The sequence below is a fragment of the Halomonas citrativorans genome (assembly GCF_014898005.1).
Lineage (GTDB): Bacteria > Pseudomonadota > Gammaproteobacteria > Pseudomonadales > Halomonadaceae > Vreelandella > Vreelandella citrativorans.
Genome location: NZ_JABUYX010000001.1, coordinates 173,015 through 403,700, shown reverse-complemented (window position 1 = coordinate 403,700; position 230,686 = coordinate 173,015). Strand labels below are relative to the sequence as shown.

Sequence of the window (230,686 nt, the reverse complement as noted above, 5' to 3'; positions counted from 1 at the left end):
GCTTTCTTGCCCGCCATTACCCACTATCGCGTTCCAATAGCGGTCCGTTTCGGCCTGATCATTGGTTGAGACCTGAAAGGAAAACGCTTCGCTATGCGTAAACCCAGGCCCACCGTTAAGCCCCAGGCATGGAATGCCCAGCACGGTAAACTCAACGGTCAACACATCCCCTTCCTTACCGGATGGAAAGTCTCCCGGCGCGCGGTGAACAGCGCTAACAAACGAATCAGGAAAGGTATCTGCATAAAAGCGTACGGCTTCTTCTGCACGACCATCGAACCAAAGACAAACCGTATTCTTTGCTGGTGTTGCCATGATGCTTCTCCAATGAAAACGAAACAGCCAATGATGGGTATGACATTGTAATGCGGCGCACCCCAGCCTCCTTTAACAGCTCCTCCCAAGATGATTGCTGAGGAATCACCAAGTCTTATCAGCACCTGGCGGGCCTATATCGAGCTGCATATCAGGGGCAATATCCACCACTCCGTTGACCTTTTTAAGCCGCTCAACGGTAACGTCATCTGCCGCCCCGGTGATGCACCCAATCTCCTCAAACACCTCTCTGATGGTGAGCCCTTCGTCACTAAGGCGCGAAGCTATGTCATTGATCGATTGATCTTCAGAAATCGTGATTATCCAAAGCGCTATTGTCGGCATCGATCATCCTCATCTAAGGTGCCTGTACCAACCCGGCCCCAACACGGGAACCAGAAGATGGTAAAGGCTTTGCAGAATCCAACAGCCGTTGCCAGAGTTTCATACCGCGCAGCGAGGCATCTGACTCAGCCCAAAGGGCGGCGCAGCCTGCAACGTGGGGCGTCGCCATACTGGTTCCGCTAATCGTTTTATGGTGTACCGGCCGGGGCCAGGACGAAAAAATGTCGCCGCCCGGCGCGGCAATTTCGATTTTGCCTGCGTTAGAAAAGCTCGAAGGCTTTAAGTTGGCGTCAATAGATGCAACCGACATGACAGTAGGTGAGTTGGCAGGCGCTCCCGTATGGGCAGAAGAGTTTCCTGCGGCAGCAATAATCAAACACCCTTTACGCAGAGCCGCAGCACCCGCGTGGGTGTAGGCAGCTTGCACAGGACTTTGACTGCCCAGCGACATCGAAATGACGTCACATCGATTGGCGATCGCCCAATTCATTCCCGCAAGTACTCCCGCCCCCGTACTGCTACCCGAGTTGGTGAGCACCTTTCCAACAAGCACCTGTGAGTCGGACGCGATACCGTAGCGAGGAGCATTTTCGAAAGGCACCCTGGGGCCGCAGGCCGTGCCAATACAGTGTGTTCCGTGACCATTGATATCTTGAACCGGCTCTCCTACGAATGAGCGGGTAATAAACTCTCTACCTACAAAGTCAGGATGGCCAAGGTCCATCCCGGTATCCAGCACGGCTACTTTAATACCAGCCCCACTCCATCGGCTTTGCAACACATTGCATTGAATCAATCCCCAGGTCGCTTCTGGCTTGCCCGGCTCAGGCTTGTCTTGGGCTTCATCCAGATCCACATCAGCGCCAAGATCGCGAGCAATCGTACTCGCAGCCCGCAAAAAACCTCGCAGATACTCTGAATTTTCGGAAAAGGCAAAATACTCTGGCTCAATAATTTCTATTGGGCTATCGACTGAAATAGGGTCTTTGAGACTCATCCCATGCAGCTGTAAAGCGTCACTGCCAACAAGCGCAACCCCAAGTTCTGAGAACACCACAACCTCCGCATCACCGACGTCTTCCAAACTGACGGCTTGGTCAGCAAAGTCACGCGCGTCGGCCACTCGAAACTTTTGATCCTTAAGAGACTTAATGCCCTCTTCCATTCGCCCTTCACGATAACTGATAAGAAAACGCCCGGTTTCAAGACAATTAGCGCCTCGCTCAAGAGCAGCCACAAGCAGCCGTTCAGCACCGCACGAAATTGTGGCTAATGAGCCACTCTTGCCAGAGGGGTTGCTTTCGCTTCCGTTGCTTTTAGATTTATTAGCCATCATCGCTTCCTTTCTGTTGGTTTGGCCGCACTAAAAACCAGCTGCATAACACCAAGCTACCAAAAACCGTATAAAGCAGCACAAACACCCACTCCGGCGCCGTGTAGTAAAGCAGGCTTTGCAACCAGTACTGAATGAAGGACCCCGTATAGGTGGCTGTGCCGGCCTCTTCTCTCAAGGCCATTTCCCACGTAGTAAGCGGGCAAACCGCGCCCAACCAGGACTGCACCACTACATACCCAATAGCGGACAAATGCAAAATACGAAATCTCTTATTTCGCACCCATCGCCACCTTAAAAAATAACCGGCATAAATAGCCAGCAACCCGAAGACGACAAAGACAACAAACAGCACATGAACGACTAATATCGCATCCGCCATGAGCAGAAGTAGTGAAGGGGCCATATCTCTCCCAAGTGAAGCATAGGCAGAGGAGGTAGCCAGTGTTTGCGGTGGCCACGAAACCTCTTAGTTGCCAGTATGCTGAGCAAAAACCTCCTCGCCGGTTAAATCTCTGGTAGCTTGAGAAAACGAGTAAAACGCTGGTTTTTGCTCAATAAATATCTGCTCCTCAAGCTGCCACTGGCCGTTATCCTCCAGAAGCCCCACAGGGATAGCATAGTGCCCGCCCTCTTTTAACCGATAAAACAGATGCGTCCCACACTGCTTGCAGAAACCGCGTTCGGCCCACTCTGAGGAGCTGAAGATAGCAATATGCTCAGCCCCCTGGAAATCCACCTCGTTTTGGGACTCAACCGCAAACAGCGGCCCTCCACCCCACTTTCTACAAAGGCTGCAGTGGCAAACCGCCACATGATGACTGTCTAAATGAGTTAAAAGCTGCACTTCACCGCAGAGACAGCTACCCCGATGCTCAATGTTGGATTGCATATGATCCTCCGTTAGATACGTAACACCGTCTATTCATGCTTAATAGAGCGAACCCTAAACCCCACCTTTTCTATATAGACAGTAGCAGGTTCTATATAGACAGTAGCAGGCCGCTTGGCTATGCGCTGTTAACGCGTAAAATTGCGCGATATGGCCCGCAGACCTGTTATCTACAGCGACATAAAACATCGTTGAGCGGGCATTTTGAATCGACCGTTTAGCGGCTTTATTGGGTTGCTCGGATGCTTCCTTCTGACTGCCAAGCGTGCTTGCCTAAAATAGAAAACACATTTGATAAATGCACAATTGTTAGCCATGGGCTTCCTTGGTAGGTTGATTTAAAACAACATAAAGGTGGCCCTTTCACCACCTGCGAACCAGGCGCTATGGACCTTCTACCTAACCTATTTCGTGGAAGTACACAAAACGTCACCACCCGATGCTACGCCTCACACTAAACCGCTTCGGCCTACCTACCCCCTCGGCCATGCACACGGTTTAAAAAATACGACAGTGATAACTACCCGTATCGCTTGTCGTTGAGCGTTTGAGTCGCACATACTGCCTAGAGTAGCGCCACCAATAAAACGATAACCCTCTGACCGCGAAGACGAATATGACAACGAAGCTGAGTAAAGGCGCGCCAGAAAAGGCACAAACAATGAAGAAAAAACGCCCTATGCCGGATGTGTTCATCATCCTGTTTAGCTTTATGGTACTGGTACTGCTCGCCTCTTATATAATCCCCGCAGGAAGCTACGAAAGAACCAACAACAATGGCCTGACGCAGGTCGCCACCGATAGCTTTCAGTACATTACTGCAGCGCCCCTGAACGTAATGGACCTGTTTACCGCTATTCAAAAAGGCCTGGTGGCGGCGGCTCCACTGATCTTCTTAATCATGATGGTCGGCGGCGTGCTCAAGGTGATTGAGTCAACAGGCGCCATCAGCGCAGGTATTCACCAACTCATTAGCAAGGCCAATGGCCGTCGAAATGTTCTTATTTTTATCTTTTGCGCTACGTTCTCAACGCTTGCATCGGTTGGGGTAGGTGCCAACTTGGCCATTGCCTTTATTCCTATCGGACTGTTTCTTGCCCGCTCAATGAAGCTTGACCCCGTTGTAGGCGTGGCCATTATCTTTTTAGGCTCCTACGCAGGCTTCGGTGCAGGCGTTTTTGACCCGACCGTTACCGTTGCCGGGCAAACCATTGCCGAGCTACCGCTGTTTTCCGGATTTATATACCGTGGCGTTATCTTTATTGTCTTTTTGACCGTTACCACGGTGTACATCTGCCGCTATGCCAAACGTATCAAGCAGAACCCGGCCCATAGCGTGATGGGAGCAGACGCCTTTGATAACACCGAAGCCACACATGAGCCTGGCGCTCTGCCGCCCTTTACCTTTTCTCATAAGTTAGTGCTGCTGATATTTGCCGCTTCCTTTGTGTTTTTCCTGTACGGCGGTTTTAACTTCGGATGGGGAATCACCGAACTCTCTGCCACGTTTTTAATGGTGGGGATCGCCACGGCACTGATCGGCAGAATGTCTCCCAACGATTTTGTAAAACGCCTGATGAATGGCGCAAGCGAAGTCATGTACGGTGCATTGGTGGTGGGTGTCGCCGCCGCTGTCATCGTGTTGCTTAGACAAGCACAGCTCATCGACACCCTCGTACATAGCGTCGCAAGCTCTTTAGATGGTCATGGCAAGATTGTCGCCATGGAGCTTTTATACGTGTTTAACCTGGTATTTAACGGATTGATTACTTCGGGTACCGGCCAGGCCGCTATCGTGATGCCAATTATGGTTCCCATTGGCGATATGCTGGAAGTCACCCGCCAGTCGACCTTCATCACCTTCAAGCTGGGCGATGCCGTTACCAATATTATTACTCCGCTTTCTGGCACCTTGATGGCGTGCCTGGCGATCGCCCGCGTTTCTTACGTGGAGTGGTTCAAATTCGTGCTACCACTGGTATTGATTTGGATTGTCATCGGCGGCGCGTTTGTCGGGGTTGCCGTTGCGATTAACTACGGTCCGTTTTAAGCAGGTTCGCTTCCAAGCCACCCATAATGGGTGGCTTGGCATCTAACGGGTATGCGCTCAACAGACAACGGCCGTCAGCTTCTCTTCCAGAACAACTAAAAACGCCTCGATATGAGCAGGCAGGTAGCGTTCAGCCATCACCTGTACTTGAAGGCTTCGCTGAGAAAGCTGGGGCTCGTGTAGCGGCTTTAAAACCAGCCCATCCTTATGCATTTTACCGCTTACCGCTACGGCACTACACAACCCGATCATATTGGGATGCTCGCTGACCATGGTATAGGTCGCGCCCAGTGAATTGCAGGAGAAGCTTGGGAATACCTTAATACCGGACAAGCTACAGGCGACATCAAACAGATAGCGCATTGTCGAGCCATTAAGCGACATGGTAAGCGGGTAGTCGCATAAATCCTTTACATACAAAACGTCATTAATTGCCAACGGGTGCTCACTCGACATAAGGGCACTAATTGCGGCGTTATGGCTTGAAACCACCTTTACGCCAATATCCGGCGAGAGGCTAAAGGTTAAGGCGATATCAGCACTGCCTTCTTTTACCAATTCAGAAGCACGCGCTGAATCGGCCATCTGCAGATCAAACCGAATATCAGGATGCTGAGTAATAAAGCGCGAAATAACACTGGGAAGAAAGTGCCACGCCATGCCATCAGGGCAAGCCACCACAATGGTTTGGCGTTGGCGTGTCATTGCATCCTGCATCTCATCGATAACGCTATTAACTTCTAACTGGTTACGCAGTGCATAGGCGTTCAGCAGTTTGCCTGCTTCGGTTAACTGCATACCCCGCGGCTGGCGGTTGAACAGCTTGATATCCAGGCGCTGCTCAAGATTGGTGATTTGGCGGCTAACCGCTGAAACAGCAACGTGCAACTCTTCAGCGGCAGCGGACAACGAGCCCGCTTTCGCAACGCTTTGAAAGTAGCGCAAGTGGAGATCCTGCATAACGGCCTCATTGATGACCTGCCTGTTAGGCTTTGTACGAAAACTGCTTACGCTCGCCCATACGGCGTTAAAAACCAGCTCAAAATACTCATTTACACATGTAAACTCCGTTTTTTTACTGATTTTTGCCTTGTCTGGCCTTCGCTCAGCGACTTTTCGTACAAACCCTAGCAGGGTGAATAGCGCTATCGGCAGCAGTTCAAACATCTACCGGTGATTGCTAATAGTTAGAAAGGTAGTTTGAAATCTTAATGATTGCTGCAAACAAGAGCAAGGGCTAGGCTCATCTCAACGACCACTAAAAGCCCAATGATAAAAAGGCACGCCATGACAACACCGCAGCGTTCAAAACGGGAACAGGCGATTCAGCTAGCGAGTGATGAGCTTTCAAACGGTAATTTTTATAAGACGCTGGCAAAACGTATTGCCATGCGCACAGTCAGCCAGGACCCCGCCTGTGCCGATACACTCAACGCGTACCTTGAACAAGAAATTGGCCCGCTGCTTTCAAGGCTGGGCTTCACCTGCCAGATTATCGAGAACCCGAAACCCGGTTTTCCTCCCCTGCTGATTGGGGAGCGCATTGAAGACCCCGCTTACTCCACGCTGCTGCTTTATGGCCATGGTGACGTTACCGACGGCCAGGAAGACCAATGGGCGAACGGTATTGATCCATGGGCGCTAACCTTTAAAGAAGGCCGTGTTTATGGCCGCGGCACCGCCGATAACAAGGGCCAGCACAGCGTCAATTTAACCGCGTTGGAAGCTGTGATTAACGCTCGTAAGGGTCGGTTAGGCTACAACGTAAAAATGCTGTTTGAAATGAGCGAGGAGATAGGCTCACCGGGTTTGGAAGAAACCTGTGCTGCCTATCAGCAAGCGCTTAAATCCGACCTTTTTCTGGCCTCTGATGGCCCCAGAATCCGCCACGACATGCCTACCCTCTTTTTGGGTTCTCGCGGCGTTGTTCAGCTCAAACTGTCGCTTAACACCGGCAATGGCGGCCGCCATTCTGGTAACTGGGGAGGGGTTATTACCAACCCGGCGGTTGTGCTGTGCAATGCGCTCGCCACGCTACTTTCCCCAAGTGGCAAAATTCTGGCCGACTTTCTCAAGGCACCGTCTATTACAGAAGACGTCTCCCGGTTAGTGCGCGACTTGCCGGTAGGCGGCGGTGCCTCCGACCCCACGATTAACCCAGCGTGGGGTGAAGAAACCCTGGCGGATGGCGAGCGTTTATACGGGGCCAACACGTTTGAAATTCTTGGCTTAAGTGCGGGCAGAACCGACAAGCCTGTCGGTGCGATTCCAGAGCACGCGGAAGCGGTACTACAGCTGCGCTTTGTAAAAGGCACCGACTGGCAAGCGGTGGAGAGTAACCTGCGCCAGCACCTGGATGCCCATGGCTTTAACGATATCCAACTGACGTTCTTAGGCGGTTACGCGGCGACTCGGTTGGACCCCAATCACCCATGGGTGAATTTTGTTGCTCAATCGGCCGAGAACAGCCTGAATGAAGCGCCCCATATTTTACCCAACCTGGGCGGCACGATTCCCAATCACTGCTTTTCAGACGTGCTTAATCTGCCCACCGTTTGGCTGCCCCACTCCTACCCGTCATGCAATCAGCACGCCCCCGATGAGCACTTGCTGGAAACCATTGTCGAGCAAGGGCTAAAACTAGCCGCCGGGATCTTCTGGGATTTAGGCGAACCTCAAGCACAAGCGCTAACCACTCATGACGCGGCAAAGGCATATTAAGTGATGGAAACTCCAAAAAAGAACAGCGTTGATAACGAAGCCATCCACTGGGACCAGGATATCAGCTACGGCCAATACCTTGACCTTGAGCCCTTGCTGGCTTGCCAGAACCCGGCCTCTGAAGAGCACGATGAACTACTCTTTATCATGATTCATCAAGTGTCGGAGCTATGGATCAAGCTCTGCTTGCACGAAGCCCACGCGGCGGCCAGGCATATTGCCGATGACAACCTGAGCCCTGCGTTCAAAATGCTCTCACGCGTATCTCGCATCCAGGAACAGCTCATCAACGCCTGGGAAGTGCTGGTAACGATGACGCCCGCCGATTACTTGAGCTTTCGGGACAGCCTTGGGCAAAGCTCGGGCTTTCAGTCCTATCAGTACCGGGAAATTGAGTTTTTGCTGGGTAACAAAAACGCCAAATTGATCGAAGCTCACCGTTCAAAGCCCAAGCACTACCAAAAACTCCAGCATGCGCTTAATTCGCCCAGCCTTTATGACGTCTCGCTGCAGCTACTGGCCCGCCGGGGTTTTGATATTCCAGACAACATCACCCAGCGCGACTGGAGCATTCCCTACACCGCGAGTAGCGACGTCGAAGCGGTGTGGATGGAGATCTATCGCAACAGTGAAAAGTACTGGGACCTATACGAACTGGCCGAAAAGCTGGTGGATGTCGAATTCAACTTCCAGCGCTGGCGCTTTAACCACATGAAAACGGTGGAGCGCATTATTGGCTACCGGCGTGGCACCGGTGGTTCGTCGGGCGTGAGCTACCTGGTCAAGGCACTCGACCTGCAGTTCTTCCCGGAACTCTGGAGCGTAAGGACATCTATTTAACAGCAAGAGCCCAATAAGCCTTACCCCACTTTTCACCTGTGTGACGACATTTTTGCTGGAGTACCGATATGCGCGTGAGCCTGGATACCGTTCGTGAGCTGGACCGCCAAGACCCACTGGCAGATTTCAAACGCCACTTTGCCCTGCCAGAAGGTGTTCTCTACCTGGATGGCAACTCGCTTGGTGCGCAACCGGTCGCGGCCAAGCAAGCGGTTGATGACACCATGGAGCAGTGGCGTACCCAACTGATTAAAGGCTGGAACCAGGGCTGGTTTGATGCGCCCGAACGGCTGGGACACCTGCTCGCCCCGGTGCTTGGTGCTCAGCACGGTGAAGTGGTGGTCACGGACAACATCACGCTCAATATTTTCAAACTATTGGGCTATATCCTCGACAAGCGCCAGGATGATTGCCGCACGGTACTCAGTGAAGGCGGCAACTTCCCCACTGACGGCTACATTGCCCAAGGCTACTGCCGGGTTAGCGGCTGTGAACATCGCTTTATGCCCGAAGGTGACGACCTGGCTGCGCACCTGGAAGGCGTGGCTGTGGTGGTGCTTAGCCAGGTCAACTATCGCACGGGCAAACTGCGCGACATGGCAGCCACTACTCAACTGGTTCATGAACATGGCGCCGAGGTCATTTGGGATTTAGCCCACTCTGCTGGCGCGCTACCTGTCGATCTTAACGGCGTGGGCGCACGCTATGCTGTAGGTTGTACCTATAAATACCTGAACGGCGGCCCCGGTGCGCCCGCTTTTCTTTACGTGCACCGCGACCACCTGGATAGCACGTGGCAACCGCTCTCGGGCTGGCATGGCCATACCTCACCTTTCGCCTTTCAGGCCGACTACGCACCCGCCGATGACATCTCGCGTTTTCGTACCGGTACACACTCAGCGATTATTTACGCAGCCCTCGAAGCGTCGTTAGCTATCTGGGCTGACGTCGATATGCAGGCCGTGCGTGAAAAAAGCCTGGCCATGAGCAATCTGTTCCGCGAGTGCCTGGCAGATATTTTTGAGGCCCACGGTATCGAGGACATTACCCCGAAAGCCGACCAGCGTGGCAGCCAGGTATCACTGGTAGATGCCCAAAACGGTTACGCCATTGTGCAAGCGCTGATCGCGCGTGGCGTGATTGGTGATTATCGGGAGCCGGGCTTGATGCGCTTCGGCTTCACCCCGCTCTATTTAAGCTACGAAGATGTGTGGCAGGCCGCGCAGCACTTCCGCGAGGTAGTCGAAAGCGGCGAGTATCAAAATCCTGAATTTCACGTGCTTAGCGCCGTCACCTGATAGAGAGCACGCATGACAAAGCTAACGCCGGATCTGGCCTACTCACCGAGCCATTTTGCGTCAGAGTTTGAATCCACTCTTACACGTCAGGCGGATGCCGGACGCACGCTAAGGGACCGCCACCCACCGATAACGGTCGCCTATGGCGACCACCCGGCGGCGTGCCTTAACCTGTTTATTCCGCAGGGAGAAGGCCCGTGGCCTTTGATGGTATTCATTCACGGTGGCTACTGGCAGGAGCTTGACCACACTGCCACGGATTTTCTGGCCGAGCGCTATCTGGCACGGGGAATAGCCTTCGCCTCAATTGGCTATGGCCTGGCCCCGACCCACACCATTGAAAACATGATGACTCAGTGCATTCAGGGGCTAGAAGCGGCCTACCACGCGCTGGCAGAAAGCGGCGGCGTGTGGTCCATCACCCTGGGAGGCCATAGCGCGGGCGCCCAACTGGCTTACTGGGTAGCCGTTAGCGGCAGGGTTCCTATTGATAAGCTGGTGCTGGTCAGCGGTGTTTATGACCTTACGCCGCTGGTAGAAACCTACGTTAACGACCCTCTAAAGCTGACCAAATCACAGGCACGCGCACTTAGCCCTCAGTTTGGCGAGCTGACCGCGCTGCCCACCTGCCAGGTTGTGATTGCCGAAAACGACCCGCCCGCGTTTCATCAGCAGGGGCACAATTTTATAGCGCTGCTACGCGCAGCCAACGTCCAAGCAGAGCTAATTGAGCTGCCGGGGTGCGATCACTTTGATGTGCTGGAGTATTTGTAAGCGCTAGCCGAGCTCACAATAACCACGCCGTTACTTTCTAGCGACGGCATGGAGTTTTTAATACCACTGTCTCTCAAAAGCCTGCTTTCACGTCCGCCCGGCTAGTTTTCAGATGACTTGATAGGTCACCTTGCATCGCCTAACTGGTTAAAATTAAACACGCTCTTCATCACGCAAAGTAAGCACCTCAACACCCTCGGCCGTCACTGCCACTGTATGCTCCCACTGCGCGGATAACGACTTGTCACTGGTCACGACTGTCCAGCCATCTTTTTTGATTTTTACCTTGGCTTTGCCTTGGTTAATCATGGGTTCGATGGTGAATACCATGCCCTCTTTCAATACCACGCCGTGCCCTGGCTTTCCGTAGTGCACGACTTCCGGCTCTTCATGCATCTCCTGGCCGATGCCGTGGCCGCAATATTCACGCACCACCGAGTAGCCGTTCTGTTCCGCATGCCGCTGGATCGCATGGCCTACATCACCCAGCGTTGCCCCCGGCTTAACCGCGTGAATGCCCTTCCACAGCGCCTCATAGGTTTTATCGACCAGGCGCTTGGCAATGGGCTTTACCTCACCCAACATGTACATCTTGCTTGAATCGGCAATATAGCCATTCTTCTCAAGCGTGATATCAATGTTAACAATATCGCCCGATTTTAGCGTGAGTGTCTCGGAGGGAACGCCATGACACACCACCTGGTTCACAGACGCATTCAGCACATATTGATAATCGTATTGCCCTTTGCTGGCCGGGCGAGCCTTTAGCTCATCAACGATATAACGCTCGGCCCAATCGTTGATCTGCATGGTGGTGACACCCGGCTCGATTAACGTATCAAGATAACCAAACACCTGAGCCAGCAAGCGTCCTGCTTCGCGCATCAGCGTCAACTCTTCTGCACTTTTCAGCGGTACGTTATCCACCGATCACCTGCCTTACTTCAATGTCTGCCTGTTGCATCTGCTCGCGCATAATGTCGGTGAAGGTCATGCCTGGATTAGCCTCTGCCAGCATGCCCACTTTAATCCAATACTCCGCCTGTGCGTTGATCGAACGCACCATGACCGAGCTGGCTTTACGAATATCTTCGTGTAGCTGGTCGTTGATTTTTACGATACCCATGGAATGCCTTGATATATGAAACGTATATAAAGCATATATTAAGATAAGAACACGCAGCAAGCGACCTGGCGAAGCCGACGTTCAATAAGAGTGGTTTTTCAACTGCAGGCACACTATTGGCGATGACGAGCAATCAGTGCCGCCAACGGTTGATAGCCTTCTTCAAGCGCAGGGCTCGATAGATTAGTGACGCCTAAGAGCAATCCTTTTCGCGCATTGGCTGGCGTGGCGTACCAGGGAGACAACGGCGCCGGGGCAAGGTTAAAGGCCGCCGCCGCTTCGGCAATGCCAACATCGTCGGTGTCATCAGCCAGGGCAAGCAACAGCGACAAGCCCGCCATATGATTGACTGAAACCGTGCTGTCCATGAGTGCAAGCAGCGCATTCCGGCGCTGTATATACAAACGCTTCATACGCCGAATATGGCGCAAGTAATGCCCGTCGCGCAAAAACTCCGCAACGGCTAGCTGGCTAGGCAGTGCAGACGCGGGTGACAATGCAGCGGCCGTATCTCCCGCGCGCTCCGACAACCTCGCAGGCACCACAATGAAACCAAGCCGCAATCGTGGGCTGATGGTTTTACTGAAAGTACCCATGTGAATCACTCTTTCGTCATGGTCCAGCGAGGCCAGTGCGGGCGTTGCCTGGCCGCTTAACTGCAGCTCACTTAAATAGTCATCTTCGATGATCCAGCTATCGTTTTCTTTAGCCCATGCTAACAACGCCTGACGGCGAGCCAGCGACAACTGCATACCCAGCGGTGCTTGTTGGCTTGGCGTCACAATCGCCAACCGCGCCTCCGCAGCAAGCGCTATCCCTTGCTCCACACAAATCCCTTGGTCATCGACCGGAACAGGAACCGAGGTAAAGCCTGCCAAAGACAAAGCGTGCCTATTGAGTGGATAACAAGGGTCTTCAACCCACACCCGCTTTGAATCCGGGCGCAACAAGTGCAATGCCAAGCCCAGCGCACCCGCATATCCATTGGTGATGATGATCTGGTCTGCAGAGCAAAGCAGCCCGCGAGCCACGGCCAGATAGGCAGCAATTTCCTTGCGTAGTGTCTGCTCTCCGCGTGGGTCAGGGTAACGCAGTGACTCGGCCACCGCCTGGCGTGAACCGCGCTGCATGATGCGAGACCACTGCTTAAAGGGAAAGCCATCTTGCGCAGGCACCCCCACTTGAAAAAGCTTGGGCGCGCTTTCCAAGTCCTGATAGAGATCAGGCAGTGGCAGCCGAGAGGCCTCAACCACCACTTTTGGTGCCGCGGGTAGCACGGCGCTAACGAACGTACCGGCGGCCCCTTTTGAGATGACTAACTGATCATCGCTCAGCCGATCATAAGCCGTTTTAATAGTGCCTCGTGAAACGCCCAGTTGCGTGGCAAGATCACGCCATGAAGGCAGCCGTGCGCCCTCATATAAATGCCCTTGTCGAATGGCATCAGCAATGCTCGAACGCACCTGCTCTGACAAAGACTGCTCGCCTTGGCGATTAAGTGAAAAACGAAGTTTACTCATCCCTCCATGGTACATAGAAACCTATCAGTCTTGGTGCTTTTTTTAGACCATGAAGCCTTTCACAATCACTATCTACTCTACACTTTTACCGTTCTAAATCTTTGTGCCAGTTCTCGAGCTAGTTCTTTATGCCGGTTCTTGAGTTAGCTCTTTACCTTAGCTCTTTACGTTAGCTCAGAACGATTTGCCAAAAGGATGAAACCAATGCGTATAGTAAACACGAAATGTTCAGCGGCGATACTGCTCGCCATGTTGGTCGGCTGCTTCGGTTCGGCACACGCCACCGAGACCACTGAGCAACCAGACGCCGATCAAGCCTATGATCAAGATGCCGATGGTGAACAGCGTGCCAGAGCGGCTGGCGAGTCCTTAATTGGTCAGCCAGGCCCCGAGCTGAGCATTACCACGCTGGATGGTGAGACTATTGATCTAGGCGCGCTATATGGCGAAAAACCCGTGTATATAAAGTTCTGGGCAACCTGGTGCGTGCCCTGCCGCCAGCAGATGCCCGGGTTCCAGGCATTTCAAGAAGCGCATGGTGATGATATCCAAGTCATCGCCGTGAACACCGGCTACGCTGACACCGAAGAGTCCGCACGTGTCTATCGCGAGGAAATGGGCCTGACCATGCCCATCACGGTAGATGACGGCACGCTAGCCGAAGCGCTGAATCTACGCGTTACCCCGCAGCACGTTCTGATTGATCGCAGTGGTCACATCACTCACATTGGTCATCGTGACGATCAAGCCCTGGAACAGGCGCTACAGGCCGTGCTTGAACCCGCTGATCCCAACTCAGCAGCGACCGAAGGAGCCGCCGTCAAGGATATCGACGCCAACGCTTTAACGGTGGGCGATACGGTGACTCACCTTGATGTCACCACGCGTGACGGCACTACCATCGACCTGACTCGGAAGACGACAGACAAGCCACTGGGTGTGGTGTTTTTTGCCACCTGGTGTGAGCCTTATCTTGCCAAGAGCCAGCCAGAAACCTCCACCGCCTGCCGCCGCGTACGCGAAACCGTCAACCAGCTGAGCGAAGACCAAAGCGTACAGTGGGTAGGCATTATTTCTGGTCTTTGGACCCAAGAGTCCGATGTCGAAAGTTATCTTGATACCACCGAGACGGCGATACCGGTGTTGCTTGACGCCGAGGGCGATATACACCGTGCATTCGGCGTTCAGCAGATACCCACCGTTGTATTAATTGATGCTGACGGCAAGATAACCGACAAGCTTGGACCACAAGACACCGCATTAGGCGAAGCTGTCGAGCGCCTCAGCCAATAAGCGTAAGCCACTCCGCGCAAGCCATAGCGCGGCCCCCCTTTTTTTACTGGAGCAGCCCGCCTCACGCGGGCTGATAACCAATGCCCACGTTCCTTTATCGCTATTTTGTCCTTTTTTGCCTGGTTGTAATGCTGACTCCCCAGATTGGCGCTGCGCAAGAATTTCCCGGCATCTCGGGCGAAGTACTGATTAAGAGCACTCTGATAGCGGAAACAGATCAACCGGCACCTGGTTCCTCCAGCACCTTAGCCGTTTTCATGGAGCCGCAATCAGGTTGGCATGGGTATTGGAAACAGCCGGGTAGTATTGGCCTACCACCGCAGTTCAATTGGCAATTGCCGGAAGGTGTCAGCGTAGGCGATGCCGCTTACCCAGTACCGCAGACGCTAATGACTGGCGATCTGATGAACCATGTCTACGAGCACCCTTATGTACTATTGCTGCCCATTGAAATAGACGCCTCTGTGCCCGCAGGGACCTCTCTGCCGATTAGCGTTGACTTCAACTACTTGGCTTGCCGCGCTGATGCCTGCATTCCGGAGGAGGCATCGCTTGCCACTACGCTGGTCGCAGGCGATGGCCACATTACGCCTGAGCGCAAAGCACGCTTCGATGAATGGCGGCGCGAGCTTCCCAGGCCTCTCGGTTCGCAAGCCAGCTTTGTGACGACCGATGATAACCAACTGCGCTTAAGCATCCCCTTACCCACCAGCGTGGAACTCAACGATCCACACTTGTTTGTTGCCACCGATAACGTGGCTGATCCCGCGTCTGAGCAGGTTTTTAGTCGTGAAGGCGACACATTGATTATTGAAACCCAGTTGGCAAAATACTGGCAGACAGACAATCCACCTGACAAGTTCGAAGCACTTCTGTCGCTGGGCAATGGAACCGGTTTAGCATTGGTTAGCCGTAGTGATGGTGCGCCAACACCAAACACAAGCACAGCTGGCGTACAAAGTAGTTCTACATTACTACTGACCGCATTTCTCGGCGCCGTACTGGGCGGCGTTCTGCTCAATATCATGCCCTGCGTTTTCCCTATTCTCAGCCTTAAGGTTCTTAGCCTTGCACGCCTGTCCGGTGGTCAACGCGAAGCCCGGCGTGAGGCGCTAGCCTATACCGCCGGTGTGGTCCTCGTTTGCTTGATCCTGGGCGCAACGATTATTGCTCTGCGCGCAGCCGGTACTCACGTTGGCTGGGCATTCCAGTTGCAAGACCCACGGGTCATTGTGGTGCTTACACTGTTGACTGCCGCGATTGGCTTTAACCTGGCAGGCCTTTTTGAACTAGGCTCCATCAATGCTGGCTCCAAACTGGCTAGCCAGGAGGGCATGGCCGGTGCTTTCTGGACGGGCGTACTTGCCGCTTTCGTCGCAACACCTTGCTCCGGCCCATTTATGGCCACAGCGCTTGGCGCCGCCCTGGTACTCCCTACGGTTGCCGCACTGACGGTTTTCGTGGGCTTGGGCTTGGGCATTGCCTTACCGTTTTTGCTGCTTGGTTTCATACCAATGCTTCGTCGCCGCCTTCCTCGGCCGGGCCCTTGGCTTGCGACCTTTCGGCATATCATGGCCATCCCAATGTTCCTAACCGCTTTAGCGTTAGCTTGGGTGCTTGGCCGCCAGCTCAGCAATAACGGCATGATTGCAAGCCTCGCTCTGATCTTACTACTGGCGATAGGACTTTGGTTCACCGGCCTGCGCCAACGCAACGGCAAGCGCTTGGTCTGGATACCGGCAGCACTCGCGGCCGTACTCGCGCTGGCGGGAAGCATCCTCGTTCCCGGCTCCTTTGCGGGCCACGAGGCGCCCATTAATGCCGCCGCAAATTCACCCACCACACGCACACTCGACTTTGACGCGGACCGCTTGGCCGAACTTCGGCAACAGGAGCAAACCATCTTTGTCTACTTTTCCGCAGACTGGTGCGTCACTTGCCATATGAACGAACAGCGAGCCATTGATACAGCCAGCACGCAACAAGCATTTGCGCAGGCGGATGTGATCACCATGAAAGGTGACTGGACCAATGGTGACCCAGCCATCACCGCTTTTTTGGAGCAACACGGCCGCTCAGGGGTACCTCTCTACTTGTGGTACACGCCAGACCAAAACGAGCCTGAAGTCCTTTCACAGATTCTTGCGCCAAATGTGTTATCGACGTTAGCGGGCAAGTCTGGTTAACCCGCACGGTTAACAGGTGCTGAACAGTTAGCAGGAGAACCGTGCGTAAGACCGCCGTGGCGTCTTCCAAGCCTTGTTGTAATGCCTTGGATACAAGAGGCTTCGAAGGCGGCGATGAGGCGGCCACGTAGAGCGATGGCGTTAGCCAATATACTGCTTTGTTGTAGTGACCGTACCGTAAGCAAAGGCCAAGGCTGCCATTATCGTTGCGTGAACCTGAGGCGCTGGCACCGTCACGCCATCGAATTCAAGATCCAGCGTGGCGCAGGCATCGTGGATAATCGTCGTCTTGTAACCCAAATCCGACGCTGCACGGCTGGTGGTATCGATGCACATGTGGCTCATTGCGCCAATAATGACGACCTCCTCAATATTTTGCTGGTCCAACAGCTCTTGCAAACCGGTCTCACGAAACGAGTTAGGAAAATGCTTCACTAATACCGTTTCCTCGCCCAACGGCGCGACTATGGGGTGAATGGCTACCCCTTGCGTACCAGGGGTGAAAAAAGGAATGTCTGGATCGGCAGATTCATGCTGAAAATAGACGACAAGATCGTTTGCCGACCGGGCATGTTCAATGACGTTAGCTGCGTTCGTGGCAGCCTCTTCAATACCGTTCAACAGCAGCTTGCCGCCGGGGAAATATTCATTTTGGATATCGACGACAATGATTGCGCGATGACTCATATTATCAATCCTTTTCAGTAGCGTTTGCCAATAGGCTGGCAAGAAGAAGTAGGCCGCTATATAAAGAAGCGGCCCTTGGGATTAGAAGGAAATGACCTCACCATCGGCAGGAATAAGTACGTGTTCCTGAATTCCCTCTTTTTGCACGTAATCGGCCAGTTCGTCACGGCTTAGCGTCATATGGTTTACGGCATCCATATGCACCGCGATGATGGTGGCATTCGGGGCTTTCTGGTGGGTACGCAGGGTATCTTCTTTACCCATAATGATGGGATCACCTTCGAAACCGTCTACCTCGGCAGCACCGGTATTCAGCACGATCATCTCTGGGTTGTAGCGCTCCATTGCCTGTTCGACCTCATCGCGCCATACGCTATCGCCGACTAAATACGTCGTTTTCTGCCCCGGAGCTTCGAAGACGACACCCATGATCTCACCTAGTGATTGCGCCAGCTCAGGAACAGCATAGAGAGCATCGGAGCCATGCTGGCCGCCCGTCTTGTGAAGCTGCACGCCGCCGAACTCGGCGCTGGCCTCAAGGATGCGCACATCGCTGAATCCCTGAGCGCGAATCAGCTCGGCATCAGCGGTATTCTGAGCGAACAAGGGAATGTCCTTTGGCAATTGCTCCTGCGCGGCGGCATCCCAGTGGTCGAGGTGCGTGTGAGTGACGATGACAGCGTCTATATCGCCGATCACATCTTCCACCGGCATTGGCAGCCCAACCAGCGGATTACGCAACTCGCTACGGTAGGTATCTTCAAACCCCGGATAGGCGCCCTGCTCGGCCAGCATAGGGTCAATCAGGAAAGTGGTGTCCCCATAGGTGATTTTCACCGTCGCATTGCGGATCTGCTGCACCTGCTGCGTTGCCTCCTGAGAGAGCGAGCCTGCGGATGCGCTATGGGCGATAAGAGCCGTGGCGATAGCGAGAGAACTAGCGAGGGTCTTGATGAGCATCTGTGTACTTCCTTAAATTCGTTACGGGTAATGGCAAGTAGTTTAGAGAGGCTCAATCAACAAAAGAATTGGCCTGAAAGACATTTATCGAAACTTTTGGGCCATGATGCTACTGTTTATAAAACGCATAGCAGGAGTCGCGCTTTGCCTCTACCCAATGTCGGCCTAATCCTTCACCCACACTTCAGCCCCTTCCACTTCTCCGTGCCCTATATGGTGTTTGGTATAGCGTTGTCTGATCGCACGCTGTTCAATCTTTCCATTGTGGCGCCTGGGGGAAATTCCATCGAAGGCGAACGGTCGATGACAGTGAAGCCCGATGGTGGTTTAGAACTGTTGGATAAAATGGATATTGCGATAGTGCCTGGATGGCATGACCTGAATGAAGCACCGCCGCCAGAGTTGTCAGAGGCGCTCGTCCGCTGTCATGAGCGTGGCGCTCACGTCGTGGGCCTGTGTTACGGCACCTATGCACTGGCTTACGCCGGGCTGTTGGATGGCAGGCGGGCGTCGACCCACTGGATGGCCGAGCAAGATTTTAGTGGCCGCTTTCCAAACGTTAAGCTAGACACCAATGCGCTCTATGTGGAGGAAGACCGTCTAGTGACGTCGGCCGGTACCGCTGCTGGGCTGGATTGTTGCTTATTCCTGGTACGCGAATACTATGGCGCGCAGGTTGCCAACAAGGTGGCCCGTGCCATGATCGTTCCGCCCCATCGGGAAGGTGGACAAGCGCAGTTCATAGAGCAGCCTGTTGCCGCCTCAACCCAAGATGCGCATATCAATCGCCTGCTCGACTACCTACGAGAAAACTTATCGGCATCGCACACGATTGACGAGCTTGCTGAGCGCACCGCCATGAGCCGCCGTACCTTTACGCGAAACTTCCAAAAAGCCACCGGCATGACCGTCGTGGCGTGGCTGGTGAGCGAGCGGTTACGGCGTGGGCGTGAGCTTTTGGAAACCACCTCGTTGTCGGTAGAAGCGATTGCAGAAAAGGCGGGCTTTCATACAGCGACGTCTTTCCGCCAACATTTCCGGCAGCGCCATCAAGTTAGTCCACGCGATTGGCGCAAAACCTTCGGTGGCAACGCCTGACGACCAACGCTTAGATCTAACATTCCAAACACTGCACACAAGCTAATGTGATTGCTATTTTCCAATATGTCTATAATACTGGACATATGGAAATTAAAAACGTCACGGCCAGTTTTAGTGCCCTTTCTCAGGAAACGCGTCTTGAAGCCTTTCGGCTTTTGGTACGCCATGAGCCCGAAGGCCTTCCTGCGGGGGAAATTGCGCGCCAGTTATCGGTGCCCCATAACACGATGTCGGCGCATCTTTCAGTGCTTTCACGGGCAGGATGGGTCAGCTCCCATCGGCAGAGTCGTTCCATTATCTATCGCGCTAATCTCGGCCATATGCAACAAATCCTGGGCTTTATGGTTCGCGATTGTTGTGCGGGGCACCCAGAGATTTGTGAGCCGCTTCTGACGGCCTTTACTGACTGTTCTCTCACTACCGAGAAGGAATAACCCTTTTGAAAACGACGATTTATCACAACCCAGCCTGCGGCACCTCGCGTAATACGCTAGCGATTATCGAAGCGTCCGGTGAGACACCGCACGTCATCGAGTACTTGAAAACACCACCCAGCCGCGAGCGGTTGGTCGAACTGATCTCGATGATGGCGATTACCCCAAGAGAGCTACTGCGCCGCAAGGGCACGCCCTTTGAAGAGCTCAATCTCGATGATCCAGCATTAAGCGATGATCAACTGATAGACGCCATGATCGCGCACCCCATCCTGATCAATCGCCCCATTGTGGTAACGGAAAAAGGCGCACGCCTGTGCCGCCCTTCAGAGCGTGTACTCGAATTATTGGCCAACCCCGTAACGACGTTTACCAAAGAAGATGGTGAGGTAGTGCACCTTAAGGGCAGCCACCCGTGAGCGAACCTATCAGTTTCAACGACCTGCCCAACATTGATCTCCAAAAGCTTCAGCCGATTGACGTGGACGTATTGACGGGGCCCGATGCGCCGCGTCATTCCCCCAGGATTCTGGTGCTTTACGGCTCTCTGCGCGAACGCTCTTTTTCACGCTTGGCCTCCGAAGAAGCGGCGAGGTTGCTGCGCTGGTACGGCTGTGAAGTACGCACCTTTAACCCTTCGGGCTTACCGCTGCCAGATGATTCAGAGGCCGATCACCCGAAGGTAAAAGAGCTGCGCGACCTTGCTCAGTGGTCCGAAGGCATGCTGTGGGTCAGCCCCGAACGGCATGGTGCGATGACGGGCATTATGAAAACGCAAATCGACTGGATACCGCTATCGCTCGGCGGTGTTCGCCCTACTCAGGGCAAAACGCTGGCGGTGATGGAAGTGTCTGGCGGCAGCCAGAGTTTTAACGCCGTTAACCAGATGCGAATCCTCGGGCGCTGGATGCGCATGATCACCATCCCTAACCAATCCTCTGTACCTAAAGCGTTCACCGAATTTGACGATGCCGGGCGCATGAAGCCCTCACCTCTTTATATGCGTCTCGTCGATGTGTGTGAGGAACTGGTGAAATTCACCTGGTTGACGCGCGACAAGTCCGCTTATCTTACCGATCGCTATTCAGAGCGTGTCGAGAGTGCTGAAGAACTCTCTCGCCGCGTTAACCAAAACACTCACTGACGTAAGGTCTTTTCATGTTGGCACTGGCCATTTTTGTCGTCACCCTGGTGCTGGTGATCTGGCAGCCTAAAGGTTTGGGTATCGGTTGGAGCGCACTGGGCGGCGCTTTAGTAGCATTGCTTATGGGCGTGGTGCATTTGGCTGATATCGTTGTGGTGTGGGATATCGTCTGGGATGCCACCTTTACGTTCGTTGCCCTGATCATTATTTCCCTGATTTTAGACGAAGCGGGGTTCTTCGCCTGGGCCGCGCTGCACGTGACGCGCTGGGGCAACGGACGCGGGCATCTGCTTTTCCCGCTGGTCGTGTTACTCGGCGCGGTCATTGCCGCCTTCTTCGCTAACGATGGCGCCGCCCTACTGCTAACGCCCATTGTGATCGCTATTCTGTTGCGCCTGAAGTTTGAGCCGCCTGCGGCGCTGGCCTTCATCATCGCCACAGGGTTCATTGCCGATACGGCCAGCCTGCCCCTGGTGATCTCTAACCTCGTTAATATCGTCAGTGCTAATTATTTTGATATTGGTTTTGATCGCTATGCGGCGGTCATGGTGCCGGTGAATCTGGTGTCAGTAGCGGCCACGCTTGCCGTGCTCTGGATAGCCTTTGGCCGCCGCATTCCTAAACACTACGCTGTCGAAAACCTCGACCCACCGCGCTCAGCTATAAAGGACCCGCTAATCTTTCGAGTGGCGTTTCCGTTGCTGGCAACGCTGCTGATCGCCTACTTCGTGACCGCTCCGCTGGGCATTCCCATCGCCTTTGTAACGGGAACAGCCGCCGTGCTGCTAATGGCAATTGCCGGACGCTGGTGGCAAGCAGGCCGTGGCGCCATCGTCTCCGTATCAGATGCGTTACGTGGCGCCCCCTGGCAGATACTGCTGTTCTCAATCGGCATGTATCTCGTCGTTTACGGGCTGGGTAATGCAGGGCTGACAAATTATGGCGCGCTGGCGCTTGAGTGGCTGGCACAACAGGGTGACTTTATTGCCACGCTGGGCACCGGCTTCCTTTCCGCCATCGTCGCCTCGGTAATGAACAATATGCCCTCGACACTGGTCGGCGCGCTGGCAATTGATCAAGCGAACGTGCCTGCCGTCACTCAGGAATTGATGGTCTACGCCAACGTGATTGGTAATGACCTGGGACCCAAGTTCACCCCCATTGGCAGCCTCGCCACCCTGCTCTGGCTACACGTACTAGCGGGCAAGGGATACAAAATTGGCTGGGGCCAGTATATGAAAATCGGCCTGCTGATTACGCCGCCGGTGCTATTGGCAACGCTGGTTGCCTTGGCGCTTTGGCTGCCGGTGTTGTCTGCGGGGTGGGCTGACTAGGGATTTAGGTTGGATGGAAGCTAGGCAGGGTTTCTGGCTAGCTTCTGGTATCGGCCAAAAGCGGCCATTGAGGGAATGCTGATATATCGCCGCCAGCAGGTGCCGAAAGACCACAGCAAGCGACGGTTTTTTGGTTCCTCTGACTGGCTTTGTTAGGCACTTTCAGCCTCGCTTTCTGCTGAGGGCAAAATTCTACCCTTGTCGATCCAAGTTTCTTCTTGGTACTCCTTTCCCGTTCTGTTTGAGAACTCATCGAGATAATATGAACGGAAGCACAACCAGAACCCGTTCTCATCTTCAGCCTCTCTCCTGATGCAAGAATAATACGGAAAGATCGTAGAGCTAATGTCGAAATCTATTAGCGAATTATCATCTGCTTTCCTGAATTCCATGAGTTCCAAAACCTTGCTCTTTTCTGACGTCATTTCAAGGAAATAGTCATCTACGTTCGCTTTAATCTCTTGCTCCCAGGTGGCCTTCGTTACCTCAACAATAACTGGATTAAGAGCAACTAGATAATTTCTATTTGATATTTGTGAAATAAGTTTGACGTATTTATTTTCGAGTAACGCTTTAAAAGCCAAATTTGAAAAATCTAGCGTGATGTCCCGTAGAGTCAATTCGCGCAGTTTTTCTTTTGATTCCCAACCCAAATGTTCAAATGACCCTGTATATTTTCGCAAAAGGGCCTCGTTATCATTGGCCGTTTTTAGGTCGCTTTCAGCTTTTTCCTTAATTTCTTTCTGAGTATTTTTTCTAGCCTCCAGCTTTCCTGACACAAAGCTCCAGACCATCTCACCTAACCAGATAATGATTTGCCCGACTATTGATCCTAAACCTACGCCTGCAAGTAAGACTACGATAGAGATATTTTCCTCTGGCGTTCCTAAGGACTTCGCAAGCTCACTAAAGTATTTCCAAGATATGACAATGGACACAGAAACTGAAAGGTACTTCACTGCCGCTTTCGGTGAAGTTAATGCTGAAAGAAGTTTAATTATTGTTGAGGCAGTTTCACTCATAATCATCTCCGTTATTGACGCTGCCTAACACTGCGCTCTGCGGATAATTTGGAGCACAACGGAAAATTGGTCCGACAGCAGCGCTTTGTTAAATCCCAATTTACCTACCATTGCTCCGGGCTAAAATCGGTTTCATTGGAATCACGAGGCACCTCATACCAATCACCATTCGGCTCAGCATAGTCGGCATACATCCCTGACATCGTTTTTCGGTTTGCTGCTTGTCTTCCAGATACTTGCTTAAATATCGATCTATTAGAATCCCACGTATATTCTTCTTTTGGTAGTTCAACCTGCATTTCTTGATTATCTGTTTTTGTATACGTAACTCGCCCTATAGTGGTCAATTTTGGAAAAACACCATCCATTATTATTTTATTGTTTTGTTCGAATTTGACATCTGACTTATAAGCCCCCCACGAACCATCTATGTATTCATAGTATGGTTTGTCAAGTGCTTCAGTGACTATCTGGTTACCTAATGCGTAAATTCTGACTGACTCACCATATAATCCAGTACCACTTTGGGTCATGTATTTTACGCTTACTAAATACTCAGGTGATGATTGCTTTGTTTCAAAAACTTTTATTGCTTGAATCCCTACCCCAAAGTCATAAGAGGCCGATATAAGGGATTCGGTATCCAAACCAAAAAAAAGAATAAATCCGTCAATTTTATATTGGTCTATCGTAGATATAACTACCATATCACCTAAAATCTTAGCCGCTAGCGGTTCCTTCCAACGCTCAACGATGCTCATTAGATTATTACTTGCATTAGATTCAGCAAGTAAAGCAATCAGCCCTTCGTAAATTTTATCAAGGTTGTCTTGGCTCGATGCATTTATTGCATTAACTATCGAATTTAAACTAGACAGGTTAGCTACGGAATTCTGGACAGCCGTTGTTTGAGGCTTCTCCTCGATCTTTGGTTCAACCTTTGGGATCGGCGCCAACCATATCGCTACAGCAATCCCTATTATAGCCACAATGACGCCTATACCGGCCCATTCCTTTCTTGATAGAAAATCAGAAATTCTTCTCATAAGTCGCGAATATTTTCTCGGCGAGGTTTAACATAGATTATCGTGCTGGCAGCATAACACCGCTGAATTAGCATACTGCTTTCTCCGGGAGGGCCGCTTTGGGTCGATAGCACCTATATGCTCGATCATACTTATTTCGACCAGAAGCGGTCCTTCATAACTTCCTCATATAACGATTAGCGTAACCGACCGGCTTCGGAGCGCAATCGGGCGGAGAAGCCGGCCCGCGTTGACGCTTTTTTGTTAGGACGGCAGGTTCGAGATAATATCGTCATAGGTGTTAGCACTTTAGTTTACGCCGCCCAAGCATGACGAACTGCTGATGAAGTTCATAGCACTCGGTACTTTCCTCATTAAGTTCTTTAATTCGTAAATCGACATGTTCAGGCCAATCCCAAGCTCCCCGGAAGGCATCGGGAACAGCGGACAGCATAGGGCCTGCGTGAATATACCCAGAGCTTTGCGCTAGCTTATATATAAATCCATGCATTTTTTGGTATAGCTCCTTGCGAGCAGCCTCAAGCTCCTGATCTAAAAACTCTGTTTCTGCGGTATTCCATGTGTCTACGAAGCGATCAATTTCGTCGGTATTATTGTCATGGTAGGAATTACCGAAGTCATGCTCTTTTAGAAGAACCACCGATCTTGAGTTAGAGGGAAACTCTGCTAGAAATCGCTCAAACAACGCACGATCTACAGCCTCTAGTTCCTTTGCTTCGGTTGCTGCGATGTCACCGGTTTTATAAATAAAGTACCTGTTTGCGACGTTATGAATTAATGCTAATGCGATGAGAGAAAAACCCAAAGTATAGTCAGCTGCACTTGATTCTAGCTCTGAAAACGTGAATTTCGCTCCATAATTCAAGTTAAAGTTTGCGACTAGCCAGTTATAAAATATCTGTTTAAAAGCGGTTGGGGTCAAAATAATTGTTCCACCAACTGTAACAACAAACCACGTGAGCTTGTTAGTAAAGTCTGGGAACAAATACTTTTTACCAAGAGCGATTGCTAGGTCTTTCAGCTCTTTCTTTGATATCACTCAGCACTCCTTGAGAGTGTTAACAGTTTATTAGTGCGCATGCATGTTTTTCTGGCCACCACCATCCTGGCCATATAGTTATAATGCATTGAAATTTAGTGAAATAAATGCCGCCTACGCGATGCGCTTTGCCAGAAAATGCGCATGTGCGTTAACATTTTCACCATCCTTTGGATATTGCACATAAACGTCAATAGCTTTCCCCTAACACCTTGTTTCATAAAAACTTTGAAGAAGTCGCTCCAGAAAAACAAGCATTCATATTTCGAATCCTACCAGAAAAACGCGCATTGTGAGCCAAAGGCACTTATGAACATCCGGTTTCAGCGAAGTCCGCTTTGGGTCAAAGCAGGCAGTCAGCCGCTATTCACTGCAGCATCAAAAACCACAATTAACCCACTCAACACGCCACAAGGACCAAATCTAATTAGCCCTAACGCTAGCAGATTGCACGCCCGCACGTCACTAGAAATTAGCCTTACATACCATCACTTTTACTCGCCTTCATTTCCTTGCAACAAAAAGGGTAAGCTGATCGGCAACACCGCCCCTGAGTACGCACTCGATGACTTCACACTGGATTCTCGGCCCTGGCGCCATCGGTCGCCTGTTAGCCCATTCGCTCTCTCCTCTTGCTGACATCACCTTAGTCGGCCGCCGTGCGCTACCTGAGCAACAAACAATAACAACACCCGAAGGCGAGGCGCGTAGCCAGCATTTAAATGTGGTAACCACCTCGCAACTAGTAGCCAATGCGCCAGCGCCGCCTGCTTTTGTACATATCACCACCAAGGCGATGGCTGCTGAAGCGGCGCTGGAAAGCGTGGCGGGCATTATTCCCGCAACTACCCCGCTGGTGTTGTGGCAAAACGGTTTTTTGGCTCAGCCGAGGCTGACTGAACGTTGGCCGGGGCCGGTGTTGTGCGCGACCACGACGGAGGGCGCTTATCTAACCGGTGATGATGGCGTGGTGCATGCGGGGCGTGGGCATACGTTTGTGGGGGATCTGGAGAATCGCCACGGCGCGTTGGCACAGCAGTTAGCGCATCAGCTTAGCCAAGCGGGGCTTGCGGCCACGGCGGTGGATGATATTCGTAGCCGCCTGTGGCAGAAGCTGGCGGTGAATGCGGCGATTAATCCGTTGGTGGCGTTAAATGGGATTTATAATGGCGAGTTGCGTGGCGCTGCTTACGCAGGCTGTGTTGAGGCGGTTGCTGAGGAAGTGGCGGCGATTATGTTGGCCGAAGGTATTCAAGCGCCCAGCGGGGGGAGCGGTTTGGACGCGTGGTTGGCGTTGGTGTGGAATGTTATTGAGAAGACGGCGAATAACAAGGCGTCGATGTTGCAGGATGTTGAGGCCAAGCGGCTTACCGAGCGTGGTGCTATTTTGGGGCCTTTGATTGAGCGGGCCGAGCGGCATGGGATGGGTTGTGAAGCGTTGCTCGGGCTGGATCGTGAGTTGGCGGTGTTGGAGGCGGGGTTTTAGGCTTGCTCGGGCTTGGGGCGGCTGCGCCGCCCTTTCGCGCCGGGCCGCCGCTGCGGGTGCCGCGTTTCTCGCTGCGCTCGCTACTTGTTACCATGCGCTACAGGTTTGAAATTTCACATATTTCAGATTTTGTAGTTGATTGAGAGTGGCGAACGGTATGGGGTGGGTTGTGAAGCTTTGCGCGGGCCTGGGGCGGCTGCACCGCCCTTTCGCGCCGGGCCGCCGCTGCGGGTGCCGTGTTTCTCGCTGCGCTCGCTACTTGTTACTACGCGCTACACGTTTGAAATTTCACATATTTCAGATTTTGTAGTTGATTGAGCGTGCCGAGCGGTGTGGGATAGATTGTGAAGTATTGCAGAGGCTGGATGGTGAGTTGGCGGTGTTGGAGGCGAGTTTTTAGCCACTTCGAGTTGGGGCGGCTGCGCCGCCCTTTCGCGCCGGGCCGCCGCTGCGGGTGTCGCGTTTCTCGCTGCGCTCGCTACTTGTTACCGCGCGCTACAGGTTTGAGATTTCACATGTTTTAGATTTTGTAGCGCGGTGTAAGCGTTAGCGCACCCGCGAAGGGTGCGGCTATTCGTATGAGGCGGTTTAGGTTTAGGTAACCGGGATCATCACCACGTCGCGGAACACGGGGCGCTCGGTTAGCTGCTGATACCAGCGTTCCAAGTGGGGGCGCGGTTGCCAGGTGAGGCCGATGTTCCATAGGTTATAAACGAAGGGCGCAACGGCAATGTCGCCCAGGCCAAACGCTTCGCCAGAGAACCATGCCTGGTTGGCGAGTGCGTTATCCAGCAGTTCAAACAGCTTTTCGCAGGCTTGCATGCCTGCTTCAATGGCGGCGTTATCGCGCTGCGCTTCGGGCGTTCTCACATAGCCCATTAAAATTACTCGGTGCGCAGGGGAAAGCGTACTGTTGGCCCAGTCCATCCATTTTTCTGCCTGGGCGCGCTTGGCAGGCTGCTCAATCCACAAATTGCCTTGGCCATACTGCGCGGCCAGGTAGCGGATGATGGTGTTGGATTCCCACAATAGGCTGTCGGTGGCGTCGTCCTTGAGTAACGGCACCAACCCATTAGGATTCATGGCCTGGTATTCGGGTGTGTTGTTGACCCCGAACTGGAGCCCCGCCTGAATTTGTTCAAACGGCACTTCCAGCTCGTTAAGCACCCAGCGCACTTTTTTAACATTGGTAGAGTTATCGCGGCCCCAAAGCGTAATCATAATGTTCCTTATTGGTTGGTTTTTTAAGAGTTTACCTGATCACGCCATGAGATAAAGGTAGCTTGGGTGTGAGGAGGCTTCGCCGCCCTTTCGCGCCGGGCCGCCGCTGCGGGTGCCGCATTTGTTCGTTCCTCACAAGATGCGTTACCGCGCGCTACAACACCTTACCCCTCACCCCTCACCCCTCACCCTCTTTATCCTGATAGAACTGTATCAGGCTTGAGAAGTCGAGCTGGCCGTTGCCGTTTGCCTTATGCTGAGTAAACAGCGTGCGGGCGGCGGACCCCATCGGCACGGGGGAGGCGCTTTGCTGGCTGATATCCATGGCAAGGCCCAAGTCTTTCATCATCAGGTCCACCAGGAACCCGCCCTGATACGCGTTGGCAGCGGGCACATCCTCCATTACGCCTGGGTAGGGGTTGTAAACATTGAGCACCCAGTTGCCGCCGGAGCTTTTTCGCATAATGTCAGAAAGCACCGCAGGGTCGAGGCCATTTTTGACGCCCATGTTGATCGCTTCGCAGGTACCCGCCATCAACACCGAAAGCAGCATGTTGTTACACGCCTTGGCCACTTGCCCTGCCCCATGGTCGCCCGCGTGGAAAATGTTTCTGCCCATTACGCCTAGCACAGGCATCACTTTTTCAAACTGGGCCTTTGACCCGCCGACAATAAACGTCAGCGTACCCGCCAGCGCACCGCTCACCCCACCCGATACCGGAGCATCGACAAAGTCGATCCCGCGCTGTTCGCCAATGGCCGCGACACTACGCGCCGTGTCGGCATCAATGGTGGAGCAGTCAATCACCAAAGCGCCTGGTTTGATCACCTCGAACAACGCCTCATCGCCATCAACGTAAAGCGCCTTCACGTGCTTGCCTGCAGGCAACATGGAGATAACAAAGTCAGCCTCGGCAGCCGCTTCACGTGCCGAGCCTACCACTTCACAGCCGTGATCTTTAGCAGCTTCAAGCGCTTGTTCAGAAAGGTCATACGCACGCACGGTATAACCCTCTTTCGCCAGGTTAGCCGCCATCGGGCCGCCCATATTGCCTAAACCAATAAATGCCACAGTAGCCATAACGATTGTCCTTATTGTTAATAACAAACAGTTAATAAAAGCAGCTAATAACAAACGGCGAGTAACGAGCTGCTGGTAATAACCATTGATCATGAAATGTTGGCAGTGTCCGTTTTAGCACCCCGGCGGTACGGCTTATTTACTTCAGGTCCGCGAGTGGGCTATCGGGCCACGGTGATGCTAACAGCGCATCCATAAAGTGATCTTCCACTTCCCCTACCGCTGAATACGTCCAGCCTGGCAAACCATCTTTATCCACCAGTAATGCGCGTACGCCTTCTGGAAACTCCCGATGGCGACAGCACTGCACGGAAAGCGCCAGCTCTGCCTGGAACACCTCGGCAAGCGACATGTGCCGGGCACGCGTTAGCTGCTCATGGATAAGCCGAATGGAGACCGGACTACCATGCGCCAGCGTCTTTTGTGCTTTGCTGAACCATTTATCCTCACTTTCTACCGCCAGTACGGCGGCCACCCTTTGCTCGACGGTATCGTGGTCCATCAGCTCGCGAATTAATGGCGCGAAGTGTCGTATGGGGGTTTCCAGCGCGGCAAACTCTGCTTTAGAGGCTTGCTCAAGCTCGCGCAGCGCTTGATTGACCACGCCATGGGCATCGGTCTTCTCACCGCTTCCCCAAGTGGCACTGGTCAGTTGCTGAAGCAATTCTTCCCGTCGATGGCTGGCAATGCCACGGTCGGCAAGGCCCAGGTAAAGAGCATCTGATGCATTGATCTGCGCGCCGGTCATGGCCAGAAAACGCCCCATGCCGTTCGGCAGACGGTTTAAAAACCAGCTGGCACCCACATCCGGATACAGGCCAATCGTCACTTCCGGCATGGCCAGCCGGGAGGTTTCAGTCACCACACGATGACTACTGGCGCTGAGCAGGCCCATACCGCCGCCCATTACAATGCCGCTGCCCCAGCAAATAATTGGTTTGCGGTAAGTGTGTAGCCGGTAATCCAGGCGGTACTCTCTTTCAAAAAAGCGCTCGGGAAAGCTCGGGTCAGCTTCCCCGTTAATCGCTTTATACAGCGTGACCACATCACCACCGGCGCAAAAGGCTTTTTCACCAGCGCTATCCAACAGTATGGCAACAACCCGCTCGTCCGCCTCCCAGGCATCCACCTGCGGCAGAATGGCGTCGATCATGTCCAGCGTTAACGCGTTGAGCGAACGCTCAGCATTAAGCTTGATTTCAACCACCGTGTGGCCATCCTGGGTGGCGTGTTCGGTAAACAGTACGCTACTCATTCAGCATCCTTACGTATCGGCTCAAATGGCGACCGCGATCATGTCGGCAACCCTGTTTTTTTACAGCTCAGCGGCACCTTCGGCGAGTACCCGGCGCGAAATGATCAGGCGCATGATTTCATTGGTGCCTTCCAGAATGCGGTGTACGCGGGTATCGCGCACATAGCGTTCCATGGGGTACTCCTTAATGTAGCCATTGCCGCCATAAAGCTGTAGCGCCTCATCGCATACTTTAAAGCCTACATCGGTGGCAAAGCGCTTGGCCATGGCGCAGTAGGTGGTAGCGTCAGCATGACCGGCATCCAGTTTGGCAGCGGCCATTCTTACCAGTTGGCGGGCGGCGACCAGCTCGGTGACCATATCCGCTAGGCGAAACTGTAGCGCTTGAAAATCCGCTAAACGCTTGCCGAACTGCTGGCGTTCCAGCAGGTAATCACGCGCGTTATTGAGCGCCTGCTGGGCGGTGCCAATAGAACAGGTGGCGATATTGATTCGTCCGCCGTCCAGCCCCTTCATGGCGATTTTAAAGCCGTCGCCTTCGTTGCCCAGCAGATGATTCGCGGGTACGCGCACGTCTTCAAAGGTAATCATTCGGGTGGGCTGGCTGTTCCAACCCATCTTGTCTTCCTTGCGCCCATAGCTGATGCCTTCGGTCTTGGCATCCACGGCAAATGCCGAGACTCCACCCGCACCCTCGCTACCGGTACGTGCCATCACTACCAGAAAATCAGTGCTGCCCGCGCCGGAAATAAATATTTTGCTGCCGTTGAGCACATACACATCGCCCTCACGCCTGGCCGAGGTTTTAAGCGAGGCCGCATCGGAGCCCGCATTGGGTTCTGTTAAACAGTACGACCCCAGCAGCTCGCCAGTCGCAAGCTTTGCGCCCCACTGCTTAACCACCTCTGGCTGGCCGAAGTCCGCGAGCATCCAGGTCACCATGTTATGGATGGTGAGATACGCCGTGGTGGAGGTACAGCCCATTGAAAGCTGCTCGAAGATAATGCTGGCATCCAGCCGTGAGAGACCAAGCCCTCCGACGCTTTCCGGCGCGTAAAGCGAACAGAAGCCCAGCTCACCGGCCTTACGAATAACATCTACGGGAAAAATAGCTTCGGCGTCCCATTGTGCAGCATGGGGCTCAAGCTCATTTTGGGCGAAGGCTCGCGCCATATCGGCAAAGGCTACCTGGTCTTCACTCAACTCAAAGTTCATGGCCAATCTCCGCTAATGTGCGCACACATTAGATGTTGTCGTTGTAATTGACGTTTACGTTAACTTATCGCCTAAGCCAGTGCTGCGCAACCATTTGGCGCCCACGACCTTCGGTGTAGAGTGGCGCGTTTACATGTACAAAAAAGGCACCTCAAGGGCGCCCTATTCAAAGGCCTGCTCAACCAAAACAGCGCGGCTTTACACCGCCTGAAGTTACTTGAAGTTTTTACGATACATATTGCTAAGCGCCCCCACGATACCGCTTCGAAAGCTTAGTACGCAGACCACAAAGATCAGCCCCAGCAACACGCTCACCCAGTTACCCAGCGGCGACTGGGACAGAATATGCTGCAAGCTGACAACCAGCCCGGCGCCCATGACCGGCCCCAGCAATGTGCCCACCCCGCCTAACAGCGTCATCAGGATGACCTCGCCCGACATATGCCAGTGAGCATCGGTAAGGGACGCCAACTGGAACACCACAGTTTTGGTTGAACCGGCAAGCCCCGCCAACGCCGCAGAGATAACAAATGCCACCAGCTTATAGGCATCCACGTTGTAACCCAGCGAAATGGCCCGCGGCTCGTTCTCACGAATGGCTTTAAGTACTTGGCCAAACGGAGAATGCACGGTGCGCTGGATAAGCGCATACCCAAACAGAAAAACCGCAAACACGAAGTAGTACATCGTCAGGTTATTGCTCAGGCTAATAAACCCAAACAGATAGCCCCGCGGCACGCCGTGCAGGCCATCTTCCCCACCGGTAAACGGTGCCTGGATAAACACAAAGAACATCAGTTGCGCCAGCGCCAGCGTCACCATGGCAAAGTAGATGCCCTGGCGGCGAATAGATAACACGCCGAACAGCACGCCTAGCAGTGTTGCCACTAGCGTACCGGCAATAATTCCAAGCTCAGGAGTAAGCCCCGGGTAGCTTGCCAGCAAATACCCCGTTACATAGCCACCGGTTGCCAAAAACGCCGCATGGCCAAACGACAGCAATCCTGCGTAACCCAGTAGCAGGTTGAAGGCGCAGGCAAACAGCGCAAAGCAGAGTATTTTCATCAAGAAAACGGGGTAAGCCAAAAACGGCGCCACCAATCCCACCACTATCAGTGCAATATAGAAGAGCGTGCGACGCTGGCTGGCCCGGCGCTGGCGTTTTGCCACCACGGAAGGCGCTTTCAAGGTGTGTGATTCGGTCATAGCTATGCCTCCTTCCCAAACAGCCCAGCTGGGCGCAACATGAGCACTAAAATCATCACCAGGAAAATCACCGTGTTGGCAGCTTCCGGATAGTAGACCTTGGTTAACCCTTCAATAATGCCCATCCCCAGCCCGGTGAGAATAGCGCCTAGAATCGACCCCATCCCACCGATAACGACCACGGCAAACACCACAATCAAAAGACTTGACCCCATGGTCGGCGAAACCGGATAAAGCGGTGCCGCCAATACCCCGGCAAATGCCGCCAGCCCTACGCCAAAGCCATAGGTAAGAGTGATCAACAGCGGCACATTGACGCCGAATGCCTGCATCAGCTGCGAGTTCTCGGTACCCGCGCGCAAGTAGGCGCCTAGCCGAGTGCGCTCGATCATAAACCAGGTAAACAGGCACATGCTGAGCGCGGCCACCAAGACCCATGCTCGGTATGTGGGCAGGAACATAAAGCCCAGATCCAACCCTCCCTGGAGTATCTCAGGCGTCGCATAGCGGGCACCTGACACGCCAAAGAAGTTAACCAGCGTGCCCTCAAAAATAAGCGCCAGCCCGAAGGTTAATAAAAGCCCGTATAGGTGATCCAAATGGGCAATACGGCGTAGTAGAAAACGTTCTACCAGCATGCCTAGCCCACCAATCACCAGCGGCACCAGAATCAGCGCCAGCCAGTAGTTAATCCCCAGATAGCGAAACCCCAAAAGGGCCGTAAATGCGCCCAGCATGTACTGGGCACCATGCGCAAAGTTGACGATTTTTAAAAGGCCAAAAATGACGGCAAGCCCCAGGCTTAACAGTGCGTAAAACGCACCGTTGACCAGCCCCAGGGTAAGCTGCCCCATGAACACCGCCATGGGCACACCGAATATCATCGTCATAGCACGAATCTCCTCGCCGCTTAAGCCGCCTTACCCGGCGACCAAGCGGTAACGCTTAATAATGACCAAGTCGGGGCTTAGTTCTGTACCAGTTTGCACTGGCTTTCAGACAGCGGGCGGTAGGCTTCTTCGGCAGGAATGGTGCTGAGGATTTCGTAAAGATCCCACTCACCGGTGGACTCTTCCGGGGTTTTCACCTGCGCCAGGTACATATCGTGCACCATGCGACCATCTTCGCGGATGCGACCGTTACGGGCGAAGAAGTCATTGATGGGCGCTTCAGCCATCTGGGCACGCACGGTTTCAGGGTCATCGGTACCCGCCGCTTCCACCGCTTTCAGGTAATGCATGGTGCTCGAATAGATACCCGCCTGCACCATGGTGGGCATGCGGCCAACTTCTTCAAAGTAGCGCTCAGACCACTCGCGAGCCTGGTCGTCCATATCCCAGTACCAGCCGGTGGTTAACAGCAGGCTTTGGGTGGCTTCAAGGCCCAGCGCATGCACGTCATTCAAAAATATCAGCAGGCCCGCCAGCTGTTGGCCGCTTTGCGTCAAACCAAACTGGCTGGCGGTGGTAATCGCGTTAACCGTATCTGCGCCGGCATTGGCCAGGCCGACAATTTTGGCGCCAGAACCCTGAGCCTGGAGAATATACGAGGAGAAATCGTTGGTAGGGAATGGATGACGAACACCGTCCACAATTTCACCGCCGTTGGCTTCCACTACACTGGTGACATCCGCTTCCAGCGCATGGCCGAACGCATAATCAGCGGTGAGCAAGAACCAGCTGTCGCCGCCCTGTTCAACGACCGCTTTCGCGGTACCGTTGGCCAGCGGGTAGGTATCGTAAACCCAGTGGATATGGTTGGGCGTGCAGTGTTCGTTGGTAACGCTTGAGGCGGCGGAACCCGACACAAGGCCCAGGCTATTGTTCTCTTCGAGCACTTTGGTAACGGCAATAGTGACGGAGGATGCCACCAGACCCGCCACCATATCCACGTTGCGCTGGTCGATCCATTCACGCACCGTATTGGCACCGACGTCTGCGCTGTTACGGTCGTCGGCGCTGAATACCACAATGGGCGAGCCATTAACACTGCCGCCGAAGTCTTCAATCGCCATCTCAAGCGCCGCTAAGCCACCGGGGCCGGCCAGGTCGCGGTAGGTCCCCGACATATCGGCCAAGTAGCCAATCCGTACTTCGCCGTCACTGATCTCGGCCTGCGCTGTCGCTATTGCCATACTGGAGGCAGCTGCTACGGCAATGCTGGCAGCCAATGTTTTTTTCATCAACGTCATGTTCGTCTCCTGGCCCTTCGGCCTTTGTTGTTGTGTTGCGACGTAACCTGGTTATACCCCTAACATCGAATTGAGATGCTCCCGCCGCGCGGGCAACTGTGCCGCGCTAATCTCTTCTACAATCTGGCCGTGATCCATCACAAAGTGGCGGTCGGCAAGCGGTGCGGCAAAGCGGAAGTTCTGTTCTACCAGCACAATGGTCATTCCCTGGGCCTTGAGCAGCACCAACACCTCGCCAAGTTTTTGCACAATGACCGGTGCCAGCCCTTCGGTAATTTCATCCAGCAGCAAAAGGCGTGCGCCGGTACGTAAAATGCGCGCCATGGCCAGCATCTGCTGCTCGCCGCCGGAAAGCCGCGTTCCCTGACTTTTGCGCCGTTCATACAAGTTGGGAAACATGGCATAAATATCGTCCAGGCTCATGCCGCCCGAGCTGACCGTGGGCGGCAGCAGTAGGTTTTCATGAACATCCAGGCTTGAGAAAATCCCCCGCTCCTCAGGGCAATAGCCAATACCCAGGCGAGGAATATGGTGTGGCTTCATCGCCAGCGTTTCCTGGCCATTAATGACGATAGAGCCAGTCCGCCGCCCTACCATGTTCATAATGGCCTTGAGTGTGGTGCTTCGCCCGGCGCCGTTGCGGCCTAACAGGGTGACAAGCTCGCCCTGCTTTACGTCAACATTCACCCCGTGAAGAATGTGCGATTCGCCATAAAAGGCGTGTAGGTCTTTTATCCTAAGTATCTCGCGTGACTGCGCGTGGGTGCTGGGCGTGGCGGCTTGCGTATCAACGGTTGCGGCATCGGCAATACTCATGCGCTGGCCCTCTCTTGTTCAGCGGCGTCACTGCCCATATACGCCTCACGCACCAGTGGATTACGCGACACGCTTTGATAATCGCCTTCGGCAAGTACAGCGCCTCGAGCAAGCACCGTGATTTGATCGCACAGGCGGCTCACCACGCTCAGGTTGTGCTCGACCATCAGGACCGTCCGCCCTTTGGAAACGCGTTTGATCAGCGCCACGATGCGGTCAACGTCTTCAGCGCCCATGCCCTGGGTTGGCTCATCCAGCAGCATCATCACAGGGTCTAGCGCCAGCGTCGTCGCGACTTCCAGCGCCCGTTTGCGCCCGTAGGGCATCTCCACCGTTAACGTGTCGGCATACTCGCGCAGCCCCACTTCTTCAAGCAGTGCCAAGGCACGCTCGTTAAGGTGATCCAGGGATTTTTCCGATTTCCAGAAATGAAAGGATGTGCCGAGCTGGCGCTGAAGCGCAACGCGTACGTTCTCAAGCGCCGTCATATGGGCAAACACCGCAGAAATCTGAAATGAACGCACTAAACCCAGCCGGGCAATCTGGTTGGATTTAAGCGCGGTAATCGGTTTACCGCGATACAGAATCTCGCCCCGCGTTGGCGGAAGAAACTTGGTGAGTAAGTTAAATACGGTGGTCTTACCGGCACCGTTAGGCCCGATTAGGGCATGAATATGGCCTTCCTGAACGCTGAGATTAACGTTATCCACCGCCGTAAAGCCACGGAACGCTTTTGTCAGCCCTCGCGTTTCGAGAACTGGCGCTTGGGAAGTGCTTGTTGTCGAAGTACTGTTTGCGGAAGTACTGTCTGCACTCATAGAGCAATAAGCCTCTTGTTGTTCTTATGCTGAGCGATTCTCGTGCTGACGTTTCACCAGCTCCTTACCGCTTTAATGAGGTAGGTTCGTTATTATTGTTAGCTGGCAATGCATCTTTACCTATACGTAAGGTTTAAGTGCAAACTAGCAATCTCTAGCAGGCAATTACAATTACAACTTTGGTCTACAAAAAATAACGTTAGATGCTAATGAAACAATAAACGATTATTTTACATAGAGTTATAACATGTTATTAAACTATTGACCTAGGCAATGACTTCTTTACGTTAACGTAAACTTGTTTTAGCCTCATCAGCAGTGTTCCATAGGAACAGCCCCTTTTGAAGAGAATTAAACCCATGAGCAAAACCTACTCGATCAGCGAACTGGCCAGCGAGTTTGACGTCACCACCCGTAGCATTCGGTTTTACGAAGATCAGGAACTGCTTCACCCGGCACGACGGGGCCAAACACGCATTTACAGCAGTAAGGATCGAGTACGGCTTAAATTGACCCTACGGGGCAAACGGCTGGGGCTTTCACTAGCGGAGATCCGAGAATTATTTGAGCTTTGGGATGAGACCCGCAGCGGTAGTGAAAAACAGCTGCAGCTTATGTTGAACAAGATCGGCGAGCGCCGGGCAGCGCTTGAACAGCAGATGAAAGATATCACCATGGTACAGCTGGAGCTTGAAAGTGCCGAGATTCGCTGCCGTCAGGCGCTTGAGGAGTTACACGAAAAACAAGCCGATGAAGAACGCAATCAGGCTTCATCGTCTACTTAAGATTTAGTGGCGCCTCATTACCTACCCAACAATCTTTTCAATAAACGGTTTCTAATCAACAATTTCTAATAAACAGGTGATTGACCATGCATTCTCTCTACTCAGAACTGAATTTCGGTCTTGATGACGAAATGAACATGCTGCGCGAGCAGGTCAATGCCTTCGCCGCCAACGAAATTGCCCCACGCGCTGCGGAAATCGACCGCAATAATGAATTCCCCAACGACTTATGGAAGAAGTTTGGCGACATGGGCCTTTTAGGCATCACTGTGTCTGAAGAGGATGGCGGCAGCGGTATGGGCTACCTTGCCCACTGCATCGCCATGGAAGAGATCTCCCGGGCGAGCGCCTCTGTCGCGCTGTCTTACGGTGCGCACTCCAATCTGTGTGTGAACCAGATCAAGCGCAACGCCTCCGCCGAACAGAAGGCCAAGTATCTGCCCAAATTGATCAGCGGCGAGCACGTCGGCGCGCTTGCCATGTCCGAACCCGGCGCTGGCTCCGATGTAGTCTCCATGCAGCTGCGGGCTAAAAAAGTCGGCGACAAATACATTTTAAACGGCAACAAAATGTGGATCACCAACGGCCCCGATGCCGATGTGCTGGTGGTCTACGCCAAGACGGATCCAGACGCTGGCTCCAAAGGTATTACCACTTTCTTGATCGAAAAAGGCATGCCGGGGTTCTCCACGGCGCAGAAGCTCGACAAGCTGGGCATGCGCGGCTCCAACACCTGCGAGTTGGTGTTTCAGGATTGCGAGGTCCCCGCTGAAAACGTGCTGGGTGAAGAAGGCAAAGGTGTGCGCGTACTGATGAGCGGGCTGGACTACGAGCGCACCGTGCTGGCTGCCGGGCCGGTCGGCATTATGCAGGCCGCCATGGATGTCGTGATGCCTTATATCCATGAGCGCAAACAGTTTAATCAGTCGATTGGCGAGTTCCAGCTGGTGCAAGGCAAAGTGGCGGATATGTACACCACGCTGAATGCCTGCCGCGCCTACCTGTATGCCGTCGCGGCCGCGTGTGATCGCGACCAGACCTCGCGCAAGGATGCCGCTGGCGTCATCCTCTACTGCGCCGAAAAAGCCACTCAGGTAGCGCTGGATTCCATTCAACTGTTAGGCGGTAACGGCTATATCAACGAATACCCCACCGGCCGCCTGCTGCGGGACGCGAAGCTGTATGAAATCGGCGCGGGCACCAGTGAAATTCGGCGGATGTTGATTGGCCGCGAACTCTTCACCGAAAGCCAGTAGAGGCGCGCCATGAGCATTCTCAGCACTCAGATTAATCCGCGTAGCGAGCTCTTCCAGACCAATGAGCAGTCAATGCGCGGCGTGGTTACCCAGCTACATGAACTCACCGCCGCCGTTGCCCAGGGCGGCGGCACCAAATCGCGTGAGCGTCATGAGAGCCGTGGCAAGCTGTTTGTGCGTGACCGCATCGATCACCTGATCGACGAAGGCTCGCCCTTTTTAGAATTTTCAGCGCTTGCCGCTCACAAGGTGTATGAAAGCGATGTACCGGCCGCCGGTGTGGTGACCGGCATTGGGCGCGTATCAGGCGTTGAATGCGTGATTGTGGCCAACGATGCCACGGTAAAAGGCGGCACCTACTTTCCGCTGACGGTCAAAAAGCATATTCGCGCCCAGGAAATCGCCCGTAAGCATCGCCTGCCGTGTATTTATCTGGTCGATTCCGGCGGTGCCTTTCTACCCCGTCAGGATGAAGTCTTCCCTGACCGCGACCACTTCGGGCGCATTTTCTATAACCAGGCCATCCTATCGGCCGAAGGCATCCCGCAAATTGCCGTGGTGATGGGTTCCTGCACGGCAGGCGGTGCGTATGTGCCCGCCATGGCCGACGAATCGATCATCGTTAAAGAGCAAGGCACCATCTTTCTGGGCGGCCCGCCGCTCGTCAAAGCAGCCACCGGTGAAAGCATCAGTGCCGAGGCGTTGGGCGGCGCTGATGTGCATGCCAAAGTCAGTGGTGTGGCAGACCATTATGCCGAAAACGATATGCATGCCCTGCAGCTTGCCCGCGCCTGTATCTCGCGTCTGAACTGGCAAAAGCGCGGCAAGCTTGCCATGCAGGCACCCGAGCCGCCCAAGCTCGACCCATTGGAGCTTTACGGCATTGTGGGCACCGACCTTAAAAAGCCCTTTGATGTTCGCGAAGTTATCGGGCGCATCGTCGACAGCTCTGATTTTGATGAATTCAAACGCTACTACGGCGACACCTTAGTCACCGGGTTTGCGCATATTCATGGCCATCCGGTGGGCATTGTGGCCAATAACGGCGTGCTGTTTTCAGAGAGTGCCGTCAAAGGCGCCCACTTTATTGAGCTGTGCGCCCAGCGCAAGATTCCGCTGGTCTTCCTGCAAAACATCACCGGCTTTATGGTGGGTTCCAGGTACGAGCATGAAGGTATCGCCAAGCACGGCGCCAAGCTGGTCACCGCCGTGGCGTGCGCTAAGGTGCCCAAGTTCACCGTGCTGATTGGCGGAAGCTTCGGGGCGGGCAACTACGGTATGTGCGGCCGCGCTTTTGACCCTAACCTGCTATTCATGTGGCCCAATGCGCGTATTTCCGTCATGGGTGGCGAGCAGGCCGCTGGTGTACTGGCCCAGGTTAAGCGCGAGCAGTATGAGCGCGAAGGCAGCGAATGGACTGCCGATGACGAAGAGGCGTTCAAGCAGCCCACCCGCGAACAATATGAGCACCAGGGCCACCCTTACTACGCCAGTGCCCGGCTATGGGATGACGGCGTGATCGACCCGCTACAAACCCGTGATGTGCTGGGTTTAGCGCTGGCCGCGGCCATGAATGCTGAGATTGAAGAGACACGCTTCGGCGTGTTCCGGATGTAAGGGGCCTATCATGACGAATTCAACGTTAACCATGGATGCAGGTGTTGCCCGCTTAACCCTTAATCGTCCGGACGTTCATAACGCCTTTGATGACCAGTTGATTGCCGAGCTGAATGCACACCTCGACAAGCTTCAGCCGCAGATTAAAAGCGGTGAGGTACGCGTGGTGGTGCTGGGCTCTGAAGGCAACAGCTTCTCAGCGGGCGCGGATTTGAACTGGATGAAGCGCATGGTCAACTACGACGTTGACGACAATCTGGCCGATTCGCGCAAACTCGCCACGCTGATGCATGGCCTGGATACGCTGCCCTGCCCCACGCTGTGCCGGGTTCAGGGTGCGGCCTTTGGCGGCGCTGTAGGTTTGGCCGCCTGCTGCGATATCGTTATTGCCTCCGATAAAGCCAGGTTCTGCCTTTCGGAAGTCAAGATTGGCCTCTCGCCTGCAGTTATCAGCCCCTATGTGCAGCGTGCACTCGGCGCACGCCAGATGCGCCGCTACGCGTTGAGCGCTGAAGTCATCGACGCGTCTACGGCGCTCAGCCTGGGCTTGGCCCATCAGGTCGTTGAACACGGCGCACTGGATAGCGCAGTAGATGCCATGCTGGAAACCCTGCTCGCCGGTTCGCCGCAGGCGCAGCAGGCTACCAAAGCGCTGCTCCAAACGGTCAGCCAGTCGCCTGATTGTGACGCCACGCGCGAACAAACCTGCCAGGTAATCGCCAAGCTACGGGTTAGCGAGGAAGGCCAGGAAGGACTGGCTGGATTCTTTGAAAAGCGTCGCCCCGCCTGGGCTGAAACGCCTCTATCCGGCAATGCCAAGGAGCGCCGCTCATGAGCCATCTAACGTCGTCTGAACCTAACCTGCGTACCACGCCCTTTGACACGCTGCTGATCGCCAACCGGGGTGAAATTGCCTGCCGGGTAATGCGCACCGCACGCCGTATGGGGCTTAAAACCGTTGCCGTGTATTCCGATGCCGATGCCAACGCCCGCCATGTGCGTGAAGCCGATGAAGCCATTCGTATTGGCCCTGCCGCCGCGCGCGAAAGTTATCTAAATATCGAAGCGGTGATTGACGCCGCCAAGCGCACCGGCAGTGGCGCCATTCACCCTGGCTACGGCTTTCTTTCGGAAAACGGCGCCTTTGTAAAAGCGCTCGAAGAAGCAGGGATTACCTTTATCGGGCCACCCGCGTCAGCCATTGCCGCCATGGGGGATAAATCGGCCGCCAAGGCGCGTATGGCCAATGCGGATGTACCGCTGGTGCCGGGCTACCACGGCGATAACCAAGACAATGACCTGCTCCGGGCCGAGGCCGATAACATCGGTTACCCGGTCATGCTCAAAGCCAGCGCCGGTGGTGGTGGCAAAGGTATGCGCGTGGTCGAAAAAAGCGAGGCCTTTCAGGCGGCGCTGGAAGGCTGTCGCCGTGAATCCAAGGCCGCCTTCGGCGATGATCGTATGCTGATTGAAAAATACCTGGTGCAGCCACGTCATGTGGAAGTACAGGTGTTTTGTGATCGCCATGGCCACGGCGTGTACCTGTTCGAGCGCGACTGCAGCGTTCAACGCCGCCACCAGAAAGTCCTCGAAGAAGCTCCCGCCCCCGGCATGACGCCGGAACTACGCACAGCGATGGGGAATGCTGCTGTGCGTGCCGCTCAGGAAATTGGCTATGTGGGCGCGGGCACGGTTGAGTTTCTATTGGATGCTTCGCCAGGCCAAGGCGAGGCGTTCTACTTTATGGAGATGAACACCCGCCTGCAGGTCGAGCACCCGGTGACCGAAATGATCACCGGCCAGGATCTGGTTGAATGGCAGTTGCGGGTGGCAATGGGTGAGTCGCTGCCTTGCACGCAGGATCAATTGACGATCACCGGGCATAGCTTTGAAGCACGCCTTTATGCCGAAGACCCTGATCAGGACTTTTTACCCGCCACGGGGCAGCTTACTCGCTTTGCGCTCGATTTAGCGGGTACCGACTTAAAGGCCGAGCAGGTGCGCCTGGATAGCGGTGTGGAAAGCGGTGATACGGTTTCCATGCACTACGACCCCATGCTTGCCAAGCTGATTGTGCATGGCAGTGACCGGGACGCCGCCCTGGCTACGCTTAACCGTGCGCTAGCGGCCCTCGACATACAGGGCGTGGTCACCAACCGGGCTTTCTTGCAGCGCCTGGCGACTCACCCCGCGTTTAAGAACGTAGAGCTGGATACGCGGTTTATCGAGCGCCACGAGGCTACCCTGTTTGCCGCGCACCACTACCAGCCTGAAGACTATGCCAGCGCCGCGTTACTGGCGTTACACCAGCTGGCTCAGGAGTGCGAAAGCAACTCGCCCTGGGATCGTCATGATGGATTTCGGCTTAACGCGCCGCGCACGGTGCGTATTGCCTTGCATGATCCCAAGCATTCTCAGGCATTGGAGGACGCAAGTCCTCTGGTGATTGTAGAAGGTAAACGACACCCCGGTGATCAGGAGTGGCACCTAACCGTTAATGGCGACGCCGTTAATGGGCAAACCTTTAGCGCCAGCCTTCAACCGCTTATCGGCAATGCCGTGGCAATTACCCTTAACGGACACCGCCGCCGCCTGCAGGCCCAGCGCGATGGCAATGTGCTAATCATGGTCGATCCGCAGGGCGAAACCCGCCTTTACTGGCAGCGCATCGATGCGATTGATCACGGCCAGCACGAAGTGCAGGCGAGCTTTACCGCTCCCATGCATGGCACGGTGGTAGCGCTATTGGTTGAAGCCGGGACGAGCGTTGAAAAAGGCATTCCCCTGATGGTTATGGAAGCCATGAAGATGGAACACACCATAACCGCGCCGACTAACGGCCGCGTGGAAGGTTTCCGCTTTCAGGCAGGCGATACCGTTAGCCAGGGCGATGTATTACTCGATTTCGCCCCTGGCGAATAAGGAGCTTTACCATGGCACTGCGCCCATCCAGCCTACCCCAGCGCGTACGCCTGTTCGAAATGGCCCCCCGAGACGGCCTGCAAAACGAGCCGGGGGCCATGGTGCCTACCGCAACTAAAATCGAGCTGATTGAGCGGCTTGCCAATGCCGGTATCCGCCATATTGAAGCGGCAAGCTTTGTATCGCCCAAATGGGTGCCGCAAATGGGCGATGCGGCCGACGTAATGCACGGCATTAAGCGCACTCCCGGCGTGGTTTACTCGGCCCTTACCCCTAATCTCAAGGGGCTTGAAAATGCGTTGGCCGCAGGTGTTGATGAAGTCGCGGTATTTGGCGCGGCCTCTGAGGCGTTTTCGCAGAAGAACATCAACTGCTCGATTGCTGAATCCCTAGAGCGCTTCGAGCCTGTACTCAAGCGTGCCCAGGAAGCCAATGTGCGTGTGCGTGGCTACGTGTCCTGCGTGCTGGGCTGCCCTTATGAAGGCGATATTCCTGCTGAGAAAGTCGCTCAGGTAGCCAAGGCCCTTTATGACATGGGCTGCTATGAAATTTCCCTCGGCGACACCATCGGGGTGGGTACGCCGCTGGCGGCCAAACGAATGATTGAAGCCGTATCCGTGCAGGTGCCGATCGATCAGCTGGCGGCACATTTTCACGACACCTACGGTATGGCTATTGCCAACCTTTACGCGGTGATGGAAGAAGGCATTAGCGTGATTGATGCCGCGACCGGCGGTTTGGGCGGCTGCCCCTATGCCAAAGGTGCCTCCGGCAACGTCGCTACCGAAGACGTGCTCTACCTGCTGGAAGGTTTAGGTATTGAAACGGGGATTGATTTGCAGGCCGTGCTGGATACCGGCAATTGGATTACCCAGGCCCTGGGCCGCAAGCCGACCTCAAACGTTGCCTTGGCCAGAGGCAGACACTCAACCTAACACCAATCAACGCGACCTGTTCGATCAGACAATAAAAAATACGGAGAGACATCATGGCGCTACATGACCCCAGCCTATCTACCCAAGCCCTGCCCAGCTATGCCAGCAGTACCGCTGACAAACCGCTGATTGGCATGACTATCGGCGATAAATTTGACCAAATCGCCGCGCAATATCCCGATAACGACGCTCTGATTGTGCTGCACCAGAACATTCATTGGCGATATCGCGAGCTTCACGAAGAGGTGAACCGCTGCGCCCGCGCGTTGCTTGCCATTGGCGTGAAGTGTGGTGATCGGGTCGGTATGTGGGCGCCTAACTGCAGCGAGTGGACATTAACCCAATTCGCCACCGCCAAAATCGGTGCCATTTTAGTCAACATCAACCCGGCCTACCGCACTCATGAGCTTGAGTATGCACTTAACCAATCCGGCGCGCGCTTTTTGGTCAGCGCGGATAGCTTTAAAAACTCTAACTATCGCGACATGCTCTATGAACTGGCGCCGGAGCTTAAAACCAGTACGGAAGGCGCGCTTAAATCGCTAAAGCTGCCCCAGCTTGAGTGCGTGATTAACTTAAGCGTCGACAAGCATCCCGGCATGTGGCGCTGGTCAGATTTGATGCTGGAGTCGGCCAAGGTTAGCCAAACCGACGTCAACGATCTGCAAAGCACCCTTCAGTTTGATGACCCGATCAATATTCAATACACCTCGGGCACCACTGGCTTTCCGAAAGGCGCCACGCTTTCCCACCACAATATTCTCAATAACGGCTTTTTTGTGGCCGAAAGCATGGGCTTTACCAGCGAAGATCGCTTGGTCATCCCGGTGCCGCTTTATCACTGCTTCGGCATGGTCATGGGCAACCTGGGCTGTATGACCCATGGCGCGGCGATGATTTACCCCGATGAAGGCTTTGACCCCGGCAAAGTACTCAAAGCCGTACACGAACAAAAAGCCACTGCGCTTTATGGCGTGCCCACCATGTTTATCGCCGAGCTGGACCACCCCGAGTTTGCCAACACCGACCTCTCTTCACTGCGTACCGGCATCATGGCAGGCTCGATTTGCCCGGCCGAAATCATGAAACAAGTCATCAACAAGATGAACATGAAGGGCGTACAGATCGCCTACGGAATGACTGAAACCAGCCCGGTCTCTACCCAAACGGGTGCCAATGACACTATTGAAAAGCGGGTTTCCACCGTGGGTCGTACCCAGCCGCACCTGGAAAGCAAAATCGTTGATCCCGGCAATGGTGCCATCTTACCTCGCGGTGAAATCGGCGAGCTGTGTACCCGGGGCTATAGCGTCATGCTTAAATACTGGAACAACGAGCAAGCTACGCGTGAGGCCATCGACGAATCCGGCTGGATGCATACCGGCGACCTGGCCACCATGGATGAAGAGGGTTATATTCAGATCGTAGGGCGCATTAAAGACATGGTGATTCGCGGGGGCGAAAACGTCTACCCCAAAGAAATCGAAGAGTTTCTGTATACCCACCCGGCGATTTCCGATGTGCAGGTCACCGGCGTACCCGACAAAAAGTATGGTGAGGAGTTGGTTGCCTGGGTAAAACCCAACGCCACGGCGGGAGAGATTAGCGGTGAAGATCTACGTGAGTTCTGTAAAGGCAAGATCACCCACTTCAAGATCCCCCGCTACTTTAAATTCGTCGATGAATTCCCCATGACCGTGACCGGCAAAATCCAGAAATTCAAGATGCGCGAAATCTCGATTCAGGAATTGGGGTTGGGCGACGAGTCATCATTGTGACAATGTCTTTAGCGGCGCATTATCAGCAAGGGCTACGCGATGCCGAGGTGCTAGCGCAGATTCAACGCTATTACCCTGCGGGGCCTACTCTGCATCAGTTAGCACCGCTGGACCAACTTCATATAGGCGGCGTAACGGCCTCCGCCCGGCTGCTCGCCCTGCTGGACCCAGCCCTTCATCTACGGGTATTGGATATTGGCTCGGGGCTGGGAGGATTAATGCGCCAAGGGTCGGCGTTAGGTTTTCACATGACCGGCCTGGACATCACCCACCGTTTTAACGCACTTAATAAAACGCTTAGCACGCTGGCATCTTCTCAGAGCGCCTCGCTAAATTGGGTAACCGGTGATGCTTGCGCCCTCCCCTTTGCCGATAACAGCTTTGATGCGCTTGTGTTTCAGCACAGCCTGTTGAACATGCCCAACGTTAACGAGGCACTTACCGAGAGCTACCGTGTACTGCGCCCCGGTGGGCAGTTGGTAATGCACGAAGTCGTTAGCGGCCAAAATGCAGAGGCCTTGCGCTACCCTGTTCCCTGGGCGGCAACGCCCGTTCACTCCTGCCTGCTTAGCCATGAAACGCTCATTGAGCAATTAAGCTGCTGTGGTTTTATTGTCGAGCATAACGTTGACTGGAGTGATAGAGCGCTGGAGTGGCGTGAACGCCAGAGAAGAAAGGAGCAAACGCCCCGGGCATCTGTCTTGTCCCCCCAATGGGTCTTTGGTGAGCGCTTTATAGAAATGGGCAAAAATCTGGTGTTTAACCTCCAAAACCGCGCAATTAATTTGGTAGAAGTTAAAGCCTCTTGCTATGCTGGTTAGGCTTTGTACGAAAACTGCTTGCGCTCGACCATACGGCGTTAAAAATCAGCTCAAAATACTCATTTACTCATGTAAACTCCGTTTTTTCGCTGATTTTTGCCTTGTCTGGCCTTCGCTCAGCGACTTTTCGTACAAACCCTAAGATAACAATCAAGACCAAGGATGAGGAACATCAATGAAACGCTTGGCTGGGGTACTCCTGTACAGCGTTGTTGGTTCAACCCTACCTTTACTCACCGCTACCGCCAATGACACGTTGCCGGTGATCGCGTATGCCTCACCCAACAGTGAACTCCTGCAACTGGACAATGGTGTGGTGCTGGAAGGCAGCGACTTAAGCAGCCTGGACACCTACACATCAGGCTTTCGAGTAACCGCTGGTTTTAGCCCTTGGCAACTCCCTCAATTGGATCTTGGCGCTGAAATCGCCTACCGCGAAAGCGAAGAAGTTCCGATTGCCTCCAGCATGTCACCAATGATTATGGATACGCTTAGTTTAGGCGGTGCCATTGTAGCGGGCGTACGTATGGGCGCTTTTAGCATGTACGCTAAATCTGGCCTGACCGAGTGGCGCGGCGACACCCATGAGCTTCAGGGTGCAGACGAAGGCGGCACCGCCTGGCTTCAAGGCTTTGGTGCCACCATGACGCTTAACCAGATGGTCACGCGCTTGGAATATGAGCGCGTAGATGCGCCGACGCTAAGCCATCTCAATCAACTCAGCGCCTCGCTGCATTTGCCGTTTTAGGGGCGATTGCTCTTTTTATAGGTTGTTTTTCCACAATCCTGATCGTCAATTGCATCTTGAGCTTTGTAAGCCATGTCTTACAACCCTGTAAGAGATCAACGCCACATACCTCTCAGGGGTTGCCCTCTCCACTCATATCGCTACTCTAAGCCGTCTTATACGTAGCGAAGAATCCAGGGAGCGGTGCAATGGCAGATGGTACAGGTCTTCAATTTACTCTTGCCCTGCCCGGGGCAGACGACACCGCCGTTGTCCGCTTTACCCACCGTGAAGCCCTTTCTGAGCCGTTTTCGCTCTCTGTCGAGTTTGCCAGCCGCGCTCACGACCTTTCGCCTGTCAACTGCCTGGATAAGACCGCTACCCTGACTATTTGGCAGGATGGCGAGCCGCTGCGCCGTATTCACGGCATTGTGAGTGAGTTTGCCCAGGGCGGCCGGGGCCATCGGCGCTCGTTTTATCACGTGGTGATTCGCCCGGCGTTGTGGCGGCTTTCTTTACGCCACAATTCGCGTATTTTTCAGAACGCGGCCCCTTACGATGCGATCACAACACTTGCCGACGAGCGTGGCCTGACGGATATCGGCTTTGCCACCACACGTACCCCGCTCGAGCGGGAGTACCTGGTGCAGTACCGGGAAACCGATCTGGCGTTTATCGAACGCCTGGCCGCCGAAGAGGGCTGCTTCTACTTTCACGAGTTCGAAAACGCCGAAGGTGGCACCCACCGGCTGGCGTTTGCCGATGCCACCGTGGTGCTCCCAAGCGTCGGTGAGCGCACCTACCACGGTCGCGCGGGCGGCACGCCGCCCCGGCGCCATCTGCGTAAGCTGCGCCAGGTCAGCCGGGTACGCCCGGCGTCTGCCATGCTCAAGGACTACACCTTTCAAAACCCGGCCTACGCCCAATTGCATGAACATCAGGCGCCGGGGCTAGGTGAGCACGCTCAGCGTGAGGATTACGAACACTTCGACTACCCGGGCCGCTATAAGAAAGATGGCTCCGGCAAGCCGTTTACCCGCCACCGGCTGGAATCCCTGCGCGCCGATGCGTTGGTGGCCGAGGCCGAAAGTGACCTGCCCGAACTGGCACCGGGCCTCTGCTTCACCCTGACCGACCACGACGTGGAGAGCCTCAACCAGGACTGGCAGGTACTGGGTGTAGTGCATGTTGGCGAGCAGCCCCAGGCGCTGGAAGAGGACGGCATGGCGCGCGGTAGCGCGACGTCAGACCAGGCTAGCGAGCAGATGACCCGCTACCACAACAGCATCGAGCTAATGCCCCGGGACCAGACCTGGCGCCCCACGCCCAACCCCAAACCCCGCGTGGACGGCCCCCAGGTGGCGTTTGTGGTCGGCCCGGAAGGCGAGGAAATTTACTGTGACGAACACGGCCGCGTAAAAGTACAGTTCCCCTGGGACCGCTACGCCGAACCCAATGAAACCGCCAGCTGCTGGGTGCGCGTGGCTCAGGGCTGGGCAGGCGGCGGCTACGGCAGTATTGCCATACCGCGCATTGGCCACGAGGTGATCGTTTCCTTTCTGGAAGGCGATCCGGACCAGCCGCTGGTCACCGGGCGTACCTATCACGCGGTGAACACCGCCCCGTACCCGCTGCCCGAGCACAAGACGCGCACGGTCATTCGCACCCAGAGCCACAAGGCCGACGGCTTCAACGAACTGCGCTTTGAAGATGAAGCGGGTGAGGAACAGATCTGGCTCCACGCCCAGAAAGACCTGGAACTGCTGACGCTCAACGACCGCACTGAAGAGATCCGCCGCGATAGCCATCTGAAGCTGCACCGCAATCGCTTGACCGAAATTCACAACGACGACCACCTGACGGTGCATAGCAACCGCCATACGCAGATTAAAGGCGCACAGTACTTCAGCATTGAAGGCTCCCTGCATGTGAACACAGGCCAGGCTTGGCTAAGCGAAAGTGGTCGTGAGCTGCATATAAAATCAGGCCAAAAGGCCGTGCTGGAAGCCAGTGATGAAATCACACTGAAAGCAGGCAGTAGCTTTATCAAACTAGATGCCAGCGGCGTCACCATCGTAGGACCCGAGGTGCGAGTCAATTCGGGGGGTAGCCCAGGCAACGGTAGTGGACAACAGTCAAAAGCGCCCATGAGTCCTGGTGAAACAACCCCTGAGGTAAGCGATGATGCCACCCTGGAACCTCATCAAAGCCCCCTTCTAGAAGACGCCGTAGTCGCTTCAGTGGGTTGGGCAGCCAATCAAGCGCTAAATGAAAACGAGGAGCCTGAAACAAGTTTTAAAGGGAACGAAGAGATTGAAGAAGAGGCCACGCTAGACGCCGCGCTTCACGAAAAAGCTCAACGCTGGCGATGCCGCCAGGGTCAAATAACGGCTGCAAGGGAGCAAGCCTCTGCATTGCCTGAACGTAATGACCAGCGTAGTTCTCTGCTGGCAAGTGCAGCACGCTTTGAACGTAATAATCTGGCCGTCGAACACGCCAGGCTGGCTCAGCATATATATGACCCTAGCCAGCCCCCGCCAGTGGGCTGGGAAGATGTGAGTAATAATGTACAAGTGCTTAAACGAGCAGACATTAGTTCCCTTAAAGAGTTAAAGCCTGATAACAGCGACTTTCGGGCAGGCATGTACGTAGCCAACTCAGAAGTTTTTGGTAACGTATTTGAACCAGCGCTGGTTTTTAAAGGCACTACATCAAGAGAGGATTGGCTCAACAATATTGCCCAAGGACGTGACCAATATTCCGATTATTATAAGCGGGCTGTCGAGCTAGGAGATACAATCAAACGCTCTGGCGCAAAGGTTCATATTACTGGACATTCTTTAGGTGGTGGTACAGCATCAGCTGCTTCGCGTACAAGTGGCATGGATGCTACTACTTTTAATGCTGCTGGCCTGCATCCCAATACTGTTGAACGGTATGGGGGGCCATTGCATACCTCCGCGCAAGAAAATATCACTGCTTATCGAGTTAAAGGCGAGGTTCTGACTTCCTTACAAGAAAACAGGTTGAGCTCAGGTTTCGCCATACCGAACCCTGTAGGATGGATTCACGAAAAACTTGCTGAAAATCTTCCGAACGCTGTTGGAACCCCGCATGAATTACCAGGACGCGGCATCAATCGCATCGACCGCCATAGCATGGCGCAAGTGATTGAAGGGCTTGAAGTGCAAAAGTCTTTCGATCAGCGCAATCTTGCCGAAGCCACTGGACATCACTGCTGATCGGAGGAAACAGTGATATGCGCATTACAGGCCAAAATATACGATCAGGTTTCATATTACTTGTAACACTATTGTTGACCGGTTTAGCTGTAGCTAGCTACCAATCATTCAACGGAGCTTCCATGTCTCGTTCCTATACCGCTACTGACTTCTTTCAGGGCCCTCAGTTAGAAATGGCCGAGGCCATTGAACGCAATGATATGGAAGCCTTGCGCCAAGGAGCCGAGCAAGGCATCGACCTTCACGCCCGCGGCGACAAACAGATCACCTTGATGTGGTTTGCGTTGCTACAGGAGAATACCGACGCCATCCGAACGCTGGTCGAGCTAGGTGTACATCCCAATGAAAGCCCCGTTGAGGGCGGCGGCACGCCTCTTGGCCAGGCTATTCAAAAGACCGACACCAAGTATCTTAAGGCCATGCTGGACGGCGGATTATCATCCAATGATTCAGTGGATAATGAGGGAAACGATACTGACTATCCACTGATTTTTAGTACCATTACGAGTGGTACGCTGGAACATGTAAAATTACTGATTGAGTACGGAGCAGATATAAATTATAGGCTTCACGAAGGAAATGGTAAAAGTGCATTTGATCATAGTACGTTAGGCACAAGACCTGAAATCGCTATTTACTTACTTGAACAGAGCTTAGAGCCGAACATTCGCCTTAGCACAGGTGCTACCACTGCTTGGGGAGTTTATTTAAAAACTCAAGATCTTCAATCTGGGCCTACACGTGACCAATTTATTCAACTACGCGATATGATGATCGAGCGCGGTGTAAAGTTTCCTCCACCTTCGCCTGCTGAAGTACGTGAACAAATGCGTGCCGAGGGTTTAACACCTGTTGTGCCTTTTGGTCATGAGCGTTAGCCGGTACGCTTATGGCCCTATCGTTTTGATAAGCGTGCTCTTGCTGGGCTGCTTCATGTTTGGCTGCCAACCATCCAGCGGCGTTTCCATGACCCGTTCCTATACCGCTACCGATTTCTTTCAGGGCCCCCAATTAGCAATGGCCGAAGCCATTGAACGCAATGATATGGAAGCCTTACGCCAAGGGGCCGAGCGGGGCATCGATCTTCACGCTCGAGGTGATAAACAGATCACCTTGATGTGGTTTGCGCTGCTACAGGAAAATACTGACGCCATTCGAACGCTGGTCGAGCTAGGTGTACATCCTAATGAAAGCCCCGTTGAGGGCGGCGGCACGCCTCTTGGTCAAGCTCTTCGAAAACCCGGCACTGAGTATCTCAAAGCCATGCTGGACGGTGGGTTATCCCCCAATGATTCAGCGGGCAACGATGGCAACGATACAGGCTACCCGCTTATATTTAGAACCCTTACAAGTGGTACGTTGGAGCATATTAAATTACTGGTGGAACGTGGCGCCGACATAAATTACCGACTTAATGATGGAAAGGACAGCAGCCCTTTTGATAGTAGCGCAACAGGCACTAAACCCGAAATCGCCATGTATCTACTTAAACAAGGCGCAGAACCAAACATCCGACTACCTACAGGTGTCACAACAGCTTGGCGAATTCATAATCGTCTTTCAAATCGAAGTGGCCCTGTACGTGAAGGGTTCGCCCAGGTCCGAGATATGATGATCGAACGCGGCGTTGAGTTTCCTCCGCCCTCACCGCTAGAGGTACGTGAGCAAATGCGTGCCGAAGGACTCACACCTGTTGTGCCCAGTGGCCTTGAACGTTAACCATTACGCTTATGGCTCTATCGTTTTGATAAGCCTGCTCTTATTGGGCAGCTTCATGGTTGGCTGCCCACCATCCAGCGGCGTTTTTATGACCCGTTCCTATACCGCTACCGACTTCTTTCAGGGCCCTCAGTTGGAAATGGCCGAAGCCATTGAACGCAATGATATGGAAGCCTTGCGCCAAGGGGCCGAGCACGGCATTGATCTTCACGCTCGAGGTGACAAACAGATCACCTTGATGTGGTTTGCGCTGCTACAGGAAAATACCGACGCTATCCGAACGCTGGTTGAACTAGGTGTGCATCCCAATGAAAGCCCCGTTGAGGGCGGCGGCACGCCTCTTGGTCAAGCTCTTCGAAAACCCGGCACTGAGTATCTCAACGCCATGCTGGACGGCGGGTTATCTCCCAATGATGCAGCGGGTAACGATGGCCGCGATACCGGCTATCCACTTATATTCAGCACCCTTATAAGTGGTACATTGGAGCATATTAAATTACTGGTGGAACGTGGCGCGGACATACATTATCGGCTGGACGATGGAAAAGGCAGCAATCCCTTTGATAGCAGTACACTAGGCACGAAACCTGAAGTAGCCATGTATTTACTTGAGCAGGGCGCTGACCCTACTATCCGTTTAAGCACGGGGGTTACACCAGCTTGGGGCGTTCATTTAAAAATCCAGGATATTCAGCCTGGTCCTATGCGTGACCACTTTATTCAGCTCCGCGATATGATGATCGAACGCGGCGTTGAATTTCCTCCGCCCTCACCGCTAGAGGTACGTGAGCAAATGCGTGCCGAAGGACTCACACCTGTTGTGCCTTTTGGTCATGACCGTTAGCCGGTACGCTTATGGCTCTATCGTTTTGATAAGCGTGCTCTTGTTGGGCAGCTTCACGTTTGGCTACCCACCATCCAACGGCGTTTTTATGACCCGTTCCTATACCGCTACCGACTTCTTTCAGGGCCCCCAATTAGCAATGGCCGAAGCCATTGAACGCAATGATATGGAAGCCTTACGCCAAGGGGTCGAGCGGGGCATCGACCTTCACGCTCGCGGCGACAGGCAAATTACCTTGATGTGGTTTGCGCTACTACAGGAAAATACCGACGCTATCCGAACGCTGGTCGAGCTAGGTGTACATCCCAATGAAAGCCCCGTTGAGGGCGGCGGCACGCCTCTTGGTCAAGCCCTTCGAAAACCAGGCACTGAGTATCTCAACGCCATGCTGGACGGCGGGTTATCTCCCAATGATTCAGCGGGTAACGATGGAAACGATACAGGCTACCCGCTTATATTCAGCACCATTACAAGTGGTACGTTGGAGCATATCAAATTACTGGTGGAACGTGGTGCCGACATACATTACCGGCTAAATGATGGAAAAGGCAGCAGTCCCTTTGATAGCAGTACAACAGGCACTAAACCTGAAATAGCCATGTATTTACTCGAGCAAGGCGCTGATCCTAATATCCGTTTAAGAACGGGGGTTACACCTGCCTGGGGCGTTCATTTAAAAATTCAAGATATTCAGCCTGGCCCTATGCGTGACCAATTTATTCAGCTTCGCGATATGATGATCGAACGTGGCGTTGAATTTCCTCCGCTCTCTCCGATAGAAATGCGCGAGCAAATGCGTGCCGAAGGACTCACACCTGTTATTCCTCGTGGCCATGAGCGTTAACCGGCACGCTTACTGCTCTATCGTTTTGACAAGTGCGCTCTTGTTGGGCAGCTTTATGGTTGGCTGCCCACCATCCGGCGGCGTTTTCATGTCCCGTTCCTGTACCGCAATATCTGTAATTTTGTAAGCAATCTCTTACAACCCTGTAAGAGATCAACGCCACTTGCCTCTCAGGGGTTGCCCTCTCCACTCATGTCGCTACTCTAAGCCGTCTTATACGTAGCGAAGAATCCAGGGAGCGGTGCAATGGCAGACGGTACAGGCCTTCAATTTACTCTTGCCCTGCCCGGGGCAGACGACACCGCCGTTGTCCGCTTTACCCACCGCGAAGCCCTTTCCGAACCGTTTTCGCTCTCTGTCGAGTTTGCCAGCCGCGCTCACGACCTTTCGCCTGTCAACTGCCTGGATAAGACCGCTACCCTGACTATTTGGCAGGATGGCGAGCCGCTGCGCCGTATTCACGGCATTGTGAGTGAGTTTGCCCAGGGTGACCGCGGCCACCGGCGCTCGTTTTATCACGTGGTGATTCGCCCGGCGCTGTGGCGGCTTTCTTTACGCCACAATTCGCGTTTTTTTCAGAACGCGGCCCCTTACGATGCGATCACAACGCTTGCCGACGAGCGCGGCCTGACGGATATCGGCTTTGCCACCACGCGTACCCCGCTTGAGCGGGAGTACCTGGTGCAGTACCGGGAAACCGATCTGGCGTTTATCGAACGCCTGGCTGCCGAAGAGGGCTGCTTCTATTTTCACGAGTTCGAAAACGCCGAAGGCGGCGCCCACCGGCTGGTGTTTGCCGATGCCACCGCGGTGCTCCCAAGCGTCGGTGAGCGCACCTACCACAGCCGCGCGGGCGGCACGCCGCCCCGGCGCCATCTGCGTAAGCTGCGCCAGGTCAGCCGGGTACGCCCGGCGTCTGCCATGCTCAAGGACTACACCTTTCAAAACCCGGCCTACGCCCAATTGCATGAACATCAGCCGCCAGGGCTAGGCAAGCACGCTCAGCGTGAGGATTACGAACACTTCGACTACCCGGGCCGCTACAAGAAGGATGGCTCCGGCAAGCCGTTTACCCGCCACCGACTGGAATCTCTACGCGCCGATGCACTGGTGGCCGAGGCCGAGAGCGACCTGCCCGAACTGGCGCCGGGCATTTGCTTCACCCTGACCGACCACGACGTGGAGAGCCTCAATCAGGACTGGCAGGTACTGGGTGTAGTGCATGTTGGCGAGCAGCCCCAGGCGCTGGAAGAGGACGGCATGGCGCGCGGTAGCGCCACCTCGGATCAAGCGGGCGAGCAAATGACCCGCTACCACAACAGCGTCGAGCTGATGCCCCGCGACCAGACCTGGCGCCCCACGCCCAATCCCAAACCCCGCGTGGACGGCCCCCAGGTCGCGTTTGTGGTCGGCCCCGAAGGCGAGGAAATTTACTGCGACGAACACGGCCGCGTAAAAGTACAGTTCCCCTGGGACCGCTACGCCGAACCCAACGAAACCGCCAGTTGTTGGGTGCGCGTGGCTCAGGGCTGGGCAGGGGGCGGCTACGGCAGCATTGCCATACCGCGCATCGGCCACGAGGTGATCGTTTCCTTTTTGGAAGGCGATCCGGACCAGCCGCTGGTCACCGGGCGTACCTATCACGCCGTCAACACCGCCCCCTACCCGCTGCCCGAGCACAAGACGCGCACGGTGCTGCGCACCCAGAGCCACAAGGCCGACGGCTTCAACGAACTGCGCTTTGAAGATGAAGCGGGCGAGGAACAGATCTGGCTCCACGCCCAGAAAGACCTGGAGCTTCTGACACTCAACGACCGCACCGAAGAAATTCGCCGCGACAGCCATCTGAAGCTGCACCGCAATCGATTGACCGAAATTCACAACGACGACCACCTGACGGTACACAACGACCGCTTTACCCAGGTAAAAGGCGATGACCATCTTCAGGTGGATCAGACCCGCCACGAGTTCTACGGCGATTCGCAGCTGTTGGAAGTGGGCCGTGAAGTGCACTACAAGGCAGGTTCTCAGGTCGTGATCGAAGCCGGGGCGGAGATCACCCTCAAGGCCGGCGGCAGTTTTGTAAAACTCGATCCCAGTGGTGTGACCATTGTGGGTTCGCAGGTGAAAATCAACTCCGGCGGCAGCCCGGGCCGTGGCCAGGGGCAGGCGATCGTGCTGCCCCGCCTACCGGGCGAAGCGGAGCCGGAAGAGAGCGACGACGTCACCCTCGAGCCGCACCAGACGCCACTGCTGAGCAGCGACATTGCCGCGGCCACGCCCCTGGCGCTGGAGGACATCGACATCACCGATGGCCTGGCCGACGACTGTAGCGCCTGTGAACCCGCCGTCGGCAGCCCGGTGAACCCGCTGTTAGGCGCCAAGCTGCTCCCCGCCGAAACCGATTTTGCGCTGCCCGCACCACGCCCTTTTGTGTTCAGCCGTGGGTACCTCTCCAGCAACGCACGGATCGGCGTACTCGGCCAGGGCTGGTCATTGCCCGGCGAAAGTCTGGCCATTACCCTGGAAGATGACGCCTGCATTATCCACGACGCCCAGGGGCGACAAATTACCTTTGGCCCCCTCGACCCCGGTCAGGCGCGCTTCTCGCCCACCGAACAGCTGTGGATACGCCGTGGGGGCACAGTAGTGTCTCAAGACCACGCAGTGGATAACGATCCCCGCTGGCAGGCGCTGGACGAGACGCTGCGCGACGACCCCGAACGCATCGTGCTCAGCGATACCAGCGGTCTTTACTACGTGTTTGCCCGCCCCGAGGAGGCCAGCACACGCTGGCCGCTAATCGAAGAGCGCGACCGCAACGGCTATACCACGGCGTACCAGTGGGACAATGGCGTGTTGGTACGCGCCATCGACAGCGCCGGGCGTCATTATCAGTTCGTCTACGATGCCCTGCTGCCCAGGCAGGCCGACGATGCTGGCCAGCGCCTGACCGGCGTCACACTGGTGCAGGACCATGACGGCAGCGCTCAGGACGACTGGCTGGTGCGCTACTCGTTCAGCGCAGCCGGTGACCTGCTCGCCGTACGCCACCGCCATGGCGAAGTGGTGCGCGAGTTCGAGTGGCAGGATCACATGCTGATTGCTCACCGCGTGCCCGGCGGTATGGAAGCCCGCTACACCTGGGACCGCCACGCCCCGGACGGCCGCGTGGTCGGCCAGCAGGAAGTGGGCGGCCTTGCCCGACGCTACACCTATCACGTCGATCACACCCAGGTCACCGACAGCCTGGGCCGTGAAGAGCAGTACTACTTCATGGGCAGTGGCCCCGGCCAGCGCTGGACTGCCCACACCCGTGCTGACGGCTCACGCATCGAGTTTCGCTACGACCGCGCCGGGCAAAAAGTCGCCACGGTGGACCCGCTGGGACGTGAGACGCTGATCGAGCGCGACAGCAATGGTCAGGTGATCGGTCAGGTCACGCCGGATGGTCAGCACTGGACCATGGAGCGCGATGCGCTAGGCAATACCGTGGGCATGGAAGGCCCCGCCGATCAACAGTGGCAGGTTGAACGTGACGAACGCGGCAATCCCGTGACGGTTAGCGGCCCCGAAGGCACCACCACGTTCGCCTACACCGACGAGCGCCTGCCCGACCGCCCCACCACGGTCACCGATGCGGTGGGCGCGACGCACCAGCGCGAGTGGAGCGCCCTGGGCCAGGTCACCGCCCAGATCGACTGCTCCCAGCAGCGCACCGAGTACGATTACGACCGCCACGGCTACCTGGCCAGCGTCACGAATGCGCTAGGCGAGACCACCCGCACCCAGCACGACGAGCGGGGGCAGCGGATTGCCACCCAACAGCCCGATGGCCTCTACTGGCACCACCACTATGACCCGCAAGGTCGCCTGGTCGAGCTGGAAGGCCCACAAGGCTTCCGCCAGCAGTTCTTCTTTGACGACCACGGCCGCCCGGCCCAGCGCATCGAGGCCGACGGCAGCCACCAGTTCACCGCCTATGACGACATCGGCCGCCTGAACGAACTCACCCTGGGCAACGGCGCGGTCTATCGCTTTGCCTATGACGACATGGACCGCCTGGCCAGCGAGACCGGTCCGGACGGCCGCGAGCAGCAGTACCGCTACGATGAAGCGGGCCAGTTGGTCGAGCGTATTGAAACCAACCGAGCAGGCCCGGATGGTCAGCCGCTGGCTACGCGCTATGAGTACGACGCCGCCGGACGACTTGTAGCGCGCCATCTGCCCGCCACCGAGTCTGCCCCGGCAAGCGCCGAGCAGTACCAGTGGGGCGTTAACGGTCAGCTCACAAGCGTGACCAGTGATCACGGCGAGGTCACGTTCGCTTACGACCACGCCCAGCGGCTGGTCGGCGAGCAGCAGCGCCATACGTCCCTTGAGGGCGGCCAAGCCTGGCAGTGGCAACAGCAGCATACCCTGACCGCCAACGGCGCCCCGCAGCAGAGTCAGTTCGGCGACCTGCCCGCAATGAACTGGCATACCTACGGCAGTGGCCACCTGCACGGATTGAGCGCGCCGGACCTGAATCTTGACATCGCCCTGGAACCCGACGCCCTGCACCGCGAGACTCAGCGCCGCGTCAGCCTTGGCAGTGGCGACCAGACTCAACCGCTGATCCTGGAGCGCGGCTACACCAACCTCGGCCAACTGGATCACCTCACCCTGCGCGGCGCGCAAGCCAACGGCGGCCAGCAGTACCAGTACGACGCCCTGGGCCGCATGAGCTTCCGCGCCCTGCAAGGTGAACGATCCAAAGTGATTGCGTACAGCTATGATGCCGTCGGCCGCCTGACCGGCAGCCAGCACGGCGACCAGGCCCACCGCTACGCGGTAGACGCCGCCGGTAACCGCCTGGATGGCCAGCAGGCGCTCTCCGACAACCGCCTAAGCCAGCTCAACGGCACTCGCTATCGTTACGACGGTGCGGGCAACATGATCGAGCGGCAACAACCGGACGGCGAGCGCCTGACGATGGGCTACGACGGCGCCAACCGTCTGGTACAGCTCACCCACACCAGCGCCTACGGCCATACCACGGAGGCCGCCTACCGCTACGATGGCCTGGGCCGCCGGATCAGCAAGACCGTGCGCCACACCAACGGCACCACCGCCACCACCCACTACGGCTGGGACGGCGACCGCATCGTGCGGGAAGAAAGCGATAGTCAGCGCTCGACCATCGTCTACGAGCCGGGTAGTTTTGTGCCCCTGCTGCGTATTGATGAGACCCAACAAGGCCAGGCGCTCAGCGCCTTCGTCACGGATGCGATTGGTACACCGATGCAGCTCGTGGCTGCTAACGGCGACATTCAGTGGCAGGGCCAGCCTGATGATTGGGCGGCGGTAAAGAACGTTCGCGGCAGTGCGAGTCAGCCGATTCGCTTTCAGGGCCAGTGGCATGATGAAGAAAGCGGGCTGTACTACAATCGCCACCGGTACTATGATCCGCAGCAGGGGCGGTATATTAGTCAGGATCCGATTGGGTTGAGGGGTGGCACTAACTTGTACGGGTATGTGTCCAATCCGACGGGGATGGTGGATCCGCTGGGGTTAGAAGTTGTTGGGACATTTGACGTTTCAACTGGTGATTTAGTTCTAATTGATAGCAATACTGGCATAGAAACAAGGGGAGTATTCCAATCCGGAGGAAAGCCTTTTGGTAAGCCTATACCCGATGGAGAGTATGACATCCTAGAACATCCTGACCCAGATTTTTTTCGTTTAGAATCCCGAGATTCAAATTATGGCGATGATATTCACGAAGAGTCTGGTAGAGATTTATTTCGACTTCATAGGCCGGGCATGACTATTGGTTGTATAGCAGCGACTGATGCTAGCAACTGGTTGACAGTGAGAGAAGCTGTACTTTCTACAGCAACTGACTCAGTAACAGTAAACTCCAAGAGTCGTAATCCATTTGGCCCAAGAAAAGAGCAACTAAGAAGATATGGTCGTATCACAGTGATGGGGAATGATTAATATGTACTTTGCGCACTTGCTCACTTGCTTAACTCTAATTTTATATTGCTATTTTGGTTTAGATAAACTTTTCCACTGGTTGTGGTTTGCTATAAAATTCAACTCATTTTCATATGTTATTTATATCAATAAAAATTTAGCAGCCTTATACATAATGGTTGGAGTAACATTAATAACTGCAACACATTGGCATTTCCATGGAGAATATAATATCTATTTAAAAACCTGTGTAGCTATTTCTTTATTCGTAATATTAGCAACTCTTTTAATGCTACTAAGTGGCAGGTATCATGTTTAGCCTGAGGTTTAAACGAATGGAGCAATTTAGCTCTTTGGATCATATGATAAAGGCAAGAGGAACGTTGTTTACCGGGCTCTTTAGGTAATGTTTCATGGAAACCAAACCCCCTGTGAAAATATTAGTCTCAGTTTTCTGTTTCTTTTTATGGTCAGGTTTATTTCTATACAGAGAGTATTTCGCGGCATGGATGATAATCTTATTCTTATATCCTCAAGTAATGGGAGTACCGATAAATGATAGCTTTTGAAAAGTAATATTTTTTATAAGCCTTTATTTTTCTGCTTTTGCATCGGTGATACTTGACTATTATAGTTAAATTTTCCCGATATCTTAAACAATAGGTATGTGTAAGAGGCCGGATGATAGATTAAATCATAAGAGCTATCCTCTGTTGGCAGCACGTGACCTCATTGCTTACTTTATTCAGGAGCAGCGAGATGGACATTAAGCTACATAAGACAGCGACCACTACCCCACGCATTCGCCGCGAGATCCAACAGGCTCCCGCCTCGATTAGCGATAGTGAATTAGCGCCGCGTTATCGTGTTTCTTGCCCCACGATTGCCCGGTGGCGCTATCGAGAGACGCAACATGATCTGCCTCACACACGGCACAACTTGCTCACGACGCTATCTCCTGCCCAGGAAGAAATTGTCGTGGCCCTGCGGGAATACCTGCGGCTGAGCGTCGACGATCTGTTGGTGGTCGCCAGAGAATTCCTGCACCCGGATCTCTCGCGTTCCGCCCTACAGCGCCTGTTGAAACGTCGTGGCTTACCCAGTCTCGCGGCCCTGAAAAAGCAGGAGAAAGCGGATCAAGCTCCGACTCATAAGCCTTTCAAGGCCTATACGCCGGGATATATCCATGTCGACGTTAAACACCTCCTCAAATGCCCGACGAGAACCGCAAGCGTTACCTTTTCGTGGCTATCGATCGCGCTACCCGCTGGGTCTATCTTGAGGTACGTCAACATCAGTCCGCACAAGATGCCGACGTTTTTCTACGCCATGTCCATCAGCGTGCGCCCTTCAAGATCAAGACGCTGCTCACCGATAACGGCAAGACATTTACTGATCGCTTTACTTCCGGCGGTGAACGGGAGCCCAGTGACAAGCATAAAGTCGATAAGTTCTGTCGCCAGCATGGCATTGATCATCGGCTGATCACGCCCTATCGGCCTCAAACGAACGGCATGGTCGAGCGCTTTAATGGCCGTATAAGCGACGTCCTGAACACACACCGGTTCGACTCTCTGGAAGACCTGGAAACCACGCTCAAACGTTATAACTGGCTGTACAACCACCACATCAATCAAAAGGCCTTGCACCATCGGTCCCCGATTGGTGCAATGAAGCAGTGGCAGGCTGATAGGCCCGAATTATTTTGGAAGCGCGTAATTAATCATGCGGGACCCGACAATCCGGCGGGTGCGGTTGATCCGTTGGGGTTGTTTCAATCAGCCATGGGCAGTTTCAGTTCCGCATATGGCCGACAAGCGTTAGCACACGCTGCACCATCCCCTTCGCCAGTCCAAGGCGGCCAAGTAATAACAGGTGGAGATTATAATCCAGGTATTTTAGGCTCGATATTTCCAACACGCATGTCAGCGTTATCTAAAGATGCCAATCATGGAAGAGCACTAAGGTATCAGGGCGCAACACGTAGTGATATTACTCTTCCTGCCGCATCAGCCGCTTTAGCAGCGCCAAGTGCTGGTAGTGCATTAGCGACTGGCGCTAACCAACTCAGCTTAAGAGCTATGTGTAGCGTTGCAACTGTATCGCCAGGGGCGGCTGTGGGAATAGCTAATCCGGCTGTGCAAGGGGCGGCGTTAGATGTTTTAGGCAGCTCTTTGCCTGTCCCACCTTCACCAAACAAGTCTGGTATTGTTGGTTATATTATGGGCTCTGTGTTTAGCCCTGAGGAATGGGGAAAATGAGCAAAACCCTTAAGGATAATACTTTAAATGCTTTTATAAGCATTATTCTCATAATGTTTGGTATATATATACTAGCAACTGGTGAGATCAAGAATATGCAATTGGGAAGTGAAAGGATAACCCCAGCTTCAGCAGTGATTGTTTTTGGTGTATGGATACTCATTAAGATTGGAATTAGAATATTTAAAAACAAGGAGTTGTAAAACATTGTGGTTTTTCTTTTTAGTCCCGTGAGTGGTTGCCAAATGAAAGGCAAATTGCAAAAATGAGATTTTCTTCAATAGTCAACCGCTGGTGACGCGCTACGCGTAATGATGCCGCGGGCCGCCTGATCGCTCGCCACAGATCGGCACCGAGCATACCGCTGAGGCGCCAACGGTCAATTAGCCAGCGTGACCAACGACCATGGTGACGTAACGTTCCAGTACGACTACGCCCAGCGACTGATCGCGAGCAACAGTGGCATGCCGGAGGGCACTATCAGTGAAAACACAGCCTAGCAGTGGCAACAGCGCCACACCCTCACCGCCAATGGCGCGCCGCAGCAGAGTCAGCTCGGCGACCTGCCCGCCCTGAACTGGCACACCTACGGCAGCGGCCACCTGCACGGGTTGAGCGCCCCGGACCTCAACCTGGACATCGCCCTGGAACCCGACGCCCTGCACCGCGAGACTCAGCGCCGCGTCAGCCTCGGCAGTGGCGACCAGACCCAACCGCTGATTCTGGAGCGTGGCTATACCAACCTTGGCCAGCTGGACCACCTCACCCTGCGCGGCGCGCAAGCCAACGGCGGCCAGCAGTACCAGTACGACGCCCTGGGCCGCATGAGCTTCCGCGCCCTGCAAGGTGAACGATCCAAAGTGATTGCGTACAGCTATGATGCCGTCGGCCGCCTGACCGGCAGCCAGCACGGCGACCAGGCCCACCGCTACGCGGTAGACGCCGCCGGTAACCGCCTGGATGGCCAGCAGGCGCTCTCCGACAACCGCCTAAGCCAGCTCAACGGCACTCGCTATCGTTACGACGGTGCGGGCAACATGATCGAGCGGCAACAACCGGACGGCGAGCGCCTGACGATGGGCTACGACGGCGCCAACCGTCTGGTACAGCTCACCCACACCAGCGCCTACGGCCATACCACGGAGGCTGCCTACCGCTACGATGGCCTGGGCCGCCGGATCAGCAAGACCGTGCGCCACACCAACGGCACTACTGCCAACACCCACTACGGCTGGGACGGCGACCGCATCGTGCGGGAAGAAAGCGATAGTCAGCGCTCGACCATTGTCTACGAGCCGGGCAGCTTCATGCCCATGCTGCGTATTGACGATAGCCAACAGGGCCAAGTGCTTAGTACTTTCGTCACGGATGCGCTGGGTACGCCCGTGCAACTGGTGGCGCCTAATGGCGAAACGAAATGGCAGGCGCAGCCTGATGATTGGGCGGCGGTGAAGAACGTTCGCGGCAATACAGCGCAGCCGATTCGCTTTCAAGGCCAGTGGCAGGATGACGAGAGTGGGCTCTATTATAACCGTCACCGGTACTATGATCCGCAGCAGGGGCGGTATATATTAGCCAGGATCCGATTGGGTTAAGTGGTGGTACGAATTTATATGGGTATGTGACGAATCCGACGGGCATGGTGGATGCACTAGGATTAAGAAGCGCAGGCCCTTACGGATTGGGGGGAGGGCCTAATAGTCAATCGAATATGGTCAGAAGACAAGCAGAAGCTGCTGATGCAATGTTGCGAGTAGATAAAGCAACTGCCCGAGAAAGCGCTGAAACTATCAGTAACTTTGCTGCTGCATGCTCGTTAGTTCCACCACTGACTACTGTATGTGGTACAACCTCTATAGCAACTGGCATTTTTGCAGCTAGCATTGATTTTACTGATGAAAATTACACGCATACTTCTGCAGGCATAAGTTCAATCGTTGGTTCTGAGGTAGTAAACTTGATGATGAAAAAAGTATTTTCTTCCGCGATTCAATCAGTAACGCAGCTGGCGTTGGAGTTGGCTTTGTAAACCAAAAGATTAATGATGTTTTTGTCTTACCTGAACGTAACATTGAGCAAGATTATGACAATTAAAAACAAAAAAGCCGCAGGGTTTCTTCTATTTTTTTATTAAACCTTCTGTTAATTGGAGATTTAAGATCAATTACTTCGAGTCCTGATCGATCATTGGCAATATTTTTATATGGCCGCATTTGCCAACTATCAAATTATCGCCTTTTTATTTGGCTGGGTAATGCCGATGCTAACTTACTCGGGAGGCTTGGTAAAAGAAAAGCACGATACAATTAGGGTTATTATGTTTATTTTCTTTATATGTTTTTGGATATTTATCTTTAAATCCTCTTGGTTTTAATAAGATTAATTTTTGGCTGATATCAAGATTATAAACCTAATTTCATAGCTTGAAAAAAGGGGTTTGAAAAGCTTTACTTCCAGATTTAAAAAACAAAAAACAATAGTAATGAGTCGGCCGGGCGGCTCGCGGATCGAATTCCGCTACGACCGCGCCGGACGCAAGATCGCCACCCTCACCCCGCTGGGCCGCGAGACGCTGTTCGAGCGCGACGAGAACGGCCAGGTGATCGGTCAGGTCACGCCGGATGGGCAGCGTTGGACGATGGAGCGCGATGCGTTAGGCAACACCGTGCGTATCGAAGGACCCGAGCACCAGCGCTGGCAGATTACCCGCAACAAACGCGGCCAGCAGTTGGAGATCACCGGGCCGGAAGGCACTACCGCCTTCGCCTATGACGATGAACGCCTGCCCGACCGCCCTACCACGGTCACCGATGCGGTGGGCGCGACGCACCAGCGCGAATGGAACGCCCTGGGCCAGGTCACCGCCGAGATCGACTGCTCCCAGCAGCGCACCGCGTACGATTACGACCGCCACGGTTTTCTCGCCAGTGTCACTAACGCCCTAGGGGAAACCACCCGCACTCAGCACGACGAGTTAGCCCGGATTTCTCATGAAGGGATAAAAAGAAGCGGCTAAAAGTGCTATGATTTCAAGTGTCTAAGCAATCCACCAAGCACTAGTAGCCGCATCCAGAATGGTACCTCAAAAGCTGACCTTCTCGCCACTTTCCCGCCGCCAGATTGAAGCCGATTTCTCCGGAGGCCATATCACCTCCGATGCTGGCTTGCTGTTACTGCGTGAAGTCGACAAACAACACCGGTTAACCCAACGGCTGGCCGAGACTCTGACCGACCAGCGGGATTCCCGAATGATTCGTCATGAGCTCAAGACCCTGATCCGGCAACGGGTCTACGGCGTGGCCGGTGGCTACGAAGACCTGAATGACCATGAAGCACTGCGTTTTGATCAGGCGCTACAAACCGCCACGGGTAACGCCTCCGTCCTGGCCGGCAAATCCACGCTGTGTCGAATGGAGCAGGCGATGGATCGGCAAACCCTTGTTAATGCTCATGAGCTGCTCTGGCACCACTTTATTGAGCAGCATGAGAAGCCGCCCAAGGAAATCGTGCTGGATTTTGACGGCACCGATATTCCGGTGCACGGCGACCAGCCGGGTAAGTTCTTTAACCGGTATTACGACCATCACTGCTACTTCCCGCTTTACGTCTTCTGCGGTAGGCACTTGCTGGTGAGCTATCTGCGCACCAGCAATCGAGGTGATGCCCGGCACAGCTGGGCCATTCTGGCGCTGCTGGTGCGATTTATTCGCGGGTATTGGCCACAGACCCGGATCGTGTTCCGGGGCGACTCCCACTTCAGCAAGCCCCGACTGCTGGCCTGGTGTGATCGCAATCAGGTGGATTACATCGTGGGCATGGCCCGCAACCAGCGACTGGAGGCACTGGCTGCCCCGGCCATGGATAAGGTCCGGGCCTACTACGAGGCCCATGGCCATAAGCTCGCCAGTACTTTCCGCTTCCGCTACAAAGCCCGAAGCTGGCACAAGCCACGCTGGGTGGTGGCGCGTCTGGAATATGGCCCTCAAGGCCCGAACCCCCGGTTCGTTATCAGCTCCCGCTACGATGAGGGATTCAAGCTCTACTACGAACAGTATTGCGCACGGGGTGATATGGAGAATCGGATTAAGGACCAACAACTGGATTTGTTCGCGGATCGCACCTCCAGCAGCAACTGGTGGACCAACCAGTGGCGGCTAATCTTATCCGGCTTCGCCTACACGTTGTTCGAGCGTTTGCGGGTGCATCTGAAAAACACGCCCTTCGAGCGTATGAGTGCCGGCACCCTGCGCTTGAAGCTGATCAAGGTTGGTGCGGTCATCATCCGCAACACCCGTCGAATACGGGTGTTGATGAGTGATAGCTACCCTTACAAGAAGGACCTCTCGGCACTGGTTCAGCGATTGGTGCCCGGATAGATGATCGGGCTCCCCCGGCCCGACACCAATGGGGGAAAGGGGGAGTTGTGCCTGAATGCCGGAAACTGGCTAAATAATCGCCAACTTCGGCCATGACCACTCGGATCTAGCACTACCAAGCTTGGTCTGCGAAGGTTGTTGGAGCACTATGAGAAATCCGGGTTAGAGCGCCGTATTGCCACTCAACAGCCCGATGGCACCATCACTATGACCCGCAGGGCCGGCTGGTCGAGCTGGAAGGCCCGCAAGGCTTCCGCCAGCAGTTCTTCTTTGACGATCACGGCCGCCCGGTGCAGCGCATCGAGGCCGACGGCAGCCATCAATATACCGCCTATGACGACATCGGCCGTCTGAACGAACTCACCCTGGGCAACGGTGCAGTCTATCGCTTTGCCTATGACGACATGGACCGCCTGGCCAGCGAGACCGGTCCGGATGGTCGTGAACAGCAGTACCGCTATGACGACGCGGGCCAGTTGGTCGAGCGCACCGAAACCCACCGCACAGGTCCGGACGGCCAGCCGCTGGCTACGCACTACGACTACGATACTGCTGGCCGCCTGACCGCTCGCCATCTACCGGCCACCGAACACGCCCCGGCCAGCAGCGAACACTACCGCTGGGGCGCCAACGGTCAACTGGTCAGTGTGACCAACGACCATGGGGAAGTAACGTTCCAATACGATCATGCCCAACGGCTGGTCGGTGAACATCAGCACCATGTCAGTATGGAGGGAGACAGCGGTTGGCAGTGGCAACAGCGCCACACCCTGACCGCCAACGGCGCACCCCAACAAAGCCAGTTCGGCGAGCTGCCCGCGCTCAACTGGCACACCTACGGCAGTGGCCACCTGCACGGCCTGAGCGCGCCCGAGCTAAACTTCGAGATTGAACTCACGCCCGGCGCTCTGCACCGAGAGACTCAGCGCCGCCTGGCCTTGGGTAGCAGCAACCAGGCTCAGCCGCTCATTCTAGAGCGCGGCTATACCGAACTGGGCCAGCTGGACCACCTCACTCTGCGCGGCGCGCCCCAAGGCGGCGGCCAGCAGTACCAGTACGACGCCCTGGGCCGCATAAACTTCCGCGCCCTGCAAGGCGATCAAGCCAAAGTGGTTGCATACAGCTATGATGCCGCCGGGCGCCTCACCGACAGCCAGCATGGCGACCAGGCCCACCGCTACACAGTAGACGCCGCCGGTAACCGCCTGGATGGCCAGCAGGCGCTTTCCGACAACCGCCTGGGCCAACTCAACGGCACCCGCTACCTTTTTGATGGCGCGGGCAACAACAACTGGACGGCGAGCGCCTGACAATGGGCTACGACGGCGCCAACCGTCTGGTACACCTCACCCACACCAGCGCCTACGGCCATACCACGGAGGCCTCCTACCGCTACGATGGCCTGGGCCGCCGGATCAACAAGACCGTCCGCCACACCAACGGTACCACCGCCACCACCCACTACGGATGGGACGGTGACCGCATCGTGCGCGAGGAAAGCGACGGTCAGCGCACCACGGTCGTGTATGAGCCGGGCAGTTTTGTGCCCATGCTGCATATTGATGATACCCAGCAGGGCCAAGTGCTTAGCGCTTTCGTCACGGATGCGCTGGGTACGCCCATGCAGTTGGTTGCGCCTAATGGCGAAATGAAATGGCAGGCGCAGCCTAATGATTGGGTGGCGGTGAAACATCAGCGCGGCAGCACAGCGCAGCCGATCCGCTTTCAGGGCCAGTGGCACGATGAGGAAAGTGGACTCTATTACAACCGCCACCGGTACTACGACCCGCAGCAAGGCAGGTACATTAGTCAGGATCCGATTGGGTTGTTGGGTGGGATTAATTTGTATGGATATGTGGCGAATCCAACAGGGATGGCGGATCCGCTAGGGTTAAATGCTTGGGAAGCCATCAAGTTTCATTCTAGAATGATACCTCGCTTCATCCGAGACGAGGGTATGGCTGTGTTGACACGTACCGTAACCGTTGTTGGTGGCGGTGGTCAAGTCTTATTGGGAGGAGCGCTCTGTAAGACAGTAGTAGGTTGTGTAGCGGGTGCGCCTATTGCAGGCCTTGGCGTTAGTAATATTCAAGAAGGCTTTTCAGAAAATGGAAATGGGTTTGCACGCGAAGCTGCTGTAAATCAACTTGGAGAACAATGGGGTAATTTAGCTGTTGACGGTGCGAATTTGGGTACCTCAGTTGGCGGGTTATTAAGGCCTGTACAAAGCCCCGGAACATTTAAGCTGTTTCGTAGTTTGCCTAAGGATTTCATACCAGCATATCAAAATGCAACTCGAAACTCGTTATTGCTTGAAACGGTCCCATCGAGTATTGGCTTACGTGATGCTGCAAACAAACAACTCAATTTACTTCAAGAGGATTAAATTATGGGTTTATACTATTCATTGTTTTTTTTCGTATTTACAGCTTTGCTGATAAAGTTTTTACTTGCAAATGGCAAAAGGATTAAAAGGATTAAAAGGATTAAAAGGATTAAAAGGAAAAAGATTGCTTTTATATTCATAGTTATAACCATAACAGCCGCTTTGAATGCTGATGCGGTACATAATGAGCTTGTTTTCGAAAAGACTACTGCCTCAGTTTTTTTATCTCTATTGTCAGTTGCTTTACCTATTATTGGTTTTTGGATTTACAATAGAAGAAGATATTAAATTATATTCAAGACTAGTTGGAATGCTGTTTCATTCGTATGAATCGTTACTATTAAATAATTTTCACAGTGCAACAATTCGTCTAGCGAGTTCCTAATAAGCTAGTAGCTTACTAAAACCATGCTTGTCTCAGTCATGCTAACAGTAAAACTTAATGGCAGGCTCAGCCTGACGACTGGGCGGCGGTGAAACATCAGCGCGGCAATACCAACCAGCCGATTCGCTTCCAAGGAAAGTGGCACGATGAAGAGAGCGGGCTCTACTACAACCGCCACCGGTATTACGACCCGCAACAGGGGCGGTTTATTAGCCAAGATCCGACTGGGTTGTTGGGTGGGATTAATTTGTATGGATATGTGGCGAATCCAACAGGGATGGTGGATCCGCTAGGGTTAAATGCTTGGGAAGCCATCAAGTTTCATTCTAAAATGATACCTCGCTTCATCCGAGACGAGGGTATGGATGTGTTGACACGTACCGCTACCGTTGTTGGTGGCGGTGGTCAAGTCTTATTGGGAGGGGCTCTCTGTAAGACAGTAGTAGGTTGTGTAGCGGGCACGCCTATTGCAGGTCTTGGCGTTAGTAATATTCAAGAAGGTTTCTCTGAAAATGGGAGAGGTTTTGCACGCGAAGCAGCCGTCAAGCAGTTGGGCGAACAATGGGGAAATCTAGCCATAGATGGGGCGAATTTAGGTACTTCTATTGGCGGGCTTCTAAGGCCGATACAGAAACCTGGAACTTTTCAGCTATTTCGAAGATTACCTGAAGACTTCATTCCAGCTTATCAAAGCGCAACTACAACGGGTCTAACTATTGAAGCTGGCTCTGCGGGCATGGGCATTTTTAGTGGAATTAATAATTATATGGAAAGTAACAAGGAGTACCAGAGATGATAGACGTTATATTGTCAATTATATCTTTCATGGTTTTTTTGATAGCTAAATTGCTAAAAGAAAATGCAAGGAGACTAGGTAAAAATATAACTTTGCTATCCTACTCAGCGATGTTTTTTTCATATTTCTAATTGGAGGAGCGGTAGATGGCGAGCTGTTATTTGAAAAAACAACTTATTCAGTAATTTTGATTTATATAATGGTAATTATTTGTGCAGTATATGTCTGGAAGACTGTCAGCAATCTTCAGGATTCATAGATAAGCTATGATAGCTTCAAAACTTGGATTCAATAAACAGTTGCAGCCCTGCGGTGTTTGTCAACGTAGTTGTCGCGTAGACCATTCATTTATGCAGCTTCCTTCTGCGCTACCTCAGGCCTTTCAGGGTTGAGTGTCACTGGCCCAACAGGCTGCCATTTTCTCGTCTCTTTTGACCAACGTTCCGGTTGTGCGGCTCGGGCCTGCTGATACAAGGCATGACGTTTGGCCAGAATATCCTTATCAAGACCTTGATGGCGTTCTGCTGGCGTCCCCCGGTGTCAGGATAAGTGTCGCCCCCTCTGATATTCTTTCTTAAACATTGATCAGGCGGCCTGTCTGTCACAGTCAGAACGCCAGCGTAAGACAGATCAAACAGTAGCGCAAACGTATCAAAGTACTGGAGAAAGAACTGACTCGTAAGCCCAGTGCGTTAGCCAAAACAGCTGTCTTGTTAACGCTGCGAAAAAAAGCAGCGGCGGTCTGGTGGGGGCGAGGACGAATAATTAGCACCCCTGATCGCCGATATGCCATTACGCTAATCAATAATGTCCGTGCTCAAGGTGCACGTTTAGCGGCCGCCTGCCGCAAACTGGGCATGAGTGCTCGGACATATCAACGGTGGGCGCGCAATGGTGAACTTCGCGAAGACCAACGGCTTTTGGTTGAGCGGCCGACACCTGCCATCGGCCAGACTATGCCCACTTGCCGCCGGAACAGACCGTGGTAAGGCTGTTCGATGAGGAAGAGCGCTACCTTGCCTTAGCTTACACGGGAAATGAAATACTTCACCTGACTAACCACTATCGCCGCCAAACTAAGCTTTTTCACGGTCACTGTAGACTCTGAGGTTCACTGACCAATACCGAAAACGCTATAAGCACTTCTACCTAAAGAGACGGTTATTGACCAATAATGACCGTTCCTGAACCGGTGATAACGGTATTGCCATGGGAGCCAGCACTACCCAACATCGCGGCGGGTTTTCCGTTGACAAATACGGTGGATGAAACTGCTTGAGTAATTGGGCTGCCACATGCGGATTCGTCGCCTAGCCTTGCAGCAAACAAACTGTCATAAAAAACATCCGGCGAGCCCTTTACCAATGGGTTTTTGCCATGCCCTGGTATAGGGCATGAGGTCATATCAGTAACACGTGCGGCTGGCTTTCCACTCATGATAGAGCTCCTGACGAGGGTGACGTTTATTGATTAAATCTAATAGAAAAACGTATAGGTAAAACGGTTAAGTGACATTAGCTCTCCTCCGGCCTTGCCTTTCCCCACTGCCCAATGCCTTCAGCAATCAAACTCAGTTGACGCACTACCAGAGCACCGGTCTCCTCGTCTCCGCCCGTTAACTGTCGGCGCTGGAACTCCCGCTTGATGCTCTCCCAACGTTGGCGCTCTTCGTCGTCCAACGTATTGCGCAGCTCCTTCAGCTTTAAAAGGTTCTCTTCAGCCCCTTGAGTGAGCAATTGCGCTTCACCTACGTAGTGGTCGTCAATGATGGCTTCAAGCTCACTCTCACTGAGAATAGGCGATATCTTTTCTGCCAGACGATTCATGTTCCGGTAACTGCCTTGAAGCCGGAAAGGAGGCTCGGTACGGTACTCATCAGCCTGGGCGCTGGAGGCGATATACTGCTGATTGACGCGTAAAACCACTTCGCGCACTTTGAACATGTTTTTCAACACGGCTACGATCTCTTCACGCTCAGCAGCGCTGTAATCGTGTTCAAAATCGGTGCTGGGAACCTCGCGCCCTGCAGCCACATCAGCAAACCGGTAGAAGTCGTCCAGCCCCCGTGTTGCCAGCGGCGCCAGCACCGTGTTGGCGCTCATCGAGTTCTCGATATAGGAGAGCGCGAACACCTCCTCCATACCGCTTAACACGTCACCCAGGTTATATACATCGGCGCGGTTGGCGAGCATATCGGGCACATTGAAGACATCCCCGCTTTCCGTATATGGGTTACCCGCCATGGCGATACAGAAGCGTTTTCCACGCATATCATAGGTTTTGGTGCGCCCGTTCCATATACCGTCAATGCGTCGGCTGCCATCGCATAGTGAGATAAATTTCTGTAGAAATTCAGGGTGTGTATGCTGAATATCATCAAGGTAGAGCATGACGTTATTACCCATCTCAAACGCCAAATTGAGTTTAACGAGCTCAGCGCGGGCAGTGGAGTGCGTAGCAGCTTCAGGATCTAGCGAAGTAACATCATGGCCAAGACTTGGGCAGTTGATCTTCATAAAGATCAGCCCCAAGCGGTTGGCAACATACTCCATCAAGGTGGTTTTACCGTAGCCGGGCGGAGAAATCATCATCAACAGACCGCTGTTGTCGGTACGCCGGTTATCCCCCACGGTGCCCATCTGTTTGGCAAGGTTATCGCCAATGATCGGCAGGTAGCTTTCGGTAATAAGCTTGTTGCGCACGAAGGAGTTGAGCGGTTTGGGCGTGTACTCTTCTAGTCGTAAGCGCTCGCGCTGCTCGCGGAGGATACCCTGACGCCGCTCTTGAAGCGCTGACCAGTCTCGAATAACGACCTGCTGGTGGTGACGTAACCGCTCCTGAAAATCATCTAATTGTAACGCCAGCTGCTGTTGGCCAAGCCGCTCGTGCTGGCCCAGCAGGCCCTCAACGGTGAAGGCTAGCTCAACGCTGTGCGGAACACTTTTAAGCCGGTCAGCGGTGTTGAGCATGGCAATGGCTTCGGGCAGGTAATGCAGCCATGCCTCTTGTTTGGCTTGCCGGGCATGGGCTTGAAGCCAGTGCGATGTGATCGTCCAACGTGCGCCGGGTTGGCCCGTGACAACGGCCAATGCCTCTTGAAAATGCGCATAGTGCCCTTGGCGCTGCATAGTGGTGATAAAGCTCTCCACCAAACTGGCAGCGTACTGCGTAACCGGAAAACTCTCGCCCTCTTCTGCCAGTTGGCGCACTAGATACTCATTGGCACTGGCCAATTGGCTCGGTGAGTAAGCAAGCTGATGCGTCTTAAGGAACGCCTCCAACTGCGGCTCAACCTCTTGCATCAAGGCGTGAATCAAATCGTCGTTATCCATGATCCGACACAAAATACCGGCTGACAGACAGCGTGCCCTTAGGTTGCGCGCAGCGTTTTCATCGCGCAGACGACCCGCCCAAAAGAGCATCGCCAACGACCTGGGCAGCGGTCCAAATCCAAGCAGCCCCGCGCTTTGGCGCGCAGGCCACAGCGTACGCACGATCAGCGCAGCATCATGATCATGAATGCCTTTCTCATAGCCTTCTCGGTAGCGTGGGGAGGCAAAATTGGCGATTTTTCGCTGCAGTTCTTCAATATCTTCGACATTGACCTGCTTGGCCCCCGGCGTCGACAGCGTCTGCATAAACAGATAGGCGAGGTACTCAGCGCGATAGACAGCGCGGCTTTCCGAAGGCAGCGACATGTTCCAGTAATCATGCAGCTCCGTTAGGCGGGGATCTTCAAGAGGCTCGTAATATTGAGTACCCGTCAGATGCAGCATAATGCGCTCATCACGGGGCACCAGCGTCAGATCAAGGTTCTGCTGGTTAACACTAAAACGATGACGCGGCCCCAAGCGAATGACGTTGCCACCGGATTCATAAATATCGGCACGGTCTCGCACACTGCGCATCGCTGCATCCTGCGACGCACGCAACCGCCCGGCGATATCATCCGCCTCAAGGTTGGCACCTATATTGCGCAGCTCATCCACCATGCTGCGCACTTTTCCCACCATGGCATCGGCGGCAAAGAAGCTATGCAACTCTTCCAGCGTTTCAAAGCGCTCCGTGCGGCGTGTAACGTTGGATAGAATGCGCTGACTGGCATCGGCCAAGGTGGACACACGGCGCTGGCGTTCATCCTGGAGCTGTTGGCGCCGCCCTTCGATGCTTTCATGAGCGCTTTCACGCTGTTCAAGAATCGTGGTTAGAAACTCATCGAACTCGCCGAACTGACTCTCCAGCTCCTGCAGTTGGTCGAGCATACGGGTCATTAGCTGGTCGCAATCGTCCGGCTCGCGTAACGCCCCTACCCCATTGGCAAGGCTTTGCTCGAACAGACGGATTTGCGCTGCAAACTGCGCCTGGGCTTCGGCACTGCCCTGCTCGCGCAGGCGAATCTCCGCTTCGGAACGCTGCTGGTTAATAGACGCATAAATACTCGAAATATTTTCGGTAATGCGCGTCTGCTCAATGGCATCGCCCCCCGACATGGAAGACAGCAGCCCTTGGATCATATCCAGTCCTGAGGTCAGCTCACGATAACGCGCGACATATTCCGCCAACTGCTGGCGGGTTTCTGCCTCACCCACCTGCGCCTTAAGCTCTGCCAGGGTTTCACGGTAGCCATCCAGCGCTTCAGGCTGAGCCAGAAAGGTAAAGGTCTGCTGTGTCAGCGATGCTTCAGCCTTGTCCAAGGCTTGTTCCAGCGTTTTCAGGCGCTCTTCGTCAAGGTAACGACGTTCTCGCAGCGCCATTAACCGCCCACGATGATCGCGCAACCGCTTCAGATAGGTCACGAAGACATCGGGCGCTTTCCAGCTGCTGGGTTTCAGCTCACGCAGTAAATCGGCCTGCTGTTTACCTACCTCATCAAGCGCTTGAGCGGTCTGAGCGCGGATAGCCTGTACTTTTTCGTATTCGTCGAGCATCAACTCAGCGGTATGCTTGAGTTGTTCGAGCGCCTTATGGATAGCGCTAAAGTCAGGTTCGCCAATCCAGTAAAACTGATTCAGCGTTCGGTCGACGCGGCGAATAATGGCGTTGAAATGCCGCTCGGTCGCCTGCTGTTCGCTGGATAACTGAACGATGCTGTTGAGCTCAGCGATACCGCGCACCAGTTCCGGGTTACCGATTCGCCCAAGCGGCGTATCGTTACGCACCGCGTCTTGCGCATGGAATCGCTCCGACATAAACGGCGTGGCCCAGACCTGGATGGGATGAACCAGCGTCGGCTCTTCTTCGGCATAGAATATCGCCAGGTGTCCGTTTTCAAGCAGTGCCACTCCGTGGCCAACCATCGGTGCATCCACCTGTTTACGAATCAGGTTATAGCGGTACAGCACCACCTGCCCGGTTTGCGGTGCATAGAAGACGTAAAGAACATCTTCACCATTAGGCGAGCGCACCATGCGCTTGAAACGTAGATCCTCTTCAGGCACTTCATAGGTGGTTAATTCGCCCGTATTCAGGTAGAACCCCGATGGGAAAATCAGGCCATGATTTTCCGGCAGCTCAATCACCGACCCCGCCATGGCATCGACACGCTTAACGTGTTGCTCAGCGCGGTTAAAAAGATAGTAACGCCACTGCTTTTCGCTAAAAGGCAGAATGCGGATAAGCAATACCGCGCCCAGGTCGGCGTATTCAAAGGTGGCATCGTCCAGGGACTGGGAGTCAGAGTCGACCGGATCGGTAAAGATGCCTTCGCCGCTACTGGTGTTATTTTCGATTTTGAATGTAATGTTACCGCGCAGATTATCCACGAACACGGCATCAAGAATATTCAGGTGAGGCGCGCGCCCCTGCTCCTGCAAATCGCGCCCCGCCTCTTGCCAGGCAAAAGCGAACCGCTCTGGAAACACCAGATCGCGTTCACCGCGATTATCGATATAACGGCTTACCTCACCCTGAGCCGTCAACTCCCACCGAAAAACCCGCACATCACTGAGCTTTTCACCAATCTGAAAAGCAATCAGCAGTTTGTTATTTAGCGTTACCAGCTGCACCAGCGTGGCGTGACTGTAGTACTGCTGCAGTTCCCGAAAGTCCCGAGTGAACTGCTCATCGGTTAAAAAGCTGTCCGTGAGAGGCGCTTCTGTCAGCTCTAATCCGTCTTCATCGTCCTTGAGATGGTAAAGCGAAAAAATATCGTTAGCATCCAAGGCTTTACGTAGCCCCAACTGCACGTTGAACCCAAATAAAATTTGGTCACCAATGCGCACCATGTCGCGAGCGATAGCGTTGTTTTCAGTACGCACCCGGGCACGGCCTAACAGCGCCATGCTGCTGCTTCCAAAAACGTCTGCGCGCGCTTCGTTCAACTGACCGACGGATGTATTCAGCTCACTGCCCTGAGTTCTCAGGCGGCGTTGAATGGTCTCGAATGCCGTGCTTTCTCTAACAATATTCTCGACCGACGACGGCTCCTTCGACATAGCGTCCTTCGACATAGTGTTCATCCTGAAAAAAGTGCTCAAGCGAAATAGCAAAGACCGCAGCGTGATGAACATGCGGTCTTGGGAAGGCTACGGGTTATTCGGCTGCATCATGCCAAGCAAAGCGGCTCTTGATGAGCCGCCTCTTTTATCAGGCTGATTCCGAGGACTTGCTCGACCCCATAGCACGGCTGGCAAGGCCTGCCAGCGTGGCTTGAAGCGCCGGGGACTTGTCGAGTACCCCCTGCACCGTCTTGCCATAGCCAAGGCCGGTGGCAAATTTTTCGAAGATATCGCCGTCGCCGCCAATCAGTTCGAACTTGGCGTTGTGCAGAGCCGCCGACATGACCTTGCCATTTTCGAGCATGCCCGTGCGCTGTGCTTCAATTTGCGCCATGACTTCCTTCTCATGAACCTCCAGGTTCATGCGGAATTCTTCAAAGTGGCGCGCCTCTTCAGACATGTTGTCGTAAGCACGCAGTTTCTCGACCAGGCCGTTCGCTTCGGCCTTAGCCATCGCTTCACGGGCCTGGGCTTTAGCGGTACCCAGCTTCTCTTCGCCCATTGCTTCCGCTTCTAGGCGCTGTTCAAGCACGCGCACTTCCGCCATACCTGCATCTTCATCGGCTTTTGCCGTCGCGGTTTTCACTTCGGCCAAGGCCATGCCTTCGCTACGCTGGGCGTGAGCGCGGGCTTCAAGTACTTGGGCTTCGGCCAAACCATCTGCTGCCAGCAACGCCTGCTGACCACGTGCCTGCTTCTCTTCGGCCGCAGCGCGCTTCTCGGCAGAATCCAGCTCCGCCTGAGCACGGATGATGGTCTCTTCGGCTTCAAGTTTAGAACGCTCAAACGCCGCTTCGGCTGCGCGCACTTCCTTGAGCTTGCTCTCTTCGGCAACCGCCTGCGCCGCCGTCAGGCTAGTGACTTTCTTACGCTCGGCTTCGGCGCGGTTGCGCACATCGTTGATGTTCTCTTCTTCTTCAGCCACATTCCGCTCAACGGCGATACGCTGGCTGGTAATATCGGCAATTTCTTTGCGCTCTTCTTCCAGCGCTTTTTCCATGCCGATACGCTCAATTTCTACCGCGCGCTCGCGGTTAACGTCTTCAAGCTCTCTGGCCTGACGGATCCGCACCTCCTCAATTTGTACGGCACGCTCGCGCGCCTTGGAGGCCATTTCAATCTGCCGCTGCTTGTTCTCGTCGGCAATCGCCAGCTCTTCATCCGTCTTGATACGCGCCGCTTCACTCTTGGAACGCTCCTGATGAAGCACCTGCTCGGCTTCTGACTCTTCACGCGAACGCAGGCTTTCGATCTCACGGCGCTGACGAGCCTCCGCATCGGCTTGGGTACGCTCAAGCTCTAACGCTGCTTCGCGGGCCGAGACATTCTTGCGCTGAATTTCGAGTTCCTGATCACGCTCCAAACGGTTGGTTTCAACATTGTGCTTCGCCGTAATTTCGGTGATGCACTTGATACCTTCAGAATCCAGAATGTTATGTGGATCAAGCGAGTTTTTAGGCGTCTGCTCCAGATAGTCGATCGCGACATCTTCAAGCACATAGCCGTTCAGATCCTGACCAATGGTTTCGACGATGGCATCACGGAACTGCTGGCGCTCATCAAACAGCTGCATGAAGTCCATCTTTTTACCGACGGTCTTTAACGCTTCGCTGAATTTGGCATTGAACAGCTCATTCACTGCATCGCGGTCAGACGCCCGATTCACGCCCACCGACTTGGCTACCCGCAGCACATCTTCGGCGGTCGCATTCACGCGCAGATAAAAGGCAACGCTGATATCGGCGCGCAAGTTATCGCGGCAGATCAAGCCCTCTTTACCGGTACGGTTTAGCTCAAGGGTGATGACGGAAATCTTCATGATTTCCGCACGGTGAATAACCGGCAGTACCATCGCGCCGGTGAAATACACCTTAGGTGTCGTCGAGAGATCATTGACGATCAGCGTCTCGCCCTGATCAATCTTGCGGTAAAACGCCTTGAACAGTGATAAGAGCGCCATGATAGCGACGACAATAACGCCAATGCCTACTAACAGCGGCATAACCCACGATAAGTCCATTTTCTTCTCCTACATCCAAGCAGTTAATCGGCTAAGCCGGTTTTAAAGTCTTTCTCAGGCATTACCCAGTAAGCGTCTTCGTCGGCGAGATAGTGAATTAGAATGGCGCGGTCGCCGCGCGCTAAGGGCGTATCACTGCGAATCTGTAATATCAGGTGGTCACCTTCGATATAGGCATCGGCTCGGCCCCGCGCTCTATCAACACTGCCAGAACGCACTGTACACAGCGTACCGGTTAAGCGCTTCTCAGCAGACAGATGCTGGGCAGGTTTAAATAGAGGGCGTAAAGGGCGAACCACAAAAGAGGTGACGAAGATGCCTATGGCAAAACTAGCCAGAAGTAAGACAATATGAAAAAGCCAAAGTAATAAACCAGGACTAAGGTGTGCGCCTAAAAGAAGCTCACCAAAATAACTAAATAACCAGCCGCCTAAAGCGACGAGCGTAATCACTAACGGCAGTGGTACACCCTGAAGACCCAGCGTTGCCAGCAAACCGCCGACCCCCATGGCGCCATCACCGCCCAAGTCTCCCTCTGGCACATCACTATCGACCATACCGGATAGCGAAATAAGCCAATAAATAACGGCAATGCTTAACAGCACGGTAAAAATGACGGTTGGAAAACCAGTGATAATAGAAAAAAATAGAGGCATGTGCCTGAGATTCCTTAAACAGAGCGTAAGCGCCACCACCAAGCGATGCCGCTCTAATAAATCCTTTTCGTATCGGTAAGGGCAGTGCAAAGCGGAAACGATATCGCACTGTTCAATGCAGGCAACCAATCCGAACAGCAAACGCTGAACACCCCCTAAAATCGACCAGACGAAACTACAGGAATGCTTATTAATATCAACAAATCAGTGGCTATTTGCGATATTGCTTACAAATGCCATAGCGAATGTCTTACAAAGAGATTGGCTTAAAGAGACTCTAAAAAAGTATCTGACATCAGCGATAATATGCCACCGTCAACTGCATCTGAATTTTCATTTTTTTGCCTACTCAAATGAGAGTGGGTGAATACTAGCAATTACTCAGACCATCCCTACTTTTGAACTCCTCTAAAATGGGGGGTATTACTGTCTCTTCGCTTATCTTAATGCTCGTTTTTATCGGGTGCTGTCCAAATCGGCACATCCTCACGTTTGGGTTCCTGCCAGTCCTGCTGCATCGCGCTATTCAGTGACTCCTCCAGTTTCATAAATAGCTCACCATAACGCGGGCTAAAGCTGATGCCGCCTTCGATCTCTTTCCAAGCCTCAAACAGTTCGTCTTCATGGGCTTCTTCATTTTGTACAAATGACCAAGTCATTTGCTTGGCCCGCATGGGATGTACGCCCATGGCCGATAGTGCATGGCCGCCAAGCTCTAGTGCGGAATGATACGTTTCACTCACCACATCATCGGCCCCGGCTTCACGCAGTTGATAACCATGCCCACGGTCAAAAGCGCGCGCCAGCACCCACACGTTGGGATAGTAGTGTTTTACGTGTTGAGTCATCTGTACAGCACGCTCACGATCATCAATGGCGACCACCAAAAGGCGGGCGCTTTCAATCCCCGCCCTTTCCAACAGGTCAGAACGGCTGGCATCGCCGAAGTAGCTTTTAATATTGATTCGACGAGAGTTTTCGATCTGCTCCAGCTCAAGATCAAGCACTACCATCGGGATATTATTGGCCCGCAGCAGGCGGCAGATGATTTGCCCAAAGCGCCCTACTCCCGCAATGATAACGGGCGCCTGTTCCTCAATGGCATCGGCATCTCGGCCCTCTTTTGCAACCAGATAGTGCGGCAGCACCAAGCGGTCATAAGCAATAAACAGGAGCGGCGTTAAAAACATTGAAAGGGCGACGACCAGCGAGAGCACTTGCGCGGTATCTGCTGGTATCACGCTGCTTTGTACGCTGTAGGTCAGCAGTACAAAGCCAAACTCGCCCGCCTGGGCCAGGCTCAGCGCAAAGAGCCAAAAGTTGCTTCCCTTGATCTTGAACAACCAGGCAAGCGCCAATAACACGACCGCTTTAACAGCAATGACGGCAATACCCAACGACACGACGGTGGCCCACTCGGCCGCCAGCACATCGAAATTAATGCCTGCACCAACAGTGATGAAGAATAGCCCCAGCAGTAAACCTTTAAAGGGCTCGATATTGGCTTCCAGCTCATGCTTAAACTCACTGTTGGCAAGCACGACACCGGCCAAGAATGCCCCCAGTGCTGGCGATAAATTCACCAGGCTCATAAGTGCTGCAATACCGATAACCACCATCAGCGCCGTGGCGGTAAATACTTCACGAAGCCCTGCGCCCACCACATAACGAAAGAGCAACGGCCCCAGGTAATACCCACCAAGTATCACCGCAGCAATGGAGCCTACCACCACTAGCGCATGGGTCCAGCCAGTCAGGTGCGCGACCAAATTGAAGCTACCATGGTCGGGCTCACCACCTGGTGCCCCCATTAATTCGGGCAGTGCTAAAAGCGGAATAAGCGCCAGCATCGGGATAACCGCTATATCCTGAAAAAGCAGAACGGAAAACGCGCTACGCCCGCCTTCGGTTTTCGCCAGGCCTTTTTCATTGAGGGTTTGCAACACAATAGCGGTAGAAGAGAGCGCAAAAATCAACCCGACGGTTAGCGCGGTTTGCCATACCAGACCTAACCACCAGGCAATCAGCGTACCTGCCGCTGCGGTAATGATTACTTGCAAGCCACCAAGGCCGACCAAGCGAACCCGCATCGCCCAAAGGCTTTTGGGGTCAAGCTCCATACCGACCAGAAACAGCATCATGACCACACCAAACTCGGCAAAGTGCTGAATGGTGTTGGTTTCCTGCCCGACCAAGCCAAATACCGGGCCAATGGTAACCCCGGCAATAAGATAGCCCAACACTGACCCCAAACCCAGCCGCTTGGCCAGTGGCACCGCAATGACTGCCGCCAAAAGGTAGATAAATGCTTGAATAAAATAGGCCGTCATACCGCACTCCTTAAACGAGATATCGCTATATTAGACGATGAGCGCCCGTTAATGCTTCGCACTTGATACGCCAGTGCCCTGCCCTTGCTGCACCAAATTACTCGTAGGGCTATTCCATCGAACGACTTGCTCTTTGAGTGACTTGCCCCTCGAACGACTTGACTTCTTCGCCAACCAATATATCGTACTAGTACACTAGTACACTAGTACGGCATTCAACTATTGGTGCGCGCATGCCTATATCCAGTTCTACCGATGATGTTTACCAAACTGAATTGATTAATTACCTTGTGGCCATTGATAGTTCTGAGGCCATGAATGAAGCACTTGAAAGCCTTCTGACGCCTGCAGAGTACCAGGAAATCAGCAAACGCCTGCAGATTTTTAATTTACTGCGTGATGGCGTACCACACCGCAAAATTGCTGAATTGCTGGGAGTCGGCATTGCGACGGTTTCTCGCGGCTCGCGCGCGCTAGGCACTTCTCACTCATTACTGGATCGCTGAATCATGACTATCCACGCCCAATCAGATGCTAGCCCGCGTCCGTTTACTCTGTCGCGTAAGCCCCACTACGTAACGCTTGCCGCAGACTGTGACTTTTTTGGCCTATTCAAAAAAATAGAGAAGCAGTTCGATACCTGTTACATGCTTGAATCGCTGGGTGAAGACAGCCACATCGCCCGTCATTCAATCATTGGATTTGATCCTGAATATACCATTTACGCGAATGGCCAAACGCTGACCATCGAGGGTCGTGCAGGCAAGGCCGAGCACTACTCAAGCGATAATCCTTATGAATTACTGCGCAGCCTGATCCCGCAAAATATTATTTCGCGAAAATATGCCGGTGGGCTAAGCGGCTATTTAGGCTACGATGCGATGCAGTATTTCGAGCCTACGCTTTCCTTAAAAGCCAATGATGACTTCGATACGTTTCGCTTTGGGCTTTATAAAGATGGGCTTATCCTCGATAAGATGACCGGCGAGGTAACCTACTTCTATTACGACCATAGCCGCTCTGATTTCCTGCAAACGCTTATCGACGCTGAGGATATCGAGAGCGACGACCTGAAAATTACCGCGCTTGGCGACACCATGAGCCAAGCAGAACACGCCGCAGCGGTCGCCAAGGTCAAGCAGGATATTATCGACGGCAAGGTGTTCCAGTGTGAAGTCGGGTTTAAAAAGCGCTTTCGTATCGAGGGCGATACGGTCGCTCTGTACGACCAGCTGCGCACGATTAACCCTTCCCCTCAGATGTACTACATGAAGTTTGGTGATCAGAAGCTGGTCGGTGCAAGTCCCGAGCTTCTCTTCCGCTTGCGCCAGGGTGAAATGGAAACTTTCCCGCTGGCAGGCACCACCACCCGAGGCCAAACGCCCCAGGAAGATACTCAGCTGGCCCGTACCCTGCTTAACGATCCTAAAGAGATTGCCGAGCACAATATGATCGTTGATCTACATCGCAATGATATTGGTCGGGTTGCCCAGTTTGGCACGGTCAAGGTGCGCAGCCTGATGGACATTAAGCGCTTTAGCCATGTTCAACATATTTCCAGCGAAATCGTCGGCATTATTGCCGAGGGCGAAGACATGTTTAGCGCCTTGGCCAGCAACTTCCCTGCGGGCACGCTTACCGGTGCACCCAAAATTGAAGCCATGAAAATTATCGATGACCTGGAAAACGATGGCCGGGGCCCTTACGGCGGCGCGGTTGGCCAGTTTTCGTTTAACGGTGACTGCACTTTTGCGATCCCGATTCGTACCGTGTTTGTCAACGGCGAGCGGGCCTATGTGCAGACCTGTGGTGGCAACGTGTTTGATAGTAACGCCGCCGATGAGTATGAAGAAATACGCCGTAAATTTGCCGGCACGCGTAAAGCCTTAGCCCCCTTTATGGATTCGGAGAGCCTGGCATGAAAGTGTTAATCATCGATAACTACGATTCGTTCACCTACAACCTGTACCAATTTATTGGCGAGATTCTCACCACAGAAAAAAACCGTGGCGCGGTCAATGATTTTGAGATTGTGGTAAAGCGCAACGACCAGATTCAATTTACCGATATTGTGGCGATGGCGCCGGACCGTATTATTATTTCGCCGGGGCCTGGCTCGCCAGACGACCCACGCTACTTCGGCGTCTGCGCAGAGGTCATCAAAGAGCTGGGGAAGACCACTCCGCTGTTAGGTGTCTGCCTGGGGATGCAGGGGATTGTTCATGTGTTTGGCGGCCAAGTGGTGAAAGCACCGCTTCCCATGCACGGCAAGATCAGCCCCGTTACGCATACTCAGCAGTCGGTATTTAAAGGCGTGCCGGACCAGCTTGAGGTGATGCGCTACCACTCGCTAATTGCTGATGCAGGTTCGCTACCCGACTGCCTGGAAGTGACCGCTGCGGTGGGTAGCCTGGAGGCGGCCCACTTTGAACAGCGAGAGCACTGGGAAGCCGCTGGGGAGTTCGAGCTGATGGGCGTCAAACACCGCGACTATCCGATCCACGGCATTCAGTTTCACCCCGAATCCTTTGCCACCGAAGGGGGTAAAGAGCTGATTGCCAACTTCTTGCTGGCATAATTCATCTTAAAACACGCCACAAAAAAAGCGGGAGGCCGTTTAATGACGTCTCCCGCTTTTTAATGTTGGCGAGAGGTTTAACGCCCCTTACCTTCATCGCCTAATGTAAATGAGGGCGGATCACTGGCTGGAAAGGTGTCATCAACCGTGTCGTCCACCCCTCCTTCCGTCCAGTCGCCATTGACGTTATCAGCCGAGTAAACCGTGTAGTTTTCAGCCAGTGTCCACTGACCATCACACTCTTTCAGGTCATGCCGTTCGACCCAAATACGGCTTCCCCCGGCCTTGAGTATCTCAACTTTTGTTTCAGCACTGTCATCTGAAACCGTGCCTAGCGCACTACCGTCCTGGGTATAAACGGTGGCATCTTGAAGATTATGCTCTGCCATCATAAGGTCCTCCAATGATATCCAAGTATCAATACCTTAGTTGGCACTTTCACGAAGGGACAAGGTGTTTTCAGCAACTTTACCTTATCGCAATTTTTTGATTCCCAAGTCTCCTTCGCTTATTTTGAATGTTTCCTGGCTAATCCATGCAAGCGCTTAAAAAGCCTAGCGTTTCGTTTTGGGGCGCGGCGCTTTTCCTCGCGCGGCTGGTTTACCTGCCCCGGGCTGCCCTTTACCAAAAGACTTACTACTACGCTTGCCTTGGGCTGCAGATTTTCCCCCTGCTGCGGTTTTTGCATTAGGGTGAGCTTTGGAAGTACCGGGCTTGCCCTTGGTGTTTGAGCGCGTTTTACTGCCCGCCGCTTTGCCAGCGCTAGCGGATTTTTCCCCTGCTCCCGGTTTTTCCTTACGTGGACGCTGCCCATTAGGTACCCGAGGCTTGGCTTTCGGCTTAGCCGGTTTAGGAGGCGCTGCACTACTGTCAGCGCTCTCCGTCAGGGCAATGATGGTCTCCACCTCTTTGGGCGTTAAATCACGCCAGTCACCCAGTGCCAGCCCCTTCAAAGACACATTCATGATCCGCGTGCGTATTAATTGGGTAACGTCATAACCGAAGTATTCGCACATCCGGCGTATCTGACGATTTAACCCCTGCACTAGCGTGACAGTAAACACAAAAGTGGACACTTTCTTCACCTGGCACTTCTTGGTGACCTGGCCAAGAATCGGCACACCCTTTTGCATCCCCTCAACAAATTCCTCCGTAATCGGCTTGTTAACCGTTACCTGGTACTCTTTTTCGTGATTGTTGTTGGCACGGAGAATTTTATTAACCAGATCCCCATTATTGGTTAAAAAGATCAGCCCTTGGGAGTCTTTATCCAGCCGACCAATGGGGAAAATACGTGTCCCATGCTTTACAAACTCAACAATATTGTCTTTTTCACTCGATTCAGTCGTGCTCACAATACCGACAGGCTTATTGAGCGCAATCAGAATAAAGTCCTCTTCCTCCTGGGGCTCAATTTCCTGACCGTTCACCTTTACACGGTCACCAGCCATTACCTGGTCACCGGTTGTCGCACGACGGCCGTTGATCCAGACATTGCCCTGCTCTACATAGCGGTCTGCCTCACGGCGCGAGCAAAGGCCGCTTTCACTAATATATTTATTGATTCGAGTCGATTTTCGTAATGACATAACACGCCGTAAGGCTAAAAGTGGATAAAAGCGCCGCTAGAAAGAGGAGCCAGGCTGTTCTAGAAAGGCGATTTCTTCATCGCTGGACGCTCTCCCCAATAGCATATTGCGATGAGGGTAACGACCAAAGCGGTCAATAATCGCCTTATGACGAACTTCAAAATCAAGATTGTTTTCAAGCCCAGGCTGGTCGAACAGCACCATTGCCTGGGCATGAATCGTTTTCGATTCACTATGCATATAGGGCATATATAAAAAGCTGCGCTCTTCAGGCGTTAACGCCATGTCGGCACCTGCTGCCACGGCTTCCTGGGCGAGAGCAAGCGCGAGCGCATCAAACGCAAACGCGCGGGCATTATCGCGGTACATATTGCGCGAAAACTGATCAAGCACAATAATTTCGGCCAGACGCCCCTGCGGTGTATCCCGCCATGTATAACATTCGCACTGGGCAACATGGCCGTGCAGCTCTCCAAAACGCGCCATGATAGCGGCGTCCATCTCGGCGTCTTTCTTAAACCACTGCGCCGGGGTTAGTTCATTAAACCAGAACTGCAACACCGCTTGAGCATCCAAATTCATTGCCGCCTCCTGAGAACATACATAAATGCCGCCAGCCGTACTGGCGGTATACGCACTTCTAATGTTGCCGCTAATTAACCCGTATTGCGCAGCCCCGCCGAGATACCTGCCATGGTCACCATTAGCGCCCGGGAAAGGTCGCCGCTGATCGCACCATCGGCGTCGCGGTTACGCTGTAAAAGCTCAGCCTGCAACCCGTGCAGCGGGTCAATGTAGGGGTTACGTACATCAATGGCCTGGCGGATCAGTGGCGTCTTCTCAAGCAACTCATCCTGCTCGAGTATTTCCAGCACCACGTTTTCCAACCGCTCAAAACGCTCGCGAAGCTTTTTGCCCAGGGCTTTTAAGGATGGTTCATCCACTAGCCGGTGCTCGTAGTACGCCGCAATGGCCACATCAGCTTTGGCCAGTAACATTTCCAACATATCCAGGTAAGTGCCAAAAAATGGCCATTGATCGCGCATGTCCTGGAGCAGCTCGCGTCCGCCGGGCTCTTCCAGGCGCTGCAGGAACGCTTCGCCACTGCCTAGCCATGCGGGCAGCATTAGGCGAATTTGGGTCCAGGCGAAAATCCACGGAATCGCACGCAGCGTTTCAACGCCACCGTCCTGGCGCCGCTTGGTGGGGCGTGACCCCAGCGGCAACCTACCGAGCGCCCCCTCTGGCGTTACCGCACGGAAGTAAGGCACAAAGTCAGGGTCCTCGCGCACCACGCCCACGTAACCGACGTGCGCAATGTGGGCGAGCTTATCCATCTCTTCGCGCCAGCGGGGGTCAGGCGCCGGTGGCGGTAGCAAGGTGGCTTCAAGCACCGCGCAAGCGTAAATTTCCATTGACCGCAGCGCGATATCCGGCTGGCCGAACTTGAAGCGAATCATTTCCCCCTGCTCGGTCACCCGCAAACTGCCGTTTACCGAGCCCGGCGGCTGCGACAGGATCGCTGCGTGAGCGGGGCCGCCCCCACGACCGACGGTGCCGCCGCGGCCGTGGAACAGGGTCAGGTCAACGCCGTGTTTTTCACACACATTCACCAGTGCTTCCTGAGCCCGATACTGCGCCCAGGCCGCCGCCAGTTGCCCGGCATCCTTGGCAGAGTCGGAGTAGCCGATCATGATTTCCTGACGGTCATTAATCAGTGCTCGGTAACCAGGCAGCGACAGGAGCTGTTCGATAACCGCACCCGCGTGATCCAGGTCGTTGAGGGTTTCAAACAGAGGTGCAATGGGCAGCGTGACTTGGCCACCCACCTCTTTCATTAACAGCGCAACGGTCAACACATCTGACGGTTCGCCCGCCATGGAAATAATGTAGGTACCCAGTGCCTCTGAATGCTCCTGGGCGATGACCTTAAAGGTATCCAGCACTTCACGACACTCGGCAGAACACTCCCAACGGCGTGGGATCAGGGGTCGGCTAGACGCCAGCTCTTCCAGCAGGAATGCCTGGCGCTGAGCTTCGTTCCACTCCTGGTAGTGTCCCAGGCCTAATGTGCTGGTGAGCTCTTCGATCACTTGGGCGTGGCGGCTGGCTTCTTGACGTAAATCCAGCTTGGTCAGTGTGACTCCAAACACGGCGACACGGCGCAGCGTATCGAGCAAGGCACCATTGGCAATGGTGTCCAAACCCACATCGCATAAAGAGCGGTAGCAGGCCAGCAGCGGCGCATAAAGTTGGTCGCGGGTTTCAATAATCGGCCCGCCGTCGTAGTTGCGGCCATCCAGCTTCGCCTTGGCCCAGTCCCGGGTTGCTTCCACCTTGGCTAAAAGGCGTTTAAGCAGTTCGCGATACGGCTCGGCGACATCGCCCACTTCTGCTTTAAGTGCGCTATTGGCCTTCCACATGGAAAGCTCGGTTTTAAGCTGTTCCAGGTCGCGCAGGTAAAGGTCTGCGGCCATCCAGCGCCCCAGAAGTAGCACTTCCCGGGTGATCCGTGAAGTAACATTAGGGTTGCCGTCCCGGTCGCCCCCCATCCATGAAGCATAGCGAATGGGCGCAGCATCCAGCGGAAGGCGCTCACCGGCAGTATCCAGCAGTAAATTATCCAGATCACGATGGAAGTCAGGCACGGCTTGCCATAGCGAGTTCTCGATAACCGCAAACCCCCATTTGGCTTCATCAACCGGGGTTGGCCGCTCATGGCGAATTTCATCGGTATGCCATGCCTGGCTAATCAGTTCTTCTAACCGCCCGTGAGCGCGCTTACCGCGCTCAGGATAGTCGCCAGAACCTTCGATGGCGGTTAGGCACTCATCAATTGCGTCGTATTTTTGGATTAGCGTACGGCGAATAACCTCTGTCGGATGGGCAGTAAGCACCAGCTCCACCCGCATATTGGCGAGTGTTTCGACCAGCTTACGCGGTGAATTACCTGCCAGTTGGGCCCGCTCAAGCAGCCCGTTGAGAGTCGGCTGGGTGCCGGGTTTGTAGTCTTCTACACGGCGAAAACGTGCGCGATAGTGCTGCTCGGCAATATTGGCAAGATTCAAGAACTGGTTAAAAGCACGTGTAACGGGTAGCAGGTCACGCTCAGGTAACTGGCGTAAATACTCAATAAGTGCGCGCTGCTGGAGTGAGTCACCTTGACGACCTTGCTTGGCATGCGCTCGGATCGTCTCAATTTTATCTACAAATGCCTGTCCCAGGTCGTCCGCTATGGTGCGTCCCAGGCTATCTCCTAAAATGCGTACGTTATCGCGCAGCGATTCGTGCAGGTCGTGACTCATTGGCAAGGCCTCCTAGCGGGGTCGCGTCATTATTAATGATCAATTTATGCTTTATTCTTGATGTTTAGCCGCCTGCCAGTGAGCTTCCATCTCGTCCAGCGAGGCTTCCGTTATCGGTCTATGGGCCGCGTTTAAGGCATGCTCAACATAGCGAAAACGGCGTTCAAATTTACGATTGGTGCCACGCAAGCACTGTTCAGGATCAGCACCCAGGCTGCGGGCCAAGTTGGTTACCGCAAACAATAAATCACCTACTTCTTCCTGAGCATGGCGTGTATCCCCTGTCGCCAGTGCTTCTTCTACCTCATCCAGCTCTTCACGGATTTTATCCAGAACGCCCTGCGTATCGGGCCAATCAAAACCTGCCCGGGCCGCGCGCTTTGAAAGCTTGTTCGCACGGCTTAACGCGGGCAACGTGCAAGGTACGTCATCAAGTACCGAAGGCGCCTCAATGACACGTTGGGCGCGCTCTTCCGCCTTAAGTGACTCCCAGCGCTGATTAATCTGTTGGGTCTGTAGCGCTTCAGCGCTAACACCTGGCGGCCTACGCGAGCCAAGCGTACCCTCCGGAAACACATGCGGGTGCCTGCGCAGCATTTTAGCCGTCAACGTATGTACGATATCGTGAAAATCAAAGCGCTGCTCTTCTGCACCAAACTGAGCGTAATAGATGACTTGAAAGAGTAAATCGCCAAGCTCCCCCGGCAGCTCATCAAAGGCGCGCCGCTCAATGGCATCGGCAACCTCGTAGGCTTCTTCCAGCGTATGAGGAACGATACTATCCCAGCCTTGCTTAATATCCCACGGGCACCCTTGCTCGGGGTCGCGCAGTACCTGCATTAATGTCAGCAGGTCATCCAGATCATAGCGCATCAAGCCGCTCCATATTAGGCACCTTTTTCAGGGTCTGCGTTTCGCAGGCGGCGCACTTCGGTCACATTGGGCAGTTGCTGAATACGTGAGAAGAGCCGCCCCAAAGATTCAAGTCCATCCACTTCTAACGTAATCCTCAGGCGGGCGATGCCTTCGTTGGTATCCGTTAGCGTATTCACCGCCAGCACATTGACTTTCTCATTGCCTAGAAGGCCCGTCACATCGCGCAGTAGGCCCGAGCGGTCCCAGGCCTGGATTTCGATAGTGACTGGATAACGCGTATGGGCGCGTTCGCCCCACTCTACTTCGATGATACGTTGGGGCTCTTCCATACGCAGTTGGAGGATATTGTTGCAGTCCTGACGGTGTACGGTAACCCCTCGCCCTTGGGTGATAAACCCCACAATCGGCTCGCCCGGAACGGGGCGGCAGCAGTTAGCCATGCTGGTTTTAAGATTGCCCACGCCAAGTACGGTAATGTCACTTTTAGAGGGTTTGCTCGGCTGCTTGCGCGGTTTGGCAAGTAAACGTTCCAACTGTTCCTGATCGTCAGTCTCGCCAAATAACTGCTGGGCCTGGTGCAATACCTGCCCAATACGCAGGTCGCCTGCCCCGATAGCGGCATACATATCATCAGCGTTTTGATAATTAACCGCGTCGGCCAATTTGGGGAGATCCAACTGGTCGACATCAAGACGGCGCATTTCTCGCTCAAAAAGTACCCGGCCCTCTTCCAGGTTTTGGCCTCTGGCCTGATGCTTAAACCATGCCTGAATTTTGGCGCGCGCTCGTGACGTGCGCACATAGCCAAGATTAGGATTGAGCCAGTCGCGGCTTGGCCCGGCTTTGGTGGCGGTAAGAATTTCCACCTGCTGGCCCGTTTTAAGCTCATAGGTCAGCGGAACAATGCGCCCGTTAATTTTGGCGCCCCGGCAGCGGTGGCCAATTTCGGTATGAACCCGATACGCAAAATCAATCGGGGTGGCAATACGCGGCAAGTCGATCACATGACCGTCAGGCGTAAAGACATAGTTGCGGTCGGGGGCCACGTCACTTGAAAGCCCTTCGCGCAGATCACCAAAATCACCCACTTCGTCCTGCCACTCAAGCACTTGACGCAGCCAGGCAATTTTTTCTTCGTAGCTACGGCTTTTCGCGTTGGTGTCGTGCCCTTTATAACGCCAGTGGGCACATACCCCAAGCTCTGCGTCGTCATGCATGGCGAACGTGCGGATTTGAATTTCGAGGACTTTGTTCTCAGGCCCGACCACTGCGGTATGAAGCGATTGATAGCCGTTCTTTTTAGGGTTGGCGATATAGTCGTCAAATTCGTCTGGAACATGGTGCCAACGCGAATGCACAATTCCTAATACGGTGTAGCAGTCGGTGACTTCTGGCACCAAAATGCGCACCGCACGAACGTCATGTACGTCAGAAAAATCGATCCCTTTGCGCTTCATTTTACGCCAGATCGAGTAAATATGTTTAGCTCGGCCGCTCACGTCATGATGGGTAATATGCTGAGCTTCCATCAACGTTTTAATCGTTTCGACCACATCGTGGATATAGTGCTCTCTATCCAGGCGCTTCTCAGCAAGCAGCTTGGCGATCGCCTTGTACTCATCTTCGTGCAAATAGCGAAACGACAGGTCTTCAAGTTCCCACTTGATTTGCCCCACCCCTAAGCGATGCGCGAGAGGCGCATAAATGTCGGCGACTTCGCGGGCTACCTGCAGACATTTTTCAAGCGGAGCATCCTTGACCTGACGCAGCGCACAGGTGCGCTCGGCGATTTTAATAAGCGCAACGCGAACATCGCTCACCATGTTGACCAGCATTTTACGCAGGTTTTCCTGCTGGTTATGCTGGGCCATACCGTGGTTGGGAGCGAGTGGATAGCTGATGGCGGCCATTTGCAGGACGCCATCAATTAACCTGGCAACCTCACTGCCAAATCGCTTGGAAACGGCCTCCAGACTCAACAGACCTTCGCGCACGGCGCGATAGAGCACTGCCGCTTCCAGGGTCGCCTGGTCAAGCGTTAGGTCTGCCAAAATGTCTGCCATTTCAAGCCCCATACGAAAGCTTGAACCAGGAGATAACCATTCACGATGAGTACGAGGCGCCTCACGTTCGAGTTGCTCTGCCAGTTCGCAGGCTTCAATAAGGCGCTCAGGATCACTTAGACGCACATCTTCTTGCAGGCGCGTTAACCATTGTTGTATGTCTACCCTGCCGCTATCCATTAGCGGCTGGTCTTCACGCACTTTCACCATGACTCTTACTCATCCCTTCAGGGTATTCATCTTGACGGCGAATACCGTGGCTTGATGCGATAGGCGGACTAGCCTTCGTACTCGAAAAGCATAAGCGATTCCATATGTGCAGTGTGCAGGAACATATCCGCCACTGCTACTTGCTTAATACGATAGCCTGCACGAACCAGATGCGCCGCATCACGGGCAAGCGTTGCCGGGTCACACGACACATACGCAAGCCTGGGCACGGGGTAACGGCCCAGTGCCTTGCACACTGTTTCTGCACCGTTACGCGGTGGGTCCAGCACCAGTGCGTCCAAGTGCTGCTGAGCTTTCAACAAGGCTTCAACCGCTGCGCTATCGCTTAAATCAGCCTGTTGAGCACTTACCTCTAGCCGGTTACGCGCTGCATTGCTGCTGATGCGCGCCACCATTGAAGCGCTACCTTCAACGGCATGTACCCTGGCACCGCTCGAGGCGATGGGCAGGCTAAAGTTGCCCATTCCGGCAAACAGGTCCATAACATGCTGGCCAGGCGCAGGAGCCAGCCATTTCACCACGTGCGCCACCATTTGTTGATTGACGTCAGCATTGACCTGTAAAAAATCACCGGGAGCAAAGGTGAGCGTGAGCGGTGGTTGGCCTTCTATCTGCAGGGTCTCTTCCAGCACCGGTTCAGCGCTGTACCAGTGTAGGCAGGCAGACTCGCGGCCCAGCCACGCGCCAAGCGCAACCCCTTGCTGCTTGGCAAACGCCTGCCAGCGCTCGGCATCCAGCGCATGTGCTTTCAACTGGCGAACCAACAGCACGCATTCCGACGCGGTCGCCAAGAGTTCGATGTGGCCCACCAGACGCGGCGCCTCAAGCTTTGCTAACAAGGCCCTCAAGGGAGGCAAAAGCGCTTGCAAGGGCTCCACCAATACGTGGCACTGATGAATATCGACTAACCGATGACTATGGGCTGCGCGAAACCCCAGCAACACGTTACCCTGCCCATCTATTTTGACGCCGAGTCGCGCTCGGCGGCGATAGTGCTCCGTACTACCATGAAGCAGATGGGGAGTGCCAAGCTCAATACCCTGACGAGCAAACAGCTCGCACAGTACGTCTTGTTTATGCGTGCGCTGCGCCTCAATCGCCATATGTTGCAATTGGCAACCACCGCACTGGCCAAAATAAACGCAGGGGGGCTCAACGCGCTGTTGCGAACGGTGCAGCAGCGCTTTTACATGCGCTTCATCAAAGCGTTTGCGGTTGACATGCACGGCAGCGTCAACACGCTCGCCGGGAAGCGCCCGGTCAATAAACACGGTTTTACCTGTGGCGTCATGCGCAACTCCCCGGCCATCATGCGCCAATCGCTCAACCACCAGCGCATCACTCGTGTCAGAAGCACTTGTTGATTTAGCAGCGGGCTGGCGTACCAGCCCTGATTTGCCTGATGCAGCGCGCGATGGGCGCCGCTTACCCAGCATGGCCATTTATAGCTCCGGGCCGAATAGGCCCATTGAGAGGTAACGATCCCCCCGATCACACACAACAAACACGATGACCGCGTTTTCTACTTGCTCAGCAATACGCAGCGCACCCGCAAGGCTGCCGCCCGATGAAACACCCGCCAGAATGCCCTCTTCACGGGCCAAACGGCGCATGTTGCTTTCAGCCTCGTGCTGGCTAATATCCAGCGTAATATCTACCCGCGGGGCTTCAAAAATCTCGGGCAGGTACGCCTGCGGCCAACGGCGAATACCGGGAATGCTGGCGCCATCGGAGGGCTGCAAGCCGACAATCTGAATAGCGTCGTTCTGCTCCTTGAGGTAGCGAGATACCCCCATAATAGTACCCGTTGTGCCCATGGAGCTTACAAAATGGGTAACCTCCCCCTGGGTTTGCTGCCATATTTCAGGCCCCGTTGTACGGTAGTGCGCCAAGGGGTTGTCTGGATTGGAAAACTGGTTCAGCGGCTTGCCTTCGCCCCGTTCAATCATGGCATCGGCAATATCCCGGGCCTCTTCCATACCACCGGCCTTACTGGCAGAAATCAGCGTGGCACCGTAAGCCACCATGGCTTGCTTACGCTCCTCGGAGGCATTTTCAGGCATCACCAGAACCATGGTGTAGCCTTTGATAGCCGCCGCCATGGCGAGCGCAATACCGGTATTTCCCGAGGTTGCCTCGATCAGGGTATCGCCTGGCTTTATTTCTCCACGCGCTTCCGCTTCATTCAACATCGAAAGCGCGGGACGATCCTTTACCGAGCCAGCGGGGTTGTTGCCCTCAAGCTTCGCCAACAGCGTATTGTTGCGCCCAGCAGTGATCCGCTTCAAACGCACCAAGGGAGTGTTGCCAACCACATCCTCTAGCATGGGATAATTCATCACACGTTCCTTATCATTACCGTTATGCTGCATTATATCGGTGCTGTCGTACGCTGGACAGGCAACCACATTGAATCAACGAGTTTCTTCCATGTCTTTAAACACGCGTTTGCTGTTCGCGCTACTTGGCTTTCCACTTCTGGTGTACGCCATGATGGCTATTTTGCTCATGGTGCAAAGTGATACGGCTGAACGTGCGGCGCTTCACGAGCGACTTAAAGATGCCGGTGAGCTATTAACCCCCAGTTTCCAGCTCGCCATGGCAGACGCAGACTTCCAGCGTATGGAGAGGCTTTCTCGACGGCTGTTGGACCGCTATGGGCTTAGTTCTGTCAGCCTCTTCGATGAGCAAGGTAACCGTTTGTTCGTGTTAGGCCGCTCCACCCCGCCTCAGCTACGTTTAACAGCGCCCAGCGCTCCCCTGATAGAAGAAGAAGAGCATATTTGGCGACTTCTAGTCCCTCTTGATAGCGTGCTCCCCAACATAAACCCGACCGGGGTGGGCTGGCTTGAAGCCGAGGCAAACGCCCGCCCTTTGACGCTTGAACGCTACAAACTGTTGGCCAGTTTAAGCCTGGGCGGCATGCTGTTAGGACTACTGCTGTTTCTGGGTGCCTTTGCTGTCAGTCGGTATATTTCCCGGCCTATTGAGGAAGCTAACCAGGCTTTATATCGCTTATCTCGTGGCGACTATCGATTGCATTTAACGCCTGCACGGCCAAGCGAACTTCGCCAACTAGCCGTTCATGTGAATAGCCTGGCTGAGCACTTTCAGCAGTCGCAACGCGATATGCAGACCCAGATTGAGCAGGCGACCAGCGAATTGCAGGAATCAATGGAAACCATTGAAGAGCAAAATATCAAGCTCGACCTGGCCCACCGCAGCGCGCTCCGTGCGAATGCCGTTAAATCCGAATTTTTAGCCAATATGAGTCATGAGATACGCACGCCACTCAATGGCATTATCGGTTTTTGCCGGTTACTGAGCCGCTCCAGGTTGGATAACCGCCAACAGGGGTGGTTAGAGCACGTTCACCGCGCCTGCGACAACCTGCTAATGCTCGTCAATGACGTGCTCGATTTTTCCAAGCTTGAAGCAAATCGCCTCACACTTGAAGAAGTCGACATTGATATTGTATCGCTTTTGGATGAAGTAATTGGCTTACATGCGCCTGAGGCGCAACGTAAACATCTGCACCTGGTGGCAATGATTTACGATGATGTGCCTACGCCGCTTAGCGGCGACCCGCTGCGTATTCATCAGGTGCTTAGTAACCTGGTCGGCAATGCACTCAAGTTTACCCACGAAGGCGACGTTATTGTTCGTGTGATGCTCGACACCCAGGAAGGCCAGCACGTGGTACTGCGTATCGGTGTTAGTGATACCGGCATTGGTTTGAGCGAAGAGCATCAAAAACAGCTTTTTAGCGCTTTTTCCCAGGCAAAACCCAGCCATTCACGCCAATTTGGCGGTAGCGGGCTGGGCTTATCGATTTGCCGCCAGTTGATTGAGCGAATGGGCGGCACTATCAGCGTGGAAAGCGAGGTAGGCCACGGCTCAACGTTCTCCTTTACCCTTCCACTCTTGGCTAACCAAAGCGGCGAACGCCCCGCAGAGCTTACTCTGAAAAGCCCAGTCGTACGTCTTTATGAAACCCATACGCCTACTCGCAATACGCTTGAGTACTTGCTAGAGCGCTGGGGGGCTATTCCCGTCGCCTTTACCGCTAATGAGCCCGAAGACCTACTGATGTTATGCCTGGATCAAGATGAGTTCGAAATAGAGAGGAGAGACTACTGGCGAGATTTGATTGAGCAAGCCGCCTGCCCCGTATTGATTCTGGCAAACACCACCAGCTATGACTTACCGCCTTGGGAGCTTCCTCATGGCGGGGAAATGCTCTGCAAACCTTTCACTCGCGCTCAGCTGGTCACGACATTGCGCCATTTACTGCAGCCTGCAGATAAAGAAATAGCGTCCGCTCAATCAAAAGCGCCTCCGCCTACGGACCCTTCCGTCATTGATATTTTGATTGTTGACGACAATGCCTCCAACCGTGAGCTGCTTAAGGCGCTGCTTGAAACAGACCAACTGCGTATTACGCTTGCCGATAGCGGGCATGAAGCGCTTGCCTTGGCAGTTAATTACACGGCTGACATGGTGCTAATGGATATTCGTATGCCGGGTATGGACGGTGTTGAAACCAGTCAGGCACTGCGCCGTATCAATAATCACTGGTCACGCTGCCCTATTATTGCGGTAACCGCTCATGCTTTAAGCAGTGAACGTCAGCAGTGGCTGGCGGCTGGGCTGGATGATGTACTGATAAAACCTGTTGATGAGGCGCAGCTACAACAGCTGTTGCTGCGTTTTTTGGCCGTCCCCCCTTCTCTGCCTACCGTGACATCAACGGCAGCCTTGCAACGAAAAGGCACTACTGAATTTGCCAGTGAAGCACTCGCGGCCGTCGATTTAACCATGGGCACACAGCTTGCGGGCGGCAAAGAGAGCGTTGCCTATGCACAGCTTATACGCCTGATTGACAGCCTGGATGAAACAGAAACGCAAATGCGTGCCGCCTATGCCCAGAAAAACCTGGCGATGCTACTTGACTGGGTGCATGGGCTCAATGGAGCAAGCCGTTACTGCGGCGCACCTGAGCTAGCCCTATTGGTAGAAACCCTTGAGACGCGGTTACGCACCAGCGGGCTCAGTCATGTGGAGAGCCTCCTAGAAGCGTTGTACACCGCAATGGCACGCTTGCGTACTCATCGAAGCAGGCTGGCCGATGGGTCTAACGCTCCAGAATGACAAAGGCAACCGCGTACTCCGCTTCATCACTTAGCGTGATATGGCTGGTCGTCGCGCCGGATGCCTGCATTAGCCGCTTGGCCTCATGGCTCAACTGCAAAAAGGGCTTCCCCAAGGGGTCATTAACCACTTGGATGTCCCCCCACTGCATGCCGCCTCGAAGGCCAAGCCCTAGTGCTTTTACAAACGCTTCTTTAGCGGCAAATCTTTTCGCCAAGTAAGCCACCGGTTCGCCTTTTTGCTGCCATATCGCGTATTCGTCAGTTCCCAAAATACGCTGGGCAAAACGTGGCCCGTGACGCTCAACTGCCCGGGTAAAACGCGCTACCCGGGCAATATCGGAACCAATCCCCACGATCATGTGTTAGTGACCACAGCAGTAATGATGACCATGCGTATGCTCACCTGCATGCTCATGGCTATGTTCATGATCGTGAGCATCTAAAGCCGCCATCAACCCCGCTTCCTGGCCTGCAATAATAAGCCGCTTCATTTCCTGAACAGCCTCTTTGAGGCCAACAAACAGCGCGCGGGCAATAATGGCGTGCCCGATATTCAGCTCATTCACCCCAGGTAGTGCGGCTATCGCTTCTGCATTATGGTAATGAAGGCCATGCCCAGCGTTAACCACCAGCCCCAGGGAAACGGCCTGAGTCGCTGCTGCGGTTAAGCGCTGATACTCAGCATTTGCGGCGTCACTCCCCAGCTTCTCTTCTGCATAAGCACCGGTGTGCAGTTCAATCGTTGGGGCACCAGCGCGATGAGCCGCATCAATTTGCGCTTCATCAGGATCAATAAACAGCGATACGTCACAGCCTGCGTTTTTCAGCCGCTCGCACGCTTTGGCAACCGCATCAAAACTACCGACCACATCCAGACCGCCCTCTGTGGTAAGTTCTTCGCGCTTCTCAGGTACCAGGCATACGTGTGCAGGGCGCACCTCTTCAGCCAACGCGAGCATCTCTTCGGTCACTGCCATCTCTAAATTCATACGGGTATTCAACACGTCCGCCAACAGCCTGACATCGCGAAGCTGTATATGGCGGCGGTCTTCGCGTAAATGCACCGTAATGCCATCTGCGCCCGCTTCTTCAGCCAACAAAGCAGCCTGTACCGGGTCCGGGTAGCGGGTACCACGTGCCTGACGCAGCGTGGCGACATGGTCGATATTAACGCCCAGTAGAATACGCGGAGGATGCATAACTATCTCCATTCCAAAAAAGTCATAAGCATGAACTATGGCTGACGCCGGCGGGCCAGTGCCATCATTAGCTCCCGAGAGCGCAGTGCAGCAGACCCCAAATGCGGTGCTAGTGCCGCCCGCATGACTGACTTAAGAACGCTTGCTAGCCCCGCATGTTGCCAGTCACCCTGCTCAATATAACGCAATGCGCGCCCTTCAAGCCCCTGCTCTGCGGGAAGAAAAGCACGGCTTTGTGCATCAAACCGATAGCGGGCTTGCGGGTCCAGCACGTTATTATCTGGCGTACAAAAACGCGGGGTAGCTTCAAGCGCATCCAACAATGCCCACTCATACCGCCGCAAGGCAAGAGCGCGCTTGGAAGGCATTGGCAGCGCTTCAAGCAGCGCCGTATAGAAGGCAAAAACATCGGGCGCAGCGAGTTCCAGGGGCAGCAGCCGGGTGGCGATTTCATTCGCGTAAAAACCGCATAGGAGCCCCTCTCCTGCCAGTAATGCCGTTTGTCCACGCGACTCCATCAAGGTGAGGCGTTTCAAATCGCGTTCGCCGCGCCAGCTAACAAACAGCGGCGTAAACGGCTGTAGTCGTTGACGCGACTTGGACCCCGGCCGCTGCCCTCCGTGGGCAACAGCGCGAATACGGCCATTATTAAGCGTCAGTAAATCGACTAACGCGCTGGTTTCACGGTAGGGTTTACGATGCAGTAAAAAAGCGGGCTCCGCTGACATTGCGACACTCAATCGAGGTCGTAACCCAGGCTTTTCAGGGCACGCTCGTCATCGGACCAACCGCGCTTCACCTTGACCCACATATTAAGCATGACCTTGGTACCCAGCACGCGCTCCATATCCAGGCGCGCCTCGCGGCCGATGCTCTTGATCCGGTCACCGTTTTCGCCGATCAGGATGACTTTCTGCCCTTGGCGTTCCACCAGAATCAGCGCACTGATATGCGTGACGCGCCCGGCTTCGCGGAACTCTTCAATTTCAACGGTCATCTGGTAGGGCAACTCGTCACCCAACTGACGCATGACTTTTTCACGCACCAGCTCAGCGGCCATAAAGCGCAGGCTCTTGTCGGTAATCTGATCTTCCGGAAAGAAGTGCACGCTTTCTGGCAGGTGTTTAGCCACTTCCTCTTCCAGCGTTTCTACCTGGGTGCCGTGCTTGGCTGAAATAGGCACAACGGCTGCAAACTCGCGCCGCGCGCCCACTTCAGCAAGCCAGGGTAGTAAATCGCCCTTATCCTGTAGACGATCCACCTTATTGACGGCCAGAATAACCGGTGCCTTAACATGCTCAAGACGCTTGAGCACGGCCTGGTCTTCGTCAGTCCAGCGGGTACGATCAATAATAAAGACCACACAGTCAACATCACGAAGTGCTTGGGTAGCCGCCTGGTTCATAAAGCGGTTGATGGCTTTATTACGGTCTTTGGACATGATGTGCATGCCCGGTGTATCCACGTAAATAAACTGCGTATCTTCAACCGTTTTAATACCCATTACCTGATGGCGCGTGGTTTGCGGACGCCGCGAGGTAATCGAGATTTTTTGCCCCAGAATACGATTCATGAGGGTTGATTTGCCTACGTTAGGCCGTCCAACAATGGCCACAAAGCCGCAGGATTGGCTCATGATTTGTCTCCTGGTTTTTTCTCAAGGTACGAAAGCGCTTCTTCTGCCGCTTGCTGTTCAGCATGGCGGCGACTAGGGCCTTTACCGGTGGTATGCTTGCTTAGTAGCTCAATGTAGCACTCCACGGTAAAGGTCTGGGCATGCGCCTCGCCCTTTACAGAGACCACTTCATAGCGCGGCAGCGCTGACTGACGCGACTGCAAAAACTCTTGTAAGCGTGTTTTAGGGTCTTTCTGGGTATCTTGTAACGAGATATTCTCTAGACGCTCGGCGTACCAGGAAAGCACGCGCTCCCGGACAACGTCCATACCGGCGTCCAGGTAAATGGCACCAATTATCGCTTCAACCGCATCGGCGAGAATCGACTCACGGCGATGCCCTCCGCTTTTCATTTCCCCCGACCCCAAGCGCAAGCATTCTCCAAAGGTCATTTCACGGGCGAGCTCAGCAAGTGTTTGGCCTTTCACCAAACGCGCGCGAAGGCGCGATAACTGCCCTTCCCGCGCTTGAGGGAAACGTTGAAACAAGGCTTCTGCGATAACGAAATTAACAATTGAATCACCCAGAAACTCCAGGCGCTCATTGTTACGACCACCGTAGCTTCGGTGCGTCATGGCCAGTTCCAAGAGCGTCTCGTCGCCAAAGGTATGGCCGATTCGTCGGCAAAAAGCGTTTAAAGGATTACTCACAAGGCTCCTACGTCATTGACGTTAACTATTAGTGACATGACTAACCAGGGCTGACATAAACTTATTCATTCAATCCGTCGCACCGTATTAAAGCTGGGCAACCCGCCGTCCCAATGCATCCAAACAGCAAATGCACGACCCACGATATTCTCTTCCGGCACAAACCCCCAGTAACGGCTATCGTTGGAGTGATCGCGATTATCGCCCATCATGAAGTAGTGACCTTCAGGCACTTCAACTTCGCGCATTTGCGGCCCTGGGTCGCGGGGGTTGTTGTAGATAGTATGGCGCACGCTACCCAACTGCTCTTCTAATAATAGCTCTTGTGGCGAGGCATCGGGGCCTTCTTCCAATAACGTTTTAGTGACCAGTTCGCCATTCACATAAAGCTGTTTATCTTCGTAGCGAATACGGTCGCCCGGAAGGCCTACCACCCGTTTGATAAAGTTGACCGATGGCTCATCCGGGAAGCGAAACACCATCACATCGCCACGCTCAGGCTCACCAACCTCCAAAATACGGTTGTGAACCACCGGCAAACGCAAACCGTAAGCAAACTTGTTCACCAGGATAAAATCGCCTACTTCCAGCGTAGGCCGCATTGAACCCGATGGAATTTGAAACGGTTCGACAATAAAACTGCGTACTACCAATACCACCAGAAGTACCGGGAAAAAAGAGCGCGCATAATCGACCGGCCAAGGCTCTTTTAAAAGTTTTTCCTGTGTTGGTGCGTCGATGTTCCCAGCAGCGGCTTCCTCTGCTTTCGCCAACCGCTCACGACGCTTAGGCCGCAGCCAAATCACATCGATAAAATAAACGACCCCTGAAATTACAACGGCCAGTACCAGCAGTAATGAAAAATCCATAAAGGAAACCTTCCCTAGTCGTTAACCTTGAGCACAGCGAGGAAGGCATCCTGGGGAATTTCAACGCGCCCCACCTGCTTCATCCGTTTTTTACCGGCTTTCTGTTTTTCCAGCAGTTTTTTCTTACGGCTTACATCACCGCCATAACATTTTGCCGTTACGTTTTTACGCAGGGCTTTTACGGTAGAGCGCGCCACTACCTGACCACCGATAGCGGCCTGAATGGCCACGTCAAACATCTGGCGCGGAATCAGCTCTTTCATTTTCTCGACCAGCAGCCGACCGCGGCTATGGGCATGATCACGGTGAATAATCACCGCGAGGGCATCTACCTTTTCGCTATTGATCAGCACGTCCAGGCGCACCAGCTTGGCCGCTTCGAAACGCTCGAAATTGTACTCAAGCGACGCGTAACCGCGGGAGATGGATTTCAGACGGTCGAAGAAGTCCATGACCACTTCCGACATCGGCAACTCATAGGCTAACTGAATCTGGTTACCCAGGAACTGCATGTCTTTCTGGGTACCGCGGCGCTGCTCACACTCGGTAATGACGTTACCCACAAACTCCTGAGGCACCAGAATACTGGCCCTCACGATGGGCTCACGCATCTCATCCACGTCTGCCATATCCGGCAGTTTGGAGGGGTTGGAGATGTAAGTGACATCACCATTCTTCATCGCAAGCTCGTATACCACGGTAGGTGCCGTGGTAATCAGGTCAATATTGTATTCGCGCTCAAGCCGCTCCTGGATAATCTCCATGTGGAGCGTGCCCAGGAAACCGACGCGAAAACCAAAGCCCAGAGCATCCGAGTTTTCCGGCTCATACTCTAAAGAAGCATCGTTAAGCGCGAGCTTTTCAAGCGCATCCCGGAAGTCTTCGTAGTCATCAGCACTGACGGGGAACATCCCGGCATACACCTGAGGCTTCACCTTCTGAAAACCAGGCAGACGCGGCACGTCGGGCGTCTTGGTATGCGTGATAGTGTCACCCACCGGCGCACCGTGAATCTCTTTAATGCCTGCGACAATAAAGCCCACCTCACCCGCGCGCAGGATATTGGTCTCTTTGCGCAACGGAGTAAAAATGCCCACTTCAGTGGCGTTCCAGTCGCGGCCCGTTGACTTGATACGGATCTTGTCGCCCTTGCGCAGCGTGCCATCAAACAAGCGCACCAGCGAGACAACGCCCAGATAGTTATCAAACCAGGAGTCAATGATCAATGCTTGCAGGGGGGCATTCCGGTCACCTTTGGGCGGCGGGATATCACGCACCAAACGTTCAAGCAGTCCTTCAATGCCGATACCGCTTTTGGCGGACACCTGACAAGCGTCTGTGGCGTCGAGACCAATGATTTCCTCAACCTCTTGCGCCACCTTGTCCGGGTCGGCTTGGGGTAAATCGATTTTATTGAGGACCGGCAATACTTCCAGGCCCTGCTCGATGGCGGTATAGCAGTTAGCCACCGACTGCGCCTCAACCCCTTGGCCCGCATCTACGACCAGCAGCGCCCCTTCGCAGGCATACAGTGAGCGCGATACTTCATAGGAGAAATCCACGTGGCCTGGCGTATCGATGAAATTAAGCTGATATACCTCGCCATCGGCCGCAGTGTAATCGAGCGTCACCGATTGCGCTTTAATGGTGATACCACGCTCGCGCTCAATGTCCATGGAGTCGAGCACTTGCTCTTTAAGCTCACGCTGGGTCAATCCACCGCAGGTTTGGATCAAGCGATCAGAGAGCGTTGATTTCCCGTGATCGATATGAGCGATAATTGAGAAGTTTCTTATGTTCTTTAAATTACTGCTAGAAACGTCGTGGGACATCGAGAGTGGTCTGCCTTAGTGGTACGTAAGCGGCTTTATTACCAGCCGCCTCGAGAGTTTAAAGCCCGAAAACAGCTGGCATGTTGGCCACTTTGCCTATTTCCGTTAAAAAGATAAGCGCTATTGTAGCGATATGTGCGGGATAGGAACAGCAGTCCGGCGAGAACCGCCGGACTGGGTAGGCAGAGAAGGTCTTATTCCAGACGTAAAGCTAAAAACAGTGAGCGACCCTCACGGTAAACACGTACTGGAATTGCCCGATCACTGGGTAGCTGTTCAACAATGTCTAACAACTCATCCGGAGAAGACACGCTGCGGTGATCAACACTTACCAGTACATCGCCAACGTGGAGGCCCGCTTGAGCGGCAACGCTACCCGGCTCAATCTGACGCACTGCAACGCCCCCCTCAATATTTAGGCGCTCACGCATCGCGTCATCCAACTCGGCAACCGAAATGCCCAAACGCACCTGATTGTTGCTTTCATCACCTTGTGTGGCTACTTCGGAATCGGGCCAATGACCCAGCGCTACCGTCTCCGTTACCTCTTCGCCATCGCGCATTAAGGTAAGCTCCACATCACTTCCAGGCGTAACACGGCCAATTAAGCGCGGCAGCGTGCTTGAGCGATCAACCTCTTCGCCATTGACGCCAGTAATCACGTCGCCAGCACGCAAGCCGCCTTGCGCTGCAGGACCTTCCGGGTCAAGGTCAGCAATGAGCGCCCCACTTGCGTTTTCCATACCAAAGGATTCGGCCAAATCCTGAGATACAGGTTGAATCATGACGCCTAGCCAACCACGATCAACGCGTCCCTCTTCACGCAGTTGATCAGCAACGTCCATGGCGACATTAATGGGTATCGCAAATGAAAGTCCCATAAAGCCGCCGCTACGGGTAAAGATTTGCGAGTTAATCCCGACGACTTCTCCGTCAAGGTTAAACAGCGGCCCACCGGAATTACCAGGGTTGATCGCCACATCCGTTTGAATAAAAGGAACGTAGGCATCACGCGGCAATGTGCGATTAATCGCGCTGATAATGCCTGCAGTGACGGAATGATCAAACCCGAACGGAGAGCCAATCGCGGCTACCCACTCACCCACTTTAAGATCGTCAGAATTGCCAAGATTCAAGACCGGTAACTCAGAGGCATCAATTTTTAAAAGTGCAACGTCGGTCTGAGCATCGCTACCGACCAACTCAGCGGAAAGCTCTCGATGGTCATTCAAGCGCACCAATATCTCGTCAGCATCCTGGACAACGTGGGCGTTAGTCATGATATAGCCATCATCGCTAATCACGAACCCAGACCCCAGCGACTGACGCTCTTCACCACGCCCTTGTCCGCCACTACCTGGCGGGGCTGGAAAACTATCGCCGAAAAAATGCCGGAAAATCTCAGGTATCTCTTGCCCACCGAACCCACCCATTGAAGGGCCACTACTGCGTTGCACGGTACGGCTGGTTGAAATATTGACAACGCCTGGCGCGGCCTCTTCAACCAACTCTGTGAAATCGGGTAAATTATAGGCATAGGCATTTTGGCCTATCATCAATAATGTGGCCATGCATAGCCATAATGCGGAAGGAAGAACCAAGCGCTTCATGTAAGAGCTCCTAATAAAGCAGACATCAAACGAAGGAAGTGCAACTCACCATGAGATGCAGGACGCCTAACTGACCAATTGAGGGCGAAAGCGTTCCGTTCGCCCGCTAAGCAATTTTTTTAAAATCACACACCCAATGAACAGCGTCATAAAAAAACTGGCGGGCGCCCACCACTCAGCCCCACCTAACGCTGCAACCCCTCCTGATAACAGTAGCGCAACCAATAACGGCAGCGCATAGACAAGCAAGGCTAACAGGGTAATATCGGAACGGCCAAGAGTAAGCGTTACGCTTGTACCAAGCGGGTAGTGCTCGCAAAGTTGGGAGGCATAAGGGGTTTTGACTTCAATACGCTGGTGCTGCTGACGCGCCAACACGCCCATGCCACATCCACGGCCCCGGGCACACTGCTGGCAACTCTCTTTAACCGACACATCGACTAACAGCCCTCGCGGGGTGTAGCCAACAACGCGACCGGCACGCAGCAAGGCATCACTTTCAGATTTCATCAACGCATTAATACCTTGGCTGGACTGATTGAGCTGTAGAACATGCGCACAATGTAAATAAGAAAAATTAGTCAAACTCAACCGATTGAACAATACGCTGAAGCATTGAAGGGGGAACTTCACCAATACCGACGAGCTGCCAGTACTGCTCGCCTTCAGCATATTCGTCAACCGCTATCGACGAAACACCAATTTGGTGGACGCCGCGATTCAACTCTTGCGGCCCCGCTTGAGGCTCGGCAAAAATGCTAATGGTGGCCAAACCGTCGCTATACAAACGCTGATGCGCCTCGTCATCCTGGGAGAATGTCGGCTGAGCGACAAACCCTTCGGGCAGCCATGAAGGCTGCCAAGCGGGCTCTGTGCTGACGGGCAACGCATCAATGACAACCTCACCTGTATAGCGCTCGGGCTCATTTAATTGTGTTATTTGAAAGGTTTCTAAAATACGACCCGTTGAATCGCTTAACACATGTTTTAACAATAACCCGGTTGCATTATCCAACCACCACTCATGGGTATAACGCTGCTGGTCATGCGGCTCAAATCGAAGCGTTGCCGCCTCGCGCCCCGCGACTCGGACGTCTTCATCCAGCGAAATATCGTAAAACTGAGAAGCGTGGTCAACCCACCCTTCCAGAGAAGGGAACGCACCGTTTTCGCTTTTTTCTGACCAAGCCAGCTGTCCTACGCGGGAGCGACGCTCGACGCTTACAGAGGGGCCATCAAGCTGCTGAACAACTTGCTGGCGAACACCATCCTGAATGCGATGAGAAAGCGCTAGCGTGCGCACATCAATGGCATTAATTGCCACGGCCCGCGCTTGAAACGTATAACAATGGCTCGCCTGTAAACTTCTTTCCAGCCACACCTGAACATTGCCAGATGCATTTTCAGAGGGCACATCCGCACACATGCCCCGTTCATCAGTTTGTGCATAGAGCTGTAAAGGCAACAGGCTAATGCTCAATAACGCAGCAGAAGCCATCCACCTGTTTCGCCAGGTCACCATCATGCGGGTTTATTCCCATATCTATCGGTAGCCACTCTTAGCCTGCTGTTACCTGCCATCCTTCAAATGCCTATCTCGAAATCAAGGCATTTTCCCGAGTTATACCTTACGAATACGTGTTTAAAATGCGTATTCAGGTGCCTCACTCAGAAAGCATTGTCATAACATGTTAGCGTTGGCCTAGCGGTTCAGTGACAGAAGAACGCATCAATGGCATCCAGCTTTCGCCATTGCCATAAGCGGCACCCTGAGAATGCTGCTCCAGATACGACTGCAGAAGCCTGATCTGATCAACATCAATAGTGGTACCTTGCTGTGCGGGAGCACTTTGAGCCACGGCGGCTGAAGCAAAGCCCGTTTCGCTTACGTTCATTAGCCCGTTTTGCGCTTGACCATTAACCCGAAAAGGCGTTGGTTCAAACATCGGCATGCTGGCAGAGGTCATTGACGCTGGCTGCGAGGCGGCAAGGTTGACAGGCTGAACCTGACCCGCTGCACCTCCGCCCGCCGAGGACGTTGCCGCAACAGTGTTGCCTGGCTCAATACTTTCACCGTCAGCACCAAAGAACTGAACACCAGTAATCACCATAAGTGATACCGCTGCTGCAACACCGGCGCCGCGAGCAAAAGAGATGTTACTTGACCGAGCAGGGGTTGACGCTGGGGCGTCAGCCATCATCGGAGCAGGTTCATCCTGTAAACGCGCCATAATACCGGCGGAAAGGTCGGCGCTCACATCAACACTCCGCTCACGCTGCATCATGCTACGAGCCAAGTGGTAACGTCGCCACGTATCTGCCGCATCAGCATCATTTGGCAGTGCCTTCAACACTCGGCGTAGTTCCAGCTCATCACTTTCGCTATCCATTAATGCTGAAAGCGATTCCCGTGTGTTTTGACTCATACTTCACACCCTCACACTGTGTTAAATGAAGCCTTACCGCAGCACGGCAAATAAGCAGCGACCGCTGTAACAACTCCACTGGCCAAGATCTGATAACAACTCGCTTAGTGCAACGCACCTCGCATGATGCTGCCTCATTCTTTGGTACATCAGCCGCTTGATGCGACATGGTAGCTCTAAAGCGTCACGGCTGCTTGTTCTCATCCGCTCAACGAAAGCAACTGATGAGTATGACGCCTTGCCTGCCAGACAGTTCACAAAAAAAGGAAAAACGTAATTTTCTGTGTCCTGACCGTTACCTGCAACTTTTACCTGCAACTTCCAGCAGCACTGTGTTTATTCAGTTCTATCGACCACTATTCGTCGCGACTGTTCCGTGCAGTCGTCACTAACGGTCGAATGTGTTCATCCACCGCTTCACGCGCGCGAAAAATCCGCGAACGCACAGTCCCCACTGGGCACTGCATTACCTGAGCAATATCTTCGTAGGCAAGGCCGTCCAGTTCGCGCAGCGTAATGGCCGTACGTAGATCGTCCGGTAGCTTTTCAATCGCCTCAAAAACGGCGGCTTCAAGTTGATCACGTGCAATAGCAGCTTCTGGCGACTCGGCATCTGCCAATCGGCCACTCTGGTCGACAAGCTCTGCATCCACAATGTCCAGGTCGCTACCAGGTGGCCGTCGGCCCCGAGATACCAGATGGTTTTTAGCCGTATTGATAGCAATGCGATACATCCAGGTATAGAAAGCACTTTCAGCACGAAACTTACCAAGCGCTCGATAGGCTTTGATAAACGCTTCCTGGGCCACGTCCTGGACCTCAGAGTGATCGTGTACGTAGCGACCGATCAAACCAATAATTTTATGCTGGTATTTTTTTACCAGCAGATCAAACGCGCGCGTATCACCTTTTTGGGCACGTTCGACAAGCTGTTGATCCGTTTCCCGAGTGCCCATTCACACGCCCCTCCAGCTCGTACGACATGCGTCGAGCCCTATTTCTGCCACCCCTTTTGAGCGGGCCTTCACAGCAAGCAGCATAGCGTCCCTTGGGCATTAATTAATGACAATGATGACAGCGGCGACCAATATGCCGCTGTGTTTATGATTCATAACGCTAAGTGTTACGCGTTCTGTACGAGGCATCAAGCGCTTACACACTACTTGCAAAATCTTGAAGCTGACACTGCTCAACGCTTTCAAGTTCCTCAAGAATTGATTTTTACCACCCTGACACGCCATAGTAGGCGTTATTTTTCGCTCACTGCGCACGCATAGGTAGCTAGATGTCAGAACAACAGGTCCATAACCTTAACGTCCTCGCCCAGGATGTCCTCACCACACCCGACGCACTCAAGCGGGCGGTTCCTCTTACCGATACCGCTGAACGTACGGTCATTGAAGGGCGTCAAACCATTCAGAATATTCTGGATGGTAAAGATCCACGCCTGTTAGTTGTCGTCGGCCCCTGCTCTATCCACGATGTAGACGCAGCGCTGGATTACGCCCGCCGCTTGCGCAAACTGGCCGACCAGGTCAGCGATAGTCTTTATATCGTGATGCGCGTGTATTTTGAAAAGCCTCGCACAACGGTCGGCTGGAAAGGCCTTATCAACGACCCGCACCTCAACGACTCCTTTGAGATTGATGAAGGCCTGCATATTGCGCGCAAGCTGCTGGTCGACCTGGCGGACATTGGTTTGCCGCTGGCGACCGAAGCACTCGACCCCATTTCGCCTCAATATCTGCAAGACTGTATCAGTTGGTCAGCGATTGGTGCACGTACCACTGAGTCACAAACCCACCGCGAAATGGCCTCAGGCCTCTCCTCACCGGTCGGTTTTAAAAACGGTACCGATGGCAGCCTGGACGTCGCTATCAATGCGCTGCAGTCCGTGGCGAGCCCGCATAACTTCCTGGGCATTAACCCAGCCGGTCAAGTAGCCATTATTCGCACCCGAGGTAACGCATACGGCCACGTCGTTCTACGGGGCGGTAACGGCAAACCCAATTACGACAGTGTTAGCGTGACGCTGGCTGAAAAAGAGCTTAAGAAAGCCAACCTTTCTGCCAATATCATGATCGACTGTTCTCACGCCAACTCTAATAAAGACGCGGCCTTACAGCCGTTGGTATTGGAGAACGTGACCAACCAGATTCTTGAAGGCAACACCTCTATCATCGGCCTGATGGTGGAATCCAATATCGGCTGGGGCAATCAAAAAGTTCCCGCAGACCTAAGCCAACTGCAGTACGGTGTTTCCATTACGGATGCCTGCATCGACTGGGATACGACGGTAGAAACGTTTACCCGCATGAACGACAAGCTGGCACCGGTACTTGCCAAGCGCATTGCGCAGTAACCCGACCGCACGCACATGCCCCGCTATGGCGTCAGCCATAGCGGGAGGATGACAGATGACTTATGGATGAATCTCGCGCCTGAATGGTGGTAAAGCATCCAGTAGCGCCTGACCGTAGCGCCGGGTAATCACACGCTTGTCCAACAACGTAATGACCCCCTGGTCGCTCTCTTTACGAATCAGTCGCCCACAGGCCTGCACCAGTTTAATCGAGGCATCCGGCACGCTAATGCGCATAAACGAGTTCCCGCCCTGGCTCTCGATCCATTCGGCAAGCGTCGCCCCTACCGGGTCATCCGGCACTGAAAACGGCAGCCGCGTGATCACCACGTGGGTCAAATAGTCACCAGGCAGATCAATCCCTTCAGCAAAACTGGCTAGTCCGAAAATAATACTGCCTTTGCCCTTGTCGACCGCCGCGCGGTGCCGCTCAATTAACTCTCTTTTGGGCAGCGCATCCTGGGCAAGCACCCGCTCTCTGATGGCCGCTGGCAGGCTTTTCTCTACCGCGCGAAGCTGCGCACGAGAAGAAAACAGCACCAGGGCCGCCTCCTTCTCGGTCAATTGCGTGACAAACTGAGCGATCGCATTTTCATGTGCATCGCGATCACCCGGGTCCGTCGCCTCCTTTGGCACACGCAGCACCGCATTGGCATAATCAAACGGGCTGGGCAACGCCTGGTAGCGGTACCGATTAGCCAACCCGGCACGCTCCTGAATGCGTTCAAATCGACCCAGTGCCGTCAGCGTTGCCGAGGTGACCACTGCGCCATGGCAGCGCCCCCACAAATGCTTGGCAAGCGTATGGGCCGCTGATACAGGGCTTGCAGAAAACTCAATCTCAGGCTCACCCGCCACCCGACTTAGCGTAAGCCACCGAGCACTTGGCGGCGCGTTAGGGGCATCCTGTTCACTAAACGCTTGCCATAAGGCGTGGGCTTCCAGGGCGCGGCCATGCAGCAGGGCGACCAGTGGCAACCAGCTTTCCGCTTGTTCGCGATCAAGCCCGGTCTGCTTATCAGGATCAAGGCTTTCACGCAGAATCTCGCTGATGCTTTCCAGACAGCGCGAGAGCGTGGCAAACATCACCAGTAGCTGCTGCGCCTGTTCACGCAGCGCATCAGGCACCTGGCCTTTTTCAAACCGCGATTGCAGTGTGTTTTCTTCATCGGACAGCCCATTGGGCCGCCCTGCCAGCTGGTGCCCTACGCTAAACACATCGCCTAGTACAGGTTCCAGGCCATGGATGGCCTCGGGCAGGCTTGCCAGTAAGCGCGCGATGGTGGGCTGCACCGCCAACGCCTGATTCAGGTCGGTCAAACTGCTTTTAAGCGTGTTTAACCAACGCACACAGCCGTGTACGGCAAACCGGTGGGCGAAATGCGAAAGCGCCTTATCAGGCAGGTGATGGCCTTCATCAAAGACAAAAATGCAGTCGGCAGGATCCGGCAAAATCGCCCCACCTCCCAGCGCCAAATCCGCCAGCACCAGGTCATGGTTGGCAACGATAACATCCGCATTTTCAAGATCACGACGCGAGCGAAAAAAAGCACAGGCGCCAAAGTGGCCACAGCGCCTACCGGTGCATTGGCGGTGGTCTACCGTTAGCCGCCGCCAGTGGGCATCATCAATGGTGGTGGGCCAGTTATCGCGGTCGCCCTCCCACTTACCCTGCCCATAGGCGTCCGTCATATCAGTGGCAAGCACGGTAAAATCGCTGCTTTCGGTTTGCAGCGACTGCTCGAATAGCGAAAGCGTCGGGTTAGGCTCAGCGCCTTCCATTACCTGGTCCAGCTTGGCCACACACACATACCGGCCGCGACCTTTGGCCAGCGCGTAACGAAAGGCAATACCGCTATGGCTGGCAAGCGCGGGCAGGTCTTGATTCAGCACTTGCTCTTGCAAAGCAACCGTAGCGGTCGAAATGACCAGCCGCTTACCACGCGCTTTCGCAATGGGTAATGCAGCGATCAGATACGCCAGCGTTTTGCCGGTGCCGGTGCCCGCCTCCAGCACACAGACATGGCTGTCGCTGGTGCGCTTGCCTTCGCTATCGCTTTCGATATCCCCTAACGTGCGGGCAATCTCAGCAATCATCAGGCGCTGCCCGTAGCGTGGCGTCAGCTCAAGCTTTTCCACCACGCGACGATAAGCGTCCTGAATATCGCTTTTTAGGGCATCATCAAGCATGTGCTTTACAGCATACCTTCCGGCGGATGTTCGCAGGGCAGTTTGCCGTTGATATAGCGTTCGATCTCAGGCAATGAGAAGGCATCTTCTTCGCCCACAAAGCTGATGGAAACGCCTTTGGCGCCTGCACGACCGGTACGACCAATACGGTGAACGTAGTCTTCCGGGTCTTCAGGCAGCGTGTAGTTGATGACGTGGCTTACGTCTTCAATGTGAATTCCGCGGCCTGCCACATCCGTAGCAACCAGTACTTGAATATCACCTTCGCGGAAACGCTCAAGCGTAGTGATGCGCTGGCTTTGCGGTACGTCACCCGACAGCATGGCCGCACTGATACCGGCTTTTTTCAGCAGGTCATCCAGCTTACGAACCAAATCGCGGCGATTACCGAATACCATCACACGCTCAAAGCTCTCTTGCTCAAGCAGGTTTACCAGCAGGCGCTGCTTATCGTCGTCCGAGACGAGATAAACACGCTGGTCAATATCCGCCTGGTTTTCAACCGTGACTTCAATCTCAACGTGGGCTGGGTTAACCGTCCACTGATTGGCCAGATTGAGAATATCGTCGGTAAAGGTGGCAGAAAACAGGAACGTCTGGCGCTCTTCTGTCTTCGGCGTGTAGCGAATAATACGCTTTACGTCAGGAATAAAGCCCATCGACAGCATACGGTCGGCTTCATCCAATACCAGCACTTCCACTTCAGAAAGGTCGATATCGCGCTTTTGATGGAAATCCAGCAAGCGGCCTGGCGTTGCGACCAGGATATCAATCTTTTTGCCCAAACTTTCGCGCTGCTTTTGATAGTCCATCCCACCAACAACGCTGGCCACGTTCAACTGCGTAAAGCGAGCAAGCGCCTTGGCGTCTTTTTCGATTTGCAGGGCCAACTCACGCGTAGGCGCAATAATCAGTGCTCGCGGCGCACCGGGCTTTTGACCATCAGGTGCAGGCTCTTCAAGGAAGTACGCCATTACCGAGATCAAAAATGCAGCCGTCTTGCCGGTACCGGTTTGCGCTTTACCCACTATATCGCCACCCAGCAGCGTTGCACGTAGCGCTTCAGCCTGGATCGGTGTGCAGTATTCAAACCCTTGGGCATGAATGGCGCGCATCAACGGTAGCGGCAGATCAAAGTCATGAAAGCGCCATTTGCCAGCCACGGCAGGCACCTGAAACTGACGAAGATCCCAGCTAGACTGGCGGCGACGCGGTTTCCGACGGCGACGTTTCGGCTTGCGGTTCTGGGCCGATGCTATGGTCTGTTCCGACTCGCTCATAGGCTATGTATCTGTCCATTACTGTGAATGTTAGGCATCACGAAGCGCGTATTGTATCAGGGGTTGGCGCTAAGAGCGCGTCCTGCTGTCGAAGGTAGGCCAGAGCCTGTTAGAATATGGCTTAATTCGACATAAGGAGCGCGACATGACGCGTAAGAAAAAAACACGTTCTTTGGCTGACAAGGTGACGATTCGCACCGGGCGCCGCAAAGACTATAAACAGTGGCGCCATGATAACCCCGACCAAGTGACCTCATCACGCCGTTTTGTCGCCAAAAAGCAGCAGCAGCGTAAACTTCAGGCAGAGCGCAAGCTGGCGCGCCAACAGGAGGGCCAAAGTATCGCCATCCATCCTGACAAAGAGGCGGATCATACGCCAGAGGATAAATCGTAATGCGATTGGTTTCTTTCAACATCAACGGCATCCGCGCTCGGCTTCATCAGTTGCAGGCCTTGATTGATACCCAGCAGCCTGACGTTATAGGCCTGCAGGAAACCAAAGTACAGGACAGCGAGTTCCCCCTGGCCGATGTAGAGGCTATGGGCTATCACGTCTATTACCATGGGCAAAAAGGCCACTATGGGGTGGCGTTAATGTGCCGCCAAAAGCCCCAGGACATCTTTTATGGCTTTCCCGATGATGGCGAAGAAGCGCAGCGGCGCATGATTGGCGTACGCTTGCTGGCTAACGACGGCGAATCAGTCACCGTTTGGAACGGCTACTTCCCACAGGGTGAAAACGTTAGCCATCCGACGAAATTTCCCCATAAAGCGCACTTTTACCGCCAACTCACAAGTCTGCTCAACAAACATTACCGTGCGGACGAGCGTCTAGCGATTATGGGTGATTTTAACATTTCACCTGAAGATCAGGATATCGGTATTGGCGAGGCAAGCCGCAAGCGCTGGCTGCGTGAAGGCAAAGCAAGTTTTCAGCCGATTGAGCGCGAATGGCTGGCGGGCATCAAAGCCTGGGGACTAACCGACAGCTATCGCCTTTGCTACCCAGAGAACAATGAGCGGTTCAGTTGGTTTGATTATCGTTCCAAAGGCTTTGACCGCGAGCCCAAACGTGGCCTACGGATCGACTATATTCTAGTAACACAGCCGCTTGCCGACTGCATTCAGGCAGCGGGGATCGATTATGAGCTGCGCGCTATGGAACGCCCCTCCGACCATGCACCGACCTGGAGCGATTTTGCGATTACGCTCAGTACTTCTGACGTTAATTGAAATTGGCCAGCCACTGGCTGGCTTCTTCATCGCCCAACTCAGCTGCCTGAAAAAGTGCCTGCTCGGCCTGCTCTTCATTTCCCCAGGCATAAGCCAACTGCCCATATTGGCGCCAGTCCTTGGCCGCTTGGGTATATTCAGCCAATGCCTGCCAGGCACTTAGCGCATTGTCGACGTGCCGGGCCTGTTGCCAGGACGTGGCGAGCAAGCGTAACGAGTGCTCATCTCGCTCAAGCTCCCCCTTCGCCAAGGCATTTTCCACATGTTCAGCGGCCCGCGCAGGCGTTCCTCCGCTTCGATGCAACTGAACCAGTAGCCAAAAGTCATCCTTTGTTTCCAGCTTGCCCAACTGCCACGCCATTTCCCACAAGCCAGCGGCAACGCCTGGCTGGCCTGCCTGCTGGGCAAGCCCCGCTGCCTGCTGCCACGCGTCTCTATCGCTTTGTGGGCCCAGGCCTTCAACCAACCAGCCAAGCGCCTGCTCGCTTTGCCCTGAATGTCGTAGTACGGCAAGCGCCAGTGCTTGCTGGCTCTCATCAAGCGCTTGTGTTTGCTCAACGGCCTGATTCAGCCGCTCAGCGGCAGCATCCCACTGCGCCTCTTGCGCCATCAGACGCACCAACTGCCATAGCGCGGCGATATCCTGCTCGCTCTCTAGCCATTCGCTCAATAAATCAATGGCCTGCTCATTTTGCCCCGCCACACGCCGCAGCGACGCTTCTTCACGCAACCAACGCGCTGCCTGCTCTGCACCCACACCGCTGGTCTGACGCGCCAATGCGAGATGATCAGCGGCCTGAGCAGGCTTTTCCTGGCGAGCCAAAGCGCTTGCCGCCAGCTGATGGTAGAGCGCACTGGCCCAACGATCAGAAACATTTCCTCCAGCCAATCGATTCGCCTGGGCGGTGGCGCGTTCAGCCACGGTCTCAAACGCACCACTTTGCAACTGCTCTTGCTGCATTTTCAAATCACGAATGATGTCACCCGAAAGCGGTGCATCGGCCTGGGCGGCAGAAGCCCAGACACTGAACATTAGAATCCATGCTAAACGCTGCATTCCGCTACCTCAATTGAAACTCTATGCGCTGTGTGGCACGCCGGATCTGCTGGCTGCTGGCAAACTGCCACTGCCCAATAGCCTTTTGGGCGGCGTCATCAAATACACGCCGTGGCTGAGAATTCGTTACTCGAACGGAGGACCGGTCAACGCTACCATCGCGACGAATAATAAATTCCACCTCAACGAACCCTTCCATACCTCTGCGCTGCGCGCGCGGTGGATAATTGGGGTTAACACGATTGGTAGGCGCCACCTGCCCGACACTTACTGGCTCGTTGGAAGGCGGCGCTTCGGCTACCGGGGCCGCTTCACGCTGAGCGGGTGCCTCCGTGGGCGTCTCTACTGGCGCTGCTTCCTTCGGCGGCTCTGGGGATGGCTCAGGTGCAGGTTCCGGCTGCGGTGCGGGCTGAGGCTCGGGTTGAGGTTCGGGCGCTATTTCCGTTAACTCCGGCAGCTCATCATCCATCTCCACCGGCTCGACGGGTACGTCAGGTAGCTCTACATCAGGCAGCGTAATAGCACTATCGGTTACCGGAGGCGGCTCGGGTGTCGGCATGGGCGGCGGCGCCTGCTGAGGCGTGGCTTGCGCAGGCTGCGGCGCTGGCGCCTCTTGCTCAGGCGCCACTTCTGGCGCTTCCACCATATTCATGGTCATGGTCATTATCGGCGTTTCAGGCTCGCTTTCTGGCGGCGTTACCAGTAGCGCCAGCAGCCAAAATAGACCCACTGCCAGCGTAATTCCCACCAGAAAGGACACCGCATGACGCATCATGGCGCACTCCGGCTCGCAGCGACGGCCACCTGCTCTACCCCAGCCTCTTTAAGGCGATCCATAACTTCAATGAGCAGCCCGGTCGTCGATGCCTGGTCCGCCTGAATCACGGCAGACCCTTGCTCGGTCAACATACCGGCCACTTCCCGCCCTACGTGATGGACATCCACTGGCTTACCGTCCACCCAGACAGCACCTTCAGGCGTAATAGCCACCAGCACCTGCGCTTCCGGGCGTGGACTCGCCGCACTCGATTCCGGGCGTTCAATCTCGATACCGCTCTCTTTAATAAAACTGGTCGTTACGATAAAGAAGATCAGCATAATGAACACCACATCGAGCATGGGCGTCAGGTTGACTTCATTGCTTTCTGCGTTTGCGTCCATTGAACGGCGTCTACGCATCACTCTCCTCCAAGGCACGTGCCAGCCGGTCATGCAACCGCTGATCTTCTCGACGAATCACGTGCTCTAAACGACTAATAAACAGAAGCCCCACGACCGCAATCGCCATGCCGGTTAACGTAGGCAGCGTTGCACGCGCCACGCCATCAGCCATCGCGCGCGCTTGATGCGTATCACTCATCGAGAGACTATCAAATACGGTAATCATGCCGGTAACAGTACCCAGCAGGCCCAGCAAGGGGCAGAGCGCGACCAGCAGCTTTAACCAGGGCAGCGGACGACGAAGCCTGGCCACTAGTGCTTCTGTCCACACGTGGCGTAGCGTGCGCGCGCTCCAGCTGCGGTGGTCGCGGCGCTCCGCCCAGCGACGAATCAACTGCCGACGGGCGGAACGCCAGGTAATGCGGTAGTACCACCAGCGCTCTATCGCCATGCCGAACACCAGCACCGCGACCAACGCCAGCACGACCAGAACCGCACCACCGGCATCGACTAACCGCTCTACCGGTTCAAGCCAGAGAGGTAGCGTGGGCATATCAATTCACCGACGTAGCATGAGCAGTAGATTGAGCTTCCAAATGATCCGCCAAGGTCGCACTCGCCTCGCCTTCAATCACCTGGCTTAAGTGACGGCTGCGGCTTGAAAGCGCCGTTTGCGCAAACAGCAAAGGCACCGCCGTAATGAGGCCCAGCACCGTGGTGACCAATGCCTGGCTAATCCCCCCTGCCATGAGCTGCGGATCGCCAGTGCCAAACACGGTAATCGCCTGAAACGTTACAATCATGCCGGTCACCGTTCCTAACAACCCCAGCAGCGGTGCAATAGCAGCCAATAGCTTAACAATGGGCTGACCCCGCTCAATGCGCGGCAGCTCTGCTAGTACCGCTTCATCCAAACGTGCTTCTAACGCTTCAGGGGTTTGGTGCTTATCCATCTCTTTAAAGCGAAGCAACACGCGGCCTAGTGGGTTATTCGACTGCAACTGGTTAAGCGACTGACGTTGACGGCGCACACGAAGACTCTGTAGCACCAAGTAAGCATATTGCCCCAACGCCACCAATAGACCCAACACCCCTAGCACGACGATGACATAACCGACGTACCCGCCCTGCTGGAAACGCTCCCACAGGCTAGGACGTTGAGAAAGCGCCTGTAAAACGGGGCCTTGAGTGGGGTCAATCAGGAATTCCCTGCTTTCTCCCTGATGGTACGCCGCGAGCACACTTTGAATTTCGTCTGGCGTACGCGGCGCTTCGGCCAAATGACTGACGTCACCATCTTGCTGAAGTAGTGCATTTTCCGTAAACGCGGCGAAGTCACCCAATCGAACCACGTTACGGGGCGCGATCGTGCCGCCGGAATCCGCGACCGGAAGCTCCAAACGTTCAACCTGCCCGGTTTTTGCAGCCAGCGTTGCCAGGCTGTCGACCACGTTTTCTAGCTGACGACGCTCAAGCACTTCCGCGTTATCCAGGCGAGGCGGCAGTATCTCTTCTTGCAAGGTTAACCAGCTATCTTCACCCAATGCGTTGCGCACTTCGGTACTGTGTCGCGCAAGGTTGGCCAACAAGCCGGAAAGCGCTTCACCCTGTTCGTTCTGGCGCTCGGTTAACTCACTGGCCTGCTCAGCCTGCTCGGTTTGCTGGGCTTGCAGCGCCTCACGCTGCTCCTCGGCTGACTGGTGGGCGGCGCGAGCCTCTTCAAGCGCTGCATTTAACGCTTGCTGATCTTCCAAAAAGCGCGCCAAGCGCTCCTGATCACGCGCCTCAGCGGCCTGGCGTGCTTCGCGTAGCGATGAAACAGGCTCACTTTGCGCCGAGACGCCGAAACTGACGGCGACAAGCCCCACCAACAAACCAGCACTTACCAGGCGTTGCAGACGTTGACGATTGACGCTCATGGCTGACCTCCCTGCTGTTCTGCAACGGTAATGGATAGCGGCAACCTCAATAGATCCGGCGTGCGCTGGTCAGCGGCGATGCGCAGACCATTGCGGACTTCGCGCCGTGCTCGCTCATCCAACGGTAGCCATTCATGGTTGGCGGCATCCCAAACACCGCCTTCCCGAGCGTCTGGCGTCAGGTAGTAAAATCCAATTCTACCGACGCGTAGATAATCTACTTCCCGAGCATTGTCTTCAGGGCTTTGCAAACGTCCGCGCCAGTTATCAATGTCACGGCCGTATTCAAGCTCTACTCGCCATGCTTCTAATAAGCCGTTGATCCGCTCAACGGTGTTGCTGCTCTGCGCCTCATCAGAGTGCACGACTCGAGCCAAGCGCTCATCGCGCAAGAACGGCATATCCTGCTCAATCCAGCGCGTTAGCTGTGCTTGCATATCCTGCTCGATAAGCGGTAGCGCCGCGCGTGTCTCTTCCAGGGTATTCAGTGCAGTACTTAAACGCTTCTGACGTTCGGCTTCTTCTACCAAACGCGCACTTAGCGACGCGTTTGTGGCCTCCATTTGGCGAGTCTCACGCTCTAGCCGACGTAACTCTTCTAGCGCGCCCCGGGTCTCTTCATCGGCTGCATCAATTTGCTGCTGCAGGGCCGCCTGGGTTTGTTGGGCTTCTACGCTCTGGGCCGCCTGGCCCGCTGTTTCATCGCTTGCCATTAGCCCACCGCTGACTAGCACGAAGGCTAAGCAACACGTACGCACGGCAAAGAAAGACCTGTTCAGCACGTCGACTCTCCGTTACTGCCTAGCGAGCTTTACCATTAGCCACACTAGAAACCAATTAAGTATAAGAACGATTTGCGTTTAAATTCTACGCGGTAGCCTACCACCATCTCAATAAATGACAATATTTATCATTAACATTAAGACGTTTTTTTGCTTTATTTTGGGTATAAAAAAGGGCGCCAAATGGCGCCCCGCTTATAATGGTGATGCTTGATGTCTTAAACGTTCAACATGACACATGTCTTTATGGCACATGTCTTTATGACACGGTCCTTATGACATAGCCTTTGGTTAGCGGCGCGAGAGGAAGCTCCCACGCCTGCTCACGGCTTACCCATTTGGCTTCAGCGATTTCAGCGGCCGCCTCTACCGGCTCATCAATCACCAGCCCATAGAGCTGCGCTTCAATCGTCATGCCAGGCTCATTCGCCGCCGGGGCCTTCTGTACGCCCAAAGGAAGCAGCCGGTCTTCAGTGACATGCAAACCGAGCTCTTCTTTAAGCTCACGACATAGTGCTGCCAGTGCCGTTTCACCCAGGTCGATCTTACCGCCCGGCTGCATAAAGAAAGCGGTGCCCTGTTTACGCACCAGCAGCAGTCGACCATCCAGGTCACTTACAACCGCCGCTGCGATTTTCAGTACACTGGCCGTGTTTGGCGTTACATCTGGCATGGCCCTTCCCTCTTTTTACCGCTTACCGGATGAGACTATTAAAACTCCCAGTCATCATCTTCAGTGGCAATGGCTTTGCCAATAACGTACGAGGAGCCAGAGCCTGAGAAGAAGTCGTGGTTTTCATTCGCGCTGGGCGACAGAGCCGCCATAATCGTCGGGTCAACGTCGGTCACGCTACTGGGGAACAGCGGCTCATAGCCCAGGTTCATCAGCGCTTTGTTGGCGTTATAATGAAGAAATTTCTTCACATCTTCCGACAGCCCCACTTCGTCATACAGTGACTCGGTGTAGCGCACTTCATTATCATACAGCTCAAGAAGCAGCTCATACGCGTAATCCTTGACTTCCTGCTGACGCTCGGGCGTGGCTTCTGCCAAGGCTTGCTGGAATTTGTAGCCAATGTAGTAACCGTGTACCGCTTCATCGCGAATAATCAAACGAATAAGATCAGCGGTGTTGGTTAGCTTGGCGTGGCTGGACCAGTACATGGGCAGATAGAAGCCCGAATAGAACAAAAAGGACTCCAAAAATACGCTGGCCACCTGGCGCATCAACGGGTCATCAGAGCGATAGCGCTCCAGAATCAGTTCTGACTTAGCCTGGAGCGTGGGATTCTCTTCACTCCACCGGAAGGCATCGTCCACATCGCGCGTGGCGCATAGCGTCGAGAAAATCGAGCTGTACGAACGCGCATGCACCGACTCCATAAACGCAATATTGGTGTATACCGCCTCTTCATGGGGTGTGCGAGCATTTTCCATTAGCACCGGAGCACCAATGCTGCTTTGGATCGTATCCAGCAGCGTCAGGCCTGTAAACACGCGAATGGTTAGCTGCTTTTCCTGCTGGGTCAGTGTGTTCCACGATTGAATATCGTTGGAAAGCGGCACTTTTTCCGGCAGCCAAAAGTTACTGGTCAGGCGATTCCATACTTCAAGATCCTTGTCATCCTGAAGACGGTTCCAGTTGATCGCATTCACCCGCGATAAGCGTTGCGTGGTAGTCATGAAATAACTCTCATTAAAAGCGCCGTATTACATACGGCGCATCAAGTACAGAATATCAAATGCTGGCAATTTGCCAGGCACGGGTATTAAAGCGTGCAGGAAACACAGCCTTCCACTTCAGTACCTTCCAGCGCGCTTTGGCGCAGACGAATGTAATAGAGCGTTTTAATACCTTTTCGCCACGCGTAAATCTGCGCCTTATTGATATCACGCGTTGTCGCAGTGTCCGGGAAGAACAGCGTCAATGAGAGCCCCTGATCAACGTGCTTGGAAGCCTCAGCGTAGGTATCAATAATCTTCTCAGGGCCAATTTCATAAGCGTCCTGGAAGTAATCAAACGTGGACTCGCTCAAGAACGGCGCAGGGTAATAAGCACGCCCCAGCTTGCCTTCTTTACGAATCTCGATCCTGGCCGCTACCGGGTGGATACTTGAGGTCGAGTGGTTAATATAGGAAATAGAGCCCGTGGGCGGCACCGCCTGCAAGTTGCGATTATAAAGGCCGTGGGCCATTACCGAAGCCTTGAGCTCCTGCCAGTCCTGCTGAGTAGGCAGCGTGATGTCGCTACGCTCGAACAGGCCGCGTACTTTATCGGTGCGTGGCAGCCACTCCTGGTCGGTATATTTATCGAAGAACTCGCCCGTTGCATATTTGGAGTCTTCAAAGCCTGCAAACGTATCGTTATGCTCAATCGCCAAGCGGTTCGATGCGCGGATGGCATGAAAGGCGATGCAGTAGAAATACAGGTTGGTAAAGTCCAACCCCTCTTCAGAGCCATAATAAATGTGTTCGCGAGCCAGGTAACCGTGCAGGTTCATCTGACCAAGACCAATAGCGCGTGACTTGGCATTACCTTCGGCAATAGAGGGTACGCTACGTAGATTGCTCATTTCAGAAACCGCGGTTAACCCGCGAATGGCGATCTCAACGCTTTCGCCAATATTGCCGGCGTCCATTACCTTGGCGATGTTCATCGATCCCAGGTTACAGGAGATATCCTGCCCCATTTGGCGATAGCCAAGATCATCGTCGTATTCGGTAGGTGTGTTGACCTGCAGAATTTCCGAGCACAGGTTACTCATATTGATACGACCAGCAATCGGGTTCGCCCGGTTGACCGTATCTTCAAACATGATGTACGGGTAGCCCGACTCAAACTGCAGCTCTGCCAGTGTCTGGAAGAATGCCCGCGCATTGATTTTGTGCTTACGGATGCGCGCGTCCGCGACCATCTCATGGTATTTCTCGGTAACGCTGACGTCGCCAAACGGGACGCCATAAACACGCTCAACGTCGTAAGGCGAGAACAGGTACATATCGTCATTACGCTTGGCAAGCTCAAACGTAATATCCGGAATCGTCACGCCCAGCGACAACGTTTTAATGCGGATTTTCTCGTCAGCATTTTCACGCTTGGTATCCAAAAAGCTCAGGATATCGGGGTGGTGCGCATTCAGATAAACCGCGCCAGCGCCTTGGCGAGCACCCAGCTGGTTCGCATAGGAGAAGGCATCTTCCAAGAGTTTCATGATCGGGATAATACCCGACGACTGATTTTCAATACGCTTGATGGGTGCGCCGGACTCACGGATATTGCTCAACAAAAAGGCAACACCGCCGCCCCGCTTGGAAAGCTGTAGCGCTGAGTTAATCGAGCGACCGATCGACTCCATGTTGTCTTCAATACGCAGCAAGAAGCACGATACCAACTCACCGCGCTGCTGCTTGCCGCAGTTCAGGAAGGTAGGCGTCGCTGGCTGGAAACGACCGCTGATTATTTCATCAACCAAGGATTTTGCCAGCGCTTCATCGCCGCGCGCCAGGGTCAGTGCCACCATGCATACGCGGTCTTCATAGCGCTCAAGGTAACGCTTACCGTCGAACGTTTTTAGCGTATAGCTGGTGTAGTACTTGAAGGCACCTAAAAAGCTTGGAAAACGGAATTTGTAGGCATACGCCTGCTCAAACAACGCTTTAACAAAAGCGAAGCTGTATTGGCCGAGCATCTCCGCTTCGTAATAGCCCTCTTCCATCAGGTAATCGAGCTTTTCTTCCAGCGAGTGGAAAAAGACGGTGTTCTGGTTAACATGTTGCAGGAAGTACTGACGTGCTGCTTCACGGTCTTTATCCAGCTGTAGCTCACCGTTGGCACCGTACAAATTAAGCATCGCGTTTAGCGCGTGGTAATCCAAAGTACGCGCTTCGGAAGCTCCCGTAGCCGGCCGTTTGGGTTCAGCCTGGTTTTTCGTGACTAGGTTTGTCGTTTCCAAAACTCTTCTACTCCTTTGCGAACCTTGGCCACGTCATCGTCGGTGCCAAATAATTCAAATCGATACAGCAATGGCACACGGCACTTTTCTGCAATAACGCGACCAGCCAGGCCATACGCATCACCAAAATTAGTGTTACCGGCAGCAATGACGCCGCGAATAAAGCGTCTATTCTGCTCATCGTTAAGAAAGCGAATAACTTGCCCTGGCACCGCACCTTTTGCCTCGCCGCCCCCGTAGGTGGGCGTGATTAATATATAAGGTGCTGTGGCATGTAGCGTCGGTTCATCACGCCCTAGCGGAAGACGCTGTGCGGCCAGACCAAGTTTTTGTACAAAACGATGAGTGTTACCTGATTTGGTGGAGAAATAAATTAGGCTGCCGACCTGGGGTGTTGCAGCGGCGGCGTCCACCAACATAGCAATTTTACGCCAACGCTTGGATACGGTCCGGGCGGAAACCCGACCAGTGATCATCACCAGCAACGACCACTGGAAGCTGGCGGTAGCCAAGGGCTTCTACTTCTTGCTGGGCACCTGACTCAGCGGTGATATCAATAACGGTATACGCTAGACCCTGTTTATCCAGAGCACGGTAGGTAGCAGTACACTGAACACAAGCAGGCTTGCTATAAATCTGGATTGCCATGGTCATTTTCCCCTTTTCATAGCGGTATTTTTCGGGCAGAGCATATCTAGTACCTCCCCCCCTCTGAAGACATCACACATACTATATATAGACCATGGGAAAATCAATTCAAGCATATATAGTATTTTTTCATCCACAGGTTATTGACAGCTCATGCCCAGCCTACGGTCTGGAAACAAAAAAACCGCCCCACAGAGGGGGCGGCATTGTGCAGGCGCCAGCGGCTGGCATCCTGCCCGACATAGCGCTAAATTAAGCGATAGCAGCCTGATAGCGACGCTCTACGTCTTCCCAGTTAACGACGTCGAAGAACGTAGCAACGTAGTCAGGACGCTTGTTCTGATACTTCAGGTAGTAGGCGTGCTCCCATACATCCAGGACGAGCAGCGGCGTGTTGCCGTGCATCAACGGGTTATCCTGGTTCAGCGTATTTTCAACAACCAGCTTTTTCGCGGGAGTCACGGAGAGCCATGCCCAGCCGCTACCAAAACGACCTACGGCTGCCTTTTTGAACTCTTCCTTGAAGGAGTCCAGGCCGCCTAGTTCGCTATCAATAGCATTGGCAACATCGCCCTGAGGCTGACCACCACCGTTCGGCGACATCATTTGCCAGAACATGGAGTGGTTGGCATGGCCGCCGCCGTTGTTAATAACCGCTTGACGCTTGGCTTCCGGCACACGGTCCAGGTTTGAGACGAGCTCTTCAATCGCAACGTCCTCAAGGCCTGTGCCCTCAAGTGCAGCGTTGAGGTTATTGACGTACGTTTGGTGGTGACGCGAGTGGTGAATTTCCATGGTCATCGCATCAATATGCGGCTCGAGTGCGTCATAAGCGTACGGCAGTTCGGGAAGTGTATGTGCCATATTATCATCTCCTTGAGTGGCTTGCGTTGCGTTCATCATGATAGGTGTGGTCAGCCCACACCTTTTTCAACCGCTTTGGCGGCACTTTCTCACATTGCCCGTACTTTAGCCAACTACGGGCAGTTTATCTAATTTACTCTCCTAAAAAAGCCGGCTTTTAATAAGCCGGCTTGGGTAAACCAAGTCAATCCAGAAACGCCTTACAGCTTGCTCTCAAGTTCAGGCAGAATCTCGAACAAATCGCCTACCAGACCATAGTCCGCTACTTGAAAGATCGGTGCTTCATCGTCTTTATTAATCGCGACAATGACCTTGGAGTCTTTCATGCCCGCCAAATGCTGAATGGCGCCCGAAATACCTACGGCAATATAGAGATCAGGTGCCACGATCTTGCCGGTTTGCCCGACCTGCATGTCGTTAGGAACAAAGCCTGCATCTACCGCTGCCCGTGAGGCGCCTACGGCCGCCCCCAGCTTGTCGGCGATACCGTCCAGCAGCTTGAAGTTCTCGCCATTGCCCATGCCGCGGCCGCCTGAAATAACCACTTTGGCGCCACCCAGCTCGGGTCGGTCGGACTGTGCAAGTTCTTCTTTAACAAAGCTTGACTGGGTATTTTCAACCACCACATCGACCGCTTCTAGCGTAGCGCTGCCGCTGCTGGCAACGGCATCAAACGCGCTGGAGCGTACGGTAATTACTTTCAGCGCATCATCACTTTTCACGGTGGCGATGGCGTTCCCCGCATAAATGGGACGCAGGAAGGTGTCAGCGCTCTCAATGCCAATGACGTCGGAAAGCTGGCTAACATCTTTTAGGGCAGCCAAACGCGGCAACACATTTTTACCGGTTGTGGAGGCGCTCGCCAGCACATGGGTGTAACCACTGGCTAACTCCACCAGCAGCGCGCCCATGGGCTCAGCCAGTTGGTAAGCGTAAACAGCGTTATCTGCAACCCGCACCTTGCTGACGCCATCAAGCTTGGCGGCTGCTTCAGCGGCAGCCTGGACGCCCTCTCCAGCCACCAGAACGTCAATATCGCCACCGATGGCTTTGGCGGCAGCTACCACGTGAGCGGTGGCGCTGGCGAGTTGGCCGTCATTGATATCGGCAAGTACCAAAATGCTCATTAGATCAGCTCCTTTCAAAGCACTTATCTTGAAGAACTTATCTCAAAGAACTTTTCTTAAAGAACTTTGGCTTCGTTTTTTAGTTTATCGATCAATTCATCCACCGACGCAACCTTAATACCGCCTTTACGTTCTGCCGGGGACTCGACTTTCAAAAGGCTTACCCTGGATGCCACCTCAATGCCGTAATCGGCAGGGGTTTTGACGTCCATCGGTTTCTTTTTAGCCTTCATGATATCCGGCAGCTTGGCGTAGCGTGGCTCGTTCAAGCGCAAATCGGTTGTCACAATGGCAGGCAGCGTCAGCGCAACAGTCTGCAAGCCGCCATCGATTTCACGGGTAACGTTAACCGTATCACCATCAATGGCCACTTCTGAGGCGAACGTGCCTTGCGGCAAGTTGGTTAAGGCAGCCAGCATCTGGCCCGTCTGGTTATTGTCGGTGTCGATCGCCTGCTTACCCAGGATGACCAAGCCGGGCTGCTCTTCGTCAACCACCTTGGCCAGCAACTTGGCAACTGCTAGCGACTCAACTCGCTCGTCGGTTTCGATGTGAATAGCGCGGTCAGCACCCAGCGCCAGCGCGGTACGCAGCTGTTCCTGGGCGGCTTTGGGGCCAACGGTGACGGCCACCACTTCAGTAGCAACGCCCTTCTCTTTTAGGCGTACCGCCTCTTCCACCGCAATTTCGCAGAAGGGATTCATGGCCATTTTGACATTGGTAAGATCAACGTCAGAGTGATCTGCTTTGACGCGGATTTTGACGTTATAGTCGATGACGCGTTTAACCGCGACGAGTACTTTCATAGGTTCCTCGCTTGGCTGGTGGCAAAAGCCGTTAACCAAAGTCGGCACCCGCCCAGCGGACACCGCTTATAAAAGAGTCAGCCTCGCCATACGCGATGACGATGCCGAAGAGATTCATGCAAGCGTTTGATAGGCACGCAGTTACAAAACCTTGTTAATTTGCCACAGCCTGCCCAATGGCAACAATACCCATTCGCTACCGCTATAGTCGAACAATCACCAAACAGGGCTACGTTTGGGCCACTGAGCATGAAACGCGCTTTTAGCATCGTAGGCGTGACCTGACCACGGTATTATGCCTATCATGGAGCATAACCAGAAGCAAACGACCGTTTTATATTAAGGCCGTGTTTTTATAAGGCACTGCACTTATGAGAATAAGGAGAGACCAGGTGGAAAATGTTGAACGCGACGTCATGGACTTTGATGTAGTGATTGTAGGCGCGGGTCCTTCTGGGCTTGCCGCTGCCTGCCGCCTGATGCAGCAAGCAAATGAAGCCGAACAAGAACTGACCGTTTGTGTCGTGGAAAAAGGCTCTGAAGTCGGTGCGCACATTTTATCTGGCGCGGTGTTTGAGCCACGGGCGCTCAATGAACTCTTTCCCGACTGGCAAGAGCGTGGCGCCCCTTTGAACACTCCCGCCATTCGCGATGATGTTTACCTGCTCAAAGATGCCCAAAAGGCACAGAAGCTGCCCAATTCGCTGGTCCCCAAAAGCATGCACAATACCGGCGGTGATCAAACGCGCTACGTGATCAGTGCTGGTAATCTGTGCCGCTGGCTTGCCGAGCAAGCTGAAGCGCTGGGTGTTGAAATTTTCCCCGGCTTCGCCGCCCAGGACGTCATTATTGAAGAAGATGCCGTACGCGGCATTTTGATAGGCGATATGGGCGTCGCCGCTGACGGCACGCCGAAAGATGGCTATATGCCGGGCATGGAGCTGCGTGCCAAATACACGCTGTTTGCTGAAGGCGCGCGTGGTCATTTAGGCAAACGCTTAATCAAGCATTTTTCCCTTGATGCTGGACGCGACCCGCAACACTACGGCATTGGCCTAAAAGAGCTCTGGGACGTTCCCGCTGACAAGCATGAACCCGGGCTTGTGGTTCACGGTTCTGGCTGGCCGCTGGATAAAGATACCTCTGGGGGCTGGTTCCTGTATCACGCTGAAAACCAGCAGGTAGTGGTTGGCCTGATTATGGATCTTTCCTATCAGAACCCCTGGCTTTCGCCGTTTGATGAATTTCAGCGCATGAAGCATCACCCGGCGCTTAGCCAATATCTGGAAGGCGGTAAGCGTGTAGCTTACGGCGCCCGAGCGCTCACCAAAGGAGGTTTTAACTGCCTGCCTAAAATGACGTTTGCAGGCGGCCTACTAATTGGCTGTGATGCAGGAACCCTTAATTTCTCCAAAATCAAAGGCCTGCATACCGCCATGAAGTCAGGCCTGGTGGCCGCTGAAAGCGTTTTTGAAGCCCTAAAAGCAGGTGATGAAGGCGCGCAAGAACTGGCTAGCTTTACCCAAAAGTGGGAAGCCAGCTGGGCTTACGAAGAGCTTAAAGAAAGCGCAAGCTTTGGACCCGCCATGCATAAGTACGGCACCGTGGGTGGCGGCGCTTACAACTTTGTTAATCAGTTGCTGGGCAACAAGCTGCCCAATGTTCACGACACGACCACTGATTACGGCGCTCTAAAACCGGCGGCTGAGTTTGAAAAAATCAATTACCCCAAGCCGGACGGAAAGCTCTCGTTTGATAAGTCCTCTTCGGTGTTTCTCTCCAACACCAATCACGAAGAGGACCAGCCGTGCCACCTGCACCTGGACGATCCTGACATTCCGATTAAGCACAACTTACCCAAGTATGCCGAGCCGGCCCAGCGTTACTGCCCTGCAGGCGTGTATGAAGTGGTAGAGGATGATGCTGGGCAGCCACGTTTTCAGATCAACTTCCAGAACTGCGTGCACTGCAAAACCTGTGACATTAAGGACCCGGCCCAGAATATTACCTGGGTAGCGCCTGAAGGCGGCGGCGGGCCCAACTATCCCAATATGTAAGCTGTAAACAGCAGGCGCCAAACAGAGCCACTTGCACCGCCTAACAGTTAGGCGGATTGCACAGGTGGCTCTAATCGCTCAATGGGTGCGCGGCGAGCAATTAAACGTCGCCTGCCTGCTTGAACAAAACGCACATCAATGACCGGATCAGAGGGATTACCTTCTACCGAGGCAATCTCTCCCTCACCAAAAACGGCGTGATGCAGCCGCTGTCCGGGGTAAAAGTGCTCCCCTGGCGCATAAGCGGCCTGGGGCTCCTTCACCTCGGGCGCCGTTAACGTAATATCGTCACGCCCTAACCGCTCAAGATAGCGTTGTACAATCGCTGGCGAAGCCGCCCGTAACACAGCGCTTGTGGGCTCGCTCTTCGCTAGACACTCGGCAACCTGCATGCTGTCCTGCCATGCGCTTTCAGCAATAAAGCGACTTGGACGATGCGAGCCACCATCGTGCATAACCAGAAGCTGCTCTTCTGCGCGAGTAATCGCGACATAAAAGAGTCGGCGTTCTTCTTCAAGGCGCTCATCGCTCAGTGGCGTATCCCGGCTATAATGCGGGAAGTCTTCCTCATTGACGCCGGCGACTACCACAAGCGGCCACTCCAACCCTTTGGCACCATGCACGGTTGAAATCAGGACACCCCCGGCCTGGTTTTCAACCGGACGCTCTAATAACGCTATAAAGGCGTCCGGATCAGGCACGCTTTGAGCCTGTTCGATCAGCACATCCAAAAGGCGGACGTCCTCTTCGCCTTTATCCCGCCGGGCTGCGGCACGCTTTAGCGTTTTTTCAGCGTCGATGCTTTCCACCACATGGCTAAGTAATTTAGCGGATGGCCATGCACGTAGCCGGGGAAGCTCACACAATAACGCCCAGCGTTTTTTTAACGTACGCCGTTGAAGCGGCTTTAGCTCAGTAAGCACGGGGTCATGCCGTTCTGGCCACTCTTGCGTAGTGGCCAACTGGTAGGCCAAGCGCTGTAGCCGTTCCCGCGCGACAAAAGGCGTTGGCTGAGAGAGCAGTAACAGCAAGTGTTCTGGGTCGTGGAGAAGCTCAGGACGGCGAGATAGCTTTAAGTAACCCACTAACGCCTGCACCAACGGTAAGCGAAAAACAAAACGATCTTCACGCAGTAAGCGAAAGGGGATGCCGGCCTGCAATAACGCCAGCTGGAACGGTACGGAAAGTGCCCAACTGCGCACTAACAGGCTGACCTGGTGAAAAGCGCGCCCCTGCGCACTCCAATCCATCAAGGTATCCAGCAGGACAGCACTTCCCTGCCCGACCGATACCCGCGTATGCGGATTATTTGCCGCCGCCAAACAGAGCTGATCGGGGCGTCGTTGATTGGCAACAATCGCATGATTCGCGGTTAACGCCAGCGCATGCCCATGGCGAAACGTCGTTGATAGTGGGTAATCGGTGGGCCGCCCGAAGGTCGCGGTAAAATCCTCCAGCATGGTGTCCGGCCGCGCACCACGCCACTCGTAAATGCACTGATTAGCATCCCCTACCGCCATAACCGCCGCCGTGCTACCCGCCAATACCGCAAGGAGGCGTTGCTGCGCCGCGTTGATATCCTGATACTCATCAATAATGACGTGGTCCAAAAAGCCTTCCACGCGCTGGCGTAGCGTAGCGTCAGCTTCCAGCGCCTGGAGCGGCCGATACAGCAAATCGGCGTAGGTCATAAGACCTTCATCCGCGAGCATTCGCTCTGCTTCGTTAAACGCGCTGGGGAAGTAATCAGTGTCCGGCTCGTAGTTAAGCCGCTCATAAAGTGCTTGAGGTTCGGCCATTTCTGCTTTGACCAGATTACAAAAATGCGCCAGCGCCTCCAGGCGCTCGCCCTCAATGGCCGCATCGCGCCGCTCAACGCTTTCACGCAGCACATGTAAACTGGCCTGGCGAAGCAAGCGCTCCAACTGCCAGTCAGCCGACAGCAATCGGCGTGGTGCCAGCACTCCCCAACGGCACAGACTTTGGGTTAATCGATGCCCCAGCGAGTGAAAAGTACGCACCGCAGGCAGCGCCTGCCCGGAGGGGGACATGCTTACCAAGCGTTGATGAAAATCATCCCGTGCTGAGCGGTTAAACATCAGTATCAGCATCCGCTTGGGCGCAACCCCACCGGCCAGCAGATGCAGCACTCGGGCTGCCATGGTGGTGGTTTTACCCGCACCGGCGACTGCCGCTACTCTGGCATGGCCGTTTTCATGATGGACAACAGCGTGTTGTTCTGCGGTTAACTTCACAAAGCCTCACTCGGTGCGCCATTATCGCCGCCAGCGGCGTCCTCAGCATCCACACAGCCGAGTGGAAACCACTCACCGGCACTCCACACACCGACTTCACACTGGCCATTAGCCAGTGTTTTCATACTTGCTGCATCAACCAGTTGATAAAACACATGGCGATGTAATCGGGCGGATAACCCATACCGGACAGCAATTTCCGGCAGCATCTCGCCACCTTGAGTCTCGCTGAACGCTAGAGGGTGTGTCGCGTCAAGGCGCACGACATCTTCAAACTGGGTCGTAAACCACCAGGCATCCTCATGAAAGTCGGCCTCAACAGCCACAAAAGGCAAATCGTCCACCTGGAGACACCAGCGCTCAACAGGCGTCACCAGGCAGTAGCCTTCCGGGTCGTGGCGCAACAGCGAGGATAGCAAACGCGCAACATCAGGGCGGGCAAACGGCTGCCCTTCGTGTAACCAGGTGCCGTCTGCTTGAATCACAATATTGATATCGCCAGACAGCGCTGGCTGCCATTGATCCACAGGCGGAATAGTGGCCACACTTTGACGCTGCTGCAGGAGTCGATCAATATTCATTGCATCCGCCTTGCGCTAATACCGCTTAACGTGAAGACACGAGCCCAGACTGCGCCAGGGCCTGTTTAACATGCGCAGGCGCATCGGGCACGGCTGCTTTAAACAGCTGAAAGAAGTTGGCCGTCGCTTGCATGGCCACTTCATCGACGCTGATGCCCCGCGCTTTGGCGATGCACTCTGCCACCTCAACAACCCACGCAGGTTCGTTGGGTTTGCCACGGTAAGGCACAGGGGCCAAGTAAGGACTATCGGTTTCAATAAGCAGACGATCCAGCGGCAGTTGGCGGGCCAATTCACGCAGCGACGCCGCGTTATTAAAGGTAATAATACCGGACAACGAAATATAGAAGCCAAGCCGCACCGCTTCACGCGCCATGTCCAAGTCTTCCGTAAAGCAGTGGAGCACACCACCGACGCGTGGATCGCTATATTCTCGCAACAAGGCAAGCGTGTCTTCCTTGGCTTCCCGGGTATGCACGATAACGGGCAACTCAAGCTCGCGGGCAGCGATCAAGTGCTGCTTAAAGCGCTCATACTGCACCGCAACCGGCACGCTTTCCCGATAGTGATAATCTAGCCCGGTTTCACCAATGGCAATGGCGCCGTACTGCTCTGCGGCTTCTTGAATATCACTCGCCACTGGCTCTTGCACAGGCGTATGCAGCGGATGAAGGCCCGCAGAAATAGCGACGTCGCTATGCTCACGAGCAATCGCAGCGAGCCCTGGCATATCCTCAAGGCTCACTGAAATCGCCAAAAACTGGCTAACGTTTGCAGCTCTAGCCGCGTTTAGCGTGGCGGCGATATCACCACCATGCGTGTGCTCCGACAAACGATCCAAATGACAGTGCGAATCAACAAACATGAACGTCTCATCAACCAAAAAGAGAAATAAAAAGGCGGGATAACGCTAAAGCGTCAATGAAGGAGCCGTATGATCATCAGCTTCCAGCAGCATTTCGATGTGCTCGCGCAGAGCGCTATCCTTAAAGCTAAAGTGAACGCCAATTCCCGCAACGCGCTGACTACTTATCTCGTCAGGCGATACCCATACGACATCACCCAAAACCGTCAGGCGCTCACACTCACCTGGCAACGTGAGCAATAAAGTGACCTGATCACCCAGCGCATAGGGCGTTTTAGTCGGTACAAATAGACCTCCACGCTCCAAAAACGGCATATAAGCTGAAAATAGCGTAGACGCATCAGGCACGGTGAGGGCAAGGGCTTTTTGAATACTCATATCAACCTCGCTCGCCGGTAAATCCATGACCACCATCGTAACGACATGACTAGAAGGTGATGGTTGAAATCCATAGCCAACGCAATAACGCTATGAGCGCAGCAGCGCTGCCCAACGCACTAGCCATGCTTCAAGCACCAGTTGCGGGTTTGGATTGGCTCCAACCGCTAACAGGCGCCGCTGTTCTCGGGCGTAATCCAGCAAACGAAACCAATCCTGCGCACGGCCATTTTTGACCGCTTGGCGGTAAAGGGGTTCTAAATCGGGATTGTGCAGTACGCTTGCTTCACCTGAAATACCCAAGCGAATTAAGTCTTCAAGCCATGCGATACCGTACCACAAGATAGCGTCAATCGCTTGGCGGTCCAGCCGTGCGGCCTCCGATACCGGCTCAGCGCCTCGCACCAATTGCTCAAAGCAGTCATGAATCTGGTGGCGTAATGCCCGCTCTTCAGGCGAAGCTAATTCAGCCGCCAAAAGCGGCAAACCACCCGACACCCGCCACCAAAAATACGCCTCTTCCTCACCGCCCAACTGTTCGATTAACCAACTGCGACACGCAGTAAAAGGCACACTGGGAAACGACCACTGCTGGCACCGGGAACGAATAGTCGCCAACATGCGAGATGGCACATCAGAAAGCAGAATAAACAGCGTTTTAGCGCCAGGCTCTTCCAGGCTTTTAAGCAACGCATTGGCCGCGGCGATGTTCATGCTCTCGGCCGGTGAAAGAACAATCACACGATAACCGCCCTGTTGGGCGGTCTGTGAGACAAACCGATTAACCTCGCGAATAGGGTCAATACGTATCTGGCGCTTGCCTTCTTCCGGCGAAACCCGCAACAGGTCCGGATGATAACCCGACGCCAGCATGGAACAGCTATGACACTGGCCGCATGCCAGCACATTCGGGCTTGCGCACAACGTGCGGGCAATTAGCGCCTCTGCCAGCTGCTGCTTACCCACACCGTGAGCGCCACTTAACAAAATGGCATGGGGCATACGCCCCTCATCTGACAGCCGCACCAACTGCTGCCATGTGGCCTCATGCCAAGGCAGTAGACCACTTAACGCCATAGCGCTATCCGTTCGGCGAGCACATCCTGAATATCGGCTTGTACGCTAACCAGCGACTGATGGGCATTAATGAGCGCAAAGCGCTTAGGCTCAGCACTGGCACGCTCCAGGTAGGCGTCACGGACAGCTTGAAAGAACTCGCCCCGCTCTTGCTCAAAGCGGTCACGCTGCTCATTTTGACTGTTAAGCCGTGACTCCAGGCGCGACTGCGCCGCCGTTAACGGCATATCAAGCAGTAACGTCAGGTCTGGCGTTAGCCCTTTCTGCACAAAGGCTTCAAGCTTGGCAATGCGCTCAACCGACATACCGCGCCCGCCGCCCTGGTAGGCAAAGGTCGCGTCAGTAAAACGGTCGCATACCACCCATGCACCGCGCTCCAATGCAGGCACTATTTTTTCGGCCAGATGCTGCGCTCGCGCGGCAAACATGAGTAACAGCTCAGCATCGGCGTGCAATGGCTCCTGGGGAGCAGGGTCCAGCAGTAGCGCGCGGATCGCCTCGGCGCGCGGCGTCCCCCCTGGTTCGCGGGTACTCACCACGTCAAGACCTTGCGCTTCCAGCGCTGCGACCACAAAAGCCATATTGGTGGATTTACCTACGCCCTCACCGCCTTCAAGCGTAATAAAGCGTCCCCGCTTGGTCATTGCCATCCCTTAATCAACGCGTGCATCGTTGAGATTAACTTCATGAAAAACCGACACTTTGGGTCAGCGGTTGCGAATATAGCGATTAACTGCATTATTGTGCTCACGCAGCGTACGCGAAAAGTGGTGTGTGCCGTCCCCCTTGGATACGAAGTAGAGCGTCTCGCCAGGCAGAGGATCAACCGCTGCTTCAAGCGACGCTCGCCCCGGCATGGCAATTGGCGTGGGCGGCATGCCATCAATCACATAGGTATTGTAAGGCGTGGCTTCACGCAGGTCGGCATAGGTAATGCGCCCTTGATACCGGTCGCCCATACCGTAAATCACGGTCGGATCAGTTTGTAGGCGCATGCCCTGCTCCGTCCGGCGCTTAAAGACACCGGCGATCTCACGCCGCTCTTCAGGCGCGCCTGTTTCACGCTCAATCAGCGATGCCATAATAAGCGCCTCATAAGGCGTCTCAATAGTCAGGTCATCGGAGCGTGCGGCCCATACTTCTTCTAAAATGTTTTCCATCCGCACCAACGCTTGGCGCAAAATATCGACGTCACTCATACCCAGGTGGTAGCGGTACGTATCGGGGAAAAACCAGCCTTCTGGAAAGGTGCCTTCTCTATCCAGCAAGGTCATTATTTCTTCATCGCTCAACTCCGCCGTGCGATGCTCCAGCTTGGGCGCGTTATTGAGTAGGTCGCGTAGTTGACTGAATGAGCGTCCTTCTGGAAGCGTCAACGGATACGTCACCACTCGGTTACTGCCTAACAGCGCCAGCATTTCAAGCCCATTCATACCGGGCGTTAACTCATATTCGCCCACCCGAAGACGGGGAATACGTTCCGGATGAACCCGAGCCAATACTTGAAAAGCCCAGGCATCCTCAAGAATCCCTTGCGCCTCCAACTGCGCAACCACCTGATTAAAGCCTGCTCCAGCAGGCACCTGATATAAAACAGGGGCTTCTAAAGCAAGAGGAGCGTCTAATCGGCTTTGCCAATAAAAATAGCTGCCTGCGACGCCAACGACGCCCAATACCAGAATAATTCCAACAGCGGCCAGTAACCGTTTCAACGTATCACCTCAACAAAATAGGTCAGGGCTTGCGGTATAAGTTGACGCATAGCCAAGCAGACGATGCGCCTGTGTTTGGAACTTATCGGGCTGATTAATCGGCCAACGCTGCAGACAATCCGCATCTTCAGACAATAACGTCGCCACTGGCCATACCCCCTGTACGGAGTTCGCCACCCAAGCGCGCTCAACGGCGGGTAAGGCTTCAAGGGTTAGATTGGCTTCGCGCACAGCGCCTTCAGCAATTAACGCGGCACGCAATGTACCGGCCACGCCACATGTATCGAGTGGCGGCGTAAACAGCTCACCGTGTTGCTGCCAAAACAGGTTCATGCTGGTCGCCTCGATCAACTGCCCCTGAGCGTCCGCCAGCAAACCTTCGGCAATCGACACATCCTGCCACTCTTGTCGTGCCATTACATTTTCGAGGCGGTTTAAATGCTTGATACCAGCTAAAGCCGGTTGGTGAGCCAAGCGTATGCGGCAGATACGCACCGTCACGCCGCTTTTCCAGCGCTCAACCATAGGGGCGAAAGAAGTCCGCCGACTTAGCAAACGGGGTGTTGGTGTATCAGGTAATGCATACCCCCTTCCACCACTACCCCGTGTAACAATCAGTTTTAATACTTCAAGCGGTGCCGTGGCGTTTCCCTGCCAAGTGGCATCAATCTCCTCTTGGCAGGGAACTGGAATGCCGAGCCGCTGACACCCCTTCACCAACCGCGCTACGTGGTATGCCCACAGCACCGGTTTACCGTTACGCAGCAGCACCGTTTCGAACACGCCGTCCCCATACGCCAGCCCGCGATCATCAAACGGCACCTGAGGCAGGGTCATCTTGCGTTATACCTTTTTAAACAGCAGCGAGCCGTTGGTGCCGCCGAACCCAAACGAGTTGGACAAGGCAACATCAATGCGCATGTTACGCGCCGTGTGCGGCACATAATCCAGATTGCAGCCTTCCTGAGGGTTATCCAGGTTAATGGTTGGAGGTGCCACCTGATCACGAATGGCCAGGATACTAAACACCGCTTCAACAGCGCCAGCAGCTCCTAACAAATGGCCAATCATGGACTTGGTAGAACTTACCGCCACATCCTGAGCGGCACTGCCCATCACCCGTTCAACAGCACGGCTTTCTGCAAGGTCGCCAGCGGCCGTGGAGGTTCCATGCGCGTTAATATAGTGCACCTCGGAAGGGTCCATTTGAGCATCTTTAATCGCATTGCTCATGGAAAGCGCAGCCCCGCGACCATCTTCAGGCGGTGCCGTCATGTGATAGGCATCATCACTCATACCAAACCCGACAAGCTCGGCATAGATATTCGCGCCACGTGCCTTGGCATGCTCGTACTCTTCGAGTACCAGTACACCGGCACCATCCGAGAGAACAAAGCCATCGCGATCTTTATCCCAAGGACGGCTTGCTGCTTCGGGATTATCATTACGCGTTGAAAGCGCTCGGGCGGCAGAGAAGCCTCCTAGGCCAAGTGGCGTCGTTGCCATTTCAGCACCACCGCAGATCATGACATCCGCATCACCATAGGCAATCGTACGTGCACTATAGCCAATATTGTGCGTACCGCTGGTACATGCGGTGGTAATAGCGATGTTAGGGCCTTGAAAGCCATGTTGAATCGCCAAATTGCCCGAGATCATATTGATGATGGAGCCCGGCACGAAAAAAGGTGATACGCGACGAGCGCCGCCCTTATTAAGCGCATTGTGGTTATGCTCGATCATGGGCAGGCCACCAATGCCTGACCCCATGGCCACCCCGATACGCGGTGCATTCTCTTCTGTACAGGTAATACCAGCATCCTGAATTGCCTGCGCGCCAGCCGCCATGCCGTACTGAATGAACAGGTCCATTTTGCGGGCTTCTTTGGGATTCAGATAAGGGCTAATATCAAAATTCTTAACCGAACCACCAAAGCGTGTATTGAAGCTACTTGTATCAAAGTGCTCAATGGGCGCTATGCCGCTCTTACCGGCCGTAATATTCGCCCACGTTTCATCCACGCTATTGCCCACTGGGGTCACCAGGCCTAACCCAGTTACCACTACCCTTCTTCGCGCCATTAGCTTTCCTCCAGGCATCCATGGTGACTCGACCCATCCGGGTCATTTTCAGCAGAAATTAGGTGCCTAGTATAACGGAGATTGAACGTTATGTTTACGGTGAAGCACAAAGCAAAAAAGCCGCCCGTTAAAAGGGCGGCTTTTAAGGGGGGTGCTAGCACCACACCCTCGTTTGATGCACCAACTTGCCCTTACTGGTGGGCGTTTACGTAGTCGATGGCTTCCTGAACTGTCGTAATTTTTTCCGCCTCTTCATCAGGAATTTCAGTATCGAATTCCTCTTCCAAAGCCATTACCAGCTCAACAGTGTCAAGCGAGTCAGCACCCAAGTCTTCAGTGAAAGAAGAGCTGTTCTGGATGTCTTCTTCTTTAACGTTCAGGCGCTCTGCCACAACTTTCTTAACGCGCTCTTCAATAGTACTCATTAACGTACTCCAGTCGTTCACATTAGCCGTTTTGGATAACCAGCTATTTGGAAACCGCAAGCCAAAAGCTGCGGGGTAGTTTATAGACGCCCTTAGGCAGACGCAACCGCTAAGCCTAAGGCCATCAACGCATATTCATGCCGCCGTTTACATGCAGGGTCTCACCGGTAATGTAACTTGCAGCATCACTGGTAAGAAAACCGACAGCGGCAGCTATCTCTTCCGGACCACCCAGGCGAGCCAACGGAATTTGCTTCAGCAGCATTTCATGCTGCGCTTCCGGCAACGCTTGTGTCATATCGGTCGCGATAAAGCCAGGCGCCACTGCGTTAACCGTAATGGCACGTGAAGCCACCTCACGCGCCAACGCACGGCTGAAACCTTCCATACCCGCTTTTGCAGCTGCATAGTTAGCCTGACCCAGGTTACCCATGGTCGCCACTACAGAGCTGATGGATACGATACGCCCAAAACGCGCCTTGGTCATGCCTCGCAGGCACGCCTTGCTTACACGATAGACAGACTTGAGATTGGTATCCATCACCGAATCCCACTCATCCTCTTTCATGCGCATCAATAAATTATCACGCGTAATACCGGCGTTATTAACTAAAATTGTCGGCGCACCAAAGCGCTCCGTGATGACCTTAAGCACGTCATCAATGCTTGCCTGGTCCGTCACATTAAGGCAAAGGCCAGCACCCTCAATGCCGTTTTGCTGCAAATCGGCATCAATTTTTTGTGCCCCGGACTCACTGGTCGCGGTTCCGATCACGATACGGCCCTGACGGCCCAGCTCGTGAGCAATCGCTCGACCAATACCACGACTGGCACCAGTAACAAGCGCAACTCGGCGTTCTTGCGTCATAATTTTTTGCCTTTAACTATTGGCTTCTTAACCACGTAAATAAGCAAGGATAGCGAAAATTTCAGCGAACTAGGCGTCACTAGTCTGCGCTTCACGTGCCAGCTCAAGCGCCGCATCCAGGCTGTCAGGATCATTGACTGCCAACCCTTTAGCGCCACGGACAATGCGCTTGTTAAGCCCTGTCAGCACTTTACCTGGGCCACACTCAATAAATACATTAACAGACTGAGCAGCCATGGCTTCAACGCATGCTGCCCAACGCACCGGCTGATAAAGCTGCTCGATCAACCGCGTACGCAGCGTATCAATGTCGGCATGCGCCTGCGCATCTACGTTTTGAATAACCGTGTAGCGTGGCGCTCGAAATTCGACACTTTCCATAGCGGTGGCCAAACGCTCGGCAGCTGGACGCATCAGTTCACAATGCGAAGGCACCGAAACCGGCAGCGCCATTGCACGCTTGGCACCCGCCTCCTGACACGCCACAATCGCCCGCTCAACCGCAGCGGCACTTCCGGCAATCACGACCTGGCCCGGCGAATTATAATTAACGGCCGAAACAATATCCCCCTGCGCAGCACTGGCGCAAGCGGCTTCAACCGCACTATCTTCCAAGCCGAGAATAGCCGCCATACCGCCCTCACCGACCGGTACAGCGTCCTGCATGGCTTCGCCGCGAAGGCGAACCAGCTGAACGCCTTCAGCAAAACTCATCACACCCGCACACACCATGGCGCTATATTCACCCAGGCTGTGCCCGGCCATGACAGTAGGCCGAGGCCCTTCAAGCTCCTGCCACACCCGCCAAATTGCAACACTAGCAGAAAGCAGCGCAGGCTGCGTGCAAGCGGTCGCGTTTAGCGCGGCCTCGGGGCCTTCCTGGACGACTTTCCACAAGTCGTAACCAAGTGCATCCGAAGCTTCCTCAAATGTTGTTCCCACTACACTATAGCGTTCGGCTAGCTCACGCAGCATTCCAAGCTGCTGAGAGCCTTGCCCGGGAAAAATGAGGGCAAGGGGTTGAGACATGTCGTTCACCTTTGCTCTTTAGGCATTTGCTCATTTGAGCGATAAGCGTGGCTATGGCTACATCCTGCTGTCACCCATAGCCCGCAAAATAAGTTCTAACCTTTTATTATCGAGCACTTTACCTAGTAGCACTCTGCGCCCATACCCTACACCATGGTGTACACATAAGCGCCTTCCTTAATGACTGAAAATGGTATTAACGGCGCTCCCAACGCCCTGCCATACGCGCGGGTAGATTATGCTCCACCTCATGTACAGCACGCTGGATCGCATAATAAAAACCCTCTGCCTGGGTACCACCATGGCTTTTCACCACGATGCCCTTCAAACCAAGCAGGCTTGCTCCATTGTAGCGTACAGGGTTTAATTCTTGCTTTAGATAGCGCAACACAGGCTTGGCCAGTAGGCTTGCCAAACGACCGCTTAGGCGCGATTCAAACGCCATTTGGACACGCTCAACCAGCATACGAGTCAAACCTTCGCTTGCTTTGAGTACGGCATTCCCGACAAAGCCATCACACACCACCACATCAAGCTTGCCTTCAAAAAGATCACCACCTTCGGCATACCCCTGATAGGCAAAGGCGGACGCATCAGAATATTCGCGCAGAAGCCGGTCTGCTTCGCGCACATTCGCACTCCCCTTGGTAGCTTCCGCCCCCACATTAAGCAGCGCGACACGGGGCAGGCTTACATTATCAACGCACTGCGCCATGGCAGCACCCATGACGGCAAAATCAACCAACCGGTGCGCGGGCGAATCCACGTTCGCGCCCAAATCCAGTAAATAGCAGCGACGGCCATAGCGGGCCGGAATCGCAGTACTAATGGCAGGCCGTGAAATACCTTTAAGCGTTCCCAGCTCACGACGAGCAAGCGCGACCAACGCAGCCGTATTGCCCGCGCTTACGCCAGCGACTGACTCGCCCAACCGAAGACTCCGCAACATACACGCCATACTGCTTTCCTGGCCATGACGAAGCGCCCAGGCAGCACTGGAGGCCTGAGAGATGCTCAAAGGGGCATCACTAACCGCTAAACGTGACGCTGCCGCAGCCAGAGGCTGCGGCAAGCGTGAAAGCTCAGCAATAATATGCTGACGCGGACCAAACAGAGTCAATTCAAGACCAGGATGTTCAATCACTGCTCTTGCAGAGCCTTCGATAACCGCATGGGAGCCTTGATCGCCTCCCATCACATCAATCGCTAGGCGCATGCAGCACCCACTCTATTTGGCCGCTTAACAAGATAGTTAAGGCTTATACCTCAACCACCTTGCGACCACGGTAGAAACCATCTGCAGCGACATGGTGACGCAGGTGCGTCGTACCGGTTTCTTTGTCCTGAGACAGCGTCGGCGCGCTCAGCGCGTCGTGGCTACGACGCATACCGCGCTTGGAACGAGTCTTACGGTTCTTTTGAACTGCCATGGGTGTTTACTCCAGGGTGTGTAGGGTAAATAACGCTTACTTTTTGCCCTTTAAGGCATTAAGCACTGCGAAAGGGTTCGTGGCCGGCGTCGCTTCTTCTGACGCACCGTCTGTCTTGCTGACCAGCTGCTCCGCCGAGACATGGCATTCGGTCTCATCGTGATAGACCACCTGCGGCAGACTGAGGATAAGCTCATCCTCAACTACCGTTAGTAGATCCAGCTGTTCTTTTTCCACCAGCACCGGTTCATGACTGGCAGGCAGCTCGGCGGCCAAGGCCTCGTCACTGATCATTCCAAGCAGGAAGTCACTGGACACGTCTTGGCTCAGCGGCACCAGGCAACGACGACATGGCAATGCCAGCGTCGCTTGCAAATGGCCACGAATTTCACGACGACCTTGGGCATCCACACCAAACTCAAGGACAACATGACAGTCGCCCGTTTGGTCACCTGCCTCTTCGGCAAGCCGTGGCAACGAATTCAGTGCCACTACGCCTTCTAGTCGTTCGCGGCGGGCTGCAAGCTTATAAGGCTCAACCCGGCTGGGGAGTTGTGAGGTCAACATAGGCGCGCAATGATAGGCACTCCCCCCGCTGGTGTCAAAGCTTCAACTCAATTCTTCATGGTTTATCGCACATTTCCCCATGACTTATCGCCCACACCCGCAAATTAGGCACGCCCGCTGGCTTTCGCTACACTCCCCTTTTATTCCAAATCGCTTAGGAGAAATGGCGTGCCGCTTACTCAAAACGCATCGCTGGTGCTGGGCTCAAGCTCGCGCTGGCGACGAGAGCTGTTGGAACGCTTACAGCTTCCCTATCAGTGCTATTCGCCTGATATTGACGAAACACCTCGTGCCAATGAGTCCCCCAAGGCACTTGTGCATCGTTTAGCGCTCAGCAAAGCCAACGCCGTGGCGCCCCACTTCCCCAATCACTACATTATCGGCTCAGACCAGGTAGCGCTCTTTGAAGGCGACATACTGGGCAAGCCCCACACCCAGGAACGCGCCTGCGCCAACCTGGCGCGTTTTTCAGGTCAGCGCGTTACTTTTTTAACCGGGTTAGCGCTGCTTGATACCCAAAGGCAACGCCACTACACCCACATAGAGCCTTTCGACGTTATCTTTCGGCAGCTGACCACACGCGAAATTGAGCGCTACGTCACCCTTGAGCAACCACTGGACAGCGCTGGCAGCTTTCGAATGGAAGGATTGGGCATCACGCTGTTTGAAGCGTTAGAAGGGCGTGATCCGAACGCCCTGATTGGGCTTCCGCTTATTGCGCTGTGTAATATGCTACGCCAAGTGGGCATGGACCCACTTGACGGTTAAGCTCGGGTTTATTGTGCCTGGTAGCGTAGCGGTGAGTGAGCCGCTTTAAGGCCAAGCACCTCCGCCGCCACTTGGGTAAAGCGTCGCGTCAACCGATCAAACGGATCAAGACGCGGCGTATAATCTTCCCAACTCGCCTCCCCCACCTGATCGCGCGCCACTTCTTCAAGGCTTGCCAACTGGTCCACCAGACCAAGCTCAAGCGCCTGCTCGCCGCTCCAGATAAGCCCAGAGAATATATCTGGCTGGTCGCTTAGCCGATCGCCTCGCCCAGCACGAACATCATTCATAAATTGCTGATGTGTTTGCGTCAACACACTCTGCCAGAATGCCTGCGCCTCTTCATCAAGCGGCTGAAACGGGTCCAAAAATGCCTTGTTCTCGCCCGCCGTTAACACACGGCGCTCTACGCCTATCTGGCTGATCGCATCCTGAAAGCCAAATCCTGCATAAATAACCCCAATCGAGCCCACCAGGCTTGCCGGTGAAGCAATGATTTCATCGGCTGCCGAAGCGATATAATACGCCCCACTCGCACCGATATCCTCGATAACCGCCAGAATCGGCTTATCACCCTGCTCGCGCAGGCGCATGATTTCCGCATAAATACGCTGCGATTGAACCGGGCTACCACCGGGACTATCAATATGCAGCACAACGGCTTCGGTATTATCTGATTCCCAGGCGCGATTTAATCCCTGAATGATACGCTCGGCATTCGCTGGAGCATCACTGGCAATAACGCCATTAACGTCTACGATGCCCAAGTGACGCTGCAGGGTAGACGCATCGCCCGTTGCGGCCCAAAAAGCGTTATATACAACGGTCGCGACTAACGCCAGTATCAAAAAGAGCGTCATAAAACGGAAAAACAACTTCCAACGCCGTGTACGACGCTGCTCTGTTAACACGCCGCCAATCCAGCGATCCATCATTTCAACCTGTGCCAGGCGCTGCCGCTCACGCAGCGTTTCAGCATCATCGCCAGCCGCCCCTACCGTAGCAGCCTCATCTTTATAAGCCGCCACGTCAGGACCCTGCGTCCAGCGATCCTGGTTTGAACGATCAGATGCAGGGTTGCCCTCAGGCTGTTGGTACCCGCTGGCATCACTGCGGCGCCAATCATCACTCATATAGCATCCTTTTTTGAGTTTAGGGACGCCAGATGATTAACCATCCACCCAACGTCGCATCCTCTATCCATGCAGCCAGCCAAAAAGATCTTCAACGTTATGAGCGACCCATTTGGGCTGGCTTGCCGCTAGCCGCGCTGGCGTATGAACACCGTACGTTACTGCCACACGATCCATGCCGATGGCCCGCGCCATTTCCAGGTCATATTCAGTATCGCCTACCATCACTGCACGCTCCACAGGAACGTCAAGCTCTAGAAGCAACTCATTCAGCATTTGTGGGTGTGGCTTTGAACGTGTTTCATCTGCGGTGCGACTAGCATGAAACCAGCCCCCACTTCCCGTTTCAGTGAAAACCCGATCAAGGCCACGGCGGCTTTTACCCGTGGCAACGGCCAAACGCTGCTGTTCGCGCTCGCGAAGGCGCGCTACGTGCGCCTCGACCCCATTAAAAAACGGCATGGGCGTTGTGTTTCCATGCACAAACTGATGTGCATAGCGCTCACGCAAGCGTTCGGCCTGAGCAGGACCGATGCCCGGACACAGCGTGGCAATGGCTTCCGGGAGCCCCAGGCCGATAATATCTCTAATGGCCGCGACGTCCAGCTCACCCCACTCAGCCTCCTGGGCCGCTACCTGCATACAGGCAACAATTTTCGACACCGAATCCATCAGGGTGCCGTCCCAATCAAAAATAATCAGCTCGTAACGCATTACCGCCCCTTATTACTTCACTGCCCGTACATTTATTGCCGAGCACGCTTGAGCACGTCTTCCAGAACGTCTGGCAACGGCGCCTTAACGGTCACTGGGCGGCCGTTGGTAGGTTCTGGAAACGTTAGCGAGCGGGCATGCAGAAACAGACGACTAACGCCTAGCTGTTTTGTCAAGTGCGCACTTTCACGTGTCGAGTACTTATCATCCCCAAGCAGCGCATGCCCCGCATGAGTCGCATGAACGCGAATTTGATGTGTTCGCCCGGTCACCGGCTCGGCTTCAATCAGCGTGGCTTTCTCAAAGGTTTCAACAACCGCAAAATGGGTGCGCGATACCTTGCCGTTTGGATCTACCCGCACTCTACGCTCACCGTTGCCTGCGTCGAATCGGTCAAGACGCGCACTTTCATAGGTTTTACGTGCAGGCCAGCGACCGCTCACAAGCGCCAGATAACGCTTGTCCATGCCATGTTTTTTTAACGACTCGTTAAGTGTCACCAAGGCATCACGAGACTTTGCCAGCAACAAGCAGCCAGAGGTATCGCGATCAAGCCGATGAACAAGCTCCAAAAAGCTCAAATCATCCCGCACCTGACGCAGTGCTTCAATCAACCCGATTTTAACCCCGCTCCCCCCATGCACCGCCAAGCCAGAAGGCTTATTAAGCACCATCCAGTCAGGGCCTTCCATAATGACGCTACCTACTAACACGTCACGCAAATTATCGCTGACTTCCTTCACCGCCTCACGCGGCGCCAAACGTAATGGCGGCACCCGGACCAGGTCACCCGCCTGGAGACGGTAGTCCACCTTGACGCGCTTTTTATTAACCCGCACTTCACCTTTACGCACGATGCGGTATATCAATGCTCTAGGAGCACCTTTCAGGCGAGTCATCAAAAAATTGTCAATTCTTTGACCTGCCTGTTCAGGGGCGATATCCACCCACTGTACTTCACGCCCTTCGGCCATTGCCGCGCACTCCTGCTGTGTCTCTATGATGCCAGGCTAAAAACGGCATTCTAACGTAGACCCAAGGGCATTGCGTCAATTGCTGGTAGTTGTCTTTACTGTTATATTCCAAATCGTTCACTACTAAGCGTGGGCAGCTTGTCGAGTATTACAGTTTTCACAAGTGCTACTACCACGTTTAGCTAAAAGCGCCTGCCCGACTAACACGCAGGCCTGAGCACAAGAAGCGGCGCCAGTGTACGCATTGCCCGAATCTTAACGTATTAAAATGCAGTCACTCTGTCGCCCGTATGATGTCGACAGATTTGCTAACGCTTAGCCCACAACGGCAAGCGAATGCTGAATAAAACGCCACGCCCAGAACTGCCCCGTCTTTTCGTCACAAGGCGCTGGTCACTTCTGGGCGACAAGTTCAACGCTGTGCCGACGACCGGCGTTGACGAATCGATGAATGCTAGGTGTAGGCGGTGTCAGCAGGGCCGGATGGACGTGACAGCCACCGAAACACGTCCTGCCTCCGCCACGTACTCAACCTGTCAGCCGGGTCGGTTAAAACCTTCCTGGCTTGCCGCGTCAGCATAACCATGCGCCGAGCACAAGCACGCAGCACCCACCGATTCGTCTACGTCACTCCTTAGACGGTCCGTCGGCGCGCAACGCTATGCGAGACAACATGAAACGGATGCTTATCAATGCGACCCAACCCGAAGAGCTTCGGGTCGCGCTGGTTGATGGACAACGCCTGTACGATTTGGATATTGAATCAGGTGCACGAGAGCAGAAAAAAGCCAATATTTACCGCGGCAAAATTACCCGCGTGGAACCCTCCCTTGAAGCGGCCTTCGTTGACTTTGGTGCAGAGCGCCATGGTTTTCTACCGCTCAAGGAGATCTCCCGCGAATACTTTCTTAAAGACGTATCTGGCCGCCCCAGTATTAAAGAGGTACTGAAAGAGGGCCAGGAAGTTATCGTGCAGGTGGACAAGGAAGAGCGCGGCAACAAAGGCGCAGCCTTAACGACCTTTATTAGCCTGGCAGGCCGCTTTTTGGTGCTTATGCCCAACAACCCTCGTGCAGGCGGTATTTCTCGCCGCATTGAGGGCGAAGAGCGCAGCCAGCTAAAAGACGCCATGGGTCAGCTCACCGTACCTGACAAGATGGGTCTCATCGTGCGCACGGCGGGCATTGGCCGTAATCCCGAAGAGCTTCAGTGGGACCTGGATTATCTGGCCCAGGTATGGGAATCAATCACCACAGAGGCCGCCAAGCGCCCTGCTCCGTTCCTGATTTACCGCGAATCCAACGTTATTATCCGGGCCATGCGGGATTACCTGCGCCAGGATATCGGCGAAGTGCTCATTGACAGCCCTGAGATTCATGCTGAAGCACTAGGCTTTATCCGTCAGGTAATGCCGTCATATCAGCAAAAAATCAAACTCTATGCGGATGAAGTGCCGCTCTTCTCGCGCTTTCAAATTGAGTCACAGATCGAAACAGCCTATCAGCGCGAGGTAAAACTCCCGTCTGGCGGCTCGATCGTTATCGACCATACCGAAGCACTGGTTTCAATCGACATCAACTCCGCCCGAGCGACCCGCGGCAGCGATATTGAAGAAACCGCCCTTCAGACCAATTCTGAAGCGGCCGATGAAATCGCCCGCCAGCTGCGCCTTCGGGACATTGGCGGCCTGGTGGTGATTGACTTTATCGACATGGGCCCGGCACGCAATCAGCGCGAAGTCGAAAACCGCATGCGCGACGCTTTGAAGCTTGACCGCGCACGGGTACAGATTGGGCGCATTTCACGCTTTGGCTTGATGGAGATGTCTCGCCAGCGCCTGCGCCCTTCACTGGGCGAAACCAGCGGTGTGGTCTGCCCGCGCTGTAATGGTCAGGGCACCATCCGCGATGTCCGTTCGCTCTCGCTCTCGATCATGCGCCTTATCGAAGAAGAGGCCATGAAAGAGCGTAGCGCACAAATTCGTGCGATTCTGCCCGTACCTGTTGCTACCTATCTGCTCAATGAAAAACGTAGCGTACTGGCCGATATTGAGTCACGCCAAGAGGTACGCGTTGTACTGCTACCCAATCCGGAAATGCATACGCCTCATTATGACGTGCAGCGTTTACGCGATGACCATTTAGATGAAGATGACACTCAAACACTGTCAAGCTTCGAGCTATCTACCGATACCGAAGTAGGCAAAGAGCCCAACCCCAACTTCGCGCCGCCCACACAGCGCGCTGAAGCGGCAGTTAAGAGCATTGCTCATAATGCCCCCGCACCCGCCTCGCTACAGACGGACGAGCCAGCAGCAGCCAAGGCCACCGTACCTGCTACCAACGATGAGCAACCCAGCGTTATTGGGCGCTTTATCCGCAGGTTTGCAAAGCTACTGGGCAGCGATGACAACAGCCCAGCCGAAGCCCCTGCTAGCAAGCCAGAAGCGCCTGCGCCACGTAAACAAGCCGAGCGCAGCCAACAGAAACCGGCCCCATTAGGCAGTGAGACGAAACAGCGTCCTGCCCGTAGCGAGCGCACCGAAAACAGCAAGGCAGATCAGCGGCAGACCCCGTCGCGAAATGCCAATGTCGATGCCAGCGAAGAAGCCAACGATAAGCGCAGCGGCCCTTCTCGCACTCGCAATCGTCGCCGGAACCAGCAGCAGGACGATGCTAAAACGCAGGAGAGTGGCAGCAAAAACAGCCGCCAGAATCAGAAAGAGACCTCTCCCGCAAAAGACGAAAGTCTGGATACATCGAAGAAAGCGCCTCAAAAAGAGTCGCGTCGAGAGACTCAACGCGACAATAAACCGGCAAAAGAAGCTGCGCAAAACAACGCAGAGCAGCCGACTCCCCAGGATGATGGCAAACCGAAGCGTACGCGCAACAACCCGCGCAACCGTTCACGCAAGCAGGCAGTCAGCCCTCAGGCGGAAGCCGAACAGTTAAAGCTGCAGGCCCAGGCAGCCGAAGAGGCAACGCACGCAGACGCTACAGCCCCAGCGACGGAAACGCCCGAAGCTGCAGCGCCGAAACAGGAAGTCGCTCACGAAAGCCTTTCTGAAGCCTCTGCGCAGTTGCCTGAAACGCAAGCCGAAGCTTCGCCTGCCAGCAGCATTGCAGATAGCAATCACGCTGACAGTCAATCGCATCAAGCGACCGCTGAGAAAAACACTCAGGAAACCGTTCAGGAACTTTCTCAAGCACCATCTCAAGCACCAGCTCAGGAAGCAGCTCAGGAAAGTCCCAAGCCTCAAGACGCGGAAAATACCGGCGTTAGCGCTGCTGACGAAACGACTCCGGTAGCGGCAGTTGAACCCGCCGAAACACTTAAAGCGGAACAGCCCTCTCCGAAAGTCGCCGAGCATGACGTTGCGTCAGCTGAAGCAACAGCACCAGCCCAGCAAGAGACGCCCGCAGCTGCCGAGCCTGAAAGCGCACCGGTCTCGGAAGATGCGCCGAAAACGGCAGATGAAGCGAAGCGTGACGATGTCATATCTCTTCCGCAGCAGACCGATGAAAAGCTCGAAACCGACGCAAGTAGCGACGTCGATACTACGCTCGCGCCATCGCCCACTGAATTGGCCGAAAGCGGCGTAGCCGATGAGTCCCAACAGTTGGCACCGGTCGATACGTTGGCAGACGCTACACCTGTTCAGGAACCTGCAGAAAGCAACACACCTGCGGACGCACCTGCCAACAAATCGCTTGCCCAGGAAGATGTGCAGCCTGACGCCACTAACGTTGACGTTGCGCCACACGCCGCTAAATCGGTAGACGCACCTGTCGCCGAAGAAGTGGCTGAAGAAGCACCCAAGCCGCGTCGTCGCCGCACCCGTGCGCATAACGACCCTCGTGAGCTGCGCAAGCAGGCACAAGAAGCCAGCAAAGAGTAATTTGCTGACTGCGTAAAAAAACCCCGCCTGGCGGGGTTTTTTTATGCGTTAGTGCTCATGTATTTATCAACCTTGAACCAAACGTGGCTCCGGCTCCAGCCGTACATTAAAACGAGCATGCACACGGTCGATAATCTTGCCTGCAAAGCGCAGCAATCCCTTACGGTCACCGCCGCCAAAATGAACCAACACTAACGCTTGGCGGTCATGCACGCCAAATTCGCCCTCACATACACCTTTAAGACCGCACTGATCAATCAACCAGCCGGCCGCCAATTTGGTCTTTCCTTCGCCTAAAGGGAAATGTGGCATGTCAGGATAGCGGGCCAATAGCGCCTGCCCTTGCTGATCTGAAACAATGGGATTCTTGAAAAAACTGCCTGCATTGGCAAGCTGCCCCGGGTCTGGCAATTTTTCCTGGCGAATAGCTGCCACTGCCTCTGCAATATCCAACGGGGTGGGCACATTCGGCAAGCGCGAGGCAAGATCGCCATAGTGAACCTTCGGTGCGGGCTGGCTGGAAAGCCGCAATACCAGCCGAGTAATCACGACACGATCACACAGCGCACCCTTGAAAAGGCTATCGCGGTAGCCAAACGCACACTCAGCAGTCTCAAGCCAACGCGTGCTTCCTGTCGCAATCTCCATGATCTGCACGGCCTGAAGGCTATCGGCAAGCTCAACGCCATAGGCGCCGATGTTTTGCACGGGGGCTGCGCCACAATCACCCGGAATCAGCGCCAGGTTTTCAATTCCCCAGAACCCTCGGGCCGCCATATTGAGCACCAGCGTATGCCAGTTAACGCCAGCCCCCACATGCGCCAACACATTATTACCCGCCGAGGTCAGCCACCACTGCCGTAGTGCCGGGCGTATCGCAATCCCTGTTAAGCGCGGCGGCAAAAGCACGTTGCTCCCTCCGCCCAAAAGCGTTACCGGCCAGCGCTGATGCTGGGCAATAGCAAGCGTCGCACGTAAGGCGTCTAGCGTGGTGGGTTCAGCGTAATAATCAGCCACGCAGGGCAAACGTAACGTATTGGACGATGACAGATCCACGTGTTCGTTAATGAGACAAGCCGAGTTTTTAAGGGCTGAAGCTGTCACACGCGGTCACTTTTCAGGTGCTGGATTAACCCCTGTGACGCCGTTTCGATCATATCAAGCACGTCTTCAAATCCCTGCTCACCGCCATAGTAAGGGTCTGGAACCTCTGCTCCCGGCGTTCCAGAGAACTCCAGAAAAAGCCCGACATAAGCGTTGCTTTCGGCAGGTTTCAAGGCACGCATTGCCTGCAGATTGTCGTTATCCATGCCCAGTACATAATCGAATGTCAGAAAATCTTCTGCGGTCAGCTGCCGGGCACATAGCTGGCTCAGGTCAATACCTCGCCGCTTGGCTGCTGATTGAGCGCGCGAATCGGGTGCTTTCCCGATGTGCCAAGCGCCTACTCCGCAAGAGTCAATACTGACACGTTCACTCATACCTGCGTTTTCCAGCGCACGTCGAAAAATGCCCTCGGCAGTGGGCGAGCGACAAATATTTCCTAAACAGACAAAAAGTACCCGCGTCACAACGCGCTCCCTGTACGTTGAAAAGTATTAACCAGATGGCGCTAACAGCGCGCGAACACGAGCTAAATCTTCCGCCGTGTCGACACCTGCCGGGTTAACCTCACACGCCAATGCCACCTGAATTAAATGGCCATGCTGCAAAGCGCGCAGCTGTTCAAGCTGCTCTAACTGCTCCAGCATTGAGGCCGGCCAGTCCCGGTAGGCGGCTAGAAAGCTCGCGCGGTAGGCATAAATCCCGATATGGCGCAGCCATGCATCCGTTTCAAGCAGTGCAGGCTGCTGCTTGAACTGCTCACGATCCCAGGGGATGGGCGCACGTGAGAAATACAGCGCCCGCCCCTGCAGTGAGCGCACTACTTTGACCACGTTGGGATTAAAGAGTGATGCTACATCGTTAATCGGCTCAGCCAACGTCGCAATGGAGGCTTCTGCGTCATCAGCTAAGCGCAGTGCCACCTGATCAATTAACGCGGGCGGAATGAGCGGCTCGTCACCCTGCACATTCACCACTAGTTCGTCTTCACCCAAAGAAAGGCTCTGGGCAACTTCGGCAAGCCGATCCGTCCCCGAGGCGTGATCATCGCGCGTCATGACGACCTCAGCCCCATACGGCAGCATCGCATCACGGATACGTTCATCATCGGTCGCAACAACGACACGAGCCGCCTGGCTTTGACAGGCACGCCGCCACACATGGGCGACCATAGGCTCACCAGCAATATCCAGCAGTGGCTTACCTGGCAACCGGGTTGAACCATAGCGGGCAGGCACAACGGCTATAAATGCAGGAAACGCCATTACAGGTCTCCCGTGCGACCTGGCGAGGTTGGGAGCTTTTCGTCAGCGTCCATTACCCGGGCTTCCTCAGGCAGCATAACCGGGATACCTTCTTGTATCGGATACGCTAGACCGTCATAAAGACAAACCAGTTCCTGCGCTTCGCGGTCGTACTTAAGCTTGCCGTTACATAACGGGCAAACCAGCATTGCCAGCAGTTCCTTATCCATTTATGCATCCCCTTCAGGACAGGGCTGACAGCCTGGCTGCCAGCCAATGTTCAAATTCTAATGGAAGCGTTGCCTCCACTTCTAATATCCAGCTATTGGGTGGCGCAATTCCCATGCATTTCACCGCATCTTTGGCGGTCATGACCACGGGCCGCTGTTTCGCCGGAGTAAATATATCCGCACTAAAACGCTGATGGTCTGCCAACGCCAGCATCTCACCGTTTACGCCTAAATCACGCAATGTAGTAAAAAAGCGCGCGGGGTGTCCGATACCGGCCACGCCAAACACCGGCACGCTAAAAGGTAGCGGTGTCAGCGGAAAGCGCTTGCCATCATTTAGGCGCCGCCAACTTATCGGCATTAGCTGCATGGAAGTGGCGCTCACCGAAAGTGATTGGCGCATGTCTCCCTTCGCTATTTCACCATTCGCTATTTCACCATTAACAACCACCGCATCTACACGCGCTAAACGTTCGGGCGACTCACGCAGTGGCCCCGCAGGCAGGCAGCGACGATTACCCAACCCTCGCGCCCCATCAATCACCACGATCTCAATGTCTCGCTCAAGCGCCAGATGCTGCAGCCCGTCGTCACTCAAAATAATATCGCAACCGAGATCGACCAACGCTTGAGCGCCACGCACACGCTTGGGGTCTGCTACCACGGGTAACAAGGTTTGCTGGGCCAACATAACCGGCTCGTCACCGCTTTGCGCGGGATCCGTCGAGGGCGTTACCTGGAGCGGGTAGTGCTCGGCTTTACCGCCATAGCCACGCGTGACAATACCCGGCGTCCAACCTTGTGCAACCAACCAGCGGCTTAACCAGGCCACTAATGGCGACTTTCCGGTTCCACCCAGGGTGATATTACCCACCACGATGACCGGCACTGGCGCACGCCATGTGGCCTTTTGGCCACTCACATACGCGGCTTCACGACGCGCCATGACATACTTATAAAGCGCGCCCAATGGCCTTAGCGGCAATAGCCATGGGCTATTGTGATAGCCCGCTTCAAGCCAGCGCTGCGCCAGCGTCATTATGCTTCCTGAAACTGAAGTTGATACAGCGCAGAGTAGGCACCACCTTTGTCCAGCAGCTCCTGGTGCGCTCCTTGCTCAATAATACGCCCCTGGTCCATCACCAGGATTCGATCTGCACGCTCAATCGTGGACAGACGATGGGCAATGACGAGTGTCGTGCGTCCCTGGCAGACGTGCTCCAGCGCTTTTTGGATGTAACGTTCAGACTCGGTATCCAGAGCGGAGGTTGCCTCGTCCAAAATCAATATTGGGCTATCTTTGAAAATCGCCCGGGCGATCGCCAGACGCTGACGTTGCCCACCCGATAGCATGACCCCGTTTTCACCCACCACCGTTTCATAACCTTGTGGCAGCTTATCGATAAATTCGCTGGCATACGCCGCCTTGGCAGCAGCTTCAACGGCCTGACGATCAGGGTTCGCCGTGCCATAAGCAATATTATCGGCCACCGTGGCGTTAAAGAGCGTCACTTGCTGTGTGACCAAGCCAATCTGCTGACGCAATGGGCCTAACGCATACTCATTAATATCCACACCATCGATTAAAATGCGTCCTTCATTAAGACGATAAAAGCGTGGTAATAGGCTAACGAGGGTTGATTTTCCGCTGCCTGAGCGACCCACAATCGCCACCATCTCACCAGGCGAGACGTGCAAATTGATGTCATGCAGCACGTTTGGCTGGTCGTCGGCATAGCGAAAGCCAACATTTTCGAGCATCAGCTCGCCCGTTAGACGCTTGGGCACACGCTGGCCGGTGTCTTGTTCCGGTGCTGTATCCATCAACCCAAAGAGCTCTGAAGCGGCGGCAAGTCCTTTTTGAATTTCACTGTTAATTTCAGTGAGCTGGCGTACCGGCTTGATCATCAAGGCCGCTGCGGTAATAAACGCAACAAACTCACCTGGCGTCATATTGGCCATTATCGCCGGCGCCATGGCCAGCCACACCAGCAGCGCCATGGATATCGCTACCAGCATAAGAATAACCGGGGAGCTTATCGCCCGCGTCATTGACTCTTTCATACTCTGTTTACGGTTCTCTTCGCTTACCCGTGCAAACCGTTGCTTTTCATAATCCTCAGCGCCGTAGGTGCGCACAACGCGGTAGCCTGACAAGCCTTCGGAAGCGACATGAGTGACATCACCCATCGAGCTTTGTATGCGTTTTGAAATACGCCGAAAGCGCTTACTGACATAGCTCACCACCACGCCAATAATGGGGGTAACCCCTAAAAACAGTAGGGTTAGCATCCAGTTCGTCCAGAACAAATAACCCACCAATCCCACAACAAACAGGCCTTCACGCAAAATAACGGTGACAGCGTTCGTTGCAGCGCCCGCCACTTGCTCTACATGGTAGGTCACGCGCGAAACAAGGTGACCGCTTGAGTGCTGGTCAAAAAACCGTCCAGGCAGATGCAGCATGTGGGCAAAAACGTCGCAGCGCAGCGTGTGGATCACATAGCGTCCTACATACGCCATATAGTAGGTGCTTAGAAAAGTGCCTACACCACGCGAAGCAAACATCAAAATAACAAACAGCGGAAGAAACAGCCGAAAAGCAGCATCAGGGTTTTGGATACCGTCGATTAACCGCTTCATCATCTCAGCAAGTGCCGTACTTGATGCGGCATATACCACAAACCCAACAGCGGCCAAGCCAAATGCTTGCCAGTGTGGTTTTACGTAGCTAAGTAGCCGTTTATAAATAACCCAACTTGAATCGGTCACACGCGCTCCTGGCAATAGTGTGCAATGCGCTGGATTCTACCTTATGGCGAGGCGCATCAACACCGCTTAACGCCACCATGTTGAACACTGCCGGATGGCCAACGCATTGGTGTAATAGACACAGGATGATCTTTTTGAAGCCAAAACCGCAGTGCCCCATCGTGCCCGGTACTCCACAGGCAACTCTTATACGCTCGGAAGCGGCGTACCACATCATCGACCGGATGCTGGAAAGCATTATTGCGACCTGCACTAAAGATCACATGCAAAGGCGTCGTATGTTGGACAAACTGAACACCTGAACTTGTGCGGCTACCGTGATGTCCGGCGACCAATACGCTGAGCGGCACATCAATATCTTTTAGAAAACGCCGCTCTATATCACGGCTGACATCCCCGGTAATTAATAATTGATGCTCTCCCGCGCTGACTTCCAGCACGCAGGAGCGGTCATTGGCCGAGTAATCATTGGACCCGGCAGGCGGCCATAAAAACCGATACGTAATTCCATCGCGCTGCCACTGCTGGCCACGCTCGCACGGGGTGGCCGTTACCGGTAGAGCTTCACCTAGAGGCGCACGCCAGTGCGTGACTGCATGGCTCTCCAGTAGCGCGCCTATACCACCTGCATGGTCACTGTCGGCATGGCTAACAATCACCTCATCAAAACGCTGGCCTGGCGACCACAATGTTTGCAGAGGCATAAAGCCTGCCTGAAAACGTGGCCCAGTATCGTATAAAAGCCGGTACTGCTGGCTGCGTAGCTCGATAAGCTGACCTTGGCCCACATCATGCACCGTTACGCGCAACGTGCCTTTAGGTATTTGCTCCAACGGAAGCCACCAGGCAAGCGATACCACTAGGCACGTAGCCCCCACTTTCAACCAGGACACCACGCCAGGCAGACCCCAGCACAAAGCCAACAAAAGAAGAGCGCCGCTTAATGGGTACACTAGCGCATGATCAGGTTCCCACAGCGGCCATCGTTCTGACGTAACGGTCAGAAAAACGTAAAAAACCGACAGCGCTTGCTCAAACAACCACCACATGCCCGTGCCCAGCCACGGCAGAGGTGAAAATATCCAGCCCAGCAGCGCCAACGGCACCATGATTGAACTTACCCAGGGCACGGCGATTATATTAATAATGGGCGCGCCCGGCGCCATACGTCCAAATGCGATCAGCACGGCGGCGGCCATTAGCGGGGCCAGTAACAGCTGGGAACGCAGCAACGCCCAGCACCAGCCTTTAACCCCTTTTGGACGCGTGCGCCCTTGCCAAATAATGATCAACCAGGCAACAGCCACAAACGATAGCCAGAGCCCAGGGCGCCATAAAGAGAGCGGATCAAGCAGCAGAATAATGGCAAGTGCCAGCCACCAGGCCTGCCAAGTGGCTGGGGAGTGTCGACCACTGAGCACCCACAGCCCTACCAGCGTCATGACCATGGCGCGCATGGCGGGCGGTTCCATACCGGCCAGATAGGCATAACCGATGGTGACCAGCGCGGCCACCCACCAGGGCCACACGCGCATTCGCCAGTTCAAAGGCGTTGTTAGCCGTGCGATGAGCTTTGCCAGCAATAGCGCAAACCCGGCCACCAGCCCCACATGCAAGCCTGAAATAACCACCAGATGCGTCGTTCCCGTGGCATTGAGTAGCGACCAGTCCTCTTGGGTTAGCTGGCTGCCCTCCCCCAGCGTTAAGGCTGCGAGCCAGCGGCGCGTTCGTTCACCGAGTGGCTGCCTCTCCAGCACATCAAGCGCCAGCTTTCGTACAGAAAACCCAGCCGTGGCCAATTGCGTCGGCGCTGGCTCCTGGCGTACATACCCCGTTGCATGAATGCCTTCTCGCCAGAGCCACTGTTCAAAATCAAACGTACCAGGGTTGGCAAATCCGCGAGGCGGGCGCAGGCGTAGCGTCATTCGCCACTGCTCTCCCGCATAGTAAGTCGGCGCGTTATACGCCGTTACACGGACCTTGTTAAGCGTATCGCAAGCGGGGTGATGAGTAGGTCCTTCACAGGTTTTTACCGCTAACAGTAACCGCTGTGCATCACCCAACGGGGTTACGCTCAGCACCCTTGCTTTTACAACGACATCTTCGCCGTTGAGACCTTCGGGCAAGCGACTGCCCCACTCCTGATGAATGCCAACCATTACCCAGCCACCCAGTAATAGCCAGAAAGCCGCCTTGGCGCGCCAGGCCATCAGTAGCAGCACGCCCAATAAGCTAACGCCAACAAAAGGGTTCATTGCCCCCGTTATACCGCTTAATCCCGCGATTACTGCCCCTAACAGTGCCGCTAGCGCTGCCGGTATCGCCATGCCAAACGGCATACGACTCTCCTTGGCTTAAGAACTTCATCTACTTGGCATAGCCGAAGCGCTACGCGATATGGATAATAGGGTGCACTAATAGGCAAGAGTACCTGACATGCCGCGCCGGTTCCTGCAGCGCTACATGCCCAGACCCGACACGCTACGGCGACAGCGGTCGCTACGCTTTATAGCACCGCTAATTGCCGACCCCGGGCTGTGGCTTTTAACTCGGCGAAGCGTTGCCAACGCCTTTAGCGTTGGCTTGTTTTGCGCCATGCTACCGATTCCATTTCAAATGGTAGTCGCTGCCGTGGGCGCTCGCCTAAGCCGTTGTAATTTAGCACTTTCGGTAGGCCTTGTCTGGATTACCAACCCACTCACCATGCCGCTGATTTTTTATTTTAACTATCGAATTGGCACATTTATGCTTGGAGCCCCGGTACGTGAAGCACCTACGCGTATTTCAACGCGCTGGATTGCCGAACAAATGCACGATATCGTACCGCCACTGATTGTTGGCTCATTTATTACGGCTATTGTGCTAGCAGTGGCCGCCAATATCGGCATTCGCCTTATTTGGCGCTGGCATGTCTCTCATAATTGGAAACGCCGCCGCCTAAATAGGCAGCGGCGTCGGGCATGTATCGAATCCGAGTTCGATGATTAAGGCATGCGAGGCTGCTCAACCAACTTGCCCGCGTCCAGTTTAAGCACCCTGTCCTGATGTGCAGCCAGCCCCACGTCATGCGTCACGATAACAAACGCACACGCACTCTCTTTGGCCAACTCATCCATCAGGGCTAGAATCGTGGCTGCCGTCGTTTGATCCAGGTTACCGGTAGGCTCATCCATTAGCACCAGGCTTGGGTCTGTTACCAAGGCACGCGCAATGGCGACCCGCTGGCGCTCACCACCGGAAAGCTCGCCAGGCTTATGATCAGCCCGCGCCTTCATCCCTACACGCTCAAGAATCTGCATAGCGCGTTTTTCAGCGGTTTTTTTCGACTGACCACGGATAATTAACGGTAACGCTGCATTCTCAACGGCGGTAAATTCTGCCAGCAAATGGTGAAACTGGTAAACAAACCCAATGTAGCGATTACGAAACGTCCCTAAGGCCGCTTCGTTTAAGTTGGAAAGTGGCTCACCAGCGATCACCACCCGACCATCGCTTGGGCGATCCAGACCGCCCAGCAAGTTTAAAAGCGTGGTTTTACCCGACCCAGAACTACCCACAATCGCCACCCGTTCGCCCGCACGAACGGAAAGTTCAAGCTTATCAAGCACGGTCAGGTCTTGTGGTCCTTCGCTATATACCCGCGTTAAACCTTGGCAATCCAACATAACAGGCGGCTCGTTCGCTCCCCCTGCTGCGGCTGGCGTAGCGTTGGACGGCGTGGAAGTTGACTGCATAGACGTTAACGGCCCAGTAGTAGACATGGAAGCATCCTTATTCATAGCGCAGAACATCCGCCGGTTGAACGCGAGCAGCGCGCCATGCTGGGTACAGCGTGGACAAAAACGTTAGACCGAAGGCCGCCAACACAATATTGCGCACGTCATCCCACCTAAGCTGGGACGGCAAATCGCTGATAAAGTAAACGCCTGCATCCAGAAACTTAATCCCAAAGGCCGCTTCAAACCAACCGATCAGATCAGATACTGTCAGCGCCAGCAGTATGCCCACAGCAACGCCAATCGCAATACCAATCAAACCAATGGCCATGCCTTGTACGATAAAGATGCCCATGATCGAGCGTGGCGTAGCACCAATGGTACGCAAAATAGCGATATCGGCACGCTTGTCGGTGACCACCATGACCAGAGTAGAAACAATATTGAACGCCGCAACGGCAATGATCACCGTTAGCAGCAGTGCAATCATGCGCTTTTCCATCTGAATGGCCTGGAAAAGGTTGCCATGCGAGTACGTCCAATCGGTGCCGCGGTAGCCTGGTCCCAGGTCGTTCACAATGGCCTGGGTCTCGCTGCCCGCAATAAACAGATCATCAAGCTCAAGGCGCAAACCACCTACCGCGTCGCCAAGGCGCGCGAGGGTTTTCATATCTTCGATATTGGCGTAAGCGAGATTGGCGTCCAAATCGGCGCCCACGCTGAAAATACCGCTAACGGTAAAGCGCTTTAACCGCGGGAAGACACCCGCTGGGGTGATAGAAGCTTCCGGCACCAGCAGCGTCACTCGATCGCCTACACCCACCCCCAGCTGACGAGCAAGCATAGAGCCAAGCACCACATTCCACTCATCTGGCACTAATTCAGCCAACGTGCCTTGGCGCATATGCTGACCAATAATCGAGACCTGGTCTTCCCAATCGGGATCAATACCGTTGACCATGGCTCCCTGGTTGCGACCACCCGCGGAAAACATGCCCTGCTGCTCAACATACGGTGCAGCCCCCATCACGTGTTCACGCTGCGTCAATCGGTCTGCCAGCGCCTCCCACTCCACCAGGCCATCGGTTGCTTCAATTTTAGTGTGCGGCACCATTCCTAAAATACGGGTACGCAGCTCATGGTCAAAACCATTCATAACCGATAACACCAGGATGAGTACCGCCACACCCAGCATTAGGCCCAGCATCGATGTTAGTGAAATAAAAGAAATAAAGTGGTTCCGGCGTTTGGCGCGCACGTAGCGCAGCCCCACCAGAAAAGGCAAACGATCAAGCATGGCGTCATTCCTTATTAATAAGCGCTCATGGTACGGTTTTTTTAGCCATACTGCATGTGCAAACGGGCATTAGAGTAACAGACCCCAGGCCCGTTCCCTGAAACCACGTAACGCTTGCAAGTTCTTCGACGACGCCCTACATTGCGCCCATTTGCGCTGGCTAAATCGGTGAGCGCTTTACTTCAAATAACGTTACCAAGAGACTTCCTAACCTTGGCCAATATGACATATCGCTTGCTGCCGGAATGGCACCCCCAGGATGGTCTACAGCTGACCTGGCCACGCCCTGATGGCGATTGGGCATCGCTTCTATCGCGTATAGAAGCAACGCTTGAGCGCATCGTGCTGGCAACCGTTCGTTACCAGCAGGTAGTGATCAGCATGCCAGATCAAGCCACCTGTGACCGCGTACGCAAAACGTTCGATGCCTATGGTGTGCCTGCTCATAAGCTATTGCTGATCATAGCGCCTACCGATGATACCTGGGCGCGTGACCACGGCCCGATTAGCGTTGTTGATGATGAAGGCCAGCCGCTACTGTTGGATTACACCTTCACCGGCTGGGGCGGAAAATTCCCTGCCAGCAACGATAATCGGCTGACGCAGGCGTTAGCCGATGCAGGCGTCTGGGCATGCCCAGTGGCTTCACGCGATATGGTATTGGAAGGCGGGGCTATCGAAACCGATGGCGCGGGTACGCTGCTGACGACCGAAGCCTGCTTACTCAACCCTAATCGCAACCCGCATTTAACACGCCAGGACGTTGAAGCCTTGATAGGCGATGATTTCGGCGTCGACCGGGTGCTTTGGTTAACCAATGGGCATCTGGAAGGTGATGATACCGACAGCCACGTTGATACATTGGCGCGATTCTGTAATCCATCGACCATTGCTTATGTGCGCTGTGATGACCTACAAGACCCGCACTACACAGCCCTACACACCATGGAGCAAGAGTTAAAGGCATTTCGACAACGCAACGGCGAGCCCTACCAGCTTGTCCCGCTGCCTTGGCCACAAGCATGCTTTGACCCTGAAGACGGCCATCGGCTGCCAGCCACTTATGCCAACTTTTTGATTATTAATGAAGCAGTACTGGTGCCAACCTACGGCGACCCGGCTGATGCGTTAGCACTCAGTGCGCTGGCCGAAGCGTTCCCCAACCATGCGCTCATTCCCATTGAGTGCTCGAGCGTTATTCGTCAACATGGCAGCTTACACTGCCTGACCATGCAGTTGCCCAAGGGCACGCTCACCACCTCTTTTCATCAGTAAGGAGCCAGGATGTCTATCAAGGTAACCTCTGACCTAACGGTTGGCGTAGTGCAACAGTTTGCCTGGCCCGATAAAGCGCAGAGCCTGGCAGCCAGTGAAGCGGGCATTCGTGATGCCGTAGAACGTGGCGCTCAGCTTGTCATGCTGCAAGAGCTGCATGCTACCCACTACTTCTGCCAGTATGAAGATCCGGCCCTGTTCGACCTGGCCGAACCGCTGGATGGCCCGACCGGACAGCACCTGGCCGCACTTGCTCGCGAATTGGATATCGTGCTGGTCGGCTCGCTGTTTGAGCGGCGCGCACCAGGGCTTTATCACAACACGGCGGTGGTATACGACCGAGATAAAGGCCGGGTGGGTCAGTATCGGAAAATGCACATCCCTGATGACCCAGGCTTTTATGAGAAGTTTTACTTCACCCCTGGTGACCACGATGCGAGCCGTGCAGAAGGCTTTACACCAATTGATACTTCGCTTGGCCGTTTGGGCGTGCTGGTGTGCTGGGATCAGTGGTACCCGGAAGCGGCTCGCCTGATGGCCTTGGCCGGAGCAGACTTGCTGCTCTACCCCACGGCGATTGGGTGGGATCCTAACGATGATATTGCGGAACAAACCCGCCAAAAAGATGCCTGGACGTTAATCCAGCGCTCGCATGGCGTCGCCAATGGCTTACCGGTGATTGTTGCCAACCGCGTGGGATTTGAAACCGACCATTCAGGCGTGGGCGATGGCATTCAGTTTTGGGGAGGCAGCTTTATTTGTGGGCCTCAGGGCGAGCTACTTGCCCATGCCGGTGAAGAAGCTGAACAACTGGTTGTGACCATTGATATGGCGCGCTGCGAAAATACTCGCCGTATCTGGCCTTACCTGCGTGATCGCCGTATCGATGCCTATAGCGATCTAACCCGCCGCTTTCGCGACTAGGCGTTATCGATCTATAGGCCAGTTTAACGTAGCGGTCTTTGACGGAAAACGCCTGCCAAAATCATCTGGCAGGCGTTTTTTCTAGTACCTATTTCTGCACGTACCGCAGCGCTGACTTACGCCATTACGTCAGCAGTAACAAACTTATCACTTCCAGAAATCGCGAATCGAGGCGATGCCTTGGGCGCCTACGGCGCGGGCGTGATTGGCATCAAAGCGTGTCATTCCACCCAGCGCAAAGACCGGCATTCCGGCACGCTCAACCAGTTGTTGAAAATCATGCCAGCCCATCGGCGCTACTTCCGGATGTGAAGGCGTAGTGCGAAGCGGTGACAGCGTCACAAAATCACACCCCAGCAGCGCCGCTTTGGAGAGCTGAGTTTGGTCATGTGTCGAGGCAGAGAGCCACTTTTGCTCGGCAATCGGACGTCGATCCAGCTGCATCAAGCGCTCGCTGGTTAAATGAATACCATCGGCATCCACATGTTCAAGCAGCGCAGGCTCGCCGTTGAGTAGAAGCTTGGCGCCATACTCATGACACATGCGCAAAGCGCGTTCAGCGCGCTTAAGATAAGCGGCTTCATCAAGCTGCTTGGCACGCAGCTGCACCAAGCGAATGTTGTCTTCTTTCAAGGCCCGCTCCAGGAGCGTATCAAAACGCGCCTCGTCAGCCTCTTCTTTTGTAATCAGATATTCAGTGGGCAGCATCACAGCACGCAGGATCGGCAGGTTGGCCGCCGGGAACGGATAATTAGCCAACTCCTCCATCGGCACCCAACGCACGGCTTGGCCTTCGCGACCAAAAGGCTCGCCAGCAAACTCATGAACCTGCCAAACATCTAACAAAATATGCTTGTCAGGATATTCGTGATGCACACGGATCAAGGGCTGCGCACGTACAATCTCAACACCAAGCTCTTCGTGCAGCTCGCGCTTAAGGCCCTCAAGTCCTGTTTCATAAGGCGCGAGTTTCCCACCCGGAAACTCCCACAAGCCACCCTGATCGACATTCGAGGGCCGACGTGCAATCAGCACTTGCTTCTGATCGGCACTAATGATGGCTGCTGCCGCAACATGAACTCGTCGTTTTACCATTACATTCATTACGTCTTTATCCACTGTGTGCGCACCGGCGGATCAGTGCCGGCGCTTACTCGCTGCGTGAGCCCTTTATGACTGCCAAACCCAGTCGGTGACTGGCTAACTAGCTACGATAGTCTGCGTTGATCGACACATAGTCATGGGAAAGATCAGAGGTCCATACGGTGGCACTCTCCTGACCGCGCCCTAAACTGATGCGAATCGTAATTTCGTCTTGCGCCATGACGGCACTGCCTGCGGCTTCCGTATACCCAGCCGCACGACCACCTTCTTCAACCAGGCGAACATCTGCCAGGTCAATGACAATGCGGTCCACGTCAAAATCAGCCACAGGCGCTCGCCCTACTGCGGCCAGAATACGCCCCCAGTTAGCATCAGAGGCGTAAAGCGCTGTTTTCACCAAGGGTGAGTGGGCGACGGTAAATGCGACATCCAGCGCTTCCTGACGACTTTCTGCGCCATCAACCTGGAGCGTCACAAACTTTGTCGCGCCCTCACCATCACGGATGATCGCCTGAGCCAAGCTCGTCATTACCTGCTGCAATGCATCACGGAAGACAGCGATATCCTCGTCGTCTTCAATCGCCGTTCCCGTACCTGTCGCTGCAAGCATGCACGCATCATTGGTTGAAGTGTCGCTATCCACGGTAATGCAGTTAAACGAGGTATCCACCGTCTCGCGTAACAAGCGATCCAGTAATGACTGTTCAATAGCAGCATCCGTGACGACAAAGCCCAACATGGTCGCCATGTTGGGTTTAATCATGCCTGAGCCTTTAGTGATGCCATTGATAGTAACTGACCCGTCACTAACCTTCACGGTAACGCTGTCACCTTTGGCTCGGGTGTCGGTGGTTAAAATCCCTTCACCGGCATGTTGCCACGCCTGACTATTGTCAGCACCTGACGCAAGCGCTGGCGTGATACCGGCTAAAAGGTGCTCCATGGGAAGTGGTTCACCGATAACCCCCGTTGAGAAAGGCAGTACCTGATGCTCGGCAACGCCAGCTTGCTCTGCTACCGCTTTACAGCTGGCGTAGGCATCATGAAGCCCCTGTTTGCCGGTGCCCGCATTCGCATTACCGGTATTAATTAGCCAGTAACGCGGTGCCTGGCCCTGCTCGCGGCAGCGCTCAATATGCGCCTTGGCAACCGACACCGGGGCAGCGCAGAAGGCATTTCGCGTGAACACACCAGACACGGTTGCCGAGGCGGGTAGCTCAATAACTACCATGTCACGACGACCCGGCTTTTTAATACCCGCCATTGCACTTCCCAAGCGCACCCCAGCCAAGGGGGGCATCACCGGAAAGGGACTATTTCCCACCGCCATGATCGTCTCCTCTACCTAAATCCAGACCGCTTCTGATTAGCTTAATTTACCGCAGCACTGCTTGTACTTCTTACCTGAACCACATACACACGGGTCGTTGCGGCCGACTTTCGGCCCTTCGCGACGGACAGGGCGTGCGTCCTGCTCAGTGCTTTCCACATCACTGTTTTCACCGCTTAATCCGCTTTCACTGGAAGAAGCATCATCGTGACGATTAGCGGCCGCGGCTTTTTCGCGGGCCAACTCTTCACGCCGCTTTTGCTCCAGCGCATCAACTTCTTCAGGCTGACGTACCTGAACATGGCTTAGAATACGGGTGACATCCGCTTTAATATTGGTCAGCAGGTGCTGGAACAATTCAAACGATTCACGCTTGTACTCTTGCTTGGGGTTCTTTTGTGCGTAGCCGCGTAAATGGATGCCCCGACGCAGGTGATCCATGGACTGCAAGTGCTCTTTCCAACGCGTATCCAGAACCTGAAGCATGACCTGCTTCTCAAAACGACGAATCAGGGTCGCGCCTGCGGCATCCACCTTGGCCGCATAAGCGTCATGGTGCATGTCTTGCAGACGCTCACGCAGCTTCTCTTCGCTAAAGCGCTCATCATCAGCGGCCCACTGGACCACCGGGGCATCCAAGTTGAACTCTGTCTTAAGGTGCATTTCAAGCCCAGCCAGATCCCACTGCTCGGCTAAACCCTGCGGCGGAACGAAGTCGTTAATGGTGTCTTCCATGACTTCTTCACGAATACCCACGATAGCTTCTGCAATGTCATCAGAGGCCAGAACCTCATTGCGCTGCTCGTAAATAACCCGGCGCTGGTCGTTTGCCACGTCATCATATTCAAGCAACTGCTTACGAATATCGAAGTTACGCCCTTCCACTTTTTTCTGGGCACGCTCAACGGCGTTAGATACCATTTTGTGCTCAATGGCTTCGCCGCGCTCCAGGCCCAATGCCTGCATGAGACGCTTAACGCGGTCAGAACCAAATAGCCGCATCAGGCTATCTTCCAACGACAAGAAGAAGCGCGTTGAACCTGGATCGCCTTGACGACCAGAACGTCCACGCAACTGGTTATCAATGCGCCGAGACTCATGGCGTTCCGAACCAATAACGTGCAGGCCACCGGCTTCCAGCACACCATCGTGACGCTGCTTCCACTCGGCTTTTAATGCATCAATCTGCGCCTGGCTTGGGTTTTGCAGCTTGGCAACGTCAGCTTCCCAGTTGCCCCCCAACATAATATCGGTACCTCGACCGGCCATGTTGGTGGCAATAGTGATCGCGCCAGGACGCCCTGCCTGAGCAATAATCTCGGCTTCACTCTGGTGCTGCTTGGCATTCAGGACATTGAACTTCAGCCCCGCTTCGCGCATTAAGTGCGCCAGATATTCAGACGTCTCGATGGACGCCGTACCTACCAACACCGGGCGGCCTGCCTCTGTCTCGACCTGAACGTCCTTAATAATCGCCTCGTACTTCTCTTCGGCGCTAAGGTAGACCAGGTCGTTAAGGTCTTTACGGGCTAACGGGCGATTGGTGGGGATGACGATAACATCAAGCCCATAAATCTGACGGAACTCAAAGGCTTCCGTATCAGCAGTACCGGTCATGCCTGCCAGTTTTTCATACAGACGGAAATAGTTCTGGAAGGTGGTGGATGCCAGCGTCTGGCTCTCGCGCTGAACGGTCACCCCTTCCTTCGCTTCAACAGCCTGGTGAAGCCCTTCAGACCAACGGCGGCCAGGCATCGTCCGTCCAGTATGCTCATCAACGATGACCACCTGGTCTTCCACTACAATGTAATCAACATCCTTGTTGTAGAGATGGCGTGCCCGGAGCGCAGAATGCATGTGCTGAAGTAAATTCAGGTTTTGAGCGGCGTAAAGCGATTCACCCTCTTTAAGAAGGCCTTCCGCCTGCATCAGCTCTTCAACCCTGTTATGCCCCTGCTCGGTCAGCTCAACCTGCTTTTGCTTCTCCTCCAGCACAAAATCGCCAGTTGCAGGCTGGTCGTCATCTTCCGAGACCTCACCCTCTTCCAACTGCTGGGCAAGCTGATTAACGACGTTATAAAGATTGGTATTTTCATCCACCGCACCTGATATGATCAACGGCGTACGCGCCTCATCAATCAGGATAGAATCCACCTCATCAACAATGGCATAGTGCAGGCCACGCTGCACCTTATCCTCCAAAGAGAACGCCATGTTGTCGCGCAGGTAGTCAAAGCCAAATTCGTTATTGGTACCGTAGGTAATATCACACCGATAAGCATGGCGTTTCTCCTCCCCGGTTTGGCCGGAAAAGATAACCCCAACAGAAAGCCCTAAAAACTCATACAGCGGGCGCATCCACTCGGCATCACGGCGGGCAAGGTAGTCATTGACGGTGACAACGTGTACGCCCTTTGCAGGCAGCGCATTGAGATAAACGGCCAGTGTTGCTACCAGCGTTTTACCTTCGCCGGTTTTCATTTCAGCAATACGACCACGGTGCAGGGTCATGCCCCCCACCATCTGTACATCAAAATGCCGCATACCCATGACGCGCTTGCTGGCCTCTCGCACAATCGCAAACGCAGAAGGCAACAAACTATCCAACGCCTCGCCATTTTCCAGGCGCAAACGCAGCTCCGCTGTCTTACCTTGTAATTCAGCGTCGCTTAATCCTTCAAGCTCAGCTTCGAGCACGTTCACACTGCGAACGTTTTTGTGCATGCGCTTTACTTCACGGTCGTTCTTGGAGCCAACAACCTTGCGTAACAAATTATTAATCATGAAATTTCCAAATCATCTTGAGCGAACCAATGGGCTTCGCCCTGTTCCGTATAAGGCAAGTAAAGTACGTTTTAGAAAACCGTGAGTTAAGCGGGCGGACCGCGCTGGGTAAGCACATCGTGTGCGGCTACCTGGCGCTTTATAAAATCATAAACAGGTAAAAAGTGGCGCTGCACCGCGATACGTTTAAATCGCTGCTGCCAACCGCGCAATGCGCGTCGCCTTTTGGCGATCCAATGCGATTGAGCACGTAAAATAGCCGGCACCCACAAACACACGCAGACGTTACGCTCAGCCCCCCGCATGGCATCAAAAGGCACTAAACTATTGGGCAACAAGCAGCTTACCAGGAGCCCTGCCAGCCACCAACGCGCCAAGCCATAGCGACGGTTACGTCGCGGCAAAGCAGAAAAGGTGTTAAGCGTGGAGGACATGCTGTGGATTGGCTCCTGAGCGTGTTAGGCTCTGCAAATAAGTAATGCATCCGTGTAGATGCCGCTACTTGGCTATATATTGAGGGGTTACCCCAGGATTCAAGCGTATGAGTATAAAGGTTAAGCGTTCTCGCGCACAGCCCATCGCCCGTCTGCTAAACAAGTCAGGGGATATTGGCCAATTAATGCGCCAGTCTCGCTTGATAGATCAGGCCCAGTGTCATTTAAGAGCCCACCTGCCAGAAGAGATGCGCCCACATATCTTTGTCGGCGGCTTTCGCGATGGGCGCTTAACCCTGATCAGTGGACAGGCAAGCTGGCTGACATGGTTGCGCTTTGAACAGCAGCGGCTGTTGACGCTGCTACATCAACTGCCAGGCTTTGAGGCTGTGAACGGCTTTACCTTTAAAGTGCGCCCCGTCCGCCCAGTTGAGGCGCCTTTGCGTAATACCCGACACTTATCCGCCAGTGCGGGAAAAACGCTCAGCGAGTGCGCAAGCGACACGCACAATCCTGCGCTACGTAAAGCGCTAGAGCGCCTTGCGTCTCACGCACCAAAATAAGCGCCGCGCACATTGCGCACTTCTCAAATGCCAGAAACGCAAAAGCACCGCCTGAGCGGTGCTTTTTTTCATCAAGGCCAGTTATCGAGCTTGACTACCAAAGGTGGAACCTGGATAGCGCGTCATAGCTAATATCTGACACTCCTGCTTGGCAGTTAGGCCATTGCAGGCGCTGCGTACGAAATAGGCGCAACGGCTTTTTCATCTTCAAACGTCACGATTTCATAAGCATCAGGCTGTGCCATCAATTCGCGGCAAAGCTGGTTATTCAGCGCATGGCCAGATTTTGTACCGTGAAACTCACCAATCAGGCTGTAGCCTAACTGATACAAATCGCCGATCGCATCCAGCACCTTGTGCTTGACGAATTCATCTTCGTAACGCAAACCGCCTTCATTGACGATGCGATAATCATCAACCACGATCGCATTATCCAGGCTTCCCCCCAGGGCCAGGTTATTAGAGCGCAAAAACTCCAAATCCTTCATAAACCCAAAGGTGCGCGCCCGAGAAACTTCTTTCACAAAAGAGGTCGTCGAAAAATCGATAAGCGCGGTTTGTTTCTGCTGTTCGAAAACCGGGTGGTCGAAGTCAATGGCGAACGAGACCTTGAACCCTTGGTGCGGAAGGAAAACGGCTTCTTTATCGCCATCTTTAACCGCGACGCGACGCTTGATACGTATAAATTTCTTTGCTGCATCCTGCTCAAGAATACCCGCCGATTGGATTAAAAACACAAACGGGCTGGCACTACCGTCCATAATCGGTACTTCGGGAGCACTTAGGTCAACATAAGCATTATCGATGCCTAGTCCTGCAAACGCTGACATCAAATGCTCAACCGTTGCCACTTTCACACCTTCGAGTGAAAGTGCAGTGCAAAGTGTTGTGTCTTCCACTAACTCTGCGCGTGCGGGTATATGTACCACAGGCTCCAGATCGGTTCTAACAAACACAATCCCGGTGTTTGTCGGCGCCGGACGCAAAGCCATGTGGACTTTTTTGCCGGAGTGCAGACCCACTCCAGTGGCGCGGATGACGTTTTGTAGGGTGCGTTGTCTGATCATGGGCAGTGGTCGAACTCTAATGACGGTAGTACCGTAGGGGAAGGAAAGTTATCAAACAGTGTTCACTTTAACAGCAAACGAGCGTTTTAACCAATAAAACACTCGTTTGCTGGCCCGGTAAACCTATAGAAACAATCAATCGGCCTGACGGCGCAAGAAAGCAGGTATGTCCAGATAGTCGTCAGCATCGGCTGAGCGACTCTTTTCCGGACGCGGTTTGGGCGCGTGTTCAGGCGCCTCTGCACGGGCAGTTGCTTGCTGACGCATTACGGTAGGCTGCTGTAGCTTACGGTAATCAGAAGAGTCAGCAGAAGAGCGACGTGCAGGTTCACGTGTCGTCGCTTTGGCAGCTTTCGCGCCATCTAATCCAGCAGCAACAACAGTAACACGCAGCTCATCAGACATTTCCATATCGATGGAAGTTCCCACGACAATGGTCGCTTCTTGTGAAGCAAACTCTTGAACGGTGGCACCTACATCGTTGAACTCGCCAATCGACAGGTCCGGGCCTGCCGTAATATTGACCAGAATGCCTCGCGCACCATGCAGATCGATATCTTCCAGAAGCGGGCTACGGATAGCTTTTTCAGCTGCTTCGCGGGCGCGGTTCTCGCCGGTAGCACCGCCCGTACCCATCATCGCCATGCCCATTTCAGACATAACAGTACGCACATCAGCAAAGTCGACGTTGATAATACCAGGGCTTGTAATCAGCTCGGCAATACCTTGAACAGCGCCAAGCAATACATCGTTGGCAGCGCTAAACGCAGTTAATAGCGTCGCGCTTTTACCCAGTACGGATAAAAGCTTTTCGTTGGGTATGGTGATCAGCGAATCAACATGTTGAGAGAGCTCTTTCATTCCCTCTTCGGCAGCGCGCATACGCTTGGGGCCTTCAAACGGGAAAGGCCGCGTAACGACAGCTACCGTTAAAATACCCAGTTCTTTGGCAACTTGCGCAACCACTGGCGCGCCGCCGGTGCCTGTACCACCGCCCATACCAGCGGTAATAAAGACCATATCGGCGCCTTCAAGCAGCTCAGCGATTCGGTCACGATCTTCCATCGCGGCCTGACGACCTACCTCAGGGTTGGCGCCAGCACCGAGCCCCTTGGTGATTTCACCACCTAGCTGTAATACTGTTTTTGCGGATACGCGTTTAAGCGCCTGGGCATCGGTATTGGCGCAAATAAATTCAACGCCTTCAATGTTACTTTCAACCATGTGATTGACGGCATTGCCGCCACCACCACCAACACCGACTACTTTTATGACCGCACTACTTGAGGGTGCGTTATCTACCAATTCAAACATAAGCCCCGTCTCCTGAACCGCGCTTGCGGCCCTGTCAGAAATTTCCTTTGAACCAGCCCTTGATTCTGGCCAGCGCCGAATGGTCTTCCTTGATATCACGTCGAGAGAGCTCGTTGCGACCTTTGTGAGGTGCAATGACTCCCCCGTGGCTTTCTAGACCCTGCCCATGCCGCGCTTCTTGCAGTGCATAGTGCAATAAGCCGACACCTGTCGCATAAATGGGGTTTCGCACGACATCCGCTAAACCTTTAACGTTTTGCGGACAAGCAATACGAACCGGCATGTGGAATATCTCTTCCGCCAATTCGCCGACCCCTTCCATACGTGAGGTGCCACCAGTGAGCACAACACCAGCGGCAACCATGTCTTCATAGCCACTGCGACGTAATTCGTCTCTAACCAGTGTAAATAGCTCTTCATAGCGTGGTTCGACCACTTCTGCGAGCGCCTGACGCGACAAGTCGCGTGACGGACGATCACCCACACTAGGAACCTTAATCATTTCATCGCTTGCGGCCAATTGCGTTAAGGCACAAGCGTATTTAACCTTGATCTCTTCTGCGTGCTGCGTCGGGGTACGTAGCGCCATGGCAATATCGTTGGTGACCTGATCACCAGCAATCGGTATAACGGCCGTATGTCGAATGGCACCTTCAGTAAAGATGGCCATATCAGTGGTTCCACCACCGATATCCACCATGCAAACACCTAATTCACGCTCGTCTTCGGTCAACACTGCCATGCTGGATGCCAGCTGCTCCAGGATAATTGAGTCGACGTCCAAACCACAGCGTCGAACACATTTCTCAATATTCTGTACCGCGTTGAGTGCTGCCGTTACCAGATGAACTTGCGCTTCTAAACGTACACCGGACATGCCCAAGGGCTCGCGAATACCGCCTTGTGCATCAATTGCAAATTCCTGGGGCAGTACATGTAAAACGCGCTGACCTTCTGAAACCGCCCTTGCCCTCGCTGAATCAATAACGCGATCAATATCAGAAGGAGTAACTTCACGCTCTTTAATAGCGACCACGCCATCTGAATTCATCGAGCTAATATGACTACCCGCAATGCCCACATATACCGAGTGAATATCGCAACCAGCCATAAGCTCGGCTTCTTCCACAGCGCGCTGAATAGATTGAACGGTTGATTCAATATTAATGACAACGCCTCGCTTCATACCCCGTGACGGATGCGAGCCGATACCAGCAATTTCAATGCCGCCATCATCGGTAGGTTGACCGACAATTGCGACGACCTTGGACGTTCCAATGTCCAGCCCGACCACCATATTCGATGCATTGGGTGAGCCTGCCATGAGTCGGGAATTCTCCTTGTAAACTTTTTAAAATTAAAATAAATAGGGATACTTAAACCAACTTATTCTTTGCCTATTATAACTTGCAACCGGTAAGCGCTGATAGCTCAATAGCGCAGTACGCTGATGTGAAGTTTAAATCTACAAAATCACCGATATCCCATAGTATAGAAACAATTGGCATAATACGACCAGCCCAAGCCCACAATAATGGGCTTGAAGTGTAATTTAAACCCCATTAATGCGTTTTTACGCGCTGACGGCGACTTATCATGGCTAAAGCGCGTTAATTAAAACTTGAGTTAGTCTTCTGATGCCTCAAAATCGCTCTGACCATGCCAGGCAACAGCGACACCGTTAGGATAGCGCAAATCAATATAACGAATATGCTCACTATACCTTGATAATTCGCGCTGCCAGGAGGCCGCTAAGCGTGCCAGACGCACTTCATGCTCGCGCCGGCCCAGCATAATCCAGGCACCGTTACTTAGCTGTACACGCCATGCACCGCGCGGTTCTAATCGAAACTGAGTAAGTGCCAACGACAAGTTTGCGAAATAAGGTGTTAGGCGATGATAGTAACTTAGCACCTCTTCACTGCTTCCATTGGGGCCCGCAAGATCAGGAAGACCTGAAGGCACCGCCAGAGGTGCAAAAGCAAAGGGCTCGCCTTTCGGGTTAAGCAAAAAGTCATCATTCCAGCGCGCAACGGGCACTTGTTCCGCCAGTTCAAACACCAGCGCATTAGGCCACTCACGAGAAATACGTACCTCTTTAAGCCAGCCAATCTCCAGGGCCCGGTTACGCAGCACGCCTAAATCAGCCGATAACCAAGTGGTACCTTGAACCAAAGGGGCAAGCTGAGTGCGTAGGTAGTCTGCGCTTACGTAATCCCACTCTCCACGGATGGAAACACGCTCGATGGGCCGATCCAGCCATAGCCATAGTGCGCGCCCTCCTGCCACTAACAGTAACGCCAGAAGCAGGATACCAAACCAGGCATTACGCCTTTTCATAAGGCCTCATCATGATGCGTTCTGCTTTCCGGCAGAGTGGAGTATCTGCACCACCAGGTCATCAAATTCGATGCCCGCATAGGCAGCGGCTTGAGGCACCAAACTGTGATCGGTCATGCCAGGCACGGTATTAACTTCCAATAGCCAGAACTGGCCATTGGCATCCCGCATCACGTCCACACGCCCCCAGCCTTCACACCCAATGGCCGCAAACGCGTGCTGGCACAGCGCTGCCAGCTGCACTTCCTCTTCTGTGGTAAGCCCACAAGGAAGATGGTACTGGGTCGTATTGGAAACGTATTTGGCTTCATAGTCGTAGAATCCGCCAGGCACTTCGACCCGAATAGCGGGCAATACACGCTCATCCAGCAGCGCCACCGTGTACTCCTCACCGACCACAAAGCGCTCGGCCATCACTCGGGCATCAAATTGTGCCGCTTCGCGATAGGCGGCCTCAAGCGCCTCCTGGCTTTTAACTATACTGATCCCAAGCGTGGAGCCTTCATGTACTGGCTTAACCATCATCGGCAACCCAAGCGTGGCGACCACTCCGGCCCAGTCTGCATCAGCCGTCAACATAATGCTTTCCGGCGTGGGCAGCCCAATGGCTTGCCAAACCTGCTTGGTGCGCTGCTTATCCATTCCCAGCGCTGACGCCATAACGCCACTACCAGTATAGGGAATGTCCAAGAGCTCAAGCGCACCCTGCAGCGTACCGTCTTCACCACCACGACCATGCAGAGCGACAAATATCGCCGATGGCGCCATCGCCTCAAGTCCAGCTAACCCCTTGTCGCGTAAATCATAGCCTTCTGCGTTAATCTTTTGGCGTTTTAGCGCCTCAAGTACAGCAGCACCACTTTTAAGGGAAACCTCACGCTCAGCAGAAGAGCCGCCGTAAACCACCACCACACGTGAGCAATCAATATTGATGTCTTTCAGGCTCACAGCTCCACCTCACTCATTTGCAGCTTCGCCTTGGCCAAGCTGAGCGAGATACCACCTACGTCGCCCGCCCCCTGAGTAATTAGAATGTCGTCGGGTCTCAGTACATTGGCTAATAGCGCTGGCAGCTCCTGCTTATGTTCAACAAAAAGCGGATCTACCTCACCGCGCTGACGAATCGAACCTGCAAGCGTGCGCCCTTCAGCGCCAGGGATAACCACCTCGCCCGCGCTGTATACGTCTAAAAGTACCAGCGTATCTACCTGGGACAGTACTCGAACGAAATCTTCATAGAGATCCCGAGTCCGGCTGTAGCGGTGGGGCTGATAAAGCATCACTAAACGACGCTCAGGCCAGCCAGCGCGGACTGCTCTGATGACCATATCCACTTCGCGCGGATGATGGCCATAATCATCCACTAACATAATCTTGCCGGGCGCTTTAGGCGCAGGGAAATGGCCATGCACTTGAAAGCGCCGCCCTACCCCAGCAAACCCCGCCAGACCACGCAGAATCGCCTCGTCACTCACGCCTGCATCCGTAGCAACAACAATCGCTGCCATCGCATTAAGCGCATTGTGCTGACCAGGCATGGCAAGCCGCACGTTTAAGGGCGCAGCCTGACCAGGCCGCAAAGCCGTAAAGGAAACTTCACCACTTTGCTGCACAAAATCGGTAATCCGATAATCGGCATCTTCTGCAAAACCGTAGGTAACGAACTGGCGCTTAATCTGAGTTCGCAGTGCCCGTACATGCGGGTCATCGATACACAATATAGCCAACCCGTAGAACGGCAGGTTGTGTAGAAATTCGATAAAGGTATCTTTTAACCGTTCGAAATCGCCACCATAGGTGCTCATATGGTCAGCATCAATATTGGTAACTATCGACACCATTGGCTGCAAATGCAGGAATGAAGCGTCAGACTCATCAGCCTCTGCAACCAGATAATCCCCTTCACCCAGGCGCGCATTGGTACCGGCACTGGTCAACTTCCCACCAATGACAAAGGTCGGGTCCAGGCCGCCTTCGGCTAACAGTGTCGCCGTTAAGCTGGTCGTGGTTGTTTTTCCATGGGTACCGGCAACCGCAATGCCGTGACGAAATCGCATTAACTCTGCCAGCATCTCGGCACGACGCACCACGGGGACACGGTGCTCATGTGCCCAGCGAATTTCAGGGTTGGTCGTATCAACGGCGCTTGAAACAACCACAACGTCGGCCCCTTCGACATTCTCCTCGGCATGGCCAATCTCAACCCGAACACCACACACGCGAAGCCGCTCAATAACCGAAGAGGCTTTCATATCGCTGCCACTGACACTGTAACCTTGATTGGCCAATACTTCGGCAATACCACACATGCCCGCGCCACCGATACCGACGAAATGAATATGCTGAATACGGCGCATACCCGGGCCGCTTGAGCTTATGCGTTGCAGCGACGATGGGGTTACTGAGTCGGTCACACGTTTTCTCCTTTGTGTAGTATCGCCAGGCATCCTTCGGCTAATCGCTCTGTGGCATCCAGGTGCGCAGCTTGGCGTGCACGGGAAGCCATCAGCGCCAGCGTAGCGGGCTCTAACAAGTCATTTAAATAGTGCGTTAAACGCTCAGGCGTCAGCGCGGATTGCACAACGCATAGCGCAGCACCCGCATTAACCAGTACATTGGCATTGACTCGCTGGTGATCATCGACCGCAAAAGGAAACGGAACAAGAAGCGAGGGCTTTGCCGCAGCCGCCAGCTCTGCAACCGTTAGCGCCCCCGCTCGACAAACCACCAAATCAGCCCAATCATACGCTGCGGCCATATCATCAATAAACGGGGAAACGTCGGCCTGTATGCCATGTTCGGCGTACCCTTGTGCCGTTTGAGCGTCCCGCGACTTCCCGGCCTGGTGGCGTATTTCCGGGCGCTTGCCGGGTGGTAGCGCAGCAATCGCTTGGGGCAAGCGTTCATTTAATGCCACAGCTCCTAATGATCCCCCCACCACTAACAAGCGCAGCGGACGCCCCTGTAATGCCTCGATCGTACGCGGCACTTGGCCAAGTGTCGCTATATCTTCACGCACGGGGTTGCCAATGACGTCTGCCCGCGTACCGAACGCTTCAGAAAAGGCAGCATAGCTGCGCGTCGCCAAGCGAGAAAGCACGCGGTTGGTTAAGCCGGCAACTGCATTTTGCTCATGAACGACCAGCGGAATACCCGATAGCCACGCAGCAAGCCCACCCGGACCACTGGCAAAACCACCGAGGCCAACCACCAGCTGCGGCTTAAAGCTTTTTATGACGTCACGTGCTTGCCAAATAGCTCGGCTAAGGTTCACAGGCGCTTTAAACCAGCCGGCCACACCATTACCGCGCAACCCGCTAACGGCAATGGTATGCAGCTTAATACCGGCCTCGGGCACCAGCCGGTTTTCAATACCTCTGGGGCTACCCAACCACTCAACGTCAATGTTTTGCGCCATAAGCGCACGCGCAAGGGAAAGCGCGGGGATCACATGCCCGCCCGTTCCTCCTGCCATGATTAAAACACGCCGATGTGCGTTCACCGTCACAAACGACTCCTTGAAAATTATTTCGATAACCGCGGTTCATGGCGCGGTTTATAGGGGGTTGGCGCACGGCTCGGCCGCTGTCGTGTTTCTGCGTCAACCCGCAAAAGCAGACCAATCATCATGCCAATAACCAATAAGCTCGAACCACCATAACTTATCAAAGGCAAGGTCAGCCCCTTGGTGGGCAGTAGCCCCGAGCTTACCGCCATATTGATAAATGCCTGAGAGGCAATAACAAAACAGATACCGTAACTTACGTAAGCACCAAAAAGATGGCCCGCAAGTTCAGCCTTCCGGCCAATCCACATGGCGCGACTAATCAATAGGGTAAACAGCAGGATAATCGCAATAGCGCCAATCATGCCTAGCTCTTCGGCAATAACGGCAAAGATAAAATCGGTATGCGCCTCGGGTAAATAGTGCAGTTTCTGAACACTATTTCCTAACCCGGTGCCCGTAACATGTCCACGACCAAAGGCAATCAGCGCTTGGGTCAACTGATAGCCGGTTGCGAACTGGTCTGCCCACGGATCCAAAAAACTGGTCCAACGCGCCAGACGATAAGGCTCCAATGCCACCATCATGACCGCACCAGATCCCAAAACAGCACCGCTGCCAATAAGTAAAACGAGCGATGCACCACTCATCATTAACATGCCAATGACACACGTGGTGTAGACCACCATGCCACCAAAGTCGGGCGCTAAAAACAGCAGTCCTGCTGGTAGCGCCAACACCGCAATGGGGCGCCACATGGTAAAAACACGGCGGCGTAAATCATAGGTAAAACGCGACATAAACATCGCCATGTAAAAGATAAGGCCTATTTTACCAAGCTCAGATACTTGAAGACTAGGCAGCGGGCCCGGCAACGCTATCCAGCGCTTACTGCCGTTAATTTCCTGACCAAACAGCAACACGCCTACCAACAATGCTATGCTTATTAAAAAAATCAGTGCCGCATTCTGGCGCCATACTTCAAGGGGTACGCTAAGCATAAACAGGCAGCCTAACGTTGAAATGAGTAAGAAAATCCCATGCTGACGGAAATAGTAGAAGCTATTCTCCAGAAGTCCTATTGAGGCCGAGCTGACCATCACCCAGCCAATGCCTGCAAGCGCCACAGCGGCTGCAATGAGCCAGATATCACATGGGGAGTTTCGCGTCGTTAATACAGTATGCAAGCGCTGTAATCGGCTCATAAGGATACTCCCGCCGCACTGCTTTCCACCCAGCGACGAAAAGCATCACCTCGAACCTGGTAGTTGGGAAACTGGTCCAGGCTTGCACAGGCAGGCGACAGCAACACACAGTCGCCAGGCTCTGCCTGGCTAAATGCGGCCTCCATTGCCTGCGTTAAGTCGTTTACCTGCTGGACCGGCACATGCGCCGCTACCGCGTCTGAAATTCGATCACTATCAGCACCAAATAGCAGTGCCAGCCGCGCGCAGCGCGCCAACGGCACCGCTAACGGCGAAAAGTCAGCGCCTTTACCTACACCACCCGCCAACCAAATCAAGCGGCCTGTTAACGTGGCGCCCACCCCTTCAATAGCGGCTAATGTTGCCCCAACATTGGTGCCTTTCGAGTCGTTTATCCACGTCACCCCATTAATACAGGCCACTGTTTCGCTCCGGTGAGGCAACCCCATAAAGGCTTTCAAGGCTTCTACCATGGCAAATGCATCAAGCGCCAACGCCTGCCCCATTGCCAGTGCTGCTAATGCATTCGTATAGTTGTGCTGGCCAGCTATCTTCAATTCACTCGCCGAAACCCATGACGTCTGCCCCTGCATGAGCATAAGCTCGGCCCCTTGCCATACCAACCCCCAGTTGCTGTCTGTTGGCGGGTTCGTTGAAAAGCTGACAATGCCTGGTCCTTCTTGAAAAGGCCAGGTCAGGGGGTCGTCCTGATTGACAACCGCATACTGCGCGCCGTTAAAAATACGTTGTTTTGCCAAACGATAGACCGACATATCACCATGCCTATCCAAATGATCTTCGCTAAGATTCAAGAAAGCCGCGACTTTCGCACCCAAGGCAGGCGTGGTTTCAAGCTGAAAACTGGAAAGCTCAAGAACGTACAACTCTGCATCCGGTTGCTCGGCCAATAAATCCAGCGCGGGCGTCCCCAGGTTGCCACCAACCGCCACTCGCACACCAGCCGCCTTGGCCATCTCACCCAGTAACGTGGTAACCGTGGATTTCGCGTTTGAACCCGTGATAGCCGCAATGGGGACTTGGGTCGCGCGAACAAATAGCGCCATTTCACCAATTAAAACAGGCTCGCCAGTATGCGGGTTAGCGCGCCCAGCCAGGCTTTCAAGACCCGGCGAATCGGGGCCAACGCCTGGGCTAAGCACTACTTCATAAGCGTCCGTAAAATCGAGCGTCGTCAGAGGGCCGCATATGACGTCAACGTTTGGATGGGCTGCATAAAAAGCGTCAAGCCCCGGCGGCTCGCTGCGTGTATCGACGACCATAAACGGCGTATGCGTGCGTGCCAGGTGGCGGCATATTGCTCGGCCTGAAAGGCCTAAGCCAACGACCACCGTGACACCCTTGGGTACTCGCACCATCTCTGGCTCCTTTGCGTTTTACGCTTAAGGCTATAACGCTCAGCGTCACCGCACCGATTAACGAACCTTGAGCGTCGCGAGGCCCAACAGCACCAGCACAACGGTAATGATCCAGAAGCGCACAATAACGCGCGGCTCCGGCCAGCCTTTTAACTCGAAGTGGTGATGCAGCGGCGCCATGCGGAAAATACGCCGCCCCGTCAATTTGTAAGACCCGACTTGCAGGATCACCGACAACGTCTCCACCACGAAGATACCACCCATAATAAACAGGACGATCTCCTGGCGAACGATGACCGCCACTACCCCCAACGCAGCCCCTAAAGCAAGCGCACCCACATCACCCATAAACACCTGGGCGGGGTAAGTGTTAAACCATAAAAAGCCGAGACCCGCACCCGCAATCGTGGCGCAGAAAATAGCCAGTTCACCGGTGCCGTTTATAAACGGGATATGCAAGTAGTTGGCGAACACTGCATTACCGCTAGCGTAGGCAAATACGGACAATCCCATCGCCACCAGCACGGTCGGCATAATGGCCAAGCCATCCAGGCCGTCGGTTAAATTCACGGCGTTAGAACTACCCACAATCACCAGGTAGGTTAATACGATATAGAACACGCCAAGCGGCAGTGCGACGTCTTTAAATAACGGAACCAACAAGCTGGTTTCAACGGGCGTGGTTGCGGTGAAAAACAGCACTAACGCAGCGCCAAGGCCTACCACCGACTGCCAAAAGTATTTCCAGCGTGCAGGCAGACCACGCGGGTTCTTTTCTACCACTTTCCGGTAATCATCGACCCAGCCTATCGCGCCAAAGCCCAGCGTAACGGCCAATACCACCCATACGTAACGGTTGGTTAAATCACCCCATATGATGGTGCTGATGCCGATGGCCAGCAGGATCATCACCCCTCCCATAGTGGGGGTGCCCGCTTTTGAAAGATGTGACTGCGGGCCATCATCACGCACAGCCTGGCCTATCTGGCCTTCCACGAGTCGTCGAATGACCCACGGCCCTAGCCAAAGGCAAAGCATTAGTGACGTTAACGCGGCAAGAATGACACGCAGGGTGAGATAGTTAAAAACCTGGAAGCCCGTATAGTACTGAGCTAAAAAATTTGCCAAGTAAAGTAACATGAACGACGTTTACCTTATTTCATCCGAGCGCAGCGCAGTAATGATCTTTTCCATACCAGCGCTACGCGACCCTTTAACCAACAACGTGGCATTGGGCGGCAAAGTATTAATGACATGACGCACTAGCGTCTCGTGGTCGTCAAAATGCTGCCCGCGACCAAAGGCGTCACAAGCTGGACGCGCGTTATCACCCAACGTCAACAGCCCGTCGATGCCAAGCTCAGCCGCGTAACGGCCTACTTCAGCGTGCAGTTTTTCCGTTTCGTCTCCCAGCTCACCCATGGCGCCCAGTGCGCACCAACGCGGCGCGGGGAAACGCATTAACGTCTCCATAGCGGCTTTGACCGCCCCAGGGTTGGCATTATACGTATCGTCTAACAGCGTGGCACCGTTAAGCCCCGAAACGATACTTAGCCTTCCTTTCAACGCGCGCAGGGTCTGCAGACCTTCAATCACATCCGTGGGCATTACGCCTATCGCTAATGCGGCCGCAGCCGCGGCCAGCGCATTGCTAACGTTGTGCTTACCTGGCATGGCAAGCTGCACATCACCCAACGGTTTGCCATGTTGAACAAGCGTGAAAGCATACCGCCCCTGAGAGTCACAGGAAAGCGCCGAGGCATGAACATCCGCGGTACTATCAAACCCAAAACTGATCACACGGCGCGGCGACGCACAGGCAGCCCAAAAGGGGTAGTAACGATCTTCACGATTGAGCACCGCGATGCCCTGTTCGCTTAGGCCATTCAGCAGTTCGCTTTTGGCTTGGGCAATATGACCCATGCCTCCAAATTCGCCAACATGTGCGCCCGTTACGTTGGTAATCACCGCCACATCCGGTACGGTTAATCGACTGGACCAGGCGATTTCGCCCAAGTGATTTGCGCCTAACTCAATCACGCCTGCTTGATGCTCGGGCGCTAAGCGTAAAAGCGTGAGGGGTACACCAATATCGTTATTAAGATTGGCTTCCGTGGCCAACACGTTACCCAGCGGCGATAACAGCGCAGCCGTCATCTCCTTAACCGTCGTTTTGCCACTATTCCCCGTGATACCGACTAGCGGGATAGCGCACTGACGACGCCACGCCCCAGCTAAAAGCCCAAGCCCAAGGCGCGTATCAGGGCATGCCAGCTGAGTCAGTGTACTTTCAACCGTAGCCTCAACCAGTGCTGCCGCCGCGCCTTTTTCGCGGGCCTGTTCGATAAAATCATGACCATCGAACCGCGGCCCTTTGAGCGCGATGAATAAGCAACCAGGCACAATCTGCCGAGTGTCCGTCACAATGGACGTAAATGCGCGCGATGCATCGCTGGCTGGCACTGTAACTCCCAGCACTCTGGCGGCATCGGCCAGTGTCCAGTTCATTGTGCACTACCCCGCAATGCAAACGCCTTCATGACTTCATCTTCATCGTTATAAGCGTGGCGGACGCCGTTGATCTCCTGATAGGCCTCGTGGCCTTTCCCAGCAACCAGAATCACATCGTTTTGAGCTGCCTGTTGAATCACCTGGCTAATCGCGTGGCGACGGTCCGCTATTTCGAGCAGTGTTGCCGTTGAGGCGAGACCGGCGATAATGTGCTGACGAATCTGCTCTGCCGACTCCCCCCGTGGATTATCGTCGGTCACTACTACCACATCAGCCAGCGCCTCAGCCGCTTTTGCCATTTCTGCGCGCTTGCCTGTGTCGCGCTCACCGCCACAGCCAAACACACACCACAGCTTGCCCGCCTTACTTAAATGGGCGCGCAGCGCTGTGAGCGCATTGTGTAATGCATCGGGAGTGTGGGCATAGTCAATCACCACGCCCGGCATGCCTTTTGCGTGATAAAGCGCCATACGGCCAGGCACCGGGGCAAGTGCAGCGGCAGCCTCAAAAAGTGAGTTAATCGAATGGCCCCATCCATAAAGCGTCGCCATGGCCAACAACACATTATCCAGATTGAAGCGCCCGACCAGACCCAGCACTAACATGCGTTCGCCTTCGGGCGTGGCAATAAGCGCTTGCTGGCCTGTTTCGCTTGTCTGAACGTCCATCACCCGTAGCGTTACGGCCTCACCCTGACCGACCGCCAATACGCGAACGCTTTGATCACAACCAGCCAGCATCAATCGCGCCAGAGGATCATCGGCATTAACCACTGCAAGCTCAAGCTCGCTACGTCTGAATAGCTTCGCCTTGGCCGCTGCATAAGCCGCCATGCTGCCATGATAATCAAGATGATCTCGCGTGAGGTTGGTAAACACGCCCACCTTTATGTTGGCAGCATTTAACCGATGTTGATCAAGGGCATGGGAGGAAACCTCAAGCGCTACTCGCTTAATGCCCTGAAGCGCCAGCTCTCCAAACGCCGCCTGCAAGGCTAACGGCCCCGGCGTGGTGAGCCCAGTATCCACTAGCTGGCCTGGGCGGCCTACACCCAGCGTTCCTACAACGCCCGCCGGAATACCTAGCGCTTCGCTAAGTTCTGCAATGTAATGAGTAACAGAGCTTTTACCATTGGTACCGGTGACGCCAATAACCTCAAGGTCATCCGGAACATTAAAAAGTTGCTTACCCAACTCTCCCAAGCGGACAGCCAGGTGTGGTAAGTAGAGCACACGCCCATCCCAGGTAGCATGGCGCTCCTTGGTATGCGCCAGCACCAGCGAAGCGCCCTGCTCAAGCACTACGGTAATAAAATCGCGCCCGTCACGCTGACTACCTGGAACAGCTACAAATATATCGCCGACTTCCAGCGCGCGTGAATCGGTGGTCAGACATAAAGACGCGGGCAGTTCGGGTAGCGGCTGCTCAAACGAAGCACCCGGCCATACTTTGCTCAGCGCGCTCCATACATCGGTGGGAGCCAACGTCATGCCATCTCCTTAGCCATTCTTACTCGTCAACTTCATGGTCTGGCGGTACGTCCAACAAGCGCAATGCGTTGCCTGTCACGCTTGAAAAGACCGGAGCGGCCACTGCACCGCCATAAAACTCACCCGCTTTAGGGTGATCAATCATCACCACGGTTACAATACGCGGGTCGGAAATAGGCGCAATGCCTGCAAATACGCTGCGATAAGCATCCGTGGTATAACCGCCCTGCCCGGACTTACGCACAGTACCTGTTTTGCCTCCCACACGATAACCTTCAACGCGTGCGCGCCGACCACCGGTATAGGCGGCAACGGATGTCTCCAGAATATTCAGCAAATCATTGGCAACGGCGGGCTCAATGGCAGGCAGCCCTTGGGGCGGTTCAGAAAGGCGTAATAATGAAGGCGGTAAGCGCATGCCACCATTAGCCAGTGCGGTAAAAGCACTGGCTAATTGAACAGCCGAGACAGACAGGCCATAGCCGTAAGAGAGCGCTGCCCGCTCACTGCGCGACCAGCGCACCGGGGCCGGAAGACTACCGGTTGTCTCCCCTGGGAAGCCCGTCCCAGGCGATTGACCCAGCCCTAATTGGTTATACTTTTCCCAGATAGCCGTATCGCTTAACTGCAGCGCTAAACGAGACATACCCACGTTGGATGAGTGCTCCAAAATACCTGCAAGCGTTAACTCTCCATAATCGCGAAAGTCACGGATGGTAAATTGATCGAGACGCATCCAGCCAGGCGATGTATTCACAACGGCATCGCGATCAACAATGCCGCTTTCAAGAATGGCAGCCATGGCCAGTGGTTTCATAACAGAGCCTGGCTCAAACACATCAACCAGCGCCTGGTTGCGCAATCCACGTGGATCAAGCCCGGTACGATTATTAGGGTTATAAGAAGGCAGGTTAGCCATCGCCAACACCTCGCCGGTGCGGGCATCCATCATAACAAGCACACCACCATCGGCTTCATGCTTAGCCACCGCCGCTCGAAGCTCCCGGTACGCCATATATTGAATACGCTGATCAATTGAAAGCACCAAGTCACCGCCTGGCTGCGCTTCACGTATGACGCCTAGCTCGCGCACCAAACGCCCACGGCGATCTTTAATCACGCGGCGCTGGCCAGGATGGCCGGCCAGGAAAGGTTGATAAGAGAGTTCCAACCCCTCCTGCCCCCTATCATCTACATTGGTCACGCCAAGTATCTGTGCGGCGACCTCGCCAGCAGGGTAGTAACGTTTGTACTCGCGCTGGGGATACACGCCGGGCGTGCGTAAATCCAGAATCCGCTGGGCCGCTTGTGGCGTCATCTGGCGGCGAAGATACATAAACTCACGGCTGCTATAAAGCTCGACCCGTGCTTCAAAGTCATCCGGCGACATGCCTAGCGCCTGCGCCAGCATTACTCGCTGAATACCATCTTCGGGTAGCTCTTGAGGATTGGCCCACAGCGTAACAACCGGTGTTGAGATCGCAAGTGGTTCACCGTTTCGATCCGTGATCATGCCGCGGTGCGCAGGGATGGCTTCATGGCGAAGTGTTCGCGCATCTCCCTGGCTCTGTAGAAAGGGTCGGTCAATCACCTGTAGCAGTGTGATGCGCCCAATAAGGATGCATGCCACTACGCAAAATACGATCAATATAAAGTAAAAACGACCGTTACCTAACGGGGGGGCAACAGGTAGATGACGGGGCATCCCTCCCCGACGTTCGCCTCTCATGGTCGTATCACCTCAACATCGTGCACATCAGGAATACGCATATCCAAGCGCTCCGTCGAAATTTGCTCAATACGAGCGGGTGTCGACCAAGCGCCCTCTTCCAAAAGCAACTGCCCCCATTCGGTCTGCAGCTGATTTTTCTCCTGCTCAAGCTGTTGCAGCTGAGCATACTGAACGCGCGTTAAATGAGTAACAACAACGGTGGCTAACCCACTAACAATGCAGGCAAAAAAAAGCAGGCAAATGACCAGCGGCCACGTGTGAAAACGTAGTTTAAAGGGCCATTCGGTGCGTAGCGTTGAGCCCCAACGCTCAATCCGATCCATGCTCATGGTTATACTCGTTTTCGGGCAGCCCGCATAACGGCGCTGCGCGCACGTGGATTGCCGACTACCTCTTCATCACTAGGACGTACGCCTTTGCCCAACGCTTCAAGACGGCGGTTTAACTGATCATCACGGATAGGCATACCACGCGGTAGATGCGAATCGCCACGCACATAATGACGTATAAAGCGTTTTACACGGCGGTCTTCCAGCGAGTGGAAACTGATAACCACAAGATGACCACCGGGCGCCAGCGCTTCAAGGGCTGCGTCTAAGGCAGCATCAAGTTGATCTAGTTCACCATTTAGATAAATTCGTAACCCTTGAAATGCTTTGGTCGCAGGATGCCGCCCCTTTTCCCAAGCAGGATGGGCTTTTTTCAACACCTCGGCCAGGTCGACCGTATGCGTAAACGGCGTTTCAACACGCCGCTCGACCACTGCACGGGCCAAGCGCTTTGCATAGCGCTCTTCACCGTAGGCTTTAAACACGTGAGCGATATCCGCCTCTTTAGCACGAGCTAAAAATGTGGCTGCACTTTCGCCTTGCGTCGGGTCCATACGCATATCCAGCGGACCATTGCGCATAAAGCTAAACCCACGCTCGGGGTCATCCAACTGCGGCGAAGAAACACCTATATCTAACAACACGCCAGACAGCTTGCCAAACACACCCTGCTCACGCGCATAGTCGGCCAAGTGAGCAAATTCACGCTGGGTAATTTGAAAACGCGAATCATCGATTTCAGCGGCGGCGGCAATGGCCTGAGGATCGCGGTCCATGGCCATCAGGCGCCCTTGGTCGCCAAGGCGAGACAGGATTAACCGTGAATGACCGCCACGCCCAAAGGTGCCGTCTAAATAAATACCGTCAGGAGTATGTACAAGGGTATCAACCGCCCCTTCCAGTAATACGCTGGTATGGCGAAACGGTGAAACGACCTGGTCAGCGTCAGGAGAAGGCATGTTACTCTCACACAAATCTCATAGAAAAATAAAAGGGGCTCGCTACTGCGGGCCCCTTATGGAAATGGGGAGTCGGCCGATAAGCCGGGTTCTGTCGTGGACAGTCATTCCTCTAGGCGCTGCGTCACCACAGCGCTCAAGCAACCTACCCGGACCCAGCGCGGGCCACGCCTTTGGGTCCCTATTTGGTCTTGCTCCGAGTGGGGTTTACCATGCCACGCACTGTTGCCAGGCGCGCGGTGCGCTCTTACCGCACCCTTTCACCCTTACCGGCCCTTTGAGGTTTATTTCAAGAGGCTTAGGCGGTCTACTCTCTGCTGCACTTTCCGTCGGCTTACGCCGCCCAGGCGTTACCTAGCACTCTGCCCTATGGAGCCCGGACTTTCCTCCCCCAGCCCATCAAAAAGATGGGTTAGCGGCGACTGTCTGGCCAACTCCGGCGGCAAGCATACCAGCGCCCTCGCTTCGCCTCAATGCTCGGTTTTAATTGCCTGCAATCTTGCATACCACTCTTGTTTGCGACCGCCCAGCATTCGAGCCACTATCGCTGCTCCTTGCTTGACACCTACGCCCTCATCCAGCAGTACTTTCATCAACGCATCTGCACCAATATTTTGATGTTCGCTTTGAGTGACGGGCGGGGCACCTGCCACCATTACCACAAACTCGCCTCTTGCCTGGTTAGGATCTTCTGTTAGCTGCGCCAGCAGGGCTTCCGGAGTGCCCTGAAGAAAGGTCTCAAACGTTTTAGTCAACTCCCTGGCCAATACCACGCTACGTTCGGGCATTTGGTCACGCAGCGCCTCCAGGGTATGCACAATACGGTGTGGGGATTCGTAAAACACCAGCGTTTCTTCCCGAGCTTGCCACTGCTCCAGCGCCTGGCGGCGCGGGCCTGGCTTGGCGGGTAAAAAACCGCAAAACGTGAAGCGATCAGTCGGCAGACCCGCCCCAGAAAGCGCCGTCACAAAGGCACAAGGCCCGGGCAGCGCCACCACATGACGGCCACGCACGCGCAGCTCTCTCACCAGCACAAACCCAGGGTCACAAATAAGCGGCGTTCCAGCATCGCTAATCAATGCAATACTTTCGCCTGCCTCCAGATAAGCATCCAGGGTATCCACTCGGCGCGCCTCATTATGTTCATGAAGCGACAGCATGGGTGTATTAATCCCCAAATGCGCCAATAAGCGGGCGCTATGACGCGTATCCTCTGCCGCGATGCGCGATACTTCCGCTAACACCCGAGCTGCACGCGGCGATAAATCGTCCAAATTCCCAATTGGGGTGGCAACCACGTACAATGTGCCCGGATTGTGGTGTGTCATCGTGACTCCCGATTTGTTAATGGCTTGCTCTGACGGTGCGCTATGCTTGTGCTATGCCAACTTACCCACTGACATGCGGCGACAGCGCAAATGAAAACTAAGGAAGGATACATGAAACAGTCTCTGCGTGGCGTACTCGCCACAGGCCTCTTGGCACTTCTTATGACTGGCTGTGCGATGCAATCGCCCAGCGTGGTCGACCGCGCGGACGATCAGGAAGCGGGCCGTCTGCTCAATCAGGCAGAACAGCAGGCCCCGGATCAAGCGGCTAAAACTCGTCTCGAAGCAGCCACCATTTTTGCCCAACAAGGGCAGCGGCAACGTGCTTTTGAGACAGCCGATGCGCTTGATGAAGTCAGGCTTTCAGACACGGATCGCGTTCGCTGGGCACTGCTTTTTTCTGAATTAGCGCGCGGCATGGATGATCCACGCGCTGTGCTGCGTGCCACGCAAGTGCTCAACGACGACCTACCCATTCAGGATGATCAACGCGAAACGCTGACAGAGCGCCAGCGCTGGGCGCGTACCGCGCTTGATGAACCCGATATGGAACAACTGACACTACCAAGCCTTGAGGGTCAGGACATAAGCCGCATCATTGTGGCCCTGCCCGAATCAGGCCCGCTTAGCGGCGTCGCCAATACGCTATCGACCGCCATGCGTCGCCATCACGAGATTCGCGGTGACAATGTACAGCTCAGCTTCATCGACGCGTCACAATATTCGATGGATGAGATTTATAGCCGTGCAGGACAGATGAACGCGCAGCTGATTATCGGCCCCCTCGCCAAAGACGAGGTTAGCCAGCTCGAACAACGCAATAGCGTACCGCTTCCCACCCTTGCGCTGAACTATGGAAGCGGCGAACAGAACCGTGCTGCGGGTCTTTTCCAGTACGGCCTTTCCGCTGAAGATGAGGCCCGCCAGGCAGCACGCCGCGCATACCAGGACGGACATCGCCAGATGTCGGTAATGGTGCCAGATAATGACTGGGGACGCCGAGTCGGCGAAGCATTCTGGAATGAGTTTCACGGCCAGGGTGGCGAAGTGACGACGGCGGTACGCTACAACCCGGACAGCGCGGTCACCAATGCCGTTCAGACAGCCTTAAACGTGAGTGGCGAACGTGCTCAACTGGGCAGTATTGATGCCTTGTTCCTACTGGCCTTGCCTGATTACGCTCGCCAAGTCCCGCCCACCATGGATTACTACTACGCGCCCAACCTGCCTATTTACGCCACTTCCCACCTGCATGAAGGGCACTTACAAGCGCGTCGTGACCAGGATCTTGACGACGTCATGTTTATGGATATTCCATGGCAAATTCCTGACGCCGCTGTCGGTGGTGAAGAAGTACTCCCGTTCTACCCTACTTACCAGCGTTTGAGCGAAGAGTCTGACGCTTCCATGTTCCGCCTAATGGCCATGGGCGTAGATGCCTATGAAATTGCGACCGAGCTTTCAGATATTTCAGCGCTAAATGGCCTACGCGGCAGCACAGGAACGCTCTACCTGACGGGTGACGGCCGCATATATCGCGAACTACCCTGGGCGAAGTTTCAAAACGGTGTCCCGGCGCCCATTTTAATCCCTGGGCAATAATGGCAAATAACGCCCAAACTGCCCGTAAACGCGGCGCAGCCATTGAGCAGTTAGCTGCTCAATGGCTGCAGCAAAGGGGTCTTACCCTCGTTACCCAAAATCATCACGTAAAGGGTGGCGAGCTTGACCTAGTGATGCGCGACGGTGACACACTGGTGTTTGTTGAAGTAAAGCATCGGGTAACTACGCGATACGGACACCCTCTGGAAACCATCACGCCGACAAAAAGAAAGCGCCTAATTCGGGCCGCTCAGCTATATCTTGGCAATTTCGGCCTTGCATCGCCTTGCCGCTTTGATATTCTTGCCATTACGGGCGCTCCGCCCACTCTCGAGTTCCACTGGGAGAAAGCGGCTTTTGATGCCTACTAATTCCATTTTAACCAGGAAGCCCTAATGGACTTTCAATCGCGCATTCTTAACCACTTTAACGCCAGCATAGACACCAAAACCTATGCGAGCGAAGTACTCCCCCCTTTTATCGAAGTCGCCAGTCAAATGATGGTTCAGTGCCTGGTTAATGAGGGAAAAATTCTGGCATGCGGTAATGGAGGCAGTGCGGGCGACAGCCAACACTTCTCTTCTGAACTGCTCAATCGGTTTGAGCGGGAACGGCCAAGCTTGCCTGCCCTTGCGTTAACCACCGATACATCAACGTTGACATCCATTGCCAACGACTACAGCTATAACGAAGTATTTTCCAAACAGATACGCGCCCTTGGGCAGCCAGGCGACGTATTGCTGGCAATCTCTACCAGCGGTAATTCGGCTAATGTCGTGCAGGCGATCCAGGCAGCTCACGACCGTGAAATGACGGTTGTAGCATTAACCGGGCGAGACGGTGGCAACATGGCTTCCTTGCTGGGTCAGGATGATTGCGAGATTCGCGTCCCTGCCACATCAACAGCAAGAATCCAGGAGATTCACCTACTGGTCATTCACTGTTTATGTGACCTTATTGATGAACAGTTATTCGGCAGCGCTGACTAACGGGGCAGTACCCTACCACTCATCATTTTCATTAAGATAAGGAGTCATCCAACATGGCCCTGCGCTTTTTCTCTCGTCCGTTACTAGTTGCGACACTAGTAGCTGCTGCTCTGATCAGCGGCTGCGCCACGCACAGTGCTTCCAACCCCTCTAACTATGGGCAGCTCAGCAAGGACGTTAAAGCGGTCGATGCGACCATTGAGCGCGAATCCAAGCGTGCGCTGGACCAGGCCGATGCTCGACTGGCCGATGCCCGCATTCGTACGCACAGCTATAACGGTACATTATTATTGGTAGGCCAGGTCCCCAGCGAAGAACTACGCACGAAAGCGGGTAATGTTGTGCAAAACCTGCGTGGCGTTAATCAGGTGCATAACGAACTCACCATTGCGGGCAATCTGCCCGCCACCCAGCGCCTAACCGACACATGGATAACGACCAACGTTGTAAGCACACTCGCCACCAACGACCGCATCGACTCCTCCAAGATCAAAGTGACCACTGAAAATGCCAATGTTTACTTGATGGGCTCGGTCTCCCACGAAGAGTCTGATCGAATCGTTGCTGCGACCTCCTCAGTTGGCGGTATTCAGCGCATTGTCAAAGTATTCGAATACATTGATTAACCGGCTCTTGGGCCTATAAAAAAACCTCGCATAGTCACTATGCGAGGTTTTTTATGGCCTGACCTTTTATAGCCTGACCAGATAGCACTGGCGCTATTTTACGACGCGCAGTGTTGGCTTCTTCTTGGACGTCGAAGACGTTGAGGACGCTTCAGAAGCATCTTCAAGGTTGCCGCCAGAAACAGGCTCCGTCACCGTCAATTCAGGCTTGGAAGGTGAGTCAGGCGCCTCATCAAACTGCTCCTCTTCATCCCCTTCTTCAGCAAGCTCAGGCTCGTGACCAAACACCATGCCCACACCATTTTCACGGGCATAAATAGCAATCAGCGCAGGAATGGGCACCATCACCTGCATGGGCTGGCCGCCAAAACGTGCGTTAAAGCCAATTGCCTGATTCTCCATAAACAAATCACGCACGGCTGTTGGCGCCACGTTCAACACAATCTGACCATTCTGTACAAACTGGCGCGGCACTTCGACCCCGGCCTGCGTCGCATCAACGACCAGGTAAGGGGTTAGTTCATTATCCAGCAACCACTCATAGAGCGCTCGGGCGAGATAGGGGCGACTCGATTTCATAAGACTCCCTCCTCCTGACAAGTAAGGCCCCAGCCCTTACCGGACGATGGGGCCATGTAAATTCAAGTACGCATCTCTTTTTCGCGCTCACTCAAAGATGCTTTGAACGCTTCCCGCTCAAACACTCGCGACATATAGCTTAAAAGTGGCTTAACCTGCTTTTCAGGCAGCTCAATATTAAGATCTGGCAAACGCCACAAGATCGGCGCGAGACAGCAGTCCACCAGAGTGAACTCTTCGCTCATAAAGAAAGGCATATCTTCAAAGATCGGTGAAATACCAATCAGGCTTTCACGCAGCTCTTTACGCGCCTTGTCCGCCTCTTTCTTCCCACCGCTACGGATCTGGTCGACCTTGGGGCACCACTCTCGCTCAATGCGGTGCATCCAAAGACGGCTCTGCGCACGGGCCACAGGGTAAACTGGGAGTAACGGTGGATGCGGGAAACGCTCATCCAAATACTCCATCATGACTTTTGACTCATAGAGCACTAAATCACGATCCAACAACGTGGGCACACTGTTGTACGGGTTGAGGTCTGCTAAATCTTCGGGCGGCTGCTCTTCGTTAACATCAACAACATCAACGGCCACCCCCTTCTCAGCCAGAACAATGCGCACACGATGACTAAAATGATCATCACTACCTGAGTAAAAAATCATCGACGACCGCTTGGCCACAACACCCATGAAAGCATCCTCGCATTAAAACAATTATGGATAATAACACGCCAGAGGCACCTTATGGTAAGGCAGCCTGTTTTGGGTTACCGCTTAACATCAACGCAACCGCCATGTGATTTACACGATGGCTCAACTCTGTTTTTAGCATTCGACGCTAACGGATATCTTTCCAATATTCACGCTTCAGCAAGTAAGCAAACACGCCAAAAATAAATATGAAAAACAAAACTTTAGGGCCAATACTCTGCGCCTTCAGCCTAGAAGGCTCGCCAACATAGGCTAAAAAATTGGTAATATCGTATACGGCTTCTTCAAATGCTTCGGGCGATAGCTCTCCAGGCGCTGTCACGCTTAATTGCTGACACCGCCCGCCACCTAGCGCTAAAGGCCGAGCCTGACGACAGTCGAGCTCTTGCACACCTTGAAGAGGCTCAAGCACATTCGGCATTGCCACCGACTCATAGACCGTATTATTGACGCCTGTAGGGCGCGCGGGATCTCTGTAGAACCCCAACAGAAAGCTGTACACCCAATCGCCCCCACGCAAACGTGTCGTTAGGGATAAATCTGGCGGTACAGCGCCCCACCATTGCGCGGCATCGTCGTCGCTTAGCGCATTATGCATAGCGTCGTTAAATGCAAGGCCTGATGAGAACATAACACTATCTTTCATCAACGCCTCAGGAATACCCAGGTCGTCCGCAGTGCGCGAAAATCGCTGATAACTCAGCGTATGACACCCAAGACAGTAGTTAACATAAAGCTTGAGACCATTTTGCAGAGAGGCACTATCCTGCAAGTCGGGCGACATTGACGTCACGTTACGTGTTTCTTCTTGCGCCGTAGCCGTCATCGGCAACAGCCATAAAAACAGAGCCATTACGTATTTTTTCATTAGCCAGTCACCCTTTTCGGCACGGGCCTGGTTTTTTCCAACCGGGTGTAGAACGGCATCAATAAAAAATACGCAAAGTACAACACGGTAAATAGTTGCGCCAATCGTGTCCGAACAGGGGTAGACGGCAATACACCCAACACGCCTAACGCGACAAAGCTTGCAACAAACACGACCAGCATCAGCTTCGACATCCAGCCTTTATAGCGCATGGATCGCACCGGGCTACGGTCCAGCCACGGCAAAACAAACAGCACTGCAATAGCGCCACCCATAAAAACAACGCCCAAAAAGCGAGCATCCAGGCCCAGCAGCGAGAAATTCACTCCCCGTAAAATGGCATAGAAAGGCGTGAAGTACCAAACAGGCGCAATATGGTCGGGCGTATTAAGCGGATCAGCCGGCGCAAAGTTCGGCTGCTCAATAAAAAAACCGCCGCCTTCCGGGAAGTAAAACACAACGCCACAAAAAACGAAGAGAAAGATGGCCACGCCAACCAGATCTTTAACGGTATAGTAGGGATGAAAGGGAATACCATCTACCGGCTTGCCCGCAGCGTCTTTCAATCCGTTAATTTCAATACCATCAGGGTTATTCGACCCCACCTCATGCAGCGCTACAATATGCAGCACCACCAGCCCAAGAATCACCAGCGGCAGTGCAATGACATGCAGCGCGAAAAAACGATTCAAGGTAGCCCCTGACACCACATAATCGCCGCGCACCCACTCGGCAAGCCCGGGGCCGATACCTGGAATAGCTGAAAAAAATGAGGTAATTACCTGCGCTCCCCAATAGGACATTTGCCCCCACGGCAGCAAATATCCCATAAACGCCTCGGCCATCAGAATCAAATACAGCGCCATACCGAACACCCACACAAGCTCACGCGGCGCTTTATAAGAACCGTACAAAAGCCCCCTAAACATGTGTAGATAAACAACAATAAACAGAGCGGACGCACCCGTTGTATGGAGATAACGAATCCACCAGCCCCACTCAACGTCGCGCATTATATATTCGATGGACGCAAACGCCTCTTCAGGAGAAGGACGATAGCTCATGGTTAACCAGATGCCGGTCAAGAGCTGATTGACCAACACCAGTAGCGCAAGCGATCCAAAGATGTACCAGATATTAAGATTTTTAGGTACGTAGTAGTTGGCCAGGTGGTCGCGCCATAGCCTGCTTACTGGAAACCGAGCATCCAGCCAGCCCAGCAAACCACCTGACTTCTCGCGCGCCGCCATCAAACAGCCTCCTCATCTTCGCCCACCACGATAATAGTATCGTTAAGATAATGATAAGGGGGCACTTCTAGATTCGTCGGTGCAGGCATACCGGTATATACGCGTCCCGCCAAATCAAAACGCGAACCGTGGCACGGGCAAAAAAAACCACCTGACCAGTCATCATCACTATCGGCCTGTGCGTCTGGCTCAGGCCGATACAGCGGCGAACAGCCAAAATGCGTGCAGAGGCCAATCAACACCCCCACTTCTGGCTTAATCGAGCGAAGCGCTCCTTGTACATAGGCAGGTTGCTGAGGGTGATTTGAATCAGGGTCCGCCAAGCGCTCTGTCGCCACGGTTTCAGTGCGCGCTATCATTTCAGGCGTTCGGCGAATGATCCATACGGGCCTGCCCCGCCACTCAACGGTCATACGCTGACCAGGCTGCAGCTTGGCTATATCCGCTTGAACCGGCGCACCCGCCGCTCGCGCCCTCGCACTGGGTTGCCACGATGCCACAAAGGGAACGGACACGCCGACCATGCCTACTGCTCCTATAACGGAGGTAGCGCCAACAAGAAAACGTCGTCGACCTTTATTGATGCCGTGCTCTGCCATGCAAGGCTTCTCCCATTAACGTGATACGTGGCCACCCGATGCATAAAAGAACGAATCTGCGAAATACTATACGATAAATAGAGGGATATCCTTGATAGCCGTCATACTGCTCCAGGACCACCAAAATAACTTGATGCTAATATAATTTGATACTAATGCATTATACTTTTTGATTTTACAATAAAAAACGCCCAGGCCGATGGCCTGGGCGTTTTGCCGCATAAGCGTTGAAAAATTAACGCTTGGAGAACTGCGGACGACGACGTGCTTTACGCAGGCCGACTTTCTTACGCTCAACTTGACGCGCATCACGCGTTACGTAGCCAGCGGCACGCAGCGTGGGACGCAGATCTTCGTTGTAGCTCATCAGGGCACGAGTAATGCCGTGACGGATAGCGCCAGCCTGAGAAGAACCACCGCCACCAGCGACAGTGACAAAAATGTCGAACTGGCTCAGGGTTTCAGTCAATTCCAGCGGCTGACGAACCACCATACGACCAGTAACGCGACCGAAATACAGGTCGAGATCCTGGTTGTTAACGGTGATTTTGCCAGAGCCCGGCTTCATAAACACGCGAGCGGTGGAAGTCTTGCGGCGCCCGGTACCGTAATACTGCTGTGTCATGGCGAAGATTTCCTCAGATGTTCAGTTCAAGCGGCTGCTGGGCAGCATGCGGATGCTCGGCACCGGCGTACACTTTTAACTTGGTATACATGGCACGACCCAACGGACCTTTCGGCAACATGCCCTTAACGGCAAACTCAATGATACGCTCGGGCGCATGATCAAGCATTTTGTCGAATGTCATGGTGCGCAGGCCGCCCGGGTAACCGGTGTGGCGATAATAGGTCTTAGCCTTCGCCTTGTTGCCAGTCACTTGGACTTTCTCAGCGTTGATGACAACGATGTAGTCGCCAGTATCAACGTGAGGAGTAAATTCGGGCTTATGCTTGCCACGCAGGCGGCGAGCAATCTCGGTTGCCAGACGACCGAGCGTTTTGTCCGTAGCGTCGACAACATACCAGTCGCGCTGGACGGACTGCGGCTTAGCACTGAACGTCTTCATGGATGAAATCACCAGATTAAGTGTGTTGGGTGGCTAACACCGTCAAGCGGTGAAGCACCTTCCCTATTTTTTTTGGTTGCCAAGCTTAGCCTGACAACATGTAGCGAGGCGGCATTCTACAGTATGGCGCGGGACAAGTTAAGCCCTAATCGTGGCTTTTCTTAACGACCGGACCATAAACCTCATCACGGCTTATGGGGCAGCGCTAAATATTCACGCGACTGCATTTCCTGAAGGCGCGACAGCGTACGCTGAAACTCAAAGGTTAGCTTACCGTCACTATAAAGCTCTTCTACCGGCACCTCTGCTGACATTAATAGCTTTACCCCGCGATCATAAAACTCATCGACCATATTGATAAAGCGGCGCGCCTGATCGTCATGCTTGGCTTCCATCCGCTTCACATTCGACACAAGCACCGTATTGAAGCTACGCGCTATTTCAATATAGTCATTCTGGCTACGCGGCCCATCGCAGAGCTCCAGGAATTCAAACCACGCCACATTTTCATGCAGCCTGCGCGCTTTCAGCACCCGATGATTGATTTCCAACGGCGCATCCGCCTCACCCTCGTGACCAGCAATCTCGCGAAAGCTACGCGTAAGCTCCTGCTCGGCCGCCTCATCCAGCGGCGAGTGAAATATCTCCGCGCGTTCCAAGGCGCGCAGCCGGTAGTCGACTCCGGAATCAACATTGACTATCTCACAGTGACGCTTGACCAGGTCGATGGCAGGGAGAAAGCGCGCCCGCTGCAGGCCATCCTTGTACAGGTCATCCGGCACGATGTTGGAAGTAGCGACTAGCACAACGCCCCGCTCGAACAGCGCCTCAAGCAGGTTGGCCAGAATCATGGCATCCGTAATATCCTTGACGAAGAACTCATCAAAGCAGATAACCCGAGCCTCTGAGGCAAATTTACCAGCAATCAGCGTGAGAGGATTCTTCTCACCCTTATAGTGGGTTAACTCGTTATGCACCCGCTGCATGAAACGATGAAAATGGGTGCGCATCTTTTCAGGAAAGGGCAGCGACTCAAAAAAATTATCAACCAGATAGGTTTTACCACGCCCTACACCGCCCCAAAAATAGAGGCCTTGCACTTGGGGCAACGTCGGTTCGTTTGACGATGAGGCTTTACCGAACAGGCCCTTCATTTTGGCCTTCAAGCCGCCATGTGCCAGCACGGCCTTGGAAACCGCGGTGGGCGTCGCCATTAGGTCGTCATAAAGGCGCTGCAAATGCTCAACCGCTAACTCCTGCGCCGCATCATGCTGAAAGTCCTCGCGCCGTAGATCTGCACGATAGCGCTCCATGGGCGTTGGCCGAGATGACGGACCTGCCTTTTGGTTTGCAGAAGTAGCTGACATTTACTCGCTCCAATGCGTATTACGACGACCCTCTAAATCCGACCAGCCGCCTTCAAAAAGCTGGGATTATACGCTGCACATCGTCTAAGCGCATGGTTGGATTGACCTAACCTGCCAATCGACGCCTATAATGAGGCTTGATTCGTTCGCAAACCGTCCACTCAAGCGTGACGGGGCGCTCCAAGTATCAGGGAGAAAACTGTGGAAGCAAGCTCGCCTTATACCTTTGCCATCATTGGCATTATTATTGGCTTCATCCTCGGCTTGGGATGCTATCGGCTGTTTAGTAAAGGAGAGCGTCATAACGCGTCTTTACGCCAAACAGTGCTGGAACGAGAACATCAAATCGCCGAGCTTAAAAAAGGCATGGGAGGCCATTTAGAGGGTGTCTTTGAGCATTTGAAGTGCATTCGCGCCGAGGCCGACCAGCTTGAGCAGAAAATCACCGAGGATGCACAGCAGTGGCATTTGGGCAGCAACACGCCTGCGGCCATCAAAGAACGACAGCAACCAGCGCAGCATCAAGCCGCCACCCCCACAGGGCCTGATTCGGAGGGTAGCCTGGCCACCCCCCGTGACTATGCGGATGGTAAAAATGGCACGCTGGCAGAAAACTTTGGCTTAAAAGGCGATAACGCCGATACGCCCCAACCGCCCCGCTATTAAGCCAGCACCTCACGCCATCGCCCATTACCGGTGATTTTCAACCCCGTCGCCAAAAGGTCAGGCGGGGTTATCGATATCGACAAAGCGGTGCTCAATATCGTATTCATCGGCCAGCCACTCCCCCAGCGCCTGCACCCCATAGCGCTCGGTTGCATGATGACCCGCGGCAATGTAGTGAATGCCTAGCTCGCGCGCCAAATGGGTAGTACGTTCGGAAATCTCACCTGACACAAACACCTGTGCACCTGCTTCAAAAGCAGCTGTAATCATGTCTTGCGCGCCCCCTGTACACCAGGCGATCCGCTCAATATCCCCCATGTTCGGCGCCTCGATCACCAAAGGCGCACGTTGCAAGACATTCGCCATTTGTTCTGCCAATGCGGTCACGCTTTGCGCTTGAGCCAAGCGCCCCGACCACAAAAAACCCTCACCCAACTCACCATCCAGACAGCCCTCTACCCGCCAGCCCAATCGCCTGGCAAGCTCTGCGTTATTCCCCATCTCGCTATGGGCATCAAGCGGAAGATGATAGGCAAGCAAATTGATATCGTGGTTAATCAGCGTTTTTATACGCTGATGCTTCATGCCCGTAATGGCCACGGGCTCATTTTTCCAGAAGTAGCCGTGGTGAACCAACAGCATGTCGGCCTGCCAAGCGACAGCTTCCTCCAGCAACGCCTGGCACGCAGTGACCCCACTCATTACACGCTTAATATCCGGCCGCCCAGCGATTTGCAGGCCATTAATCGTAAAATCCTTAAACGTTGAAGCACGCAGCTGATGATCACAAGCAGCTACGATTTGATCGCGATGAGTCACAAGGGCTCCTTTAATGATTCGTCGACTATCCTGAGGATGAGCATCAGAAAGTGTTACCATAATGCCATAGTAAAACCCGCTTCGTGTGATCGCGAACCTCACGTTTGACAAGACCACTACCCGCTGAGGAATTTTTGCATGCACCGCTTTGTGCTGCCTTATTTATGGCCTATTTTGACCGGGGTATTATTAGCTGCCCTGCTACTACTTGCGTTCCCGGACACGCTGCCTAATCCCTTTACCAACGCGCCCTCCACGACATCACAAGCACCCACCTCCCCTCTGGTGAATGTCAGCGACGAGGTTAGCAGCCGCCCGGCCCCCGAAACTCGCCAGGCCGCTCCGCTTTCGCGTGACCAAGGGCCTGCCAGCTATTCAAGCGCGGTCAGCCAGGCAGCGCCTGCCGTCGTTAATATCTACTCATCGCGTATTGTCGAGCGCGATCAACACCCGCTGATGTCTGACCCTTTTTTCCAGCAGTTTTTCAGCGGTGACGATGCGACAACCCACCAGCGCATGTTATCCAGCCTCGGCTCAGGGGTTATTATCAGTCACGATGGCTACGTACTAACCAACCATCACGTGATAAATGGCGCTGATGAGATTCAGGTGGCACTGCGTGATGGGCGCGAGACACTCGCCGAGGTCATTGGCACCGATCCCGAAAGCGACCTCGCCGTATTGCATATCGACCTTGAGGATCTTCCGGTCATTGAAATAGCCGACTCAGCGGATGTGGCCGTTGGGGATGTTGCGCTGGCCATCGGCAATCCATTTGGTGTAGGGCAAACCGTTACCATGGGCATCATCAGCGCGACCGGCCGTAATCATTTAGGCTTAAATGCCTATGAAGATTTTATTCAAACGGACGCGGCAATTAACCCGGGTAACTCAGGCGGCGCACTGATCAACCCCGACGGCGCCCTGGTGGGCATCAACACAGCGATTTTCTCACGCTCCGGCGGCTCGCAAGGCATCGGCTTTGCAATCCCGGCCAACCTGGCGCACAGCGTTCTGGATGAGCTAGTGACTCAGGGGCGGGTCATACGTGGCTGGCTGGGAATTGAAGCGCAAGCGCTGTCACGCGAACTCGCTGCCTCGTTTGGGCTACGTACACCTCAGGGGGTTATTGTTGCGGGTGTAGCGAGTGGAGGCCCAGCAGACGAAGCGGGGCTAGAGCCTGGCGACATCCTGCTCTCGGTTAACGGCCAAACCGTGCTGGACGCTCGCGCTACGATGAGCAATATTGCCTCCATCCCTCCCGGCACAACGCTGCCTATCACCATTGTTCGTGGCGGCGAGCGCATCGATATCTCGCTTGAAGTGGGCGAGCGCCCGCTGATTCCCAACGCACCACTGGGCGAGCGACCTAAAGAGTCCTAGTGCTCGCCCGCAGGCTAATTACGGCTTAATCCGATACTCCGCTGACCGCGCATGCGCGGTCAGCGACTCTCCGCGAGCCAATACTGACGCGACCTCGCCCAATGCTGATGCCCCCTCACGCGAGCAGTGAATAATGGAGGAGCGCTTCTGGAAGTCGTAAACCCCTAGGGGAGATGAGAAGCGCGCCGTACCGGACGTGGGCAGAACATGGTTTGGGCCTGCGCAGTAATCCCCTAGCGCTTCTGCCGTGTAACGCCCCATAAAGATCGCACCGGCATGACGTACGTCAGCAAGCCAAGTGTCCGGTGCATCGACAGAAAGCTCAAGATGCTCGGGCGCGATACGGTTAATGATATCAACCGCCTCAGCCTTGCTCTGACAAAGCACCAACGCCCCCCGCCGACTCAGCGATTCACGCACGATTGATTCGCGATCAAGCGTGGGCAACAAACGCTCAATAGAGGCGAACACCGCATCCAGGTGTTCACTATCCCAACTGACCAGAATCGCCTGAGCATCTTCGTCATGCTCCGCCTGTGAAAACAGGTCCATGGCCAGCCAATCCGGGTCGGTCTGCCCGTCGGAGACCACTAAAATCTCGGAAGGCCCCGCAATCATGTCGATACCGACCTGACCGAATACTGCCCGCTTAGCCGTCGCGACATAAATATTGCCGGGCCCAACAATCTTGTCCACCCTTGGCACGGTTTCTGTGCCGTATGCCATCGCAGCGATAGCCTGAGCGCCACCAATAGTGAAGACGTCATCGACCCCCGCCAAATGCGCCGCCGCCAATACCAACTCATTGACCACGCCGTCAGGAGTAGGAACGACCATCACAATTTCGCGCACGCCCGCCACATGGGCAGGAATCACGTTCATCAATACAGAAGAAGGATAAGCCGCCTTGCCCCCCGGGACATAAATACCCGCGCGATCAAGCGCCGTAACCTGCTGCCCCAGTACCGTGCCATCAGCCTCTTCATACTGCCAAGAGGTTGGCTTTTGCCGCTCATGATAGAGCCGAATACGCTCGGCGGCGCTGGCTAACGCATCGCGCTGTGCTGCGGGCAAGTTTTCGAAAGCGTGCTTTAGCTGCTCGGGTTTTAAACGCAGTTCGTCCATGCGTTCAACCGAAAGCCGATCAAAACGATTGGTCGCTTCAATAACCGCTGCGTCGCCGCGCTTTTTAACATCCGCCAGAATCTCATCAACCCGTGCTTTTACCGCCGTATCCGAGACCCCTTCCCAATCCAACAGCGTATCAAGGCGGTCATCGAACGAGGCATCAAGCGTTGAAAGCCGGGCGATCATGGGCGTGGAGCCAACCGCTGAAGACATAGTGCTCATAAAGACCCCGCGTTATGTGGAAGGCTGTGCTTGGCGTTTTTTCACGGCGCACTCCAAGCGCGCCAAAAGCGGCTTGATACGTTCATGCTTCATGGTCATGGCGGCCTTATTCACGACCAGGCGTGTGCTGATATGAGCAATTAACTCACGTGGCTCCATGCCATTGGCACGCAGCGTATTGCCCGTATCGACAATATCAACAATTTCATCGGCCAGATTCATTAAAGGCGCTAATTCCATTGCCCCATAAAGCTTAATGACTTCGGCTTGAATACCCTGTTCGGCATAGTACCGCCTGGCAATATTCACAAATTTGGTAGCTACGCGCCGACGCGCATGAGCAGGCTGTTCCCCTGTCACCCCGGCGGTCATCAGCTTACAGCGAGCAATATCCAGGTCCAGCGGCTCATAAAGACCTTCAGCACCATGCTCCAATAAAACATCTTTCCCCGCGATACCTAGGTCAGCTGCGCCCAGCTGTACATAGGTCGGCACATCGGTGGCACGAATAACCACCAGTTTTACATCAGGCAGGTTGGTATCAAACAACAGCTTACGGCTCTTGCCCAGGTCTTCTGCCGGTGTAACACCGGCATCAGCGAGTAACGGCAGCGTCTCATCCAAAATACGCCCTTTGGAAAGGGCTAAAATTAGTTGCTTACTCATTATAATGGCCAATGGTTAATAGCATGGCTTAGCCAGGAATACGGCGAATACGTGCACCCAGCAGCTGCAATTTCTCTTCGATACACTCGTAGCCACGATCAATATGGTAGATACGGTCAACCAGCGTTTCGCCTTCCGCCATCATGGCGGCAATCACCAGCGACGCGGAAGCACGCAGATCGGTGGCCATCACAGGCGCGCCTGAAAGCTTTTCAACACCGTTAATTAATGCGGTGTTACCTTCAAGGGCTATGTCCGCCCCCATGCGGTTAAGCTCTTGCACGTGCATGAAGCGGTTCTCGAAGATGGTTTCCACTACGCGCGAATGGCCAATGGCGACGGCGTTCATGGCCACAAACTGGGCCTGCATATCGGTAGGGAACGCCGGGTACGGCGCGGTGCGGATATTAACGGCCTTGGGCCTGTTACCGTGCATATCCAGCGCGATCCAGTCATCACCACTGGTAATCTCGGCGCCCGCTTCTTCAAGCTTGGCAAGCACGGCTTCCAAAATGTCCGCACGGGTGCGCTTTACTTTCACCCGCCCACCGGTCATGGCGGCTGCCACCAGGAAGGTGCCGGTCTCAATACGGTCGGGCATCACATCGTGGTGGCAACCATGTAGCTTCTCGACACCTTCAATCACAATGGTGTCAGTACCGTGGCCACGAATATTGGCGCCCATTTTGATCAAACATTCGGCCAGATCAACAATCTCTGGTTCACGCGCCGCATTCTCAAGAACAGTTTTACCCTCGGCAAGGGTGGCGGCCATCAACAGATTTTCAGTGCCAGTTACCGTGACCGTATCGAAGAAAATAGTCGCGCCTTTCAAGCGACCATCAACGCGAGCACGGATATACCCGGCTTCAACCCGAATGTCCGCCCCCATGGCCTCCAGGCCACGGATGTGCAGGTCAACAGGCCGAGAACCGATGGCACACCCGCCAGGCAGAGACACATCTGCTTCGCCGAAGTGGGCAAGCAAGGGGCCTAGCACCAGAATGGAAGCACGCATTTTCTTCACTAACTCATAAGGAGCGTGACAGTGCGTGACTTGAGAGCCATCCAACTGAATAGTGAGCCGCTCCCCCATAACAGGTTCAACACCCATACGGCCCAACAACTCAAGCGTCGTGGTAATATCCTGAAGATGTGGCAGGTTGCCGACAACCACCGGGCCATCGGCCAAAAGGGTGGCACATAAGATAGGCAGAGCCGCGTTTTTGGCGCCGCTTACCCAGACCTCACCATCCACCGACCCATTGCCGGTAATAATTAACTTATCCATGCAGGCGCCGTTATTGAGCGTTTTCCGACGCAGTGGACCACTGCGTCGGAGTGAACGTTTTAATACTGATGGCGTGTAAAGCGCCCGAGGCAATTTCATCACTTAACGCGGCGTAAACCAGCTGTTGGCGCTTAACCGGAGAGAGACCTTCAAAGGCGTCACCCACCGCAATCACCTGAAAATTACAGCCTTCGCCCTGGATATGAAAGTCACATCCGTCGATACGGGATTCAAGCAGTGCTTTTACCTCATTGGGTTGCATGAGACAGGAAACTCCTTCAGGTCGATGTGAATAGTACTAATAAGGCAACATAATAAAGAAAAGCGACACGCTTGGCGATGCCAAGGGTGCCACCCCCTAACGGGCGAGGGTTGGCGGATGAATAAGGGATTCAATTTCTGAAAGAAGCGCTAAGCGTTCAAGGGGCGCTGAAAGGGTCACCGCATTGACGGTAATGCTGCGCGACTGGCAGGTACGCATCCATTCAAATAGCACGCTTATAACCGCACTACTGGCTTTATGGACGCCATTAAAATCAAACGCAACGTCACGTTGCTCTGTCGCCTGGAGCCATTTTTTACCCGCGGCGGCAAGTTCTGCCGCCGCGTCCATGCCAACATCGCCCGTAACGCACAATGTATTTTGCGAGGCCTTGAGGCTTAGCTGGGACAGTGACAGTAAACGTGTCACACATCGCCCCCCTGCTCCAGCTCGTCGACACCAATTTCAGGTGCCCAGCCACGAATAACCGCATCATAGTCACGATTGTTTTCACGCATTGCCTGGTCAAACTGGTTGCGGAACGTCAGGCCCAGGTTAATACCGTTAACAATCACGTTCACTACGCGCCATTCACCGTCAGACAGGCGCAGGCTATAGCTCACCGGATAGACCTGTCCGTTATTGGCCACCACTTCCATATCGACACTTGCCTGGTCTTCGTAACGCTGACCGCGCTGATTATTCAACACCCGGAGCTCACGATAATCGAACGTTACCAAGCCACGTGCATACGTATCAATCAAGGTCTGGCGAAACACGTTTGCAAAGCGACTGCGCTGCTCCGGGGTCGCGTTACGAAAGTAGCTTCCCATGACGCTGGCACCGATATAGCGAAAGTCCGCCACGCCTTCAAGGCTAGTGTCGACCAACGCTTCAAGCTCACCCATATGATTGGCGTAATACTCCCTCTTGCCCTCGATCTCTCCCATCAGAGCATTGACGTTTTCCCGAACCATCGCTTCAGGCGACTGGGTTTGCGCATGCGCCTGAAGCGGTAAGACCAGTACCAACATCATGAACGCAAAAAGCCAGCGCATCGGCGTCAGTGTCGTGTTTCGCATTACATTCACCTCTACTAATAGAATGTTTAATTACTCGCCATATTGGATACAAATTGCTGGATTAGTTCTTCAAGCACCAGCGCAGACTGGGTGTCACGAATGGTATCGCCATCTTCAAGCACTTCAGGGGCGCCACCCACGCTTAAGCCAATATACTGCTCGCCCAACAGGCCAGAGGTTAAAATGGCGGCTGTTGTGTCCTCGGAGAGCTGCCCTTCCAAGTCATTATCCAGGCGTAGCGTGACCCGAGCGTCAAACCAGTCGGTATCTAAATCAATCGACTCCACGCGCCCAACGGTCACGCCCGCCATGGTGACTCTAGAGCGCGGCTTTAATCCGCCAATATTGGAGAAATTGGCGTCAAGGTGAAACGTTTCAGAAGAGCTAGCAAGGCTTAAACCACTGACGCGCAGGCCCAGAAAAATCAGCCCAACAATCCCCGCCAGCATAAATAGACCCACGCCAAATTCCATTGTTTTACTGCGTTTCATGAAACCACTCCACCTATTAAAGGCCGCCGAACATTACGGCGGTTAATACAAAATCAAGCCCCAATACTGCAAGCGATGAATAAACGACGGTACGCGTTGTGGCCCGCGAAATCCCTTCAGACGTCGGCATTAAGTCATAGCCTTGAAACACCGCGATCCAGGTAACAACGACGGCAAAGACAAGACTCTTGATGATGCCGTTACCTACATCGCCGATAAACGATACGCTGGCCTGCATGTTGCTCCAGTAAGAGCCTTCAAAAACGCCAAGCCACTCCACACCGACCAGGTAGCCACCCCAAATACCCACGACGCTAAAGCCAACCGTTAGAATGGGCAGCGAAACGAACCCAGCCCAGAGCCTGGGCGCAATAATTCTACGCAGTGGGTCTACGCCAATCATTTCCATACTGGTTAGCTGCTCGGTGGCTTTCATTAAGCCAATCTCAGCGGTGAGTGCCGACCCTGCCCGCCCGGCGAACAGCAGCGCAGCGACAACCGGCGCCAATTCCCGCAGCAAGGAAAGCGCAACCATTTGCCCTAACGCCTGCTCCGCGCCAAAGTCGACCAAAATAGTGTAGCCCTGCAGCGCCAGCACCATGCCAATAAAAAGTCCCGATACGATCACAATCGCCAGCGAAAGCACGCCCACAAAATGCATTTGACGCAGCCAGAGGCTCCACCCTTCACGAGACGGCACGCCGACCGCTGACTGACCAAGAAATAGCCCGGCACGGCCCAGCGCTTCCATTACATCGCACCCTTTACGCCCCAAACGGGCGATATAGCCGATGCCTTGTTCAAATTTCGACTGCATTACCCTGCCCTTGTCGCGGTAACGGGGCCAAGAATATCGCTATACAGCGTCTCGGCGGGATAGTGAAACGGCACAGGGCCATCTGGCTCGCCATGAACGAACTGGCTAACGCGTGGGTCCTGGTTGGCATTGAGTGTTTGCGGCGTTCCCTCAGCGACGACCTGACCATCAGCGAGAAGATAGAGATAATCGGCGATGCTTAGTGTCTCTTTAATATCGTGAGAAACCACCACCGAGGTAAGCGCTAGTGCCTGGTTAAGCCGTTTAATCAACTGCACCAGCACGCCCATGGAAATAGGATCCTGCCCGACAAAAGGCTCATCATACAAAATGAGCTCCGGGTCTAACGCTATTGCCCGAGCCAGCGCCACGCGCCTGGCCATACCGCCCGAAAGTTCTGCAGGCGTTAGATGACGAGCCCCGCGCAGCCCCACCGCTTGAAGCTTTAGCAATACCAGGTCTCGAATCATGGCATCGGGCAGGTCGGTATGGACGCGCAAGGGAAACGCGACGTTCTCGAACACATCCAGGTCAGAAAACAGAGCGCCGCTTTGAAACAGCATGCCCATACGTTTACGCAATGCAAACAGCGCTTTTCGCGACAGCCGATGAACGTCCTGGCCATCGACGATAATACGTCCACGATCCGGCGTTAGCTGACCACCAATGAGTTTTAGCAAGGTTGTCTTGCCGGTACCGCTAGGCCCCATAATGGCGGTGACGTTACCCTGAGGAATAATCATGCTGATTCCACGAAAGATCTCATGGCTCCCACGTGAAAAATGCACGTCTTCAATTTCGATGAAGGGAACGTCTGTCATGGGTTGGTTGACTCCCATTGTTACTTAATAGTAGCGGGTGCGTTTATCGGTTGGATATTCTACCGTTTAAAAACAGCGTTTTCTAAATATTCTCGAACATCAAGCTTGGCTTCAATGGCACTTATGGCAAGACATGCGTTCCAACCCACCCTAAAAACCCGTTAAAGCGCTATGCTTATAGATGCCCACAAAATGGTATTCTTGTCAGTTAATCGCACTACGTTTGCACTGTATTTCTATTAAAACGAGATGTTCATGCCCCAGCCCTCACCCACTGTTAGCCCGTTGCGTGAAAGCGCCCTACGCACGCTGCAAATAGAACAAGCCGCCATTGGCGGTCTTCAAGGCAAGCTTGATGAAAGCTTCGACCGTGCATGTGAATTGATGCTGGCGTGTCAGGGCCGGGTCGTCGTGACGGGAATGGGCAAGTCTGGCCATATAGCAGGAAAGCTGGCCGCCACGCTTGCCAGCACCGGCACACCTGCTTTTTTTGTTCACCCTGGCGAAGCTAGCCACGGCGATCTGGGGATGATTACACGCAACGACGTGGTCCTGGCGCTTTCAAACTCCGGAGAAACCGCCGAAGTGACGGCGCTACTGCCTCTGTTAAAACGGCTAGGCACACCGTTAATTAGCATGACAGGCCGCCCTGGCTCAACACTTGCCAAACATGCGGATGCTCACCTGAACAGCGGTGTTGAGCGCGAAGCGTGCCCTCTGGACTTGGCCCCCACAAGTTCCACGACGGCCGCCCTTGCCCTAGGCGACGCGCTTGCCGTTGCGCTACTTGAAGCACGCGGATTTACCGCTGATGATTTTGCCTTATCGCATCCCGGTGGCAGCCTGGGAAAACGACTGCTATTGCGCGTTAAAGACCTTATGCATAGCGGCACACGCTTGCCGCAGATAGCACTAGGCAGCCCGCTGCGTGATGCGCTCTTGGAGATTACCCGCCAGGGGTTGGGATTTACCTGTGTTGTCGACAGCGAAGGGCGACTTGCAGGTGTTTATACCGATGGCGACTTACGCCGCACCCTCGACCAGTTTCATGATCTGCGTAAAGTAACCGTGGACGATGTAATGACCCGACCCGGCAAACGCATTGGCCCCGACCTACTGGCCGCCGAAGCGGTGCGCATCATGGAAGACAGCCGTATTACTGCGCTAGCGGTCGTCGATGACGAACAGCGCCCCATTGGGGCGCTCCATATGCACGACTTGCTTGCCAGCGGCGTTATCTAACCATTTTACCCAACAGTTTACTGACAAGGAGTCCCTATGGCCCTCCCCACTGCGCTACTTGACCAGCTTCGCCATGTGCGACTACTTGCCCTTGATGTTGACGGTGTGCTCACCGATGGACGGCTATACTTTCAGGCCGACGGTATCGAGATCAAAGCCTTCCATACACAAGACGGCCATGGCTTAAAGTTGCTTAAACGTGTGGGCATTCATGTGGCGTTAATTACAGGACGCGACTCCCCCATGGTGAGCCAGCGTGCTGCGGCGCTGGGAATTAACCTTGTCCACCAGGGCTGCGAAGATAAGCTCACTACTTTGAAAGCGCTGTGCGAGCGCCTCAATCTGAACCTAAGCCAGGTGGCTTACTGCGGCGATGACCTGCCTGATCTTGCGCCTATCAAACGCGCAGGCGTTGGCATTACGGTCCCCAACGCACCCGATTACATGCATACCCACGCTGACTGGATTACCGACCGCTTGGGTGGTCACGGCGCCGTACGTGAAATTTGCGATACATTACTTGAAGCGCAGGGCCACTGGAGTACTGTTCTTGAGTCGTATTTGAATGGTCGCGTGTAATGTTTCAAAGAACCAAGAAACGCGTCGGGTTAGCGGCCCTGGTGGTCGCTTTAGGGGGGCTGCTGGTATGGCTGGACCCACGCGGCCCGGAAGACCGGCCCGTTGACGAAGAAGCGCAGGCTGAAGAGCCTGGCCACGTGCTGGAAAATGCCGAGATCACGCTGTTTGGTGAAACAGGGCATATCCAGCAGTCGCTGGCCGCGCCTTTATTGGTTTACATACCACAAAGCACCCTGGCCGAAGTCACTCAACCCGAAGCGACGCTGTTTGATAGTGATAACCGAGAGTGGCTCGCTCACGCCAACGAAGGCGTTCTGAACACGGCCACCCAAGCGCTAACACTGTCTGGTGATGCACGGCTTCTGGCGCCTACAGAAGGCTGGCAGCTTGATACTGAGTTATTACATTATGATGGGGTAGCGCGTCATGTCTGGAGTGAGGCGCCCGCCGTGTTTCAGCAGCCACCTCAACGAATGAGCGCATCACGTATGGATGTTTGGCTTGATGATAGCCAGGTCCGACTAACCGATAACGTCCGCGGCCATCACCCCCCCGCAACACAAAATCCTTAGGAGTCGCTATGAACGCTTTTATTCGCACCGCGCTTTTCGCCCTTGCGGTGCCGCTATCGGCAGCGGCCCAGACAAGCCAAGCCCCCATTGAAGTAGAAGCCGACCAGCTAGACCTTGATCAGCGTGCAGGCACTGCCGTTTATTCAGGCGATGTCAATATTCGCCAAGGCAGTATGCAGCTACGTGGTGATCGCGTTGAAATTATCCGTAACGACGCGGGTGAGCTTTCTCGCGCTATTGCCACCGGAGAGCGCGCCTATCTACGCAATCAACTCGATGATCAGGACGCGCCGATGGAAGGATGGGCACGCCGCGTGGTTTATCACGTAGCAGAGCGGCGTGTAGAGCTTATTGACCAGGCCGAACTGACCCAAGCGGGTGATCAGTTTACCGGTGGCCGCCTGGAGTACTTCATTGACCGCGAAGTGGTGCAGGCACGCTCCGATGTAAACGGTAGCGAGCCGCAGCGTATTCGTATGACGCTTCAGCCAGCGCAATAGGAGTCAACCATGTCTATTGCGGAAGCACCGCCCATAAAAACTCTTTACGCCAATCACTTGGCAAAAAGCTATAAGCGCCGCCGCGTGGTTAAAGACATTAGCCTGGAGATTGCTCAAGGCAGCGTGGTAGGCCTGCTCGGCCCTAACGGCGCGGGTAAAACCACATCGTTTTATATGATTGTGGGTCTGGTGAAGTCTGATGCGGGTACGGTGCGTATCGACGAGCAAGACTTAACCCGCGTTCCCATGCACGAACGCGCGATGGCCGGCATTGGCTATCTACCCCAGGAAGCGTCTATTTTTCGCAAGCTATCGGTTGCGGATAATATTATGGCGATTCTGGAAACCCGCAAAGATCTGGACAGGGCAGGACGAGAGCAGCGGCTTGAGGCCCTGCTTGACGACTTTCATATTACCCACATCCGTGACAACCTGGGCATGAGCCTTTCCGGCGGCGAGCGGCGACGCGTCGAAATTGCCCGTTCCTTGGCCACAGAGCCCGCGTTTATCTTGCTGGACGAGCCATTTGCAGGTGTCGATCCCATCTCGGTTGGTGAAATCAAGAGCATTATTCGCGCCTTAAAACAGCGCCACATTGGCGTGCTAATTACTGATCATAACGTCCGAGAAACACTGGATATTTGCGATATCGCCTATATTGTCGGTGACGGCCACATTATTGCTGGCGGCAGCCCTCAGACTATCCTTGATAACCAAAAAGTGAGGGAAGTTTACCTGGGTGCTGATTTTCGCTTATGAATTTAATTTCACCGCTAAACAGTGATCTGCAGTAAAAATTTTATCAGTGGCATGCTTATTGCACTTGCACAACAACATGACTCGCACTAGGGTGAAGCTTTCCGATTAACGAGTGGTTCTCAGATGGTCATGAAAGCTTCTCTCCAATTGCGTATCGGTACGCAGCTGACCATGACACCTCAGCTGCAGCAAGCGATTGCACTGCTACAGCTATCGACATTGGATCTACGTCAGGAAATTCAGCAGGCACTGGATGCCAACCCAATGCTGGAGCAGGAAGACGAGTTCGGCGAGCAGGCGACCGTCGAAACACCTGACGAGGAGTGGTCAGAAAGCATTCCCGAGGAACTGTCTGTCGATAGCGACTGGTCTGATACTTACCAGGACATGGGTAGCTCTGGCAGCAGCGAAGGCCCCGATTTTGAACGCCAGGCCGCGGGACAAAGCCTGCATGGACATCTCCTTTGGCAGCTGGCGATGACCGACTTTACGGCTCGTGAGCAGCTAATCGCCGAAAGCCTGATTGATGCACTGGACGCCAATGGCTACCTGACGCAGCCGCTCAACGATATCCGCGATGGGTTACGTGCTCAGAGCATCGAAGGTCTCAGCCAGCGAGAGATGGAGACCATTCTGATGCGTTTACAGCAGTTCGAGCCAACGGGCGTCTTCGCCCGTGACTTGCGCGAATGTTTGATGCTTCAGCTAGCAACGCTCCCCGACGACACGCCCCTACTGGTTCCCGCGCGCCGATTGGTTCGTCAGTTTCTTGAAGCGCTGGGCAAAAATGACATGCGCCTATTAAAGCGCCGCCTAAGCCTGGACGATGAGCAGCTAGACGATGTGATCGGTCTGATCCGAAGCCTGGACCCACGCCCAGGCAGCGCTTATGGCGTCACCGACGATAGCTATATCACGCCCGACCTGGTCGTACGTCATGACCATGAAGGCTGGCACCTGGAGCTTAACCCTGAAGCCCTGCCCCGGCTGCGTATCCAGCCCGACTACGCCAGCTTAATCAAGCGTGCAGACAAGAGTCAGGATAACCAGTTTTTAAAAGAGCACTTGCAAGAAGCGCGCTGGCTAATCAAAAGCCTGTCCAGCCGCAACGACACGCTTCTACGCGTAGGGCGCGAGATTATCACTCGCCAAATCGGTTTTTTAGAGCACGGTGAAGAAGCGATGAAGCCGTTGATTCTTGCCGATATTGCCGAGGCGGTTGAGATGCACGAATCAACCATTTCTCGGGTCACCACACAAAAATATATCCATACCCCACGGGGCGTATTCGAACTCAAGTACTTTTTCTCAAGCCAAATTAGCGGGCAGGATGGCGCAGACAGCCACTCAAGCACCGCGATTCGCGCCCGGCTTAAAAAGTTGATTCAAGATGAGCCTCCCGGCAAACCTCTTTCGGACAGTCGTTTGGTGACATTACTGGGAGATGGCGGCATCACAGTGGCACGCCGTACGGTGGCGAAATATCGTGAGTCGCTGGGCATTCCCTCATCAAGTGAACGTCGTCGTTTGCGTTAGTCGTTACAAGAGAAATGGCAAAACTCGCGACAGGGGCTTTGCAACACCGTAAAAAGGGTTACAATCGAAATTCAGTCCGATGGATAAGGAGCACGTCAATGCAAGTAAATATCACGGGTCATCATGTAGAACTGACTGACGCCTTGCGTGACTACGTTAATGAAAAACTTGAACGCATCGAACGTCATTACGACCACATCACCACGGTACAAGTCACCTTATCTATTGAGAAGGAGCGCCAACATGCCGCGTGCACCCTTCATGCGGCAGGCGCCGACTTACATGCCGACGCCGAAGATGTCGATATGTATGCCGCTATTGACGCCTTAGCAGACAAAATTGATCGTCAACTCGTTAAGCACAAGGAAAAAGCACAAGCTCGCGCCCAAGGCGCTGGCGTGCGTTAATTCAATGACGTTGGAAACCATCCTCCCCCCGGAGCGCGTACTTTACGACGTGCCCGGGGGCAGCAAAAAGCGGGTGCTGGAGTTTTTCAGCACCTTTATCGCTCAAAATACACCCAGTCTGGATAGCCAGGAAGTTTTCAGCCGACTGATCGGCCGGGAACGTCTTGGCAGCACGGGGATCGGTAACGGCGTCGCCATCCCCCATGCGCGCAGCCCACATTGCGTTACGCCTATTGCGGGTTTTTTAAAATTATCAGAACCTATTGATTTTGATGCTATTGATGGCGACCCGGTCGACCTCGTCTTTGTGCTGCTGGTTCCCGAAGAGGCTGACGACACGCATTTGTCGCTTTTGGGCCAAGTGGCCACCATCATGAATGATGCGAGCACACGCCAGGCATTACGCAAAACCAGCAGCCAGCACGATTTGCTTGACCTGCTAATGGGCAAGATTCGCGAACAGGCCGCTCCATAATCGCCCATAACGACTAACACATTTTCATGCGTTATCCCTTTTATACGTTCAATCAGAGAGAGCCACTATGCAACTGGTGATTATTAGCGGCCGCTCTGGCTCTGGCAAATCAATCGCATTACAAGCGCTGGAAGATATTGGCTATTACGCCATTGATAATCTCCCCGCCATGTTGCTTGGTTCTTTGGTTGACGAACTCCGTGACGAGGGTGAGCGCACGCATCTAGCGGTCAGTATTGATGCCCGCAACCTGCCAGCGGCGCTTGAGCGCCTTCCCGCACTGCTTGAAGAGCTGCGCGCGCGGCCTATAGATTGTCAGGTTATCTATCTAACCACCGATTCACGTATTTTACTGGAACGCTATTCTGCGACACGGCGACGCCATCCGTTAACGCGCAACAGTGATATGACGCTTGAAGAGGCGATAGAGAAAGAGGAAGAGACGCTCAACGAAATACGTGATTTGGCCGACCTGCGGATTGATACATCACGCTTATCGGTCCACGACCTGCGTCGGCGCATTTCAGACCAGGTAGCCCACCAGCGCAAAGACCAGCTAACACTCACCTTTGAGTCGTTCGGCTACAAGCATGGCGTACCCATGGATGCAGATTTAGTCTTTGATGTACGCTGCCTGCCCAACCCTTATTGGGACCCAACGCTACGCCAGTACACAGGACGTGATGCCACGATTATTGCGTTTCTGCGCGGCTACCCGATTGTCGAAGAGATGAGCCATGATATTCAGGCAATGCTTGAGCGCTGGCTGCCTGCTTACCAAAATAGTCAGCGCAGCTATATGACGGTGGCTATTGGCTGTACCGGCGGGCAGCACCGTTCTGTGTATATTGCCGAACAGCTGGCGCAAAAGCTGGCACCGCTCATCGGCGAAGTCCAGTTGCGTCACCGAGAACTGGAGCTGCAATACACGCTACGAGGAACCCGGGCAGAGCCACCGACGGCTCCTCCATTTTCCGAGTAGACGCCCAGCCCTACGTAAACGCTTATGCCTAATGACACCACTCGGAAAAAAGGAACCAGGGTGCCAGAAAGAACCTTAACGCTTACCAATCAGCGCGGCCTACATGCCCGCGCCGCCACAAAACTGGTGAAGTGCAGCCAGCACTACTCCGCCAGCATACAGGTGTATAAACAGCAGCAAATGGCTGATGCAGCCAACATCATGTCGCTATTGATGCTGGCCGCACCCTGCGGCACCCAACTGCGGATTTGTGCGGAAGGCGAGGATGCCGAACAAGCGCTTGATGCAATCCAAGCGCTGTTCGACGCCCGCTTTGACGAAGATCAGTAGTGCGGCTTTTTTAGCTACCGGCGACGGTCATCGCATCCACTAACCAGCTGCCCGTATGAATGCTGCCGCGCGTATCGATATCACTTCCGATACCGACAAGGCCTGAGAACATACGCTCAAGGTTTCCAGCGATGGTAAATTCTTCAACCGGATACTGGATTTCTCCATTCTCGACCCAGAAGCCCGCCGCACCACGCGAGTAATCCCCGGTTACGCCGTTCACGCCTTGGCCCATTAGTTCGGTAACCCAAATGCCTCGACCCATCGTTTTAAGCAGCGCATCACGCGTCTGCAAGGGTGCGTCTAAACGCACGTTGCGGGCACCGCCAGCATTCCCCGTGGTTTGCATGCCCAAGCGACGGGCACTGTAGGACGAAAGCATATAGCTTGCGATACGCCCCTGTTCGATAAAGCGGTTATTACGTGTCTGTACACCTTCTCCATCAAACGGCGTACTGGCGGTCGCTCCTATTTCCATAGGGCGCTCTTCCAGACTAAACCACTCAGGAAATAACGGCGTGCCCAAACGGTCACACAAGAAAGAGGATTGGCGATACAGCGCACCACCCGCCAACGCGCCCAATAAATGCCCAACCAGACCACTAGACAGCGAAGGATCAAACAGAATGGGAAAGGTGCCAGTTGGCGGCCGCTTGGCACCTAACCGGCGCAGCGTACGGGCCGCGGCCTCGCGCCCTACTTCACTCGGGTCGCGCAAATGCTGTGGATTACGCGCAGAGGTATAGTCATAGTCCCGCTGCATACCGCCTTCATCCTGAGCAATGAGCATGCATGAAAGGGAGTGACTACTGCCTTTTTGGGTACCTAAAAAACCATGGCTGTTAGCATAAACCCGTACGCCCTCACCGCTTGAAAGCGACGCGCCTTCTGACTGACTAATACCCTCAACGTCACGACCCGCCTGCTCGCAGGCAAGCGCAAGGTCGATTGCTTGCTCAGTTGTCAGCGCCCACGGGTAATGAACCTTAAGGTCCGGCAATTCGGTCGCCATCTGATCGGCATCCGCCAAGCCAGCCACCGGGTCTTCACCGGTATAACGCGCAATGGCTAATGCTTTCTCAACCGTTGCTTGAATCGAGGCACTGCTGGCGTCACTCGACGATGCACTTCCTTTGCGCTTGCCGACGTAAAGCGTGACGGCAATGCCCTGGTCTCGTGAAAGCTCAACCGTCTCCACATCGCCCAAGCGCACGCTAACGCCCACGCCCTGATCAACGCTTGCGCCCACTTCCGCCGCATCGGCTCCCAGGCGCTTGGCCAAGGTCAACGCCTCTTCTGCACGCGCGGTTAACAGTGCCTGCTGCGAGGATGCATCAAATGCCTGTGCCATATAGCCTCCTTTTTCGTACGAATCTCATCGCCGAATCAATGTTCTTGTCGCAGCCTGATATAATGCTGCCAACGAATCTTGTCTGTGAGCCTTACTATGCCGAAGAAACGCCCCGAGCCCCTTGATACTCAAGAACCCGAAGAGCGCCCCAGCAAGTCGCAGCTCAAACGCGAAATGCATGCACTCCAAGCGCTCGGCGAAACCTTAATCGCCATGAAACCTGCTGAGCGTGCCCGCTTTCCTCTCTCCGACGACATGCTGCGCGCTATCGAAGAGACCTCTCGTATTCGCTCCCACGAAGGGCGCCGCCGTCATATGCAGTATGTCGGCAAGCTGGTTCGCAAAGAGGACCTGACCGCGATTCAAGGTGTCTTTGACTCAATTGAGCAGGAAAAAGAGCAGCGCGACCATGCCTTTCATCGTCTTGAAAAGTGGCGGGACCGGCTTATTGGAGAAGGCGATCCTGCCGTTGACCAGTTTATGGCAGACTATCCCAACGCGGATCGCCAAGCGCTACGTCAGTTAGTGCGCAACGCTCAGCATGAGCGCGATCAGGACAAACCACCCGCCAGCTCGCGTAAGCTGTTCAAACTTCTCCGCGACACGCTGGCGCTTTAACACTTACGAGGACTGCGTACCGCCAACGGTTAGCTCATCCAGTTTTAGTGTGGGCTGACCCACCCCAACCGGTACGCCTTGACCCTCTTTGCCACACACGCCAATGCCTGTATCCAGCGCCATATCGTGGCCGATCATGGAGACACACCCCATCGCCTCCGGCCCATTACCAATCAGCGTGGCGCCCTTAACGGGAACCGTAATGCGACCATCCTCAATCAGGTAGGCTTCGCTGGCTGAGAATACAAATTTGCCCGAGGTGATATCCACTTGGCCGCCACCGAAGCTAACGGCATAAATACCTTTTTTGACGCTTTTGATAATATCCTCGGGTGCATCCTGGCCTGCCAGCATGACCGTATTGGTCATGCGCGGCATGGGTAAATGCGCAAACGACTCGCGGCGAGCATTACCGGTTGGCGCCATGTTCATTAATCGGGCATTCAGCTTGTCCTGCATATAGCCAGTAAGAATGCCGTCTTCGATCAACGGCGTGTTTTGCCCGGGCGTGCCCTCGTCATCGACACTTAACGAGCCGCGACCATCAGCAATCGTGGCATCATCGACCACCGTCACACCCTTGGCAGCGACGCGTTGCCCCATACGACCCGAGAATGCCGAACTGCCTTTACGGTTGAAATCACCTTCCAGCCCATGGCCGACGGCTTCGTGCAGCAAAATACCCGGCCAGCCAGAAGCCAGTACCACCGGCATTTGCCCGGCTGGCGCATCGACCGCTTCAAGATTGACGAGCGCTTGGCGTACGGCCTCTTTTGCGTATCGCTCGGCAACACCTTCATTACGCAGGCGAGCCATGGAGTAGCGTCCGCCACCGCCTGCACTGCCGCGCTCTCTGCGGCCATTTTTCACGGCAATTACGCTAACGTTAAAGCGCACCAGCGGGCGAATATCCGCGGCCAAAGTGCCATCACTGGCACGCACCAGAACTACTTCGTAAGTGCCTGAAAGCGAGGCGCTTACCTGAGAAACGCTAGGGTCAGCCGCGCGAGCGATGCGATCAGCTTCTTTTAGCATGGCGACCTTCTCTTCAGCAGTCAGCCCCGCTAAAGGATCAACACCAGCGTAAAAAGGGGCCACTGAAACCGGCTTAACGGACTGCCCAGGCAAGCGCTTGCCACTACGCACAATGCCTGAGGCCGTGCGCCCGGTATCGATCAGCGCATCCGCACTAATCTGATTGGAGTAGGCAAAGCCGGTTTTTTCTCCGGCCAGGGAGCGGACGCCCACACCGCCATCAATGTTGTAGCTTGCCTCTTTTACCTCACCATCCTCCAACACCCAGCCCTCTGTCCAGGTGCGCTGAAAGTAGAGATCGGCGTAATCCACACCCGCGCCCATGGCGTACTCAAGGCCTTTATCAAGCCCATCAAGGTCCAAGCCACCCGGCGTAAGAAGAATGGAAACGGCGGAGTCTATATCGCTCTTAAATGCGGTCATTCGGAGCCTTCTAAAGTAACCTGCGGCGAAGTCCAGGGGCCTCGCGCGCGATAATGAATGGTCGTCGCTCGGTCCAGAGCGCTGCCAAAAAGCTGATCAGCAATAAATAGTGCGCCACCTACAACAGGAGCGCCCACCGCAATGGCGGCAATGGGCAGTGTTTGCGTCACCGGCATCACAACGCCAAGGCGCAAATCAAGCTCTCGATGAAGCAAGTTAACATTACCGGTTAGGGTTAAGTTGGCGGCAGGTGCTTTAATTTGCAATGGCTCGCTCAACGAAAGCTGGCCATTTTCGATAGCTGCCGTGCCGTCAACGCGATCAAAAGCGGTACCCGTGCCGGTGACGTCAGAAAAATCCAACCGCAATCGACGCAATATATTATCGAAATTCAGCAGGCCAACGAGACGCACCGGTGCAGAGTCCAGATGCATAAAGCGCCCATCCTGCACGTCGATGCCTATGTCGCCCTGCGCCTGATTTAACGAGAACTGCCATGGTGCGCCTGCCCAGCCAAGATTGGCGGTTGCGGTAGTACGTCGGCTGCGTAAGGCAACGGGTTGATCCATGCGCTCAAGAGCGGTACCTACATCGCCGCCTTCAATGGAAATATTGGCCTGGGTTCGACTGGTCGAGGCATCGCCCTCCCAATAGAGTTCACCACGAGCAGAAAGTTGCCCAAGCGTTAACCCAACCGGCATTAGCGAAAACCGGCCTGGTTCAGTGTGCCAATAGGCGGATAAAGGCCCGAAACGGCTTTCCCCCATGCTCATTTCCGCCAACCGAAGTCGCCCATCGGGTAGCTCAGCCAGCCACTCAGGAATAGCCGCAGGCACTGTGCGCTGCGTCTCCACTTCACCGAGCCAGGAATCCGGCGAGGTCGTTTCTGACTCACTGCTCGTATCTGCCAAATTAGTCAGCCGATCCAGTGCTAACTGGCTAATGGTGATATCCAGAGGGTGCTGAGCTGCTTGCTGATAGCGAAGATGCCCCGTCACCAAGTCGCTCTCAAGCGCTGCGGTAACTGTGCCATTCTGTACACTGCCGATTAATGCCGCATCACCAGCGCATGCTTGCTGATAGACAAGGCAAGCGGTATCCAGGGAAAACTCCAACGGCGGATGCTGACCGGATAGTTGAGCGGTTAGATCACCGCTCACACCCTGGTCGCCTCGAAACAGTGGAGCGACGGCTTGTTGCCACGCCATTGGGTCAATGCGAGGAAGGTTTGCCTGTAAGCGAAAGCCAGACTGCATCGGCCACTCGGGTGCGCTTACCTCAGCATCCGCCACATGCAGGTTGCCTGACACGTCACCTAACCGATCCTTTAAGCGTAAATGCGCGATATCGGCCAAGCGGCTCTCCACCCGGCCACTGTCGAAATCAGCATTAAGCGTCCAGGGCCAAGGCTCGCCTACAGCCTTGGCAAAAGGTTCAGGCAGATCAAGACGCACCCCTTCAAGCTGGCTTTCTAGAGATAGCGCAGGGCCTGGCTCAAGCGTTACGCGCCCTTGCCACTGCATCGTTCCATCAAGCAGCTGCTTGCCTTGCTCGGCAGGTATATCCACCAATGAGAAAAGTGACGCCACCGGCGTTTGCCCCCGCAAGCGGATACCGTCTCGCTGGGTATGCATGTCAGCACTAATATCGCCGCCCAATAGCTGTCCATCGACACTGCCTATTAGCGCCATGCTGTCACCGTACTGCTGCCAGGTTAACTGGCCCTTTACCGCCCGAAGCGCCTCGCCCACGGGGGCGTAAGCGACACGGGTGAGCGCAGGGACTGCATTGACTTCCAGCTGGAAATTATCTGGCGCTTCCAGAGGTAGCGATATGGCTAAATCAGCCTCTACCTCGCCTTCAGCCTGAAGGTCGTTGAGAATATTCATATCGACATCAGGTATCGATGTTAAAAATGCGATCAGGGCGGAGCCATCGCCATGCAGGTTACCCGACACATTGAGTATCTCATCTTGCATGGTCAGCTCGCCTTGTGAAGCGGTTATACCGCGACTCTGGGCATGCTCAACCCGCGCTTCAAGCACCTGATTTTGCCACGTTAAACGCCCTTCAACATCCTCCAGGCGAGGCCAGCCGGGGGCAATAGGCAAATGCCCTTCGGTTATCTTTAGTGCCAGCGTTGCGGATATATCATCAGCGCTAATGTCGCTCTCGATAGGCAAACTCAGTTTGAGCGAACCATTAGGCACCTTGCCGCCAATATCATCTAGCAGCCAGTCACGCAGTTCCTCATCGAATACATGTAAGGGCAGCCATTGACCCAGAGGGCGCTCAAGCGCATCGACATTGGCAAAATCGATATCCAGTCCGAACCGACCTGTCTCCTCTGCAACCACTAACCCAAACCCACCGCTTATCTGGGCATCGTCCCAATCCACGTTAATTTGACGGCCGCTGACCATCGTATTAGGTCCATCGTAGACCCACTCTACGATGCCCTCAGCCTGCTGAAGCTGCATGGGTTCGGTGAACAAGTCTGGGAAATAGAGCGAACTGTCACCGGCACTATTAAACGTCACCCGACCACGGGAGTCCCGAGCTTGAACCCAGGCATCCATGGGGCCGCCACCTGGTGCGCCTTCCCAGGGCGATACTTCGACGCTGGTTAACGCCGCATCGACCTCCCAGCTACCCTCCTTCTGGCCTAAGCTCAGCCCTTGCACCCGCCCCCTCGGAGCCAGCGTTTCCAGTACACGCGTCACGGATTCGGGTAACAATACGTAGTCTCGCCAAGCAGTGAGTGAAGCCAGCTCAAAAGCACTGGTACGCAGCGCCCACTGGCCTGGCCGATGAGACAGGTACCAGTGATGCGGCAGTGCTGGGCCTTCTATCGCCTCGCCAGGTTCGGCCCAATCAACACTCTCTGCGTTACCGCTTAACCACGCTTCACCGCCCTCTCCTTCGCGTTGCCACTCACCCTGTGCTTGTATGTTTCTTAGCACGGCGAACTGAATATCCTGGCGCAGCACTAGCTCAGGGATATCGATGGCAAGGCGCACCTCCTGAAGCCCGCCTTCATACCAGCGGCCCCACACGCGTGCATCGCCTCCGGCCTGCTCCAGGTTCGGCACATGTTCTGGCCGAAACAGCTCAACCAGCGTCAGTAACTGATCAAACTGGGCCTCCAGCTTCAACGTGGCAGAGAAGTCGTTCAGGCCATCTCGGCCCGGCTGCATTTCCGCTAGTAGCTGTACAGCGGGTATTGGTGGCGCTTCGCTACGCTCCGAATCAAGAACGTCGACCGTACCCTGAAGTTTTGCCCCTTGCTGATTGCCGGCTAATAACAGCGCAGGAGCTTCGAGCATGACGCGCTCTTGCTTGCCGTGCAGCACAACACGTGTGTCATCAATCCAGATTTGCTGGCGCAATACCCATTCCGTCCAGGCATCAATGGTTGGCAGGTCAACATCCTGCTCTGGCGCTATATGCACCGGCAGCTTGGCAGGGTCGGGCCACTGCCAAACGTCGTCCACTCCTTGATAAAGGTGAAATTCGGTTTGATGTAATCTGATATCGCTAAAAATAGGCAAGAGATTACGTAGCGATGCGCCAATATCCAGACGCAGCTCGGCTTGGCGCAGTGAAAAAAGCGGCTGACCGCTCGGCGTTTCGGCCCCAAAGCCTTCAAGCTCCACGATCAACTCACTACGCGCCATTGAAAAGGAGAGGTTTTCAATCGTTACCGGCACACCAATCTGAGCTTCCAAAAAAGCTTCAACATGCGGCGTCAAAGTATCTGCCTGACTGACCATGAGCCGGAAAAGCAGCGCTATTACCGCAATACCGCCCAGTCCCCAGGCAAGCAGAAGTAAACTCCAACGCGTCAGCGAGCGGATCGTCATGGCATCACATCAACACAATGTCGTACTGCTCTTGTGAGTAGTGTTGCTCCACCTGAAAACGAATCGTTTTATTAATAAACGTTTCCAAGTCTGCCACTGCCGCCGACTCCTCATCCAGCAGCCTATCAACGACGGCCTGGGAAGCAAGCACGGTATACGTTTCAGGGCTATAGGCGCGTTCTTCACGCAGAATCTCGCGGAAGATCTCGTAGCACACCGTTTCAGGGGTTTTGAGCGTGCCGCGTCCGCTACACGTAGGACAGGCATCGCACAACGTTTGCTCAAGGCTCTCACGAGTACGCTTGCGCGTCAGTTGCACAAGCCCTAACTCGGTAACACCGGTGCATTTGGTCTTGGCATGATCACGCTCCAGCGCTTTTTCAAGCACACGAATAACCTGGCGCTGATGCTCTACCTCCGCCATATCGATAAAATCGATGATGATGATACCGCCCAGATTGCGTAACCGAAGCTGGCGGGCAATGGCCGTTGCTGCCTCGAGGTTGGTCTTGAAAATGGTCTCTTCGAGGTTGCGGTGCCCAACGTACCCCCCCGTATTGACATCAATGGTTGTCATCGCCTCGGTCGGGTCAATAACCAGATATCCGCCTGACTTCAGTTGCACCTTGCGGCCCAGCGCCTTCTGAATCTCATCTTCTACACTATAGAGATCAAAAATGGGCCGCTCGCCTGGATAGTACTCAATTCTATCCACGGCATAAGGCATAAACTCTTCGGCAAATTCGACCAGCTTGACAAAATTTTCCCGAGAATCGATACGCACTTTCTCGATGTCATCACGCATCACATCGCGCAAGGTACGCATAAACAGCGGCAAGTCGTCATAAATGACGTTGGACGGCGCCGCACTAATTTTGCGCTCGGTAACTTTACGCCAGATACGCAGCAAAAAGTGCATATCGCCCGCCAGCTCCTCATCGCCGACGCCTTCAGCGGCCGTGCGTACGATAAAGCCGCCAGTCACTTCCAATGTTTGCTCAGTAATGCTGCTATCCAGCAGGGCCTTCAGGCGCTCGCGTTCACGCTCATCTTCAATGCGCTGCGAAACTCCATGATGAGGAGAGTCGGGCATATACACCAGATAGCGAGAGGGAATAGAGAGGTGCGTGGTAAGACGCGCCCCTTTCGTACCAATGGGGTCCTTGGTTACCTGTACAACCAGCGCTTGCCCCTCGTGCAATAACTGCCCAATGGTTTGCTGCTCATCAACGGGCGTGCCGGAGGGCATAACTTCATGGGCATGGATAAACGCCGCGCGCTCAAGGCCAATATCGACAAAGGCAGCCTGCATGCCAGGCAATACGCGAACCACTTTGCCTTTGTAGATATTACCTACAATGCCACGTCGTCGTGAGCGCTCTATAAGCGCCTCTTGCAAAACGCCATTTTCAACGAGCGCAACCCGTGTTTCCATGGGCGTTAAATTGATGAGGACTTCACCGCTCATGCAAAATTCCTTCTCGGTTCACGTATATCACACCCGTTACAGGGGGCATGAGACGACGAATAAGTGTGCGAGTATTAATGCCCCATCCAAATAGGCACTCCCTGCTGGCCAAGCAACTGCGCCGTTTCATAAAGCGGCAAACCCACAACGGCAGAGTGGCTACCCTTGATTTCTTCGACAAAAATGGCGGCCAAGCCTTGTATGGCATATCCGCCCGCCTTGTCCGCTGGCTCACCCGTTAACCAGTAATCGCTAATTTCCTGAGCGGTGACCTGTCGCATCTTGACGTCCGTCGTTACGCAGCAACACAGCACCCCCTTGGGCCCCGTAACAGCCACCGCCGTCAGCACCTGATGCGTCCGATTCGACAACTGCCTCAGCATGGCGGCGGCATCGTCTGCATTAACCGGCTTGCCCAGAATAGTACCGTCTACCACTACGGCGGTATCCGACCCAAGCACCGGTAACAGCGTCTTCGGCGCAGCGGCCAAGGCCTTGGCAACCGCAAGACGCTGTACATAAGCCGCTGCTGACTCTCCCTGTTTCGGCGTTTCATCTACATCGCTGGGTATAACACTCACCGTCACCCCAATGGACGCCAGCAGGTCTCGCCGCCTGGGTGAAGCAGACGCCAAACAAAGCATGGGCGATGATGTAGTAGCCAGCGTTGACTGCATGCCTAAGCCCCCAGTAAGCGTCTTTCCAGTGCCTTAAACATGGTAGCTAACCATGGCCATAAAAAGGCACTGATTAACGCCGACATCAGGAAAGAGAGGTGTATTGAGAACTCCCCGGTTAAGGTACGTAACCACTGCTCGACTAACTGCACCAGGCCAAGCAGCACCAGCACCAATAGCGACTGTTGAACCAGTGAGTACGCTCGAAAGCGCGGATACACCAGGGCGCATAGAAACGCTAATAACGACAATATCAGCGCATGTTGACCAAGCGCCGTTCCCTCTACCAGGTCAAGCAGCAGCCCAAGCACAAAGCCATGGAAGACACCGACTCGGTCAGGTGAACGCATACACCAGTAAATCAGCATTAGCCCGATCCATTCAGGCCGATAAACTTGCCACCCCTCGGCCAGTGGCATGACTTGCAAACACAGCGCCAGAATCAAGCTAAACCACACCACTACCAAAGGTACAACAGGTGCACGCGCCATTAGCGAACCTCCTGAGGGTCAGCAGGTACCGCTGGCGCAAGGCGCTGGGCTGCATGTATCGCGCTGGCTGAGATATCCATGGACTCATCCCAAATTGAATCTTCGATGTCTTCGCGCGGCGGTGGGAAAAGTAGCAAGAAATGACGAGCACGCTGCAACTGGGCAGTAGGTTCAGCCGTTACATGCGCAAATGGCTGGCCGGGGTCATGATAAACGTTGGTAACGCGCGCAACGGGGTATCCTGGTGGAAAACGACCGGCAATCCCTGAGGTGGTGAGCAAGTCGCCTTCCCGAATATCCGCCGTGTCTGGCACGTGTAATACATTGACGCTGCCATAGCGACCAGCCCCCTGGACAATAAAGCGCAATCCGTTACGGTTAATCTGAACCGGCAATGCATGGCTTGCATCTGCCAGCAACAGCACACGACTAGAGTACGCTGAAACGGCTGTCACTTGGCCTACCAGCCCCGACGCATCAATCACAGGCTGCCCAACATACGCCCCGTTACGATGCCCACGATCAACCACCATTTGATGGCTAAACGGGTCATTATCCAGGGAAAGCAGCTCTGCACTGATATAAGGAATTTGGCGCCGTTCTGCGGCGTTTAATAGATGACGAAGCTCGGTATTTTCAGCCGTCAGGTTGGCCATGCGCTGCCCACGATGAGACAGCGTCAGAATTTGTTCGCGCAGTCGGCGGTTTTCGTCCACCAATGCCTGCTGATCAGACAGCGCGAGCGCGCCCCAATTCAATAGATCGCTAGGCACGCTAACAATCCATTGAACAGGCGCAACAACCATCGTCATTTGGGCGCGCACGCCTTCCATGCGTGTAAATCGGTGGTCGGCAAACATCAAGGCGCTTGCCGCCAGCACGCAGAAAAACAGCCGGTAGCCCGGCAGCGACCCGTGTGAAAATAGCGGTTTAATAGGCAATCCCCCGCGATAAACCGCTAAAAATTAGTCGCTTGAGAGCAGCTCAAAAGTGTGCTGATCGATCATTTCAAGCGCTTTACCGCCGCCTCTTGCCACACAGGTAAGTGGGTCTTCGGCAACGATGACCGGCAATCCCGTCTCTTCAGCAATCAGCTTATCGAGGTCGCGCAGCAACGCGCCACCGCCTGTTAACACCAAACCGCGCTCCGCAATATCAGAAGCAAGCTCTGGGGGCGACTGCTCAAGTGCGCTTTTAACAGCGGCGACAATCGAGCCAAGCGTTTCCTGCAGCGCTTCCAGAATCTCGTGCGAGTTCAACGTGAAGCTGCGCGGTATACCTTCCGCTAAATTACGCCCACGGACGTCGATTTCACGCAGCTCACCACCGGGGTAGGCGCAACCAATCTCTTCCTTGATTCGCTCAGCCGTGGCTTCACCAATCAAGCTGCCATAGTGGCGGCGCACGTACGCGGTGATCGCCTCATCAAAACGGTCACCGCCTACGCGGATCGATTCTGAATACACCACGCCATTAAGCGAAATAATGGCAATCTCGGTGGTACCACCACCAATATCTACCACCATCGAACCTTGCGCTTCCTCAACTGGCAGCCCTGCGCCAATCGCAGCAGCCATTGGCTCTTCGATCAGGAACACTTCACGGGCGCCAGCCCCTTCAGCGGACTCACGGATCGCTCGCCGTTCAACCTGCGTTGACATGCACGGTACGCATACCAGTACGCGCGGGCTAGGCGTCAGGAAGGTGCTCTGGTGCACTTTACGAATAAAGTGCTGAAGCATCTGCTCGGTGACTGTAAAGTCGGCGATAACGCCGTCTTTCATGGGCCGGATGGCGGTAATATTGCCAGGCGTACGTCCCAGCATGCGCTTTGCGTCGGCACCTACCGATGCCACGCTACGCATACTGCCAGACTGGCGAATGGCGACAACGGACGGTTCATCAAGCACGATGCCACGACCGCGAACATAAATCAGTGTGTTGGCCGTACCCAGATCGATCGACAGATCGCTGGAAAACAGCCCCCTCAAACGTTTGAACATGGATGTTGTTACCTAGTGCAGACCGGGAACCCTGTGCGGATGCAAACGGTATCACCGCAACCCCTTGGCAGCAAGCACGAGTCGCGCTGAACACTGCCCGCGGAGGTCAAAATGTGCTACCTTTTGCGGCTATTTTCCACGTCTGCTACACAAGACGTTTTTTTCGATGACTGATTGTATACCGTATAACGCGGAATATGTTCCATCTCACGTTTTAGCGAGGAATTTTCGATCATGGCGCTTGAAGAATCTCATGTGCGCCGGGCTGCGCATCTGGCCCGACTCGCCGTCAGCGATGACCAGGCTATTGGCTTTGTAGACGATCTAAGCCGCATTCTGGACATGGTCGACCAATTACAAAGCATTGATACAGAGGGAGTTTCTCCGCTTTCACACCCATTGGACGCCACCCAGCGCCTGCGTGCGGACGAAGTAACCGAAACCAACCAGCGCGACACCTTTCAGCGTTGTGCTCCGGCAGTGGAAAACGGCCTATATCTGGTCCCCCGTGTCGTTGAGTAAGAAAGCCGTGTTTTTAAGGCTGTTTTAACGACAGTTTTAATGACGGTTTTAAAGACAGTTTTAACGACGGTTTCCACACTTTTCATACGTTCTCGAACGGAGCTTTCGGGTCATGCTTGATAAAACGTTAACGCAACTCGCTGCCGCCTTAAAAAGTGGTGAGTTTTCCAGCCGCGAGTTAACCTCGCACTATTTACAAAAAATTGAAAAAGCTGATAGCAAGATCAACAGCTTTATTACCGTGACCGCTGAACAGGCGCTTAATCAGGCCGAAGCGGCCGATAAAGCACGCGCAGCGGGTAATGCCGGGCTGCTTACCGGCATTCCTTTGGCGTTAAAAGATATTTTTTGTACACGCGATGTAAAAACCAGCTGTGGCTCCAAAATGCTGGATAACTTCATCGCGCCGTATGATGCCACCGTCGTAGAGAAGCTTAATGCGGCCGGCACCATCAGCCTGGGTAAAACCAATATGGATGAGTTCGCCATGGGCTCCTCCAATGAGAATAGCTACTACGGTGCGGTTAAAAACCCTTGGGATTCAACCGCTGTTCCCGGCGGCAGTTCCGGCGGAAGCGCTGCTGCAGTCGCTGCCGGCCTTGTGCCTGCGGCCATGGGTACCGATACCGGCGGCTCTATTCGCCAGCCGGCGGCTTTTTGCGGCATTACGGGGTTGAAGCCCACTTACGGGCGCGTTTCGCGCTACGGCATCATTGCCTACGCATCCAGCCTGGACCAGGCAGGCCCCATGGCCCGCTCGGCTTCCGACTGCGCGCATTTGATGAACGTGATTGCGGGTCACGACGTACGCGACTCCACCAGCGTCGCCCGCGGTGTGCCTGACTATACCGAAACCCTCAATGCACCGCTTTCAGGCCTAAAAATCGGCCTACCGAAAGAGTATTTTGGTGACGGACTAGACCCCGAGGTCGAAAAAGCCGTGCGTGACGCGGTAAGCGTGTATGAGTCGCTGGGTGCGACGGTACGCGAAGTGAGCCTTCCGCATACTCACTATGCGATTCCGGCCTACTACGTCATCGCCCCTGCGGAAGCTTCCTCCAACCTGTCGCGCTATGACGGCGTGCGCTTTGGATACCGCTGCAATGAGCCGGTCGATTTAGTCGATCTTTACATGCGCAGCCGTGCCGAAGGCTTCGGTGAAGAGGTCAAACGACGCATTCTGATTGGTACGCATACTCTTTCTGAAGGCTTTTTTGACGCCTACTACACCAAAGCGCAGAAAGTTCGCCGCTTGATTCGCCAGGACTTTTTAGACGCGTTTGAAGATGTTGACGTCTTGATGGGGCCGGCCTCGCCGACGCCGGCCTTTGACCTGGGTGCCAAAAAAGATCCGGTCTCGATGTATCTGCAGGATATTTATACGATTGCCGTGAACCTGGCGGGCATCCCCGGCATCAGCGTACCCGCAGGCTTTGCCGGCGGCCGCCCAGTAGGCTTACAGATTCTGGGTACGCACTTTGCTGAAGCGCAGCTTTTAAATGTGGCGCACCAGTATCAGCAAGCGACCGACTGGCACCTTCAACTTCCTGCTATTGCCGAGGAGCACGCCTAATGCAATGGGAAACCGTAATTGGGCTGGAAGTCCACGTACAGCTCGCGACTCGCTCCAAGATTTTCTCTGGTGCTTCTACCGCGTTTGGCGCTGAGCCAAATACCCAAGCATGCGCGGTTGATTTGGGCCTTCCAGGAACGCTGCCTGTTCTCAACGAGCAGGCCGTGGCCATGGCCGTTCAGTTTGGTCTAGCGGTCCATGCGGATATTGCTGAAGTATCGGTATTTGATCGCAAAAACTACTTCTACGCGGACCTACCCAAAGGCTATCAAACCAGCCAGATGTATCAGCCCATAGTGGGTCCTGGGGACGTGGAAATTACCCTGGATGACGATACTACCAAGCGTATTCGCATTCACCATGCGCACCTGGAAGAAGACGCTGGAAAGTCGCTGCACGAAGACTTTTTAGGCATGACCGGCATCGATTTAAACCGTGCAGGCACTCCGCTGCTAGAGATCGTTTCCGAGCCGGATATGCGCAGCGCCAAAGAAGCCGCCGCGTATCTTAAAGCGATCCACTCCATCGTTACGTATCTGGGCATTTCCGACGGCAATATGGCCGAAGGCTCAATGCGCTGCGATGTGAACGTGTCTGTGCGCCCGAAAGGCCAGGAAGCCTTTGGCACCCGGGCAGAGATCAAAAACGTTAACTCGTTCCGCTTTGTCGAGCGGGCGATTGCGTTTGAAGTAGAGCGCCAGATTGAGCTCATCGAAGACGGTGGTACTGTCGTTCAAGAGACGCGCCTGTTTGATCCTGAGCGCGATGAAACCCGCAGCATGCGGACCAAAGAGGAAGCCAACGACTACCGCTACTTCCCCTGCCCCGACCTACTGCCCGTCGTACTTGATAACGCTTACCTGGACCACTTACGCAGCCAACTGCCTGAACTGCCCGCCGACAAGCGTGAGCGCTTCAAGAGTGAGCTAGGCCTTTCTGCTTATGACGCCGCGGTGCTATCTGCCAGCCGTGAAATGGCCGAGTTCTTTGAGGAGGTTCACCAAGGTTGCGGTGATGCCAAGCAGGCCGCAAACTGGGTACAGGGCGAGCTTTCCGGGGCGCTTAACCGTGAGAACCTCGCCATCAACAGCAGCCCCATATCGGCGCGCCAGCTGGGCGAGCTACTTAGCCGAGTGATTGACGATACGATCAACGGCAAAGCCGCCAAGCAGGTCTTCCAGGCGCTCTGGAATGGCCAGGGCGAAAGTGCCGACGCCATCATCGAAGCCAAAGGGCTTAAACAGGTCACTGATACCGGCGCGATTGAAGCCATGATCGACCAGGTGATCTCTGAAAGCCCGGCTCAGGTCGCGCAGTATCGCGACGCAGAACCTGAAAAACGCGGCAAGATGATTGGCTACTTTGTGGGTCAGGTAATGAAAGCCTCGCGCGGCACGGCTAACCCCCAGCAGGTTAACGGCGTGTTAAAAGAGAAGCTCGACGCGCTGCTGTAAGCATCAACGTTTGGCTCGTACAGCAACGCGAACGGCGGCCTTGGGGCCGCCGTTTTTATTACCTTAAAACGGTTCTTTCAAGCCAACTGACCTGGCGACATATAACGCGCTAACTGAGCGCAGCCTGCTGCCCATACATCTGCCTCTAACTCCGCAATGCCCGCGGTGTCGAACCCCAGCCCCTGGCCCGGCCTGCCCTCCACCAGCAGTTCCGTCAGATTACCCACCAGCGGCATATGGCTGACCAGCATTATCGGCGCGCTGTCTGGCTGTGTTAACAACCATTCGCTTACCTTGGCCGGGTCATCCTCTGGGGTTATAAAGTCCAGCGTGCTTAGCGAACAGCCTAATGCCTCAGCGACAATACGTGCCGTTTGTTGCGCACGCGCATAGGGGCTTGCATAGAGAACCGGTACGAAAAGCTCCCCTT

At 54.3% G+C, this 230,686-nt stretch carries 209 protein-coding genes, 1 other RNA gene and 4 pseudogenes (2 of these 214 cut by a window edge); 72 read left to right on the top strand and 142 right to left on the bottom strand.

The features are described 5' to 3' along the window. The 5 genes from INT20_RS01775 to INT20_RS01755 form a co-directional block, all read right to left on the bottom strand. Positions 1-315, bottom strand: the 5' portion of a protein-coding gene (locus INT20_RS01775; protein ID WP_193056326.1) for a VOC family protein. 171 nt of this gene lie to the left of the window's left edge; the window shows 315 of its 486 coding nt (coding positions 1-315); the start codon lies at positions 313-315; the stop codon falls past the left edge of the window. A gap of 105 nt (positions 316-420) precedes the next feature. Next, positions 421-660, bottom strand: a complete 240-nt coding sequence (locus INT20_RS01770) for a hypothetical protein (protein ID WP_193054143.1) — start codon at positions 658-660, stop codon at positions 421-423. A gap of 13 nt (positions 661-673) precedes the next feature. Next, positions 674-1,993: a S8 family serine peptidase gene (locus tag INT20_RS01765; RefSeq protein WP_193056325.1), complete on the bottom strand. Its 1,320-nt coding sequence runs from the start codon at positions 1,991-1,993 to the stop codon at positions 674-676. Next, positions 1,986-2,399 carry a DUF2784 domain-containing protein gene (locus INT20_RS01760; RefSeq protein ID WP_193056324.1) on the bottom strand — a complete coding sequence of 138 codons (414 nt, stop codon included), beginning with the start codon at positions 2,397-2,399 and terminating at the stop codon, positions 1,986-1,988. Before INT20_RS01760 ends, INT20_RS01765 begins: the two co-directional genes overlap by 8 nt. Before the next feature lie 63 nt (positions 2,400-2,462). Beyond that, positions 2,463-2,885, bottom strand: coding sequence for a GFA family protein (locus INT20_RS01755; protein ID WP_193054140.1), 423 nt, complete (start codon positions 2,883-2,885; stop codon positions 2,463-2,465). A gap of 616 nt (positions 2,886-3,501) precedes the next feature. Here INT20_RS01755 and INT20_RS01750 point away from each other — a divergent pair. Then, positions 3,502-4,935 (top strand): YfcC family protein, encoded by a 1,434-nt coding sequence (locus INT20_RS01750; RefSeq protein WP_193054139.1) that lies wholly within the window; start codon positions 3,502-3,504, stop codon positions 4,933-4,935. 57 nt (positions 4,936-4,992) lie between these two features. Here INT20_RS01750 and INT20_RS01745 read toward each other — a convergent pair whose 3' ends face one another. Continuing rightward, positions 4,993-5,895: a LysR family transcriptional regulator gene (locus INT20_RS01745; protein ID WP_193056323.1), complete on the bottom strand. Its 903-nt coding sequence runs from the start codon at positions 5,893-5,895 to the stop codon at positions 4,993-4,995. A 327-nt stretch (positions 5,896-6,222) separates the two neighbouring features. Between INT20_RS01745 and INT20_RS01740 the strand changes: the two genes are divergently transcribed. The 4 genes from INT20_RS01740 (at position 6,223) to INT20_RS01725 (ending at position 10,568) form a co-directional block, all read left to right on the top strand. After that, the gene (locus INT20_RS01740; RefSeq protein ID WP_193056322.1) at positions 6,223-7,656 is read left to right on the top strand and encodes a M20 family metallopeptidase; all 1,434 of its coding nucleotides are present in this window, start codon (positions 6,223-6,225) and stop codon (positions 7,654-7,656) included. 3 nt (positions 7,657-7,659) lie between these two features. Continuing rightward, the gene (kynA, locus tag INT20_RS01735; protein ID WP_193054136.1) at positions 7,660-8,496 is read left to right on the top strand and encodes a tryptophan 2,3-dioxygenase; all 837 of its coding nucleotides are present in this window, start codon (positions 7,660-7,662) and stop codon (positions 8,494-8,496) included. A gap of 68 nt (positions 8,497-8,564) precedes the next feature. Then, entirely contained in the window at positions 8,565-9,794 is a 1,230-nt protein-coding gene (gene kynU / locus INT20_RS01730; protein ID WP_193054135.1) for a kynureninase, read from the top strand. A 12-nt stretch (positions 9,795-9,806) separates the two neighbouring features. Then, on the top strand, positions 9,807-10,568 hold the full coding sequence (locus tag INT20_RS01725; protein WP_193054134.1) for an alpha/beta hydrolase: 762 nt from the start codon (positions 9,807-9,809) through the stop codon (positions 10,566-10,568). Positions 10,569-10,721: 153 nt separating this feature from the next. On the opposite strand, the gene map is transcribed toward INT20_RS01725, so the two are convergent. The 3 genes from map to pdxR all read right to left on the bottom strand — a co-directional run bounded on the left by map (position 10,722) and on the right by pdxR (position 13,214). Beyond that, positions 10,722-11,495: a type I methionyl aminopeptidase gene (map, locus tag INT20_RS01720; RefSeq protein WP_172116455.1), complete on the bottom strand. Its 774-nt coding sequence runs from the start codon at positions 11,493-11,495 to the stop codon at positions 10,722-10,724. Continuing rightward, positions 11,488-11,694, bottom strand: a complete 207-nt coding sequence (locus tag INT20_RS01715) for a ParD-like family protein (RefSeq protein WP_087105660.1) — start codon at positions 11,692-11,694, stop codon at positions 11,488-11,490. The genes map and INT20_RS01715 overlap by 8 nt, the downstream gene beginning before the upstream one ends. 113 nt (positions 11,695-11,807) lie before the next feature. After that, the gene (pdxR, locus tag INT20_RS01710) at positions 11,808-13,214 is read right to left on the bottom strand and encodes a MocR-like pyridoxine biosynthesis transcription factor PdxR (protein WP_193054133.1); all 1,407 of its coding nucleotides are present in this window, start codon (positions 13,212-13,214) and stop codon (positions 11,808-11,810) included. A gap of 204 nt (positions 13,215-13,418) precedes the next feature. Between pdxR and INT20_RS01705 the strand changes: the two genes are divergently transcribed. Together INT20_RS01705 and INT20_RS01700 are read left to right on the top strand one after the other, a co-directional pair. Continuing rightward, complete coding sequence (locus INT20_RS01705; RefSeq protein ID WP_193054132.1) at positions 13,419-14,507, top strand: TlpA family protein disulfide reductase; 1,089 nt, start codon at positions 13,419-13,421, stop codon at positions 14,505-14,507. Positions 14,508-14,635: 128 nt separating this feature from the next. Further along, the gene (locus INT20_RS01700) at positions 14,636-16,693 is read left to right on the top strand and encodes a protein-disulfide reductase DsbD family protein (protein ID WP_193056321.1); all 2,058 of its coding nucleotides are present in this window, start codon (positions 14,636-14,638) and stop codon (positions 16,691-16,693) included. Between the two features lie 141 nt (positions 16,694-16,834). On the opposite strand, the gene INT20_RS01695 is transcribed toward INT20_RS01700, so the two are convergent. Further along, positions 16,835-17,380 carry a cysteine hydrolase family protein gene (locus INT20_RS01695; protein ID WP_193056320.1) on the bottom strand — a complete coding sequence of 182 codons (546 nt, stop codon included), beginning with the start codon at positions 17,378-17,380 and terminating at the stop codon, positions 16,835-16,837. An 81-nt stretch (positions 17,381-17,461) separates the two neighbouring features. Continuing rightward, positions 17,462-18,340 carry an MBL fold metallo-hydrolase gene (locus tag INT20_RS01690; protein WP_193056319.1) on the bottom strand — a complete coding sequence of 293 codons (879 nt, stop codon included), beginning with the start codon at positions 18,338-18,340 and terminating at the stop codon, positions 17,462-17,464. A 144-nt stretch (positions 18,341-18,484) separates the two neighbouring features. On the opposite strand from INT20_RS01690, the gene INT20_RS01685 reads away from it, so the two are divergent. From INT20_RS01685 to INT20_RS01665, 5 genes are all read left to right on the top strand, one after another. Beyond that, positions 18,485-19,438, top strand: coding sequence for a GlxA family transcriptional regulator (locus INT20_RS01685; protein ID WP_193056318.1), 954 nt, complete (start codon positions 18,485-18,487; stop codon positions 19,436-19,438). Positions 19,439-19,524: 86 nt separating this feature from the next. Continuing rightward, positions 19,525-19,875 (top strand): ArsR/SmtB family transcription factor, encoded by a 351-nt coding sequence (locus INT20_RS01680; protein WP_193054126.1) that lies wholly within the window; start codon positions 19,525-19,527, stop codon positions 19,873-19,875. Positions 19,876-19,880: 5 nt separating this feature from the next. Beyond that, complete coding sequence (gene arsC / locus INT20_RS01675; RefSeq protein ID WP_193054125.1) at positions 19,881-20,294, top strand: arsenate reductase (glutaredoxin); 414 nt, start codon at positions 19,881-19,883, stop codon at positions 20,292-20,294. Then, positions 20,291-21,019, top strand: a complete 729-nt coding sequence (gene arsH, locus INT20_RS01670; RefSeq protein ID WP_287076765.1) for an arsenical resistance protein ArsH — start codon at positions 20,291-20,293, stop codon at positions 21,017-21,019. Before arsC ends, arsH begins: the two co-directional genes overlap by 4 nt. A 14-nt stretch (positions 21,020-21,033) precedes the next feature. After that, positions 21,034-22,353, top strand: coding sequence for an arsenic transporter (locus tag INT20_RS01665; RefSeq protein WP_193056317.1), 1,320 nt, complete (start codon positions 21,034-21,036; stop codon positions 22,351-22,353). Between the two features lie 152 nt (positions 22,354-22,505). On the opposite strand, the gene INT20_RS01660 is transcribed toward INT20_RS01665, so the two are convergent. The 3 genes from INT20_RS01660 to INT20_RS01650 all read right to left on the bottom strand — a co-directional run bounded on the left by INT20_RS01660 (position 22,506) and on the right by INT20_RS01650 (position 25,460). Next, a complete protein-coding gene (locus INT20_RS01660) occupies positions 22,506-23,375 on the bottom strand; it encodes a hypothetical protein (RefSeq protein WP_193054123.1) in 870 nt (289 codons plus the stop codon). A 104-nt stretch (positions 23,376-23,479) separates the two neighbouring features. Next, entirely contained in the window at positions 23,480-24,421 is a 942-nt protein-coding gene (locus INT20_RS01655; RefSeq protein WP_193054122.1) for a hypothetical protein, read from the bottom strand. Positions 24,422-24,701: 280 nt separating this feature from the next. Further along, a complete protein-coding gene (locus tag INT20_RS01650) occupies positions 24,702-25,460 on the bottom strand; it encodes a hypothetical protein (RefSeq protein WP_193054121.1) in 759 nt (252 codons plus the stop codon). Between the two features lie 565 nt (positions 25,461-26,025). Between INT20_RS01650 and INT20_RS01645 the strand changes: the two genes are divergently transcribed. Continuing rightward, positions 26,026-26,946: a ketopantoate reductase family protein gene (locus INT20_RS01645; RefSeq protein ID WP_193054120.1), complete on the top strand. Its 921-nt coding sequence runs from the start codon at positions 26,026-26,028 to the stop codon at positions 26,944-26,946. A 594-nt stretch (positions 26,947-27,540) separates the two neighbouring features. On the opposite strand, the gene INT20_RS01640 is transcribed toward INT20_RS01645, so the two are convergent. The 9 genes from INT20_RS01640 to INT20_RS01600 form a co-directional block, all read right to left on the bottom strand. After that, positions 27,541-28,167: a glutathione S-transferase family protein gene (locus INT20_RS01640; protein ID WP_172116438.1), complete on the bottom strand. Its 627-nt coding sequence runs from the start codon at positions 28,165-28,167 to the stop codon at positions 27,541-27,543. A 178-nt stretch (positions 28,168-28,345) separates the two neighbouring features. After that, positions 28,346-29,248 (bottom strand): 3-hydroxyisobutyrate dehydrogenase, encoded by a 903-nt coding sequence (mmsB, locus tag INT20_RS01635; RefSeq protein ID WP_193056316.1) that lies wholly within the window; start codon positions 29,246-29,248, stop codon positions 28,346-28,348. A gap of 139 nt (positions 29,249-29,387) precedes the next feature. Further along, positions 29,388-30,503: an enoyl-CoA hydratase/isomerase family protein gene (locus tag INT20_RS01630; protein WP_193054118.1), complete on the bottom strand. Its 1,116-nt coding sequence runs from the start codon at positions 30,501-30,503 to the stop codon at positions 29,388-29,390. 60 nt (positions 30,504-30,563) lie between these two features. Further along, a complete protein-coding gene (locus INT20_RS01625; protein ID WP_193054117.1) occupies positions 30,564-31,718 on the bottom strand; it encodes an acyl-CoA dehydrogenase family protein in 1,155 nt (384 codons plus the stop codon). 213 nt (positions 31,719-31,931) lie between these two features. Beyond that, a complete protein-coding gene (locus INT20_RS01620) occupies positions 31,932-32,924 on the bottom strand; it encodes a branched-chain amino acid ABC transporter permease (RefSeq protein WP_193054116.1) in 993 nt (330 codons plus the stop codon). Positions 32,925-32,926: 2 nt separating this feature from the next. Beyond that, positions 32,927-33,814, bottom strand: a complete 888-nt coding sequence (locus tag INT20_RS01615; protein WP_172116433.1) for a branched-chain amino acid ABC transporter permease — start codon at positions 33,812-33,814, stop codon at positions 32,927-32,929. A gap of 77 nt (positions 33,815-33,891) precedes the next feature. Next, positions 33,892-35,115, bottom strand: a complete 1,224-nt coding sequence (locus INT20_RS01610; RefSeq protein WP_172116432.1) for an ABC transporter substrate-binding protein — start codon at positions 35,113-35,115, stop codon at positions 33,892-33,894. 51 nt (positions 35,116-35,166) lie between these two features. Then, on the bottom strand, positions 35,167-35,931 hold the full coding sequence (locus INT20_RS01605) for an ABC transporter ATP-binding protein (RefSeq protein ID WP_226911986.1): 765 nt from the start codon (positions 35,929-35,931) through the stop codon (positions 35,167-35,169). Then, a complete protein-coding gene (locus INT20_RS01600) occupies positions 35,928-36,749 on the bottom strand; it encodes an ABC transporter ATP-binding protein (RefSeq protein WP_172116431.1) in 822 nt (273 codons plus the stop codon). The genes INT20_RS01605 and INT20_RS01600 overlap by 4 nt, the downstream gene beginning before the upstream one ends. A 359-nt stretch (positions 36,750-37,108) precedes the next feature. Here INT20_RS01600 and INT20_RS01595 point away from each other — a divergent pair, with 359 nt between their 5' ends. From INT20_RS01595 to INT20_RS01515, 18 genes and pseudogenes are all read left to right on the top strand, one after another. Further along, positions 37,109-37,534 carry a MerR family transcriptional regulator gene (locus INT20_RS01595; protein ID WP_172116430.1) on the top strand — a complete coding sequence of 142 codons (426 nt, stop codon included), beginning with the start codon at positions 37,109-37,111 and terminating at the stop codon, positions 37,532-37,534. Positions 37,535-37,620: 86 nt separating this feature from the next. Beyond that, entirely contained in the window at positions 37,621-38,790 is a 1,170-nt protein-coding gene (locus tag INT20_RS01590) for an isovaleryl-CoA dehydrogenase (protein WP_193054115.1), read from the top strand. A gap of 9 nt (positions 38,791-38,799) precedes the next feature. Further along, complete coding sequence (locus INT20_RS01585) at positions 38,800-40,407, top strand: carboxyl transferase domain-containing protein (protein ID WP_193054114.1); 1,608 nt, start codon at positions 38,800-38,802, stop codon at positions 40,405-40,407. Between the two features lie 10 nt (positions 40,408-40,417). Next, a complete protein-coding gene (locus INT20_RS01580; protein ID WP_193054113.1) occupies positions 40,418-41,242 on the top strand; it encodes an enoyl-CoA hydratase/isomerase family protein in 825 nt (274 codons plus the stop codon). After that, entirely contained in the window at positions 41,239-43,329 is a 2,091-nt protein-coding gene (locus INT20_RS01575) for an acetyl/propionyl/methylcrotonyl-CoA carboxylase subunit alpha (protein WP_193054112.1), read from the top strand. Before INT20_RS01580 ends, INT20_RS01575 begins: the two co-directional genes overlap by 4 nt. Positions 43,330-43,340: 11 nt before the next feature. Continuing rightward, positions 43,341-44,264 carry a hydroxymethylglutaryl-CoA lyase gene (locus tag INT20_RS01570; RefSeq protein ID WP_193054111.1) on the top strand — a complete coding sequence of 308 codons (924 nt, stop codon included), beginning with the start codon at positions 43,341-43,343 and terminating at the stop codon, positions 44,262-44,264. Positions 44,265-44,317: 53 nt separating this feature from the next. Then, positions 44,318-46,042 carry an AMP-binding protein gene (locus INT20_RS01565; protein WP_193054110.1) on the top strand — a complete coding sequence of 575 codons (1,725 nt, stop codon included), beginning with the start codon at positions 44,318-44,320 and terminating at the stop codon, positions 46,040-46,042. Between the two features lie 2 nt (positions 46,043-46,044). Beyond that, positions 46,045-46,863 (top strand): class I SAM-dependent methyltransferase, encoded by an 819-nt coding sequence (locus INT20_RS01560; protein WP_193054164.1) that lies wholly within the window; start codon positions 46,045-46,047, stop codon positions 46,861-46,863. Positions 46,864-47,038: 175 nt separating this feature from the next. After that, on the top strand, positions 47,039-47,611 hold the full coding sequence (locus INT20_RS01555; protein ID WP_193054109.1) for a hypothetical protein: 573 nt from the start codon (positions 47,039-47,041) through the stop codon (positions 47,609-47,611). A 188-nt stretch (positions 47,612-47,799) separates the two neighbouring features. Beyond that, positions 47,800-49,809, top strand: a pseudogene (locus tag INT20_RS01550) (type VI secretion system Vgr family protein); the annotation flags it as partial. Between the two features lie 1,145 nt (positions 49,810-50,954). Next, positions 50,955-51,710, top strand: a complete 756-nt coding sequence (locus INT20_RS01545; RefSeq protein WP_193054941.1) for an ankyrin repeat domain-containing protein — start codon at positions 50,955-50,957, stop codon at positions 51,708-51,710. 88 nt (positions 51,711-51,798) lie between these two features. Further along, positions 51,799-52,551 (top strand): ankyrin repeat domain-containing protein, encoded by a 753-nt coding sequence (locus INT20_RS01540; protein ID WP_193054940.1) that lies wholly within the window; start codon positions 51,799-51,801, stop codon positions 52,549-52,551. Between the two features lie 88 nt (positions 52,552-52,639). Continuing rightward, entirely contained in the window at positions 52,640-53,395 is a 756-nt protein-coding gene (locus tag INT20_RS01535) for an ankyrin repeat domain-containing protein (protein WP_193054939.1), read from the top strand. Positions 53,396-53,483: 88 nt separating this feature from the next. Continuing rightward, positions 53,484-54,239 carry an ankyrin repeat domain-containing protein gene (locus INT20_RS01530; RefSeq protein WP_193054938.1) on the top strand — a complete coding sequence of 252 codons (756 nt, stop codon included), beginning with the start codon at positions 53,484-53,486 and terminating at the stop codon, positions 54,237-54,239. A 246-nt stretch (positions 54,240-54,485) separates the two neighbouring features. Next, positions 54,486-56,525, top strand: a pseudogene (locus INT20_RS18005) (type VI secretion system Vgr family protein); the annotation flags it as partial. A 75-nt stretch (positions 56,526-56,600) separates the two neighbouring features. Continuing rightward, on the top strand, positions 56,601-60,221 hold the full coding sequence (locus tag INT20_RS01525) for an RHS repeat-associated core domain-containing protein (RefSeq protein WP_319643841.1): 3,621 nt from the start codon (positions 56,601-56,603) through the stop codon (positions 60,219-60,221). A 738-nt stretch (positions 60,222-60,959) separates the two neighbouring features. After that, positions 60,960-61,939: pseudogene (locus INT20_RS01520) on the top strand (DDE-type integrase/transposase/recombinase); the annotation flags it as partial. A gap of 518 nt (positions 61,940-62,457) precedes the next feature. Then, positions 62,458-62,664, top strand: a complete 207-nt coding sequence (locus INT20_RS01515) for a hypothetical protein (RefSeq protein ID WP_193056314.1) — start codon at positions 62,458-62,460, stop codon at positions 62,662-62,664. Positions 62,665-62,844: 180 nt separating this feature from the next. On the opposite strand, the gene INT20_RS18195 is transcribed toward INT20_RS01515, so the two are convergent. Beyond that, the gene (locus INT20_RS18195) at positions 62,845-63,069 is read right to left on the bottom strand and encodes a hypothetical protein (RefSeq protein ID WP_264299219.1); all 225 of its coding nucleotides are present in this window, start codon (positions 63,067-63,069) and stop codon (positions 62,845-62,847) included. A 3-nt stretch (positions 63,070-63,072) separates the two neighbouring features. On the opposite strand from INT20_RS18195, the gene INT20_RS18000 reads away from it, so the two are divergent. The 4 genes from INT20_RS18000 (at position 63,073) to INT20_RS01490 (ending at position 66,837) form a co-directional block, all read left to right on the top strand. Beyond that, on the top strand, positions 63,073-64,056 hold the full coding sequence (locus INT20_RS18000) for an RHS repeat-associated core domain-containing protein (RefSeq protein WP_226911985.1): 984 nt from the start codon (positions 63,073-63,075) through the stop codon (positions 64,054-64,056). 44 nt (positions 64,057-64,100) lie between these two features. Further along, positions 64,101-64,490, top strand: a complete 390-nt coding sequence (locus INT20_RS17995) for a hypothetical protein (protein WP_226911984.1) — start codon at positions 64,101-64,103, stop codon at positions 64,488-64,490. A gap of 570 nt (positions 64,491-65,060) precedes the next feature. Next, entirely contained in the window at positions 65,061-65,477 is a 417-nt protein-coding gene (locus tag INT20_RS01495; RefSeq protein ID WP_193056313.1) for an RHS repeat domain-containing protein, read from the top strand. 58 nt (positions 65,478-65,535) lie between these two features. Further along, complete coding sequence (locus tag INT20_RS01490) at positions 65,536-66,837, top strand: IS1380 family transposase (RefSeq protein WP_193056312.1); 1,302 nt, start codon at positions 65,536-65,538, stop codon at positions 66,835-66,837. Between the two features lie 182 nt (positions 66,838-67,019). On the opposite strand, the gene INT20_RS18190 is transcribed toward INT20_RS01490, so the two are convergent. Then, positions 67,020-67,157, bottom strand: coding sequence for a hypothetical protein (locus INT20_RS18190; protein ID WP_193056311.1), 138 nt, complete (start codon positions 67,155-67,157; stop codon positions 67,020-67,022). Between INT20_RS18190 and INT20_RS18285 the strand changes: the two genes are divergently transcribed. The 3 genes from INT20_RS18285 (at position 67,128) to INT20_RS18280 (ending at position 70,404) form a co-directional block, all read left to right on the top strand. Next, complete coding sequence (locus INT20_RS18285; protein WP_193056310.1) at positions 67,128-68,147, top strand: RHS repeat protein; 1,020 nt, start codon at positions 67,128-67,130, stop codon at positions 68,145-68,147. The two genes, INT20_RS18190 and INT20_RS18285, sit on opposite strands and share 30 nt — an antisense overlap. A 2-nt stretch (positions 68,148-68,149) precedes the next feature. After that, a complete protein-coding gene (locus tag INT20_RS01475) occupies positions 68,150-69,223 on the top strand; it encodes an RHS repeat-associated core domain-containing protein (protein ID WP_193056309.1) in 1,074 nt (357 codons plus the stop codon). A 473-nt stretch (positions 69,224-69,696) separates the two neighbouring features. Continuing rightward, on the top strand, positions 69,697-70,404 hold the full coding sequence (locus INT20_RS18280) for an RHS repeat-associated core domain-containing protein (RefSeq protein ID WP_193056308.1): 708 nt from the start codon (positions 69,697-69,699) through the stop codon (positions 70,402-70,404). A 348-nt stretch (positions 70,405-70,752) separates the two neighbouring features. On the opposite strand, the pseudogene INT20_RS01465 reads toward INT20_RS18280, so the two are convergent. The 6 genes and pseudogenes from INT20_RS01465 to INT20_RS01440 all read right to left on the bottom strand — a co-directional run. After that, positions 70,753-70,935, bottom strand: a pseudogene (locus INT20_RS01465) (IS3 family transposase); the annotation flags it as partial. 630 nt (positions 70,936-71,565) lie between these two features. Beyond that, a complete protein-coding gene (locus INT20_RS01460) occupies positions 71,566-71,841 on the bottom strand; it encodes a PAAR domain-containing protein (protein WP_193053726.1) in 276 nt (91 codons plus the stop codon). Positions 71,842-71,918: 77 nt separating this feature from the next. Further along, positions 71,919-76,853, bottom strand: a complete 4,935-nt coding sequence (locus tag INT20_RS01455; protein WP_226911983.1) for a DNA repair ATPase — start codon at positions 76,851-76,853, stop codon at positions 71,919-71,921. A gap of 136 nt (positions 76,854-76,989) precedes the next feature. Next, a complete protein-coding gene (locus INT20_RS01450) occupies positions 76,990-78,921 on the bottom strand; it encodes a flotillin family protein (protein ID WP_193053724.1) in 1,932 nt (643 codons plus the stop codon). 23 nt (positions 78,922-78,944) lie between these two features. Continuing rightward, on the bottom strand, positions 78,945-79,577 hold the full coding sequence (locus tag INT20_RS01445; protein ID WP_193053723.1) for a hypothetical protein: 633 nt from the start codon (positions 79,575-79,577) through the stop codon (positions 78,945-78,947). 443 nt (positions 79,578-80,020) lie between these two features. Next, complete coding sequence (locus INT20_RS01440) at positions 80,021-81,907, bottom strand: monovalent cation:proton antiporter-2 (CPA2) family protein (RefSeq protein WP_193053722.1); 1,887 nt, start codon at positions 81,905-81,907, stop codon at positions 80,021-80,023. A 233-nt stretch (positions 81,908-82,140) separates the two neighbouring features. On the opposite strand from INT20_RS01440, the gene INT20_RS01435 reads away from it, so the two are divergent. From INT20_RS01435 to INT20_RS01425, 3 genes are read left to right on the top strand one after another with little or no spacing between them, the layout of a single operon-like run. After that, positions 82,141-82,413 (top strand): Trp family transcriptional regulator, encoded by a 273-nt coding sequence (locus INT20_RS01435; protein WP_087109185.1) that lies wholly within the window; start codon positions 82,141-82,143, stop codon positions 82,411-82,413. A gap of 3 nt (positions 82,414-82,416) precedes the next feature. Then, complete coding sequence (locus tag INT20_RS01430; protein WP_193053721.1) at positions 82,417-83,829, top strand: anthranilate synthase component I family protein; 1,413 nt, start codon at positions 82,417-82,419, stop codon at positions 83,827-83,829. Beyond that, on the top strand, positions 83,826-84,485 hold the full coding sequence (locus INT20_RS01425; RefSeq protein ID WP_193053720.1) for an anthranilate synthase component II: 660 nt from the start codon (positions 83,826-83,828) through the stop codon (positions 84,483-84,485). The genes INT20_RS01430 and INT20_RS01425 overlap by 4 nt, the downstream gene beginning before the upstream one ends. Positions 84,486-84,562: 77 nt before the next feature. Here the strand turns inward: INT20_RS01425 and INT20_RS01420 are convergent, their stop codons facing one another. The 8 genes from INT20_RS01420 to cysM form a co-directional block, all read right to left on the bottom strand. After that, positions 84,563-84,877: a hypothetical protein gene (locus INT20_RS01420; protein WP_172116419.1), complete on the bottom strand. Its 315-nt coding sequence runs from the start codon at positions 84,875-84,877 to the stop codon at positions 84,563-84,565. Between the two features lie 162 nt (positions 84,878-85,039). After that, positions 85,040-86,074 carry a 23S rRNA pseudouridine(2604) synthase RluF gene (gene rluF / locus INT20_RS01415; RefSeq protein WP_193053719.1) on the bottom strand — a complete coding sequence of 345 codons (1,035 nt, stop codon included), beginning with the start codon at positions 86,072-86,074 and terminating at the stop codon, positions 85,040-85,042. 36 nt (positions 86,075-86,110) lie between these two features. Continuing rightward, the gene (locus INT20_RS01410) at positions 86,111-86,656 is read right to left on the bottom strand and encodes a DUF924 family protein (protein WP_193053718.1); all 546 of its coding nucleotides are present in this window, start codon (positions 86,654-86,656) and stop codon (positions 86,111-86,113) included. A gap of 74 nt (positions 86,657-86,730) precedes the next feature. Next, positions 86,731-89,379 carry a phosphoenolpyruvate carboxylase gene (ppc, locus tag INT20_RS01405; RefSeq protein WP_172116416.1) on the bottom strand — a complete coding sequence of 883 codons (2,649 nt, stop codon included), beginning with the start codon at positions 89,377-89,379 and terminating at the stop codon, positions 86,731-86,733. A gap of 51 nt (positions 89,380-89,430) precedes the next feature. Continuing rightward, the gene (mazG, locus tag INT20_RS01400; protein WP_172116415.1) at positions 89,431-90,252 is read right to left on the bottom strand and encodes a nucleoside triphosphate pyrophosphohydrolase; all 822 of its coding nucleotides are present in this window, start codon (positions 90,250-90,252) and stop codon (positions 89,431-89,433) included. Positions 90,253-90,266: 14 nt separating this feature from the next. Continuing rightward, positions 90,267-92,528, bottom strand: a complete 2,262-nt coding sequence (relA, locus tag INT20_RS01395; RefSeq protein ID WP_193053717.1) for a GTP diphosphokinase — start codon at positions 92,526-92,528, stop codon at positions 90,267-90,269. A 68-nt stretch (positions 92,529-92,596) separates the two neighbouring features. Continuing rightward, positions 92,597-93,991 (bottom strand): 23S rRNA (uracil(1939)-C(5))-methyltransferase RlmD, encoded by a 1,395-nt coding sequence (gene rlmD, locus INT20_RS01390; RefSeq protein WP_193053716.1) that lies wholly within the window; start codon positions 93,989-93,991, stop codon positions 92,597-92,599. Next, positions 93,992-94,888: a cysteine synthase CysM gene (cysM, locus tag INT20_RS01385; protein WP_193053715.1), complete on the bottom strand. Its 897-nt coding sequence runs from the start codon at positions 94,886-94,888 to the stop codon at positions 93,992-93,994. 91 nt (positions 94,889-94,979) lie between these two features. Between cysM and INT20_RS01380 the strand changes: the two genes are divergently transcribed. Beyond that, positions 94,980-97,700 carry an ATP-binding protein gene (locus INT20_RS01380; protein ID WP_193053714.1) on the top strand — a complete coding sequence of 907 codons (2,721 nt, stop codon included), beginning with the start codon at positions 94,980-94,982 and terminating at the stop codon, positions 97,698-97,700. Here the strand turns inward: INT20_RS01380 and acpS are convergent. From acpS to rpoE, 12 genes are all read right to left on the bottom strand, one after another. Further along, positions 97,684-98,061: a holo-ACP synthase gene (gene acpS / locus INT20_RS01375; protein ID WP_193053713.1), complete on the bottom strand. Its 378-nt coding sequence runs from the start codon at positions 98,059-98,061 to the stop codon at positions 97,684-97,686. The genes INT20_RS01380 and acpS overlap by 17 nt on opposite strands. 3 nt (positions 98,062-98,064) lie before the next feature. After that, positions 98,065-98,901 carry a pyridoxine 5'-phosphate synthase gene (gene pdxJ, locus INT20_RS01370; RefSeq protein WP_193053712.1) on the bottom strand — a complete coding sequence of 279 codons (837 nt, stop codon included), beginning with the start codon at positions 98,899-98,901 and terminating at the stop codon, positions 98,065-98,067. A gap of 35 nt (positions 98,902-98,936) precedes the next feature. Next, positions 98,937-99,629, bottom strand: coding sequence for a DNA repair protein RecO (gene recO / locus INT20_RS01365; protein WP_193053711.1), 693 nt, complete (start codon positions 99,627-99,629; stop codon positions 98,937-98,939). 8 nt (positions 99,630-99,637) lie between these two features. Continuing rightward, positions 99,638-100,537, bottom strand: a complete 900-nt coding sequence (gene era / locus INT20_RS01360; RefSeq protein ID WP_172116407.1) for a GTPase Era — start codon at positions 100,535-100,537, stop codon at positions 99,638-99,640. Continuing rightward, a complete protein-coding gene (gene rnc / locus INT20_RS01355) occupies positions 100,534-101,226 on the bottom strand; it encodes a ribonuclease III (protein ID WP_087109215.1) in 693 nt (230 codons plus the stop codon). The genes era and rnc overlap by 4 nt, the downstream gene beginning before the upstream one ends. A 65-nt stretch (positions 101,227-101,291) precedes the next feature. Next, entirely contained in the window at positions 101,292-102,095 is an 804-nt protein-coding gene (gene lepB, locus INT20_RS01350) for a signal peptidase I (protein ID WP_172116406.1), read from the bottom strand. Between the two features lie 14 nt (positions 102,096-102,109). Next, positions 102,110-103,927, bottom strand: a complete 1,818-nt coding sequence (gene lepA, locus INT20_RS01345) for a translation elongation factor 4 (protein WP_172116405.1) — start codon at positions 103,925-103,927, stop codon at positions 102,110-102,112. A gap of 194 nt (positions 103,928-104,121) precedes the next feature. Further along, positions 104,122-105,537, bottom strand: coding sequence for a DegQ family serine endoprotease (locus INT20_RS01340; protein WP_193053710.1), 1,416 nt, complete (start codon positions 105,535-105,537; stop codon positions 104,122-104,124). A gap of 66 nt (positions 105,538-105,603) precedes the next feature. Further along, the gene (locus INT20_RS01335) at positions 105,604-106,047 is read right to left on the bottom strand and encodes a SoxR reducing system RseC family protein (protein WP_192526392.1); all 444 of its coding nucleotides are present in this window, start codon (positions 106,045-106,047) and stop codon (positions 105,604-105,606) included. Positions 106,048-106,114: 67 nt separating this feature from the next. Further along, positions 106,115-107,035 carry a MucB/RseB C-terminal domain-containing protein gene (locus tag INT20_RS01330; protein ID WP_226911982.1) on the bottom strand — a complete coding sequence of 307 codons (921 nt, stop codon included), beginning with the start codon at positions 107,033-107,035 and terminating at the stop codon, positions 106,115-106,117. A gap of 193 nt (positions 107,036-107,228) precedes the next feature. After that, positions 107,229-107,963 (bottom strand): sigma-E factor negative regulatory protein, encoded by a 735-nt coding sequence (locus INT20_RS01325; protein ID WP_192526390.1) that lies wholly within the window; start codon positions 107,961-107,963, stop codon positions 107,229-107,231. 356 nt (positions 107,964-108,319) lie between these two features. Then, positions 108,320-108,919, bottom strand: a complete 600-nt coding sequence (rpoE, locus tag INT20_RS01320; RefSeq protein WP_172116400.1) for an RNA polymerase sigma factor RpoE — start codon at positions 108,917-108,919, stop codon at positions 108,320-108,322. A 329-nt stretch (positions 108,920-109,248) separates the two neighbouring features. On the opposite strand from rpoE, the gene INT20_RS01315 reads away from it, so the two are divergent. Next, complete coding sequence (locus INT20_RS01315) at positions 109,249-110,325, top strand: 3-deoxy-7-phosphoheptulonate synthase (protein WP_192526389.1); 1,077 nt, start codon at positions 109,249-109,251, stop codon at positions 110,323-110,325. 60 nt (positions 110,326-110,385) lie between these two features. On the opposite strand, the gene dinG is transcribed toward INT20_RS01315, so the two are convergent. Together dinG and rhlB are read right to left on the bottom strand one after the other, a co-directional pair. Beyond that, positions 110,386-112,515: an ATP-dependent DNA helicase DinG gene (gene dinG / locus INT20_RS01310; RefSeq protein WP_193053709.1), complete on the bottom strand. Its 2,130-nt coding sequence runs from the start codon at positions 112,513-112,515 to the stop codon at positions 110,386-110,388. A 5-nt stretch (positions 112,516-112,520) separates the two neighbouring features. Continuing rightward, positions 112,521-113,795, bottom strand: coding sequence for an ATP-dependent RNA helicase RhlB (gene rhlB, locus INT20_RS01305; protein WP_192526387.1), 1,275 nt, complete (start codon positions 113,793-113,795; stop codon positions 112,521-112,523). Positions 113,796-113,940: 145 nt separating this feature from the next. Here rhlB and INT20_RS01300 point away from each other — a divergent pair, with 145 nt between their 5' ends. After that, positions 113,941-114,189 (top strand): hypothetical protein, encoded by a 249-nt coding sequence (locus INT20_RS01300; protein ID WP_172116396.1) that lies wholly within the window; start codon positions 113,941-113,943, stop codon positions 114,187-114,189. Then, on the top strand, positions 114,189-115,028 hold the full coding sequence (gene xthA, locus INT20_RS01295) for an exodeoxyribonuclease III (RefSeq protein WP_193056307.1): 840 nt from the start codon (positions 114,189-114,191) through the stop codon (positions 115,026-115,028). The genes INT20_RS01300 and xthA overlap by 1 nt, the downstream gene beginning before the upstream one ends. Here the strand turns inward: xthA and INT20_RS01290 are convergent. The 14 genes from INT20_RS01290 to INT20_RS01225 all read right to left on the bottom strand — a co-directional run bounded on the left by INT20_RS01290 (position 115,021) and on the right by INT20_RS01225 (position 127,345). Next, the gene (locus tag INT20_RS01290; protein ID WP_193056306.1) at positions 115,021-116,085 is read right to left on the bottom strand and encodes a hypothetical protein; all 1,065 of its coding nucleotides are present in this window, start codon (positions 116,083-116,085) and stop codon (positions 115,021-115,023) included. The genes xthA and INT20_RS01290 overlap by 8 nt on opposite strands. 4 nt (positions 116,086-116,089) lie before the next feature. Continuing rightward, entirely contained in the window at positions 116,090-116,860 is a 771-nt protein-coding gene (locus INT20_RS01285; protein ID WP_193056305.1) for an energy transducer TonB, read from the bottom strand. Beyond that, positions 116,857-117,264: an ExbD/TolR family protein gene (locus INT20_RS01280; RefSeq protein WP_193056304.1), complete on the bottom strand. Its 408-nt coding sequence runs from the start codon at positions 117,262-117,264 to the stop codon at positions 116,857-116,859. The genes INT20_RS01285 and INT20_RS01280 overlap by 4 nt, the downstream gene beginning before the upstream one ends. After that, positions 117,257-117,799 (bottom strand): MotA/TolQ/ExbB proton channel family protein, encoded by a 543-nt coding sequence (locus tag INT20_RS01275; protein ID WP_172116391.1) that lies wholly within the window; start codon positions 117,797-117,799, stop codon positions 117,257-117,259. Before INT20_RS01275 ends, INT20_RS01280 begins: the two co-directional genes overlap by 8 nt. A gap of 1 nt (position 117,800) precedes the next feature. Next, positions 117,801-119,165 (bottom strand): MotA/TolQ/ExbB proton channel family protein, encoded by a 1,365-nt coding sequence (locus tag INT20_RS01270; RefSeq protein ID WP_193056303.1) that lies wholly within the window; start codon positions 119,163-119,165, stop codon positions 117,801-117,803. Further along, positions 119,162-119,947, bottom strand: coding sequence for a DUF3450 family protein (locus INT20_RS01265; RefSeq protein ID WP_193056302.1), 786 nt, complete (start codon positions 119,945-119,947; stop codon positions 119,162-119,164). Before INT20_RS01265 ends, INT20_RS01270 begins: the two co-directional genes overlap by 4 nt. 259 nt (positions 119,948-120,206) lie before the next feature. Beyond that, on the bottom strand, positions 120,207-120,620 hold the full coding sequence (locus tag INT20_RS01260; RefSeq protein WP_193053755.1) for an NUDIX hydrolase: 414 nt from the start codon (positions 120,618-120,620) through the stop codon (positions 120,207-120,209). Positions 120,621-120,658: 38 nt separating this feature from the next. Next, positions 120,659-121,630, bottom strand: a complete 972-nt coding sequence (gene nrdF / locus INT20_RS01255) for a class 1b ribonucleoside-diphosphate reductase subunit beta (protein ID WP_087109253.1) — start codon at positions 121,628-121,630, stop codon at positions 120,659-120,661. A gap of 86 nt (positions 121,631-121,716) precedes the next feature. Further along, the gene (gene nrdE, locus INT20_RS01250; RefSeq protein ID WP_253926942.1) at positions 121,717-123,900 is read right to left on the bottom strand and encodes a class 1b ribonucleoside-diphosphate reductase subunit alpha; all 2,184 of its coding nucleotides are present in this window, start codon (positions 123,898-123,900) and stop codon (positions 121,717-121,719) included. Then, positions 123,882-124,319 (bottom strand): class Ib ribonucleoside-diphosphate reductase assembly flavoprotein NrdI, encoded by a 438-nt coding sequence (gene nrdI / locus INT20_RS01245; RefSeq protein ID WP_172116387.1) that lies wholly within the window; start codon positions 124,317-124,319, stop codon positions 123,882-123,884. Before nrdI ends, nrdE begins: the two co-directional genes overlap by 19 nt. A gap of 7 nt (positions 124,320-124,326) precedes the next feature. Next, positions 124,327-124,548, bottom strand: coding sequence for a glutaredoxin-like protein NrdH (nrdH, locus tag INT20_RS01240; protein WP_087109257.1), 222 nt, complete (start codon positions 124,546-124,548; stop codon positions 124,327-124,329). Between the two features lie 252 nt (positions 124,549-124,800). After that, on the bottom strand, positions 124,801-125,412 hold the full coding sequence (locus tag INT20_RS01235; protein WP_193053757.1) for a superoxide dismutase: 612 nt from the start codon (positions 125,410-125,412) through the stop codon (positions 124,801-124,803). 200 nt (positions 125,413-125,612) lie between these two features. Further along, positions 125,613-126,539 (bottom strand): electron transfer flavoprotein subunit alpha/FixB family protein, encoded by a 927-nt coding sequence (locus INT20_RS01230; protein WP_172116385.1) that lies wholly within the window; start codon positions 126,537-126,539, stop codon positions 125,613-125,615. Between the two features lie 56 nt (positions 126,540-126,595). Further along, entirely contained in the window at positions 126,596-127,345 is a 750-nt protein-coding gene (locus INT20_RS01225) for an electron transfer flavoprotein subunit beta/FixA family protein (RefSeq protein WP_192526376.1), read from the bottom strand. Positions 127,346-127,737: 392 nt separating this feature from the next. Here INT20_RS01225 and INT20_RS01220 point away from each other — a divergent pair, with 392 nt between their 5' ends. Then, on the top strand, positions 127,738-129,402 hold the full coding sequence (locus INT20_RS01220) for an electron transfer flavoprotein-ubiquinone oxidoreductase (RefSeq protein WP_192526375.1): 1,665 nt from the start codon (positions 127,738-127,740) through the stop codon (positions 129,400-129,402). Positions 129,403-129,449: 47 nt separating this feature from the next. On the opposite strand, the gene INT20_RS01215 is transcribed toward INT20_RS01220, so the two are convergent. The 15 genes from INT20_RS01215 to INT20_RS01145 form a co-directional block, all read right to left on the bottom strand. Continuing rightward, on the bottom strand, positions 129,450-131,657 hold the full coding sequence (locus INT20_RS01215) for an ATP-dependent helicase (RefSeq protein ID WP_193053758.1): 2,208 nt from the start codon (positions 131,655-131,657) through the stop codon (positions 129,450-129,452). Beyond that, positions 131,654-132,238, bottom strand: coding sequence for a DUF1285 domain-containing protein (locus INT20_RS01210; protein WP_193053759.1), 585 nt, complete (start codon positions 132,236-132,238; stop codon positions 131,654-131,656). Before INT20_RS01210 ends, INT20_RS01215 begins: the two co-directional genes overlap by 4 nt. Positions 132,239-132,263: 25 nt before the next feature. Next, the gene (locus tag INT20_RS01205) at positions 132,264-133,103 is read right to left on the bottom strand and encodes a TatD family hydrolase (RefSeq protein ID WP_193053760.1); all 840 of its coding nucleotides are present in this window, start codon (positions 133,101-133,103) and stop codon (positions 132,264-132,266) included. A gap of 45 nt (positions 133,104-133,148) precedes the next feature. Then, a complete protein-coding gene (locus INT20_RS01200; protein ID WP_193053761.1) occupies positions 133,149-133,481 on the bottom strand; it encodes a PilZ domain-containing protein in 333 nt (110 codons plus the stop codon). A gap of 90 nt (positions 133,482-133,571) precedes the next feature. After that, positions 133,572-134,558, bottom strand: coding sequence for a DNA polymerase III subunit delta' (locus INT20_RS01195; protein ID WP_193053762.1), 987 nt, complete (start codon positions 134,556-134,558; stop codon positions 133,572-133,574). After that, complete coding sequence (tmk, locus tag INT20_RS01190; protein WP_193053763.1) at positions 134,549-135,202, bottom strand: dTMP kinase; 654 nt, start codon at positions 135,200-135,202, stop codon at positions 134,549-134,551. Before tmk ends, INT20_RS01195 begins: the two co-directional genes overlap by 10 nt. A 63-nt stretch (positions 135,203-135,265) precedes the next feature. Then, on the bottom strand, positions 135,266-136,270 hold the full coding sequence (gene mltG / locus INT20_RS01185) for an endolytic transglycosylase MltG (protein ID WP_172116376.1): 1,005 nt from the start codon (positions 136,268-136,270) through the stop codon (positions 135,266-135,268). 9 nt (positions 136,271-136,279) lie between these two features. Beyond that, entirely contained in the window at positions 136,280-137,107 is an 828-nt protein-coding gene (gene pabC / locus INT20_RS01180) for an aminodeoxychorismate lyase (RefSeq protein ID WP_172116375.1), read from the bottom strand. 6 nt (positions 137,108-137,113) lie between these two features. Then, complete coding sequence (gene fabF, locus INT20_RS01175) at positions 137,114-138,352, bottom strand: beta-ketoacyl-ACP synthase II (RefSeq protein ID WP_172116374.1); 1,239 nt, start codon at positions 138,350-138,352, stop codon at positions 137,114-137,116. Positions 138,353-138,543: 191 nt separating this feature from the next. Further along, complete coding sequence (gene acpP, locus INT20_RS01170; protein ID WP_008956801.1) at positions 138,544-138,777, bottom strand: acyl carrier protein; 234 nt, start codon at positions 138,775-138,777, stop codon at positions 138,544-138,546. Between the two features lie 124 nt (positions 138,778-138,901). Beyond that, positions 138,902-139,645, bottom strand: coding sequence for a 3-oxoacyl-ACP reductase FabG (gene fabG, locus INT20_RS01165; RefSeq protein ID WP_193056301.1), 744 nt, complete (start codon positions 139,643-139,645; stop codon positions 138,902-138,904). A 69-nt stretch (positions 139,646-139,714) separates the two neighbouring features. Beyond that, positions 139,715-140,674: an ACP S-malonyltransferase gene (fabD, locus tag INT20_RS01160; RefSeq protein ID WP_193056300.1), complete on the bottom strand. Its 960-nt coding sequence runs from the start codon at positions 140,672-140,674 to the stop codon at positions 139,715-139,717. 196 nt (positions 140,675-140,870) lie between these two features. Next, positions 140,871-141,890: a phosphate acyltransferase PlsX gene (gene plsX, locus INT20_RS01155; protein WP_193056299.1), complete on the bottom strand. Its 1,020-nt coding sequence runs from the start codon at positions 141,888-141,890 to the stop codon at positions 140,871-140,873. Between the two features lie 43 nt (positions 141,891-141,933). Beyond that, positions 141,934-142,104 (bottom strand): 50S ribosomal protein L32, encoded by a 171-nt coding sequence (rpmF, locus tag INT20_RS01150; RefSeq protein ID WP_087109291.1) that lies wholly within the window; start codon positions 142,102-142,104, stop codon positions 141,934-141,936. Positions 142,105-142,140: 36 nt separating this feature from the next. Then, positions 142,141-142,671, bottom strand: coding sequence for a YceD family protein (locus INT20_RS01145; protein WP_193056298.1), 531 nt, complete (start codon positions 142,669-142,671; stop codon positions 142,141-142,143). 168 nt (positions 142,672-142,839) lie between these two features. Here INT20_RS01145 and INT20_RS01140 point away from each other — a divergent pair, with 168 nt between their 5' ends. Then, on the top strand, positions 142,840-143,439 hold the full coding sequence (locus INT20_RS01140; RefSeq protein WP_193056297.1) for a Maf family protein: 600 nt from the start codon (positions 142,840-142,842) through the stop codon (positions 143,437-143,439). Positions 143,440-143,447: 8 nt separating this feature from the next. Here INT20_RS01140 and sppA read toward each other — a convergent pair whose 3' ends face one another. From sppA to INT20_RS01125, 3 genes are all read right to left on the bottom strand, one after another. Continuing rightward, the gene (gene sppA, locus INT20_RS01135) at positions 143,448-144,572 is read right to left on the bottom strand and encodes a signal peptide peptidase SppA (protein ID WP_193056296.1); all 1,125 of its coding nucleotides are present in this window, start codon (positions 144,570-144,572) and stop codon (positions 143,448-143,450) included. Positions 144,573-144,635: 63 nt separating this feature from the next. Beyond that, positions 144,636-145,286 (bottom strand): HAD-IA family hydrolase, encoded by a 651-nt coding sequence (locus INT20_RS01130; protein ID WP_193056295.1) that lies wholly within the window; start codon positions 145,284-145,286, stop codon positions 144,636-144,638. A 32-nt stretch (positions 145,287-145,318) separates the two neighbouring features. Then, positions 145,319-146,260 carry an RluA family pseudouridine synthase gene (locus tag INT20_RS01125; RefSeq protein WP_193053769.1) on the bottom strand — a complete coding sequence of 314 codons (942 nt, stop codon included), beginning with the start codon at positions 146,258-146,260 and terminating at the stop codon, positions 145,319-145,321. 673 nt (positions 146,261-146,933) lie between these two features. On the opposite strand from INT20_RS01125, the gene rne reads away from it, so the two are divergent. Then, positions 146,934-150,158, top strand: a complete 3,225-nt coding sequence (gene rne / locus INT20_RS01120) for a ribonuclease E (protein WP_193056294.1) — start codon at positions 146,934-146,936, stop codon at positions 150,156-150,158. Positions 150,159-150,224: 66 nt separating this feature from the next. Here rne and murB read toward each other — a convergent pair whose 3' ends face one another. Genes murB through INT20_RS01085 form a run of 7 tightly spaced genes read right to left on the bottom strand, consistent with a single transcriptional unit; the run spans position 150,225 to position 157,847 of the window. After that, on the bottom strand, positions 150,225-151,214 hold the full coding sequence (gene murB, locus INT20_RS01115; protein ID WP_319643838.1) for a UDP-N-acetylmuramate dehydrogenase: 990 nt from the start codon (positions 151,212-151,214) through the stop codon (positions 150,225-150,227). A gap of 44 nt (positions 151,215-151,258) precedes the next feature. Beyond that, on the bottom strand, positions 151,259-151,729 hold the full coding sequence (locus INT20_RS01110; protein ID WP_193056293.1) for a low molecular weight protein-tyrosine-phosphatase: 471 nt from the start codon (positions 151,727-151,729) through the stop codon (positions 151,259-151,261). A 27-nt stretch (positions 151,730-151,756) separates the two neighbouring features. After that, positions 151,757-152,527: a 3-deoxy-manno-octulosonate cytidylyltransferase gene (kdsB, locus tag INT20_RS01105; RefSeq protein WP_193053772.1), complete on the bottom strand. Its 771-nt coding sequence runs from the start codon at positions 152,525-152,527 to the stop codon at positions 151,757-151,759. Further along, positions 152,527-152,736, bottom strand: coding sequence for a Trm112 family protein (locus INT20_RS01100; protein ID WP_172116363.1), 210 nt, complete (start codon positions 152,734-152,736; stop codon positions 152,527-152,529). Before INT20_RS01100 ends, kdsB begins: the two co-directional genes overlap by 1 nt. A 13-nt stretch (positions 152,737-152,749) precedes the next feature. Then, a complete protein-coding gene (gene lpxK, locus INT20_RS01095; RefSeq protein WP_193056292.1) occupies positions 152,750-153,775 on the bottom strand; it encodes a tetraacyldisaccharide 4'-kinase in 1,026 nt (341 codons plus the stop codon). Beyond that, complete coding sequence (gene msbA / locus INT20_RS01090) at positions 153,775-155,508, bottom strand: lipid A export permease/ATP-binding protein MsbA (RefSeq protein ID WP_193053774.1); 1,734 nt, start codon at positions 155,506-155,508, stop codon at positions 153,775-153,777. The genes lpxK and msbA overlap by 1 nt, the downstream gene beginning before the upstream one ends. Positions 155,509-155,564: 56 nt before the next feature. Further along, positions 155,565-157,847, bottom strand: a complete 2,283-nt coding sequence (locus INT20_RS01085; protein WP_193056291.1) for a DNA internalization-related competence protein ComEC/Rec2 — start codon at positions 157,845-157,847, stop codon at positions 155,565-155,567. Between the two features lie 97 nt (positions 157,848-157,944). On the opposite strand from INT20_RS01085, the gene INT20_RS01080 reads away from it, so the two are divergent. Further along, positions 157,945-158,496 carry a DUF2062 domain-containing protein gene (locus tag INT20_RS01080; protein ID WP_172116359.1) on the top strand — a complete coding sequence of 184 codons (552 nt, stop codon included), beginning with the start codon at positions 157,945-157,947 and terminating at the stop codon, positions 158,494-158,496. On the opposite strand, the gene INT20_RS01075 is transcribed toward INT20_RS01080, so the two are convergent. Together INT20_RS01075 and INT20_RS01070 are read right to left on the bottom strand one after the other, a co-directional pair. Then, positions 158,493-159,173, bottom strand: coding sequence for an ABC transporter ATP-binding protein (locus tag INT20_RS01075; protein ID WP_193053882.1), 681 nt, complete (start codon positions 159,171-159,173; stop codon positions 158,493-158,495). The genes INT20_RS01080 and INT20_RS01075 overlap by 4 nt on opposite strands. A gap of 106 nt (positions 159,174-159,279) precedes the next feature. Continuing rightward, the gene (locus INT20_RS01070; RefSeq protein ID WP_193053776.1) at positions 159,280-160,521 is read right to left on the bottom strand and encodes a lipoprotein-releasing ABC transporter permease subunit; all 1,242 of its coding nucleotides are present in this window, start codon (positions 160,519-160,521) and stop codon (positions 159,280-159,282) included. Between the two features lie 222 nt (positions 160,522-160,743). Between INT20_RS01070 and INT20_RS01065 the strand changes: the two genes are divergently transcribed. Both INT20_RS01065 and INT20_RS01060 read left to right on the top strand, forming a co-directional pair. Continuing rightward, a complete protein-coding gene (locus INT20_RS01065; protein WP_193053883.1) occupies positions 160,744-161,796 on the top strand; it encodes an agmatine deiminase family protein in 1,053 nt (350 codons plus the stop codon). A 9-nt stretch (positions 161,797-161,805) separates the two neighbouring features. Further along, positions 161,806-162,720 carry a carbon-nitrogen hydrolase gene (locus INT20_RS01060; RefSeq protein WP_193056290.1) on the top strand — a complete coding sequence of 305 codons (915 nt, stop codon included), beginning with the start codon at positions 161,806-161,808 and terminating at the stop codon, positions 162,718-162,720. A gap of 147 nt (positions 162,721-162,867) precedes the next feature. Here the strand turns inward: INT20_RS01060 and INT20_RS01055 are convergent, their stop codons facing one another. The 4 genes from INT20_RS01055 to INT20_RS01040 form a co-directional block, all read right to left on the bottom strand. Next, positions 162,868-163,815: a Nudix family hydrolase gene (locus tag INT20_RS01055; RefSeq protein WP_193053778.1), complete on the bottom strand. Its 948-nt coding sequence runs from the start codon at positions 163,813-163,815 to the stop codon at positions 162,868-162,870. Positions 163,816-163,924: 109 nt separating this feature from the next. Then, the gene (gene argJ, locus INT20_RS01050) at positions 163,925-165,154 is read right to left on the bottom strand and encodes a bifunctional glutamate N-acetyltransferase/amino-acid acetyltransferase ArgJ (protein ID WP_193056289.1); all 1,230 of its coding nucleotides are present in this window, start codon (positions 165,152-165,154) and stop codon (positions 163,925-163,927) included. Positions 165,155-165,190: 36 nt separating this feature from the next. Continuing rightward, complete coding sequence (secA, locus tag INT20_RS01045; protein ID WP_193056288.1) at positions 165,191-167,938, bottom strand: preprotein translocase subunit SecA; 2,748 nt, start codon at positions 167,936-167,938, stop codon at positions 165,191-165,193. Positions 167,939-168,024: 86 nt separating this feature from the next. After that, positions 168,025-168,372, bottom strand: a complete 348-nt coding sequence (locus tag INT20_RS01040; RefSeq protein ID WP_193056287.1) for a hypothetical protein — start codon at positions 168,370-168,372, stop codon at positions 168,025-168,027. A gap of 107 nt (positions 168,373-168,479) precedes the next feature. On the opposite strand from INT20_RS01040, the gene INT20_RS01035 reads away from it, so the two are divergent. After that, complete coding sequence (locus INT20_RS01035; RefSeq protein WP_193056286.1) at positions 168,480-168,935, top strand: DUF721 domain-containing protein; 456 nt, start codon at positions 168,480-168,482, stop codon at positions 168,933-168,935. Between the two features lie 155 nt (positions 168,936-169,090). On the opposite strand, the gene lpxC is transcribed toward INT20_RS01035, so the two are convergent. From lpxC to rsmI, 17 genes are all read right to left on the bottom strand, one after another. Further along, on the bottom strand, positions 169,091-170,002 hold the full coding sequence (gene lpxC / locus INT20_RS01030) for a UDP-3-O-acyl-N-acetylglucosamine deacetylase (RefSeq protein WP_172116351.1): 912 nt from the start codon (positions 170,000-170,002) through the stop codon (positions 169,091-169,093). Positions 170,003-170,137: 135 nt separating this feature from the next. Further along, complete coding sequence (ftsZ, locus tag INT20_RS01025; RefSeq protein WP_172116350.1) at positions 170,138-171,316, bottom strand: cell division protein FtsZ; 1,179 nt, start codon at positions 171,314-171,316, stop codon at positions 170,138-170,140. Positions 171,317-171,350: 34 nt separating this feature from the next. Then, positions 171,351-172,640, bottom strand: a complete 1,290-nt coding sequence (ftsA, locus tag INT20_RS01020) for a cell division protein FtsA (protein ID WP_193053782.1) — start codon at positions 172,638-172,640, stop codon at positions 171,351-171,353. Between the two features lie 302 nt (positions 172,641-172,942). Continuing rightward, entirely contained in the window at positions 172,943-173,656 is a 714-nt protein-coding gene (locus INT20_RS01015; RefSeq protein WP_193056285.1) for a cell division protein FtsQ/DivIB, read from the bottom strand. Between the two features lie 9 nt (positions 173,657-173,665). Beyond that, a complete protein-coding gene (locus tag INT20_RS01010) occupies positions 173,666-174,604 on the bottom strand; it encodes a D-alanine--D-alanine ligase (protein WP_319643837.1) in 939 nt (312 codons plus the stop codon). After that, complete coding sequence (murC, locus tag INT20_RS01005; RefSeq protein WP_226912009.1) at positions 174,601-176,013, bottom strand: UDP-N-acetylmuramate--L-alanine ligase; 1,413 nt, start codon at positions 176,011-176,013, stop codon at positions 174,601-174,603. The genes INT20_RS01010 and murC overlap by 4 nt, the downstream gene beginning before the upstream one ends. Positions 176,014-176,066: 53 nt before the next feature. Next, a complete protein-coding gene (gene murG / locus INT20_RS01000) occupies positions 176,067-177,164 on the bottom strand; it encodes an undecaprenyldiphospho-muramoylpentapeptide beta-N-acetylglucosaminyltransferase (RefSeq protein WP_193056283.1) in 1,098 nt (365 codons plus the stop codon). Between the two features lie 17 nt (positions 177,165-177,181). After that, positions 177,182-178,366, bottom strand: a complete 1,185-nt coding sequence (ftsW, locus tag INT20_RS00995; RefSeq protein WP_193056282.1) for a putative lipid II flippase FtsW — start codon at positions 178,364-178,366, stop codon at positions 177,182-177,184. After that, positions 178,363-179,742 carry a UDP-N-acetylmuramoyl-L-alanine--D-glutamate ligase gene (murD, locus tag INT20_RS00990; protein ID WP_193056281.1) on the bottom strand — a complete coding sequence of 460 codons (1,380 nt, stop codon included), beginning with the start codon at positions 179,740-179,742 and terminating at the stop codon, positions 178,363-178,365. The genes ftsW and murD overlap by 4 nt, the downstream gene beginning before the upstream one ends. Positions 179,743-179,799: 57 nt before the next feature. Then, positions 179,800-180,882 (bottom strand): phospho-N-acetylmuramoyl-pentapeptide-transferase, encoded by a 1,083-nt coding sequence (mraY, locus tag INT20_RS00985; RefSeq protein WP_087109356.1) that lies wholly within the window; start codon positions 180,880-180,882, stop codon positions 179,800-179,802. 9 nt (positions 180,883-180,891) lie between these two features. After that, the gene (locus INT20_RS00980; protein WP_193056280.1) at positions 180,892-182,250 is read right to left on the bottom strand and encodes a UDP-N-acetylmuramoyl-tripeptide--D-alanyl-D-alanine ligase; all 1,359 of its coding nucleotides are present in this window, start codon (positions 182,248-182,250) and stop codon (positions 180,892-180,894) included. Continuing rightward, positions 182,247-183,743 carry a UDP-N-acetylmuramoyl-L-alanyl-D-glutamate--2,6-diaminopimelate ligase gene (locus INT20_RS00975; RefSeq protein ID WP_087109360.1) on the bottom strand — a complete coding sequence of 499 codons (1,497 nt, stop codon included), beginning with the start codon at positions 183,741-183,743 and terminating at the stop codon, positions 182,247-182,249. The genes INT20_RS00980 and INT20_RS00975 overlap by 4 nt, the downstream gene beginning before the upstream one ends. A 19-nt stretch (positions 183,744-183,762) precedes the next feature. Beyond that, on the bottom strand, positions 183,763-185,472 hold the full coding sequence (locus INT20_RS00970; RefSeq protein ID WP_193056279.1) for a peptidoglycan D,D-transpeptidase FtsI family protein: 1,710 nt from the start codon (positions 185,470-185,472) through the stop codon (positions 183,763-183,765). After that, the gene (gene ftsL, locus INT20_RS00965; RefSeq protein WP_193056278.1) at positions 185,469-185,804 is read right to left on the bottom strand and encodes a cell division protein FtsL; all 336 of its coding nucleotides are present in this window, start codon (positions 185,802-185,804) and stop codon (positions 185,469-185,471) included. The genes INT20_RS00970 and ftsL overlap by 4 nt, the downstream gene beginning before the upstream one ends. Before the next feature lie 2 nt (positions 185,805-185,806). Beyond that, entirely contained in the window at positions 185,807-186,763 is a 957-nt protein-coding gene (gene rsmH, locus INT20_RS00960) for a 16S rRNA (cytosine(1402)-N(4))-methyltransferase RsmH (protein WP_087109366.1), read from the bottom strand. Positions 186,764-186,827: 64 nt separating this feature from the next. Next, positions 186,828-187,201, bottom strand: an RNA gene (gene rnpB, locus INT20_RS00955) — RNase P RNA component class A. 32 nt (positions 187,202-187,233) lie between these two features. Continuing rightward, positions 187,234-188,091 (bottom strand): 16S rRNA (cytidine(1402)-2'-O)-methyltransferase, encoded by an 858-nt coding sequence (rsmI, locus tag INT20_RS00950; protein WP_172116337.1) that lies wholly within the window; start codon positions 188,089-188,091, stop codon positions 187,234-187,236. Between the two features lie 111 nt (positions 188,092-188,202). On the opposite strand from rsmI, the gene INT20_RS00945 reads away from it, so the two are divergent. The 4 genes from INT20_RS00945 to INT20_RS00930 are packed head-to-tail and all read left to right on the top strand — an operon-like array spanning position 188,203 to position 191,308. After that, positions 188,203-189,693, top strand: coding sequence for a penicillin-binding protein activator (locus tag INT20_RS00945; protein ID WP_193056277.1), 1,491 nt, complete (start codon positions 188,203-188,205; stop codon positions 189,691-189,693). Continuing rightward, the gene (locus tag INT20_RS00940) at positions 189,693-190,064 is read left to right on the top strand and encodes a YraN family protein (RefSeq protein ID WP_193056276.1); all 372 of its coding nucleotides are present in this window, start codon (positions 189,693-189,695) and stop codon (positions 190,062-190,064) included. Before INT20_RS00945 ends, INT20_RS00940 begins: the two co-directional genes overlap by 1 nt. Positions 190,065-190,088: 24 nt before the next feature. Beyond that, a complete protein-coding gene (locus INT20_RS00935; RefSeq protein WP_172116335.1) occupies positions 190,089-190,682 on the top strand; it encodes a phosphoheptose isomerase in 594 nt (197 codons plus the stop codon). Positions 190,683-190,735: 53 nt separating this feature from the next. Continuing rightward, positions 190,736-191,308 carry a BON domain-containing protein gene (locus tag INT20_RS00930; RefSeq protein ID WP_172116334.1) on the top strand — a complete coding sequence of 191 codons (573 nt, stop codon included), beginning with the start codon at positions 190,736-190,738 and terminating at the stop codon, positions 191,306-191,308. Positions 191,309-191,401: 93 nt separating this feature from the next. Here the strand turns inward: INT20_RS00930 and INT20_RS00925 are convergent, their stop codons facing one another. The 8 genes from INT20_RS00925 to zapE all read right to left on the bottom strand — a co-directional run bounded on the left by INT20_RS00925 (position 191,402) and on the right by zapE (position 197,748). After that, positions 191,402-191,887, bottom strand: coding sequence for a ClpXP protease specificity-enhancing factor (locus INT20_RS00925; RefSeq protein WP_193053794.1), 486 nt, complete (start codon positions 191,885-191,887; stop codon positions 191,402-191,404). Positions 191,888-191,949: 62 nt separating this feature from the next. Next, entirely contained in the window at positions 191,950-192,576 is a 627-nt protein-coding gene (gene sspA / locus INT20_RS00920) for a stringent starvation protein SspA (RefSeq protein ID WP_172116332.1), read from the bottom strand. 148 nt (positions 192,577-192,724) lie between these two features. Then, positions 192,725-193,465, bottom strand: a complete 741-nt coding sequence (locus INT20_RS00915) for a cytochrome c1 (RefSeq protein ID WP_193056275.1) — start codon at positions 193,463-193,465, stop codon at positions 192,725-192,727. Then, positions 193,465-194,715, bottom strand: a complete 1,251-nt coding sequence (locus INT20_RS00910; RefSeq protein WP_193056274.1) for a cytochrome b — start codon at positions 194,713-194,715, stop codon at positions 193,465-193,467. Before INT20_RS00910 ends, INT20_RS00915 begins: the two co-directional genes overlap by 1 nt. Continuing rightward, on the bottom strand, positions 194,715-195,314 hold the full coding sequence (gene petA, locus INT20_RS00905) for a ubiquinol-cytochrome c reductase iron-sulfur subunit (protein ID WP_193056273.1): 600 nt from the start codon (positions 195,312-195,314) through the stop codon (positions 194,715-194,717). Before petA ends, INT20_RS00910 begins: the two co-directional genes overlap by 1 nt. A 235-nt stretch (positions 195,315-195,549) precedes the next feature. Beyond that, positions 195,550-195,939, bottom strand: a complete 390-nt coding sequence (rpsI, locus tag INT20_RS00900) for a 30S ribosomal protein S9 (protein WP_172116328.1) — start codon at positions 195,937-195,939, stop codon at positions 195,550-195,552. Between the two features lie 13 nt (positions 195,940-195,952). After that, positions 195,953-196,381 carry a 50S ribosomal protein L13 gene (gene rplM, locus INT20_RS00895; RefSeq protein ID WP_172116327.1) on the bottom strand — a complete coding sequence of 143 codons (429 nt, stop codon included), beginning with the start codon at positions 196,379-196,381 and terminating at the stop codon, positions 195,953-195,955. Positions 196,382-196,566: 185 nt separating this feature from the next. Next, the gene (gene zapE / locus INT20_RS00890; protein WP_193056272.1) at positions 196,567-197,748 is read right to left on the bottom strand and encodes a cell division protein ZapE; all 1,182 of its coding nucleotides are present in this window, start codon (positions 197,746-197,748) and stop codon (positions 196,567-196,569) included. 201 nt (positions 197,749-197,949) lie between these two features. On the opposite strand from zapE, the gene INT20_RS00885 reads away from it, so the two are divergent. Next, positions 197,950-198,414, top strand: a complete 465-nt coding sequence (locus INT20_RS00885; RefSeq protein ID WP_172116325.1) for a ZapG family protein — start codon at positions 197,950-197,952, stop codon at positions 198,412-198,414. 57 nt (positions 198,415-198,471) lie between these two features. Here the strand turns inward: INT20_RS00885 and INT20_RS00880 are convergent, their stop codons facing one another. Next, a complete protein-coding gene (locus INT20_RS00880) occupies positions 198,472-199,233 on the bottom strand; it encodes a Nif3-like dinuclear metal center hexameric protein (RefSeq protein ID WP_172116324.1) in 762 nt (253 codons plus the stop codon). A 138-nt stretch (positions 199,234-199,371) separates the two neighbouring features. Between INT20_RS00880 and INT20_RS00875 the strand changes: the two genes are divergently transcribed. Continuing rightward, positions 199,372-200,616, top strand: a complete 1,245-nt coding sequence (locus tag INT20_RS00875; protein ID WP_193053800.1) for a Do family serine endopeptidase — start codon at positions 199,372-199,374, stop codon at positions 200,614-200,616. A gap of 18 nt (positions 200,617-200,634) precedes the next feature. On the opposite strand, the gene hisD is transcribed toward INT20_RS00875, so the two are convergent. The 9 genes from hisD to INT20_RS00830 form a co-directional block, all read right to left on the bottom strand. Then, a complete protein-coding gene (hisD, locus tag INT20_RS00870; RefSeq protein WP_226911981.1) occupies positions 200,635-201,966 on the bottom strand; it encodes a histidinol dehydrogenase in 1,332 nt (443 codons plus the stop codon). Between the two features lie 12 nt (positions 201,967-201,978). Continuing rightward, positions 201,979-202,632: an ATP phosphoribosyltransferase gene (gene hisG, locus INT20_RS00865; RefSeq protein WP_193053801.1), complete on the bottom strand. Its 654-nt coding sequence runs from the start codon at positions 202,630-202,632 to the stop codon at positions 201,979-201,981. Between the two features lie 28 nt (positions 202,633-202,660). Beyond that, on the bottom strand, positions 202,661-203,923 hold the full coding sequence (gene murA / locus INT20_RS00860; protein ID WP_193053802.1) for a UDP-N-acetylglucosamine 1-carboxyvinyltransferase: 1,263 nt from the start codon (positions 203,921-203,923) through the stop codon (positions 202,661-202,663). A gap of 10 nt (positions 203,924-203,933) precedes the next feature. Continuing rightward, a complete protein-coding gene (locus INT20_RS00855) occupies positions 203,934-204,185 on the bottom strand; it encodes a BolA family protein (RefSeq protein WP_087109408.1) in 252 nt (83 codons plus the stop codon). A gap of 96 nt (positions 204,186-204,281) precedes the next feature. Next, on the bottom strand, positions 204,282-204,614 hold the full coding sequence (locus INT20_RS00850; RefSeq protein WP_193053803.1) for an STAS domain-containing protein: 333 nt from the start codon (positions 204,612-204,614) through the stop codon (positions 204,282-204,284). Then, on the bottom strand, positions 204,611-205,267 hold the full coding sequence (locus INT20_RS00845) for an MlaC/ttg2D family ABC transporter substrate-binding protein (RefSeq protein WP_193053804.1): 657 nt from the start codon (positions 205,265-205,267) through the stop codon (positions 204,611-204,613). The genes INT20_RS00850 and INT20_RS00845 overlap by 4 nt, the downstream gene beginning before the upstream one ends. A gap of 26 nt (positions 205,268-205,293) precedes the next feature. Beyond that, the gene (gene mlaD, locus INT20_RS00840; protein WP_193053805.1) at positions 205,294-205,758 is read right to left on the bottom strand and encodes an outer membrane lipid asymmetry maintenance protein MlaD; all 465 of its coding nucleotides are present in this window, start codon (positions 205,756-205,758) and stop codon (positions 205,294-205,296) included. Positions 205,759-205,774: 16 nt separating this feature from the next. Further along, positions 205,775-206,575 carry a lipid asymmetry maintenance ABC transporter permease subunit MlaE gene (gene mlaE / locus INT20_RS00835; protein WP_172116316.1) on the bottom strand — a complete coding sequence of 267 codons (801 nt, stop codon included), beginning with the start codon at positions 206,573-206,575 and terminating at the stop codon, positions 205,775-205,777. After that, positions 206,575-207,396, bottom strand: a complete 822-nt coding sequence (locus tag INT20_RS00830; protein WP_172116315.1) for an ABC transporter ATP-binding protein — start codon at positions 207,394-207,396, stop codon at positions 206,575-206,577. The genes mlaE and INT20_RS00830 overlap by 1 nt, the downstream gene beginning before the upstream one ends. A gap of 255 nt (positions 207,397-207,651) precedes the next feature. Here INT20_RS00830 and INT20_RS00825 point away from each other — a divergent pair, with 255 nt between their 5' ends. The 10 genes from INT20_RS00825 to INT20_RS00780 all read left to right on the top strand — a co-directional run bounded on the left by INT20_RS00825 (position 207,652) and on the right by INT20_RS00780 (position 214,778). Continuing rightward, positions 207,652-208,638, top strand: a complete 987-nt coding sequence (locus tag INT20_RS00825) for a KpsF/GutQ family sugar-phosphate isomerase (protein WP_172116314.1) — start codon at positions 207,652-207,654, stop codon at positions 208,636-208,638. Positions 208,639-208,674: 36 nt separating this feature from the next. Continuing rightward, complete coding sequence (locus INT20_RS00820; protein ID WP_172116313.1) at positions 208,675-209,217, top strand: KdsC family phosphatase; 543 nt, start codon at positions 208,675-208,677, stop codon at positions 209,215-209,217. Beyond that, positions 209,217-209,789, top strand: a complete 573-nt coding sequence (lptC, locus tag INT20_RS00815) for an LPS export ABC transporter periplasmic protein LptC (RefSeq protein ID WP_193053806.1) — start codon at positions 209,217-209,219, stop codon at positions 209,787-209,789. Before INT20_RS00820 ends, lptC begins: the two co-directional genes overlap by 1 nt. Positions 209,790-209,797: 8 nt before the next feature. Continuing rightward, positions 209,798-210,289: a lipopolysaccharide transport periplasmic protein LptA gene (gene lptA / locus INT20_RS00810; protein WP_193053807.1), complete on the top strand. Its 492-nt coding sequence runs from the start codon at positions 209,798-209,800 to the stop codon at positions 210,287-210,289. A gap of 9 nt (positions 210,290-210,298) precedes the next feature. Continuing rightward, positions 210,299-211,048 carry an LPS export ABC transporter ATP-binding protein gene (gene lptB / locus INT20_RS00805; RefSeq protein WP_193053808.1) on the top strand — a complete coding sequence of 250 codons (750 nt, stop codon included), beginning with the start codon at positions 210,299-210,301 and terminating at the stop codon, positions 211,046-211,048. 123 nt (positions 211,049-211,171) lie between these two features. Next, positions 211,172-212,584: an RNA polymerase factor sigma-54 gene (locus INT20_RS00800; RefSeq protein WP_193053809.1), complete on the top strand. Its 1,413-nt coding sequence runs from the start codon at positions 211,172-211,174 to the stop codon at positions 212,582-212,584. A gap of 98 nt (positions 212,585-212,682) precedes the next feature. Further along, on the top strand, positions 212,683-212,991 hold the full coding sequence (gene hpf / locus INT20_RS00795; protein WP_172116309.1) for a ribosome hibernation-promoting factor, HPF/YfiA family: 309 nt from the start codon (positions 212,683-212,685) through the stop codon (positions 212,989-212,991). Between the two features lie 4 nt (positions 212,992-212,995). Next, on the top strand, positions 212,996-213,466 hold the full coding sequence (locus INT20_RS00790) for a PTS sugar transporter subunit IIA (RefSeq protein WP_193053810.1): 471 nt from the start codon (positions 212,996-212,998) through the stop codon (positions 213,464-213,466). Between the two features lie 67 nt (positions 213,467-213,533). Continuing rightward, a complete protein-coding gene (rapZ, locus tag INT20_RS00785; protein ID WP_193053811.1) occupies positions 213,534-214,448 on the top strand; it encodes an RNase adapter RapZ in 915 nt (304 codons plus the stop codon). A gap of 60 nt (positions 214,449-214,508) precedes the next feature. After that, positions 214,509-214,778 (top strand): HPr family phosphocarrier protein, encoded by a 270-nt coding sequence (locus INT20_RS00780; protein ID WP_172116307.1) that lies wholly within the window; start codon positions 214,509-214,511, stop codon positions 214,776-214,778. A gap of 10 nt (positions 214,779-214,788) precedes the next feature. Here the strand turns inward: INT20_RS00780 and pmbA are convergent, their stop codons facing one another. After that, positions 214,789-216,129, bottom strand: a complete 1,341-nt coding sequence (pmbA, locus tag INT20_RS00775; RefSeq protein ID WP_193053812.1) for a metalloprotease PmbA — start codon at positions 216,127-216,129, stop codon at positions 214,789-214,791. A 96-nt stretch (positions 216,130-216,225) separates the two neighbouring features. On the opposite strand from pmbA, the gene yjgA reads away from it, so the two are divergent. Further along, positions 216,226-216,747, top strand: a complete 522-nt coding sequence (gene yjgA, locus INT20_RS00770) for a ribosome biogenesis factor YjgA (RefSeq protein ID WP_193056271.1) — start codon at positions 216,226-216,228, stop codon at positions 216,745-216,747. A gap of 3 nt (positions 216,748-216,750) precedes the next feature. On the opposite strand, the gene tldD is transcribed toward yjgA, so the two are convergent. The 7 genes from tldD to INT20_RS00735 form a co-directional block, all read right to left on the bottom strand. Further along, on the bottom strand, positions 216,751-218,205 hold the full coding sequence (gene tldD, locus INT20_RS00765) for a metalloprotease TldD (RefSeq protein WP_193053813.1): 1,455 nt from the start codon (positions 218,203-218,205) through the stop codon (positions 216,751-216,753). Further along, positions 218,202-222,068, bottom strand: coding sequence for a YhdP family phospholipid transporter (locus tag INT20_RS00760; RefSeq protein WP_193053814.1), 3,867 nt, complete (start codon positions 222,066-222,068; stop codon positions 218,202-218,204). The genes tldD and INT20_RS00760 overlap by 4 nt, the downstream gene beginning before the upstream one ends. Positions 222,069-222,072: 4 nt before the next feature. Next, positions 222,073-223,536, bottom strand: a complete 1,464-nt coding sequence (gene rng, locus INT20_RS00755) for a ribonuclease G (protein ID WP_193053815.1) — start codon at positions 223,534-223,536, stop codon at positions 222,073-222,075. Positions 223,537-223,610: 74 nt separating this feature from the next. Next, the gene (locus INT20_RS00750; protein WP_193053816.1) at positions 223,611-224,213 is read right to left on the bottom strand and encodes a Maf family protein; all 603 of its coding nucleotides are present in this window, start codon (positions 224,211-224,213) and stop codon (positions 223,611-223,613) included. A 2-nt stretch (positions 224,214-224,215) separates the two neighbouring features. Beyond that, positions 224,216-224,704, bottom strand: coding sequence for a rod shape-determining protein MreD (mreD, locus tag INT20_RS00745; protein WP_172116300.1), 489 nt, complete (start codon positions 224,702-224,704; stop codon positions 224,216-224,218). Then, positions 224,704-225,645: a rod shape-determining protein MreC gene (gene mreC / locus INT20_RS00740; RefSeq protein WP_193053817.1), complete on the bottom strand. Its 942-nt coding sequence runs from the start codon at positions 225,643-225,645 to the stop codon at positions 224,704-224,706. The genes mreD and mreC overlap by 1 nt, the downstream gene beginning before the upstream one ends. A 24-nt stretch (positions 225,646-225,669) precedes the next feature. Further along, positions 225,670-226,707, bottom strand: a complete 1,038-nt coding sequence (locus INT20_RS00735; protein ID WP_087109456.1) for a rod shape-determining protein — start codon at positions 226,705-226,707, stop codon at positions 225,670-225,672. Between the two features lie 234 nt (positions 226,708-226,941). On the opposite strand from INT20_RS00735, the gene gatC reads away from it, so the two are divergent. The 3 genes from gatC (at position 226,942) to gatB (ending at position 230,256) form a co-directional block, all read left to right on the top strand. Beyond that, positions 226,942-227,229, top strand: a complete 288-nt coding sequence (gatC, locus tag INT20_RS00730) for an Asp-tRNA(Asn)/Glu-tRNA(Gln) amidotransferase subunit GatC (protein WP_087109458.1) — start codon at positions 226,942-226,944, stop codon at positions 227,227-227,229. A 112-nt stretch (positions 227,230-227,341) separates the two neighbouring features. Continuing rightward, positions 227,342-228,802, top strand: a complete 1,461-nt coding sequence (gene gatA / locus INT20_RS00725) for an Asp-tRNA(Asn)/Glu-tRNA(Gln) amidotransferase subunit GatA (RefSeq protein WP_193053818.1) — start codon at positions 227,342-227,344, stop codon at positions 228,800-228,802. Next, positions 228,802-230,256 (top strand): Asp-tRNA(Asn)/Glu-tRNA(Gln) amidotransferase subunit GatB, encoded by a 1,455-nt coding sequence (gene gatB / locus INT20_RS00720; RefSeq protein WP_172116296.1) that lies wholly within the window; start codon positions 228,802-228,804, stop codon positions 230,254-230,256. Before gatA ends, gatB begins: the two co-directional genes overlap by 1 nt. 77 nt (positions 230,257-230,333) lie before the next feature. Here the strand turns inward: gatB and sixA are convergent, their stop codons facing one another. After that, positions 230,334-230,686, bottom strand: partial view of a phosphohistidine phosphatase SixA gene (gene sixA, locus INT20_RS00715; protein ID WP_193053819.1) — the 3' portion only. The gene runs 130 nt beyond the window's last position; 353 of the gene's 483 nt are visible here — the last part of the coding sequence; the start codon falls outside the window, past its right edge — the gene reads right to left on this strand; it ends in the stop codon at positions 230,334-230,336.

Bases quoted from the DNA above. Each gene is read 5' to 3' on its own strand.
- rpsI (WP_172116328.1), bottom strand. From the start codon at position 195,939: ATGACACAGCAGTATTACGGTACCGGGCGCCGCAAGACTTCCACCGCT.
- INT20_RS01340 (WP_193053710.1), bottom strand. From the start codon at position 105,537: ATGAAGCGCTTGGTTCTTCCTTCCGCATTATGGCTATGCATGGCCACA.
- mlaE (WP_172116316.1), bottom strand. From the start codon at position 206,575: ATGCAGTCGAAATTTGAACAAGGCATCGGCTATATCGCCCGTTTGGGG.
- INT20_RS01530 (WP_193054938.1), top strand. From the start codon at position 53,484: ATGACCCGTTCCTATACCGCTACCGACTTCTTTCAGGGCCCCCAATTA.
- INT20_RS01060 (WP_193056290.1), top strand. From the start codon at position 161,806: ATGTCTATCAAGGTAACCTCTGACCTAACGGTTGGCGTAGTGCAACAG.
- INT20_RS01660 (WP_193054123.1), bottom strand. From the start codon at position 23,375: ATGAGTGAAACTGCCTCAACAATAATTAAACTTCTTTCAGCATTAACT.
- INT20_RS01460 (WP_193053726.1), bottom strand. From the start codon at position 71,841: ATGAGTGGAAAGCCAGCCGCACGTGTTACTGATATGACCTCATGCCCT.
- INT20_RS01290 (WP_193056306.1), bottom strand. From the start codon at position 116,085: ATGCAGCGTTTAGCATGGATTCTAATGTTCAGTGTCTGGGCTTCTGCC.
- INT20_RS01125 (WP_193053769.1), bottom strand. From the start codon at position 146,260: ATGGCCGAAGGGCGTGAAGTACAGTGGGTGGATATCGCCCCTGAACAG.
- INT20_RS00980 (WP_193056280.1), bottom strand. From the start codon at position 182,250: ATGAACTGGACACTGGCCGATGCCGCCAGAGTGCTGGGAGTTACAGTG.
- INT20_RS01745 (WP_193056323.1), bottom strand. From the start codon at position 5,895: ATGCAGGATCTCCACTTGCGCTACTTTCAAAGCGTTGCGAAAGCGGGC.
- gatC (WP_087109458.1), top strand. From the start codon at position 226,942: ATGGCGCTTGAAGAATCTCATGTGCGCCGGGCTGCGCATCTGGCCCGA.
- INT20_RS00760 (WP_193053814.1), bottom strand. From the start codon at position 222,068: ATGACGATCCGCTCGCTGACGCGTTGGAGTTTACTTCTGCTTGCCTGG.
- INT20_RS00970 (WP_193056279.1), bottom strand. From the start codon at position 185,472: ATGAGAGGCGAACGTCGGGGAGGGATGCCCCGTCATCTACCTGTTGCC.
- INT20_RS01450 (WP_193053724.1), bottom strand. From the start codon at position 78,921: ATGGACTTATCGTGGGTTATGCCGCTGTTAGTAGGCATTGGCGTTATT.
- rplM (WP_172116327.1), bottom strand. From the start codon at position 196,381: ATGAAGACGTTCAGTGCTAAGCCGCAGTCCGTCCAGCGCGACTGGTAT.
- lptC (WP_193053806.1), top strand. From the start codon at position 209,217: ATGTTTCAAAGAACCAAGAAACGCGTCGGGTTAGCGGCCCTGGTGGTC.
- INT20_RS01625 (WP_193054117.1), bottom strand. From the start codon at position 31,718: ATGAACTTTGAGTTGAGTGAAGACCAGGTAGCCTTTGCCGATATGGCG.
- INT20_RS01665 (WP_193056317.1), top strand. From the start codon at position 21,034: ATGTTGGCACTGGCCATTTTTGTCGTCACCCTGGTGCTGGTGATCTGG.
- INT20_RS00830 (WP_172116315.1), bottom strand. From the start codon at position 207,396: ATGACAGACGTTCCCTTCATCGAAATTGAAGACGTGCATTTTTCACGT.
- INT20_RS01325 (WP_192526390.1), bottom strand. From the start codon at position 107,963: ATGAGTCAAAACACACGGGAATCGCTTTCAGCATTAATGGATAGCGAA.
- hpf (WP_172116309.1), top strand. From the start codon at position 212,683: ATGCAAGTAAATATCACGGGTCATCATGTAGAACTGACTGACGCCTTG.
- murA (WP_193053802.1), bottom strand. From the start codon at position 203,923: ATGGATAAGTTAATTATTACCGGCAATGGGTCGGTGGATGGTGAGGTC.
- lepA (WP_172116405.1), bottom strand. From the start codon at position 103,927: ATGTCCCACGACGTTTCTAGCAGTAATTTAAAGAACATAAGAAACTTC.
- INT20_RS01590 (WP_193054115.1), top strand. From the start codon at position 37,621: ATGCATTCTCTCTACTCAGAACTGAATTTCGGTCTTGATGACGAAATG.
- INT20_RS01315 (WP_192526389.1), top strand. From the start codon at position 109,249: ATGTCAGAACAACAGGTCCATAACCTTAACGTCCTCGCCCAGGATGTC.
- INT20_RS01490 (WP_193056312.1), top strand. From the start codon at position 65,536: ATGGTACCTCAAAAGCTGACCTTCTCGCCACTTTCCCGCCGCCAGATT.
- pmbA (WP_193053812.1), bottom strand. From the start codon at position 216,129: ATGGCACAGGCATTTGATGCATCCTCGCAGCAGGCACTGTTAACCGCG.
- mreD (WP_172116300.1), bottom strand. From the start codon at position 224,704: ATGGCGCGTGCACCTGTTGTACCTTTGGTAGTGGTGTGGTTTAGCTTG.
- INT20_RS01335 (WP_192526392.1), bottom strand. From the start codon at position 106,047: ATGAAATCTGAAAGTGATGCCTTGCTGCGTGCCGGTCGCGTTGTTGGC.
- INT20_RS18190 (WP_193056311.1), bottom strand. From the start codon at position 67,157: ATGGCTGCCGTCGGCCTCGATGCGCTGCACCGGGCGGCCGTGATCGTC.
- ftsZ (WP_172116350.1), bottom strand. From the start codon at position 171,316: ATGTTTGAATTGGTAGATAACGCACCCTCAAGTAGTGCGGTCATAAAA.
- tmk (WP_193053763.1), bottom strand. From the start codon at position 135,202: ATGACCAAGCGGGGACGCTTTATTACGCTTGAAGGCGGTGAGGGCGTA.
- INT20_RS01205 (WP_193053760.1), bottom strand. From the start codon at position 133,103: ATGTTTGTTGATTCGCACTGTCATTTGGATCGTTTGTCGGAGCACACG.
- INT20_RS01280 (WP_193056304.1), bottom strand. From the start codon at position 117,264: ATGCGTAGACGCCGTTCAATGGACGCAAACGCAGAAAGCAATGAAGTC.
- petA (WP_193056273.1), bottom strand. From the start codon at position 195,314: ATGGCAGAGCACGGCATCAATAAAGGTCGACGACGTTTTCTTGTTGGC.
- INT20_RS01420 (WP_172116419.1), bottom strand. From the start codon at position 84,877: ATGATGGCAGAGCATAATCTTCAAGATGCCACCGTTTATACCCAGGAC.
- INT20_RS01200 (WP_193053761.1), bottom strand. From the start codon at position 133,481: ATGAGTATTCAAAAAGCCCTTGCCCTCACCGTGCCTGATGCGTCTACG.
- INT20_RS01435 (WP_087109185.1), top strand. From the start codon at position 82,141: ATGCCTATATCCAGTTCTACCGATGATGTTTACCAAACTGAATTGATT.
- acpS (WP_193053713.1), bottom strand. From the start codon at position 98,061: ATGATCGTGGGGATTGGTTCCGATATTGCCCGGGTAGCGCGTTTTACC.
- INT20_RS01580 (WP_193054113.1), top strand. From the start codon at position 40,418: ATGACGAATTCAACGTTAACCATGGATGCAGGTGTTGCCCGCTTAACC.
- INT20_RS01270 (WP_193056303.1), bottom strand. From the start codon at position 119,165: ATGAGCGTCAATCGTCAACGTCTGCAACGCCTGGTAAGTGCTGGTTTG.
- gatB (WP_172116296.1), top strand. From the start codon at position 228,802: ATGCAATGGGAAACCGTAATTGGGCTGGAAGTCCACGTACAGCTCGCG.
- INT20_RS01130 (WP_193056295.1), bottom strand. From the start codon at position 145,286: ATGCGTTACGAGCTGATTATTTTTGATTGGGACGGCACCCTGATGGAT.
- INT20_RS01230 (WP_172116385.1), bottom strand. From the start codon at position 126,539: ATGAGCATTTTGGTACTTGCCGATATCAATGACGGCCAACTCGCCAGC.
- kdsB (WP_193053772.1), bottom strand. From the start codon at position 152,527: ATGGCGTTTCCTGCATTTATAGCCGTTGTGCCTGCCCGCTATGGTTCA.
- INT20_RS01690 (WP_193056319.1), bottom strand. From the start codon at position 18,340: ATGCTCATCAAGACCCTCGCTAGTTCTCTCGCTATCGCCACGGCTCTT.
- INT20_RS01770 (WP_193054143.1), bottom strand. From the start codon at position 660: ATGCCGACAATAGCGCTTTGGATAATCACGATTTCTGAAGATCAATCG.
- INT20_RS01605 (WP_226911986.1), bottom strand. From the start codon at position 35,931: ATGAGTATTGCCGATGCCGCAACCGTTGATACGCAAGCCGCCACGCCC.
- INT20_RS01210 (WP_193053759.1), bottom strand. From the start codon at position 132,238: ATGAATATTGATCGACTCCTGCAGCAGCGTCAAAGTGTGGCCACTATT.
- INT20_RS01750 (WP_193054139.1), top strand. From the start codon at position 3,502: ATGACAACGAAGCTGAGTAAAGGCGCGCCAGAAAAGGCACAAACAATG.
- zapE (WP_193056272.1), bottom strand. From the start codon at position 197,748: ATGTCAGCTACTTCTGCAAACCAAAAGGCAGGTCCGTCATCTCGGCCA.
- mazG (WP_172116415.1), bottom strand. From the start codon at position 90,252: ATGCGCTATGATCTGGATGACCTGCTGACATTAATGCAGGTACTGCGC.
- INT20_RS01445 (WP_193053723.1), bottom strand. From the start codon at position 79,577: ATGCCTCTATTTTTTTCTATTATCACTGGTTTTCCAACCGTCATTTTT.
- rne (WP_193056294.1), top strand. From the start codon at position 146,934: ATGAAACGGATGCTTATCAATGCGACCCAACCCGAAGAGCTTCGGGTC.
- INT20_RS01695 (WP_193056320.1), bottom strand. From the start codon at position 17,380: ATGAGTCATCGCGCAATCATTGTCGTCGATATCCAAAATGAATATTTC.
- INT20_RS01055 (WP_193053778.1), bottom strand. From the start codon at position 163,815: ATGGTAAAACGACGAGTTCATGTTGCGGCAGCAGCCATCATTAGTGCC.
- lpxK (WP_193056292.1), bottom strand. From the start codon at position 153,775: ATGACGCTGGCGCAGCGCTGGCTTGAAGCGGGCTATCACAATAGCCCA.
- INT20_RS00915 (WP_193056275.1), bottom strand. From the start codon at position 193,465: ATGAAAAAATACGTAATGGCTCTGTTTTTATGGCTGTTGCCGATGACG.
- INT20_RS00790 (WP_193053810.1), top strand. From the start codon at position 212,996: ATGACGTTGGAAACCATCCTCCCCCCGGAGCGCGTACTTTACGACGTG.
- murC (WP_226912009.1), bottom strand. From the start codon at position 176,013: ATGCGCCGTATTCAGCATATTCATTTCGTCGGTATCGGTGGCGCGGGC.
- INT20_RS01680 (WP_193054126.1), top strand. From the start codon at position 19,525: ATGGAAATTAAAAACGTCACGGCCAGTTTTAGTGCCCTTTCTCAGGAA.
- INT20_RS00825 (WP_172116314.1), top strand. From the start codon at position 207,652: ATGCCCCAGCCCTCACCCACTGTTAGCCCGTTGCGTGAAAGCGCCCTA.
- INT20_RS00930 (WP_172116334.1), top strand. From the start codon at position 190,736: ATGGCCCTGCGCTTTTTCTCTCGTCCGTTACTAGTTGCGACACTAGTA.
- INT20_RS01225 (WP_192526376.1), bottom strand. From the start codon at position 127,345: ATGAAAGTACTCGTCGCGGTTAAACGCGTCATCGACTATAACGTCAAA.
- ftsW (WP_193056282.1), bottom strand. From the start codon at position 178,366: ATGAGCCGATTACAGCGCTTGCATACTGTATTAACGACGCGAAACTCC.
- INT20_RS00935 (WP_172116335.1), top strand. From the start codon at position 190,089: ATGGACTTTCAATCGCGCATTCTTAACCACTTTAACGCCAGCATAGAC.
- INT20_RS01655 (WP_193054122.1), bottom strand. From the start codon at position 24,421: ATGAGAAGAATTTCTGATTTTCTATCAAGAAAGGAATGGGCCGGTATA.
- sspA (WP_172116332.1), bottom strand. From the start codon at position 192,576: ATGGGTGTTGTGGCCAAGCGGTCGTCGATGATTTTTTACTCAGGTAGT.
- INT20_RS01275 (WP_172116391.1), bottom strand. From the start codon at position 117,799: ATGCCCACGCTACCTCTCTGGCTTGAACCGGTAGAGCGGTTAGTCGAT.
- INT20_RS00845 (WP_193053804.1), bottom strand. From the start codon at position 205,267: ATGCGAAACACGACACTGACGCCGATGCGCTGGCTTTTTGCGTTCATG.
- ftsA (WP_193053782.1), bottom strand. From the start codon at position 172,640: ATGGCAGGCTCACCCAATGCATCGAATATGGTGGTCGGGCTGGACATT.
- INT20_RS01285 (WP_193056305.1), bottom strand. From the start codon at position 116,860: ATGATGCGTCATGCGGTGTCCTTTCTGGTGGGAATTACGCTGGCAGTG.
- INT20_RS00975 (WP_087109360.1), bottom strand. From the start codon at position 183,743: ATGACGTTGGCTCCCACCGATGTATGGAGCGCGCTGAGCAAAGTATGG.
- fabG (WP_193056301.1), bottom strand. From the start codon at position 139,645: ATGACGCAAGAACGCCGAGTTGCGCTTGTTACTGGTGCCAGTCGTGGT.
- hisD (WP_226911981.1), bottom strand. From the start codon at position 201,966: ATGAGCACTATGTCTTCAGCGGTTGGCTCCACGCCCATGATCGCCCGG.
- pabC (WP_172116375.1), bottom strand. From the start codon at position 137,107: ATGACCCTGCCTCAGGTGCCGTTTGATGATCGCGGGCTGGCGTATGGG.
- INT20_RS01555 (WP_193054109.1), top strand. From the start codon at position 47,039: ATGAAACGCTTGGCTGGGGTACTCCTGTACAGCGTTGTTGGTTCAACC.
- INT20_RS01080 (WP_172116359.1), top strand. From the start codon at position 157,945: ATGCCGCGCCGGTTCCTGCAGCGCTACATGCCCAGACCCGACACGCTA.
- INT20_RS00945 (WP_193056277.1), top strand. From the start codon at position 188,203: ATGAAACAGTCTCTGCGTGGCGTACTCGCCACAGGCCTCTTGGCACTT.
- INT20_RS17995 (WP_226911984.1), top strand. From the start codon at position 64,101: ATGGTGGATGCACTAGGATTAAGAAGCGCAGGCCCTTACGGATTGGGG.
- rhlB (WP_192526387.1), bottom strand. From the start codon at position 113,795: ATGAGCGAGTCGGAACAGACCATAGCATCGGCCCAGAACCGCAAGCCG.
- pdxR (WP_193054133.1), bottom strand. From the start codon at position 13,214: ATGAGTAAACTTCGTTTTTCACTTAATCGCCAAGGCGAGCAGTCTTTG.
- hisG (WP_193053801.1), bottom strand. From the start codon at position 202,632: ATGAGTAAGCAACTAATTTTAGCCCTTTCCAAAGGGCGTATTTTGGAT.
- lepB (WP_172116406.1), bottom strand. From the start codon at position 102,095: ATGGATTTTTCATTACTGCTGGTACTGGCCGTTGTAATTTCAGGGGTC.
- INT20_RS00800 (WP_193053809.1), top strand. From the start codon at position 211,172: ATGGTCATGAAAGCTTCTCTCCAATTGCGTATCGGTACGCAGCTGACC.
- INT20_RS01015 (WP_193056285.1), bottom strand. From the start codon at position 173,656: ATGAAAAGGCGTAATGCCTGGTTTGGTATCCTGCTTCTGGCGTTACTG.
- INT20_RS01570 (WP_193054111.1), top strand. From the start codon at position 43,341: ATGGCACTGCGCCCATCCAGCCTACCCCAGCGCGTACGCCTGTTCGAA.
- lptB (WP_193053808.1), top strand. From the start codon at position 210,299: ATGTCTATTGCGGAAGCACCGCCCATAAAAACTCTTTACGCCAATCAC.
- pdxJ (WP_193053712.1), bottom strand. From the start codon at position 98,901: ATGCATCCTCCGCGTATTCTACTGGGCGTTAATATCGACCATGTCGCC.
- INT20_RS01595 (WP_172116430.1), top strand. From the start codon at position 37,109: ATGAGCAAAACCTACTCGATCAGCGAACTGGCCAGCGAGTTTGACGTC.
- INT20_RS01725 (WP_193054134.1), top strand. From the start codon at position 9,807: ATGACAAAGCTAACGCCGGATCTGGCCTACTCACCGAGCCATTTTGCG.
- INT20_RS01755 (WP_193054140.1), bottom strand. From the start codon at position 2,885: ATGCAATCCAACATTGAGCATCGGGGTAGCTGTCTCTGCGGTGAAGTG.
- INT20_RS01070 (WP_193053776.1), bottom strand. From the start codon at position 160,521: ATGCTTGATCGTTTGCCTTTTCTGGTGGGGCTGCGCTACGTGCGCGCC.
- INT20_RS01440 (WP_193053722.1), bottom strand. From the start codon at position 81,907: ATGACGGCCTATTTTATTCAAGCATTTATCTACCTTTTGGCGGCAGTC.
- INT20_RS01065 (WP_193053883.1), top strand. From the start codon at position 160,744: ATGACATATCGCTTGCTGCCGGAATGGCACCCCCAGGATGGTCTACAG.
- INT20_RS01600 (WP_172116431.1), bottom strand. From the start codon at position 36,749: ATGAGTGCAGACAGTACTTCCGCAAACAGTACTTCGACAACAAGCACT.
- mlaD (WP_193053805.1), bottom strand. From the start codon at position 205,758: ATGAAACGCAGTAAAACAATGGAATTTGGCGTGGGTCTATTTATGCTG.
- INT20_RS01260 (WP_193053755.1), bottom strand. From the start codon at position 120,620: ATGCCAGATGTAACGCCAAACACGGCCAGTGTACTGAAAATCGCAGCG.
- INT20_RS01560 (WP_193054164.1), top strand. From the start codon at position 46,045: ATGTCTTTAGCGGCGCATTATCAGCAAGGGCTACGCGATGCCGAGGTG.
- dinG (WP_193053709.1), bottom strand. From the start codon at position 112,515: ATGCTTGATGATGCCCTAAAAAGCGATATTCAGGACGCTTATCGTCGC.
- INT20_RS00820 (WP_172116313.1), top strand. From the start codon at position 208,675: ATGGCCCTCCCCACTGCGCTACTTGACCAGCTTCGCCATGTGCGACTA.
- sppA (WP_193056296.1), bottom strand. From the start codon at position 144,572: ATGAGTGATGATTGGCGCCGCAGTGATGCCAGCGGGTACCAACAGCCT.
- INT20_RS01145 (WP_193056298.1), bottom strand. From the start codon at position 142,671: ATGTTGACCTCACAACTCCCCAGCCGGGTTGAGCCTTATAAGCTTGCA.
- INT20_RS01515 (WP_193056314.1), top strand. From the start codon at position 62,458: ATGAGCAAAACCCTTAAGGATAATACTTTAAATGCTTTTATAAGCATT.
- lpxC (WP_172116351.1), bottom strand. From the start codon at position 170,002: ATGATCAGACAACGCACCCTACAAAACGTCATCCGCGCCACTGGAGTG.
- INT20_RS00735 (WP_087109456.1), bottom strand. From the start codon at position 226,707: ATGTTCAAACGTTTGAGGGGGCTGTTTTCCAGCGATCTGTCGATCGAT.
- rluF (WP_193053719.1), bottom strand. From the start codon at position 86,074: ATGTCATTACGAAAATCGACTCGAATCAATAAATATATTAGTGAAAGC.
- INT20_RS01585 (WP_193054114.1), top strand. From the start codon at position 38,800: ATGAGCATTCTCAGCACTCAGATTAATCCGCGTAGCGAGCTCTTCCAG.
- INT20_RS01455 (WP_226911983.1), bottom strand. From the start codon at position 76,853: ATGTCGAAGGACGCTATGTCGAAGGAGCCGTCGTCGGTCGAGAATATT.
- INT20_RS01565 (WP_193054110.1), top strand. From the start codon at position 44,318: ATGGCGCTACATGACCCCAGCCTATCTACCCAAGCCCTGCCCAGCTAT.
- nrdF (WP_087109253.1), bottom strand. From the start codon at position 121,630: ATGACTACCACGCAACGCTTATCGCGGGTGAATGCGATCAACTGGAAC.
- INT20_RS00855 (WP_087109408.1), bottom strand. From the start codon at position 204,185: ATGCAACCCAATGAGGTAAAAGCACTGCTTGAATCCCGTATCGACGGA.
- cysM (WP_193053715.1), bottom strand. From the start codon at position 94,888: ATGAATTATCCCATGCTAGAGGATGTGGTTGGCAACACTCCCTTGGTG.
- secA (WP_193056288.1), bottom strand. From the start codon at position 167,938: ATGATTAATAATTTGTTACGCAAGGTTGTTGGCTCCAAGAACGACCGT.
- INT20_RS01765 (WP_193056325.1), bottom strand. From the start codon at position 1,993: ATGGCTAATAAATCTAAAAGCAACGGAAGCGAAAGCAACCCCTCTGGC.
- INT20_RS01075 (WP_193053882.1), bottom strand. From the start codon at position 159,173: ATGTTGGATTGCCAAGGTTTAACGCGGGTATATAGCGAAGGACCACAA.
- era (WP_172116407.1), bottom strand. From the start codon at position 100,537: ATGAGCCAATCCTGCGGCTTTGTGGCCATTGTTGGACGGCCTAACGTA.
- ftsL (WP_193056278.1), bottom strand. From the start codon at position 185,804: ATGAGCATGGATCGGATTGAGCGTTGGGGCTCAACGCTACGCACCGAA.
- INT20_RS01410 (WP_193053718.1), bottom strand. From the start codon at position 86,656: ATGAATTTGGATGCTCAAGCGGTGTTGCAGTTCTGGTTTAATGAACTA.
- INT20_RS01300 (WP_172116396.1), top strand. From the start codon at position 113,941: ATGACGCGTAAGAAAAAAACACGTTCTTTGGCTGACAAGGTGACGATT.
- INT20_RS01620 (WP_193054116.1), bottom strand. From the start codon at position 32,924: ATGACCGAATCACACACCTTGAAAGCGCCTTCCGTGGTGGCAAAACGC.
- INT20_RS01645 (WP_193054120.1), top strand. From the start codon at position 26,026: ATGACTTCACACTGGATTCTCGGCCCTGGCGCCATCGGTCGCCTGTTA.
- INT20_RS01100 (WP_172116363.1), bottom strand. From the start codon at position 152,736: ATGGATAAGGAACTGCTGGCAATGCTGGTTTGCCCGTTATGTAACGGC.
- murD (WP_193056281.1), bottom strand. From the start codon at position 179,742: ATGGTGCGAGTACCCAAGGGTGTCACGGTGGTCGTTGGCTTAGGCCTT.
- INT20_RS01235 (WP_193053757.1), bottom strand. From the start codon at position 125,412: ATGGCACATACACTTCCCGAACTGCCGTACGCTTATGACGCACTCGAG.
- INT20_RS00750 (WP_193053816.1), bottom strand. From the start codon at position 224,213: ATGCAGTCAACGCTGGCTACTACATCATCGCCCATGCTTTGTTTGGCG.
- fabD (WP_193056300.1), bottom strand. From the start codon at position 140,674: ATGTCTCAACCCCTTGCCCTCATTTTTCCCGGGCAAGGCTCTCAGCAG.
- mraY (WP_087109356.1), bottom strand. From the start codon at position 180,882: ATGTTACTTTACTTGGCAAATTTTTTAGCTCAGTACTATACGGGCTTC.
- INT20_RS00925 (WP_193053794.1), bottom strand. From the start codon at position 191,887: ATGAAATCGAGTCGCCCCTATCTCGCCCGAGCGCTCTATGAGTGGTTG.
- nrdH (WP_087109257.1), bottom strand. From the start codon at position 124,548: ATGGCAATCCAGATTTATAGCAAGCCTGCTTGTGTTCAGTGTACTGCT.
- INT20_RS00910 (WP_193056274.1), bottom strand. From the start codon at position 194,715: ATGGCGGCGCGCGAGAAGTCAGGTGGTTTGCTGGGCTGGCTGGATGCT.
- rpoE (WP_172116400.1), bottom strand. From the start codon at position 108,919: ATGGGCACTCGGGAAACGGATCAACAGCTTGTCGAACGTGCCCAAAAA.
- INT20_RS01425 (WP_193053720.1), top strand. From the start codon at position 83,826: ATGAAAGTGTTAATCATCGATAACTACGATTCGTTCACCTACAACCTG.
- INT20_RS01715 (WP_087105660.1), bottom strand. From the start codon at position 11,694: ATGGGTATCGTAAAAATCAACGACCAGCTACACGAAGATATTCGTAAA.
- mmsB (WP_193056316.1), bottom strand. From the start codon at position 29,248: ATGGCTACTGTGGCATTTATTGGTTTAGGCAATATGGGCGGCCCGATG.
- INT20_RS01380 (WP_193053714.1), top strand. From the start codon at position 94,980: ATGTCTTTAAACACGCGTTTGCTGTTCGCGCTACTTGGCTTTCCACTT.
- acpP (WP_008956801.1), bottom strand. From the start codon at position 138,777: ATGAGTACTATTGAAGAGCGCGTTAAGAAAGTTGTGGCAGAGCGCCTG.
- rpmF (WP_087109291.1), bottom strand. From the start codon at position 142,104: ATGGCAGTTCAAAAGAACCGTAAGACTCGTTCCAAGCGCGGTATGCGT.
- INT20_RS01615 (WP_172116433.1), bottom strand. From the start codon at position 33,814: ATGACGATGATATTCGGTGTGCCCATGGCGGTGTTCATGGGGCAGCTT.
- argJ (WP_193056289.1), bottom strand. From the start codon at position 165,154: ATGGCGGTGGGAAATAGTCCCTTTCCGGTGATGCCCCCCTTGGCTGGG.
- INT20_RS01430 (WP_193053721.1), top strand. From the start codon at position 82,417: ATGACTATCCACGCCCAATCAGATGCTAGCCCGCGTCCGTTTACTCTG.
- INT20_RS01040 (WP_193056287.1), bottom strand. From the start codon at position 168,372: ATGTCCTCCACGCTTAACACCTTTTCTGCTTTGCCGCGACGTAACCGT.
- INT20_RS01705 (WP_193054132.1), top strand. From the start codon at position 13,419: ATGCGTATAGTAAACACGAAATGTTCAGCGGCGATACTGCTCGCCATG.
- rsmI (WP_172116337.1), bottom strand. From the start codon at position 188,091: ATGACACACCACAATCCGGGCACATTGTACGTGGTTGCCACCCCAATT.
- kynA (WP_193054136.1), top strand. From the start codon at position 7,660: ATGGAAACTCCAAAAAAGAACAGCGTTGATAACGAAGCCATCCACTGG.
- INT20_RS01630 (WP_193054118.1), bottom strand. From the start codon at position 30,503: ATGAGTAGCGTACTGTTTACCGAACACGCCACCCAGGATGGCCACACG.
- ppc (WP_172116416.1), bottom strand. From the start codon at position 89,379: ATGAGTCACGACCTGCACGAATCGCTGCGCGATAACGTACGCATTTTA.
- INT20_RS01700 (WP_193056321.1), top strand. From the start codon at position 14,636: ATGCTGACTCCCCAGATTGGCGCTGCGCAAGAATTTCCCGGCATCTCG.
- INT20_RS01475 (WP_193056309.1), top strand. From the start codon at position 68,150: ATGGGCTACGACGGCGCCAACCGTCTGGTACACCTCACCCACACCAGC.
- tldD (WP_193053813.1), bottom strand. From the start codon at position 218,205: ATGACCGCATTTAAGAGCGATATAGACTCCGCCGTTTCCATTCTTCTT.
- rsmH (WP_087109366.1), bottom strand. From the start codon at position 186,763: ATGCCTTCTCCTGACGCTGACCAGGTCGTTTCACCGTTTCGCCATACC.
- INT20_RS01640 (WP_172116438.1), bottom strand. From the start codon at position 28,167: ATGATTACGCTTTGGGGCCGCGATAACTCTACCAATGTTAAAAAAGTG.
- INT20_RS01195 (WP_193053762.1), bottom strand. From the start codon at position 134,558: ATGGCGTTAAGTGGTCTACTGCCTTGGCATGAGGCCACATGGCAGCAG.
- yjgA (WP_193056271.1), top strand. From the start codon at position 216,226: ATGCCGAAGAAACGCCCCGAGCCCCTTGATACTCAAGAACCCGAAGAG.
- INT20_RS01535 (WP_193054939.1), top strand. From the start codon at position 52,640: ATGACCCGTTCCTATACCGCTACCGACTTCTTTCAGGGCCCTCAGTTG.
- rng (WP_193053815.1), bottom strand. From the start codon at position 223,536: ATGAGCGGTGAAGTCCTCATCAATTTAACGCCCATGGAAACACGGGTT.
- lptA (WP_193053807.1), top strand. From the start codon at position 209,798: ATGAACGCTTTTATTCGCACCGCGCTTTTCGCCCTTGCGGTGCCGCTA.
- INT20_RS01760 (WP_193056324.1), bottom strand. From the start codon at position 2,399: ATGGCCCCTTCACTACTTCTGCTCATGGCGGATGCGATATTAGTCGTT.
- xthA (WP_193056307.1), top strand. From the start codon at position 114,189: ATGCGATTGGTTTCTTTCAACATCAACGGCATCCGCGCTCGGCTTCAT.
- fabF (WP_172116374.1), bottom strand. From the start codon at position 138,352: ATGGCGCGAAGAAGGGTAGTGGTAACTGGGTTAGGCCTGGTGACCCCA.
- INT20_RS01610 (WP_172116432.1), bottom strand. From the start codon at position 35,115: ATGACGTTGATGAAAAAAACATTGGCTGCCAGCATTGCCGTAGCAGCT.
- INT20_RS01085 (WP_193056291.1), bottom strand. From the start codon at position 157,847: ATGCCGTTTGGCATGGCGATACCGGCAGCGCTAGCGGCACTGTTAGGG.
- INT20_RS01035 (WP_193056286.1), top strand. From the start codon at position 168,480: ATGAGTATAAAGGTTAAGCGTTCTCGCGCACAGCCCATCGCCCGTCTG.
- INT20_RS00940 (WP_193056276.1), top strand. From the start codon at position 189,693: ATGGCAAATAACGCCCAAACTGCCCGTAAACGCGGCGCAGCCATTGAG.
- rapZ (WP_193053811.1), top strand. From the start codon at position 213,534: ATGCAACTGGTGATTATTAGCGGCCGCTCTGGCTCTGGCAAATCAATC.
- relA (WP_193053717.1), bottom strand. From the start codon at position 92,528: ATGGTGAAAGTGCGTGAAGACCAGCCGCTAATGGATAGCGGCAGGGTA.
- nrdI (WP_172116387.1), bottom strand. From the start codon at position 124,319: ATGTTGGTGGACGCCGCCGCTGCAACACCCCAGGTCGGCAGCCTAATT.
- INT20_RS01740 (WP_193056322.1), top strand. From the start codon at position 6,223: ATGACAACACCGCAGCGTTCAAAACGGGAACAGGCGATTCAGCTAGCG.
- INT20_RS01330 (WP_226911982.1), bottom strand. From the start codon at position 107,035: ATGGCTTCTGCTGCGTTATTGAGCATTAGCCTGTTGCCTTTACAGCTC.
- rlmD (WP_193053716.1), bottom strand. From the start codon at position 93,991: ATGGCCATGCTGGGTAAGCGGCGCCCATCGCGCGCTGCATCAGGCAAA.
- kynU (WP_193054135.1), top strand. From the start codon at position 8,565: ATGCGCGTGAGCCTGGATACCGTTCGTGAGCTGGACCGCCAAGACCCA.
- recO (WP_193053711.1), bottom strand. From the start codon at position 99,629: ATGTCAGCGGAGCCCGCTTTTTTACTGCATCGTAAACCCTACCGTGAA.
- INT20_RS01575 (WP_193054112.1), top strand. From the start codon at position 41,239: ATGAGCCATCTAACGTCGTCTGAACCTAACCTGCGTACCACGCCCTTT.
- INT20_RS01540 (WP_193054940.1), top strand. From the start codon at position 51,799: ATGACCCGTTCCTATACCGCTACCGATTTCTTTCAGGGCCCCCAATTA.
- INT20_RS01545 (WP_193054941.1), top strand. From the start codon at position 50,955: ATGTCTCGTTCCTATACCGCTACTGACTTCTTTCAGGGCCCTCAGTTA.
- INT20_RS00875 (WP_193053800.1), top strand. From the start codon at position 199,372: ATGCACCGCTTTGTGCTGCCTTATTTATGGCCTATTTTGACCGGGGTA.
- plsX (WP_193056299.1), bottom strand. From the start codon at position 141,890: ATGCGCCTAGCGATTGATGTGATGGGAGGCGATCAAGGCTCCCATGCG.
- gatA (WP_193053818.1), top strand. From the start codon at position 227,342: ATGCTTGATAAAACGTTAACGCAACTCGCTGCCGCCTTAAAAAGTGGT.